General features: G+C 40.8%; 201 protein-coding genes, 11 tRNA genes, 1 other RNA gene and 4 pseudogenes (2 of these 217 cut by a window edge). 70 read left to right on the forward strand and 147 right to left on the reverse strand.

The features are described 5' to 3' along the window. The 9 genes from ACGHEH_RS01355 to rlmD all read right to left on the reverse strand — a co-directional run. Nucleotides 1–614, reverse strand: the 5' portion of a protein-coding gene (locus ACGHEH_RS01355) for a TonB-dependent receptor (RefSeq protein WP_390441121.1). It extends 2,344 nt beyond the left edge of the window; the window shows 614 of its 2,958 coding nt (coding positions 1–614); its start codon is at nt 612–614; its stop codon lies beyond the left edge, outside the window. Between the two features lie 67 nt (nt 615–681). After that, nucleotides 682–3,348 (reverse strand): family 16 glycosylhydrolase, encoded by a 2,667-nt coding sequence (locus ACGHEH_RS01360; protein ID WP_390441122.1) that lies wholly within the window; start codon nt 3,346–3,348, stop codon nt 682–684. 496 nt (nt 3,349–3,844) lie between these two features. Further along, nucleotides 3,845–4,678: a LytR/AlgR family response regulator transcription factor gene (locus ACGHEH_RS01365; protein ID WP_390441125.1), complete on the reverse strand. Its 834-nt coding sequence runs from the start codon at nt 4,676–4,678 to the stop codon at nt 3,845–3,847. After that, nucleotides 4,671–5,801: a sensor histidine kinase gene (locus ACGHEH_RS01370; RefSeq protein WP_390441127.1), complete on the reverse strand. Its 1,131-nt coding sequence runs from the start codon at nt 5,799–5,801 to the stop codon at nt 4,671–4,673. The genes ACGHEH_RS01365 and ACGHEH_RS01370 overlap by 8 nt, the downstream gene beginning before the upstream one ends. A gap of 136 nt (nt 5,802–5,937) precedes the next feature. Continuing rightward, nucleotides 5,938–7,230 (reverse strand): phosphopyruvate hydratase, encoded by a 1,293-nt coding sequence (eno, locus tag ACGHEH_RS01375; RefSeq protein ID WP_390441130.1) that lies wholly within the window; start codon nt 7,228–7,230, stop codon nt 5,938–5,940. 227 nt (nt 7,231–7,457) lie between these two features. After that, nucleotides 7,458–9,092, reverse strand: a complete 1,635-nt coding sequence (locus ACGHEH_RS01380) for a CTP synthase (protein ID WP_058030295.1) — start codon at nt 9,090–9,092, stop codon at nt 7,458–7,460. Nucleotides 9,093–9,257: 165 nt separating this feature from the next. Beyond that, complete coding sequence (mazG, locus tag ACGHEH_RS01385) at nt 9,258–10,058, reverse strand: nucleoside triphosphate pyrophosphohydrolase (RefSeq protein ID WP_390441134.1); 801 nt, start codon at nt 10,056–10,058, stop codon at nt 9,258–9,260. Between the two features lie 71 nt (nt 10,059–10,129). Then, on the reverse strand, nt 10,130–12,286 hold the full coding sequence (gene relA / locus ACGHEH_RS01390; protein WP_390441137.1) for a GTP diphosphokinase: 2,157 nt from the start codon (nt 12,284–12,286) through the stop codon (nt 10,130–10,132). 5 nt (nt 12,287–12,291) lie between these two features. Further along, nucleotides 12,292–13,605, reverse strand: coding sequence for a 23S rRNA (uracil(1939)-C(5))-methyltransferase RlmD (gene rlmD / locus ACGHEH_RS01395; RefSeq protein WP_390441140.1), 1,314 nt, complete (start codon nt 13,603–13,605; stop codon nt 12,292–12,294). A gap of 81 nt (nt 13,606–13,686) precedes the next feature. Here rlmD and barA point away from each other — a divergent pair, with 81 nt between their 5' ends. Continuing rightward, a complete protein-coding gene (gene barA, locus ACGHEH_RS01400; RefSeq protein ID WP_390441143.1) occupies nt 13,687–16,446 on the forward strand; it encodes a two-component sensor histidine kinase BarA in 2,760 nt (919 codons plus the stop codon). Here the strand turns inward: barA and ACGHEH_RS01405 are convergent. The 3 genes from ACGHEH_RS01405 to ACGHEH_RS01415 form a co-directional block, all read right to left on the reverse strand. Then, nucleotides 16,443–16,787: an HIT domain-containing protein gene (locus ACGHEH_RS01405; protein WP_390441146.1), complete on the reverse strand. Its 345-nt coding sequence runs from the start codon at nt 16,785–16,787 to the stop codon at nt 16,443–16,445. The two genes, barA and ACGHEH_RS01405, sit on opposite strands and share 4 nt — an antisense overlap. Nucleotides 16,788–17,045: 258 nt before the next feature. Continuing rightward, nucleotides 17,046–17,498, reverse strand: coding sequence for an Hsp20 family protein (locus ACGHEH_RS01410; protein ID WP_390441148.1), 453 nt, complete (start codon nt 17,496–17,498; stop codon nt 17,046–17,048). A 385-nt stretch (nt 17,499–17,883) separates the two neighbouring features. Next, on the reverse strand, nt 17,884–18,171 hold the full coding sequence (locus tag ACGHEH_RS01415) for a hypothetical protein (protein ID WP_390441151.1): 288 nt from the start codon (nt 18,169–18,171) through the stop codon (nt 17,884–17,886). 313 nt (nt 18,172–18,484) lie between these two features. On the opposite strand from ACGHEH_RS01415, the gene ACGHEH_RS01420 reads away from it, so the two are divergent. The 4 genes from ACGHEH_RS01420 to ACGHEH_RS01435 all read left to right on the forward strand — a co-directional run bounded on the left by ACGHEH_RS01420 (nt 18,485) and on the right by ACGHEH_RS01435 (nt 20,550). Next, a complete protein-coding gene (locus tag ACGHEH_RS01420) occupies nt 18,485–18,634 on the forward strand; it encodes a hypothetical protein (RefSeq protein ID WP_390441153.1) in 150 nt (49 codons plus the stop codon). Between the two features lie 247 nt (nt 18,635–18,881). Beyond that, nucleotides 18,882–19,541, forward strand: coding sequence for a hypothetical protein (locus ACGHEH_RS01425; RefSeq protein WP_390441156.1), 660 nt, complete (start codon nt 18,882–18,884; stop codon nt 19,539–19,541). Between the two features lie 56 nt (nt 19,542–19,597). Continuing rightward, on the forward strand, nt 19,598–20,140 hold the full coding sequence (locus tag ACGHEH_RS01430; protein ID WP_390441159.1) for a hypothetical protein: 543 nt from the start codon (nt 19,598–19,600) through the stop codon (nt 20,138–20,140). A gap of 38 nt (nt 20,141–20,178) precedes the next feature. Then, entirely contained in the window at nt 20,179–20,550 is a 372-nt protein-coding gene (locus ACGHEH_RS01435; RefSeq protein WP_390441162.1) for a GGDEF domain-containing protein, read from the forward strand. A 36-nt stretch (nt 20,551–20,586) separates the two neighbouring features. Here the strand turns inward: ACGHEH_RS01435 and ACGHEH_RS01440 are convergent, their stop codons facing one another. From ACGHEH_RS01440 to ACGHEH_RS01470, 7 genes and pseudogenes are all read right to left on the reverse strand, one after another. Further along, nucleotides 20,587–22,608 carry a S9 family peptidase gene (locus ACGHEH_RS01440; protein WP_390441165.1) on the reverse strand — a complete coding sequence of 674 codons (2,022 nt, stop codon included), beginning with the start codon at nt 22,606–22,608 and terminating at the stop codon, nt 20,587–20,589. Between the two features lie 126 nt (nt 22,609–22,734). After that, nucleotides 22,735–24,735: a methyl-accepting chemotaxis protein gene (locus ACGHEH_RS01445; protein WP_390441168.1), complete on the reverse strand. Its 2,001-nt coding sequence runs from the start codon at nt 24,733–24,735 to the stop codon at nt 22,735–22,737. A gap of 255 nt (nt 24,736–24,990) precedes the next feature. Continuing rightward, nucleotides 24,991–25,522 (reverse strand): annotated as a pseudogene (locus tag ACGHEH_RS01450) (TIGR00645 family protein). Nucleotides 25,523–25,608: 86 nt separating this feature from the next. Then, on the reverse strand, nt 25,609–26,943 hold the full coding sequence (locus ACGHEH_RS01455) for an MFS transporter (protein WP_390441171.1): 1,335 nt from the start codon (nt 26,941–26,943) through the stop codon (nt 25,609–25,611). Nucleotides 26,944–27,073: 130 nt separating this feature from the next. Beyond that, nucleotides 27,074–28,708 carry a methyl-accepting chemotaxis protein gene (locus ACGHEH_RS01460; protein ID WP_390441174.1) on the reverse strand — a complete coding sequence of 545 codons (1,635 nt, stop codon included), beginning with the start codon at nt 28,706–28,708 and terminating at the stop codon, nt 27,074–27,076. A gap of 121 nt (nt 28,709–28,829) precedes the next feature. Next, nucleotides 28,830–29,642 (reverse strand): PhzF family phenazine biosynthesis protein, encoded by an 813-nt coding sequence (locus tag ACGHEH_RS01465; RefSeq protein ID WP_390441177.1) that lies wholly within the window; start codon nt 29,640–29,642, stop codon nt 28,830–28,832. Between the two features lie 304 nt (nt 29,643–29,946). After that, the gene (locus ACGHEH_RS01470; protein ID WP_390441179.1) at nt 29,947–30,567 is read right to left on the reverse strand and encodes a phospholipid-binding protein MlaC; all 621 of its coding nucleotides are present in this window, start codon (nt 30,565–30,567) and stop codon (nt 29,947–29,949) included. A gap of 234 nt (nt 30,568–30,801) precedes the next feature. On the opposite strand from ACGHEH_RS01470, the gene ACGHEH_RS01475 reads away from it, so the two are divergent. Next, the gene (locus ACGHEH_RS01475; RefSeq protein WP_390441182.1) at nt 30,802–31,344 is read left to right on the forward strand and encodes an acyloxyacyl hydrolase; all 543 of its coding nucleotides are present in this window, start codon (nt 30,802–30,804) and stop codon (nt 31,342–31,344) included. A 277-nt stretch (nt 31,345–31,621) separates the two neighbouring features. Here the strand turns inward: ACGHEH_RS01475 and ACGHEH_RS01480 are convergent, their stop codons facing one another. Further along, the gene (locus ACGHEH_RS01480) at nt 31,622–32,629 is read right to left on the reverse strand and encodes a zinc-binding dehydrogenase (RefSeq protein WP_390441184.1); all 1,008 of its coding nucleotides are present in this window, start codon (nt 32,627–32,629) and stop codon (nt 31,622–31,624) included. A 253-nt stretch (nt 32,630–32,882) separates the two neighbouring features. Between ACGHEH_RS01480 and ACGHEH_RS01485 the strand changes: the two genes are divergently transcribed. Further along, nucleotides 32,883–33,830: a LysR family transcriptional regulator gene (locus ACGHEH_RS01485; protein WP_390441186.1), complete on the forward strand. Its 948-nt coding sequence runs from the start codon at nt 32,883–32,885 to the stop codon at nt 33,828–33,830. 87 nt (nt 33,831–33,917) lie between these two features. Here ACGHEH_RS01485 and ACGHEH_RS01490 read toward each other — a convergent pair whose 3' ends face one another. Next, the gene (locus tag ACGHEH_RS01490) at nt 33,918–35,477 is read right to left on the reverse strand and encodes a leukocidin family pore-forming toxin (RefSeq protein ID WP_390441188.1); all 1,560 of its coding nucleotides are present in this window, start codon (nt 35,475–35,477) and stop codon (nt 33,918–33,920) included. Nucleotides 35,478–35,774: 297 nt separating this feature from the next. Then, the gene (locus ACGHEH_RS01495; protein ID WP_390441190.1) at nt 35,775–36,542 is read right to left on the reverse strand and encodes an SDR family NAD(P)-dependent oxidoreductase; all 768 of its coding nucleotides are present in this window, start codon (nt 36,540–36,542) and stop codon (nt 35,775–35,777) included. Nucleotides 36,543–36,646: 104 nt separating this feature from the next. Here ACGHEH_RS01495 and ACGHEH_RS01500 point away from each other — a divergent pair, with 104 nt between their 5' ends. Together ACGHEH_RS01500 and ACGHEH_RS01505 are read left to right on the forward strand one after the other, a co-directional pair. After that, nucleotides 36,647–36,994, forward strand: a complete 348-nt coding sequence (locus ACGHEH_RS01500; protein WP_390441193.1) for a winged helix-turn-helix transcriptional regulator — start codon at nt 36,647–36,649, stop codon at nt 36,992–36,994. Between the two features lie 118 nt (nt 36,995–37,112). Next, the gene (locus tag ACGHEH_RS01505; RefSeq protein ID WP_390441195.1) at nt 37,113–37,778 is read left to right on the forward strand and encodes a DUF1826 domain-containing protein; all 666 of its coding nucleotides are present in this window, start codon (nt 37,113–37,115) and stop codon (nt 37,776–37,778) included. 102 nt (nt 37,779–37,880) lie between these two features. On the opposite strand, the gene ACGHEH_RS01510 is transcribed toward ACGHEH_RS01505, so the two are convergent. The 3 genes from ACGHEH_RS01510 to ACGHEH_RS01520 all read right to left on the reverse strand — a co-directional run bounded on the left by ACGHEH_RS01510 (nt 37,881) and on the right by ACGHEH_RS01520 (nt 43,529). Continuing rightward, complete coding sequence (locus ACGHEH_RS01510) at nt 37,881–39,155, reverse strand: carbohydrate porin (protein ID WP_390441197.1); 1,275 nt, start codon at nt 39,153–39,155, stop codon at nt 37,881–37,883. Nucleotides 39,156–39,559: 404 nt separating this feature from the next. Continuing rightward, complete coding sequence (locus tag ACGHEH_RS01515) at nt 39,560–42,004, reverse strand: TonB-dependent receptor (RefSeq protein WP_390441200.1); 2,445 nt, start codon at nt 42,002–42,004, stop codon at nt 39,560–39,562. 298 nt (nt 42,005–42,302) lie between these two features. Further along, a complete protein-coding gene (locus tag ACGHEH_RS01520; RefSeq protein ID WP_390442378.1) occupies nt 42,303–43,529 on the reverse strand; it encodes an amidohydrolase family protein in 1,227 nt (408 codons plus the stop codon). Between the two features lie 494 nt (nt 43,530–44,023). Between ACGHEH_RS01520 and ACGHEH_RS01525 the strand changes: the two genes are divergently transcribed. Beyond that, nucleotides 44,024–46,240 carry a TonB-dependent receptor gene (locus tag ACGHEH_RS01525; RefSeq protein ID WP_390441202.1) on the forward strand — a complete coding sequence of 739 codons (2,217 nt, stop codon included), beginning with the start codon at nt 44,024–44,026 and terminating at the stop codon, nt 46,238–46,240. Nucleotides 46,241–46,496: 256 nt separating this feature from the next. On the opposite strand, the gene ACGHEH_RS01530 is transcribed toward ACGHEH_RS01525, so the two are convergent. The 5 genes from ACGHEH_RS01530 to ACGHEH_RS01550 all read right to left on the reverse strand — a co-directional run bounded on the left by ACGHEH_RS01530 (nt 46,497) and on the right by ACGHEH_RS01550 (nt 49,625). After that, nucleotides 46,497–47,501: an acyltransferase family protein gene (locus ACGHEH_RS01530; RefSeq protein WP_390441205.1), complete on the reverse strand. Its 1,005-nt coding sequence runs from the start codon at nt 47,499–47,501 to the stop codon at nt 46,497–46,499. Between the two features lie 70 nt (nt 47,502–47,571). Then, nucleotides 47,572–48,780, reverse strand: coding sequence for a low temperature requirement protein A (locus ACGHEH_RS01535; RefSeq protein ID WP_390441207.1), 1,209 nt, complete (start codon nt 48,778–48,780; stop codon nt 47,572–47,574). A gap of 119 nt (nt 48,781–48,899) precedes the next feature. Next, nucleotides 48,900–49,115, reverse strand: coding sequence for an HD-GYP domain-containing protein (locus ACGHEH_RS01540; RefSeq protein WP_390441209.1), 216 nt, complete (start codon nt 49,113–49,115; stop codon nt 48,900–48,902). Next, complete coding sequence (locus ACGHEH_RS01545) at nt 49,069–49,170, reverse strand: hypothetical protein (protein WP_390441211.1); 102 nt, start codon at nt 49,168–49,170, stop codon at nt 49,069–49,071. The genes ACGHEH_RS01540 and ACGHEH_RS01545 overlap by 47 nt, the downstream gene beginning before the upstream one ends. After that, nucleotides 49,167–49,625 carry an HD-GYP domain-containing protein gene (locus ACGHEH_RS01550; RefSeq protein WP_390441214.1) on the reverse strand — a complete coding sequence of 153 codons (459 nt, stop codon included), beginning with the start codon at nt 49,623–49,625 and terminating at the stop codon, nt 49,167–49,169. Before ACGHEH_RS01550 ends, ACGHEH_RS01545 begins: the two co-directional genes overlap by 4 nt. A gap of 5 nt (nt 49,626–49,630) precedes the next feature. Here ACGHEH_RS01550 and ACGHEH_RS01555 point away from each other — a divergent pair, with 5 nt between their 5' ends. After that, a complete protein-coding gene (locus ACGHEH_RS01555) occupies nt 49,631–49,798 on the forward strand; it encodes a hypothetical protein (RefSeq protein WP_390441217.1) in 168 nt (55 codons plus the stop codon). Between the two features lie 32 nt (nt 49,799–49,830). On the opposite strand, the gene ACGHEH_RS01560 is transcribed toward ACGHEH_RS01555, so the two are convergent. Continuing rightward, the gene (locus ACGHEH_RS01560) at nt 49,831–50,271 is read right to left on the reverse strand and encodes an Lrp/AsnC family transcriptional regulator (RefSeq protein ID WP_390441219.1); all 441 of its coding nucleotides are present in this window, start codon (nt 50,269–50,271) and stop codon (nt 49,831–49,833) included. 376 nt (nt 50,272–50,647) lie between these two features. Here ACGHEH_RS01560 and ACGHEH_RS01565 point away from each other — a divergent pair, with 376 nt between their 5' ends. The 4 genes from ACGHEH_RS01565 (at nt 50,648) to ltaE (ending at nt 55,339) form a co-directional block, all read left to right on the forward strand. Further along, nucleotides 50,648–51,769, forward strand: coding sequence for an ornithine cyclodeaminase (locus ACGHEH_RS01565; protein ID WP_390441221.1), 1,122 nt, complete (start codon nt 50,648–50,650; stop codon nt 51,767–51,769). A 38-nt stretch (nt 51,770–51,807) separates the two neighbouring features. Further along, nucleotides 51,808–52,728, forward strand: a complete 921-nt coding sequence (ctlX, locus tag ACGHEH_RS01570; RefSeq protein ID WP_390441223.1) for a citrulline utilization hydrolase CtlX — start codon at nt 51,808–51,810, stop codon at nt 52,726–52,728. A 50-nt stretch (nt 52,729–52,778) separates the two neighbouring features. Beyond that, nucleotides 52,779–54,185, forward strand: coding sequence for an alanine/glycine:cation symporter family protein (locus ACGHEH_RS01575; protein ID WP_390441226.1), 1,407 nt, complete (start codon nt 52,779–52,781; stop codon nt 54,183–54,185). A gap of 146 nt (nt 54,186–54,331) precedes the next feature. Beyond that, the gene (ltaE, locus tag ACGHEH_RS01580; protein ID WP_390442381.1) at nt 54,332–55,339 is read left to right on the forward strand and encodes a low-specificity L-threonine aldolase; all 1,008 of its coding nucleotides are present in this window, start codon (nt 54,332–54,334) and stop codon (nt 55,337–55,339) included. A 93-nt stretch (nt 55,340–55,432) separates the two neighbouring features. Here the strand turns inward: ltaE and dgcA are convergent, their stop codons facing one another. The 4 genes from dgcA to ACGHEH_RS01600 all read right to left on the reverse strand — a co-directional run bounded on the left by dgcA (nt 55,433) and on the right by ACGHEH_RS01600 (nt 60,161). Then, nucleotides 55,433–56,419, reverse strand: coding sequence for an N-acetyl-D-Glu racemase DgcA (gene dgcA / locus ACGHEH_RS01585; protein WP_390441228.1), 987 nt, complete (start codon nt 56,417–56,419; stop codon nt 55,433–55,435). Beyond that, nucleotides 56,416–57,429: an N-acetyltransferase DgcN gene (gene dgcN / locus ACGHEH_RS01590; RefSeq protein ID WP_390441230.1), complete on the reverse strand. Its 1,014-nt coding sequence runs from the start codon at nt 57,427–57,429 to the stop codon at nt 56,416–56,418. The genes dgcA and dgcN overlap by 4 nt, the downstream gene beginning before the upstream one ends. A gap of 114 nt (nt 57,430–57,543) precedes the next feature. Further along, a complete protein-coding gene (locus tag ACGHEH_RS01595) occupies nt 57,544–58,428 on the reverse strand; it encodes a LysR family transcriptional regulator (RefSeq protein WP_390441232.1) in 885 nt (294 codons plus the stop codon). A gap of 14 nt (nt 58,429–58,442) precedes the next feature. Continuing rightward, on the reverse strand, nt 58,443–60,161 hold the full coding sequence (locus tag ACGHEH_RS01600; protein WP_390441235.1) for a Na+/H+ antiporter NhaC family protein: 1,719 nt from the start codon (nt 60,159–60,161) through the stop codon (nt 58,443–58,445). A 261-nt stretch (nt 60,162–60,422) separates the two neighbouring features. Between ACGHEH_RS01600 and ACGHEH_RS01605 the strand changes: the two genes are divergently transcribed. The 3 genes from ACGHEH_RS01605 to ACGHEH_RS01615 all read left to right on the forward strand — a co-directional run bounded on the left by ACGHEH_RS01605 (nt 60,423) and on the right by ACGHEH_RS01615 (nt 66,026). Beyond that, nucleotides 60,423–63,266, forward strand: a complete 2,844-nt coding sequence (locus tag ACGHEH_RS01605) for a TonB-dependent receptor domain-containing protein (protein WP_390441237.1) — start codon at nt 60,423–60,425, stop codon at nt 63,264–63,266. Between the two features lie 65 nt (nt 63,267–63,331). Then, nucleotides 63,332–64,459, forward strand: coding sequence for a M14 family metallopeptidase (locus ACGHEH_RS01610; RefSeq protein WP_390441239.1), 1,128 nt, complete (start codon nt 63,332–63,334; stop codon nt 64,457–64,459). A gap of 10 nt (nt 64,460–64,469) precedes the next feature. Next, nucleotides 64,470–66,026 carry an amidohydrolase family protein gene (locus tag ACGHEH_RS01615; RefSeq protein ID WP_390441241.1) on the forward strand — a complete coding sequence of 519 codons (1,557 nt, stop codon included), beginning with the start codon at nt 64,470–64,472 and terminating at the stop codon, nt 66,024–66,026. A 229-nt stretch (nt 66,027–66,255) separates the two neighbouring features. Here the strand turns inward: ACGHEH_RS01615 and ACGHEH_RS01620 are convergent, their stop codons facing one another. The 3 genes from ACGHEH_RS01620 to ACGHEH_RS01630 all read right to left on the reverse strand — a co-directional run bounded on the left by ACGHEH_RS01620 (nt 66,256) and on the right by ACGHEH_RS01630 (nt 69,222). Continuing rightward, nucleotides 66,256–67,200, reverse strand: coding sequence for an alpha/beta fold hydrolase (locus ACGHEH_RS01620; RefSeq protein WP_390441243.1), 945 nt, complete (start codon nt 67,198–67,200; stop codon nt 66,256–66,258). Nucleotides 67,201–67,829: 629 nt separating this feature from the next. Continuing rightward, nucleotides 67,830–68,264, reverse strand: a complete 435-nt coding sequence (locus ACGHEH_RS01625; RefSeq protein WP_390441246.1) for a nuclear transport factor 2 family protein — start codon at nt 68,262–68,264, stop codon at nt 67,830–67,832. 190 nt (nt 68,265–68,454) lie between these two features. Beyond that, nucleotides 68,455–69,222, reverse strand: coding sequence for a DUF3667 domain-containing protein (locus tag ACGHEH_RS01630; protein ID WP_390441247.1), 768 nt, complete (start codon nt 69,220–69,222; stop codon nt 68,455–68,457). Nucleotides 69,223–69,375: 153 nt separating this feature from the next. Between ACGHEH_RS01630 and ACGHEH_RS01635 the strand changes: the two genes are divergently transcribed. Beyond that, nucleotides 69,376–69,957: a DUF7010 family protein gene (locus ACGHEH_RS01635; RefSeq protein WP_390441249.1), complete on the forward strand. Its 582-nt coding sequence runs from the start codon at nt 69,376–69,378 to the stop codon at nt 69,955–69,957. Between the two features lie 113 nt (nt 69,958–70,070). On the opposite strand, the gene ACGHEH_RS01640 is transcribed toward ACGHEH_RS01635, so the two are convergent. Continuing rightward, nucleotides 70,071–70,685 carry a flavin reductase family protein gene (locus ACGHEH_RS01640; protein ID WP_390441251.1) on the reverse strand — a complete coding sequence of 205 codons (615 nt, stop codon included), beginning with the start codon at nt 70,683–70,685 and terminating at the stop codon, nt 70,071–70,073. Nucleotides 70,686–70,832: 147 nt separating this feature from the next. Between ACGHEH_RS01640 and ACGHEH_RS01645 the strand changes: the two genes are divergently transcribed. From ACGHEH_RS01645 to ACGHEH_RS01675, 7 genes and pseudogenes are all read left to right on the forward strand, one after another. Beyond that, on the forward strand, nt 70,833–71,756 hold the full coding sequence (locus ACGHEH_RS01645) for a histone deacetylase (protein WP_390441252.1): 924 nt from the start codon (nt 70,833–70,835) through the stop codon (nt 71,754–71,756). Nucleotides 71,757–72,321: 565 nt separating this feature from the next. Further along, nucleotides 72,322–73,182 carry a hypothetical protein gene (locus ACGHEH_RS01650; RefSeq protein WP_390441254.1) on the forward strand — a complete coding sequence of 287 codons (861 nt, stop codon included), beginning with the start codon at nt 72,322–72,324 and terminating at the stop codon, nt 73,180–73,182. A 99-nt stretch (nt 73,183–73,281) separates the two neighbouring features. Beyond that, nucleotides 73,282–73,515: pseudogene (locus ACGHEH_RS01655) on the forward strand (LysR family transcriptional regulator). A gap of 107 nt (nt 73,516–73,622) precedes the next feature. Then, nucleotides 73,623–74,159: a substrate binding domain-containing protein gene (locus tag ACGHEH_RS01660; protein WP_390441257.1), complete on the forward strand. Its 537-nt coding sequence runs from the start codon at nt 73,623–73,625 to the stop codon at nt 74,157–74,159. An 88-nt stretch (nt 74,160–74,247) separates the two neighbouring features. Beyond that, nucleotides 74,248–75,186, forward strand: a complete 939-nt coding sequence (locus ACGHEH_RS01665) for a hypothetical protein (RefSeq protein WP_390441260.1) — start codon at nt 74,248–74,250, stop codon at nt 75,184–75,186. An 8-nt stretch (nt 75,187–75,194) separates the two neighbouring features. Next, entirely contained in the window at nt 75,195–75,812 is a 618-nt protein-coding gene (locus ACGHEH_RS01670; RefSeq protein ID WP_390441262.1) for a hypothetical protein, read from the forward strand. Then, nucleotides 75,809–77,407, forward strand: coding sequence for a sensor histidine kinase (locus ACGHEH_RS01675; protein WP_390441265.1), 1,599 nt, complete (start codon nt 75,809–75,811; stop codon nt 77,405–77,407). The genes ACGHEH_RS01670 and ACGHEH_RS01675 overlap by 4 nt, the downstream gene beginning before the upstream one ends. Here the strand turns inward: ACGHEH_RS01675 and ACGHEH_RS01680 are convergent. Next, nucleotides 77,404–78,294 carry a LysR family transcriptional regulator gene (locus ACGHEH_RS01680; protein ID WP_390441267.1) on the reverse strand — a complete coding sequence of 297 codons (891 nt, stop codon included), beginning with the start codon at nt 78,292–78,294 and terminating at the stop codon, nt 77,404–77,406. The two genes, ACGHEH_RS01675 and ACGHEH_RS01680, sit on opposite strands and share 4 nt — an antisense overlap. 129 nt (nt 78,295–78,423) lie before the next feature. On the opposite strand from ACGHEH_RS01680, the gene ACGHEH_RS01685 reads away from it, so the two are divergent. Then, entirely contained in the window at nt 78,424–79,062 is a 639-nt protein-coding gene (locus tag ACGHEH_RS01685) for an NAD(P)-dependent oxidoreductase (RefSeq protein WP_390441269.1), read from the forward strand. Nucleotides 79,063–79,142: 80 nt separating this feature from the next. Here the strand turns inward: ACGHEH_RS01685 and ACGHEH_RS01690 are convergent, their stop codons facing one another. The 7 genes from ACGHEH_RS01690 to ACGHEH_RS01720 all read right to left on the reverse strand — a co-directional run bounded on the left by ACGHEH_RS01690 (nt 79,143) and on the right by ACGHEH_RS01720 (nt 83,061). Beyond that, a complete protein-coding gene (locus ACGHEH_RS01690) occupies nt 79,143–79,334 on the reverse strand; it encodes a hypothetical protein (RefSeq protein ID WP_138481103.1) in 192 nt (63 codons plus the stop codon). A 90-nt stretch (nt 79,335–79,424) separates the two neighbouring features. Beyond that, nucleotides 79,425–79,904: a nuclear transport factor 2 family protein gene (locus ACGHEH_RS01695; RefSeq protein ID WP_390441272.1), complete on the reverse strand. Its 480-nt coding sequence runs from the start codon at nt 79,902–79,904 to the stop codon at nt 79,425–79,427. Beyond that, on the reverse strand, nt 79,905–80,309 hold the full coding sequence (locus ACGHEH_RS01700; RefSeq protein ID WP_390441275.1) for a hypothetical protein: 405 nt from the start codon (nt 80,307–80,309) through the stop codon (nt 79,905–79,907). Between the two features lie 174 nt (nt 80,310–80,483). After that, nucleotides 80,484–80,777, reverse strand: coding sequence for a hypothetical protein (locus ACGHEH_RS01705; RefSeq protein ID WP_390441278.1), 294 nt, complete (start codon nt 80,775–80,777; stop codon nt 80,484–80,486). 18 nt (nt 80,778–80,795) lie between these two features. Continuing rightward, on the reverse strand, nt 80,796–81,557 hold the full coding sequence (locus tag ACGHEH_RS01710; protein ID WP_390441280.1) for a hypothetical protein: 762 nt from the start codon (nt 81,555–81,557) through the stop codon (nt 80,796–80,798). A 185-nt stretch (nt 81,558–81,742) separates the two neighbouring features. Beyond that, nucleotides 81,743–82,351, reverse strand: a complete 609-nt coding sequence (locus tag ACGHEH_RS01715; protein ID WP_390441282.1) for a glutathione S-transferase family protein — start codon at nt 82,349–82,351, stop codon at nt 81,743–81,745. 35 nt (nt 82,352–82,386) lie between these two features. Then, nucleotides 82,387–83,061: a type 1 glutamine amidotransferase domain-containing protein gene (locus ACGHEH_RS01720; protein ID WP_390441284.1), complete on the reverse strand. Its 675-nt coding sequence runs from the start codon at nt 83,059–83,061 to the stop codon at nt 82,387–82,389. 200 nt (nt 83,062–83,261) lie between these two features. Here ACGHEH_RS01720 and ACGHEH_RS01725 point away from each other — a divergent pair, with 200 nt between their 5' ends. Together ACGHEH_RS01725 and ACGHEH_RS01730 are read left to right on the forward strand one after the other, a co-directional pair. After that, the gene (locus ACGHEH_RS01725; protein ID WP_390441286.1) at nt 83,262–84,158 is read left to right on the forward strand and encodes a LysR family transcriptional regulator; all 897 of its coding nucleotides are present in this window, start codon (nt 83,262–83,264) and stop codon (nt 84,156–84,158) included. Nucleotides 84,159–84,199: 41 nt separating this feature from the next. Further along, nucleotides 84,200–84,916 carry a penicillin-insensitive murein endopeptidase gene (locus ACGHEH_RS01730; protein WP_390441289.1) on the forward strand — a complete coding sequence of 239 codons (717 nt, stop codon included), beginning with the start codon at nt 84,200–84,202 and terminating at the stop codon, nt 84,914–84,916. Nucleotides 84,917–84,958: 42 nt separating this feature from the next. On the opposite strand, the gene ACGHEH_RS01735 is transcribed toward ACGHEH_RS01730, so the two are convergent. After that, on the reverse strand, nt 84,959–85,141 hold the full coding sequence (locus ACGHEH_RS01735; RefSeq protein ID WP_390441292.1) for a hypothetical protein: 183 nt from the start codon (nt 85,139–85,141) through the stop codon (nt 84,959–84,961). A 27-nt stretch (nt 85,142–85,168) separates the two neighbouring features. After that, nucleotides 85,169–85,567, reverse strand: coding sequence for a hypothetical protein (locus ACGHEH_RS01740; RefSeq protein WP_390441294.1), 399 nt, complete (start codon nt 85,565–85,567; stop codon nt 85,169–85,171). A 646-nt stretch (nt 85,568–86,213) separates the two neighbouring features. On the opposite strand from ACGHEH_RS01740, the gene ACGHEH_RS01745 reads away from it, so the two are divergent. From ACGHEH_RS01745 to ACGHEH_RS01755, 3 genes are all read left to right on the forward strand, one after another. Further along, a complete protein-coding gene (locus ACGHEH_RS01745) occupies nt 86,214–86,591 on the forward strand; it encodes a hypothetical protein (RefSeq protein WP_390441296.1) in 378 nt (125 codons plus the stop codon). A 104-nt stretch (nt 86,592–86,695) separates the two neighbouring features. Continuing rightward, nucleotides 86,696–87,451, forward strand: a complete 756-nt coding sequence (locus ACGHEH_RS01750) for a hypothetical protein (protein ID WP_390441298.1) — start codon at nt 86,696–86,698, stop codon at nt 87,449–87,451. A gap of 334 nt (nt 87,452–87,785) precedes the next feature. Further along, entirely contained in the window at nt 87,786–89,252 is a 1,467-nt protein-coding gene (locus tag ACGHEH_RS01755; RefSeq protein WP_390441300.1) for an amidase family protein, read from the forward strand. 100 nt (nt 89,253–89,352) lie between these two features. Here ACGHEH_RS01755 and ACGHEH_RS01760 read toward each other — a convergent pair whose 3' ends face one another. Next, complete coding sequence (locus ACGHEH_RS01760; protein ID WP_390441301.1) at nt 89,353–90,465, reverse strand: serine hydrolase domain-containing protein; 1,113 nt, start codon at nt 90,463–90,465, stop codon at nt 89,353–89,355. Between the two features lie 267 nt (nt 90,466–90,732). Beyond that, the gene (locus tag ACGHEH_RS01765; RefSeq protein ID WP_390441304.1) at nt 90,733–91,329 is read right to left on the reverse strand and encodes an OsmC-related (seleno)protein; all 597 of its coding nucleotides are present in this window, start codon (nt 91,327–91,329) and stop codon (nt 90,733–90,735) included. A 135-nt stretch (nt 91,330–91,464) separates the two neighbouring features. On the opposite strand from ACGHEH_RS01765, the gene ACGHEH_RS01770 reads away from it, so the two are divergent. Further along, the gene (locus tag ACGHEH_RS01770) at nt 91,465–91,944 is read left to right on the forward strand and encodes an Lrp/AsnC family transcriptional regulator (RefSeq protein ID WP_212747887.1); all 480 of its coding nucleotides are present in this window, start codon (nt 91,465–91,467) and stop codon (nt 91,942–91,944) included. 78 nt (nt 91,945–92,022) lie between these two features. On the opposite strand, the gene ACGHEH_RS01775 is transcribed toward ACGHEH_RS01770, so the two are convergent. Beyond that, a complete protein-coding gene (locus ACGHEH_RS01775; protein WP_390441306.1) occupies nt 92,023–92,793 on the reverse strand; it encodes an oxidoreductase in 771 nt (256 codons plus the stop codon). Between the two features lie 3 nt (nt 92,794–92,796). Continuing rightward, nucleotides 92,797–94,125, reverse strand: coding sequence for an aldehyde dehydrogenase family protein (locus ACGHEH_RS01780; protein WP_390441308.1), 1,329 nt, complete (start codon nt 94,123–94,125; stop codon nt 92,797–92,799). Between the two features lie 97 nt (nt 94,126–94,222). Between ACGHEH_RS01780 and ACGHEH_RS01785 the strand changes: the two genes are divergently transcribed. Further along, complete coding sequence (locus ACGHEH_RS01785) at nt 94,223–95,131, forward strand: LysR family transcriptional regulator (protein ID WP_390441310.1); 909 nt, start codon at nt 94,223–94,225, stop codon at nt 95,129–95,131. Nucleotides 95,132–95,170: 39 nt separating this feature from the next. On the opposite strand, the pseudogene ACGHEH_RS01790 reads toward ACGHEH_RS01785, so the two are convergent. Beyond that, a pseudogene (locus ACGHEH_RS01790) lies at nt 95,171–95,535 on the reverse strand (winged helix-turn-helix transcriptional regulator). 107 nt (nt 95,536–95,642) lie between these two features. On the opposite strand from ACGHEH_RS01790, the gene ACGHEH_RS01795 reads away from it, so the two are divergent. The 3 genes from ACGHEH_RS01795 to ACGHEH_RS01805 all read left to right on the forward strand — a co-directional run bounded on the left by ACGHEH_RS01795 (nt 95,643) and on the right by ACGHEH_RS01805 (nt 97,428). Beyond that, entirely contained in the window at nt 95,643–96,224 is a 582-nt protein-coding gene (locus ACGHEH_RS01795; RefSeq protein WP_138481146.1) for an NAD(P)H-dependent oxidoreductase, read from the forward strand. Nucleotides 96,225–96,245: 21 nt separating this feature from the next. Beyond that, the gene (locus ACGHEH_RS01800; protein WP_390441312.1) at nt 96,246–96,788 is read left to right on the forward strand and encodes a redoxin domain-containing protein; all 543 of its coding nucleotides are present in this window, start codon (nt 96,246–96,248) and stop codon (nt 96,786–96,788) included. A 286-nt stretch (nt 96,789–97,074) separates the two neighbouring features. Further along, entirely contained in the window at nt 97,075–97,428 is a 354-nt protein-coding gene (locus ACGHEH_RS01805; protein ID WP_390441315.1) for a hypothetical protein, read from the forward strand. Between the two features lie 85 nt (nt 97,429–97,513). Here the strand turns inward: ACGHEH_RS01805 and ACGHEH_RS01810 are convergent, their stop codons facing one another. Beyond that, the gene (locus tag ACGHEH_RS01810) at nt 97,514–98,125 is read right to left on the reverse strand and encodes a TetR/AcrR family transcriptional regulator (RefSeq protein ID WP_390441317.1); all 612 of its coding nucleotides are present in this window, start codon (nt 98,123–98,125) and stop codon (nt 97,514–97,516) included. 172 nt (nt 98,126–98,297) lie between these two features. Here ACGHEH_RS01810 and ACGHEH_RS01815 point away from each other — a divergent pair, with 172 nt between their 5' ends. Together ACGHEH_RS01815 and ACGHEH_RS01820 are read left to right on the forward strand one after the other, a co-directional pair. Next, nucleotides 98,298–99,392 carry an efflux RND transporter periplasmic adaptor subunit gene (locus ACGHEH_RS01815; protein WP_390441319.1) on the forward strand — a complete coding sequence of 365 codons (1,095 nt, stop codon included), beginning with the start codon at nt 98,298–98,300 and terminating at the stop codon, nt 99,390–99,392. 2 nt (nt 99,393–99,394) lie between these two features. Continuing rightward, on the forward strand, nt 99,395–102,442 hold the full coding sequence (locus ACGHEH_RS01820) for an efflux RND transporter permease subunit (protein WP_390441321.1): 3,048 nt from the start codon (nt 99,395–99,397) through the stop codon (nt 102,440–102,442). 69 nt (nt 102,443–102,511) lie between these two features. On the opposite strand, the gene ACGHEH_RS01825 is transcribed toward ACGHEH_RS01820, so the two are convergent. Then, nucleotides 102,512–103,489, reverse strand: coding sequence for an MDR family oxidoreductase (locus ACGHEH_RS01825; protein ID WP_390441323.1), 978 nt, complete (start codon nt 103,487–103,489; stop codon nt 102,512–102,514). A gap of 352 nt (nt 103,490–103,841) precedes the next feature. Beyond that, entirely contained in the window at nt 103,842–104,483 is a 642-nt protein-coding gene (locus ACGHEH_RS01830; protein ID WP_390441326.1) for a TetR/AcrR family transcriptional regulator, read from the reverse strand. Nucleotides 104,484–104,602: 119 nt separating this feature from the next. Here ACGHEH_RS01830 and ACGHEH_RS01835 point away from each other — a divergent pair, with 119 nt between their 5' ends. Continuing rightward, nucleotides 104,603–105,271: a DUF1826 domain-containing protein gene (locus ACGHEH_RS01835; RefSeq protein ID WP_390441328.1), complete on the forward strand. Its 669-nt coding sequence runs from the start codon at nt 104,603–104,605 to the stop codon at nt 105,269–105,271. Between the two features lie 157 nt (nt 105,272–105,428). After that, nucleotides 105,429–106,838: an alpha-amylase family protein gene (locus ACGHEH_RS01840; protein WP_390442384.1), complete on the forward strand. Its 1,410-nt coding sequence runs from the start codon at nt 105,429–105,431 to the stop codon at nt 106,836–106,838. Nucleotides 106,839–106,913: 75 nt separating this feature from the next. Here ACGHEH_RS01840 and ACGHEH_RS01845 read toward each other — a convergent pair whose 3' ends face one another. Then, nucleotides 106,914–107,312 carry a hypothetical protein gene (locus ACGHEH_RS01845; protein WP_390441330.1) on the reverse strand — a complete coding sequence of 133 codons (399 nt, stop codon included), beginning with the start codon at nt 107,310–107,312 and terminating at the stop codon, nt 106,914–106,916. 145 nt (nt 107,313–107,457) lie between these two features. Here ACGHEH_RS01845 and ACGHEH_RS01850 point away from each other — a divergent pair, with 145 nt between their 5' ends. Then, the gene (locus tag ACGHEH_RS01850; RefSeq protein WP_390441333.1) at nt 107,458–108,231 is read left to right on the forward strand and encodes a MipA/OmpV family protein; all 774 of its coding nucleotides are present in this window, start codon (nt 107,458–107,460) and stop codon (nt 108,229–108,231) included. A gap of 38 nt (nt 108,232–108,269) precedes the next feature. Here the strand turns inward: ACGHEH_RS01850 and ACGHEH_RS01855 are convergent, their stop codons facing one another. Together ACGHEH_RS01855 and ACGHEH_RS01860 are read right to left on the reverse strand one after the other, a co-directional pair. Continuing rightward, nucleotides 108,270–108,668, reverse strand: a complete 399-nt coding sequence (locus tag ACGHEH_RS01855; RefSeq protein WP_390441336.1) for a hypothetical protein — start codon at nt 108,666–108,668, stop codon at nt 108,270–108,272. A gap of 158 nt (nt 108,669–108,826) precedes the next feature. After that, on the reverse strand, nt 108,827–109,042 hold the full coding sequence (locus tag ACGHEH_RS01860) for a hypothetical protein (RefSeq protein WP_058030433.1): 216 nt from the start codon (nt 109,040–109,042) through the stop codon (nt 108,827–108,829). A 449-nt stretch (nt 109,043–109,491) separates the two neighbouring features. Here ACGHEH_RS01860 and ACGHEH_RS01865 point away from each other — a divergent pair, with 449 nt between their 5' ends. The 3 genes from ACGHEH_RS01865 to ACGHEH_RS01875 all read left to right on the forward strand — a co-directional run bounded on the left by ACGHEH_RS01865 (nt 109,492) and on the right by ACGHEH_RS01875 (nt 113,361). Next, the gene (locus tag ACGHEH_RS01865; RefSeq protein WP_390441339.1) at nt 109,492–110,700 is read left to right on the forward strand and encodes a YncE family protein; all 1,209 of its coding nucleotides are present in this window, start codon (nt 109,492–109,494) and stop codon (nt 110,698–110,700) included. A 202-nt stretch (nt 110,701–110,902) separates the two neighbouring features. Continuing rightward, complete coding sequence (locus ACGHEH_RS01870; RefSeq protein ID WP_390441341.1) at nt 110,903–111,322, forward strand: hypothetical protein; 420 nt, start codon at nt 110,903–110,905, stop codon at nt 111,320–111,322. Between the two features lie 62 nt (nt 111,323–111,384). Continuing rightward, nucleotides 111,385–113,361, forward strand: a complete 1,977-nt coding sequence (locus ACGHEH_RS01875) for a TonB-dependent receptor plug domain-containing protein (RefSeq protein ID WP_390441344.1) — start codon at nt 111,385–111,387, stop codon at nt 113,359–113,361. A 71-nt stretch (nt 113,362–113,432) separates the two neighbouring features. On the opposite strand, the gene ACGHEH_RS01880 is transcribed toward ACGHEH_RS01875, so the two are convergent. The 3 genes from ACGHEH_RS01880 to ACGHEH_RS01890 form a co-directional block, all read right to left on the reverse strand. After that, entirely contained in the window at nt 113,433–114,236 is an 804-nt protein-coding gene (locus tag ACGHEH_RS01880) for a DODA-type extradiol aromatic ring-opening family dioxygenase (RefSeq protein WP_390441346.1), read from the reverse strand. A 47-nt stretch (nt 114,237–114,283) separates the two neighbouring features. Beyond that, entirely contained in the window at nt 114,284–114,847 is a 564-nt protein-coding gene (locus ACGHEH_RS01885; RefSeq protein WP_390441349.1) for a YceI family protein, read from the reverse strand. A gap of 89 nt (nt 114,848–114,936) precedes the next feature. Continuing rightward, nucleotides 114,937–115,464 carry a cytochrome b gene (locus ACGHEH_RS01890; protein WP_390441351.1) on the reverse strand — a complete coding sequence of 176 codons (528 nt, stop codon included), beginning with the start codon at nt 115,462–115,464 and terminating at the stop codon, nt 114,937–114,939. Nucleotides 115,465–115,615: 151 nt separating this feature from the next. Here ACGHEH_RS01890 and ACGHEH_RS01895 point away from each other — a divergent pair, with 151 nt between their 5' ends. The 3 genes from ACGHEH_RS01895 (at nt 115,616) to ACGHEH_RS01905 (ending at nt 118,508) form a co-directional block, all read left to right on the forward strand. Further along, nucleotides 115,616–116,524 (forward strand): LysR substrate-binding domain-containing protein, encoded by a 909-nt coding sequence (locus ACGHEH_RS01895; protein ID WP_390441353.1) that lies wholly within the window; start codon nt 115,616–115,618, stop codon nt 116,522–116,524. 100 nt (nt 116,525–116,624) lie between these two features. Beyond that, nucleotides 116,625–117,626, forward strand: coding sequence for a tetratricopeptide repeat protein (locus ACGHEH_RS01900; protein ID WP_390441356.1), 1,002 nt, complete (start codon nt 116,625–116,627; stop codon nt 117,624–117,626). Nucleotides 117,627–117,749: 123 nt separating this feature from the next. Next, a complete protein-coding gene (locus ACGHEH_RS01905; RefSeq protein WP_390441359.1) occupies nt 117,750–118,508 on the forward strand; it encodes a DsbC family protein in 759 nt (252 codons plus the stop codon). Between the two features lie 196 nt (nt 118,509–118,704). Here ACGHEH_RS01905 and ACGHEH_RS01910 read toward each other — a convergent pair whose 3' ends face one another. From ACGHEH_RS01910 to ACGHEH_RS01925, 4 genes are all read right to left on the reverse strand, one after another. Then, nucleotides 118,705–119,100, reverse strand: a complete 396-nt coding sequence (locus tag ACGHEH_RS01910; protein WP_390441361.1) for a VanZ family protein — start codon at nt 119,098–119,100, stop codon at nt 118,705–118,707. 407 nt (nt 119,101–119,507) lie between these two features. Next, nucleotides 119,508–119,990: an Imm39 family immunity protein gene (locus ACGHEH_RS01915; protein WP_390441364.1), complete on the reverse strand. Its 483-nt coding sequence runs from the start codon at nt 119,988–119,990 to the stop codon at nt 119,508–119,510. Between the two features lie 74 nt (nt 119,991–120,064). Further along, the gene (locus tag ACGHEH_RS01920) at nt 120,065–120,442 is read right to left on the reverse strand and encodes a hypothetical protein (RefSeq protein WP_390441366.1); all 378 of its coding nucleotides are present in this window, start codon (nt 120,440–120,442) and stop codon (nt 120,065–120,067) included. Nucleotides 120,443–120,564: 122 nt separating this feature from the next. After that, nucleotides 120,565–120,882, reverse strand: coding sequence for a hypothetical protein (locus ACGHEH_RS01925; RefSeq protein WP_390441369.1), 318 nt, complete (start codon nt 120,880–120,882; stop codon nt 120,565–120,567). Nucleotides 120,883–121,594: 712 nt separating this feature from the next. Between ACGHEH_RS01925 and ACGHEH_RS01930 the strand changes: the two genes are divergently transcribed. Continuing rightward, on the forward strand, nt 121,595–123,334 hold the full coding sequence (locus tag ACGHEH_RS01930; protein ID WP_390441371.1) for an alpha/beta hydrolase family protein: 1,740 nt from the start codon (nt 121,595–121,597) through the stop codon (nt 123,332–123,334). A 318-nt stretch (nt 123,335–123,652) separates the two neighbouring features. Here the strand turns inward: ACGHEH_RS01930 and ACGHEH_RS01935 are convergent, their stop codons facing one another. The 3 genes from ACGHEH_RS01935 to ACGHEH_RS01945 form a co-directional block, all read right to left on the reverse strand. After that, nucleotides 123,653–124,114, reverse strand: coding sequence for a hypothetical protein (locus tag ACGHEH_RS01935; protein WP_390441374.1), 462 nt, complete (start codon nt 124,112–124,114; stop codon nt 123,653–123,655). A 569-nt stretch (nt 124,115–124,683) separates the two neighbouring features. Next, an RNA gene (gene ffs, locus ACGHEH_RS01940) (signal recognition particle sRNA small type) lies at nt 124,684–124,780 on the reverse strand. A gap of 130 nt (nt 124,781–124,910) precedes the next feature. After that, nucleotides 124,911–125,813 (reverse strand): DUF3014 domain-containing protein, encoded by a 903-nt coding sequence (locus ACGHEH_RS01945; RefSeq protein WP_390441376.1) that lies wholly within the window; start codon nt 125,811–125,813, stop codon nt 124,911–124,913. A gap of 151 nt (nt 125,814–125,964) precedes the next feature. Between ACGHEH_RS01945 and ACGHEH_RS01950 the strand changes: the two genes are divergently transcribed. Further along, entirely contained in the window at nt 125,965–127,116 is a 1,152-nt protein-coding gene (locus ACGHEH_RS01950; RefSeq protein ID WP_390441378.1) for a patatin-like phospholipase family protein, read from the forward strand. Between the two features lie 50 nt (nt 127,117–127,166). Here ACGHEH_RS01950 and ACGHEH_RS01955 read toward each other — a convergent pair whose 3' ends face one another. Beyond that, on the reverse strand, nt 127,167–129,140 hold the full coding sequence (locus ACGHEH_RS01955) for a cation:proton antiporter (RefSeq protein ID WP_390441381.1): 1,974 nt from the start codon (nt 129,138–129,140) through the stop codon (nt 127,167–127,169). Between the two features lie 144 nt (nt 129,141–129,284). Between ACGHEH_RS01955 and ACGHEH_RS01960 the strand changes: the two genes are divergently transcribed. Then, entirely contained in the window at nt 129,285–130,181 is an 897-nt protein-coding gene (locus ACGHEH_RS01960) for a GGDEF domain-containing protein (protein WP_390441383.1), read from the forward strand. Nucleotides 130,182–130,233: 52 nt separating this feature from the next. Here the strand turns inward: ACGHEH_RS01960 and ACGHEH_RS01965 are convergent, their stop codons facing one another. The 19 genes from ACGHEH_RS01965 to rpsB all read right to left on the reverse strand — a co-directional run bounded on the left by ACGHEH_RS01965 (nt 130,234) and on the right by rpsB (nt 151,001). Beyond that, nucleotides 130,234–130,572: a hypothetical protein gene (locus ACGHEH_RS01965; RefSeq protein ID WP_390441385.1), complete on the reverse strand. Its 339-nt coding sequence runs from the start codon at nt 130,570–130,572 to the stop codon at nt 130,234–130,236. A gap of 1 nt (nt 130,573) precedes the next feature. Then, nucleotides 130,574–131,899 (reverse strand): tRNA lysidine(34) synthetase TilS, encoded by a 1,326-nt coding sequence (tilS, locus tag ACGHEH_RS01970; RefSeq protein ID WP_390441387.1) that lies wholly within the window; start codon nt 131,897–131,899, stop codon nt 130,574–130,576. 53 nt (nt 131,900–131,952) lie between these two features. Beyond that, nucleotides 131,953–132,909, reverse strand: a complete 957-nt coding sequence (accA, locus tag ACGHEH_RS01975; RefSeq protein WP_130257115.1) for an acetyl-CoA carboxylase carboxyl transferase subunit alpha — start codon at nt 132,907–132,909, stop codon at nt 131,953–131,955. Between the two features lie 14 nt (nt 132,910–132,923). Further along, nucleotides 132,924–136,415, reverse strand: coding sequence for a DNA polymerase III subunit alpha (gene dnaE / locus ACGHEH_RS01980; protein WP_390441389.1), 3,492 nt, complete (start codon nt 136,413–136,415; stop codon nt 132,924–132,926). Continuing rightward, nucleotides 136,415–137,011, reverse strand: a complete 597-nt coding sequence (gene rnhB / locus ACGHEH_RS01985; RefSeq protein WP_390441391.1) for a ribonuclease HII — start codon at nt 137,009–137,011, stop codon at nt 136,415–136,417. Before rnhB ends, dnaE begins: the two co-directional genes overlap by 1 nt. Beyond that, entirely contained in the window at nt 137,001–138,158 is a 1,158-nt protein-coding gene (gene lpxB, locus ACGHEH_RS01990) for a lipid-A-disaccharide synthase (protein WP_390441393.1), read from the reverse strand. The genes rnhB and lpxB overlap by 11 nt, the downstream gene beginning before the upstream one ends. 80 nt (nt 138,159–138,238) lie before the next feature. Then, a complete protein-coding gene (gene lpxA, locus ACGHEH_RS01995; RefSeq protein WP_390441395.1) occupies nt 138,239–139,012 on the reverse strand; it encodes an acyl-ACP--UDP-N-acetylglucosamine O-acyltransferase in 774 nt (257 codons plus the stop codon). After that, nucleotides 139,012–139,464, reverse strand: coding sequence for a 3-hydroxyacyl-ACP dehydratase FabZ (gene fabZ, locus ACGHEH_RS02000; protein WP_058031624.1), 453 nt, complete (start codon nt 139,462–139,464; stop codon nt 139,012–139,014). The genes lpxA and fabZ overlap by 1 nt, the downstream gene beginning before the upstream one ends. Before the next feature lie 10 nt (nt 139,465–139,474). Continuing rightward, nucleotides 139,475–140,512, reverse strand: coding sequence for a UDP-3-O-(3-hydroxymyristoyl)glucosamine N-acyltransferase (gene lpxD / locus ACGHEH_RS02005; RefSeq protein ID WP_390441398.1), 1,038 nt, complete (start codon nt 140,510–140,512; stop codon nt 139,475–139,477). Then, nucleotides 140,512–140,982 carry an OmpH family outer membrane protein gene (locus tag ACGHEH_RS02010; RefSeq protein ID WP_390442385.1) on the reverse strand — a complete coding sequence of 157 codons (471 nt, stop codon included), beginning with the start codon at nt 140,980–140,982 and terminating at the stop codon, nt 140,512–140,514. The genes lpxD and ACGHEH_RS02010 overlap by 1 nt, the downstream gene beginning before the upstream one ends. Before the next feature lie 58 nt (nt 140,983–141,040). After that, a complete protein-coding gene (bamA, locus tag ACGHEH_RS02015) occupies nt 141,041–143,512 on the reverse strand; it encodes an outer membrane protein assembly factor BamA (protein ID WP_390441400.1) in 2,472 nt (823 codons plus the stop codon). Nucleotides 143,513–143,580: 68 nt separating this feature from the next. Continuing rightward, nucleotides 143,581–144,933: a sigma E protease regulator RseP gene (rseP, locus tag ACGHEH_RS02020; RefSeq protein ID WP_390441402.1), complete on the reverse strand. Its 1,353-nt coding sequence runs from the start codon at nt 144,931–144,933 to the stop codon at nt 143,581–143,583. A 2-nt stretch (nt 144,934–144,935) separates the two neighbouring features. Next, nucleotides 144,936–146,126 carry a 1-deoxy-D-xylulose-5-phosphate reductoisomerase gene (gene ispC / locus ACGHEH_RS02025; protein ID WP_390441404.1) on the reverse strand — a complete coding sequence of 397 codons (1,191 nt, stop codon included), beginning with the start codon at nt 146,124–146,126 and terminating at the stop codon, nt 144,936–144,938. Then, nucleotides 146,123–146,989 (reverse strand): phosphatidate cytidylyltransferase, encoded by an 867-nt coding sequence (locus ACGHEH_RS02030; protein ID WP_390441406.1) that lies wholly within the window; start codon nt 146,987–146,989, stop codon nt 146,123–146,125. Before ACGHEH_RS02030 ends, ispC begins: the two co-directional genes overlap by 4 nt. A gap of 11 nt (nt 146,990–147,000) precedes the next feature. Next, the gene (locus ACGHEH_RS02035) at nt 147,001–147,774 is read right to left on the reverse strand and encodes an isoprenyl transferase (RefSeq protein WP_390441408.1); all 774 of its coding nucleotides are present in this window, start codon (nt 147,772–147,774) and stop codon (nt 147,001–147,003) included. A 75-nt stretch (nt 147,775–147,849) separates the two neighbouring features. Beyond that, on the reverse strand, nt 147,850–148,407 hold the full coding sequence (gene frr, locus ACGHEH_RS02040; RefSeq protein ID WP_130257128.1) for a ribosome recycling factor: 558 nt from the start codon (nt 148,405–148,407) through the stop codon (nt 147,850–147,852). A gap of 23 nt (nt 148,408–148,430) precedes the next feature. Further along, entirely contained in the window at nt 148,431–149,168 is a 738-nt protein-coding gene (gene pyrH / locus ACGHEH_RS02045; RefSeq protein WP_138481234.1) for a UMP kinase, read from the reverse strand. Nucleotides 149,169–149,317: 149 nt separating this feature from the next. Then, on the reverse strand, nt 149,318–150,169 hold the full coding sequence (gene tsf, locus ACGHEH_RS02050; protein WP_390441412.1) for a translation elongation factor Ts: 852 nt from the start codon (nt 150,167–150,169) through the stop codon (nt 149,318–149,320). Between the two features lie 103 nt (nt 150,170–150,272). Continuing rightward, nucleotides 150,273–151,001: a 30S ribosomal protein S2 gene (gene rpsB / locus ACGHEH_RS02055; protein ID WP_349286406.1), complete on the reverse strand. Its 729-nt coding sequence runs from the start codon at nt 150,999–151,001 to the stop codon at nt 150,273–150,275. 263 nt (nt 151,002–151,264) lie between these two features. On the opposite strand from rpsB, the gene map reads away from it, so the two are divergent. Beyond that, nucleotides 151,265–152,053 (forward strand): type I methionyl aminopeptidase, encoded by a 789-nt coding sequence (gene map, locus ACGHEH_RS02060; protein ID WP_390441414.1) that lies wholly within the window; start codon nt 151,265–151,267, stop codon nt 152,051–152,053. Between the two features lie 62 nt (nt 152,054–152,115). On the opposite strand, the gene ACGHEH_RS02065 is transcribed toward map, so the two are convergent. Next, on the reverse strand, nt 152,116–152,322 hold the full coding sequence (locus tag ACGHEH_RS02065) for a hypothetical protein (RefSeq protein ID WP_390441416.1): 207 nt from the start codon (nt 152,320–152,322) through the stop codon (nt 152,116–152,118). 241 nt (nt 152,323–152,563) lie between these two features. Between ACGHEH_RS02065 and glnD the strand changes: the two genes are divergently transcribed. Then, entirely contained in the window at nt 152,564–155,182 is a 2,619-nt protein-coding gene (glnD, locus tag ACGHEH_RS02070) for a [protein-PII] uridylyltransferase (RefSeq protein WP_390441419.1), read from the forward strand. Nucleotides 155,183–155,190: 8 nt separating this feature from the next. Further along, nucleotides 155,191–156,018 carry a 2,3,4,5-tetrahydropyridine-2,6-dicarboxylate N-succinyltransferase gene (gene dapD, locus ACGHEH_RS02075; RefSeq protein ID WP_390441421.1) on the forward strand — a complete coding sequence of 276 codons (828 nt, stop codon included), beginning with the start codon at nt 155,191–155,193 and terminating at the stop codon, nt 156,016–156,018. Nucleotides 156,019–156,090: 72 nt separating this feature from the next. Here the strand turns inward: dapD and ACGHEH_RS02080 are convergent, their stop codons facing one another. From ACGHEH_RS02080 to ACGHEH_RS02095, 4 genes are read right to left on the reverse strand one after another with little or no spacing between them, the layout of a single operon-like run. Then, nucleotides 156,091–156,678 carry a hypothetical protein gene (locus ACGHEH_RS02080; protein WP_390441423.1) on the reverse strand — a complete coding sequence of 196 codons (588 nt, stop codon included), beginning with the start codon at nt 156,676–156,678 and terminating at the stop codon, nt 156,091–156,093. A 1-nt stretch (nt 156,679) separates the two neighbouring features. Continuing rightward, nucleotides 156,680–157,120 (reverse strand): flavodoxin, encoded by a 441-nt coding sequence (locus ACGHEH_RS02085; RefSeq protein ID WP_390441426.1) that lies wholly within the window; start codon nt 157,118–157,120, stop codon nt 156,680–156,682. Continuing rightward, complete coding sequence (truC, locus tag ACGHEH_RS02090) at nt 157,120–157,854, reverse strand: tRNA pseudouridine(65) synthase TruC (RefSeq protein WP_390441428.1); 735 nt, start codon at nt 157,852–157,854, stop codon at nt 157,120–157,122. The genes ACGHEH_RS02085 and truC overlap by 1 nt, the downstream gene beginning before the upstream one ends. Before the next feature lie 12 nt (nt 157,855–157,866). Further along, nucleotides 157,867–158,193, reverse strand: coding sequence for a YqcC family protein (locus ACGHEH_RS02095; protein ID WP_349286412.1), 327 nt, complete (start codon nt 158,191–158,193; stop codon nt 157,867–157,869). Between the two features lie 140 nt (nt 158,194–158,333). Between ACGHEH_RS02095 and ACGHEH_RS02100 the strand changes: the two genes are divergently transcribed. Both ACGHEH_RS02100 and ACGHEH_RS02105 read left to right on the forward strand, forming a co-directional pair. Next, the gene (locus ACGHEH_RS02100) at nt 158,334–159,362 is read left to right on the forward strand and encodes a DUF3549 family protein (protein WP_390441430.1); all 1,029 of its coding nucleotides are present in this window, start codon (nt 158,334–158,336) and stop codon (nt 159,360–159,362) included. Continuing rightward, a complete protein-coding gene (locus tag ACGHEH_RS02105) occupies nt 159,362–159,664 on the forward strand; it encodes a DUF3301 domain-containing protein (RefSeq protein ID WP_130257139.1) in 303 nt (100 codons plus the stop codon). The genes ACGHEH_RS02100 and ACGHEH_RS02105 overlap by 1 nt, the downstream gene beginning before the upstream one ends. Nucleotides 159,665–161,419: 1,755 nt before the next feature. Here ACGHEH_RS02105 and ACGHEH_RS02110 read toward each other — a convergent pair. After that, the gene (locus tag ACGHEH_RS02110) at nt 161,420–162,070 is read right to left on the reverse strand and encodes a GNAT family N-acetyltransferase (RefSeq protein ID WP_390441432.1); all 651 of its coding nucleotides are present in this window, start codon (nt 162,068–162,070) and stop codon (nt 161,420–161,422) included. Nucleotides 162,071–162,316: 246 nt separating this feature from the next. Between ACGHEH_RS02110 and ACGHEH_RS02115 the strand changes: the two genes are divergently transcribed. Next, complete coding sequence (locus tag ACGHEH_RS02115; protein ID WP_390441433.1) at nt 162,317–162,580, forward strand: hypothetical protein; 264 nt, start codon at nt 162,317–162,319, stop codon at nt 162,578–162,580. 2 nt (nt 162,581–162,582) lie between these two features. Beyond that, on the forward strand, nt 162,583–163,356 hold the full coding sequence (locus ACGHEH_RS02120) for a Zn-ribbon-containing protein (protein WP_390441435.1): 774 nt from the start codon (nt 162,583–162,585) through the stop codon (nt 163,354–163,356). A gap of 95 nt (nt 163,357–163,451) precedes the next feature. On the opposite strand, the gene ACGHEH_RS02125 is transcribed toward ACGHEH_RS02120, so the two are convergent. From ACGHEH_RS02125 to syd, 7 genes and pseudogenes are all read right to left on the reverse strand, one after another. Continuing rightward, on the reverse strand, nt 163,452–165,920 hold the full coding sequence (locus ACGHEH_RS02125) for a hypothetical protein (protein WP_390441438.1): 2,469 nt from the start codon (nt 165,918–165,920) through the stop codon (nt 163,452–163,454). A gap of 41 nt (nt 165,921–165,961) precedes the next feature. Then, a complete protein-coding gene (locus tag ACGHEH_RS02130; RefSeq protein WP_390441440.1) occupies nt 165,962–166,465 on the reverse strand; it encodes a hypothetical protein in 504 nt (167 codons plus the stop codon). A 19-nt stretch (nt 166,466–166,484) separates the two neighbouring features. After that, a complete protein-coding gene (locus tag ACGHEH_RS02135) occupies nt 166,485–166,853 on the reverse strand; it encodes a hypothetical protein (protein ID WP_390441442.1) in 369 nt (122 codons plus the stop codon). Nucleotides 166,854–166,991: 138 nt separating this feature from the next. Continuing rightward, nucleotides 166,992–167,765 carry a hypothetical protein gene (locus ACGHEH_RS02140; protein ID WP_390441444.1) on the reverse strand — a complete coding sequence of 258 codons (774 nt, stop codon included), beginning with the start codon at nt 167,763–167,765 and terminating at the stop codon, nt 166,992–166,994. 97 nt (nt 167,766–167,862) lie between these two features. Continuing rightward, nucleotides 167,863–168,084: pseudogene (locus ACGHEH_RS02145) on the reverse strand (SecY-interacting protein Syd); the annotation flags it as partial. 222 nt (nt 168,085–168,306) lie between these two features. Next, the gene (locus ACGHEH_RS02150) at nt 168,307–168,861 is read right to left on the reverse strand and encodes a hypothetical protein (protein WP_390441446.1); all 555 of its coding nucleotides are present in this window, start codon (nt 168,859–168,861) and stop codon (nt 168,307–168,309) included. A 119-nt stretch (nt 168,862–168,980) separates the two neighbouring features. Next, nucleotides 168,981–169,520 carry a SecY-interacting protein gene (gene syd, locus ACGHEH_RS02155; protein ID WP_390442387.1) on the reverse strand — a complete coding sequence of 180 codons (540 nt, stop codon included), beginning with the start codon at nt 169,518–169,520 and terminating at the stop codon, nt 168,981–168,983. Between the two features lie 60 nt (nt 169,521–169,580). Between syd and queF the strand changes: the two genes are divergently transcribed. Next, entirely contained in the window at nt 169,581–170,426 is an 846-nt protein-coding gene (queF, locus tag ACGHEH_RS02160; protein ID WP_390441448.1) for an NADPH-dependent 7-cyano-7-deazaguanine reductase QueF, read from the forward strand. 209 nt (nt 170,427–170,635) lie between these two features. Here queF and ACGHEH_RS02165 read toward each other — a convergent pair whose 3' ends face one another. Genes ACGHEH_RS02165 through ACGHEH_RS02180 form a run of 4 tightly spaced genes read right to left on the reverse strand, consistent with a single transcriptional unit; the run spans nt 170,636 to nt 177,828 of the window. Then, nucleotides 170,636–171,523: a peptidylprolyl isomerase gene (locus ACGHEH_RS02165; protein WP_390441450.1), complete on the reverse strand. Its 888-nt coding sequence runs from the start codon at nt 171,521–171,523 to the stop codon at nt 170,636–170,638. A 4-nt stretch (nt 171,524–171,527) separates the two neighbouring features. Further along, nucleotides 171,528–172,358, reverse strand: a complete 831-nt coding sequence (locus tag ACGHEH_RS02170) for a substrate-binding periplasmic protein (RefSeq protein WP_390441452.1) — start codon at nt 172,356–172,358, stop codon at nt 171,528–171,530. Beyond that, entirely contained in the window at nt 172,355–176,107 is a 3,753-nt protein-coding gene (locus ACGHEH_RS02175; protein ID WP_390441454.1) for a translocation/assembly module TamB domain-containing protein, read from the reverse strand. Before ACGHEH_RS02175 ends, ACGHEH_RS02170 begins: the two co-directional genes overlap by 4 nt. Further along, entirely contained in the window at nt 176,107–177,828 is a 1,722-nt protein-coding gene (locus ACGHEH_RS02180; RefSeq protein WP_390441456.1) for an autotransporter assembly complex family protein, read from the reverse strand. Before ACGHEH_RS02180 ends, ACGHEH_RS02175 begins: the two co-directional genes overlap by 1 nt. Nucleotides 177,829–177,966: 138 nt before the next feature. Between ACGHEH_RS02180 and ACGHEH_RS02185 the strand changes: the two genes are divergently transcribed. After that, on the forward strand, nt 177,967–178,299 hold the full coding sequence (locus ACGHEH_RS02185) for a ribonuclease E inhibitor RraB (RefSeq protein WP_349286423.1): 333 nt from the start codon (nt 177,967–177,969) through the stop codon (nt 178,297–178,299). Between the two features lie 136 nt (nt 178,300–178,435). Here ACGHEH_RS02185 and ACGHEH_RS02190 read toward each other — a convergent pair. The 15 genes from ACGHEH_RS02190 to ACGHEH_RS02260 all read right to left on the reverse strand — a co-directional run bounded on the left by ACGHEH_RS02190 (nt 178,436) and on the right by ACGHEH_RS02260 (nt 184,222). Further along, nucleotides 178,436–178,522, reverse strand: a tRNA-Leu gene (locus tag ACGHEH_RS02190). 40 nt (nt 178,523–178,562) lie between these two features. Beyond that, a tRNA-Cys gene (locus ACGHEH_RS02195) sits at nt 178,563–178,636 on the reverse strand. An 18-nt stretch (nt 178,637–178,654) separates the two neighbouring features. Next, nucleotides 178,655–178,730: transfer RNA gene (locus ACGHEH_RS02200), tRNA-Gly, on the reverse strand. Nucleotides 178,731–178,758: 28 nt separating this feature from the next. Then, nucleotides 178,759–178,834, reverse strand: a tRNA-Gly gene (locus ACGHEH_RS02205). Nucleotides 178,835–178,867: 33 nt separating this feature from the next. Then, nucleotides 178,868–178,943: transfer RNA gene (locus ACGHEH_RS02210), tRNA-Gly, on the reverse strand. A gap of 31 nt (nt 178,944–178,974) precedes the next feature. Then, a tRNA-Gly gene (locus ACGHEH_RS02215) sits at nt 178,975–179,050 on the reverse strand. 22 nt (nt 179,051–179,072) lie between these two features. Continuing rightward, nucleotides 179,073–179,159, reverse strand: a tRNA-Leu gene (locus ACGHEH_RS02220). A 31-nt stretch (nt 179,160–179,190) separates the two neighbouring features. Continuing rightward, nucleotides 179,191–179,266: transfer RNA gene (locus tag ACGHEH_RS02225), tRNA-Gly, on the reverse strand. Between the two features lie 98 nt (nt 179,267–179,364). Beyond that, nucleotides 179,365–179,451: transfer RNA gene (locus ACGHEH_RS02230), tRNA-Leu, on the reverse strand. Nucleotides 179,452–179,485: 34 nt separating this feature from the next. Next, nucleotides 179,486–179,559, reverse strand: a tRNA-Cys gene (locus ACGHEH_RS02235). A gap of 14 nt (nt 179,560–179,573) precedes the next feature. After that, nucleotides 179,574–179,649, reverse strand: a tRNA-Gly gene (locus tag ACGHEH_RS02240). A gap of 168 nt (nt 179,650–179,817) precedes the next feature. Then, a complete protein-coding gene (gene pgsA / locus ACGHEH_RS02245; protein WP_390441459.1) occupies nt 179,818–180,363 on the reverse strand; it encodes a CDP-diacylglycerol--glycerol-3-phosphate 3-phosphatidyltransferase in 546 nt (181 codons plus the stop codon). Nucleotides 180,364–180,404: 41 nt separating this feature from the next. Then, complete coding sequence (gene uvrC, locus ACGHEH_RS02250) at nt 180,405–182,228, reverse strand: excinuclease ABC subunit UvrC (RefSeq protein ID WP_390441461.1); 1,824 nt, start codon at nt 182,226–182,228, stop codon at nt 180,405–180,407. A 9-nt stretch (nt 182,229–182,237) separates the two neighbouring features. Beyond that, on the reverse strand, nt 182,238–182,888 hold the full coding sequence (gene uvrY / locus ACGHEH_RS02255; protein WP_058030543.1) for a UvrY/SirA/GacA family response regulator transcription factor: 651 nt from the start codon (nt 182,886–182,888) through the stop codon (nt 182,238–182,240). 185 nt (nt 182,889–183,073) lie between these two features. Beyond that, nucleotides 183,074–184,222 (reverse strand): dicarboxylate/amino acid:cation symporter, encoded by a 1,149-nt coding sequence (locus tag ACGHEH_RS02260; RefSeq protein WP_390441463.1) that lies wholly within the window; start codon nt 184,220–184,222, stop codon nt 183,074–183,076. 210 nt (nt 184,223–184,432) lie between these two features. Between ACGHEH_RS02260 and ACGHEH_RS02265 the strand changes: the two genes are divergently transcribed. From ACGHEH_RS02265 to ACGHEH_RS02280, 4 genes are all read left to right on the forward strand, one after another. Then, nucleotides 184,433–186,772: a DUF5916 domain-containing protein gene (locus tag ACGHEH_RS02265; protein ID WP_390441465.1), complete on the forward strand. Its 2,340-nt coding sequence runs from the start codon at nt 184,433–184,435 to the stop codon at nt 186,770–186,772. 141 nt (nt 186,773–186,913) lie between these two features. Further along, nucleotides 186,914–187,882, forward strand: a complete 969-nt coding sequence (gene cysK, locus ACGHEH_RS02270; RefSeq protein ID WP_390441467.1) for a cysteine synthase A — start codon at nt 186,914–186,916, stop codon at nt 187,880–187,882. Nucleotides 187,883–188,006: 124 nt separating this feature from the next. Beyond that, complete coding sequence (locus ACGHEH_RS02275) at nt 188,007–188,894, forward strand: substrate-binding periplasmic protein (RefSeq protein ID WP_390441469.1); 888 nt, start codon at nt 188,007–188,009, stop codon at nt 188,892–188,894. Nucleotides 188,895–189,017: 123 nt separating this feature from the next. Next, entirely contained in the window at nt 189,018–189,872 is an 855-nt protein-coding gene (locus tag ACGHEH_RS02280) for a Tim44 domain-containing protein (RefSeq protein WP_390441471.1), read from the forward strand. A gap of 217 nt (nt 189,873–190,089) precedes the next feature. Here the strand turns inward: ACGHEH_RS02280 and ihfA are convergent, their stop codons facing one another. From ihfA to ACGHEH_RS02310, 6 genes are all read right to left on the reverse strand, one after another. After that, nucleotides 190,090–190,386 (reverse strand): integration host factor subunit alpha, encoded by a 297-nt coding sequence (ihfA, locus tag ACGHEH_RS02285; protein WP_058030549.1) that lies wholly within the window; start codon nt 190,384–190,386, stop codon nt 190,090–190,092. A gap of 2 nt (nt 190,387–190,388) precedes the next feature. Continuing rightward, complete coding sequence (pheT, locus tag ACGHEH_RS02290; protein WP_390441473.1) at nt 190,389–192,776, reverse strand: phenylalanine--tRNA ligase subunit beta; 2,388 nt, start codon at nt 192,774–192,776, stop codon at nt 190,389–190,391. Between the two features lie 13 nt (nt 192,777–192,789). Continuing rightward, complete coding sequence (gene pheS, locus ACGHEH_RS02295; RefSeq protein WP_058030551.1) at nt 192,790–193,770, reverse strand: phenylalanine--tRNA ligase subunit alpha; 981 nt, start codon at nt 193,768–193,770, stop codon at nt 192,790–192,792. A gap of 83 nt (nt 193,771–193,853) precedes the next feature. Then, nucleotides 193,854–194,564 (reverse strand): DnaA regulatory inactivator Hda, encoded by a 711-nt coding sequence (gene hda / locus ACGHEH_RS02300; protein WP_390442390.1) that lies wholly within the window; start codon nt 194,562–194,564, stop codon nt 193,854–193,856. Further along, nucleotides 194,561–195,616, reverse strand: coding sequence for a DUF2066 domain-containing protein (locus ACGHEH_RS02305; RefSeq protein ID WP_390441476.1), 1,056 nt, complete (start codon nt 195,614–195,616; stop codon nt 194,561–194,563). Before ACGHEH_RS02305 ends, hda begins: the two co-directional genes overlap by 4 nt. A gap of 65 nt (nt 195,617–195,681) precedes the next feature. Then, nucleotides 195,682–196,875 carry a diguanylate cyclase gene (locus tag ACGHEH_RS02310; RefSeq protein WP_390441480.1) on the reverse strand — a complete coding sequence of 398 codons (1,194 nt, stop codon included), beginning with the start codon at nt 196,873–196,875 and terminating at the stop codon, nt 195,682–195,684. A 161-nt stretch (nt 196,876–197,036) separates the two neighbouring features. Here ACGHEH_RS02310 and ACGHEH_RS02315 point away from each other — a divergent pair, with 161 nt between their 5' ends. After that, the gene (locus ACGHEH_RS02315) at nt 197,037–197,477 is read left to right on the forward strand and encodes a VOC family protein (protein WP_390442392.1); all 441 of its coding nucleotides are present in this window, start codon (nt 197,037–197,039) and stop codon (nt 197,475–197,477) included. 20 nt (nt 197,478–197,497) lie between these two features. On the opposite strand, the gene ACGHEH_RS02320 is transcribed toward ACGHEH_RS02315, so the two are convergent. From ACGHEH_RS02320 to sbnA, 14 genes are all read right to left on the reverse strand, one after another. Continuing rightward, entirely contained in the window at nt 197,498–198,751 is a 1,254-nt protein-coding gene (locus tag ACGHEH_RS02320; protein WP_390441482.1) for a hypothetical protein, read from the reverse strand. 131 nt (nt 198,752–198,882) lie between these two features. Further along, on the reverse strand, nt 198,883–199,359 hold the full coding sequence (gene greA / locus ACGHEH_RS02325; RefSeq protein ID WP_130256981.1) for a transcription elongation factor GreA: 477 nt from the start codon (nt 199,357–199,359) through the stop codon (nt 198,883–198,885). A 114-nt stretch (nt 199,360–199,473) separates the two neighbouring features. After that, nucleotides 199,474–202,692, reverse strand: coding sequence for a carbamoyl-phosphate synthase large subunit (gene carB, locus ACGHEH_RS02330; protein WP_138568078.1), 3,219 nt, complete (start codon nt 202,690–202,692; stop codon nt 199,474–199,476). Nucleotides 202,693–202,708: 16 nt separating this feature from the next. After that, the gene (gene carA, locus ACGHEH_RS02335; protein WP_390441486.1) at nt 202,709–203,842 is read right to left on the reverse strand and encodes a glutamine-hydrolyzing carbamoyl-phosphate synthase small subunit; all 1,134 of its coding nucleotides are present in this window, start codon (nt 203,840–203,842) and stop codon (nt 202,709–202,711) included. Nucleotides 203,843–204,053: 211 nt separating this feature from the next. Further along, entirely contained in the window at nt 204,054–204,860 is an 807-nt protein-coding gene (gene dapB / locus ACGHEH_RS02340) for a 4-hydroxy-tetrahydrodipicolinate reductase (protein WP_390441488.1), read from the reverse strand. Nucleotides 204,861–205,186: 326 nt separating this feature from the next. Continuing rightward, nucleotides 205,187–207,286 carry a TonB-dependent receptor gene (locus ACGHEH_RS02345; RefSeq protein ID WP_390441490.1) on the reverse strand — a complete coding sequence of 700 codons (2,100 nt, stop codon included), beginning with the start codon at nt 207,284–207,286 and terminating at the stop codon, nt 205,187–205,189. A 49-nt stretch (nt 207,287–207,335) separates the two neighbouring features. Continuing rightward, nucleotides 207,336–207,749 carry a ParB N-terminal domain-containing protein gene (locus ACGHEH_RS02350; RefSeq protein WP_390441492.1) on the reverse strand — a complete coding sequence of 138 codons (414 nt, stop codon included), beginning with the start codon at nt 207,747–207,749 and terminating at the stop codon, nt 207,336–207,338. 71 nt (nt 207,750–207,820) lie between these two features. Further along, nucleotides 207,821–208,999 carry a type III PLP-dependent enzyme gene (locus ACGHEH_RS02355; RefSeq protein WP_390441495.1) on the reverse strand — a complete coding sequence of 393 codons (1,179 nt, stop codon included), beginning with the start codon at nt 208,997–208,999 and terminating at the stop codon, nt 207,821–207,823. Continuing rightward, nucleotides 208,996–209,769 (reverse strand): HpcH/HpaI aldolase/citrate lyase family protein, encoded by a 774-nt coding sequence (locus tag ACGHEH_RS02360; RefSeq protein WP_390441497.1) that lies wholly within the window; start codon nt 209,767–209,769, stop codon nt 208,996–208,998. Before ACGHEH_RS02360 ends, ACGHEH_RS02355 begins: the two co-directional genes overlap by 4 nt. Then, a complete protein-coding gene (locus ACGHEH_RS02365) occupies nt 209,762–213,178 on the reverse strand; it encodes an IucA/IucC family protein (RefSeq protein ID WP_390441500.1) in 3,417 nt (1,138 codons plus the stop codon). Before ACGHEH_RS02365 ends, ACGHEH_RS02360 begins: the two co-directional genes overlap by 8 nt. Next, nucleotides 213,175–214,368 (reverse strand): MFS transporter, encoded by a 1,194-nt coding sequence (locus tag ACGHEH_RS02370; protein WP_390441502.1) that lies wholly within the window; start codon nt 214,366–214,368, stop codon nt 213,175–213,177. Before ACGHEH_RS02370 ends, ACGHEH_RS02365 begins: the two co-directional genes overlap by 4 nt. Then, entirely contained in the window at nt 214,355–216,028 is a 1,674-nt protein-coding gene (locus tag ACGHEH_RS02375) for an IucA/IucC family protein (RefSeq protein WP_390441504.1), read from the reverse strand. Before ACGHEH_RS02375 ends, ACGHEH_RS02370 begins: the two co-directional genes overlap by 14 nt. 229 nt (nt 216,029–216,257) lie before the next feature. Beyond that, nucleotides 216,258–217,271 (reverse strand): 2,3-diaminopropionate biosynthesis protein SbnB, encoded by a 1,014-nt coding sequence (gene sbnB, locus ACGHEH_RS02380; RefSeq protein ID WP_390441506.1) that lies wholly within the window; start codon nt 217,269–217,271, stop codon nt 216,258–216,260. A 14-nt stretch (nt 217,272–217,285) separates the two neighbouring features. Next, a complete protein-coding gene (gene sbnA, locus ACGHEH_RS02385) occupies nt 217,286–218,269 on the reverse strand; it encodes a 2,3-diaminopropionate biosynthesis protein SbnA (protein ID WP_390441509.1) in 984 nt (327 codons plus the stop codon). Nucleotides 218,270–218,686: 417 nt separating this feature from the next. Here sbnA and ACGHEH_RS02390 point away from each other — a divergent pair, with 417 nt between their 5' ends. Next, a complete protein-coding gene (locus ACGHEH_RS02390; RefSeq protein WP_390441512.1) occupies nt 218,687–220,000 on the forward strand; it encodes a Na+/H+ antiporter NhaC family protein in 1,314 nt (437 codons plus the stop codon). A 355-nt stretch (nt 220,001–220,355) separates the two neighbouring features. Beyond that, a complete protein-coding gene (locus ACGHEH_RS02395) occupies nt 220,356–221,135 on the forward strand; it encodes a nucleoside-binding protein (protein ID WP_390441515.1) in 780 nt (259 codons plus the stop codon). A 58-nt stretch (nt 221,136–221,193) separates the two neighbouring features. On the opposite strand, the gene ACGHEH_RS02400 is transcribed toward ACGHEH_RS02395, so the two are convergent. Further along, complete coding sequence (locus ACGHEH_RS02400; protein ID WP_390441517.1) at nt 221,194–222,744, reverse strand: AbgT family transporter; 1,551 nt, start codon at nt 222,742–222,744, stop codon at nt 221,194–221,196. A 190-nt stretch (nt 222,745–222,934) separates the two neighbouring features. Here ACGHEH_RS02400 and ACGHEH_RS02405 point away from each other — a divergent pair, with 190 nt between their 5' ends. The 3 genes from ACGHEH_RS02405 to ACGHEH_RS02415 all read left to right on the forward strand — a co-directional run bounded on the left by ACGHEH_RS02405 (nt 222,935) and on the right by ACGHEH_RS02415 (nt 227,547). Further along, nucleotides 222,935–223,789 (forward strand): HDOD domain-containing protein, encoded by an 855-nt coding sequence (locus ACGHEH_RS02405; protein ID WP_349286439.1) that lies wholly within the window; start codon nt 222,935–222,937, stop codon nt 223,787–223,789. Nucleotides 223,790–223,967: 178 nt separating this feature from the next. Beyond that, nucleotides 223,968–225,944: a collagenase gene (locus ACGHEH_RS02410; protein WP_390441520.1), complete on the forward strand. Its 1,977-nt coding sequence runs from the start codon at nt 223,968–223,970 to the stop codon at nt 225,942–225,944. Between the two features lie 394 nt (nt 225,945–226,338). Continuing rightward, nucleotides 226,339–227,547, forward strand: a complete 1,209-nt coding sequence (locus ACGHEH_RS02415; protein WP_349286441.1) for a beta-propeller fold lactonase family protein — start codon at nt 226,339–226,341, stop codon at nt 227,545–227,547. A gap of 821 nt (nt 227,548–228,368) precedes the next feature. Here ACGHEH_RS02415 and ACGHEH_RS02420 read toward each other — a convergent pair. From ACGHEH_RS02420 to fadJ, 4 genes are all read right to left on the reverse strand, one after another. Continuing rightward, on the reverse strand, nt 228,369–228,644 hold the full coding sequence (locus ACGHEH_RS02420) for a YfcL family protein (protein ID WP_390441522.1): 276 nt from the start codon (nt 228,642–228,644) through the stop codon (nt 228,369–228,371). An 8-nt stretch (nt 228,645–228,652) separates the two neighbouring features. Then, nucleotides 228,653–229,780, reverse strand: coding sequence for an ATP-NAD kinase family protein (locus ACGHEH_RS02425; protein WP_349286443.1), 1,128 nt, complete (start codon nt 229,778–229,780; stop codon nt 228,653–228,655). Next, complete coding sequence (locus tag ACGHEH_RS02430) at nt 229,770–230,339, reverse strand: elongation factor P hydroxylase (protein ID WP_390441524.1); 570 nt, start codon at nt 230,337–230,339, stop codon at nt 229,770–229,772. Before ACGHEH_RS02430 ends, ACGHEH_RS02425 begins: the two co-directional genes overlap by 11 nt. Nucleotides 230,340–230,538: 199 nt before the next feature. Continuing rightward, on the reverse strand, nt 230,539–230,686 hold the final stretch of the coding sequence (gene fadJ / locus ACGHEH_RS02435) for a fatty acid oxidation complex subunit alpha FadJ (protein ID WP_390441526.1). Its footprint extends 2,090 nt past the window's final position; the window shows 148 of its 2,238 coding nt (coding positions 2,091–2,238); its start codon lies beyond the right edge, outside the window; the stop codon is at nt 230,539–230,541.

Here is a 230,686-nt window from a genome sequence, read left to right on the forward strand (position 1 = left end):
TTCGAATATATCGCTGAAAACTCTGGTGTAACATCATCACCCGCAACATTTGAGCTATCGTGAATCGCTTTAGCTGAGAGTGAAAACTTTTCTTTACCACTACTTAAGGGTTTAGCTGTAACAATATTGACCGTTGCACCAAGACCACCCGTCGGGTTCTCAGCTCGGGCAGTTTTATATAGCTCAAGAGCAGAAACACCATCAGATGATAAATTCTCGAAACTATAAGATCGCGAGTTACCCGTTCCTGGCATTTGACGACCATTCAAGGTGATAAGGTTAAAACTTGGACCAAAACCACGGACCGTGATTTGACTACCTTCGCCATTATTGCGACTGATTGAAACACCTGTAATACGTTGCAGAGCTTCTGCCAAGTTGGTGTCTGGGAATTTACCCATTTCTTCAGCTGAAATAGCATCAACAACACCAGACATATCTCGTTTTACATTCATAGAGCGGATCAAACTGCCTTTGATACCGCGTACTTCAATGACTTCAACGCCTTTTTGTTCATCGGCTTCGTTTGCAAACACGTTGGCTGTAAAACCAGTGCTTAATGCCGCACACACATAAAGTGCGATTTTTGATTGTTGGAATTTGAATGTGTTCATAATTACCCTACTAAAATCTTGCTCAGTGAGGAGCGTGAACAAGCACGCTCGACCTTATCGGTTAGTGTTAAAGTGCTTTGATCATCACGTTATCTAAGCGATAAACCGCACCCTCTCCCGCTCCCCAAGCAGGGAAGAACATTAAGATATCAATGGCACTAATATCTAAACCAGCGTCTGTTAAGTCTTTTAAAGAATAAGTATATGTTTGCCATTCACCAACTACAGGTGCTTTACCTTCTTGACTTGCACTTAAAGGTAATTCAGCAAAGCTACTCGCACCTAGAGATTCAATTTTGAATAACCAAGCTGCATCGGCATTATTTGGCGCTGTTACCACTTTAAGCTCAAATTGCACTACGCCAGTTTCATACAACGCAGATGCATCAATAAAGTGTTCATCTTCAGCAAATAAACCCAGTACAGTAGGCTGTGCACCCACTTTAAATTCTGCTGTCATACCATGCGCTGTATCGTCGTTTTCCAGTGTCGGCGTAGAGCCGCCACAACAATCCCAAAGCGACCACTTTTCTTTTATATCATCAGCAAATAAAACATGGCCTATGAAAGCATCTGACGCATTTGGGTCATAAATTTTCACATTATCAACACGGTAAATTGCACCGGCACCTTGACCCCATGCAGGGAAAATCATTAACACATCAATTGCGCTAACATCTAAACCTGCATTCGCTAAATCAGATAGTTTAAATGTGTATTTTTGCCACTCGCCCACAACAGGTGCAGCTTGCTCAACACTGGTTGATAAGTCCACTTCGGCAAATGTCGTGGCGCCTACTGACTCGACTTTAAATAGCCAAGGTGCGGCTGCATTATCTGGCGCATTGGTGATCTTCATTTCAAATTCGATCACACCATTAGACAGAATTGCTGTCGCATCGAATGGACTTGGCGTACCTCCTTCAGCAACCATACCATCGCGTGAAATAAAGCCCATCACCGTTGGTGAATCACCAATTTTAAATTCAGCCACATTTCCGTGTGCATCATCGTCTAATTCAATTGTTGGTGTTGAACCACCACAACAGTCCCACAGTGGCCAGTTTGGATTTTGTTCGTTTTCGAATACGATTAGTTCAGGTGAAGCAGCAACTGCTGAATCTTCAATTTTTAAATTTGCTACACGGTACTGTGCCCCCTCACCGGTGCCCCAAGCAGGAAAAATCATAACAACATCAATCGCACTTAGATCAAGACCGCCATCAGCTAACGCTTGAAGAGAGAATTCAAAAGTTTGCCACTGGCCAACAACAGGTTCAGTACCTGATTTATTTTGAGAAAGAGGAATTTCAATTGCTGTTGTGCCTTCTGAACTTTCAAGCTTAAGCATCCAAGTCGAATCTGCATTATTCGGTGCAGTTACGATTTTCATGTCAAAACTGAGCGTGCCAGTTTCAATCATAGGAGATGCGTCAAAAGGCGATGGTTTGCCCGCTTCGTCAGTAATAAATGCTTCTCGTGTGATAAAACCATTTACTGTTGGCTCAGCACCGACTACAAACTCAACCACATTGCCTTTCATTTCATCTTCAACAATTAGTGGTGTTGAGCCGCCACAACAATCCCACGCTGGCCAGTTAGGATTAAACGAACCATCAAAAATAGTTAAGTTTTGAGCTACGCCAGTTGAAGGTGGAGATGGAATTGGTGCTTTACCCTCTACTAAGGCATCTTCCATTGAATCATAGCCTGCACGAACCGTCTCACACCCTTTACCTGTGTCTACGTTTTGCTGACATTGATACACACGTACAAAGTCAATTTCGAATGTTTGACCATTCTCAAAGGCAGTTGCGTCAACACCTGTCTCGTTGACATTTTCAGGCCAATTTCCACCTACTGCAAAGTTCAATAACATGTGGAACTCTTGGTCGTAAGGTGCATTACCATAATGGGTCGTTAGTTCACCTGTTACTTGGTCGTAATATTCAGCAAACCAACCGCGATGTTTTAGACCAACCGTTTCACCTTTTGAGTTAGTACGAATCTCAGAGCGGCGTTGTGTGGCATACAAGTAATCATCTACATACCAACGTATTTCTCCTTCTTGCCACTCGATTGCATACGTATGGAAATCATCAGCTGGGTTAGCACCATCTGTTAATTTGTACGCTTTGCCTGAATTCACATTATCTGGCCAATCTTTACCATAATGCAACGTGCCATATACGTGGCTCTCAGGGTTGCCCTCGGCATCTTTGGCTTTTAAATTTACCGCTTCAACTATGTCTATTTCGCCAGATTTCGGCCAACCACCATACACTTCATCAGTAGGAAGCAACCAAAATGCCGGCCAACTGCCTTGACCACTTGGTAACTTTGCACGGATCTCAAAGCGGCCATATTTAAAATCAGCTTTATTTTTGGTAACCATTCTTGCTGAGGTATAAGGCTGTTGAGCACCTTCAGCGGCAGGTAATGCAACAATTTTCAGTGTACCGTCACTGACAAATGAATTTGCTTCATCTTCTGTGTAGCACTGTTTCTCGGCGTTACCACCGCCTAAACAATTAACCTCATGAGTCCATTTTTGACTATCGATTGATGTGCCATCAAACTCATCACTCCAAACCAACTGCCAGTCACTCACTGGAGCTTGAGGATTAATTGGTGTCGGATCTGTTTTCGTCTCAGCACCACCGCCGCATCCCACTAAGGTGGATACTGCGATTAAGGCACCAACATGTGAAAAATGCTTTGCAACTTTTATCATAATGTGTGTTCCAAATATGCGACTTTGTTGTCATAACAATTCATGAGACCCGTTGTCATTTATAGCCTGAGGTTGGGATAAGAAATAAGATAAACATATGTTGTTAAAATTTTTTACCTTATTTTCTCGTCTAGCTAGAGAATTATTATTTATCCGAAGCTCAGGTTAATTATTAATGATCTCTCACAAATTGCGCATGGTGTGCAGTAAACAGACAAGCAAGTAAACTGCGCCTGACTTTATCCTGTTCCATTAACCTTATTGTTACAATGCAGATTCGGTATCATGAAATAGAGCTGAGACGCCCGTGCCATGCATCAAAATAGTGCGCGACAAGGCGAAACAAATTTACGATGAAATATGCAAGCCTTTTGTTGCTTAGGTTAATGAGGTGTTTTTATATTCGAGTCATGCGCCATGCTGGCGCAATCTTTTTATGAATTGCTTTGAACTGATGCAACTGAGAAATAAATGTAGGGTCAATATTGTTTTAGGTTTAATTTATAACTGGCTTTTCAGCAATAAAGTTTTGCAACACAGGGCTGTAATTCCTGCTGACTTTTAACTCAATATCGTCATTCAAAGTCACTATACTTTCGTTGTTTCGAAGCGGCTTGATGCTTATAACGTGGTGTAAATTAACTATAGTCGATTTATGAATTCGAGCAAACTGTTTTTCGTCTAATAATGATTGTAATTTCTTCATGGTGATACGTAACACATGAGTGTCTTTTTCGGTATGCACACACATATAATCACCCGCCGCATCTACCCATTTTATTTCTTTAACTGGGACGAGTACTTTTTCGTTATCACTGTTCTTAATCACTATCTCTTGGTTGAAAGCTGTAGGAAGCGGCTCATCGGTCTCAAGCCATTCTTCTAATTCACTTACTTCTATACCTGACGTCTCTCCTAGCGCATTAAGCAGTTTAAATTTTTCTTTTTCTGCTTGATGGGGGTTTTTTCGTTCAAGTATTCTCGATACAGTTTTTTGCAAGCGACCCAAATTTGCCGGCTTAAGCACATAATCAATGGCATTAAGTTCAAATGCTTCAATGGCATACTCACTGTAGGCACTAACAAAGACGATCATTGGCAGTGTATCGGCTTGCATCGCTTGCACGACTTCAATGCCATTCAACCCGGGTAGCTGTAAGTCAAGAAATAACACATCTGGCTCTAAAGTTTGGCAAAGTTTGATTGCATCATCACCATTTTCAGCCTGCCCAATTACTTTTATTTCAGGAATTTTCGCCAAACGAAGACTAAGTCCCTCGAGGGCTAATGGTTCATCATCAACAATTACAGCGGTTAATTGTTTAGTCATTATTCACCTCATAAGGCATCGTCATGGTCACTGTATTTCCTCTTTCTTGATTAGGTGTCAAAGTCACCTCACACTCGCCATTGAACATCACATCTAATCTAGAGCGGGTATTCTGCAAGCCTATTCCAAATCCTTTACTGTGTAATTCTTTTACAGCTTGACCCGTGTCCGTTATTTTAATTATTAAGCTCTCATCGCTTTTAGATGCCTTAAAAATAATCTCAGCGCCTTCTTTACTTGGCTCTACCGCATACTTGACCGCGTTTTCGATAATGGGCTGACAAAGCATATTTGGCAATACACAATGCATTACGTCTTTATCTACGTCAAAGTTTACTTTAAGGCGTTTGCCAAAACGGACCTTTTCAATCGACAAATAGAGTTTCAATAACTCCAATTCGTCTTTCATCGTACTGTTACTCTGTTTTGTTGCTTCTAACGAATGACGAAAAAAATCGCATAATTTGTCTAGCATCTCAGATGCTGTGTCGTTTTCTTCTTTTAAAATCAGCGTCGATATCGCATTCATTGTATTAAACATAAAATGTGGATTGAGCTGATAACGTAGCATTTCAAGTTGCGCGTCTTTTGCCAAAGTCTGCGCTCTTAATAATTGCTCATGCTCTCTTTGTAGCTTGCTGTTATAAAGCATGATGAAGAAGATTGACGTCCACACAAACATGGTTGCTAAAGAAAACAATAACCAACCACCGAATTCAAGCATATTCCATGCTTCATTCCACTGCTGGCTATGTACTATTACTTTGTAACTACCTAGCTTAATAATGTTATACAGTAAACCAAGCACTGCAGCCGATGAAAAACTCATTATTAGAGTTTGCTTCAAAGTATTATGAATGACTCTTTGAATAAACAACCACTGTAATAAAGAGAGGCAAAAGCCACTGAGTGTTTCGACAATTAAGTTAATTATCTGACCAACTAAGTTAAAGTCGGGAGAATCAAATTGCGGGCGAATAATGGCAATAAAAACCACAAGCATGTAACCAAGCCAGCCGCCTATCTGTAAGCTCCAAAATTGCTTAGACAACCTTTTAAAAGCCGAAGATTCTAATTCCAACGGGCTGTTTTCTGTGAGATGGGCTTTGTTGAAAACGTTCAAAACAGGCTCTATTTATCGTTATTCTTTAATTACTTTATTCAATAGAAATAAATAGGCAAGCAGAAAAACTAAATGTATAAAACACAGGCACAAAAAAGCCGCCTTTTTAGGCGGCTTTTATAAAATCAGTTAAAAATTACTGACCTTTGATCTCGCTACGACCGTTGTAAACAGCTTTGTCACCTAGTGCTTCTTCAATACGAAGAAGTTGGTTGTACTTAGCTACACGGTCAGAACGACATAGTGAACCAGTCTTGATCTGGCCTGCAGAAGTAGCAACTGCTAAATCAGCGATAGTTGCATCTTCAGTTTCACCTGAACGGTGAGAGATAACCGCAGTGAAGCCAGCTTCGTGTGCCATTGCAATTGCTTCAAGAGTTTCTGTAAGTGAACCGATTTGGTTAAACTTTATAAGGATTGAGTTACCGATGTTTTCATCGATACCACGCTTAAGGATCTTAGTATTAGTTACGAATAAGTCGTCACCAACTAGCTGAACTCTGTCACCAATCTTGTCCGTTAATACTTTCCAACCAGCCCAGTCACTTTCGTCAAGACCGTCTTCGATTGAAACGATTGGGTAACGAGCAGCAAGGTCTGCTAAGAAGTCAGCAAAACCTTCAGAGTCGAATGCTTTACCTTCACCTTTAAGGTCATATTTACCGTCAACGTAGAACTCAGACGCCGCACAGTCTAATGCAAGTGTGATGTCTTTGTTTAACTCGTAACCTGCAGCAGCAACAGCTTCAGCGATTACTTCTAGAGCTTCTTCGTTTGACTTAAGGTCAGGTGCAAAACCACCTTCGTCACCTACTGCCGTGTTAAGACCACGTGCATTTAGAACTTTCTTAAGGCTGTGGAAGATTTCAGCACCCATGCGTAGTGCTTCACGGAAGCTTGACGCACCAACAGGCTGGATCATGAACTCTTGAATATCAACATTGTTATCAGCGTGCTCACCACCGTTGATGATGTTCATCATAGGTACTGGCATTGAATACTTACCCGAAGTACCGTTAATATCAGCGATGTGCTCGTATAATGCAACACCTTTATCTTCTGCTGCTGCTTTAGCTACTGCTAGTGATACAGCTAAGATCGCGTTTGCACCTAATTTTTCTTTGTTTTCAGTGCCGTCTAAGTCAATCATGATTTGATCGATAACGCGTTGTTCAGTCGCGTCTTTACCAGCTAGTGCTGATGCGATGTCGTTATTGATGTAGTTAACAGCAGTAAGTACGCCTTTACCTAGGTAGCGTGACTTATCACCATCACGTAACTCAAGTGCTTCGCGAGTACCAGTAGACGCACCTGATGGTGCACACGCACGGCCCCAAGCGCCTGACTCTAAATGTACATCAGCTTCAACGGTTGGGTTACCGCGAGAGTCCATAACCTCACGACCAATCACTTTAACGATTTTTGACATCTTGATTCCTCTTATTCCCATAGTGGTGATAATGTTTTATTGATAGCTATTTTCCTGTATAGGATTAAATAACAGTTTTACCTAACCCCATAATAACCATTGGTCTGCATTGTTTAAATTGAATAAATATAACGCTGCACAGCAATGTTTATTAGTCACCGACATTAACAAATACATGTATTCGGTTTAGAGACAAAAAAGCCGTGCAAACGCACGGCTTCTTCATATTATTTTTCTGCTTTCTGGTGAGCAAACGCTGCACCCACAAAACCTTCAAATAACGGGTGACCATCACGAGGTGTCGAGGTGAACTCAGGGTGGAACTGAGCAGCAATGAACCAAGGGTGATCTTTATTTTCGATGATTTCAACTAGCTTCTTATCCTCAGACAAGCCTGTGAAGTGTAGGCCCGCTTTTTCAAGACGCTCGATGTAATTGTTGTTCACTTCATAACGGTGACGGTGACGTTCAGTGATTTCAGCATTGCCGTACACTTCACGTACTTTTGAACCTTCTTTTAAGTGACAAAGTTGCGCACCTAGACGCATTGTGCCGCCTAAATCAGATGCTTCATCACGTACTTCTACGTTACCTTCAGAATCTAACCACTCAGTGATTAGACCAACAACTGGATGAGCAGATTCTGCGTCGAATTCTGTTGAGTTTGCACCTTCAAGACCTGCAACGTTACGCGCATATTCAATTAGCGCAACCTGCATACCTAAACAGATACCAAGGTAAGGTACTTTGTTCTCACGCGCATACTTAGCTGCTAGGATTTTACCTTCAACACCACGGCCGCCGAAACCACCTGGTACTAAGATAGCGTCTAGGTCTTGTAATAACTCAACACCTTTGCTTTCAATATCTTGTGAATCAACGTATTGAATGTTTACTGTTACACGGTTTTTAAGACCCGCATGCTTCAACGCTTCATTTACTGACTTGTATGCATCTGGTAGTTCAATGTACTTACCAACCATACCAATTGTCACTTCACCAGTTGGGTTAGACTCTTGATAAAGAACCTGTTCCCACTCTGCTAAATCAGCTTCAGGTGCTTCAATGTAGAAACGACGGCACACTAAGTTATCAAGATCTTGTGATTTTAATAACGCAGGGATCTTATAGATGCTGTCTACGTCTTGCAGTGAAATAACCGCTTTTTCTTCAACGTTAGTGAAAAGAGCGATCTTTGCACGTTCGTTAGCTGGCAATTTACAGTTAGAACGACAAACTAGAATATCTGGTTGAATACCAATAGAACGAAGCTCTTTTACTGAATGCTGAGTTGGCTTAGTTTTAACTTCACCAGCAGCGCCAAGGAATGGTACTAACGTTAAGTGCATGAATAATGCGTGTTCACGACCAAGTTCTGTACCAAGCTGACGAATCGCTTCTAAGAACGGTTGTGACTCGATATCACCAACAGTACCGCCGATCTCAACGATCGCAATGTCATAACCTTCTGCACCTTCAATTACGCGGCGCTTGATGTCGTTAGTGATATGTGGAATTACCTGAATTGTCGCGCCTAGGTATTCACCTTTACGCTCACGACGAAGCACGTCTTCAAAAACACGACCTTGCGTGAAGTTGTTGCGCTTTGTCATTTTGGTGCGAATGAAACGCTCGTAGTGACCTAAGTCTAGGTCAGTTTCAGCACCGTCTTCAGTTACATAAACTTCACCGTGCTGAATTGGGCTCATTGTACCCGGATCCACGTTGATATAAGGATCCAGCTTAAGAATAGTTACGTTTAAGCCACGGGCTTCTAATATTGCTGCCAACGATGCTGCGGCAATACCTTTACCCAAAGACGAAACAACCCCGCCCGTTACGAAGATAAATTTTGTACTCATGCGAACCCTAGAATATCAGGAAAATGGAATTTTAAATAAGAATCAAGACGGGGCGATAGTATAGCAAAGCACTTAACATCAATCCACAAAAATTTAGCGTAAGCGCTTTAAATAGTAACAAGTAAGACCTCAAAAAATCGTCGTTATTGTTTGCCTAATACCGTCTTATTCTTTCGCGCTTTTCTTCACAAGCTCCCAAGCCTCATCCATTTCTTCAAGGCTTGACGAGTCTAAACTCTTGCCTTGTTGTTTAAGTACAGCTTCAACTTGGGCAAATCTGCCTACAAATTTATCTGTCGCGTTTCTCAATATTTGTTCGGGGTCGTGTTTAGCATGACGAGCCACATTGACTGTCGCAAACAATAAATCACCGATTTCTTCAGCTGAGTGATCGGACTGAGGGTTTTTTGCTAGTGCTTCGCTTACTTCTGCCACTTCTTCTGATACTTTTTCAAGTGCCCCATGGTAGTCTGGCCAATCAAAGCCCAGATTTGCAGCGCGTTTTTGTACTTTCTTGGCACGCGTTAATGCCGGAAGTACTTTTGGAATATCATGCCATAGGGTTTGCTCAAATGAATTCGGCTTTGCGGCTTTTTCTTGCTCTTTAATCGCCTGCCATTGTTGCTCGAGCTCTTCATCTGTTAATGTCTTTTGCTCTGAAAATACATGAGGATGCCTGCGAACCAGCTTGTTGTTTAAACCCTCAACCACCTCGTTAAAATCAAACAGCCCCTGTTCTTTGGCCATTTGTGTATAAAAAATAACTTGGAACAACAAGTCACCCAACTCATCTTTGAGATCAGCCATATTATCGCGCTCTATGGCATCGGCCACCTCATAAGCTTCTTCTAAGGTATGTGGCACGATAGTTTTGAATGTTTGGGCTTTATCCCAATCGCAGCCCTTTTCGGGATCACGAAGTGTTTGCATGATGTTGAGCAATTTGTCGATTTCAGTTTGATTCATTTTTTAAACACTTATTTTTAAAACAATAAAGTCGGCAAATGCCGACTTTATTAAATTGATATTTTTAGCGATTAATGCTGTCGCTTAGCTTCAAACACGCCGTCAATTTGAACCAGCTTAGTGATCAAGCGATTCATTGAAGACAGATTAGAAACCTCTATTTGCATAAGGAACACTGCAATATTTTGCTCATAGTTAGTTTGTAAGTTCATGTTTAATACATTCACTTTTTCATTGGCCAACACTGAACTAATATCGCGAATAAGCCCTTGCCTGTCTTGTGCCTCAATACGTAAATTCAACGCATAAGATGACTTAATATCATCTGACCAGCTGACTGCTATTTCGCGCTCAGGATGCTGTTCGCAAATGTGCGCAAACGATTCACAATCACTGCGGTGCACTGCAATGCCGCGACCTTGGGTGATATAACCAACAATTTCATCGCCCGGTACTGGCTGACAACATTTGGCTACATGACTAAGTAGGCTACCCACCCCGTCAACCACAATCCCGTTTTTATCGCCTTTCACCTTTTTACGAGCAGTAATTTTTAGCGTATCTTCAGGCTCAGGTTTGGCTTGGATAAAGTTTAGGAATTGATTGATGCGTACATCGCCCGCCCCCAATGCAACCATTAAGTCGTCAAGCTCTCTAAAGTTAAAACGCTCAACCGCTGGCTCTAAGTCTTTATAGGTAAGATCTAGTTTCGATAAATGTGAATCTAGCATCTCTTTACCCGCTTGAAGGTTTTTATCTCTGTCCTGCTGCTTAAACCAGTGATGGATTTTACTGCGAGCACGCGATGAGAAAATATAACCTAAGCTTGGGCTTAACCAGTCACGACTTGGCGCTGGGTTTTTCTGGGTTAATATTTCAACCTGATCACCGGTTTTTAGCTTATAGGTAAATGGGACTATTTTACCAAACACTTTAGCACCCACACAGCGGTGGCCGACATTAGAGTGAATGTAGTAAGCAAAATCCAATGGCGTCGCACCGAGTGGCAAGTCAAAAATATCGCCTTTAGGTGTGAAAACGTAAACCCTGTCTTCAACCACTTGGTTTTTCAATTCATCGGCTAAGTCACTGCCATCAACCACTTCTTCTTGCCATTGAAGTAGCTTGCGTAACCAACTGATTTTCTGCTCATAACCCGAGCCACGCCCAGGTAAAGCACCTTCTTTATACATCCAGTGGGCCGCAACGCCAAGCTCAGCATCTTGGTGCATTTCTTCAGTACGAATTTGGATCTCGACTGTTTTACCCTCAGGTCCAAACACCACAGTATGAATAGACTGATAACCGTTCTGTTTTGGTGTGGCAACGTAATCATCGAACTCTTTTGGTAGATGTCGCCAACTTGTATGCACAATACCTAGCGCTGCATAACAGTCTTGAATTTCATCAACCACAATACGCATAGCGCGAATGTCGAAAAGCTGATCAAATTCATAGTTCTTTTGCGACATCTTTTTATAAATGCTGTAAATGTGCTTCGGACGACCATAAACCTGTGCTTTCACGCCTGCTTCTGCAAGCTTGCTAGATACTAGGTTCACCATGTTTTCCATATAGGATTCACGGTCTAAACGCTTATCAGACAACTGTTTTGCAATACGCTTGTAGGTATCTGGATGAAGATAGCGGAACGATAAGTCCTCAAGCTCCCACTTCAGCTGGCCTATACCTAAACGATTAGCAAGTGGGGCGAAAATATTTGCAGTGGCTTTTGCTGTTACCACACGCTCTTCTTCATCCGCGTTTTTTACTTCACGTAAATGGCAAATTTGTTCGGCTAATTTAATAACAACGGCACGAACATCTTCTACCATGGCTAATAACATGCGGCGAATGTTATCTATCTGTACATTGCCTTTACCTTGATGTGCCAAAGTACTGATCGTCGCCATTTGCTCAACGCCCTGTAACAGTAAAGCAACGTTGTCGCCGAGCTCTTCTTTTACATCGTCAAAACTGATTAACTCTTCAAGAAAATAAGGCGTTAAATAAGCGGATGCCAAAGATTCAGGATCAAAATTCAGCTCGGCAAGGATTTCCACCATCTCAACGGCTTTATTCAAGGTCGTTGCATTCACATCAGAGGGACATAAAGCATGGGCTCGGTCTAAATATGAGAATTTATCTTCTGACAGATTCAGAAGATCTAGCCGAGCCGAAAAATCGGCTGGTAAATGGGTTTGATGTGATTGGCGGGTTGCAACCATTTGCATTACCTCCTTTGGAACAACGCCATTGTCTCTATATGCCCCGTGTGAGGAAACATATTCATAAGTCCCACTTTACTGATTGTGAAGCCAGCTTCAAGTACTAAAGCACTATCTCTCGCTAAAGTAACCGGATCGCACGATACATAGAGAATTTTTTCGAATTGATTAAGTGTCAATTGCTTCAATACGTCATAAGCGCCGGTACGAGATGGGTCTAAAATCAATACATTCGCTTGTTTATCAAACCACTTGGCACTTGAGATATCATCCTTCAGGTCAAAACATTCAAAAGACACATTTTCAAGCTGATTTTGTGCTGCATTTGACTTGGCTCTTTGTACTGAACTATCAACCCCTTCAACACCAACAACACGTTTAGCATGTTTGGCTGCAAGCAAAGAAAAGTTGCCAATACCGCAAAACAAGTCTAATACGATGTCTTGTTCATTGAGTGCCAACCAATCTAGTGATTGCATCAGCATTTTCTCATTTACTTCGCTGTTAACTTGAATAAAGTTATTGAGCTGAAAACCGAACTCAATGCCATCAACTCTATAATTAGGAAGCTGCTCGTATGCCACAGGCGTTGTACCATCATCCCATAAAACCTGCACACCTGAGTCGCTTAACGCTGTCGTTAATGTCTGTTTTGTATTGTCATCAATGGCTTTGGTATGCCTTATCAGAACAAACACACCGTTATCTGCTTCACAAAGCTGCACATGACTAATTGAGTGAAGCTTGACATTGTCTGTGATGGCAAGCCTTAGTCGCGAGAATAACTCTGTAAAAGCAACATTTAAAACTGGGCAATTTTCTACTTCTACTATTTGCTTACTTTTTTGCGCTCTGAAGCCTAATTTAAATTGCTTCGTTTTCTTATCTGCAATACAAGCAATACGAGCAGAGCGACGGTAGTGCTTATCATCACTGGTAATAACAGGTTGCCATGCTAAGTGCGTTTCTTTTGCAAACTTTTCAAATAGTTTACTGACGGCTTGTTGTTTATAAGTGATTTGACTGTTCACTTCTAGGTGCTGCAACTGACACCCGCCGCATACGCCATAATGCTGACAAAAAGGTGCGACACGCTCTTCACTTGGTGTAAGTACTTTGACTTGTTTTGCCTCAATGAGCTTTGATTTTTCATCGAGAATTTGTGCTTTTACTTGTTCGTTTGGTAACGCACCATCTATAAAACACACCTTGCCATTGTGATTTGCGACACCACGACCTTGATGATCAAGTGACTTTACATTCAAAGTCAGTACTTTGCCTTTATTAGACGTTTTTTTAGCACGAAATATCTGTGCCATACGAATGCCCCTTAATGTTTGCCAACCCGTGTCTAAGTCGATACTCTTAAAGCTAGAATATTAATAAGAAATAGTTCATTCATGACCAGATTAGGCCTGCGCGATAGCATTCTCGTTCTAACTTTAATCCCTACCATGCTGATTGGTTTAATTCTTGGGGGGTATTTTACAGTAAATCGTTATGTTGAGCTTGAAGAAATTCTCTTCCAACGTGGAAGTAGTATTTCAGAGCCATTGGCAATCGCATTAGAGCAACCCGTTTTACGTGAAGATAGAGCACAACTTAAGCGTATAGTCAGTACAGCACACAACAAACATTCTCCGCTTATCAAAAGCATTGCTGTTTTTGATGTTGAAAAAGAACTACTACTGACCAGCAATTATCATGAGCATTTTAATAATTTAAACTTCTCTAACGACATTAAAGCCCTTCATCATACTGATATGGTGAAAAGAGACGATACATTTATATTTTTCACTCCAGTTAAATTTAACTCACAACCCTCAGAGCAATGGCAAGATGCCCATGCCGCGCCGCTAGCGTTATTAGTTATTGAGGTGAGCAAAGATAAAGCAATTATTGCGCAGCAACAAACGCTTATTATGAGTATTAGCATAATTGTGATTGCATTAATTTTGAGTGGTATTTTGTCGTTGCGGATCAGTAAAGTATTAGTTTCTCCACTATCTAAGTTACTTTTAGCAACAGACAAGCTGGTCGAAGGTAAACAAGACATAGGTCTTCAAGCACCAATGCAAGGTGAGTTTGAACTGCTTCGTCAAGGGTTGCACACCATCAATGACGCTATGGCAAACCAACGCGACGAAATGCAAAAGCATATAGACCAAGCCACCAGTGACTACCGAGAAACGCTAGAGCAGTATGAAACCCAAAATATTCAGCTTAATATTGCCAAAAAAGAAGCTCAAGATGCCAACCGAGTTAAATCTGACTTCTTAGCGAAAATGAGTCATGAATTACGAACACCTTTAAACGGTGTGATTGGTTTCACAAGACAGCTTTATAAAACCCCGCTAAACAAACACCAAAAAGAATACTTAGACACTATTGAGCTTTCAGCCAATAGCCTCATGACCATTATCAGCGACATCTTAGATTTCTCTAAACTAGAAGCGGGAGCGATGGAATTAGAAACTATCCACTTTCAGTTAAGAGAAGTTATCAGTGAAGTCATGACATTGCTAGCGCCAAGCGCTTATGAAAAAAAACTTGAACTGTCTATTTCTATTCATCCGCATGTGCCAGAGAATTTAGTAGGCGACCCAACACGATTAAAACAAGTACTCATAAATTTGATAAGTAATGCCATTAAATTCACAGAAAAGGGCGCGGTTAAAATTGATATCACTCACCGTGTAATCAAACAAACCAATGCCTCTTTGTTAGTGTCTGTAAGTGACACTGGCGTAGGCATTGCAGCAGAAAAGCAAGATGCGCTTTTCACACCGTTTGGTCAAGCTGACTCAAGCATTACCCGTAAATTTGGTGGCACCGGTCTTGGCCTCATTATTACTAAACATATAGTTGAGGCCATGCGTGGTAGTATTAGTTTAAACTCAGCACCTGGCCAAGGTACTTGTTTTACCTTTAATGCCATCTTTGAGCTACCTCAGCGAGCATTCAACAACGACTTACCTACTTATAGTCTTGAGAATAAGCGTATTTTATTCTTTGAACCTCAAGAGCATACTCACTATGCAATATTAGCCCAATTGCATGAGTGGAAAATGCAAGTAACACCTTGTTTGACTGAAGAAAGTTTCTACCAGGCCCTTGAAAAAGACTTCAGTTATGACATCTGTTTAATTGGTAATACCGCTGACGTTGAACAAATGCCTGTGCTGAAAAACTACATCTCTCAAGCCCGTCCATTGTCTGATTATTTATACCTCATGGTCAGTACCATTTCTCATAATATGCGAGAATCATTAGTAGGGAGTGGCGCAGATGCCTGTGCAAGTAAGCCTCTGCATTATCGTAAACTGTGCGAAATGTTAGCAGCCCCGTACCGCTTAGATCATCCAGATGTGTCAACCGATGAACATGACCAACCTATATTGCCTTTAAAAGCACTTATCGCTGATGATAATGATGCCAACTTAAAACTACTTTCTACACTTTTATCTGAGCAAATCGAAGGCATAGATACTGCACATAATGGCGCACAAGCTGTGGCTCTGTGTAAAACTCATAAATATGATTTGATCTTCATGGACATTCAAATGCCCATTATGGATGGCATAACGGCATGTAAAACCATCTTAGATTCGTCTTTAAATGAAGATACACCTATTATCGCTGTGACCGCACACGCATTAAGTGGCGAAAAAGATCAGTTACTTAAAGATGGATTTAGTGGTTATTTAACTAAACCTATCGATGAAGACATGCTGAAACAAACTATTTGTGATTACAGCAGCTCATCGGTGAGTTCGACAACAAAGAGCAAAGCAGAAGAAGTTGAACCAAGCCCAGCCCCTTTTGAAAGTCATTTACTGGACTGGTCCTTAGCGCTTCGTCATGCTGGCGGTAAACCCGATTTGGCCATTGAAATGTTGAACATGCTATTAGATAGCTTAAACGACACGCACCAACAGGTAAATCAAGCACTTGAAAATGAAGATTTCGCACTCCTGCTTTCGGTCATTCATAAGTTTCATGGCGCTTGTTGCTACACAGGTGTGCCTAAACTAAAACAGTTATCAGAAACCATTGAAACCGGTCTGAAGCGCCATCAAAACATTACCGATGTTGAGCCCGAAGTGCTCGAGTTACTTGACGAGCTAGAAAACTTCAAACAAGTCTCCCAAGCAAGCTAGTTGAGTTTCGGCTCGCCAAAGTTAACATGAAAGTGCAAGTGCTTACTATCTTGATAATCACCAAGATTAGTAAGCACACGTGCAGCATCATATTCTTTTTCAACTTTACCTGCCAGCTCTTGTACAACCATCATAAGATGAAATAGCTGTTCTGAACTATGACCTCCTAAGTCAGTAAATGAAGGAATATGTTGTTTAGGGATAACCACAATATGTACAGGCCAATGAGGCTGAGTATGATGAAAAGCGAGTACATGCTGATCTTCATATACAACATCAAGCTCTACTTTGCCGCTTAATGCTAAGTCACAGTAAAAATCATTATTTTCATAACTTGCCATGCTACCTCCAAAATAAACCTTTAATTACGTCAAAGGCTGTATAAGAAAAGATTCTTAGCTTTTATATTCAAAGTGTAGCAATTAATAAAATACTTTTAGCTAGTGTTTATTCTTAAGGTATGAGTTTTTCAAACCAAAGACTTTCAATAAGCGAAATCAATTGCGACACACAGTTCAACAGCTCCTTATAGAAGAAACAAAAAAACGGCTTACCTAAATAAGCCGCTGATTGGGAGACGTTAAAATGAATTGAATGCTTTATGCGCTTTTGAGCAGCTCTTGCTTAGCACCATTTATTGCAATCCTGCGAGGTTTATCTGCTTCTGGGATCTCACGCTCTAAGGCAATATTTAATAAGCCACTCTCTAAAGATGCACCACGAACTTTTACATGGTCTCCCAATTGGAATTTGTGTTCGAAATTCCTTTCAGCGATTCCTTGATGAATAAAGGTACGCTCTCCATCAACCGATTTGGTTTCTTTCAACCCCTTCACTGTTAAAGTGTTTTTCTCGGTTTCAATCTGTAGTTCTGACTCTACAAACCCTGCCACAGCCATGGTGATTTGATATTTATCTTCACCTAAAAGTTCGATGTTGTATGGAGGAAAACTTGATTGTTTTGCATTACGACTAGCGTTATCCATAAGTTGAGCTAAATGATCAAAACCAATGAATGAACGGTATAATGGTGATAAATCTACTGTACGCATAATAATATCCTCTTAAAGCGATAGTCTGTTGGCATCTCCTCAAATGAGCAAGATTACCCAATAAAATCATAGTGTTAATTTAATGAAGACCCTGTAAGGCGTCTTCATAATAAGAGATAAGGTCTGCTAAACAGTTTTCAAGAGAAAAAATTAAAAAGATTTAAATTTAATTTTTAGGGATACATAAATTTGCATTCAACTTACTGATATTTGAGATTTTATACAGTTCTTACCGTAAGCTATTTTTTATTAAATCGAAGCCTGAACCATAATGTAAATGGCAAAATTGGCAGAAACTCTGATTGAACTCTCAGAAGTGAGTTAAATAGAAAAAGCCTGAGCATTTACCCAGGCTTTGTTTACTTACTGTTGGTTGGAATCTATTTTAATATTTAAAGCGTTTACTACGTAGAGAAGAATTTGTTGCTTTAGAATCGTATTTATCTGAAAAATATGAAGCTGGAGAGAGCAATAAAACAAACGAATCTGTTTTTGTGTCTGAACGCTCACCTAACTCTTCATTTTCGCTTTTTGGTAATTTAAAGCTCATCAAGAGTACAGCTGATAGAGCAACAACGATCCAGACAGAATATCGCCAATCACCTGATTGCACAGAACCCGCTATCGCTAAAAACACACCAATTAACAATATCACTCTAAATCCATGTAACATTTTTTAATCCCTTAAACTAAACAATCCGTTTGTTAAATTTAATTGCAAAATATTTACAAATCAAGCTTGAGGTTAAGAAAGTGTTTAAATATTAATAAAAATGCACTCTATATTTGAATATTATGAAAAAACTCATACGGCGATAGCAACAGCCCAATTATCAACTTAATAACAACAAAAAATCATCAAGTATAAAACTCTTCGGAAAACTGGAGGTTTTTAAGCATTAATCTAGATTTAAGTTAATAGTGTTGATGTTTAACTACACAAAAATTACACGCCCACTTTTTACTATATGTTTTTGGGGTCATAGATGAAAAAACGGTTTATTCCTTCAGAGCAGATAGGCTCAATACCAAGAAATGCTGAGCTGATAAGTGCGTATAAATCGTTTAAAAATGGCGAGCTTAGTTATATGCTGCACTCTGCGATATCGCCGAATCTGAAACAGTCCAAGTCATGAAAGATTTAGTTGCTTTAGGCTGGAAGTGATCAGTGATGGCGAACAACGAAAGTTTGATGGCTTTGCGCATTAGTGTTTACACAACTCTTGTTGCTATGAATCCGAAGGTTTATTAGTTGATTTTTCGGATGGCCATTCTCGCGTATTTGCGCCACACCTCAAAACTGCACCATTTAAATACGAGCATACCGCAGATGAGTTTTTACAGTTTGCAATAAAACACGCAAATGTCCCTGTCAAAGAGGTTGTGATCTCTCCTTCAATGCTAAGTTTAGTCTATCCAAATACGGGCTTAAAAGATTACAACCATCAACAATTCATAGAAGACTTAGTTCAGCAACATGTAGTAGAAGTGAAACGCTGTTTAGAGCTTGGGGCGCACAAAGTACAAATTGACTTCACAGAAGCAAGGTTATCTTTGAAGTTAGATCCCTCTGGTGAGCTACTTAATTCATTTGTTGATTTAATCAACAAATGCCTTTCACATTTTAATCAAGAAGAAATTGCTCGTATCGGTATTCATACTTGCCCCGGTGCCGATACCGATTCAACACACAGTGCCGAGGTTGACTACAAATATTTACTGCCCACCTTATTCGAAATCAATGCGGGTAACTTTTATGTGGTAATCAGAGGTGAAAAAGAGCCAGAAAAAGCCCTCTATTTACTCGGAAACGTCATCAAACAAGACCAAAGAGTTTTTATAGGCGTGACCAATCCTATCAGCAAAGAAATAGAAACACCTGAATCAGTGTGTGAATTATTACTCACTGCTTCGAAATATATCCCAGTAGAACAGTTAGGCTCTACAGATGACTGTGGCTTTTCTCCTTTCGCAGACGATATATCAACTGCCCGAGAAGTCGCATATCAGAAGATAAAAGCTAGATTAGAAGATAAAAGCTAGATTAGAAGGAACCAAACTGGCAGAGATGAAGCTTGGATTAAGTTAAAGAAGTAAACATGACGAGTATTGAGCCAAGTTTAAACATGCATCAACTCAATCTTGAGATGGAGAATCACCAACTCAAAAAAGACCTCAGAGAAAGGCAGTTTGAGCAATTTACCTTATCTAAGATACAGCAAGTCGCAAAAGTAGGCACTTGGAAGCTCAATCACCTCACCTATGACGTATGCCTCTCTCTTGAACTGCTTACCATGCTGGGTTTGACACAAGCATCTTGTAAACTTAAATGGAATCAATTTGTCAGCCTTATCGATCCAGCGCAACACTTGGCACTTGAAACAAAATTAATTCAGCTCGAAGACGTTGAGCACCCAGCGATTGTTCATACATTTTTAGACAATACACAAACAAAACGCCACTTTAAGCATTTTAGTCATACGTTTACAAATAGTATTAGACAACCGCTACGAACAGTCGGCCTTATTCAAGATATTACTGAGGAGTTTAACCAAGCAAAAGAGTTAGAACGACAAGCAATCACTGATGAGTTAACTAAATTATATAATCGAAGAAAATTAATGCCTCTTTATGCGAATTGATAAATGACACAGTAAATACTGATTTGCCTTTCTAAATTATGCTGTTCGATTTAGATCATTTTAAGAGAGTCAATGACGCATTTGGGCATACTTATGGTGACAAAATACTTATGGCAACAGCTGATGTCATGAAGAAATTTTTACCCAGTTACGCACAGTATGGTCGCTGGGGAGGTGAAGAATTTCTTATCGTGGTCAATAACGTATCATTGAACGATGCTTGCAACATCGCTCAACACATCAAAAATGCATTAAACACCATTATATTTCCAAACAAAAAGCCCCTGTCGGCCAGTTTTGGCGTTACGCAATTTAAGAGAGACGATAACTTTACAACCATACTCACTCGAGTCGACCAACTTATGTATAAGGCAAAACAATCAGGCCGAAATTTGGTTGTGTGTGGTTAAATTGAAACCAACCTAACCACACCCTATCGAATTGTCTTACTTTTTATATTTCTCAAACCAAGCAAGGGTATGCTCAATTTTACTCACCATACGCGATGGCTTCCCGGCAATACCATGTGGTGCACCTGGAATTTTCACCAACACTGTATCAATTTTACGAAGTTTCAATGCTTGATAATACTGCTCAGTCTCTGCCATTGGCGTTCGTAAATCTTCCTCACCTGTCATTAGCATCGTCGGTGTTGTTACATTGCCGACTAACGATAACGGAGAGCGTTGCCAATAATGTTCAACATGCTCCCAAGGCATACCCGGAAATTGCGTTGGTATTTGTACTAAACCACTATCCGCGGTCAGCACTTTACTGAGCCAATTAATTACTGGTTTCACGACGACAGCAGCATTAAATCTGTCGGTTAAGCCAATCGCGTAAGCCGTTGCAATGCCCCCCGCTGACCCACCAGCAATAAATAGATTGCCTTTATCGATAAAGCCTTTCGTTATCATGGCATCAACGCCTGAATTGTGATCGGCAAAATCTTCCTTCGAGCTGTATTTATACTTTAACAACATAGCGAAACGCTCGCCGTAAGAACTACTGCCACGGTGGTTATCGTAAAATACTACGTAGCCTTGTGCAGCATAACGCTGTAACTCAGCCGAAAAATGTGGGCCATAGGCTAAATGCGGTCCGCCATGAATTTCAATTAATAGCGGATACTTTTTATTAGGATCAAAATTAGGGGGCGTGATATACCAACCTTGAATTTGCTCGCCGTCAAATGAAGACTTGTAGTTAACTTCATGCACCTCACCCAGTGTTTTATGAGCAAGTAAGTCTTCGTTTAACGAGGTTAACTGTTTGGTATTTCCTTTAGTCGATGCTATTGCTACATCCGCAGGCCTTTGCGCTGTGCCATGGGTAAATGCGATTTTACCTGAGTAATTCGCACTAAATTGGCCGCTAATATAAGGTCTACCCAGTGTTGTGCCCGATAAGCTGTCGGCTAGGTCTTTGATATTGCCACTCAAAGAAATCGCTGCAAGCTTGCGTTTACCGAAATCATCATAAGCAATTGCCAATCTTGAATTGCTGATCCAAGTCGGATTTTGAATAGAGCGGTCAAAATCTTTGCCCACCATTTCAAACTCTTTATCTGACCAATCCATAATATTCAGTTTGTGATTACGATAAGGATTCAACTCACCAGATGCGCTTAAGAAAGCGAGTTTTTTACCATCTCTTGAAAAACTCGGAGAATGCTCTCGACCAGGTTGAGTGGTAAGTTGAGTTAACTTGCCCTTTAAATCAACACTGAATAAATCACCTTCTAAACGCTTGTATTCCCAATCTTTAATTCTATTCGCTGAGAATACAATTTCTTCAGAGTTACTATGCCAAGTCAGCTGGCCACCATGATGAAAATTGCCAGAAGTCAGTTGACGCGGCGTGCCCCCATCACTCGGTAAAATAAATATTTGACGGAAGCCCGGTTTAACTAATCCTCTGCCATCAGTTTGGTAATAAGCTTTATCAATAACAATTGCAGGCTCTGACCATGTCGCACCTTTTGGCTTGGCTGGCATTTTAGCAATCACCGAAGGTTTTTCATTAATTTGCTGACTAAAAGCTAGCCACTTGCCATCAGGAGACCAAGTTAAATTACTCACACTTGATTGAAGCTGGCTTAGTAGAGCTGTGCGATTTTGCTCTAGGTAATGCACATGCACTTGATAGCTACCAGAAACATTACTAATGAATGCGATTCTCTTTCCATCTGGTGACCATCTTGGGTGAAGGTATTGGTTTTCATTTGAAAATAACGGCGTTTGTTCACCACTTTTTACATCAACTAACCACAAGTTACGGCGTGTACTGTCTTTCATTATGTCATTTGAATTTCTGACATAAACGACCTGCTTACCGTTTGGCGAAATTTGTGGGTCGTTTGCATACTCTAATGCAAAGATATCATTGGCATTAAATGTAGAATTTGCCTGAGCAAAAACAGGTAATAATGCCAGTACTGAAAGTGTTTTTCTGATCCCAATACCCATAGTGGTCCCTAATTAATAAATTTAGGATATGAATACTAGAGTCCACATCAAATGTCATGGATTTAGCGATAAAGTGAATAAAAGTGATGCCCACTAACGGGACATCATGAAAAGCTTAAGTTTTCTTTAATACTCGTAATTACATTCTTTACTGACCTTATAGCGCTCGATCATTTCATCCATATCGATTGCTGAGCCCGCTATATTGGTTGCCGCCTTAGCTATTTCCTCTGCACCAGCAACGTTTTCTGTGGCTTTTTGATAAATATCAACAATATTTTTGCTTACTTCTTCAATCGCGTTACTCTGCTGTTGAGTATTTGAAGAAACCGCTTCTGTCACCGCTTCAACTTGTTTTGCCTGTTCAACAATCGTCGCTAAAGCCAGTTTAATCTCTTCTGCTCGATTAGCAGCTTCTAATGCATTCTCTTTACCTTGGGTAATAATGCTTGATGCTTCTTTTGAGCTTGTTTGAAGCTCTGCCACTAAAGAGGATATTTCTTCAGTCGATTTTTGCGTTCGACTAGCTAGGCTTCTAACTTCGTCAGCCACAACCGCAAATCCTCTCCCTTGCTCACCTGCTCTAGCTGCTTCAATAGCCGCATTAAGCGCCAATAAATTGGTTTGCTCTGCGATTTCTCGGATCATATCTACCATGCTAGAGATACTGCCAACACGCTCATTTAAGGTATCAACCGATTTTGCTGATCGCGCCATATCATCAGATGCACTTTGAATAACATCAACCGCTTCACTTACCACCTTTTGGCCATTTAAAGATTCATTGGCAACGGTTTTAGCTGCTTGTGAATTATCAGACATGGAGCTTGCAATAACTTGAATATTAGCGCTCATTTGCTCAGAAGCAGAAGCAATAGTTTGGATCCCCATTTGTTGCTCTACTAAGTTTTCTTGGCTTTGACTAATAGCTACAGCTGTTTCGTGAATTGATACTGTGATTTTTTTAGACACTAAGCCAAGCTCAATTAAATCCTCTTCAAACTGCTTAGTTAGTGCATTGATTTTATTTGCAGACTCGCCAAGTTCATCAGAACTGACTACTTCAATCTCATCAGCCATGTCTCGCTCTTTAATCGCTACCTCAATGCCTTTAGCTATTAATTCTGACTGACGATGTCTTAATTGAATCGATAAAAATAATGCTGCTGTGATAAGAAAACCAACGACAAATATGATTGCTTCGACTACTAACACCGTAACCGCATCTTGTTGAATTTCTATGGCAGTTTTATCAACTAAGGTCAGTGCATTTTCTTCGGCTTGTTTCAACGCTTCAATACGCGTTGTTGCTGCATTAAACCAAGTTTGTGGATTTATTTCATAGCCCGAATCTTTATTTTTAATCATCTGTCTAAAGCGGTTAACACTAGAAAAAGATGATGATGATAGAACTTCATCAAACAGAGATTTCATCTCTTTAGGTGCAGCCTCTAGAGCTTCTTCAAGATAAACGCTTTGCTTAGTGAGTAGTTTGATATAGAGCGCTTTATCAGTATATGCCATTTTATCTTTCTGAAACACATCATAAAGCGCCGCTCTCTCAAGCATGGCCGACTCTTTAGCATTGGAAAAGTTATAAATTGATACGAGTTCTTTTGCAATAAGGTGGTCATTGCTGAGTCGTGAAGCCTTTATAACAATATGTAGACCTTTAAGGCTAATATCCGTGTAATATTGAGCAGTGTCTGACGGTGAAATTGAAGATGAATTAACCCCATTTCTAACCGAGTTTCTTCTATTTAATAACTGTAAGAACTCATTTAACTCTTGCTGCATTGCACTGCTTAAGGCCCATGACTCTTTCTTTTTGACTAACTCTTGAATTAAATTATCCGTTGAGCGCTGTTGACTATTAAATTGAGCGCTCTGCCTTGATTGCACACCTTGCAGATAAAGGCCAGATAGCTCACGCTCTTTTTGCGTTTCATGAACAATACTCAACACTGCGTGACTAAGAAAGGCATTATACTCAGCGTCATAGGCATTATTCATTTTCTTAAATGCCATACTCATATCGTAAGTAATGATAGCGCCAAGCAAAATGCAGGGTAAAAGAACAACTAAAGTGAGGTGACTTGAAATCTTTTTGGCTACTGCTAGAAACATAGAGGCAACTTATTTTTTAATAAAAAGTTAACTGCTTTAAAATATAGGACGTATCCAAATTATTTTGAAGCAATTATTCCTAATAAAATAATATTAGTGTTTAGTCGAGTAAAGAGTAAAGTCTTTTACTTCATGAACTTAAAAATTTCAGGAATTTTTGCCTCAACCGTACAAATAACAGACAACATTTAAGGGTAAGGATCACTTCTAAGTTCAGACTCCTTTAAATTGTCCTAGCAAAACCTAAAACTCACACTAATGATTATGAGTTTTACTGTTGATGTAATCAGTAATTGAAAACAACACCCCTGATATGACGAACGTTAAGTGAATACCCACTTTCCAAAAAAAGCTCTTCATTACTTAGGGATTCTGAACTAATAAAGACTTTTAATAGCTCTACGGCAGAGATGGCGACAATGGCACTGATCAACTTAATTTTTAGACCTGAGAAGCCAACTTTACCCATCCAAGCGGGTCTATCTCTATGATTATCAATATCAAGTTTTGACACAAAGTTTTCATAGCCGCTAAAAATAATTATCAATAACAGTCCTGCTAATAAAGCAGTATCGACTAAAGTTAGAATACCAACAAGCAAGTCATTGTTAGCTGTATTGAATGCAGTAAGTGTCATTGAATAAAATTGCGTAAAAAATTTGATAAGTAGCAAAATTACTGCAAACAATAAGCCTAAAAAGAAAGGCGCTAATAACCAGCGTCCTTTAAAAAGGGTTGACTCTAAAGCATGCTCCAGTTTGTTTCCAAACGACTTTGGTTCGTTCATTTCGTTACCTATCAAAGAATTTTCGGCATTCTAGTCTAACCGCAACACTTGTTTCAAATAGTTAGACAAATGACTTATGTATTTAACTATTTGCTGCTTTGTTCACTAAGACCAGTTTCAGCCTCTTTAAACCCGTCATCTAAACTGTCATCAACTTTTGATTCTTCATCACTGTCTACAACTAACAATTGTTCATGGGCAATTTCTTCTTCGATCCGCGGGTCCATCGCTGCTGCAAGCGGCGAACTAGTGACATCTGAATTACCCACCACATAATCACTGGCTTCTGGCTGTTCTGCTTTTTGACGCGCGTTTATGAAAGTCAGTACGCCAAACATCAATACGGTGAGTACTGCAATAGATGCATATAAAGCCTTAGGGCCAAAAAAAGTCATAGATTTTGAAATGAACGCTGAACCAAAAGCGGCGCCTGCACCAAACACCATGAGGAGTGCAGATGATACGCCGACTCGGTCTTCATCACTGACCCGTGAGTTTGCCAACGCTGATGAAAGCGGATAAAGCGTAAACGCAAACAAACCAAAAGCAAAACTACAAGCCATCAAAACAGTCGGCTCAGATGGTAATAGGCAAATTGCCAAACTAATTAGGCATAAAGCAATTGCATTGCTCCTTAATAAAATGCTCCTCGGTACTTTGTCTGAAATCACACCCATAGGCCACTGCGCCAATAGGCCTGCAAATATGGTGAAAGACATAAACTTTGCGATGTCTGCAGAGCTAAAGCCAATGCCACTGCCAAAAGTGGGCGCTAGACCATAAAAACTACCGTTAATAATGCCAGCAAAAAGCACGGCGGTGAGTGCCTGAGGCACTTTCTTAAAGTAATCAAACAAACTCACTTGAATGGGTTTGATGGGCTTTGGGTGAATACGTCGCGTGATTGCAATAGGAATAATACCTGCAGCAACCGCCATACAAACCAAGAATAAAGGTGCATAACCCAATTCAGGAAAACTCGATAATGCAAACTGACCAAGCACCATGCCCATATATGAAGTGATCATATAAAACGAAAACACTTTCCCCCGAGATTCAGGCTCTGCTTGTTCGTTAAGCCAGCTCTCTAACACCATGTAATTGGCCATCATGCCCAACCCAACACACAAGCGAAGAAATAGCCATAGATAAACGTTATCGCTGACGCCATGCGCGGCAACACAGGCGACAACTGCGGCAGTGCTTGCAGCGAAAGTACGAATATGACCAACCGATTTAATAAAGTGATAACCAAGCTTTGAGCCCAATAAAAGACCCAAGTAATAACATGAGGTGAGTAAACCTATCCAAACAGTCGAAACGTCTTTTTGACCTAAATAGAGTGCTAAATAAGTGGTTAGTAAGCCAGTGCCACTAATTAAAAATAGATTGGTGAAATATAAAGAGATAAATGATTTCATTACAAAAGTTTGCAGGCTTTTTTGTGATACTAGAGCAAGAAAAAGGCTTTGCCAAGCGCTGCTATGAAATTATCGATAGCAGAGAAAATAGCCGAACTACTACTGGTTAAGTTCGGCTTAAAAGGGGAAGCTAAACTTTAAATTTCGATACATGCGCCTTTAAATCAACAGCCAGCGCTTTAAGCTCTGAGCCCGCCAAAGCAATGTTTTTTGTTGCATCAACAGTGGAAGAGGTATGGTCACTGACTGTGATTATACTGCGGTTAATTTCTTCAGCGACTGCCGACTGCTCTTCAGAAGCCGTTGCTATTTGCGTACTCATTTCATTAATAATCGCAATGTCTTCTACAATTTCTTTTAAAGCATGATCAGCATTTTGTGCTTGTTCAACTGTACGCTCAGCATAAACCTGGCCTTCTTCCATCACCACAACCGCATCGTGAGAATACTTTTGCAGCTCTTCAATCATGCCTTGAATGCTTTCTGTTGATTCTTTGGTTCTTTGTGCAAGTGCCCTAACTTCATCAGCCACTACCGCAAAGCCTCGCCCTTGCTCACCCGCTCTTGCAGCTTCAATTGCGGCATTAAGTGCGAGTAGATTCGTTTGCTCAGCAATGGCATTAATGACCGTAGTGACATTGCCAATCTCTTCACTCACAGAACCCAGTTTATGAATAACCGCCGCCGCTTTTTCTACTTCATTAGCCAAGCCGCTGATTGCCTCAATAGCAATATTCAACAATGCCATGCCCTCTCCCGCTTCTTTATGCGCTTTATGCGCGGCATTGGCCGTATTTACAACATTATGTGCCACTTCTGACACGGTCGCCGTCATCTCGTTCATGGCTGTGGCGGCTTGTTCGATTTCAATTTGCTGATTGGCCATCGCTTGCTTGGTATCGTTGGCCACACTTTCTAAGCTATGAGTAGAAACATTCAATTGCTCAACAGAGGCATTACTACTAAACGCAATATCTCTAAAGCTAGACATCATGTTGTTCAGCCCCATAGCTATTTGGGTTAGTTCATCTTTGCCTTGGGTATCAACCGCGAGCGTTAGGTCACCCGTCTCTTCAAGACGTTTAATGGTGCTGCCTATTCTGTCTAAAGGATTAATAATACTGCCTAATACATTGACGGTGATTATGATTGATATGATGGCGATGATGACAATGAGCACCACCATGGTTGAGACTTCTTGCCAGAATGTCGCCTGTACATCATCGATATAGATACCTGTTGCAATCACCCAACCCCAAGGAGAAAACTGTTTTGCATAAGAGATTTTATCAATCGGTGTCGAATTCGGTGTTTTTGGCCACATGTATTGTACTGAGCCCTCACCAAAGCGCGCCGCTGTACTGACCATTTCTCGAATAAAGTACACACCATTGAGATCTTTCATAGCAGCAGAATTAGTGCCATTTAAGCTTGGTTTAATCGGGTGCATCACCATTGCGTGCTGCATATCTAAAATAAACAAGTACTCGTCATCGGCGTAACGCATTGCTTCGATAACTTGCTTGGCTTCAGTTTGCGCTTGCTCAAGCGTCATTTTTGAACTAGCCACTTGCTCTGCATAAAAACTCACGATGCCATGGGCGGTTTCAACAATGTGTTGAGTTTCAAGCTGTTTAGACTGCTTTAATTCACTGTAAAGCGAATTAAGCATTAAAAATGTAATGACAAGAATAACGGCAAAACAAGCGCTAACTTGCGCCCACAATCGCGTTTTAACAGAGAGCTGTCGCAGTGTTGTTTCCATGATTTTCCTTAAGCATTAATACTTGAGCTGAAAATAGCTCTAGAGGCATGTTTTTCGGCACGAAAACTAAGCTAACAGCTATTGGATTGATCCGACAAGCGTGATCAACCCATCTTTTGACTTATGACAAATTTTGCCTTTCATCGACTGTAATTGAACCCAATAAGTAATGCACAGCCTGCCCTCGCAGCTTCACTCTGTCGCCTTCAACCACACACAATAGCTCTCCACCTCGTTTCGATGCCTGATAGGCTTTCAACTCAGTTTTATTCAGCCTTTGAGACCAGTAAGGTGCTAATCCCGTGTGAATAGAGCCTGTAACAGGGTCTTCATCGCTGCCATTCGCTGGCCAAAAATAACGGGATACAAAATCATATTTTTCGCTAGGCGCAGTCACAACCACATCAAACGGTGCCAATTGTTTCAGTTGCTCAGAACTTTGTTCGACAGCTTTAACTTCTTGCTCACTACTATAAACAGCAAAATAGGCTTGCTGATTTTTTAGTACTTGTTCAGGCTTTATCGATAAACCAGCAATAAGCGCTTCTGGTATATCTTGAATGGCTTCTGGTGCAAAACTCGGAAAGTCCATTTCAATATAACCATTATCTAACTTATAGATCAGCATAGACCCTACCGCAGGCGCGCTCAGTGTTACCTGCTGAAAAGTTGGATTTTTATTAAAAAGCACAAACGCTGATGCTAAAGTTGCGTGACCACAAAATGCAATTTCAGTCAGTGGAGAAAACCAACGAATATCATAAACGCCCGATTCAACAGGCACTAAGAATGCTGTTTCTGATAAGTTATTTTCTGCAGCGATGGCCAGCATTAGGCTTTCGGTTAACCAAGTGTCTGTCATGATCACTGCCGCTGAATTACCACCAAACTGAGTGGATGTAAAAGCATCCACTATGTCGATATTTAACTTCATAATTCCATTCACTTTATCTTTAATTATCTAGAAACTAGCTGAGATTGAAAAACAAGTGAAGGGATTAAGTGTTATGCATACAATTTTGGTGGTTATTAGCAATGGAATTAAAAGAAAATAAGCGGGCAAAACTGCGAAGGGATGCAATTAAAGGGGACTGCCCGCTTGAAGAGCGTTGTTAAATAACAACTATGGAACTAAGTTCATTTAATTACTTAAATTGTAAGTAACTGGCTTAATGAGCTGTAACTGACTCTGTAAAATCAAGTTCAATATACTCACTTATTTCTGACTGCAAACTGAATTAGCTCTTAGCAATCAATTCATTAGTTACTTTATCTATACCCACATCACTAATACGAGACACAATTTCTTTCTGCTTTGCATTCAACAGTGAAATACTTTCAGCAACTAAGTCGTAAACTTGCCATTCACCTTTCTTGTTTTTTCTGAACTTAAACACAATGTCGATACTCGGAGCACCAGCGTCTACAATCTCAGACTTAACTGAAGCAAATTTACTTTTGCTGTCTAAAACTGGCTCAATAAAGCGTACTTCTTGGCCTTTGTAACTCATTAACACATTGGCATACGTGCCAGTCAGATATTGTTCAACCGCATCTATAAAACTCACTGCTTGCTCGCGTTTTACTTCTCTGACATGTTTGCCAAGCAGCTTAAAAGAGACAAATTTAATGTCGATATGCGGCATCAGCTGCGCACTCACCAACTTTTTAAGTTCAGTACGTTTTGTGTCTTCGTCTAAATCTTTCAACTTACCAATATCGATAAACAGCTGATCACCGACTGATTTAATTAATGTGTATGGTGTCTCGGTACTTGCTTGTTTAGAACTCGCGCCAGCACTGTACGCACTGAATAGAATTAATACCGAAAAGAATAAATACTGTATTGCAGTTTTCATAATGTGTCCCCGTTTAGTTAGTGAGTGCATGATACGAGTTTGTTTAATGATAAAAAAGACACACTTTTGCACTCTTTTGTTGCCAAAAATGCACACAAATAAAAAGTCTATATATTTCAATTAGTTTTAATTTTGTTTCATTTTCAGCATCAATATGGTGCACATTTGTTTGTATATAAACACAAATAGCTTTGTGAAAATACGCTCATTGAAATGATGAGGTTCACATTAACTATGAATTTACTGCGTTTATTGGCGCTCGCCTTCTTATTAACATTTACTTCAGCAGCATTTGCAGATAACAAACACGGTTATGCTATTCACTATATCCATGGTGAAGGAGACGTAGATGGGATCAAGCTTGCTTATCAGTATCACCCAGAAAATTTGCTGCCTGAAGCTTGGAAAAACTTTGACTTACACTTTGAGACTAGCGTTAACTTTTGGAACTTTTCAGCTGATGGCAGAAGTTCAAAAAACAAACATGATACTAATTTTGTTCTGGCTCTTACGCCTGTATTCAAATACCCGCTTACAACTTGGTATGGAAAACCCCTTTATTTAGAGCTAGGTATTGGATTAGCACTGCTAGACGACACACATTTTGCTGGTAAAAACGTCAGCACCCATTATCAATTTGAAGACAGGCTCGGACTGGTTTATGACTTGGAGGATGCAAAAGTGGCCGTCAGGTATATGCATTACTCAAATGCGGGGTTCAAAAGCCCAAATCCAGGACTCGATTTTATTTCACTCTCGTATTCCAGCTATTTTTAGTTCATACCAACCCTCTTAATTAAGCGATATATTTTGAGGCGAAGAAAACTGTTCGATAGCACCGCTCTCGCGTCCTGCTATCGCTGAGGTACCAACATCCATGTAGGCAAGACAAAAACTTTGCTATTTAGTTGTTCTAAATAAGAAGTTTTTAACGCAGCTAGCGTCAGTTTTAGTCCCTCAAAATGATTGAGGATTATTGAGGGTTGGTATTATGTTTCCCAAAAGCTGTTGAAGGGTTGTGTGGTTTGGCTGCTCAACCCACTTTTATCATGACCTAAACTTTTCTAATTTTAATAATAGGTCGCTTAGTACAAGTTTGAGTTAACAGCATAGACAAGGCGTCGCGCACTGCGGCCACCTCGAAATCGATAATGTTTAGTTCAGGAGCCTGAATGCGTTTTTGTGCCACGTCTTGTAACAGCTGCTCGCCCATAAAACGCAAATGTTGCTGTGCACATAAACTATTTGAAAGCCAAGCACCTGATACTGAGACCACCCCGATATTCGGCGCTTTTTCAAAAAGTAACTGTTCAGGAATAGTGCTAAAACCATTTAAACACGCAATACGACCACAAAAACGCAGATGTTGTAAATCTTCTAAGAAAGTTTCACCGCCTTGGGTATTAATAATGCAGTCAAATCCCGCATTGCCAATTTCTCTTTTAATTTGCTCGCAAACACCTTCTTGCTCGCAATCAAACGCTAAATCAGCACCGAGTTTTTCAAGGCGCTTCTGATGAGGTTTTTGTGCAAATGCATACACTTGCGCGCCTTGCTGTTTGGCATATTGAATCGCGAAGTGGGCAACCGCGCCTTGTGCACTGTTGATCAGTAAAGATTCACCTGATTGCAACTGTAGTTTGTTTAAGGCGATAAGTGCGGCCATACCAGCATTAGGCAAGGATACGGCAACGTCACTAGGTACTTCATCAGGGATCACAGAAACACAGTGGCTAGGCACCACTGCATATTCTTTTAACATGCCCTGTTGAGATAGACAGGCGTTAAATAACACACGAGAGCCTTTGTTCGGAAAAACGCCCTTTGGCGCGTCAACCACAGTGCCCACTGCATCAAGCCCCAACACATGCGGGTACTGCCATTGTGAAAAGCCAGTCTGAGCTAATCGCGCGTCAACATGGTTCAAAGCAACATAATCTATAGCCACCAGCAATTCATTCGCACCCAATTTTGGTACTTGACGTTCAGCACATTGCAAGTCGAAAGCCTCTCCGGCCTGAAGGAGTTCTATGACTTTCATTGAATTGTTAACTGCAGACATACATTTCCTGTCATTAAGAGAATCAGTTTGTGATATCAAAACACGCCAATTATTGCAAAATAATTGCTAATGTGTCGCTTTTTGCTATTAAAACACGTCAATTCAAGTTCAACAACCTCACTGCGACAATTGTCAACATAAGGTAATGAAACCATTAAATTTATAATTTATGATTTATTTGTAGATTATATATCTAGTTTTACGCTTTCATTGGTGCCAAACTATCATCAATATTGATTTTTAGGATCGCATCGTGGATACAACCAGTCGCTTGATCATGTTACTTGAAGTTGTTGAACAAGGTTCATTTTCAAAAGCTGCCGAGCTTAGAAACATTGATCGCTCTGTTATTTCAAAGCAAGTGAGTAAATTAGAAGAAGATTTGGGTGTTCGCCTACTCAACCGAACAACCCGCTCTTTCTCTTTGACTGCTGCCGGCGCTGAAATGGTAAAAAAAGCCGCTGAACTTAGGTTATTGCTACAAGATACAGTGCAACTGGCTGAAAACTACCACCAAGAACCTCGCGGTTTGCTACGCATTACGGCGTCGAGTTACATTGGTAAGTTTTATCTCATGCCTTTGATCAATGACTTTCAAAAGCGTTTTCCGCAAGTCACCATAGACTTGAGACACGACGACAGAGTCGTAGATATGGTGTCTGAAGGCTTTGATTTAGCGTTTCGAATTGGTGAGCCTCGCGACTCTTCGCTTATAGCACGTAAAATTGCTCGTAATCGTATGCTTATTCTAGCCACTAAGCAGTTTTTAGAAATTTATGGTGAGCCAAAAACCATGGCTGACTTAGAAGCACTACCTGCTGCGGCCTATTCGAGTTCACATATCCGCTTTGAATCTATCAGTTACATAGATGATAAAGGCGAACCACAAGAGCAACCCATTAATCCCGTATTTAAATCAAACGACGGTGAAGCATTAGTTGAAAAAGTGCTTTCACATAATGCCTTTATGACTGCCCCCGCCTTCTTTTTCGCAAAACCCATGGAAGAAAGTGATTTAGTGCCAATTTTGACTGACGTGAATTTGCCTGATTACAGTGCCATGTATGCCGTGTATCCACACCGTGACTTGCCTGTTAGAACGCGATTATTTTTAGACGCTGCAAGACATTATATTGGTGATAAAACACCTATTTGGGAAAGAAATATTCCAAATATAAATGAACTATATCAAGCAAATTAAAAAATCTCATACAATTCTAAATTGCTAACTATACAAAAAAGCGCATCCAAAAATGCGCTTATCTATAAATAAATTTATCGGAAAAAATTATAGCTTTTTCAACCAAGCGTTATTAAACGATTGAGATCCTACATATAGACTATGTATCCACCCTGTTTGCTTAGCGCTCCACCCCCAAATGCTATTGTCAGTGAACCAAAGCTTACTATTCTCAGTTGTAGTGTTCATGGTCACTCTAAATTGACCATCACGGTACTTATCACCTAACCAAATAGCTTCAGTTGTATACTGCAAGCCATTTTTAGAAATGCTCGGTGTACCTCTTAATCTAGCCCAACGGAAAATATCCTGGTACACCCAATCGTTGATACTTTTATATTTATTCAAGCTCATGTTCCAAACAGCATTACTGCCATTTGACGTGGTGCTTGTTTCCCAATCAATTAAATTCTCAGTGATGGTTTTTGATTCAGAATAACCAATACTTGCGCCCAATGAAGGCCCATCTTTGTCTACACCGCCTGAAATACTAAAGTCAAAACCTGAAGTTGAAGCAACACTGCTACTATTAACGGCATTTTGAGGCATACGTCGATATAATTGAAGACCATCAGCGTCATTAATATTAATCTTCACCGAATGGTTTTTCAAAAAGTAGGCTTTTTCATACTCTGAATTTACCTTCATATTCGGGTTTACACTACCATTCGGACTCACCGCAATCGCCGTATATTGATCCGTTCTGAATGCTCCGAAAGAGTAATGATTTAAAATATTTATGTCTGCTTGACCATCAATATGTTGATAAGGACGATTTACGACAATAGAAGCCCAGCATAATCTCTCATCTTTTGCTGCTTTTGGACATGAATAGCCTAGAGCACCTCCAGATGGTGTACTAGAAGTCGATATAAATGAATTTTTAGTTTGCTGACCAAGAAACTCATGATTACCAGATTTAAAAGGCTTTCCAGACTCTAATAGAGAAATAGACTGCTTAATTGAACTCAATGCTTCTTCTAGTTTAGCCCCCTCCATTTTCACTAAACTATTATTTAGTTCGCGATCGAATGCTTCAGGGATCGAAAAGCCATGCGAAGCTATAGAAGACTCTTCAAGCGTATTAACTTGGTCATCGTAAATATCTTGAAAGCCTCTATTGTCTCCTCCAGAAGCAATTCGTTGTTTCTCAGCTCTAACATCGCTAACTGTACTGCCAAACAAGTGGATCATACCGCCGTTTTGGTTATAGTCGGGTTTATAGATCATCACTTCAGCATCAGCAGTAAAAGGCATCTCGTCAAGAAAGACATTTTTAGCAAACTGAGTGTTTTCAAGAATAATCAATTTATTTTGCTTCATCGCCTCTGCAATGTAGCCATTAAGCTTTTTAGCTTCACCATAAAAGTCAGCCAAATTAGCATGAATGATAGATGCCGAAGCTACATGCTTTTCGATATTTGAGTGAGTTTCAAAACCCTCTGCACTAAAATGCATGTCGTTTTTTACTCCCACCATCAAGTTTGCACTTAGGGGAGTTTCAGAACCTCCAATAGAAATAACCGTATCAGTATTTGCCTTCGAATGAGGTGCATAATGCATACCTACAGACAGTAGACCCATCATAATTAAATTTAATTTTTTCATTTTAAATCCCGTATCCTTCAAATTTAAATTATTTAAAAATTAGCGCCAAACCAATCCAAATGAATGAGTTTAGGCTGGGAAAACTTACCCAAAGCCATACTAAAGATCAATAAAAAATTAATTAAGTGTTAATAAAAATTAAACAATAAAGTTTAAGCTCAACTTTGGATTTACTCTTAAATACTTGTTAGCCTTGCCTTTTAATTAAGCAAGCCGACAAACAAAATACGATCTATTTTAAAAATTCAACATTGAGCCTAAACACCTGTATTTTGGAGTTCAAATTTAAATATTGCGCTAATTTCTACCCGCCATCACACCGCCGTCCACATCTAAAATGCTGCCTGTGATCCAACTTGCGTCATCTGATAATAAAAAAACGATACTGTTAGCAATATCATTTGGCTCACCCACTCGTCCTATTGGGTGAAATGCATTAAAACTGTTTAGGGTAGAGTCTATGTCTTCAGGCGCAATAAAAGAGCCATAAATCGGGGTTTTAACCACAGCCGGAGACACCGCATTAACGCGGATTTTGTCGTCAGCGAGTTCCATAGCCAAATGCTGAGTAAAAGCATGCAAGCCAGCTTTTGCCATTGAATACGCCGACGAAGGCGTGGCTTTGATGGCTTGCTTTGCCCACATAGACCCTATGTTCACTATGCTACCGCTACCCGCTTTTTGCATATTCTTGACAACAGCTTGAGTCAGTAGAAATGTTGCTTTATTTAAATCATGGTATTTATTGTAATCAGCTAAAGTGTGCTCAACAAAAGCCAATGGTGAAAAATAGCCAGCCGCATTCACTAAGTAACCATAGTGTGTAGACGATGCATTAATCTTGCTCGCTAGTGCCTTAACAGCATCAATGTCATATAAATCGATCTGTGTGCCAGATACTTGACCTAGACCGCTCAGCTCACTGACGGCTTTATCGAGTTTTTCTGCATTATTCGCTAATATTTCTACATTAAGTCCAAGTTCTAAAAGTGCCTTTGCCGTCGCGAAACCCATACCACTAGAACCGCCAATAATCATCACTGTGTCTGCATTTGAAAATTTCATAATCACATCTCTTGTTTGTAAAAGTCGTGATAATATTAGTTTTACGAAAAGCCTCTGAATAGTAAGCACAATTTGGTTAGGTAGGTACTTTTTGGTACATCTTTATGACAGCAAACGAAAAAATATTTCCAAGAAAATTAGCGCCTCAATCTAGCGCCCGTATGGTCGAAACCATTTATGGCTGTAAATGGTCTTTAACTGTGTATCAATTATTAGATGAAGGGATAAATCGCCCCGGTGAAATGGTACGTCAAGTTGAGGGGCTAACCACCAAAGTGCTTAATCAATGTCTCAAACGTAATGTCGAGTTTGGCATTTTAGAAAAACATGTATTCAACGAACTGCCTCCTCGCGTTGAATATCAAGTGACCCCGTTTGGTGAAAAGTTTTTAGCCATTCTTGAGCAGTTAGAAAACTTACAATCTGAGATAGATTTACTAAAAAACGAGTAGAGTCAAACTTTTTAGATTCATATAAGCATTTATGTAATGGGTTTAACAAATCGCAACTAGAAATTGATACTCTATAACATTACAATCAGAATTACCGTCACTTAAATTGTAAATAAACATGGCTTACTCAAATACCGCCGAGCAGCTTGAAGTAGCATCAAGCGTCTCTGTGTCTGACGAGTTTCAAATACTCACTGACATCTATAACGAACACGTCAATATTGCGATTTGGCAACACACTTTATCTTCTGACATTTTAAAAGAGTCGCAAAACATCATTGAGAACGCGCCAAGCCTTCAAGAAGTGATTGCCGCTGAACCTGAACATGCATTTGAGCAATTAAGCAGCTGCCATAGAGCCTTGAAAGCAAGCCCAGCTTTATGTGATCACATCGCTGTACTTGTCGATATGTTTTGTACGTTATTTGAAGCCAGACGTGCAGGTGTGCGTTTATCGGTTTTAGACAAGGCAATGTGCCCTAAATTTCATGTCGACAAAATCCCTTGTCGCTTAGTCACCACCTTTGAAGGCGTGGCGACAGAGTGGCTCGTTAACGAGCATGTTGACCGTTCAAAGCTTGGTGCGGGCAGCAAAGGTCTAGATGACGAGCAGTCAGGTATTATGACCGTGCAAAACGCCATTCAGACACTTGAAGCTGGCGATGTAGCCTTGTTAAAAGGTGAAGGTTGGGCAGGTAATGAAGGTAAAGGCTTAGTTCACCGCTCGCCAAAATTAGCCGAAGGTAAAAAGCGCTTGTTACTCACACTTGATTTGATTGATTAGGTTTTTGCTTAAGTTTCTCAAATTAGGCGTGTTATTTATCGCTCTTATAAACCTTTTAAGAGCGATAAATCTCTTAGATTTCTTTCGTTTCTCTAGACGTTTTTAGAAATAATAACCCACGTTAATATTCAGCCTTATCTCAAAATCATCACTGTTGCCAGCAATCGAGCCGCCAACAAAAGGTTGGTTTTTCGCATGCACCAAATCAACATACGTAAACAACGCGCCAGCTGAAATCGACATACCCGTAATATTCATCCACGTATTGGCAGTATCATCTGATTTGTTATAAACGCTGCCAAAATCGTTATAGAAACTCAGTTGAGAAATAGGGCCAATATCTACCGATAAATCATAAGACACAGCAAGGTAAGTGCTGGTCGCCTCACTGGCGATGGTGTCATACATAGAGTTAGCACCTACAACGATTTGAGTCACATTATCTATGTGATATTGATACTGAGTATGCTGTAAATGTAAGCGCCATTGGCCGATATGCGTTGAAGCATGCAGCGCCCAAGCTTCATGGTCGCCTATACGACTCACGCCATCATGCAAACCACCATCGAGCGCTGAAAAACCAACATGGGTTGTGCCAAACTGATGTTCAAGTTGATAAGTATAACGACCCACTAGCGTGTTATATTCAGCTAGAGTCGTTGTTGGCGCATCGTGAATGTTTTCACCACTTAGTCTGATCCCTAATGCATCGACTGAATAGCGATCTTTACGCTCTTCAGCACCGCCATCAACGCCACCATGTTCGTCGTTTTTGAAAAATGCGATGTCTAATACGCTGTTTTCGGTTGCCTTATGTTTGAGTACTAGCCCTAAGTCATAATCTTCTTGCAAGCCAATGAAGTAATTAGGACTCATAAAATAACTATGAAAGCCACTATGTGGTGCATTGCCAAATGGCACTGGCGCCAAGCCCAGTTGCCCATGCCAGTCATCACTGAAGTCGTAATCTAGATATGCAAATTTAACCACACGCATATAATCTAAGAAGCGGATCTCTGCGTTTACACCGATGTCGGCAATGTCACCTGAAAAGTTCAAGCGCACTAAATCAAAGTCGATGTCGCCGCCACGCTTTTCGTTATCATCATCATACGACACCATGTTGTAGTTAAAACGAATAGCACCACCGACATGAATATCTGGGGCAGCATTTACCACCACCTCTTTGCTGTTATTCGCTTTGATCTGTTTTACTTGCTGCTCTAGCATAGTAATTTGTTGCTCTAACTTTTCAAGCTCAGTATTAGCTGTATTGCATGCTGCCTCAACAGAAGTTGATACGAAAAATGACGACATCATAGAGGCGCTAAAAAGTGCCATCGCACAAGCGGACAAACGAGGTGAAAAAAGAGACATAAAAGCGAATTTCCGAGGTGAGAGTAATAAAATTCGCGCAAGCCTAGCCTACTCTTTTTACGTATTCAAATTAGGGAAATTTGCAAAACTGCTAGTGATGTAAGCGAAGAATTTAAAGGCTGTTTAAACTCGTAAACAATGTAAATGATAAGAAAATTTGTGCTATTTAGCATAGCTAAAAAAGAAGGTGAGAAGCCAAGGTTATACAATTTAAAGTAATGAAAATCATAAGCTTGAAATCTTCTTTTACGTAATCGATCATCAAGCGTAAAACCCCTGTAACCTTCACCTCTAAAAATGCATTATTTTCAATCACTTGAATCCAAAAATGACTGTTTGCTCAAGGTTTAATCAAAAACAAAAAAGAGCGCCGCAGCGCTCTTAATCGTACTCAATTTTGTGAATTAGAAAGCATACGTTACTTTTAATTTCACATTGCGCTCGTCCCCTGGCATACCGCCTAAGAACATGGCTTTGTTGTAATACACTTTGTCGAATAAATTGTAGATATTCGCTTGGACTTTCCAGTTGTCGTTGCTGTAACTCACACCAGCATCAAATACGCTGTAGCTTGGCACATATCCGTCAGGAATGCCGAATGCACTAGAGTTCGTACTGCGGTTATCAACATATTTATGGCCTAAACTGAAATTAATTGGCTCAGCAAGACCAAACAGCGCTTTCGAGTAAGTTACCCAACTACCTACCGTCACATAAGGCACCCCTTTTTGACGTGTATCAAATGTTACTTTATTGGGATCTTTCTTATCACGGGCATCTTGATAAACCGCATTAAAATTAAGCTTCCACTCATCAGTTAGCACTGCATTTAAGTCTAGCTCAACGCCTTTCGTTTGCTCTTTTCCGTTAAAAAGTTTTTCTGGTACATTTGGATCTGGGGCATCTTCATTATAATTAGGATTTCCGTATTCTAAATTTGTTCGACTGCTATCAAAAACAATAAAAGATGCTACAAGCTGATCATCAAATGCTTTAACACGTAATCCGATATCGTTTGAGATTGACTCTGAATCTTCACGGTCATCTTCATTACCATAGATGGTCCCTAATACGCTATATGCCGTGCGGCCTTTGGCATGGTTAACAAACATAGATACATCATCAGTAAACTTATAGCTCGCGCCTAAATTAAACGTCAAGCCATTATCTGAGGTATCTTGCTCTGGCGTTGGCTCTGCAGCACTTGCACGGTATCTTGCATCTACACCAAAGTGCTCATAACTTTGCTTAATACGGTTATACGCCACACCCACTCGAGTTGTAATGCCATTTTCAAAGTAGGCAACATGTTGAGCGCCTAAGCCCCAAGCATTCACTGTTTTACTATAATTACTGGTCTTTAGAGGGTCATAATCTTCAAAACTGCCTGATGCCCATGTTGGATTTCGAATATCCAAAATATAAGGCAACTGACCCCTGTAAGTCACATTCCCGTCTTTGTCTTTGAACACTTTATCAACATCATAAATCGAAAACTGCTTAAAGCGGATATCACGATCTTCGTAGTTTGCGTTAACTAAGAACTCGTTATCAACATTGCCCAGAGTAAAGTCATAGCGTAGATCTGCAAAGTATTGCCAAGATTGCTCTTCAGCGCCAACCTTACGGTACTCTTGACGACGGGCAGCATAAGGATAAAGTACATCATCCACCACTAAAGGCGCACGTGGATCAGCATTGATAGTGCCACTTTTATTCCAGTATACATAGTTGTATGCGCCTGTTTGACGAACAAAGCCAGAATCATAGTTACGGAATTGTAGTTGGTGGTTTAAGGTCAAGTCATTAGTGAAAGTAATATTGTGCGTCAGTTTTACACGTAACTCTTCGCCTTCATTGTTTTTTGCCATTGGCGAAATAATACCGTTATGGCCAAATGTATAAGGCGTTAAACCATCATTGGCTGCCAAAGAGTTTGCAAGCTGTTGACGTTGAGCATCCGATAACTGCACACCTTTGCCAGCAGGATCATTAATTAAATCTTGCCAGCTAGCTTCACCTGCAGTTTTGCCATTAACAGATTCCGCATTATAAATTCGAATTGGGTGACCAATTGAGTCAACCGCTATGGCATCTTTGATATAAGCCGTTGAAAGCATGATGTCTTGCGCATCACTGAGCACATACTTGAAACTGACATACGCTTCATCTCTGTCATTGCTTAAATCACGATAGCCATCACTGCGCTCCGTTTTAACAAGCACACGGTAAGCTAGATCGTCAGTAATGCCAGCAGTTGAGTCCATTTCTACAGAGTAACTATTCCACTGACCAAGCTCAGCGGTTAACCCATGCTGTTCTTCAAATTCAGGCTTTTTCTCAATAAGGTTGATAACACCACCGGCACTGCCCATACCATACAAGCCTGTTGCAGGGCCTTTTAGTACTTCGATTGACTCAACGTTGGTCAAAGATCGTGTTGGGTTAAAGGTATTGCCTAAACCTGCACCGCCATACATGCCATCGTAGGTATAGTTAGCACCTAAGCCACGCACCACTAGGTTATCACCGATGCCATAGTTGTTACCGGCTTGCGTCACACCACTGATATTACGCACAAGATCTTGCAGATTTGAAACGCCTTGTGCGTTGATGAGTTCACTGTCGACAATCACAACCGCCGCAGGTGTTTCCATCAGTGACATATCTGACTTAGTGGCTAAACCCGAGTTCATAACAACTTGGTTTTGACGACCATAAACGCTGATCACTTCAATGTCAGAGCTATCGGTTGCCGAGCTGTTATTTACATCTGCTTTTGCTTGCGCATAAGTGAAAGGTGAGACCGCACAAGCGGCTGCGATGAGAGATAAGCTAAATTTTTTCATGTTGGAATATGTGCTCTAGTTTCAAATCGCGCACAGGCTAAATAAAAACAATTATCATTGCAATGATCATTTATAAAATATTTTTATTCGATCAATTTTTAAACCAACTTGTCAATATCTAAAAAATTTAATGTAATGAAAATGTATTGAATACAGATAAGTACATATAGAAACAGGGACAAGCCCAAATAAAAACAAAGCAAATTCTTCGCAAGCAAAGGGTTGAGATCAGTAAAGTTTTTAATAAAATAATAAGCGCTTCAGTTTATTAAAAAGAATGAAGCGCTCAATGAATGATTTAGCGGTTATCGACTTCTATTTCGCCATCTTTCACTACCAAGCTGACTTGCTCCATAACAGAGATATTCTCTAAAGGATTACCCTTAACCGCGATAAAGTCCGCGTACTTACCAACGTCTAAAGAACCTAGTTTTTGCTCTTGTTTTAATAAAGTTGCTGGTGTGATGGTCGCCGCTTGTATGGCTTGAAGCTCGGTCATACCAAACTTCACCATACGACTGAACTGTTTGCCGTTGTCGCCATGAGGGTAAACGCCCGCATCTGAGCCAAACACCATTTTTACGCCCGCTTTAACAGCTTTGCCAAAACTTGCTCTCTGTCTTGCACCTACAACACGCTCTTTGTTAAGGCTTTCTTCTAAAATGCCAGCTTTTTCGCCTTCGCCTAAAATATACTCGGTGTTGTAAATATCCATTGAGAAATAAGTGCCATGCTTGTTTGCAAGCTTGATGGCTTCATCATCTAAAAAGCTCACGTGCTCTACCGAGTCTACGCCCGCTTTGATTGCTGATTTTATACCTTCAGTACCATGGGCATGAGCGGCAACGGTTAAACCACGTAAATGTGCCTCTGAAACAATGGCATCCATCTCTTCTTGAGTATATTGCTGAGCACCCACTTTAGTGCCTTTTGAAAGTACCCCACCGGTCGCACAATACTTAATTACATCGGCACCAAATTTAATGTTTTCACGTACTTTAGCACGCACCGCCCAAGGACCATCAGCAACCCCTTTAGCTGTTACAGCATGTTCATGGGTCAATAGGTTGTTATCACAATGACCACCTGTTACCCCCAGTGACGGGCCTGAGGCAAAAATACGAGGTCCTGGCACATCACCATCATAAATTGCTTGTTTTAACGCAATATCTGAATAACCCACAGCACCTAAGTTACGCACAGAAGTAAAGCCAGCCTCTAAAGTACGTTTTGCATTACGAACCCCCGTAATTGCAGCACGTTGCGAAGTGCGTTGTAAGCGTTTATAACCATGAACTTGAGCATCACTGGTTAAATGCACGTGCATATCGAATAACCCCGGTAATAACGTATGTCCCGGTAATTCAATGACTTTATAATCACCCGATACTTTTGAATGACCGCGTTTAATTTCAGAGATTTTATTGTCATCAACCACAAGCGTAACAGGCTTTATAAGCTTGCCAGTTTTAACATCGAGTGCCGCATCGGCATGAATAATTAAGTCTTCCGCTAAAGCTGACATGCTCGCTGTGACAGCGAATATGCTCAGCACAATTGAGGTGAGTTTCATGAGGAGCCCTTGTTGTTTTAAGTGTTTTTTTTGTTTTCACAAAACCTATTAATTCATAAAGTGTTTGTTAATGCGAGCTTTTGCGACTTTTATAAAACCATTAACTCATATTAATAAAAGGTACATAAATTTCTAATTTAGCGACAAAATCAGCTTAATTATTTAACCAAACACCCACTTTTGAGATTAAAATCTAATTTATTATTGCAGAATTATTACACTTTCCCCTATAATGCCCGCCCAACCGAATAGCAGTATGATGCTGACCTTCATTTTATAAAAACCACTTGTCATGGAAGCGATCGCCCCTTTAAGGTGATGGCGTTTTTGTGCGCGTGTGTTTTATAAATTAAAATCTCATTTCTCTGCTATTCCACTAGGTTGGCGAGTCACCTCGCAAGAAACCAACACACGAGATTTAAAACACAGTTTCTTGAGGAATAAATATGAGCACCCCTGTACGCAATTTATCTCCTATCGCTGCGGCGATGGCCTTTGCACTGAGCAGCTTCTCATCAACTTCGGTAATGGCTGACGAAGCTAAAGCTGAAGACAAAAAAATCGAAGCAATTACAGTAACAGCAACAAAACGTTCGCAAGTTATTTATGAAGTGCCAATTGCGATGAGTGCATTCTCAGGTGATGACCTTGATTCACAAGGTATTTCTGACATCACTGATGTAGGCAAGTTTGTTCCTAACTTAAATATCACAGGCTTCTCAGCAGGCCACAACTCATCTGCGAACCCGTTCATCCGTGGTATTGGTCTGCAAGATCACCTTATCACTACAGATCCAGGCGTGAGTGTTTACGTTGACGGGGTGTACTTAGGTCGCCAAGTAGGTCAAAACTGGAACCTAGCAAACATCGAGCGTATCGAAGTATTACGTGGTCCTCAGGGCACTCTTTACGGTCGTAACTCAATCGGTGGTGCAATCAACATCATCACTAAACAGCCAGATCAAGCTGCAGTTACTAAAGTAAGTGCTGAAGTGGGTACTCGTGGTCGCTTAAAAGGCAGCATTTTCACTAACCAAGCTGTGACTGAAGACTTAGCGTTTAACTTCAACATGGGCTTTAACCGTCGCGGTGGTTTAGGTGAGTTCATCAACTTACCAAATGCTGAATACGATGTCGGTGAAAACCAAGAATTCCATGGTCGTCTATCTGTAAAATACAATGCAAGCGAAGACTTACGTTTCGTATTCACAGCTGATGCAAACGATGGTGAAGGCGGTACACGTCCATTCACAACATTAATTGACGAACTACCAAACGGTCGTTTAGCGCAAAGCGGTTTAACAAACGCAGACGTTGCAGCTGATCCATATGACAATGCAACCAGCACAATCGAAACTGCTACCGTTTCAAACAAAGCAAACGGCATTTCTTTAACGGCTGAATACGACATCAACGCTGACCTAGGTACTAAGTTCATCTTCTCTAAGCGTTCATCAGAATACAAAGCGGGTCTTGATGACGATGGCACAGCAGTAAAACTAGACCACTACCCAGAGCGTGGTACAGCTGATCAAACCTCTGTTGAACTACAACTAACAGGTTACCTAGGCTCTGCAGACTTCGTAACGGGTGTTTACTGGTTTAATGAAGAAGGTAGCAACCGTCAAAGCGACACTGAAGCACAGTTCAATGGCGGCCCAACAAAACTTGAGCTCGACCAAGAAACGACAAGCCGCGCTGTATTCGTAAACGTGGGTTACGATGCAACTGACGACTTACGTCTATCTGGCGGTGTGCGTTACACAGAAGATGAAAAGTCAGCTTCAACAAACGTATTTGACCCAGTAGGTACAATTCACTCGAGCCGTGAATGGGACGAAGTGTCTTATGAAGTCGCTGCAAACTACACATTCGAAAACGGTCTAAACTGGTACGGTACAGTACAAACTGGTTACCAATCAGGTCAGTACCCTGCGCGTCCATACTTCTTAATCGGTCAATTCTTCGGTGCAGGTGGTTTTGATAACCCTGAAGCTGCTGCAATTGTTCGTGCAAACAACGCATTTATGGCGAGTGATAACATCAGTGCTATCAACTACGAAACAGGTTTCAAAGGCCAGTTAACAGATGATTTCAGCATGAGTGTGGCATTCTTCAACACCGAGTATGACGACCTACCTTACCAAGTAAACACGTCAACAGAGACAGGTTTTGATACCAACAACCTGATAGTTGAGCAAACGTCTCGCGGTGTTGAATTTGAAAGCACGTATTACGTAACTGACAACTTCACGCTTCACTCAAGCTTTGGCTTTATGGACGTAGACGTTGAAGAGCAAAATGGCGTGAAGCCAGTTGCACCACTTACACCAGAGTGGACAGCTTCACTTAGCCCGTCATACACGTTTGAACTTGAAAACAACGCGACAGTAACAAGCCGCTTTGACGTATCTTTCCGTGACAGCATGTACGGTGAGCCAAGTTCAGATCCTCTGCGCATGACGCAAGTTGATAGCCGTACAACAGTAAACTTCGATATCTCTTACGCGCCTGAAAACGCAAACTGGGACGTATCACTATACGGTCGTAACATCTTTGATGAGCGTTATGATGATGCGCGCTTAAACACAGGTGATTACCTACTTGTGATTAAGAGCAATGATGCAAGTGAGTTTGGTGTACGCTACCGCGCAACATTCTAATTCGCAATTAAGCTAAGTCTATAACGGGGCCATGTGCCCCGTTTTGTTTTTTGAGCATTAAATACCGACCCTCAATAATACTCAATCATTTTGAGTGACTAAAACTGACGCTAGCTTCGTTGTAAATTTCTTATTTAGAACAACTAAATAGCAAGATTTTCGCCTTGCTATCGACAATTTTCCTTGCCTCAAAATAGATCGCTTAATTAAGAGGATTGGTATAAGTAATCCGACATAAAGTCGGTGCTAACGATAATTAGGGTTGTACTCTGCGCCTAATTAGTTTGGCAACAGGCCTTTCAAACAACTGATAGCTGAGCGTCGCCGCCAACACAGATAAACCAATAAATATCCATAATTGCATTAATACAGATACTTCTAACTTAACTACTTGCGTCAATATTGGCATATGCAGCAAGTATAAAGAGAACGAAATCTTGCCAAGAAAGTCGCCGAGTTTGTTTTCTAAAATCACATTTTTATCGGGCACTAAATACACCAGCGCAAAGAAAATAGCCGACATCATCAGCAACACTTCATAACTAAGCCACATACGATACACGCTATTAAATCGTACAGGGCTGAGTCCTGGATATAGCAATACAATGCCGCCGAGCATTAAAATAAAGCCATGGCTTTTTAAATAATCAGGAATATGGGCTTTGCCGTAATGTAAGCCAAATAGCACTCCCACTAAAAAGTACGGCAGACTTCTAAAAATATGCAGATCATAAGCAAGCTCAAATAATTGCCCAATTGGCCTTGGAAAGTTAGATAAAAATAGTCCGATTAAACAAGTGAAAACCAGTAAATGCACATAGCCAAAACGCCAACGCGCAATGCCCCAAAGCAGTACAAAAAGCAGATAAAAATGAATCTCAGGGGCAATAGTCCAAAGTACACTGTCGCCTTTTAAAAACAACAAATGTGAGAGCAAAGCACTGCTATCAGGAATGTCATATAAGCTTTTAAACCCTAGCTGTAGCGTGCCAAATGACACCAGCGCCACTAACAAATACAAAGGTGAAACCCGGGCAATGCGCGCTATTAAATAAGCTTTAATCTTGACCGTATTAAATGGTTTGTCGGCATACAAATACGCCATTAAAAACCCACTGAGCATAAAGAACAGCATTACGCCATACTGCCCTGCTCGCCCTCCTAAAATGCCACCCAACCAGTCGGTTTTATCACTAAAGTGAGTAATTAGAACAATGATGGCCGCAAGCGCGCGTATAGTGTTAAGTCTTCTGATCTGCAAACTAATATTCTTATTTTTATAAAGTTTCAGCTAAAAACCCTAACGAAATTAACAGCCTTTGTCATTTTTATTATTTGGCCTCAGACGCCTCTTCTTTTTGAAAAGTGAAATAAGCTCTTGTAACTGGGATGGCAATTTGTGAAAACAATGCACTGCCCCATAACAAATTACCAATTGAAGAAGGCACAAATGGCACAACAACCAAGGTGATCATTGCTAAAAACACGCCTAGAAATCGAATTTTAGCTGTCGCAAATCGATGTGCGACTCGATACTCAATATTCTTTTGTATCCAAAGTAAGCTGAGCAAATAAACAGCCAAGCCGATACACCCGATCGTAGCATACTTGAGTGGGTAAGGTTCCCAAAACCCGACTTTAACCTCTCCCGATAAGGCTACACCTATCATTACAGCCGCTAACATAACCAGTAAATGGGCCAACCACCAGCTTACGAGCGTCCACTTTTTTGTATTTTTAGGCTTACCATTGCCTACAAAATCAAAATATATCCAACACAAAACAAATACAGAGATCCCACCAAAAATGAAGTTAACTAAAACATCAGGACTTACTTTATAAATGCCTTTCTCAGATAAAGTGATCACCAACTTAAAAAAGCCTTCACCAAGTACAATTAAAACAAGTAACGCGAATCGCTCTGACATATGGCCGAGGCGAGGTAAAAAGCGACTGCATTCTAAAACACCTATTTTTGGTAACATGTACAAAAGTTGAATACTGATTATGCCAAAAGCAAATAAAAGGTAATTGTAAGGGGCAGGAATAAACGCACTAACTGCAAAAATAAGCGCCAAAGCCGCAAAGTTTTTACTGACTTTATTTGCCAATACAGTTTCTTCAACCCCCAACCTATCTGTTCGATAATATAAATAGGCAGTTATAAAGCGGTTCGCTGAGAAGGCAAGAGCAAAGTACATCCACCCTCTATCATGAATATGGGGAATAGAAGCCGCCATGACCATAGCGGTGACAATTTGGCTGCTCATAATAAAACGGTGTTTGATGTCGGTACTAACATAGAGAGAGTTGAAAACACTGGAGTCTGCCCAAGCAAACCATATTGCAATAAATACCCCAGTAAAAATTGTAAAACCAATGGGGTTTAAATGGTCACTCAAGTAATTACCGAGCAAGAATATAATGACCACATGGATTAAGTCATAAAATAATTCAATCCAATGAACATGATCATGTTGATGGTCACTGTCCATATGATGCTGTGGCGCTTTCCACATTGGGTGTTTGTCTAAAGCCATTTTTTATACCTGTTATTGCTTTAGACTAATTTTAGATTGGCTGTTTAATTTAACAACTAGTCTCTTTTTAGTAACCTAATCTTCTTTCAAGGTTATACCTACCAACAAAACCGGCAGCCCTAGTCGTAAATACCCGCAAAGGTTGGGTCTTGTTCGTAACACGCCATCAAGGCATCAACCACATAAGAGTCGAATACAGAACCGCGCCCCTCTTTAAGCACTTGAATAGCCGCTTGCGCTCCTCGAGCTTTGCGATACGGTCTATCATTTGCCATAGCATCAAAAGTATCAGCTACGGCAATAATTTTTGCTTCTAAGCAGATCTGATTTTTCAATTAGGCCTTGAGGATAACCGCTGCCATCAAGTCGTTCATGATGCTGACCAATCATTTCTTGAATTGACCAAGGAAGCGACACTCTTTAAATATTTCAAGTCCACTGGCCGGATGGGCTCTTAACAACGCAAGTTCTTCAGGCATTAATTTTAAAGGCTTGGTTAAGATCATTGTAGGAATATTTGATTTGCCGATATCATGAATTAACGCGCCAATGTACAAACCCATTTTTTGTTTCTCGGGCAAATCGAGTTTTGCTGCGATTTCTGAACAGATATATGCCACATGCTTTTGATGATCGGCGGTGTATGGATCTCGCATCTCTTGACTATGAGAAATTGCTTTAAGCATTTCGAGTAATACTTGATGAGAGCTGTATTTTGCGAACTCATCCTCTAACAGTTTTTCTCGTTTAACAATGTCACCCACTTTCTTGCAAACAATATCCCACAATGCTTCAACTTGCTTCCAAGCTGACCCTCGCAGGTAATGATCTGTCTCTGCTTTCAAACTTTATGGTGCAAGATGACCTAAGATCAGGGCGTTTAGTTGAGGTGCTCTCTAGTGCTTTGCAAACTCCTAATCCAAGAGAAGAAATCCATGCGGTGTATTATAAAAACTTCAGTGTCTCGGCACGTATAAACGCTTTTATTAACTTTTTCTCACCGAGGCTCACTCTATAATTAAACCGAGCTAAAATTAAACAAGGTTTAAATTAGACAGAGCTTAGCAAAATACTGGTTTCAGAATTCAGTACCCCATCAATGGCTCTCACTTCTCGAAGCACTAAATCAAATTCTTGTAGGTTCGAAGTCTGAATTTCAGCGATGAGATCCCACGCGCCATTGGTGGTGTGCATTTTTAACAGCTGCGGGATACCCCGTAACTTTTGAATAACTTGAGTCGTCGATTTGCCTACGACTTCGATCATCATCACCGCTTTAATGGCATCTGTTTCGATTTGCTCATGGGCGCGAATGGTGAAGCCTAAAATTGCGCCACTACTTACCAGCCTCTCTAAGCGGTTTTGTACTGTGCCCCGCGATACGCCGAGTATTTTTGCAAGTTTTGCCACAGGCGCTCTGGCGTCACTTTTTAAAATGGAGACCAGCTCTTTATCGATGGCATCAAATAGATAAGGTTTTCGATTATCCAAAATTACTCTCCATTACATTAGCCCTTTACTCAGCCGTTGAAATATCATTTTGCTTATAAAGAACCAGCAAAATGCCAAAAATTAATACAAAAAGCATAACATTTTGACATTTAGTTTAACTCAACTCATTTCTATTATTTGCTTAACCTGAGCTTTGGTTAAGAGATTTACATAAATATCGTTATTGAATTTATTCATTTTTTAATGTCTCCAGCCGGAGACTTTTAGGGATAGCAAGGCGGATTCACGCGTCAATAGCTGGCCTATTGCAAGTGAATTTAACGCAGTTAGCGCTGAAAGTAACCGCTGGAAATAGATTTATTAATCTGAGTTCAGGTTATTTTGTTAAAAGTAAGCAGCTCATTAGGTAGTAAAAATGCACACAGAAACCCCGTTCAAAACATACTTTAACGCTGAAAAAGCAGGCTTAGAGTCATTAAATATCAAGTCTTCAAACATCACTTTTGTGAGTGTCTCAGATATGTTGGTGCTGATTAATCAATATGGTGTAGAGCGGTTGATGCTTGGCATGGTCGAGTATCTTGAAGCAGATTTTAAACGTTGGCTTGATTTTGATAAGTCACCCCGTTTTGCGGCGCACTCTGCGGAGGGCGTAATCGAGCTAATGCCCGTTGCAGACCACCAGCAATTCAGCTTTAAATATGTGAACGGTCACCCAAAAAACACCAAAATCGGCCTACAAACCGTTACCGCATTTGGCGTTCTAAGCAATGTTGCCAGTGGTTACCCGCTGATGCTCAGCGAAATGACCATACTTACAGCACTTAGAACAGCTGCAACATCGGCCATGATGGCCAAATATCTTGCGCCAAAACACAGTAAAACGCTGGCGATGATTGGCTGTGGTGCACAATCTGAGTTTCAGGTACTCGCATTCAAAGCCATATTAGGCGTCACCCACGTACGCCTTTATGACATAAAGCCTAAAGCGAGCGAAAAGTGCTTAAGTAACTTAGAAAGTTATAGCAAAGAAAACGACCTCAATATTGAAATATGCCTCTCAGCCGAAGAGGTTATTAAAGGAGCTGACATCATCACTACCTGCACCGCGGATAAACGCAATGCCACCATTTTAACCAGTGACATGGTAGGTGAAGGCATTCACATCAATGCCATTGGCGGCGACTGTCGGGGTAAAACTGAACTCGATGCTGCCCTACTCAATCGCGCAGACGTTTTCGTCGAGTACGAACCACAAACGCGTATTGAAGGCGACATTCAGCAACTACCTAGCGACAGTAAAGTGACCGAGATGTACCAAGTTATTTTAGGTGAAAAATCAGGTCGTACCCATGACGCACAACTAACCATTTTCGACGGTGTTGGTTTTGCGCTTGAAGATTATTCGGCATTGCGATTTATTTTTGAGCTGGTAAAACAGAATAAAGAGGCGCAGCAGATTGAGTTATTAGCAAGCCCTGAAAACCCAAGAAACTTGTTTGGCTTAACGCAAACTTACAGCGCCCCAAGCGCATAGATGCTGAGTTATATAAAAATAAAAAATAAGAGACCACTATGAGTTTATTTCCCCAAGCACCTAATGCGGTGGTGATGATAAGACCGCATCATTTTAGCCCAAACGAGCAAACTGCAGGTGATAACAGCTTTCAGTCAAGTGGCGAGTTCGACCCTGCCGAGGTAAGTCATTTAGCCTATGAGCAAGTTACCAAAGCCGCTGAAACATTACGCGCTCATGGTATTAAGGTGCATATTTTTGAAGATGAAAGCAGCGAAACTCCAGATTCGGTATTCCCTAATAATTGGTTTTCGACCCATCTCGGTGGGCAAATAGCCATTTACCCTATGTACGCACCAAATAGACGCAAAGAGCGTCGCAGTGATGTCATCGAATTTTTAAAAGCCCATTATCGCGTACAAGATGTCATTGATTATTCAGGCCTTGAGTACGACAACCTGTTTTTAGAAGGTACGGGGGCTATGGTCTTAGATCACATTGAACGAGTCGCTTACGCCGCTCGCTCAAACCGCACCGACTCTCATGTGTTAGAGCGTTTTTGCTCGCACTTTAATTTTGAACCTATGGTGTTTGACGCTCAAGATAAGCACGGCAAAGCGGTCTACCATACCAATGTCTTGATGTGTATTGGTAGCGACTTTGTTATAGCTGGGTTTGAGATGATGACAGATACCAAACGCCGCGATGAAATCATTCGACGTTTTGAATTTGCTGGTAAAAAAGTGATCCATTTAACGAAAGCGCAAATAGGCGCATTTTGCGGTAATGCACTAGAGTTACACGCAGGTTCTAAACGTTTATTGGCATTGTCGAGCACCGCATTTTCAGCGCTCAGCCAATCGCAAAAAGCACTGCTTAAGCAAAGTGTGACACTCGTGCCACTCGATGTTTCGGCTATTGAACTGGCTGGTGGGTCAGTTCGCTGCATGTTAGCAGGCATACATCTGTCAAAACGCTAACACTGCTAAATTAATAGTCTTAATTGGTATAAAAAAGAGAGCATATAACAATGATAAATAGCGCAATTAGTACCATTAACAATCTACTGTGGGGCCAAGGCCAAATACTCATTTATTTGCTGTTATTTACAGGCTTCTGGTTTTCATTCAAGCTCAAGTTTGTGCAGTTTCGCCACTTTAGATACATGTTCAAAGTGATGAAAGACAGCACCCAAGGCGATAAATCTGGCATCAGCTCGTTTCAAGCTTTGTGCACCGGTTTATCGGCTCGGGTCGGCACAGGAAACTTGGCTGGCGTTGCTATTGCCATCTCATTAGGGGGCAGTGGCGCGGTATTTTGGATGTGGTTAATTGCGATATTAGGTATGGCGACTGGGTTCGCCGAAAGCGTACTCGGTCAGCTTTATAAAATTCGTGACGGCAACAATGAATTTCGTGGCGGCCCTGCCTACTATATTCGTAAAGGCCTAAATAAACCTTGGCTTGCGGTACTGTTCGCACTGTGTTTGTTTTTAGGCTACGGGGTGAGCTTTAGCGCCATGCAAGCTAACACCATTGCCGATGCGTTGAACAATACTTTTGCTATCGACCCAACTTATTCAGGGGCGGTGATTGCCGTTATCGCAGGTTTCATTGTGGTAGGCGGACTTCGCAGTATTGCCCGTTTTGCCGAGCTCATAGTGCCATTTATGGGGCTCGCATTTGTGGCCGTGGCGCTGGTAATTACTGCAATGAATATACAACACCTGCCAGCTATGTTTGCTGATATGTTCGCCTCAGCATTTGGTTTAACAGAAGCTGGCGCAGGCGCACTCGGCGCAGCCATTAAAAATGGTATTCAACGCGGGTTATATTCGAATGAAGCTGGCGCAGGTAGCGTGCCCCATGCAGCTGCAGGTGCGTCTCCTGTGCCAAACCACCCCGTTGCGCAAGGCTATGTGCAAATGCTTGGGGTATTTGTTGATACTATCGTTTTATGTAGCTGTACCGCCGTCGTCATTTTGCTGTCTGACATTACCATCAGCGGTGAAATGGAAGGCATTGGCATGACACAAAACGCCATGAGCAGTCACTTTGGCGAATTCGGTCATTATTTTGTTGCCGCGGCCATCACCCTATTTGCTTTCACTTCCGTGGTTGCAAACTACGCCTACGCAGAGAGTAACCTTCACTTGTTCAAACTCGACAATAAACTAGGTCGCGCAGCCTATACGGCCTTATATTTATTTATGGTGTTTTGGGGAGCAACTGCATCACTCAAAGAGGTATGGAGCATGGCCGACGCCGCCCTTGGTTTAATGACCTTAGTGAACGTTTACGCCATTGTGCTGCTAACCCCAACCATTGTTAGTATTACCAAAGACTATCAAAGCCAGTTAAAAGCCAATAAAACCCCAGAGTTCAGATTAGACAATGTTGAAATTCAGGGTAAGACAGAAAAAGGCGTGTGGGAATAGCACTCGAAAAAGCTCAAGCTTATGCTTATTTTTATACTGCGACAGAGTCAAAGATGGCTTTGTCGCTTTGCCATTGAATCTACAAAACCCTCCAGTTACACTCAAATCACCCACCGCTAATATAAGTAACTAGAATGACAACAAGAATAATCGACCTGCGCAGTGATACTGTCACCCAACCTTGTAAAGCCATGCGTGATGCAATGGCCAATGCCCCTGTTGGCGATGACGTGTTTGGTGATGATCCAACCGTGAATGCGCTGCAACAAAAAGCCGCAGAGCTAACCGGCCATGAAGCGGCGCTATTTGCCCCAAGTGGCACACAAAGCAACTTGCTTGCCCTACTCGCCCATTGTCAGCGCGGTGACGAATATATTGTTGGTCAAGACGCCCATACTTATAAATATGAAGGCGGTGGCGCGGCGGTATTGGGCAGTATTCAACCTCAGCCAATAGAGTTTGCAGCAAACGGCACCATTCCACTCGATATCGCGAAAAAGAAAATCAAACCTAACGACCATCACTTTGCACGCACTCGTTTGTTATCCATCGAAAACACGGTTGGCGGGCAAGCACTGCCTATGTCTTACCTCGATGATGTGCGCGCGTTTTGTAACAACACAGGACTTGGTTTACACCTTGATGGTGCTCGGGTATTCAACGCATCGGTGCATCACAATGTGCCTGTATCAGCAATTACGTCGCCGATGGATTCGGTTTCTATCTGTTTATCGAAAGGTTTAGGCACGCCGCTTGGCAGTATTTTATGTGGCCCGAAAGACTTTATTCTTGAAGCCCATAAGTGGCGCAAAATGCTCGGCGGTGGCATGCGCCAAGCAGGTATTGTAGCAGCTGCAGGTATATTCGCGTTAGACAACAACATTGAAAGACTGGTTGAAGATCATCAAAACGCCGAGTTTTTAGCCTCAGAACTAAATGAGCTCGATGAACTAACAGTCACAAAGCAATTCACCAATATGTTGTTTATTGAATATCAAGGCCCGCTTTTACCCATAGAGCTTACTGATAAGCTGTTAGAAAAAGGCATCAAAATTTGTGCAGGTGAGCAAATGCGTTTTGTATTGCATAAAGATGTGAGTAAGCAGGATTGTAAAAAAGTCATTAACACGTTTAAAAATATTCTCAATACTTAACCTGCCATACTCCTTAACAAAAATATAAACGGCCGAGCATGCCGTTTATATTGGTTTTTGCTTAACAAGCACTCAGGCTACAAGAAATAAAATTTAGACTTCTCCCCACAATAAAGGCTCAGCAGGCGACATAATCCCGTCTTTAAAATCAAAGCCATTAGCCCTGTCTTCAGACAATAACCAAGGGCCATCTAAATCAACAAATGTAGCTTCTGAAGATAGTAAAAAAGCAGGTGCCATGGCTAACGAACTCCCAACCATACAACCAACCATGATAGTAAAACCCAGAAGCTGTGCTTCTCTCATTAATGCAACGGCTTCTGTAATGCCTCCTGTTTTATCTAGTTTTATGTTAATGGCATCGTAATATCTTTTTAGTTGTTGTAAGCCTTTGCGAGTATGACAAGACTCATCAGCGCAAATAGCAATAGGCCCATTATATGCTGCTAAATCAGCATCTTGATCTGCCGGTAAAGGCTGTTCAATTAAACTCACATTAAGCTCGGCAAGCGTGGGCGCAACCTCGCATAAATCTTCAATTGTCCAAGCTTCGTTAGCATCAACAATAAATTTAGATAAAGGGCAGGCCTCATGTATTGCTCGCATTTTATCGACAATATTGTCTCTATCTAATTTTACTTTGATAAGTGGAGGGTGCCCCATATCTGCCGCTGCTTGAGCCATATTTTCTGGGCTGTCGATACTGAGTGTTTGCGCAGATACACATGACTGAGGTTTTGATAAACCCAATAGCTCATTAACAGGCTTATTTGCAATTTTTGCGCGCAAATCCCAATATGCGCAATCAAGTGCATTTTTTGCAGCGCCTGCTGGCATCTTTTGAATTGCATTTGAGAGCATACCCTCACTATCAAGATACGCTTTAATCGCATTTATTTGAGACATTACAGAGTCAAGTGACTCACCATACCTTGCATAAGGTACCGCCTCTCCTAAACCAACGTATGAACCACTTTTAAGCGTCACGACAATAACATCCGCAGAGGTTTTCGATGAACGTGAAATTTTAAATACCTGTTTTAGGGCAAAGCGATGTGTCTCTACTGCTAGCGCGATCATTGATCAGACTCGCTAACAAGAGTTTGTACTACACGTTCACAACCATCTCGCAATGGGTCAAAAACTGGGACACCAAATTCACTTTCTAATTTGTCACAGATTTGTTTTGCCTCTTCTGTATCAACCGCAGAAGTATTCACCGCAATACCGAGTAACTGCACCTTTTCATTAGTTAGCTTTGCAGCCTGAATATTAAGTGAAATTGTATCTGCTATGCTTGGTTGCGGGCAATGAGGTAAACCTCGCATGGATACTCTATTTAAAGCATGACATACGACAAGATAATCAGGTTGAGAACCATGCAGTAAACCTAAACTCACGCCAGCAAATGCGGGATGCGAAAGTGATCCTTGACCTTCAATGATATCCCAATGTTCCGCCTCGTTATTCGGCGATAAACTCTCTGTCGCACCAGCTATAAAGTCAGATACCACACAATCTATCGCCACCCCTTGCCCTGCGATTAGAATTCCTGATTGACCTGTGGCTCTAAAGTCAACATTGAGCCCTGCTTTGCTCATCGCCTTTTCTAGGGCTAAAGAGGTATACATCTTACCTACAGAGCAATCTGTACCAACAGTTAGAATACGTTTGCCTGATCTTTTTTCACCTGTGCCTGTTACGAACTTAGCTGTTGGATGACGAATATCATGTAATTGGCAGCCATTTTCGTCTGCTCTTTGCTTAATTGAAGAAATATCAGACAACTTATCATGCATGCCACTCACAATATCCATACCCGCATCAAGTGCTTGCATAATTGCTGGCAACCAAGCTTCTTTGATAATTCCACCTGAATTTGCCAATCCTAAAACGAGGGTTTTAGCGCCTTGTTTAACCGCTTGCTCAATTTCTATATGTGCTAGCCCTGTAGAAACTGTACAACCATCAAGACAATGTTCGCCAACGCATAGCTCAGGTCGCCAATCAGCAAGACCTCGTGCCATTTTAATTGACAACAAGTCAGTTGCATCACCAATAAATAACAGATAAGGAGGAGAGAGAATCATAATTGTGTCCTTTGCTAAACGTCTTTAAGAAACTTAATTCTGAGCTTATCGCAGAACACAATTAGATAAAGTGACAAGGATTTCAGCATCCATAACCTAATGTTATGAGGCTTCTTAACCCCCTGATAAAGATAGAGTTAGTTCTGATATAAACTGCTCAGAACTTTTACTTAACTGACGGTTTTGTAAATGTAATGCATTAACTTTGAACGTCAGTGGTGGATCAAATGACGCCATAGCTGTATCAGTCGTCAACATTGCATTTGCAGTATACTTATCTACCACGCAAAGCCCCATACCTTGAGCAACAAGCCGTGTTGCAATGAAGTATGTTTGTACTTTGATCATGCAGTTGAGTTCAACGCTATTTTCAACTATTCGGCTCCATAACAAATCACCCAAAGGCCCACTTTCACTGATATCAATAAAGTCATACTCAGCCAGTTGCTCAATATTTAATGTTTTCGGGGTTTCAGGAAAATAGGCCTTAGGGTAAACCACCACCATTTCAGACTCTGCTAATTCTAGGGTTGTTACACCGGGAAATACTTTTGGTGAAAATAACACTGCGATATCGCTGGTATGCTCTATCAATGACTGAAACACAGTATCGTTATGTATTGTACTAATATTAAAACTAATATTTGGATATTGTGCTGTAAAGCGACCCAGCGCCTCAGGCAAAACTGTAAAACCTAATGCGGGTGAGATACCTAGATTAATATTACCGTACTCGGCCCGTTTAATGTTTTTCGCTTTATTTCGAATCGAGTGTATTTGTTGATAAACTTTATCTACTTCTCCAAACAAGCTTTCCGCTTCTTCAGTAGGGATCAATCGACCCTTTACCCGATGGAATAGGTCAAACCCCAGCTGTAGCTCAGCATGCGCTAATACTTTACTTACCGAGGGCTGGGATACATGGAGTAAGTTCGCTGCATTGGTGATAGAGCCGGTTGTATAGATGGCATGAAAGATCTCAATGTGCCTAAGTCGCATAAAAAGTACCTGAGTTAAACTAATACTAAAGCACAACCGGTCCACAACAACATCGCAGCTATCGCAGCAAATGTTGCAGGTACAAGCTGACTTTTCACATGGTCCATCAAATCACAGCCGGTTGTCATTGCACTTAGTATAGTCGTATCAGAAATAGGAGAACACTGATCGCCATATACACTGCCATTTAATACCGCAGCAAAACATAAAGTCATAAACATATAAGGGTCAGCTAAGTGCTGCATTTCGGCAATCGACCAAGCCAATGGCATAGCCAATGGAAAAGCAATGGCATAGGTCCCCCAACTCGTGCCTGTTGAAAATGCAATCAACATGGTTAGCACCATCAAAAAACCCGGTAACATCCAAAATTGAACTTGCTCACCTAGCAATTGCGTTAGGTATAAACCTCCACCCACCTCTTTACTGATACTGCCAATGGTAATAGCCAACATCAAAATGACCGAGGCGACAACAACCCCTTTTAGTCCATTACCAAACCCTTCTATGATATCTTCTAGTGCCATGCCTCGTGCCATCGCCATAAAAGCAGCAAGCACTAAGGCTATAGCAAACGCCCAATTTACTTTCGGTGATCCTAAAAAATAAAATGTACCAATGGCGATACCGATAATGCTTGCCAAAGGCAGCAAAAACTCCCAAATATTTGCAGTGTAATAATCAGGGCTATCTGCCCCCTGCAATTCTTTTGCGCTGAGCGGCCTGGCATTTTCTGCATCCAATTGACCTGTTTTAGCTGCTCGAATATGCGCCGCACGAATACGCTTTCCTGAAAAGTGGGTGATATTTAAACTCAATAATAAAGTGCCTAAAACAGCCAAGATACCATAGAAACTAAAAGGGACACTGCTGAAGAAAAAACTAATTCGGTCAGCCTCTGTCGCCAAAAAGCTTACGCCAGGTACAAATATTAAAGCCTGCACATAGGCCGGCCAGGCATTAAAGGTAATTACTGATGCAATCGGTGAAGCTGTAGAATCAACAATATAACTCATTTCTTCATGGCTGACCTTGGCCTTATCAGCAAGAGGCCTGACGGTTGTTCCTACCAGTACAGTACTCATCGTGCCACCTTGGAAAAACAGTACCCCCATAAGCCAAGCAATTAATTTAGCGCTGCGCGGCCCTTTGACAAAATGCTGAGTCATAAAATTTGCAAATGCTAGAGCAGCCCCCGTTTTAGACCAAATCCCTAATAAACCACCGAGCAACCAAAGGTATAATAATAAAATTGCTGCTGCACTCTCACTTGCCAAATTAGGCACTAACACCTTATCCGTCAGATCATATTGCCCTAACATCATTGCACCAACTATCACCCCCGCTAATAAAGCTGTTAACGGTTCACGAGTCATTAAACACAAAACGATTGTGATCACTGCAGGTAATAACGACCAAGCACCAAAATGAAAAGCGGGTTTGAGTAATAAAACTTGCTCTGCTTTTTTTACCCATTGTTGCGACAACTCGGGCGCTGCATGCAGTTTATCTAAGTTGCTTTGCCTGAGGGAGGAGCTGTCATATGGCACCACATCCAAAATTACCCGTTGCTCTCCTTTAAAATAATAACTGAGCTGCCCAGAATCTGATTTATGAATATCATAGTTATATTGTTGCTCTACCCAGTGCACACCTGCGCCCTGCCCCACATAGATTGCAGTACATATCCCAAACAAAAAGATAAGCAATGCCAATGGTTTAGACTTTGTCATAACAATTCCTAACGAAATTTGAATTGAAAGTTAATTAATTGTTTTTCATTTTTACTTTTTCACGCTAACACATCTCAAAGTTTAACTTCACATCATTAAACCTAGCACCCTATAACCTAAGGTTATGGACGAGCTACGAACTATAAATTGTTAACTAAATTAATTTATTTATTGTTTAGCCTGTAGCAAGTAGGGCTTGAACTAATAATCATTACTCAGCAAGCCCGTTCCAAATATAACAACGACTAAAATGGTGAAAACATGACATTCAAAGCCAATCTCGCGATGAAGCCAGCATATTTAAGTGTTTGTGTTGCTCTTGCATGTATCTCATCAACTACACTCGCTCAGCAGGGTGATGATAAAGAAATAGAAAAAATCAGTGTAGTTGGCTCTAACATTAAAGTGAATCAAGACAGAGGAGAGCTGCCAGTTACTGTCATGTCAGGCGAAGACATCGCAAAAACTGGCGCTATGACGGGTGCTGAATTACTCGCTGAAATTCCGCAAATGGGCGAAGTGTCATTTAACCAAGGTCGTTCTGGCGCAGGGGTTAATGATGCTCGAGGCGATGTATCGTCTATTAATCTGCGTGGTCTGGGCACTGGTAATACACTTACTCTACTGAATGGCCGTCGCTTAGTATTGCACCCAGGTACTCAATCAGAAGGCCTAGTACCAGTTACAACCGTCAACAGTAACACTTTGCCAGTGAAAGGCTTAAAGCAAGTCGAAGTATTGCGTGATGGTGCGGCAGCAATATATGGTTCAGATGCTGTCGCTGGCGTCATTAACTATGTGTTAAAAGACAACTATGAAGGCAGTGAACTGAGTTTTAATTACGGTAGTTCAGAAGGCACATCACAAGATCAACTTACCATTGGCGGCATTACAGGCTTTGCGTTCAACGACGAAAAATCTCATTTAACTACCTCTTTTAACGCTTATTTTAAAAATGGCATGATGGCCAATGAACGAGAATATGCTCGCTCAGCTGATTTATCAAGTTACCCTACTCTCCCAGAAGAGTTTATTGGCGATACACAGTTAGATAATCGACACTCGGCTTCACCATGGGGTGAGTTCAGCGGTAAAGAAATTGGCAAGTTTCACATTCGCCCGCAAACGATGGGAGACTGTGAAGTAATTCTAGAAAATGGTGTTTGCGCGAGTGGTGGCAGCCAGCCTCGAGATTTGAGATATAACCGAAACTACGATAACTCTTTAACGTCTGATGTTGAAAGATTTAATGCCTATGCGCTTTATACTCAAGAGTTGACTGATGAAATAGAATTATTCGGTGAAGCCCTTTATTACCAAGCCAAATCAGAAAGAACCCGCTTTCAAGCACACAACTTATCATCACAACGTTTCAGTATCGCCGCCGATGCCTATCACAACCCGTTTGACGAACTGATCACGGTGCGAAATTATCGCCCTGTAGACGCTGGTCGCAGACAAGTTGAAGTAACCGATCACAGTTATCGCTTATTGACAGGCTTAAAGGGTTACATTGATGAATGGGATTGGGAGTCAGCGATATTTCATACTGAGGCCAACTCACTTGATAGAACTTTTAACTGGGTGCAGGCCAGTAAATTCCAGGCTGCAATTAACAGCACAGATAAAAATACAGCTTATAATATATTCACAGGTGGTGATATCAACAATGTCACTCAAGGTGACAGCAGCACAAATCCACAGGCTGTAATAGATAGCTTTACCACAACCGTTGATAGAGAAAGTAAAACGACCTTATCACAGTGGGATTTCAAGATCTCAAACAGTGAGTTAATGCCTATATTTGCCGGAGAACTAGGCTTTGCTGCAGGCGTTGAATACCGTCATGAAAGTTATGAAGAAGATAGAGATAACTTGCTAGACACCAGTTCACCATTTGTTGATCAGAACACCGGAAAACTGCTCACCGAAAGTGATGTACTAGGTAATAGCCCTACAAAAGACAGTCGTGGTAGCCGCAATGTGTTGTCTGCATATGCTGAGTTTTATGTCCCCTTAGTTGAGGATGCAGCTTTTGCAAAAAACATCAATCTACAAGCTGCTGCTCGATATGAAAGGTTCAGTGATGTTGGAGACGTCTTAAAACCTAAATTGGCATTATCTTGGGAAGTAAATGACTGGCTACAATTTCGTACCGCCTATGCAGAAGGTTTTAGAGCTCCTGGGTTACCTCAGGTGGTAGCTGATAACCTTGCCCGTACAAATACCCGACGCGATCCTGTTACTGGCGTTCGAGGAGGTGTATTAGAACTGAGAAGCGGCAGTGACACACTAAAACCAGAAGATGATATAAACAAGTCTTTTGGTATTGTCTTAAAACCCACTGATAACTTGCTATTAACTGCTGATTGGTGGCAAGTTAAACAGGAGAATTTAGTTGGCTTACTAAGTAGTCAGACTCACCTACTCTATGATGCTTTACTTCGCAGTCAGGGCAGTAAAAATGAATTTGTAATTCGCGATGAAAACCTTGAAATTCTCCATGTTAAAAACGATTACGCCAACTTAAACCCAAGAAAAGTCAGTGGTGTAGACTTAAGCATTAGTTACGATATTAAATCTGATTTTGGCCAGTTCGACTTCAAGGTTAACGCTGCAAGGCTATTAGAGTTTTATCAAGATATAGATGCTATCACTGCCACAATAAGTGCAGCGCAAGCTGCTGGCAATGAAAGTATTTTGTTTGATGGTGAAAATATTGAACTGACTGGAGGTGGTAGTTTAGTCGAACAAAATGGTCGACCTAAATGGCGCTTTAATGCCTCTATGGGATGGAAACAAAATGACTGGGCTGCTGGTATCAGCGCTCGATATGTGGGCAAGTTTGCAGATACCAGTACAAATTATGCCGACGAGCAAGGTGAATTAATTCATTTACCTGTAGAAAGTTGGACCACGGTTAATGCTTTCGTTAATCACCGCTTTACAAAAGAAGGTTGGCTGAATAATAGCAAGGTGACATTCGGGGTTAGAAACCTACTTGATAAGCAACCGCCATTGGCAGATGCACACTTCGGTTATCAAAGTGGTTTGCATTCAAGCCAAGGGCGCTATTTTTACCTAAGCTATAGCAAATCATTTTAAAGAAGTTGGTTTTCAATCTAAGGCTTACCGTCATAGGTAAGCCTAACTTTTTACGGCATTTAATTATGATATATAAGTCAATCTTATTACTTTCCCTGTCAATATTTTCAAATATTGCAAACGCCTGTTTAAACAGTGATATAACCATAGATACCCAATTTGCGACAGCACGAATTGGTCAGTGTGAACAAATTAATGATAAACATATACAATTAACCTTATTACCAGAAAACACCCCCATCAATAATAGCCCTTGGTTCGGCTTTAAGATTTCAGCTAAAGAACAAAAGCAAGTTAAGATTTCTATCAAAGCGGATGGCGGAAAAATGCGCTACAGCCCGAAAGTATTTAAAGACAATACTTGGCAATTAATCCCTTTTGAGAAGCATGACAAAGACATTTCTTTTTCGATCAATCTCTCTTCTGAGCCACTTTGGATCTCTGCGCAGGAATCACTTGATAGTCTGGAGTATCACCGCTGGGCAAAAGCACATGCGCAAAAAAGCTTTCTCAACCATGACATAATCGGTTGGTCTATCGAACACAGACCTATTTTTAAACTTGAAAGCCAAGCTAAGAGTAATCAATGGTTGATCCTTGTTGGCAGGCAACATCCGCCTGAAGTAACCGGAGCCTTAGCCATGCTTACCTTTGTTGACCATGTATTTTCAGATTCAGCAATCGCAAATACATTTCGCAAACGCTTCAATATACTGGTTGTGCCAAATATAAACCCTGATGGTGTCTACCATGGATATTGGCGTCACAATGTAGCTGGAAAAGATCTCAACCGAGATTGGAAAACTGCTATGCAACCTGAAGTAGCGAGCGTCGTAAAGTATCTGGATAACATAGTCAAAAATGGCGGAGAAATTAAATACGCCGTAGATTTTCACTCTACTTATAAAGATATTTTTTATACCATCCCTGAAGATTATTTAAGTCATAACCACACATTAACGAATGATTGGCTAGATAAACTTGAAAAAACGCTACCTGAATTTGAAGTTCGAAGAAAAGCTGGACAAAACCCAAATCGCGGCGTTTTCAAGCAATTTATAGCAGATAAATATAAAGTGCATGCAGTGACTTATGAAATGGGTGACAACACTGACAGAGCCATGATCGATAAAGCTGCGATCGAGGCCGCAGAAACGCTCATGTCAACACTGCTCAGTAAGCAAAAACAGTAGAGTCACTAACATGAAAACTAATACTTTAAAGTTGAGCGCTTTAGTGACGTTGATGGCGATCACAGGCTGTACTAGCAAACCAACTTTCAATGCCGATATTTTACTGACAGGTGGCTTACTCATTTCGGGGGATGGCTCCCCCGCAAATGCTAAACAAGTTGCCATCTGTGAAGATAAAATTTGTGGAATATTTGCACCTGACAGCACACATATCAAAGCAAAAAAAATCATTGATGTGTCTGGTAAAGTGATAGCCCCAGGGTTTATAGACCCACATACACATTCACTATCAGATTTAAAAAGTAGCACCCGAAATAACAACCTAAACTACCTAACTCAAGGGGTCACGACTGTCATCAATGGCAATGATGGCGGTGGTCCTGTTGACTTTGATGCCACCAAACATACTTTACATGCCAATGGTATCGGTACCAATGTCGGTTTGTTAGTTGGTCATGGCTCTCTTAGAAAGCAAGTCATGGGAAAAGTGGCGCGTCAAGCCACAGAAAAAGAAATGTCGCAAATGGAAGCCCTGTTAGAAGCAGCCATGAAACAAGGCGCTCTAGGTTTATCTAGTGGTCTTTATTATGTTCCCGGCAGCTATGCAAATACCAACGAGGTAGTTCGTTTAGCTAAAGTCGCTGCAAAATTCAATGGTATCTATGACACCCATATTCGCGATGAAAGTACGTTTTCAATCGGCCTCATTCCTGCCGTACAAGAAGCGATTGATATTGCCAAAGCTGCAGATATTCACTTGCACCTAGCACATATAAAAGCGCTGGGCGTCGATGTTTGGGGTCAAAGTGAACAAATCATTAAACTGGTCGAGTCTGAACAACAGCAAGGCTTAAGTATTTCAGCCGATCAATATCCTTGGTTAGCATCAGGCACTAAACTGCACAGTGCATTGATGCCTAAATGGGTCATGGCAGATAGCAAAAAAGCGTTTCATGCAAGACTCAAAGATCCAAGGTTACAAGATCAAATTGACCGAGAGCTTGCTGAAAACTTGCGCCGTCGCGGTGGTGCTAAGGCCATTTTAATCACTAAATTCCATGATAAAAGCTTAGAAGGTAAAACGCTTGAACAAGTTGCCAAAGAGTGGAATTTATCAGCTATCTCCGCGACCAAAAAGCTGGTGTTAATGGGTCAAGTTCGTATCGCTTCTTTTAATATGTCTGCGGAAGATGTCGAAAACTTTATGCAACAAACTTGGGTTGTTACTTCATCAGACGGTACCGATGGGCACCCAAGAAAATACGCTAGTTTTCCAAAAAAGTTAAAAAGCTATGTTTTAGATAAAAACTTAATGTCTCTTGAGACCTTCATACAGCGAAGCAGTGCAGACACAGCAAAGTATTTTAATATTAAAAAACGAGGTCAAATTAAGCCTGATTATTTTGCCGATATCATCGTATTTGATCCTAAGCAGATAAGTGTTAACGCATCATTCGCTCATTGGAATGTATTAACCGAAGGAATGCAATATGTCTTTGTTAATGGTGAAATTGTCATAAACGATCATAAATTTACGAATATTCATGCTGGTAAAGTTATAGATTAGTGCAGTAAAAAATCTCCCTTACTAAAAAGCCTAGATAAATGATATCTAGGCTTTTTTAATTCGCTTAATAACTGTAGTTTATTTGCAAATTAATACCTTCTTAGCACACGCTACTGAATGCACTAGGTCGCATAAATCTCGATAAATGCGAAAAATAAATTAAGTAGGAACGTTTGATAGAACACCTCATTAATTCATAGACTTAGAAGAAGGTACAAATACACATGATTTAATTTCGACTACTGAAAGAGATAAATTGTTTTGCAGTGGCCTGGGGCGCTTCTATCATAGGTAAATGTCCAATATCATCCATAACAACCATTTCAGCTTGGGGCGCTATTTGAGAAAGCACCTTTGCCGCAGAGTAATGAAGCACGCGATCTTGTTTTCCCCATGTAATCAACACAGGTTTACTAAACTTGGCTAGCCCTCGGTCTAAGGGAGAAGCAAATTTTACTTTGTTCTTGTCTTGTTTATGGATTTCATAAAATATTTTCTGATTAATCTGGTAATCTTTCTCGGCTTTTTTAGCCAGCTCAGAAATAACAAATTCAGGTATGTAAGGTGGACGTTGAAAGACAAATGACGTCAGTTTTTGAAGGTCATTTTTGTCCTGCACAAGTACGATTGGCTTTTTATTATTTGAAATATCTTTAAACATTTCACTTTCGTCGGCAGATTCAACCCCTAACGCATTCAATAACCATAAACCAGTTACTCTTTCAGGGTATTTGATTGCATAGTTTCCAGCTATGTACCCTCCCATTGAATTTCCAGCGATATAAAACTTATCAATACCTAATTGATTGATGAGTTCATTTACTCGTCTAACTTGAGACTCAACATCATATTTCAGGTCCATCTTTTTAAAGCTATCGCCAAACCCAGGTAAATCTATCGCTATTATGGAATAATCATCTTTGAGGTGCTTAGCTAACCTGACCCAATTATCCTTATTCGCGCCAAAGCCATGAAGAAAAACGATCACGTCGCCTTTTCCGCCTTCTAGGTAAGCAACTTCTCCCTCATCAATCTTTATTGATTTGACACTGAGACCTGCAAGCTTTCGTTCAATTGATTGCCCTGCATAAAATAATTGCTCTGATGAGAGAGCAAAATATCCGAAAAGTACAGTGAACAATAGACCCAAAGTTATTTTTGTGATGTTTTTCATAGTTATCCTTTTTGATGTAACTTCAAGACATTCGAAATGGTACGTATACTTTGCGCCTGCGAACTGAAAAATCATACGCATTCTGAAGGCAGTACTCTCCATGAATTCGATTTCTTGTTAACTCACAATATACCATTGCAAGGCAGCATTGCATTTTTTGGCAATTTCAGAGCTTGAAACTTCAGTTCCAGAAGGAAAGAAATCTGGTGTGTTTTGCCTAGTTCAAATGCTGATAACTTTTGGTGGCATTGCTTGTTTTTATAGCGAGAAGATCGAAGCACTTATGCCAATTGGTTTAATCTACTATATCTTTCTATTAGTATCGCTCTTATTATATGAAATCAGGTGTCACTAATCCGATAATTTGAACCAAATTACAGTATCAATATACTTGAACAGCAGTAGGTAATATATTTTTATATGAATTGTAATTCTGCCGTTTATTGGCACGAAGAAAAAACCAGTTTTGTCGTCATGAATAAGATTTTGAACATAAGTATTAAAGCAGGCGCCTTCATTATAGATTATCAATTCATAAATATTCATGACTGTTAGACATCTGGATTAAGGAGGTGCTGTTTTATTGTCTTTTAGTGGCACAACTTCAACACTTGACAATACACAGTTCGCTATTTCAAAAACAAGACTCGCTTTATCAAACCATCTTCAACTTCGTAGGTAGCAATCGCTTTAAACTTGTTTTCGTGTTCTTTACCTTGGTACATGAACTTTGCGGTTACTTCTTCAGTATCGACAACAAAACGACCTTGAATTTCGCGGTTTGTGATTGCAGCATTTAAATAGCTTAATCTGCTGAACATCAGCTCATATTCCTCTTTAAGCTTATCAATACCTTTGTATTTAAGACCTTCTGGAAAATAGTGTATTTCTACATCTTTGTGATAGGTTGCTAAAAACGCGTCAATGTCGCGGTCGTTATAGGCTTTGAGCTGTATATCGACAATTTCTGTGACACTGTTTGCTGTTTCTGAAGAGGTTGAAGCCGCGAAAGCTGACGTTGAAAGCAACATCGCCACATAAAAAATTATATTTATTAATTTCATCGATTCTAGTTCCTTTAAAAGTTCGTATAATATTTCAGAGCGATTAACCTGCTATTTTATAAAAGAAAATATTCAGGCACAGTTACAAATCTCAATACAGGGCTTTACCTTAGTAATACGCAAATTGGCACTATACCAACCTAGATACTAACATAACAAACCAAAGCGGCACGCCTTAAATTACCCAAAATTAAAACAAAGTAATGATCGAAGTGATCATGAAGGCTGCCAAGTAAGCGGAAAAAAACAAACTCAAGAAAATCCATGGTACGAAGATGATTCCTTTTAACCTACGCCAGCTATAAAAAGTACTTGTCGATTGGTAAAATACGATTAAGCCAATAACACTTTCTACCACCCTACGATACTCAGAAAAGTAATCTAAGCTAAAGGCTTTAAAAACTGCCACCATAACAATGCCATACAAACAATAGAGTGCGCTGGTATATAACAGCATAATTAAAGTTGAAATATAGTTATAACCCGATTTATAAAAAGAAAATCTGATCACTAAGGCCGCGAATGGTAAAGCACCAAGGTAAATTAAAATTCGATGGTTTATATAGAGTTCTTGCCAAGTCTGTGCGAACTCACTGATACCAGCTTGCTGTTGATGCACTGCATATTCATTTAGAGCAGCAATACCCCCTGTTAGAGCTAACAATGCCAAGTACAATCCAATAATAACAAAACATAATCGCAACGGGTTGACGTATTGCTTACGTTTTCCTGAGGTATATTGTTTTGCGACATGCCCTGGCCGAATAAACAAATCTTTAAATGTTCTAAAAATACGTGTATCAGTATTGGTCAACGTATCAATAAAAGTATTAATAAAAAAGCCAATTGTGAGTTCACCTGCAATGTGCTTTTGTCCGCAATGTGAGCAATACTCGCCCGAAATAGGAGTACTGCAATTCATACACTTAGATGATGTTACTGTATGTTGAGCAGTCATTTTTCTTATAGTTTCCTTTGAGTGCGTCAATTACTTTTGAAGTATATATGTATATTGCAGCAATGACATTTGTCATGCAACGTCGTGACAAACCTCACTGATAAACACCCTACCTACTAGGCATACTTACTCCATCAACAGACGGAGATTGCCATGAACACCATTAACCTAGAAACACATTTACAAAACTATAAAAACCGCCGCTTTTTGGCTGTACCACTGGCTGGCATGATTGTGTGGAGCTTGCTGATTTTTACCGGTATGACTTTGTCGTTACATATGCAAACTTGGGCGATTTATATTGGTACAGGTTCAATTGTATACTTGGGTTTAGGTCTCGCAAAGTTAACCGGTGAAGACGTACAGTTTAAAAAAGGCGCTGAGCGTAACCCATTCGATACCATCTTTTTAGCCGCGGTTGCGATGACATTTTTGACCTTTTCAATCAGTATTACCTTTGCAATGCAAAACCCTTACGCCCTGCCATTTGCGATTGCTGTACAGTCGGGTTTAATGTGGTTAGTACATGGTGCAATTTGTAAGATTAAGGTCTGTGTGGCGCACGCAGTTGTTAGAACCGTTTTATGCACCGTCGCTTTTATCATCAGTCCTGAGAACAGCTTTGTATTACAACCGATCATTGTGGTGCTGTGTTACTTATTTACCATCTTGATCCTTGAAAAGAGATGGGCAAACTTGCAAATGCAAAAAGCGTTAAAACCTCAAACCGCTTAACCAACAGCTCTTTAAACAAACAAGCGCAGCATGATACTGCGCTTGTTTGTTCTAAAAAACTCATTCAACCGAGTTATTCGTATTGAGCTTTGATTATTTATCCAGAGCTCAAGTTATTTAGGTCTCGCCATCGCAAAAGGAGCAGTAATGCCTGAATATTCCCCACCACCTAAACGCGCCAGCGGGGCAACTTTATCGGCATGAATTTTTAAACGTTGCTTGGCATCCAAAGAAATGACTTCATCGTTCACATATAAGGTTTTTACCTTAACAAACACCAATGACTGCGGCGCTTCGCCCATTTGTTGCACCTCATATAACTCACAACCATAAGCGATATGGCAGCTTTTAATACGAGGTAGACCAAAGCCTGCGAACTCCACCAGCTCAATGTCGTTGGCGGTGATTTCAGACTCGCCATGCTCGAGAGTTGCAGCGGTGGCTGTGACTAAATCAGCGTCTTGCTCTGAGGCAATGTGAATAACGCACTGTTTGGTATTAATCACATTTTTAACTGTGTCTTTAATCTCGCCTGTTGGCTTTTTGCCAGCCGAAAACATCATCAGAGGCGGCGCACTCGACACCGCTGTGAAATAAGAAAATGGTGCAAGATTGTAGCTTTGCTCGCCCGAGTCAGTTAATACCCAAGCAATAGGACGCGGGATAATGGTTTGCGTCATTAAGTGATAGATTTGATTGCCAGAAAAGTCAGAGAAATTCAGTTCCATTTGTCTTTACCACTTTGAAAAATAAGGCCAACATGATTGCATAAACCATGCGGTAAAAAAACCTGTTGGTACAGATAATAATCTCAACTATTACCTAATACGTATATCAGTTAAAATTATCGCAATTTAAACTAAGTACCGCCTTTAATGCTCTCAAATCACAGCCCGCTCAACACCCGTTTACCGCTTGTTTATCATCCAAATTACTCGTTTAGTTTTGATCCTAAACACCGCTTTGTAATGAGCAAATTCGCAAACTTATTCAATGAAGTAAAAAACATGGGCTTAATTGGTGATAACCTAGTTCAACCAGAGCTTGGCTCGCCTTCGCCTCTCGAGCTGGTGCATTGCGAAGACTATATTTGGGATCTATGGCGTAACCAGCTCGATGACAAAGCGATGCGACGGATTGGCTTACCTTGGTCAGAGCAATTAATGGCGCGTACTTTTACTGCCCCGCTTGGCACATTAAAAACCGCAAAATTAGCCCTTGAGCATGGGGTAGCCTGCCACCTTGCAGGTGGCACCCATCATGCCCATTATGACTTTGGCTCCGGCTATTGCATGGTGAATGACCTTGCATTTACGTCAACAACGCTTATACAGCAAGGCAAGGTGAATAATGTACTGATTTTTGATTTAGATGTGCACCAAGGCGATGGCACCGCCGCCATGTTAAAACACAACCCATACGTGTTTACTTGCTCTATTCATTGCGAGAAAAATTTCCCATTTAGAAAGCACGACAGTGATTTAGATATCGGCCTTGAAAATCATTTAGAAGACGACGCATATTTAAATATTGTGCAAGAGACCTTAACGGGGCTAATTGAAGACCTGAACCCAGATTTGGTGCTATACGATGCAGGCGTTGATGTGTGGGAGCAAGATACCCTAGGTAAACTCAATATTTCATGGCAAGGGTTAGAAAAGCGTGATGCGTTAGTGCTTAAAACCTGTCAAAACAAAGGCGTGCCAGTGGCCACTGTGATCGGCGGCGGTTACGATAAAGATCATTTACGATTGGCAAAACGCCACGCAATAGTAGTGAAACAAGCCGCGTTGTTATAGAAAAGTGATATAAAAGATTTAGAAGCGTTGGGTAAACCAACGCCTACAAAGCTTGCTCTGAGTTTTAGGCGCGATTTTATATCGCGCAACACGGTTTAGGTAACGCAACATTCACCTAATAAATTCAAAAAAGCGTTGGATAAACCAACGTCTACAAGGCTTGCTCTGAGTTGTAGGCGCTATTTTATATCGCACAGCATGGTTTGGGTAACTCAACATTCACCTTATAAATTCAAAAAGCGTTAGATAAACCAACGCCTAAAGGCTCTCTTTGAGTCTTAAGCGCGGGTTTACCCCGCGCACCATTCTTTATATCAGTCAAACATTTGCTTTAATAAACTCAAAAATATCGGATGAACAAAATCCGTGGCTTTATTTTGAAACTTTATAAACGTACCTAAACTTAAAGTATCTCAGTGATGTTCTGTGCACAGAACTCTACATATTTTACCGAGCTCTTATTAGTGCAAATACACTACCTACCACTTTTAACGTGTGTTAAAACTCTCCATCAGTTATTGTATTTATTGACTATAATGGAATAAATCAACTTCAAGTGGTGTTTATGAAGTACTTACTCTCACTGTTTATTTTTTTGTTGATATCATCTAGCGCTGAGGCTGATAAGGTTACTTTGTTAAGTGATGATGCAAACGATCTCGAGCTATTTTACAAAGATGGCCGTAACGATATTGCCAGTGATTCGTACCGCTTGTTATTTGAAAACTTAAAGAACGTTAAATTTGAACTAAAAATCGCCCCAACAGCTCGTATTGATGCGCTTCTTAAGCAAGACAAAACCATTTGTGCAGTAAACCGTATCAAAACCGAAGAACGCCAACTCTATAACCTATATTCACATCCTGTGCACTTGTATCCCAGTCATCGCCTTTACTATTTTAAAGGCCGCACACCTTTACTAGACAATATGCTAACCGAAAATGGCGAGTTGATTAGTTTGAATACTTTGTTTAATTACTACTCGATGGCAAGTCTTGCCATCGAAACAGGCAGGTCATACGGAAAAGGATTGGATAAGCAAATAAAACTGTTAAAAAATGAAAACTTACTCGCCCGTGCAGGCAGTGATGCATACGATGCCATGATCAAATTGTTTGCGCGACATCGCGTTGATTTCTTAATTTCATACCCCACTATTTTTAAACAATATTACGCTGAAGATGACACTGATATTGCTTCGGTGACTATTAACAATCACCCCAAATTTATTGCTGGGCATATTGCCTGCAGTAGCACGCCAAGATCTAAAAAAATAATAGCTGAGATAAATAAGACCCTACTCAGACTTTATCCCTTAGAGCCTTATTTATCGATGCACTTACATCATGTGCCAAATACCGAGCAGAGCCTGTTAACTCGTAGGATCAGCGACTTGTTTTTGAAATATAAACTACTCAGTGATTAAGTTTTTTGATAAGTGTTATATGACGTTATAAACATATTGATTATTAAAAACTAAAGCAGCCGATAAAGACAAAGTGACTATTCCCATTAGGAATGCATAATGGATAAACTAACATGTCTTTCTGTGTTTGCCACCGCAGCGCGTTTGGGTAGTTTTACTGCAACCGCAGACGAACTAAACATGACTCAAGGCGCTGTCAGTAAACGTATTGCCTAGCTTGAACAAGACTTGGGCTTTACTTTATTTAACCGAACACCTAGAAAGATCACGCTTACAGATGCTGGGAGTGATTACTTAGCCTGTAGCCAAGAGGTGCTTGAGAAGCTGTCGTGAACTGAGCACCAGATCCGCAACGAGCAATCTAAAGTCGTTGGCAAGCTTAGAATTTCCGCCCCCTCGGCATTTGCAACAAACCGCTCGCTGAGCCCTTGAAACACTTTATGGCACTCCACCCCGAGCTCGAGCTTGATATCTCAGTGAATGATCAACATGCTGATTTAGTTAAATACAATATTGATATTGCAATCAGGGCCGCTCACCTTGAAGACTTAAACCTAAAAGCTAAAAAATTAATCGAGCACTCATTGTGTTACTTCGCTTCTCCGGATTACTTAGCTGAAAATGGTACACCTCAAAATCAGTCTCAGTTAAGCACCCATAAGTGCATTACTTACTCTTTAATGCACCCTTCAAATGTTTGGACTTTTGAAGCCAGTAAAGTACAAGTAAACGAAGTGATAAAGAGCGATAGCCCAGACATGATAGTGAAAATGGCACGATTAGGGGCAGGCATAGCAGCTATGCCCAAATGGATGGTCGCAGAGTATTTTGAAAACTGTGAACTTGTTGAAATTTTACCTCAAAAGCATGCTTTTTCACTGCCAATGTATGCAGTTTATAAAAATAGTAATCACATTCCTGATAAAATAAGCGCTTTTATTAAATTCTTGAGTGACTATTTCACAAAAAACAAATAAGCACTTTAGCTATGCACATTTATAAAAACTAATAAATTTGCATATTCGACTATGCTTAAATTATATCTGCTTGAAAAGAAGCTACTCTATGGACAAAATTATTTTATCCGTGCTTCTGTGTATAGCCAGCTGTTGCACATATGCGCAATCAAACACTCGATTTTCTTTCGATGTTGCCACTCGTATGGTTTATAACCATAACCTAGACAATATTGGGTCTATGACCCCCATAGGTTTTGACTACCATAACGTGATCAGTGGTGAGTCTGGAGATGTTGGCACATTAATCATGCAGCTTTACGCTACAAAAATCGATAATCTCACCCCGCACCCTGGCTTTTTCTCAGACGAAAACGATATCGAAATTGTTACTCGTATTTTTAACTTCAATTACACAGGCCTGGGCCGTAATTTACCAAATATAAAAGTAGGTCATTTAGAGCTGCCTTATGGCTCCGAATATCGCATTGATACCAACGGTACACTCAAACAGTACAACCACGGTATTAATTTAGGCCCAAAAGCTGACTGGGGGGTAAGTCTCAATAAACAATATGAACACTATGAGTATGAGTTTGCATTAACAACTGGCGGTGGCCAAGATTTTACCAATCAAAAGAATTCTTATGTATTTACAGGGTATTTAGGCGTTCCCTCACACCATAATTTTCAATACGGCATTTCTCTAAATAAAAGTAAAATTAACTTACTAGAGCGCCAAAGCATAGCTTTTGATATTGCTTATTATTATCAGCTTTGGGGGGTGCTTTTTGAACTACAATCAGGGGAGCGCCAACAACAGCATTATTCGCAAGCGTTCGTAGAATTTAATCGAACCAACTCAAGCAATACTTTAGAGCTTTACACGCAACTTCGATATCAAGAGAGTAAAAAAGTCACTCGGCAAGATTTCATCATAGGCACAGACTACGCAATTACACCTAGAATCAGTGTAAGTGCTCAATTCACACGTTTATTAAAGCAGCATAACAGCCAATTCATGGCGCAGTTCAGGTGGCGCTTTTAGGAGAAAGTATGCGTATTCTTATATTTATGATTTTATTGCTATCAAGTCCATATCTTTGGGCCGAAGCATACTGTGGCTTAAGAGATCCAGTTGCAATGATAAGTAAACTGTACCCAAACTATAAAAGCTACCGCTCGATTGTAAGAACCATAGACGCTCAAACTCGTATCAAAGTATCTGAGCAATTACCGGGCATGCCCTTACATTTTGGCGAATTGGGTAGACATACCTTATATGTCATCGAAGCAAAAGGAATAACCCAAGGTTTTGTGCACGTCCGCTCTGAGCAAACTCGGTGGGGGTTAGTCGAAATAGCATGGGCCATAGATCTAGATATGAAAATAATTGATTTCCAATTTCAACGTTGCCGCCATAGCGATAGAAAGCATTTAGAAACATCTATTGTTAAAAGTGTATTTCAAGGCAAATCTTTAAACGACTTAATGTTGTTATACGACTTTAACAACAACAAACCACACTCAAGTTATTATGAACAAGTGAAGCACCAAGGAGACCTCAGTGACAGTGTCTTAAAATGCGCAATGAAAACTCTGTTAGTCACACAGATTGTTTGGCAGAAAGAATTAGATTCCATTAATCAATCTTTAGTAAACAAGGCGCCATGAAAATAGCGGTTCAAAGCCAAATGTTAGTTATGAGCTGCTTTATTATCAGCCTACTATCTTTTTGTGTTTTAGGTTTACAGTTCTACCAGAGCTCTCAAACACAAACTGAGCTGAGTCAAATAGAGATAGAGAAAGGTCAAATTAATCACTTAGAGAGTATGTTAGGCCAATGGCTCACTACAGTAGATTTGTTTTTTAACAACCGCCAAAGCTACTTGGTTATGGGGATTGAACGCCAAGGCATGCAAATCATGGAGAAGCTCAAAAATTTAGGATTCAGTCAAATACATATTGCTCAGCCTTTGACTCAATTAAAGAACCATATGAATAATGCGCTTCCCTTAGTCAATCAAGCTGCGATTATTGGTCCAGAAGAAACGGAAAAATGGCTCTCTTTATTAGAAGAGATTGACGGAAAAACAATTAGCCTAATTCAAGAATATGAGCTGCTTAAACAGCAAATCAAATTATTATCCGACAGAAAACGAAATGATTTTGAGGTACAAAAACAGCAATTAATTCTTAGTTTTGTTATCGTTATTCTGTTTACAGTGGCTATCTTAACTTTACTTGGTATTTGGAATAGCAGGAGCATAATTCAACCTCTGATACAACTTTCTCGTCTGTCAGACAATTCTGCGTCCTCTCTGTCGTTTGATAATGCCCCCTTAGAGTTCAAAACAATTTCGCAAAAACTCACTAGCTCTTTTGTTAATTTGGCAAAAGAGAAGAGACAAGCTGAATTAGCAAACCAAAAGATTGAACAACAAAACTCTCAATTACAAGACACCATAGTACGACTTGAAGAAACACGGGTACAGTTAGTTGAAAATGAGAAATTGGCTTCAATAGGACAATTAGCTGCCGGCGTTGCGCATGAAATTAATAACCCTATCGGTTACGTAATGTCTAACTTAGAGACCTTAGAAGACTACATTAGTGATATGAAGGCATTTATTGAGCATGCCAATAAACTTCAAAATGAGATGCCACAATTAAAAGTATATTCAGAGCAATATGATATAGACTTTATACTCAGTGACTTGCCTGAACTACTTAATAGCTCCCACTCTGGACTAAAACGAGTAAAAACCATAGTCAAAGACTTACGGGCTTTTAGCCATGACATGCCCAATCATATTGAAGAAATAGTCCTAAAAGATCTAATAGAACAAGCGACCAATTTAGTACGCCCGAGTTTGCCGAGCAATGTGTCAATTCACTTAAACTTAAACACAGAGCAAACATTAAATGGGTCAGCCACTAAACTTGCACAAGTTTTAGTGAACCTAATGCTCAATGCCGCGGATGCTATTTCAAAGCAAGGCACCATTAACGTCTCATTATTATCTGAAAATAGCATTATCAAAATTCTTATTGAAGATGATGGCTGTGGTATGGATGATGAAACTCAAAACAACATATTCAATCCGTTTTTTACCACTAAACCCGTTGGTAAAGGAACCGGTTTAGGCTTACATATTTGCCTGACAATTATTAAAAGCCATGGCGGCGACATATCAGTTTCGAGTGAAATTGACAGAGGCACTTGTTTTACAATCAGTTTACCAGTTTTGAGAAATAATGATTACTAACAAGGTACTATGTCTTCTTGCCAAAGCTCAGCGACAAAATCAATAAAAGCACGCACAACAGGAGATTGATAACTTCTTGATAAGTACACCGCCCAAAGTTGATTATTCTCAATTTTATAATCTTGTAAAATAGGCACGAGCTTTTTCTCAGTGATGTAGCTCCTTGCAATATCATACGGCAGCCACGCGATCCCAGTGCCATTCATTGCAGCTTGCACAAGTGTAGGTACATCATTACACACTAATGGCCCGTTTACTTTCACCTCAACACTTTGCTCAGCTTTCATAAATCGCCATTTATCATGTGATAAATGTACTAAACAAGGGTACTCTGCAAGCGCCTCAGGTTTTTCGGGTGCTCTATGTTTTTTCAAATACTCTGGAGATGCACAAACACACGCGCCTATCACCATCAGTCGTCTGGCAATCAAGTTTTCATCGGGCGTGTTGGTATATCTGAGCGCAATATCTATTCGCTGTTCAACTAAATTCGAAAAACTATCGCTGGCATGAATATCAATTTTAACGTTTGGATGCTGCGCTATAAATTGACTGACGGCATTAACCAACATATTTTGGGCAAAACCGATAGGACTCGAAATACGAACCGTACCCGATAACGTTTGCCTGCCTTCGGTACTCTCAGCGATCAAAGCGCTGGTTTCATCTAGAATTCGCTCAAATCTCTGCAGAGCTTGTTCTCCATGCTGCGTTAAGCTCACCTTTCTGGTGGTACGATGCAATAACCTTTGTTCTAGCCATTGCTCTAACTCTTGCACATGACGTGTCACTTGAAGGCGACTTAAACCAAGACGTTTGGCAGCTTTAGTAAAGCTAGTTAAATGCGCCACTTCAACAAAGCTTTTAATAGCAGTAATACGATCCATATTAAAAATTCAGCCCATTATTAGATAGCTAAAAAGAAACAATCTATTTCAATTTCGCTCGATTATTTCATATTAGTTTTCTTCTAATCTAGACACAACTCAAAACACTTACCCAAAGAGGAAAATATTATGAAACTAATCGTATTAGGCGCATCAGGTTGGATAGGCTCTCATATCGTGGCAGAAGCAAAATCAAGAGGTCACGAGATCACTGCGCTAGTTCGAGCACATGATAAATACGACGAACCCAATGTCACCGCAAAGTCATTCGACTTAAATAACGAATCCGACAACTTAAGCGCTTTAATCAGTGATGAAACGGTGTTTATTGCGGCCATTGGCGGTCGAGCTTTAGGCAATCACGAGATTGTAAAAAATACCGCTGAGCGATTACTGAATGAATTACCAAGCAACAACATTGAGCGTTTGCTATGGGTCGGTGGCGCAGGCTCACTAGAAGTAGCACCAAACTTAAAGTTAATCGATACCCCTGAGTTTCCTGCTGAATATAAAGATGAAGCCATTGCGCAAGGTGAAGCACTTGACGTGTTTAAACACTCGAGCAGCCCGTTAAACTGGACGTTTATTAGCCCTGCAGCTGAGATTTTCCCGGGTGATAAGTTAAATCAATATCGTATCGGTGCAGAGCAACTTATTACCGATGAGCAAGGTAATAGTCGTATTTCAGTCGCCGACTATGCGGTCGCATTCGTAGATGAAATTGAAAAAGCAGCACATATCAACACGAGAATGGGTGTGGCTTACTGAGAAAAAAGCCTTGATGTTCAGTGAACATCAAGGCTTCACATACTCAAGCTTGCTAGCTTTACTCCGCTTAATGCTTACTATTATAACTCTTTTTGTTTTAAAGCTTGAACCGTACGCTCCAACTCTTCGACTCTTTTTTCAAGCGCTTCAATTTTTGTATTTGAGCCTTTCATCGACTTCAAGTCTTCAATTATCTTCTGCGGTTCGAACATATAATTAATAATGAACATGAAGACCGCAAGACCTAACATAAATGACACCAGCTCCCACATACCGTTTCCTTATTATTTTTATCAAATTAGTAATTAAGCAGTTATCCCACTTAGCCGTACTTTTAAATTAATAACAAATCTTAATTGAAGCTAGAACATCGTATTATTATTTTTAGAAGTTTCTGGTACGCGTTGGCTCACCCCCCAATGCTCGGCAAATTTGCCATTTTCCATGCGAAACACATGCATAACTGCTGAGCCAAGTGAATCAGGCGTGCGTTTTACATGAAGATGCAACCAAACTAAATCGCCCTCTGATGCGGCACGCTTTACTGACATTGATAACTGCGGAAATTTTTTATAGCGCTTAGCAAAAATTGCTAATAATGCTTCTCGACCATCGGGCACATGGGGCGAGTGCTGAATATAGTTTTCAACAATGCAATCTGCTTTTAAAATCTCAATGCGTTTGGCGGGTTTGAGGTCGTTTCGATTCTCTAGGATTTCCATGCAATATAGAGCTTTATCTAAGTTTTTTTGCTCTTGCTCTGTTCGAGTCACTTCAGTTGCGAGTGCACTCGGAACAAAACTAAATATAGACAAAGTAAAAATTAATTTTAAGACTGTCATTTAAGTTCCTTTTATTAAATCAACTGCCACTTGTTTATGACTAAGCCATACCTTTAAATATAAAAAGGCGATAGCCAATTCAATCATCACCGCCAGCAAAATGCCTGGCACTGCTAGCCCCTGTTGAAACTCAAAAATACCCAACCCAGCAAGTGCACACATCGAAACGGCAACGCTCAGGCATATTGCTTGTCGTGATTCTGAATGCTCAGCATTTCTGCCTACCCATAGCAATATGGCTAATCCCAAAAACAACATTGCCATTCTTCGACCAACAAAAAGTGCTGAGCTGCTTTGCTCTATGCCAAATAAACTAAATGGGAATTCAGGATAAAATAAGAATGCTGCAAACAAAGAGCATGCGATTGAGGCGGTAAAAGTGCTTATATTTTTGAAGCTAAACATGATTGTCCTTATCTAAATAACTTGACTGTTGATGTAAATAAAGAAACTACATCAAAGTACCTATATTTATACTTTAGAGCAGTCAAATAAACAATCACTTAAGTGCTTACACAATCGTTTTGTAAGCACTTATTTGTGCATGATGTAGAAGTACAAAAAATAAGAATGACTTAATTAAAAGTAGCCTTCATTAAAGTCGATAGCATGATCAAGGTGATCAGGAAAGTAAAACTGCCAGCCTTGTTGCTGTTTTTCGTCTAGTCGTATTTTCAGTAATTTAACACTTAAACAATAAGCTTGAAGTGCGTCGACACCATATGCAAACTCATCAATATTCAGGGCTTGAATGCAAACCTTACAGCGAAAATCACCTCCGGGTAAAGGGTCAAGCTCAGGAGCGCGGACTTCAATCTTCAGTTTAATTCGCTCGCCCGAAGCGTTAATGGCATCATATTCAGCGTTTATCATTATTAATCCAATCTCAATTTAATTTGCTTTTATCATCTCTTTAACACCTTCTATGACTTTGATGTCGTAGCCTTCATGAATCTCAAAAGCAATACTTGGGGAGTCTGGCGTATGACCCATAAATACATAGCACAGGTACAGCTGCTTATCTTTTTCAAACTTAAAAGAATAACCTCCGCCACTGCCTTCCATGTTCATTTCTCCAGCTCCAAGCACTAAAGAAGGTGCATCTTTTTGCGTTTTATCTAACGCCCACAATGCCAGCCTGTAACTGCCACCATCGAGTTCATCAATTCGCAAAATTCTGTTTTTAGTTTTACCGGCCAGTATTGATTTTTTGTAGTTTTGGAGGCTAGCGTGCACTTTTTGTTTAGAGCGATTGATTAACTCCTTTTTCATCGCTACCTCTGTTGCTGATTGGTGATTTATGGCTGATATAAAGCCTGCGGCATCAATCCAAACAACGCCATGTGACAGCATGACGCCTCTCCACCCCATCTGACTCCAGTCTTTTTCAGTATCTGAGTTAATAATTAAGTTTATAAGTGCGTCATCAAAAACGTCTTTGTATCGATTGATAAATTCAGCTTCGTTTTTGATTGCTGGGATCGGGTGTTCTCTATTGAGGGGATAAGCGACCAACTTAGAGATTGCTTCCACATCGTTTTGTTGAAAAGCATTTTTTACGACTTGAATTTGCGCTTGCAGCGCTTTATCTAGTGCAAGTGCATTAAAACTAAGGGTAAGAAAGGCGACAAAAACTGCTTTTAAGGCATTCATAAAGTAATTCAATCCATTCATTGATTAATAACGGTTTATGCACCGTCAAAGTCCCCATTATGATAACAGACACCCATTACTTATTGTCACTACTTAGAATGAATAAATGCTGAAGCAGTCCACTCAAATAAAAGCATGCGAGACAAACAATGTAACGCACGCTTTAAAAATTAACTGACTGCGATTTAACCGAATGAACGCGCTTTCAAATACGCTTCACGACTCTGTACATTAGCCAGATAACGGGCAATATTTTCACGGCCCTGTAGCAAGTTTAGGCTACCTGCAATTTCAAGTGTAATGGTCATCATAATGTCGGCCACTGAGAACTCATCGCCAGCAAAGTAGGTTTGCTGAGCTAGTACAGAATCTATATATGAGAAATCTAGATTTAATTCTTTGGCAATATACCCGTCCATCGGGTTGGTGCCACTGCGTTCTTCCATCTGCATCAGCAAACTAGTGATCACAGGCAAGCCTAAAGAGCCTTCAGCAAAGTGCGACCATTCAACATATTGATAGTAGGCCTTGCTGCCCTTTTCTGGGCGTAAACGCTGCTCTGTATCTTGGTCAAGAATGTACTCCATAATCGCACCCGATTCACAGATCACAATATCATTGTGCTCAATGATCGGCGCTTTATTTAATGGATGTACTTTGCCAAGACTCGCTGGCGCTAAACGCGTTGTTGCATCGCGTTCGTGTTTCTCAACCTCGTACCGCATACCTAGTTCTTCTAGTAGCCATAACACGCGGGTTGAACGCGATTGATTGAGGTGATGTACTTTAATCATAAATCATTCCTTATTTAAAAGATGTTGCTAGCCAATTACTCAGCTAACAATTTCACCAAAAACTCACCGACCGCATGGGCACTTGCTGGGTTTTGACCTGTCACTAAACGGTCGTCTTGAATGACAAATTCATTCCAAGGTTGTACCTTGCTGTATTGAGCCGCTTTTCGCGTTATCGCTTCTTCTAGTAAGAAAGGAATATCATTGATGGTACCAAAGTCGACTTCTTCTTCGCGGGTAAATGCAGTGACTTCTTTGTCCGCAATTAACAATTCGCCATTGCTGAGTGTAATTGGCAATAATGCAGCTGGGCCGTGACACACTGCTGCAATGATCCCACCCGCTTCATAATGCTTGGCTGCCATTGCTGCGACTTCTTCGTTGCTTGCTAAATCTGACAGCAAACCAAAGCCACCAGGGTAGAAAATAGCATCGTAGTCGTCTACGTTGACCTGAGAGACAGGCACGGTATTGTTGATCTGCGTTTGGAATGACGCGTCACCTAATACCTTATTATTTATCTCGTCACCCTCAATGTCGGTGCCATACAGTGGTGCTTTACCACCTTGAATAGAGACAATATCAAACCCAATGTTATTCGCATTTAATACATCAACAACATGCGTCAGCTCAGGTGCATAGGTACCATTAGCTTGATCTGTACTGCCGAGTGTTGCGTGATTAGTGACTGGAATAAGTACTTTTTTCATGATGATTACCTTAACTCAGTGTTGTCATAAAGTTGCTTGATGCCTTCGTGCAAACTGCTAAAAAGACATTAAGGACACTGTATATTGTTTCCCCAAAAATGATAATTAGCTAATTCAGTGAAACTCTTTTGCTATTTAGCAATAATAGATACACTCTTAAAATTATATGTTAGTACGCAAAAAAAGAGTGATAGGTCTATATGGACAGTTTTGAAGGCATTTTTGAATTTGTGGCTGTTGCTGAAAGCAGTGGCTTTTCGGCGGCTGCAAAAAAGTTAAACTGCTCCACCAGCCATGTCAGCCGACAAGTTTCTCGCTTAGAAGAACGCTTAGGCTCGCGTCTTTTAGCACGAACCACACGCCAAATTAGCCTGACTGAAAATGGCGAATTTTACTACCAACAGTGCAAGCAACTCGTCACCGGCTTACAACAAGCCAACGAACAATTAAGCCAGCAGCAATATCAGCTATCTGGCACGCTCAGAGTCAGTGCGGCAGGTGGCTTTGCCGAAAGTTATATCGCCCCTGCTCTGATGGAATTTGCCAAACAGCACCCCGAGCTCAATATTGAAATAGATTTCAATTCTCGACTGGTAAATTTTGTTGAAGATGGTATCGACTTTGCCATTCGCTATGGTGAATTGAATGATTCAAACCTGATCGCTCGTAAATTAATCAGCCGCTCTATGATGGTGGTTGCCAGCCCTGAGTACCTAAAAAACTATGGCATGCCAAACCACCCCTACCAACTAAAAAGCCATCGCTGTATTATCGCTAATAACGACCAATGGGCGTTTAATATCGACGGAGCCAAACAAAGTGTGAAAGTCACTGGTAACTGGCGTAGCAATAACGCCAATGTGGTACGCGAAGCCTGTGAACAAGGTCTTGGTATCGCCTACATGCCCGAAAGTACCTTCGCAGAATCAATCGAACAGCAAAAGCTGGTACCGCTTTTAGACTCCTATTGCATTAAAGGCGCAACCAGCTGGGTTGTTTATCAAAACAAGCAATTTATGCCCCTCAGGGCACGCCTTGCCATAGACTTTTTATTAGAGCGGTTTCAAAGTGGTAAATTAAAGCTGCATTCAGATTAGGAGTTTAAACTATTGTTACGTTTTCAAACAACGACATACAAATGGATTTATACACTCCTTTTTTAACCGCTTTGCATAAACTCAAAATGTTATCAGTGTGCGCTATTTTTCTCTTAAACACCTTTTCGTCTTTGGCCAGTTCAAGCACTTGCTATGGCACGACATCAAAAGGAAGTTTAAAAAGTGCTGTTCAGCTACCAAAAGAAGGCAATAACTTTGTTGGTTATAGTGAAATAGCAAGGTTAGCTGGGCGCACATACGTGCATTCAAAAGTCAAAGATATCATCCTTGATGCTTATTCTCATTTAGAAAAGTCAGAACCTGATAAAGTATTTAAATATGCTGAGACAGGTTTTGTTAACGGTGGCAAGTTTAGACCTCATAAAACACATCAAAATGGTTTATCTGTAGATTTCATGACTCCCGTATTAAATAAGAATGGTAAATCAGTTCACCTTCCTACCCACCCTTTTAACAAATTTGGTTATAACATTGAATTTGATAATGAAGGTAAATTTGATGAGTATCAAATAGATTATGTCGCGTTTTCTGCACATCTAGTTGCATTACACAAATCGTCAAAAAAACATGGCGTAGACTTATGGCGAGTTATTTTTGATCCAAATTTACAGCCCAATTTGTTCAAAACCAAATATGGGAATTACCTTAAAACGCATATACAGTTTTCAAAGAAGCGCTCATGGGTAAGGCATGATGAGCACTATCATGTGGATTTTGCAGTGCCTTGTGATGCATAAAAGCCTAGATTTGCTTATATAGGATCATCAACTTCTCGAATTTTAACCTTTAGAATGATTCATCTTATTATATTGAGATGAAGCTTGAAGCACTGGCGTTTTATCAGATTGCTCGTCAACTTTGATTGGCGGCAGCCTGTCTTCTTCAGGAATATCTTCTAAACGACGCAACGTATAAACCTGAATATGTGGCCATAGTGTTGTGCCACCACTCGAGCCAAACATAAACTCAAAATCAACAATTTGCTCATACTACAGTTGTTGGATTACCTTCGGATATCCATTACGATCCAATTCATCCAGCTCAATTTCTTCAAGCCACATTCGATGACGCATTCTAGCAACACGGCAAAAACGTTGGATCATAACATTGTTAATCGTACCACCCTGCTCACCTGTATCATGTTGTGAATCCAATTCAATCTTCGCAAACTTTCTAAACTTTAGTCCTTTATTTGCGTCGCTTAATTTTAAGTTTGGTTGCACAGTGTAAAGAAATTGGGCTCCACATTGATTGTAATTAAAAATTCTCTGAAAATAAGCTCTAGCGCTATTAACACCGCAACCTTCTTGCTCTTCTCGAGGTAATTCAGTCCAAGGCGGTTTTTCAAGTGAACCTTCGACCAAATCTTTTTGCGGATCTATTCCCATCGTCGGTGAAATCGCTAAGTATTGTTGCTCCCATAAATCAGCGATATGCGGCGCTCTTATTTCCGCATCTGGCTTTTCTGGTTGCTTCGTCTAAGTGATGTTACCCGTGATATGTATAGTTGTACCATGTGGAATAACACCAGAGCGTGAACAAACAATTCGCCCTTGAGTTTGGTGTTGAAATCGCGTGTTGATTAATGAGCTTTCGCTCACACAATCTATATGACTCAATTAAAATGGTCCACCCTTGTTAACAATTCAATTACATTACCTTACACATTAGACTCTCTTGACTCTTTTTAGATCAAGAAAATATGAAGGAGAATAAATTATAAAAAGCGCTTGAACAGCGCCTACAAATAAGAGAGTCAAATGCTTAACCACTAAAACCAATACCTTTTACCATTCACAACACGCCTTGACATAAACTTTTTATTGCAGCGGTTCACGAAGTGATCGCTATAAAGTAAACAAAGGGAAATTAATAGCTAAACGTACCCGAAGCATTGACAATATTTAAAAGAAAAAGCTACAAACAGAGCTCTAATACATATACTTACAAAGCATGTTGCTAATTTTGCATATAGATATTCAATTCATAGAGCTTCACAAAGAAGCTGATAAAGGAACTTTTTAAAAGACAGTTATGTCTTATTCGCTTTTTATTACCCGAAGGTTTTTAGCTAATAATGCCTCCCCTATTTCACAACAAGAATGGGCATCAATTGTAACTAATATGCCCGACATGGTCGGTATCTCCAAGCTCAAAGCACGCAATCATGATAACGATACAATTGAAATAGACCTCAATGACTACATTCGTTGGGGTAATAACGAAAATGCCTTTTACATTAGGCTGCTTAACGGTGAATTAGAAGTTTCGAACCCTAGCGATAAGGCCATATTGAAAATGCATTTGCTTGCAAGAGCACTTCAAGCAGAAGTGAGAGGGGAAGATAATGAACTCTATGAGGTTGCGCAAGAAATTATTGAGCTATCAAATGAGTATCGCAAAGAGCTATAAGGGTGACTAATGATTATTTTCATTAACCCTTATGTTAACTTACACGCTAAATAAAGCTCAAAAACATATCTATTTAATTAAAACAACAAATACATAGGTGTAATTTGAATAAGTTAATCGTGGCAATTTTTTGGTTAATTTCACTCTTCGTAGTGTTTTGTCTAGGTAAAAATGCAGGATCTAATAAAGCTTATCTAGAAAGCTCAATATCTTTGGACAGCAATACTGCAGCCAATACAGATAAAACTGACGACCCTTTTCTTGTCGATACGTCACTCTCCGATACTGGCAGTCAGCAAGTAGTATCAACTGCTCACACTGAGTCGAGTCACCTAGATGCTCACATACAAACAATTCAGCAAGAAAAACAAGCGCTAATTAATGAATTAGACGAAGTAAGACAACAACTGATACTGGCTGAAAGTAAATTACAAGCACTCGATAAATCGATAGAAAGCCCTGAAACAACGGAAATAGTCAGCATGGATGAAGTAAAAACGCATTTATCATCCCCTTTTGATGCGGCACTTTTACATTCCCATAAATTAATGCACAAACAATTTAAAAAACTACACGAAGAGCCTCGTGATGAATCGTGGTCAATAATTACCGAACAGTATATTTCTGATTTTTTCATCACTCATGATTTAGCTGGCCAAGTGCTGTTAGATGCAGTTACATGTAAGCAAACCCTCTGTGAAATTAGGGGTTTTGAGTTAGAAGAAAAAGCATGGGAAACCGTTATGTCAGATATGATGGCTCAACCTTGGTGGACTTTTAAAAACTCTCATTCAACAACACAAAATAATGCAGAGCATGGCACTTTCTTTTATGCCTTGGTTTCTAAAGCCGTGTTGTGACCTACACACTGTTCCACGCTCTCAAAAAGAAATAACTAAAACTTTTAAATTGTTTTGATCTTTTTTATAGAGATATACGTTTAATTGTATGAAGGGTCGAAACGGTGTTGCATTCACCAATAACTAGTCCTTGCATTTAGTAAACCCCTTCACCATTCGCAGAAATTAAGCGCACTACCCTACAGTGCGCTTTTTCTGTTTCTAGCCACCAATATTCTTTCTCTATAACCGTAAAAATTTCTAAACTGTGTTTATTTCATAGCCGCAAATCAGACGAGCCTCTAAATTTATTGACAGGCCCAAGACGATACCAGATAGTATCTCAGATACACACATGAGATATAAAACGATGATAAAAAAAGTACTCACACCATTATTATTGTGCACTTCAGCCTTTGCTGTAGCGCAGCAACAACAATTTGATGAACTAACCATCAACCAGTTACATGAAGGAGTTGCTAAGGGCGAGTTTACCTTTAAAGAGGTTACCCAATACTACTTAGATAATATTAAAAAACAGAACCCTACACTAAATGCGGTTATCTCAATAAACCCAAATGCCTTAAAAGAAGCAGCCATTAAAGACAGCGAATATAAGATAGACCAAAAGGGCATTTTATATGGCGTACCTGTTCTTCTTAAAGACAACATAGATACCAATTTTTTACCAACGACTGCTGGTAGTGTCGCCTTAAAAAACCATGTTCCTAAAAATAATGCCCCTATTGTTGAAAAGCTTCTGTCTGAAGGCGCAATTATTTTGGGTAAAGCAAATCTCAGTGAGCTGGCCAACTTTAAATCAACCACCAGCGTCAGCGGGTATAGTGCCATTGGCGGGCAAACTAAGAACCCTTATGACCTAAATATCACCCCATGTGGATCTAGCTCTGGATCAGCTGTTGCCGTTTCAAGTAACTTAACATTAATCAGTCTCGGTACCGAAACCGACGGTTCAATTCATTGCCCGAGCGCTATGAATGGTGTTGTCGGATTCAAACCCAGCATTCATCATATTTCTCAACAAGGTATAGTGCCAATTGCACATTCTCAAGACACAGCAGGCCCTATTGCAAGAACCGTGGAAGACGTGCAACTAACTTATAGCGCAATCAGTAAAGTGCCATTTAGTAAACTTAAGCCTGGCCTTAAAAATAAAAGAATCGGTGTTATCCCTATACTTAATCGCTTTAATGAGCGTCACCAAAATGAATTTAATCAGACTTTATTAGAACTTAAAAATGCCGGTGCAATCATTGTGGATGATATTAAGTTAAAACACCTTGATAAGGTGTTTCCTGCTGAGTTTGATGTTTTGCTGTATGAATTTAACCAAGGCATGAAAACATATTTATCAGCTACAGGTAATAATGTGTCGGTCAAATCTTTACAAGCGCTTACTGAATTCAACAAAGCTCTGGGAGACAACAAACAAGCTTTGTTATTTTCAGCCTTACAAGCGACTGATAAAGAAAAATACCAAAATGCATTAAACATCATAGATAAATATGCAAGGCAACAATTAGATGATTTATTTAGATTACATCATCTCGATGCCATAATTGCACCGACCACAGGCCCTGCTTGGCCTATTGATCCCATTAGAGGAGATAAGTTCAGCGGCAGTAGTTCAACACTCGCAGCCGTCACTGGCTCACCCAGTATCACTATTCCAATAGGGATGAGAAATAACCTGCCTTATGCCGTCAGTATCATTGGTAACCTCGATAGCGATGCAAAAGTATTAGCAATATCGCAAGCCATTGAGCAGTTGACCAAAGGGCGCGTGCCACCGAAGTTATAGACTTAACCCCCCCAGTTAAACCTGGCACTTTTTAAATGTGTTAGGTTTAACTCAAAAACCAGTAACTTAAGTAGGCTAAATGACTGTTTCAAATGACCGTCTAATTTATTACTGGTTTAATCACCAGCTCATCTAGCTTTGCCATTAACTGTTCAGGAAAATCATCAATATTATTACTTCCTATAAATACAAAACCGTCTAACTCTGGATAGTAATTAAACACAGCAAAAGAGTAGCCATTAGAACCATTATGCGTAATACGTTTATCTCCTCTGCTGTTGCTATCTATCGCCCAACCATAGCCATAATGAGAGGTCTGAGCATCATTCTCATGAATATGTTTACTCGTTATCAATTGCCATGACTTGGCACTGATTAACTTGCCTTCACGAAGCGCCAAATACCACTTAAACATATCATTAGTATTGGACATAAATGAACCAGCGCCTTCCATTGCCCATCGTGGACCTGGCTTTTTGTAGTAATGTGCTAAAGAGTGATCTACTGAGCGGGTTTTTGGTGTGATAGAAAACATTCTCTGTATGAAGTTCGCATCTCGACCATAGTTTATGGCCAAGCTAATTGGCTGATAACTCACACCTCTAAAGCCCGTGTTTTCGAGCCCTGCAGGCAGAAGTAAAGTGGTTCGAATATACTTCTCCCATTCATCGCCTGTTACTTTTTCTATGATAGCGCCCAATAAATTATAACCAATGTTCGAATAACGATATTGTTCGCCCGGCGAAGTGTTTAATTTAGAGGTCAAAGCTTGCTTTATCATGTCGCTTTTTGTTACCTCATCATATAGATAATGCTCTAGGTTTTGCGACAGGCCTGAAGTATGCGTGAGTAAGTGATGGACTGTAATATGTTTTTTGTCTTCAGGTACTTGTTCAAAGAACACTTCCAGTGAGCTATCCAACTGCAATTTATTTTGCTCTGCCAATTGTGTGATTGCTGTACCTACAAACTGTTTCGTAATGGAGCCAATATCAAAAACAGTGTCATGGGTAAATAAACGTTTAGCTTCTCTGTTTGCATAGCCGTACTGATCTCTAAAAACAACCTGTCCATTTTGGGCTGCTATGATCACACCACTAAATTCGGTATTAGCGACCTCTGCCTGCCACTGTGTCAAAGTGTCTATTTTGTTCTCACTTGCAAATCCTGCACATGACAGCAATAAGCCAAACATTGCTATTCGTAATTTCATTTCATTCACCACTTCAAATTAATCTCACACTACGTGATACGTAAGCTTCTTTTAAACATTGTTAAATCAACTTTCGCACCAGAAATTAATCAATTGATTTTATTAGCTTTAATTTTATTTGGCCTGATTAACTAAGCGATATTTTACGAAATCGAAAAATGAATTTTCGAAACTGGGAGCATCAGCTTAAATCCTTATTGATAGGCTTTAAAAATAAAAAAAGGCTAACATCTGTTAGCCTTTGCTCTCTAAAACGAACTGTTTATATTATTCACCTGAACGACTAATTGCCTCTTTGCCGTTATAAACTAAGCGTGTAGACCAAGGAATTGGGTTGCGTAGTGCAAAGTGTGCCATACAGCCATTTTCAGCTTCATCCAATAGATCTTTGATTTTTTCTTCTGGCTCTGGGCTTTCGATGATCACATGAGTCTCAACTACATCACAGCCGCCATCTGTCATGTAACCATGTTCACGCATATGACCCAAATTAGTTCGAAATACAATGCGCTGCTCAAGTTTCAAGCTATCTACCTGAATTTTTCGTGCCGTTAAAATATCAGTTAAATGCGTCATTAAACAAAAACCAATGCCTGCTGAGAAAAATGCCAGTGGCGGCGGCGCAGTATCTTCACCTACAGGTGGTTGTTCGTCACAATAAAGCTTTACTGGACTAAAACCTGGAATATTGACAGAAACCACACCGATCTTACTTTGCATATTGCCAGCTTCAGCACTTAAATTCACCTCAAAACGGTAAGGCTCAGGATGACGGGCTTTAGCAAATTTTGACGGCTCATATTGTGTTGTTGCTGGCTGCTCTGCACTTAACTCACCAACATGGTAAAACTTTTGTTCAGACATAATACTCTCTCTGTGCTGTGTTTTTACTTAGTAACTTAACTAAAAATAGCTTACGCCACTTTGCCTGATGGGTGCCGTCAAAATGCTCTCATATTTAACCAGATTTGGTGTTATCCTTTATTATAAAGATAGAAAATGACGGAAAACGCCATGCTTGAGAAGCAAGACAAAAAAATCCTTTCACAACTACAGAGTAACGGCCGCATGTCTATGGTTGATTTGGCCAAAGAGGCTCATATGTCTGAATCAACTTGTTTACGTCGCACCAAAGCGCTTGAAGAAAAAGGTGTCATTAAAGGATATAGTGCCATACTCGATGCCGAAGAAGCCGGGTTTGGGGTGTTAGCATTTGTGCAGGTGAGCATAGACCAAAAAAATGAAGCGGCATTTGATAAATTCAAACAGGCTGTGATTGAGCACCCGCTTATTTTAGAATGCTATTCGCTGTCAGGTGCCTATGACCACTTAATGAAAGTCGTTGCACAGTCAAACAAAGCGCTCTCTCGTTTTATACTCAAAGAATTGAGAAGCTTTCCTGAAATTAAAGAAGCACAAACCTTGTTTGTACTCGATCAGGTTAAACACACCACTGCCTTACCTGTAGAGTTGGATTAATGTTCACCATTAAAGAAAAAAGCTCGGCTTGACGACGAGCTTTGATGGAGAATGTTACTTATTAGAGTCTATGCCCTGTTAATCTATAGGGTATAACAGGTCTGTACGGATAATGTATTTTACGCCTTGAGTAATTGCCTCTGAGCTATGCAAGCAATGCAAAGGGTGTGGGCCATGCGGAAAACATAACACGCCACCTGCGGGTGTTCTGACATTTATGATTTTTGCAGGCTCTCCATTTTTTGCCGGCCTTGAGCCATCTTGTGCATTCACCCAAAATTGTGTGTTACCGCCTTTAAAGTCATCTGACAACAAAATCAAAAATGTCATCTGACTCCATCTGTCATCGTATGCATTCATGATATTTTGTTCATTAATGATCTTGCTGCCCGGCCAAGAACCATCAATATGTGGTTTAAAGAAGTCCCCTTCTCCATATTTATAAAAACGGCATCGAGCATTGATACCAACAGGTACTTGGCCTGAAATGGCGTCAATCCCCTGAGATAATAAAGGTGCGCATCGCTCCCAGATTAATGATTCTGTTAGCTCGTCGATGACCCAAGTGAGGCTTGAATTGTGTCTCACTGAGCGGGGAAGTGACACTGCGGCATCTAGATTAAAACTCAGCGTTTCAGCAACCTCGATAAGTCTTTGGCATTCAGCTTGAGACAAAACATTCAATAACTGAAATGCGCCTGGCACCTCTTCAATTGGGTTTAATTCAACTTGTCTTTCATGAGTAAGCGCCAACTGAGCAGGGTTTTCCCCTCTATTTGCCCAAAGTGGAATATCGCTGCGTTCAGCACCTTGTTCTCGTGCAACAACATAAAAATCATCATAGTTCATTACTTAATTCACCACTGTCATCTGTGCAAATTGACGATGCCCTTGCACACTGCCATGAAAACCAAAACCGCTTTGTTTTGCTCCAACCCAAGGGCTATCGCCATTGCCACCAGGCCCTTTGTTAATGCCAATCATGCCTGCTTCTAACTGTGCAGCAACATGTTGCGCATCCTGTTTGCCAAACACCACGGCCCCTAAACCATAGGTAGAATCATTAGCTCGTGCTATCGCCTCACTCACTGTTTGAAAAGTAGATATTGCGACCACAGGACCAAATGTCTCTTGCTGCTCCATGGCCATTTCACGAGTGATACCGCTGATCACAGTCGGTTCGATAAATCGGTCTTCAACTGCATGGCCACCGAGCAATAAATGCGCGCCTTTGCTCAATGCATCATCAATATGCGACTGAATCTTTCGCACTTGCTTGGCATTGATTATCGGTCCAATATCAGCGTGTGGTTCATTCCAACAGCCAAGCCTATATTGCGAAGCCAACGCAGTGACTTCCTGTATAAATTCACTTGAAATTGACTCTGCCACATAGATACGCTCTGTAGATGTGCACATTTGACCCGCATTTTCAAAACTGCTCGCAACAGCAAATTGCGCTGCAGCTTTGATATTGGCATCTTCAAGCACAATCATGGGATCATTCCCTCCGAGCTCCATGATCAACCTCTTAAGTGAAGGCGCCGCTGATGCCATAATCTTCTTGCCAACGGCTTGTGAACCTGTGAATGCAATGAGATCAATACTTTCGTGAGCAACTATCGCACTGCCAACCTCTCCATCGCCATGCAGAATGTTTAAAATACCCTCAGGCAAATATTGATTTAGTAGACGAATAAAACGCTCCGCAATTAATGGGGTTTCTTCTGAGGGCTTAAACACCACCGTATTACCAGCAACCAGAGCTGGTACGCATAAATTCACAGCCATTGCTAATGGATAATTCCAAGGTGAGATCACTGCGCAAACGCCCAGAGGTCGATATTGCACACCACTGCCGTCAGTGTGAGGTGCTAATGCTTTTGCTGCTTCAGCCGCATAATAGCTTCCCGAAAATAGCGCACCTCGTACCTCGCCAGTTCCTCTATCCAGGCTTTTTCCCATCTCTTTGCAGAGTAATTCTGCCAGTTCATTTTGAAATGGGATCAAGGCTTTAAACGCCTGACTAATAATGCGACTTCTTTCATGTATAGGCGTTTGCCGCCAACTTAACTGTTGCAACTTTGCATGGGCTATCAATGCATTTATCTTATCTTGATCTGCTACTGACACTTCACCTAATGCAAGGCCATTACTTGGGTCATACGAAATCAATGTCATGTCTCACCTAACGAATGCTATCTTTTCAAATGATGATTTCATGTTAAGACACAGGTGATACAATTAGAAACAAGAATAATGCGTATGAGATACAAGAATGAGCGGTATAGCAAATCTAGACATCAAACAGCTGAGAGTGTTGCACTTTTTACTCATTGAACACAATGTCTCAAAAGTCGCGGCTCAAATGGGCATAAGTCAGCAAGCCGTGAGCGATCAATTAAAAAAGCTACGGCACACTTTCAACGACAGGTTATTTGTCAGAAAAAGCAATGGGCTCATCCCAACCCCCTACGCATTATCACTCCAAAATGACGTTGCCAACATTATTGCTCAAGTTGAAAAACTAGTGGCACCCATCGATTTTGATCCCAGCTCAACCAGTGGGGTATTTACCATCTGTGCAACTGATTATGCTCAATCAGTCATTTTACCCAGCCTGCTGGCAAAACTAAGAACCCAAGCGCCTAACTTGAAAGTAATTGTGCGTGATATTGAAATAGATAACTTAAGTCAGTTACTAGATAGTGGTGAAGTTGACCTAGTATTGTCATTCCCAAGCTTTGTGCCTAGCAAGTATCCTAAACACGTTTTATATACCGAGACGCATCAGTGTGTTATCAGTAAAACTCACCCAAAAGCTGAGCACCGCTGGACAATGGAAGAAATCGCTTCTCACCCACAACTTATCATTTCACCAAAACGTGCAAATTTGGTTGGCTCAGCAGATACGTTTTTTAAATCTCATGGCTTAAAAAGAAACATAGTCATGACAGTGCCTTTCTTTGCGGCTGCCGCAGAATGTATCGCATCAACGGATGTGATAGCCCTACTACCGAGCAAACTATTACCGAACGATAATTTAAAAGTTTTAAACTGCCAGCTAAACCTACCCACTTTTGATGTCATCACAGCTTGGCACCAACGTTCAGACCAAGATCCATTAAACCGCTGGATAAGAAAACAAGTAAATGCGCTTCATGCTCCCGAAAATGCGTCAACTTAATTCTATTTTGACCTATATAAGAACTCGAGATGCTATTCTCTAATTCAATTCAATATCATGCGATTCTGACCATTGTCGCAATGCTTCTAAAATACTCAAGGCTGAGCGCCCAAACTCAGTAAGCTCATAGGTCACAGCAACAGGGCGTTCACTGATGACTTTGCGCAGCACCATGCCTTCTTGTTCTAACTCTTTGAGTCGTTGGTCAACCATTTTCTTGGTGGCGCCGCCTAACATGCGTGACAAATCATTGAATCTCACTGGCTCATCTTTTAAGTGATAAATAATCGAGCCCTTCCACTTACCACCAATTAAACGCATGCCTTTTTCTATAGCACAGGGTTCAGTACAGGCATCTAAAACTTTTTTCGCCCTTTACTATCTGTTTCTACTCGACTTTTCATTTTTTGACGCTCATTTTTAATAGGTTACTAAAAGTATACTAATTGATTAAGGTTAATAGGTTTATAAAATACACCACAAGTTAATTGCAAACACACTGGAGCAAAACATGAGCAATATTTTAATCATCAATGGTCATCAGTATTACCCGTTCTCTGAAGGTAAGTTAAACGCAACCTTGGTAGACAAAGCTGTCAGCATTTTTCAAAGCAAGGGTCATTCAACTCGCGTTGTGACGATGCAAGACAACATCGACGTCGAAAAAGAGCTTGAAAACCACCAATGGGCTGACTATGTATTCTTACAAACACCGGTCAATTGGATGGGCGTAACTTGGTCTTTCAAAAAGTATATGGATGAAGTTTACACAGCAGGTATGGGCGGTGCACTGTGCTTAGGTGACGGTCGAAATGAACAAGCACCTAAAGCCAACTATGGCAAAGGCGGCACAATGACAGGCACTAAATACATGCTTTCGCTGACATTTAATGCACCTGAAGAATCATTTAATGACACTAATGACTTTTTTGAAGGTAAATCAGTGGATGACTTAATGTTCCCTATGCATATGAATTTTAAGTTTTTTGATATGCAACCTATGGCCACATTTGCCTGCTTTGATGTGATGAAAAACGCTGATATTGAGAACGATTTAAAACGCTTTGAAGCACATTTAAACGCACATTTTTAGGATTCACTCTAGGATAATAAAATGAACTCAGATTACACAAACAAACTCCATGCGGGCACTATTTTTCCTGACATCACAGCCACTTTACTAAGTGGTGAGTCAGTCAATCTTGCAAAGCCAAAGACTGGTTTTGATTGGAAACTTGTGCTGGTGTATCGTGGTAAACATTGCCCTTTATGTACTCGCTATCTCAACCAGCTAGAGCAGTTTAAAGGCGCCCTAACCGACATTGGCGTAGACATCATTGCCGTCTCTGGCGACAGTAAAGCGCAGCTAGAGGCACACCGTGAGCAATTAGAGATAAGCTATGACATAAGTTATGGCTTGAGTATTGAGCAAATGAAAACGCTTGGCTTATACATCTCAGATCCGCGCTCAGAACAAGAAACTGATCACCCATTTGCTGAGCCTGGCTTGTTCGTAATAAACGCTGAAGGTCATATTCAGGTGGTCGACATTTCAAATAACCCGTTTGTGCGTCCTGAACTGCAAGCACTCGTAAATGGCTTAGCTTGGATCAGAAACCCAGACAATAACTACCCTATTCGTGGTGTGCACAGGTAAGTTTATGTTTAATAAATTAGGGCGTGTTGACCTTTGCTGTTTGTTTTGCAGCGGTGAGTTGGGTATTTAGGCCAGGCAGGGGCTGCCCCGCATAGTTATTCTATGTAAGTCAGCCGATAACGCCGAATAAATGACCAACTCGCGCTGCTCGGAGAGTTCAACCAAAGGCTTCAACTACTTTGTCATTCGCCACTCACATAACCCATTATGCTTCGTAGCTCATTTCGCGTATTGAAAGCCTTTGATTTAAACAAAATTCATACCTCAAAGATAAACGCGCCCTAACTTGGCTTTGCTTTTTTGTTTATTGTTGGTGTTCAATGTACAAGCCAAGCCTGTTTATGAACATGCGCATATTGCTTCACCTGAGCACTACAGCGTTTTGCTTGAAAACGAACAGGTACTGGTACTCAAAATGGTACTTAAACCCGGTGAGAGTGACCGTTTTCATAAGCACAATGCCGAAACTGTGTATTTTCAACAAGGTGGCCGTGCTGTTATAAAAACTGAAAAAGCTTCACTCAACATAGATATCCCTGATGGCCACACTATGTGGCACGATCAATGGGTACATCAAGTGAGTAATGTTGGCGACACCGAAATTATTGCGATTATTGTGGAGTCAAAACAGACTAACTAAGATGTGATTTTAGGCAACAAATTGAATACCATAACAAAAACGCCTTTTAGTATATTAACTAAAAGGCGTTTTAATATTTGTTAGCTTAAACTTCGTAGTAGGCCAAGAAGAAGTCGATTGTATCTTCAGCCAATTTAGTTATCTCTTGCTCAGTCAATGGCTCTGCCTGATGCAAAATTTGCGGCCAAAAAGCTTGGCCTTTCAATAAGCTCACCAGTTGCTCATGCGCTAAACGTGGCTCAGCCTCTTTAATCTTACCAGCCTGCATGGCTGACTTTAACCATCGGATTGTCGTCGTTTCTTGTTCGAAAAACTCGCCTATATCATCGATAAATTTGTCAGGATTGAATAAGCACACTCCCATTGCAACACGAATAAGTTCATGCATTTTTTTGTCATTCATGAACTGAATTTCTTTCACCACCAGCTCATGAAGTTGCGCTTTTACAGGGGTCGTCGCATCGTAAGGAAAGTCGTGGTTTACGAAGTTTTGACTCCAAATATCTTTAATTATTTCAGTAACTAAAGTCTCTTTATTTTGGAAGTGATTGTACACGGTACGCTTCGACACGCCAGCAGTTTCGGCCACTTTATCCATGCTGGTATCACTTACACCATATTTTTGAAACGCCTCTACTGCGCCATTCACTATGGCTTCACGCTTAAGCTCACTACGTGTTTTTTTAACTTCGCTCATAACTCACTCTCAGATATCTGACTAGGTTATTTTTACACTAATTAGTTTACTTTTCAATTTTCACCAGTAAACTACACCGTATAGTTTACTTGCTAGACTGCCAAGTTCGTTTAATATTCCAGCAGTAAGCAAGTCAAAAAATTAATTTCACTTTTTGGCGAGCCTATACAGTATGAAACTTAATGCTTTAGTTAATTTAAGAACCCTCAAGGTCACGACTGCATTTATTATGACAATCGCAATGACGTCTGCCCTCACCGCTTGCGCGCCTGCCAACGAGCAGCAAACAGAAACGCAAGTTGTTCAAACAGTAAAACTTTCACCTGTTATAACCAACGCAAAGCAATATACGCGTACTTTTCCAGCTGAAGTTGCGGCAGTTAAAACCATAGATTTAAGTTTTGAAGTGTCAGGCCGTCTTATCAATACCAAGCTGCAAACCGGATCTGTGGCGAATGAAGGTGAGATTTTGGCGCAAATCGACCCAACGCTTTTCAAACAAAGAGTACAAGAAGCACAAACGCGATTGAATCAAGCCGCAAGAGATTTAAAACGTATTGAAGCGACAGCTAAAAATGGTTTGGCCTCACAAAGTCAATTAGACAATGCGAAAACGAACTTTGAATTAGCTGAAATCGCCCTGAGTAAAGCCGAGCAAGACTTGAGTTACACTACGCTTTCGGCGCCATTTAATGCACAAGTATCTGAACGCTTTGTTGAAAACGGTAACTATGTAAAAGCTGGCGACATCATCGCCAAATTGCAAGATGTTTCACTATTTTACTTCAACGTGAATGTGCCTGAGCGCCTGCTTAGTAGCTACCAACAAGGTAGTTTAGTCAAAACTGAAGCCCATATTATTTCTACTCCAGAAAAGAAGTATGAACTTACTTACATAGAGCATGCCACACAGCCTGATCCCATCACACAAACATACAAAGTCGTATTTGCTGCACAAGTCAGCGACAAAAGTTTAACACCCGGTGCTCGCGCCATTGTTAAAGTCAGCCTCGAAGACAATGCAAACGATGATGTGATGTTAGTACCTTTCAATGCATTACAAGGTAGTAACGCTGACGGCTTTCATGTTTGGGCATACGACAAAGCCAATTCAACCGTGCAAAAACGCAACGTCGAGGTACTTAAAATTGATAACAATATGGCTGCCATTGCTCAAGGTTTAAGTAGAGATGATTTAGTGGTTGCAGCCGGCGCACCGAAAATGCGTGAAGGTTTAGCGGTAAAACCGTATAAAGCGGAGCTATAACCATGGATATCGCACGTTATGCCATAAAAAATCCAGTCAACATCTGGTTGCTGGTGATCGTATTTTTAGTCGGTGGTGCCGTTGCCCTTGGTAAAATTGGTCGCTTAGAAGATCCCGCCTTTACTATTAAACAAGTGCAAGTAGTCACGCAGTTTCCCGGTGCCAGTGCCGAGAAAGTAGAGCGCGAGATCACCGAGCCTTTAGAAATTGCATTACAGCAAATGCCGCAATTAAAGCGGTTAACCTCAATTTCTAAGCCAGGCATTTCTGAAATTTCAGTCGAAGTGCAATCACATTTTGATTCTGATGTACTCCCCCAAATATGGGATGAACTCAGAAAACGCTTAAGAGATGCAGCAAAACAATTGCCTACGGGCAGCCACGCCCCCAATGTGTATGATGACTTTGGTGATGTATACGGCATGTATTACGCACTCAGTGCCCCTGACTTTTCTCTACATGAGTTACGTGAATTTGCCTGCGTTATTCGTCGCGAACTGTTAGTAACAGAAGGCGTTGCAAAAGTGCAAGTGAGCGGTGTTCAGCAAGAGCAATTAGTGGCTTATATCAACCCCTATCAACTATCTGGCTTAGGGATCTCTTTTCCTGATCTAACCAGACTATTGAAAGAAAACCTGCAGCCATTTAACGGCGGCCGTGTTGAAGTGGAAGGTCGCCAGCTTCGTTTAGTTGTTGAAAATCCAGTTGATCACATTGAAGAAATTTATAATCTCACCTTAGTCGTACCAGGGACGAATCAGTCAATCAAAGTTCGTGATATCGCCACTCTTAAGTTTGAGCCAGTCGACATTCAACCTGTGCTTATTCGATATCAAGGTCACGATGCCATTACTCTGGCTGTTTCTGCCATTAATGATGTGAACATTGTTGAAGTGGGCCAACGTGTTAACGATAAAGCCAATGAATTACTGACAAAATTACCCGCAGGGATCACCCTCACGCCTATTTATGATCAAGCAGCCATCGTCGATGAGTCAGTAAAAGGCTTTATTAATAACTTGGTGCTATCGGTTGTGGTTGTAACACTGACCTTGATGCTATTCATGGGCTGGCGCTCAGGCGTGGTGGTTGGCTCTGTACTATTAGTAACCGTCATGGGCACGGTGTTAATCATGTGGTTAATGGGATTACAGTTAGAGCGTATCTCGTTAGGCGCGATGGTTATCGCGATGGGTATGCTGGTCGACAATGCCATCGTGGTTGCAGAAGGTATTATGCTGCGCATGAAGCAAGGTAAAAAAGCCGCTGAAGCTGCAAGCTTTATTGTCAAAAGAACACAATGGCCATTGTTGGGCGCTACCATTATAGGGATCGCAGCCTTTTCTGGTATTGGTTTATCTGACGATGCAACAGGTGAATTTCTGTATTCTTTATTCGCCGTTGTTTTGGTGTCTTTAATGCTGAGCTGGGTTCTTGCAATCACAGTCGTGCCGCTATTTGGAAAGTACTTTTACAAAGTTGAACAAAACCAAGCTGACCAACAACAGCATAGTGCATTTTACCATGGCTATGAAAAAGTACTTCGTGGTGCGCTTAAGCTCCGCTGGCTCACGGTTGCTGGCTTATTCGCAATCACAGTTGTGGCATATGGCAGTTTTGGCTTAGTCAAACAAGGTTTCTTTCCGCCATCAAATGCGCCATTGTTCTTTGTGCATTATTGGGGCCCGCAAGGCCAAGATATTCGCGAGACCACCCGTAAAGTAGCGCTTACCGAAGCACTTATTTTAGAGCATGATGAAGTCGAGTCTGTCACCAGTTTTGTTGGTCGTGGGGCAGATAGATTCACCCTAACTTATGCACCACAGCAACCAAATGAAAGCTATGGCTACTTCTTGGTGCGCACGCACAATCGTGATGAAATCGATGGTCTGATCCAAAAGCTTAATAGGAGTATGCCTGCGCTCGATTTAAACGCCGATTTTTATACTGAGCGTATGCAATTTGGCCCGGGAGGAAGCGCAAAGCTCGCGGTTAGATTCTCAGGTCCAGATGCCGAGGTACTGCGAGAACTTGCCGAACAAGCCGAGTTGATGATGATAAATGACGGGCAAATTCGAGATATTCGTCATAACTGGCGCGAAAAAGGGCTTGTGCTGAATGCCCATTACGACTCTGTCAGCGCAGGTATTGCTGCAGTCTCACGTAACGATTTCGCGCAAGCCATTCAATATGCCTCAAATGGACTTGAGTTAGGTAAATTACAAAATGGTGATTACAGCTACTCAATCAAAGCCAAAGTGGCAGGAGTTGAACAAAACGATATCGAAGCCATTGAAAACAGCCAAGTTTGGAGTTCATCACAGCGCACTTATATTCCCTTTAAACAGGTTTCAAAGGGGGTTGAATTAGAAAATGAAGAAACTCTTATTCATCGTCGAGATCGTGTTAGAACCATTACCATTTCGGCAGAGCCTGGCTTTAACGAAACCGCAGGTAAAGCGTTTGCCCGCATTAAGCCACAAATTGAAGCCCTACCACTGCCTGATGGCTACAAAATTGAATGGGGTGGCGAGTACGAATCATCAAGAGACGCGCAAGAAGCCCTAGGCACAGGTCTACCTGCTGGTTTCTTAGTAATGTTACTCGTGTCTATTTTGCTATTTGGTCGCGTACGTCAGCCGCTCATTATCTGGCTTGTGGTGCCAATGGCCGCAGTAGGTGTGGTAACAGGCCTGCTCGTCACTGATATGCCGTTTGGCTTTATGTCACTGCTCGGATTTTTAAGTCTATTTGGCATGTTGATCAAGAATGCCATTGTCTTACTCGAAGAAATTGACCTGCAAATTGCCGAAGGCACCGAACCTAGAGAAGCGATTGTTTCAGCAAGTAGTTCGCGTTTACGCCCTGTAGCACTGGCTGCTATCACTACCATTTTAGGTATGGCCCCACTATTGAGCGATGCGTTCTTTGCGGATATGTCTGTGACCATCATGGGCGGTTTAGCATTTGCAACCATTTTGACCTTGATTGCAGTCCCTGTGTTTTACAGTCTGTTTTATCGATTAAGTTATCGTAAAACCGTGTCTTAATAGCCGTTTAATTCCCAACAAAAAGGAGAGCATCACATTCGCTCTCCTTTTTTTAGTCGATAAAAACAATTAAAGGGTAATCACCACGCGCCCTCTCACTTTGCCTTCTAATAGTTTAGAAGCGGTTTCAACGACTTCGTTTAAACCAATATCAGCCGCAACGGCCTCAAACATGTCAGGTTCAATAATATCTGCTAAACGTGACCAAGCTTCTATTCTGTCTTCAAGCGGACGCATTACACTATCGATACCTGCAAGCGTCACACCTCTTAAAATGAAAGGCGCCACAGTTGCAGGAAACTCCATGCTTTGCGCCAAACCACATGCAGCTACAACACCACCATATTTAATACCCGCACACACATTGGCTAAAGTATGGCCACCCACAGAATCAATTGCTGCTGCCCATCGCTCTTTGCCAAGTGGCCTGCCCGGCTCAGATAACGTATTGCGATCAATCACGTCACTTGCGCCTAATTTGGTCAAGTAATCTGATTCGTCCATGCGACCCGTTGAAGCAACCACTTTGTAGCCCAGCTTAGCTAATATAACGATGGCAAAACTGCCTACACCACCATTTGCTCCCGTAACAAGAATATCGCCTTTTTCAGGCGTAACGCCCTGCTTTTCAAGTGCCAAAACACATAACATAGCAGTGTAACCCGCTGTGCCAATTGCCATAGCTTGTTTCGCAGATAAAGACTCAGGCAAAGGGATCAACCACTCACTTTTTAGCCTAGCTTTTTCAGCTAACCCACCGCAGTGTGCTTCACCAACACCAAAGCCATTTAATAATACTTTGTCACCAACTTGGAACTTATCAGAACCAGACTGCTCAACCTCACCAACTAAATCGATACCAGGGATCATCGGAAAAGTACGAACGACGGGTGCTTTACCTGTGATTGCCAATGCATCTTTGTAGTTCAACGTACTATGAGATACCCTTACTGTCACATCACCGTCAGGTAAAATCTTGTCATCAATATCAGTAACTGACGCCTGATAACCTTGTTCATCTTTATTGATCAAAATACCTTTAAACATCGTTCGCTCCTAATTTAGACCGGTCGTCTATAAGGACCTGTGATCCTTTTCCGTCCGAGTTTTGCTCTCTCTGAGCGAGCTTTGAACACGACGCTCGGTTTGATGCTTAGCGAGCTAAGTACAAATCGAGCAACAATGTGCAAAGTTTGCTCAGAAGAGCCCTTTGGGCAGTGTTTGACTGGCATTTCTACTGCGTTATCGCAAGACTCACATGGAATAACTATGCTACGCTTGCTCCGCGGGGCAGCCCCCTGCCTTGTATAAAAACCAGTCAAACTTCTGCAAAAACGAACTTAAAAGGTTAACAGGCCCTCAGTTAAAAAAATTTTCTTAAACTTACTTAACCTACTTATTAATGAGAGGACAATGAAATCCCCATTACAAAACACTTAAAATAATTATCGAGTGGTTTAACCGAAGCCTCTAAACGAGCACGGCTGACAGCGCCTTCCCAGCCAATCCAAAAATATTCAGCAAGCAGCGCGCAATCTGCGTTTTGGCTCACTTGCCCTTGTTTTTTGGCCTCTTCTAAACATACCGCGACTTCACATTGCCAAGTTTCAAATATTGCCACCAACTCTTTTCTGAAACTGATGGGTAATAAATCTACCTCTTGCCCCAAATTACCGACCAAGCAACCGCGTTTAAAACTATGCTTTTGCATACCTGACTTGGCATCTTCGACAAAATTACTCAGTCTTGACAGAGGCGCTTCATCACTTTGCGCTAAATGTCTGTGTAGCTTTTTCAAAAAATACGCTGCATAACTTTCAAGTACGGCCAACCCAAAGGCTTCTTTACTACTGAAATAATGATAAAACGAGCCCTTTGGTACACCCACTCGCTTTAATATTTGTTCAATACCTGAAGCGGCAAAGCCTGATTCTGTTAACTGCTCAAGTCCAGCTCGAATTAGCTCAGCTCTTGTATCTTGATTTTCACGCGCCACTTTGGGTGGGCGACCTCGTCGAGGTTTTGCTGTTTTTTCGATCATGAAACGATATTAGACCGACTGTCTAATAAAAGCAATTCTCATTTTTTAACTACCAAAACTTTAAATGAGAATTATTTAATGTTAGTTTTGTTATATTGTATCAATCAAATAAAATTAACATGCGTCATAACACTGCGGCCCCACTTGAATACTCTGAACTAAACCAAACAGCTAGTTGCCAAATAAGCCCCTCTGCGAATGTTTTAAGCAATATTTACAATAAGGAAGTCACCCTAACTTGCTTCTCAAATAAATCCAGTTGGGCTATATCACATGCAGCACAGTTATTTGCCAAGCAAAATCTAGGTACTGTGATCCAATATCAGGGTGAGATAAATAAAGACTTATTTGAAGAGATTCTATTTAAGCTTGAGGGCAGTACGCATTCATCGTTATTAGCACAACATATTGAACTCATGCTAGAAATGTTTGAGGTGTTATTTGAGCCCAAAGAAATCGGGTTAAGACTGATTGCTTGTGATACCTCTTCAAGCCCTCATTTTCATCAACCGCAAAACCTTGTAAGAATGGCTTCTTCATTAGGTGGCCTTGGTGAGAGGTGGATTGCTCCCGATGAAGTGAAGTTTTTGCCATTAGCGCCAAACCAATTAAAGCCCGAAATTAAAGCGCCTTTACCTCATCATATTTCTCAATTACAAGATGGTGACATTGCTCTTATGAAAGGCTCTCAATGGGTTGATCATGAAAAAAGCGCAATTACTTGTGCCTCTCCTACATTTTGTAATAACGAATTTAAACTTTGTATATACATTGATTTTATTGAATAAAATCTGTTCAAACTCTTCTGGAGTTTTGATTATTGAGAAAAGACTTTTAATGAATACGTATGCATAACATTTCATTAACTTAGTTTATATGTGAGTTTTATGTTTCCTATTTCAACACGCAAGGAATGCGATAAAAGGTAAACACATGACAACACATATGAAATCAAATAAACAACTTAAAATTGCAGCGCTTGTATTTGGTGCTGTTAGCTTCCAAAGTAGCGCAGATGTTATTTTGCATGCATTTAATTGGCGCTATGATGACGTTGCGAACAAGGCTCAAGAGATTGCTGAACTTGGGTATAAAAAAGTACTCGTCTCTCCTGCTTATAAATCGACTGGAGATGCATGGTGGTCTCGTTATCAGCCACAAGATCTTCGTGTCATCGATAACCCTTTGGGCGATACCAATGATTTTAAGGCCATGGTGCAAGCGCTTAAAGCACAAGGTGTAGAGACTTATGCCGACATTGTTTTTAATCATATGGCAAACGAGCAATGGAAACGCGCTGATCTTAACTATCCAGGAAGCGAAGTTTTAGCCGATTACGCTGCTGATATTAACTATTACAACGACATTGCACTATTCGGTGATGTTAAAGATGGCTTATTCGGCGCGGGTGATTTTCACGGTACATACGACCAAGGTGGTCCAAAATGTATCAGTAATTACAATGACGTTGGCGATGTACAATACAACCGACTGTGTGGCGCTGCCCCCGATCCCGGCCTCCCCGATTTAGACCCTAACAATTGGGTTATCACTCAACAAAGAGCGTATTTAAATGCGTTAAAACAAATTGGCGTAACGGGCTTTAGAGTTGATGCCGCAAAACACATGACCAACTACCATATTAATGCAGTGTTCGATGCCAACATTAAAAAAGATACGCATGTATTTGGTGAAATTATAACGACAGGTGGTTCAGGTAGCGGTGATTACGATAACTTTTTAGTGCCTTATTTGGCACAAACAGGCCACTCAGCTTATGACTTTCCACTGTTTGCACAGATCAGAGGCGCATTTAGTTTTGGAGGTTCAATGAGTCAACTTGTTGACCCTGTAGCCTATGGCCAAGCATTGGCCGGTAACAAAGCTATCACTTTTAGCGTTACTCATGATATTCCTCTGAATGACGGCTTTAGATATCAAATTATGGATGCCACCGACGAAAAACTTGCGAACGCATTTGTTTTAGGAAGAGATGGTGGTCTACCGCTGGTGTATTCGGATAATAATGAAAGTGGTGATAACCGTTGGAATGATCTTTACCGCCGTGAAGACATGAAAGGTATGCTTAAATTTCACAATGCCACCCATGGCAGCAGTATGCAGGTGCTAAACCACAATAGCTGTATTTTGTTATTCAAACGTGAGCACAAAGGCGTGGTTGGTATCAATAAATGTGGCACTGGCCAAGATATTTGGGTAGATACGCAAGTCGATAATTTATGGTGGCACCGTAACTACCGAGACACATTAAGCAACGATGTGCAAAATGTCTCGAGTCGGTGGCACAAGTTTTACCTGCCAGCAAGAACAGCAAGAATGTGGTTGATGGAATAGCCCTCAAGCACAATTTTGAAGGTTACCTCCCTAGCAGTAATCTAAGGTCGCATTTATGCGGCCTTTTTTATGCTTTTATTTTAAAAGGTCAAACAACATATCGAGGCCATTAATTTTGTTTGCTGTATCTAGAACTCTAATGTCTTTGGCATCTCTGAAATTCTTTAAGAAGCCTTCTAACTCACCTTGCTTAAACCAAGCGCCAAAGCAGCTGTGGCAGAAACTAAAGTGACTATTTTCAAAAAAGTGACGATGCAATTGACCACAGCCAAATGGGCAAGTTAATTCTGTCGATTCCTTCACTTGGCTTTGTACTTGACCGACAAATGCCATGTAATCGAACTCTTTGACGGTGCCAATTGCTTTTAAAAATTTTGCAGGTAACCAAGCTCCATGACATTCTGAACAACCATAACCTGTATGAATTTCGGTTAAGTCATATTCAAGTTTTACATTACATTGGTAACACTGCATACGTTACTTCCTTATAATTCTCTTTTGTAACAACTGCGCGATAATACATAAAACCTAAAAAGGTACAAGTATAAAAAATGTCATAACACTGATCTAAAGTGATTTTTCATCCATACTGATACTCTGACAATAAAAGGACCTCAAAATGCTCAGAATTATAAAAGCCTTAGTACTTGCTTCATTGCCCGTAATTTTTTCTTCAAATGTCTCCGCTGATGAACGAGGTGATGTACGTGCTCAACTTGAACCAAAAGGTTACTTGTATGGCATTGGTCTTGGCTTGAGCCAAGAAATTTATAAGGGTTATGGCAACCGAGTTACGCCTTTGCCTATATTAGGCTATCGCGGTGACAAATTATCAGTATATGGGCCATTCGTGAGCTACGAGGTGTTAGAGTTAGGTGATATCGAATTTGAGGTGCAAGCTTCTCCCCGTTTTCAAGGCTTCGATGAGTCTGACAGTGATGTCTTTATCGGTATGGAAGAAAGAGACTTTGCAATGGATTTAGGCGCAAACTTTAAATACGAACGAGATAACTGGAAATTAAGCATTGGCTTTTTACATGATATCTTTAATAAATCTGACGGCTATGAAGTAAAAGCCAAAATTGGAAAAGCGTATCGATTTGGTCCTGTCTTCTTTGAACCAAACTTATCAATAAGCCATTTAGATAAAAACCATGTCGATTATTACTATGGCGTAAGAGATTACGAAGCTACTCAAAACAGAGCGCTTTATGAAGGTGATAGTGCTATAAACCAATCAATAGGTTTTTCAGTTTCAACCCCGATATTTTTTGGCGGCTTTACCCAGATAGCTATTGATTACACCATGTATGACAGTAGTATAACTGATAGCCCGTTAGTTGAACGCGATAATAATCTAAGTATGAGATTGTTATTTAGTAAGTTTTTCTAATCGAATAGATACTTGCAACAATAAAGCAGTAAATTAACTTACTGCTTTTTTGTTTTAGGCATAAAATACTGCTCTAGTTTTAAGTTTCGAACTGCATTCTCGACTTGTTCACGCTCACTTTCTGATAACACTTTATACCCTCTAGGATACGGCCAACCGTACCCCCAGCGAAAAGGCGTAGGTAAGTATGGACTGCCGCCGACTCTAACACCTGCCAACATCATGCTAGCGATAACAGGCTCGCCAACCTCTTTAACACATTGTTTTAAACGCGCGTCAGATTGTTCTCTTTGAATAGCACTGCCACCCTGCCAATAATCAAAATCATGGGCTACACAACAAGCTAACCACAATTTTTGCTGGTTAAAGGTACCGTCGGGAAATAAACTACATCCATCACTTTTAAATGGCTTTAATTCATTTGCATTCACAGACATAGCACAGATAAAAAGTGTTAAATATAAAAGCCCTTTATTTAGCATAATATTAAGAAGTTAGATTAAAACAGGAAGGAGTTTAAATGAATTGACGCCATTAGTCTCATAACAGACACTTCCTTGGCGAAGATTAAAAAGATAGTTCAACTGAACCGCATTTATCCTTTGAAGTGGCTATAAGCAGCACCCACCGTAAAATGACCGCTTTCCAATCGTTTTACTAATTGCTGTGCTTCAAGTTCACTAAGTACTTGGTATAAACCATCACCATAAGTGTTGATACTATCAGCAGACAGTAAATCTACCGGTTCAGGAAAATGTTGGCTTACATCACTTAACACCATTCGGACCATTAGTTTCTCTACTCTATCCATATACTTACCCTCGATTAAAAAGATAATGTGTTTAAAGTAAAAATTATTTATTAACCGAAACGCAACAGAGCGCTATGGTTAAAGTTATGTCAACTTAGCGAAGAAAGTTTAAAAAAGGAAGAAAAAATAGACAGCTTTTTACAATAAATAAGCACAACAAGCGCCCTTTTTATAACCAAACGAATGTGTGTTATTGGCGACATCTAAAATGATAACAACTTATAAAACAACCTAAATTAGGTCGCCTGATAGCTGTATTTTGACTTTTAGTGTCACATCGAAACCATAGTTCGTTTTTTCTTTTAGTGTTTTATTGATTTACAGTTTTAAAATCCAAGCTACTTAAAAATTTCTGAGTTGATTAAGCCTACTTAAGTATTTTAGATAAAAATTTAAAATACCGGTTTAATTTTTGCATAAATCATAATGAATTAATCAAGGTAATCATTATGACTTTAAGATCTTTGTTCAGAACCAATAAGCTCATTGCTTTAGCATTCACTTTAACTTCCTCTCACGTTAGTGCAAATGATGCTTGTTTAGAAGGGTTATTTGCGGTCGACAGATACGCAGAACAAGGAAAAAATTCCATATATCACATAGACTTAGAAAATAAGTCATATAGCAGAATGTCAGGTGCTTCTCTTCCTGTTAGCAACCTAGCTGCAACAAACAATCAATTGATTATGATGCAGCGATTAAGTAAAGAAACGAATGCGTCAAAAATTTATCAGTATGACTTATCTTCTGGCGAGACGACTGAAATAGCAGACACAACAAGCTATCCAATAAAGCGTTCTGTTGTTTCACCTGATGGCAGTTTTTTACTCGCCACCAGCCAAACTTATATGTATCAATTTGACTTAGAAACGGGCGACAAAACTGTACTAGGTAAAATGCAAACAAACGATGCAAGTTGGGATGATTTCGCCCATGGTGACATCACTTATTCAATTGATGGTAATACCGTCTATGTTCTAAATGCCAAGTCACTTTACATCCTTGATGAAAGCAACATGCAACTAGATAAAATTGGTGAACATAACTTAAATTGGCCATCTGGCATTGCGACAGCAAACGATGGTCAACTATACGTTTCTGCAAGAAATAGTGGCGAAAATGCCAAAATCTACAAAATAGACCCACAAACTGCTGAAGCAGAGCTTGTGATGGAAGGACCAAAACATATTGCGGATCTAACTTATGTGTCTGAATGCGGAAACCCACTGCTTACTATTGCCGATGAGTTTCAACAAGAAGTAGATGCAGCAAAAGCATTCTGGGAAGAACAAAATATTGGCGGTGCGGCTGCAAACGTCACCTCATTTAAGGACGGCTCTTTTAACTTTAACGAAAGCGGTTACTTAGTTGAGAGTAAAGACAGGCTAAACAAACACAACAAAAATACCAAAAAGCCGAACTCAAACCGCTGTGCCAGACTTTGGAATAACTTACTTGACCATCAATATACCCTGAACCGCTCTGGCGCAGGCCGTAAGAAATCTAATGGCGATACTAAATGGTATCACTCTACTGCAGATGGCGCTTTCAAGGTATCTAAAGCCAAAAAAGGGGTATGTACTTATACTCTGAATGACAACGACAGTCTTAAACTAAACTATGACTCTAATACTGGCCTAGTGAGCATAGCGAAGTAAATTTATTACCTTAAAGCCCCAAAGTTAGCGCGATAGCTTTCGCTCAACTTTGGGGTTTTAAATTTAAGCTTGGCTATCAGTTTTTATAAGGGCCCTATTTAATGGGTTACTTTCGATATAAGTGCCCTACCGCTCAACACTTAAATATTCACATCCATATCAAATTCAATTAAAGTAGCCCTGTCTAATCATTGAGAACTGTATGTTTAAGCCACTTTCAAAAGTCTTCGTGACACTTGTTATTTTGATTGCCTTTGTTGGGCAAGCATCGGCTTATAGCTTTATGCCCTCATTTGAGATCTCATCAACACATTCAGCACAAACACAATCAAGCAATTCAATTGATAGCGTCTCGAATTTATCTTCAGGCTCAAACAGTGACGCTGAAGATGATTGCTGCGAAGTGGACTGCTGCGAATCCGAATGTATTTGCCCTGCAAATGCCTGTGCTGCCTTTATCTTTGTCAGTAGCCTTGGCTACTCACAGCCAATGATGCGTTTTACAGAGTCTATTGTGAACTCGCATTTAAATATGCCAAATAATATTGTCGAGTCGTTATACCGCCCCCCCCATTTTTACCTCTTAGGGCAGATCCGCCCAACACACACCTATTCAGAATAAATTAAAAAACAATTTATCAATGACAGCTGAACATACTGTCATGTGTACACTTTGAGGTAAAAATGCAATTTAAACTTTCTAAACTGGCTTTATCTGTAATCCTATTTTCACCCTTATCTTATGCTGGCGGTCATGAAGAGCATGAACACGACCATCATGGTCATGAAAAGAAGGCCATAGAAAAAATTCAGGTCACCGCGTCTAGACTGGGTCGCGTAGTCACAGAGTCGGCAACTCGTACCGAAGTCATTATTGGTGAAGAAGTTCAAGAAAAGGCGTTAATGCGCCCTGGTAATATTTCTATGCTCGTTGCTGAAACCGGTGGTGTACGAGTACAAAATACCTCTCCAGCACTGGGCAGTGCTAACATTCGCTTACAAGGTTTATATGGTCGATATACTCAGTTACTGAGTGATGGCTTACCACTTTATGGCGGACAAACCGCTTCTATCGGACTGCTGCAGATCCCCCCGACCGACTTAGCCAGTGTTGAGATTATCAAAGGTTCTGCCTCATCTATGTATGGCGGTTCAGCACTGGGTGGTGTGATTAATTTGATCTCCCGTACACCTTCAGATGAATTCGAGGGTGAAGTATTATTAAATGCCACATCAAAAAATGGTCAAGACGTCACCGCTTATTTGGCCGCGCCTGTTTCTGAGTCAATGGGCGCTTCCATTACCGCAGGTGCACACCATCAAGAAGAACAAGACTTAGACAATGACGGCTGGCTCGATATGCCCTATTACGAAAGAGCAACAGTGCGACCGCGTATATATTGGTCAGGTGAAAATGGCGCTAATTTGTATATGACCATGGGCGCCATGAAAGAGCGCAGAAACGGGGGGACCGCTGAAGGAGCACTCATGCCAGACGGTCAACCATTTGTGCAAAATCAGGATTCTTTGCGTCTCGATGGCGGTTTGATATTCGAACAACCTTTAAATGACACATTGAGCTTAAATGTCCGTGGTTCATTGATGCAACAAGAGCATGAACACCAATATGGACGTGTAATAGAAGACGACAAGCATAACAGCTACTTAGTTGAATCTTCAGTCACAGGCTTCACCAACAAGACAGCCTGGATTGTAGGTCTTGCGTATCAACAAGAGCAATTCGAGTCAGAACAGTACAATGAATTCGATTATACATTCGAAGTGCCTGGTTTATTCTCACAGCTTGATTATGACGCGACTGACGAATTGGCGTTGTCTCTAAGCGCCAGAACAGATTGGCACAGCGAATATGGCACTCAATTTAGCCCGAGAGTCTCAGCACTATATAAACCAGAAAATTGGTCCATGCGTGGCTCTTTCGGTAAAGGTTACTATGCGCCAACGCCTTTCATCGAGGACATTGAAGACGCAGGTCTGTCACGATTAGCACCACTAGACAACCTAGAAGAAGAAACAGCCACCACCGCGTCTGTTGATTTTAGCTATACCGTCGATAGCATTGAAACAAGCCTGACACTGTTTGCGTCTGACATAGATAATGTCACTGAATTAGAAAAAATGAACTGTATCGGCTGTGACAAAACAGTACGCATTGTCAACGCAGCTGGCCAAAGTGAAATTAGAGGTGCCGAACTACTTCTTCGTTTCCGTTGGCATGATATTAAATTCACTACCAGCTATTTATACACCGATGCGAGCACACAAGATGATACAACCGGCTCAATCTCACCTATCGCGCTTACACCCAAACATTCTGCGGGCGCAGTGATCATGTGGGAAGAACATGGTAGTCATCTACTCGGTTTTGAAGCTTACTACACGGGCACGCAACAACTCGAAAACAACCCATACCGAACTCAAAGTGATGCTTATTGGCATTTAGGGCTGTTAGGACAGATTACATTTGGCAATGTAAGCTGGTTTGTAAATGCTGAGAACCTGCTGAATGTTCGTCAAACAAAAGACGACGCTTTGGTTTTACCTGAGCAATCAGCGAGTGGCCGCTGGACTACAGATATTTGGTCACGTAATGATGGCTTTACCGTCAATGCCGGTGTTCGAATTCAATTTGGGCATTAATACCAGTTTTCACTAATGCTTGATCAATAGGTAACGCATTACTCGATATAAAGTCAATTCGGGTAATGCGTTCATTTGTACCATGCAAACATGGCCGAGTTTCGATTCAAAATCTTAACGTCTAACTGCTCATCAGCAGCACTATTAGCTAACCCATAACACACATGCAGTGGCATCAAATGCTCTTCGCGAGGATGACAAAATCTTGCATGGGGCGCATTTGCCCAATCTAAGAGTTGGCTTGCTCGCATATTTTCACCAAGTGTTTTATTACTTACTGTGTCTCTGAGCCAAGTCTCAAATGCCAAATTTTTTTCATCAACTTCTCTGTCACTTTGCGAGAAAAAAGCACGCATATTATGAAAAGAGAACCCAGAACCAATCACTAATAAATTGTCATACTCTAGTGACTGTAAAGCTTTACCAATATTGAGGTGTAAGTTTGGCTCTAAACTCTTCGCCAATGATAGCTGCACACAGGGAATGTCAGCCTCCGGAAACATGATTTTCAAGGGAATAAACATGCCATGGTCAAAGCCGCGCTGCGCATCGAGCTGATGTTCAATGCCCGCTTGCGCTAATGCTGTTGCCACTTGAGATGCCAACTTTGGTGAGCCAGTACATGAATACTGGATGTTATATGCCGCTTCAGGAAAACCATAATAGTCATAAATGAGCTCTGGTAATTCTGAAGAGGTAATTGTCGGTACAGCTTCTTCCCAGTGGGCGCTTATCAACAAAATAGCACTTGGCTTTTCAATACATTTCACCAATTTCTCTAGTGCATTGACCATTTCTGTATGGCTGGGGTCGCCCAATAAAGGCATCGGCCCCCCGCCGTGAGAGATAAAAAATACATTGTGTTTTGTTGTCATAGCACACCACAAAGATTAATAGCTAAGCACTAATAGTAAAGTGCGTATTACTTTCGAATACCTTCAACATGCAAGTCGAGCATCACCGTTGTTGGACCTAACACTTCTTTCATACCATAGTCTGCTAGACGAATTTCAGTGGTACCAGAGAAACCAGCTCGGTAACCGCCCCAAGGATCTTTACCTTCACCAATTTTTTGCGCATCAATGACAATATTCTTAGTCGTTCCATGCAGTGTGAATGCGCCCTTCACTTCTAGTTTGCCATTACCTTTATCGATAATTTTGCTGCTTACAAATTTCGCAGTTGGAAATTTCCCAACATTTAAAAAGTCACCACCTCGAAGGTGCTTATCACGCTCTGCATGATTTGAATCGATACTCGTAGTATCAATATTCACTTCAATTTGTGCGTTGTCATAACTTTTACCATCGTAGTTAAAAGAACCTTCTAATGTGTTAAAACGACCCGTTAACCAAGACACACCTAAATGCGATGTTTTAAAGTTAATAAAGGCATGTGCTCCTTTGGTATCAATCACGTATTCAGCAGCACTTGCCGTTGTTGATAACGCGCCTAGAAACGCTGCAGTTAAAATAAGCTTTTTCATTGTAATCTCCTGTTTAGAAGCCAAAATATTTAATAAGTGAAGATGAATGCACCTACTTGTTTTTAAAACACTTACCTTTGTGAAACGTCTTAAAGCATGCGCTTTAATGTATTGTCTTTATCTATGAAATGATGTTTGAGAGCAGCTAATGCGTGTAATAGAACTAACCCCATCAAACCATAAGCACTGTATTTATGAATGAGCCCTGCAGTGTCGGCTTGTTGTGAGAAAAGCTCTCCAAAGCTTGGCAACACAAACCAGTTAAATACTTCAATACCGCGACCATCGGCAGTTGAAATTAAGTAGCCACTGACACAAATCACAACAATCAGCAGGTATAAAACGGTATGCGCAGCTTTTGCCATAAATTGCTCAAATGCATTAACCACAGCATCTGGACTCATGTTATTTGCCTTCCAACATAGCCTTGTAATGGTCAATAGCAGTAAAAGTACACCGACACTTTTATGAATAAATGGCGCGGTTCTGTACCAATCACTGTAATAATTCAGCTCTACCATCCACCAGCCAGACGCAAACATACCTATGACGACCACTGCTGACACCCAGTGCAGGCTTTTCGCCACCCAGCCATAGTTCTGTGTTGTGTTTTTCATTCAAAACCTCATTCGTTTGTTAACTCAATCAACAAACCTCTTTTTCAATGCTTGCTATATTACTATTACGATTTCTTATGATTAAGCAGAGCTATGTTGTATTATTTACAACATTTCGTTGATAGTGGGTTGTTAATTGAGGGGTGTGGTAATGATTAAAATTGAATTGCTCAAAGTGTTTTTAAGCGTTGCTGATGAAGGCAGCTTTACCAAAGCAGCAGTAAAATTAGAGATGTCGAATCAACTGGTAAGTAAATATATTTCGCAGCTTGAAACACATCTTAATGCCCGCCTGTTCAATCGCACGACCCGTAAAGTAAGCCTCACGGAATCGGGCGAAAAGTGCCGCCAACACGCGAAACAAATACTAGAAAATGTAGATAACTTAGAAGCACAATTTGGTGAGCTGCAAACAACGGTCACAGGTACTTTGAATATCAGTGCGCCCGTTTCATTTTCGACTTTACATCTATCGAAGTTCATCAGTGTATTTAGAAAAAAGTACTCTGAAATAGAGCTCAACATTCAGCTTAACGACCGTAAAGTAGATGTGATCGAAGAAGGTTTTGACGTTGCGCTACGAATTGGTCAATTGCAAAGCTCTTCTTTGGTTGCAAAGAAAATAGCGCCTGTACGTTTGGTTTTATGCGCTTCTCCTGAATACTTAATACATAATGGCACGCCTTCGCACCCGAGCGAGCTCAACCCTAAGCACTTTTTGCATTACAGTTATTCTAGCTATGACAAAACCGACAACCTACTTTTGAACACGCTAAAATCAATAAGTCAAAACAAACATCCCACTATTATCTCGAATAACGGTGAGCTACTGATGGCCGCCGCCATCGCTGGAGAAGGCTATTTGGTGCAGCCCACATTCATTGCAGGTCATGCGCTCAGAAAAGGAGATTTGCAAATATTCTTAGAAAACTATGAACCTGAGCCCATTGCGTTATATGCGGTTTATCCGCATCGCAAACTGCTCTCTTCAAAAGTAAGAGTCTTTATTGACGAACTCAGTGAGTTTTTTGGTGAAAAGCCGTATTGGGACGAGTTTTAATTTCAAAGACACCTAGATTCACCAGATCAAAGCGGTAATTTGCTAACTTCATAATTAACCTATATAAAGACCTTATGTCAGTATGCTTTAAGGATAACCTGTGGCAATTTATCAATTTTTAAAATTCACCTTTTGTGATCAAAGCTATCAGTTACGCCACTCAGGTAAACCCATAAATATCCGACCTAAGACAGCGCAAGCAATAGAGCTGTTTGTTAATTACCCTCAGACTCTAATCACCAAAGATGAATTGCACACTGCTTTATGGGGCAGTCCACAACACCAAGATTATCGCCTTTTTCAGGTGATCAGTGAAATACGCAAGCTTGCGCCCAATAATGACCTTATTCGCACTCAACCTAACCATGGCTATTACTGGTTAGCTCCTACTGAAAAATTAGCAGTAAAAAAGTCAAATAAAATGACACACTATGCCATTGCTGCATGCCTAACCATTACTTGTATCACTGCAACAAGCTTGTTAATTAGAGAAAATAATACGTTTGAGCCTGCTTTACCACCCACTTTTAGTAGCTATACAAATGCAGTAGATGCTTATCGTTCAAAAGACTATGCGACAGCTCAAAAATGGCTTGAGTTCAGCCTAAAAGAAAACCCATATTCTCAAGAAGCCAAGCTGCTGTTAGCTGAAATAAAATTCAGTCAACAACAGCTAGCCCATGCTAAGCAATTAGCACATGAACTCGTGCTAGAAAATGAATCACAAAGCTATTATCGAGGACAAGCGTTTTCGTTGTTAAGTAGAATCGCCGCAATTCAGAATAACTATAATGATGCGCTAGACTTTGCAATTCAAGGCAAAGAGTCCGCAGAAGCAGGTTTTGCAAGCTGCAGTGCACACATGTTCGAACAGCAAATCGCAGCCTTAGTCAATAAACAGCAAGATACACCGCTTAACTCAAAGGTACGACTGCAAATCGACAGTGAACAGGCGCTTTCAAGTAATTCAGAAAACAAAATAGAAAAAAGCGAACATGCGCAACTTTGTAAAGAACTAAAAGACTCTGTGACGTCAAAGCGCAAGTGTAAAAATGTTGAATATACAGCCCAATTAATAGGCTTTAGGCAATTCACAACCTAGGCATAAGTTAATGATAATAAAGTTAATATATATAATTATAGAAACTTAGAGGCATTTATACTGACATAAAATGCGCAGCTCACTGTATAAATGTATTCACTTATCTAATCTTGTGAGCAGCCAATGAAAGCACTTAGTAAATTATCAATTTTAGCAATTGCCACTTTAACCTTTATCAGCCCTAACGGCCTATCTGAAGAGGTACCTGACAATCAATCACCCAGTTATTCCAACTCAGTTCTAAGTGCAAAACTGCATCGATTACTTGGTCCTAAGGCAAGCTTTGAAATCACATCATTTAATGACTATTTCGAGCGCGTCACAATCGACAATCAAATCTTACTTGCTAGCAAAGATGGGCAGCATTTATTTTGGGGTAAAGTGATCGACACCTCTACAAGCGAAGACCTAATTGAACAAGCAAACCAACAACACAGACAAACATTATTCAAATCTATTCCTCGAGAGAAACTACTCACCTACTCAGCAAAAGAAGAACGACATCAAATAACTATTTTTACCGATATTGACTGCCCATTTTGCAGAAAACTCCACACTCAAATAAAAGACTTAAACCAACTAGGTATCAGTGTCGATTATGTCATGTTGCCGAGAGGAAATGCTGGTAGCAAAGCGTTCAATAAAACCGTGAATGCGCTTTGCGCCACAAACCCGCAAGCCGCGATGGACTCTGCAATGCATAAGGGGCATTTTGAAACGAACAATCAAGCAACTACAGAATGCATCAACAACCTCAATACTCAAAAAGCTTTGGCACAAAAATTTGGTTTTAGTGCTACCCCGACTATTTTATTTGCCAATGGAGAAGCAGTACCTGGCTTTATGAGTACAGAAGATATAATTAATATAATTAAAAAATAGAATCAATTTAAGAAGGTTATTTCGCTGTATGGAGAGTAAAATATTTACGCCCGAAAGCACAGTATTGTAACAGCCCAAAAAAATGAAAGTATTTACTATCAAAAAACGTAGGTGCTTCAAAAGTTTAAGGAATAAAAAGGTTAGGCATATTCAGGGCTATCCATAGTTATATAACGCATCACTTAGCTGCTGGAGGTCAGTTGTAACGCCTTGTTAAATTTCTCTTTACTAAGGTGCTGGATAGCCAAGTAAATAGTAAGATACCAACCATATCAGCAGTGTAATCATATATATCTAGAGTTCTCGTTGGCATAAAATGCTGACTTAACTCTTCCAAGGTGACAAAGACAAAAACAGCAGCTGTGCCCCAAAATACATTTACTTTACCTAGCTTGAATACCTTAAATTTACTCGCAAAATTAGCAAGCAAAGTAAGCATACCAAATAAGCCAAGATGCCCAACCTTATCTCCATACGGAATTATGCGTACAAGATCAAAGAAAATACTTTGTTGCCCAGTATTAGCTAAATAGATAATCCAAATAATAAATAAAAAGAAGCAACTGGATATTGTTATTGTTAATTTATGCATAAATCTTTTCTGAGCTTATAAGTGTTCTTTGGAACCATTTCCGTTATAAGGTGTTCTTTTAGTAATTTAGCCTTCTTCCCCTTTATACACGCATCCTAAAGAAGGCAGTATTTATTTAGAAATACAATAACACCTAAAATAAATAGAACTCTACCAGCATATGTAGAATTATTGTTCACTCACATGACAGCCTAAAGTTTTAACTCTTCAGTCACTGTTGCCCCATACCCGAGCAAAGCATAATAAGCATCATGAACCCCATATTTAGGAAGATAATCAAGACTTCTTTCATACGCCAATCCTTCTTTGCCAGTTAACGCCTCGGTGAAAAGGCAGAATTTGGTTGGTTATAATGTGCAGCGGAGCGAAACCAGCCAACTGAATTTTGTCTTCTTACAAACTGTTTGTTAGTTTGCGTTAATTACCAAACTTGCCTTTTCAAGTTCTTCTTTTGGTAATGCATATTTTTCAGCTACAGCTATTAGACACAAAATAGTTAACTTTTTGTAATAATTAACCAAAAGCTCCTTGCTGTTGTGAATATCATAAATTTCACTAACATCCACCTCTATAGCTATCGGTAAATCTCCATACCTCTTATTGATTCTATTAAATGTTGGGAGAGCATCATTTTTTTTACCATAACGAATAATCAAACCAACCCATTCGAATGGTGCATTTTCGAAGTATGAAGATGAAATCAAAATTGATTCCAGAGAATCTCTTGCTTCGCTCATTGCGACGATAGAGTTTCTAATTTTAGAACCTACTAGATCAACCGCGCCCAAAACTAGTTTTCGATTATGTGCCATATTTAATTTGCAAACTAACGCTTTTCTAATGCGCCTAAATTGCTTGGCTAAAATTTGCGACGAAAGAGCGTAAGCCAAGCGTTTTACGTCCTTTTAAGCAATTTGTTATAGGGTAAATTACCATATCTTCCACCAGGGCTTTTCCGAGTTATTCACTGGCTCTCCTGGACGATAAATTTTCTCGCTTGCCCGTCAGCTACTATTATGTCTAATTCCAATGCTTTTTCTAAGACAAATGGGAATAACTCATCGGCTCTAGAGTATGCGATAGCAACCATCCCCATTTTACTGGCGAAGTTATTTATCATCGGACCATCTGACCAAGGGCAATTATCTAGCTCAGGATCGTCATCAGTATAACTATATAAACAGGGATACTTTTTGGTTAGTGCACTGTGGAGTTGAACTAGTTTCTCATGCGCCCCACATTTATCTTCGTGATATTCTTCTCGAAGGTGTTCAATAAAGCTCCATGCTTCTGTTTCTTCTTTTGGTAATTCAGTGAGTATAAAATCGACTGTAAACCTCATCTATCCATTTACCTATAACGCCGCAAATAAACGGCTAAAAATAGTTGGCTAGAATTTGTGAGGTACGAACAAAGCCAACTGTTTTTTGTCCGCGCTTTTAATTTGCATTGTTATGTACCGCTTTAAGCAGAACATTCATTAACTATATTTTCCATAAATTCTTTTGATTCCTTAAAAGACTTAGGTGTAAACACCTCATCTGGGTCTTCTGTATTTGTTCCATCAATTGTTAATTCATAGTAAGTAATTTGCCCTTCAGCTTTTTCTACTTCTACGGAGAGCAAATAACTAGTTAATGACCGGTACTCTTCAAATTTCTCATAGAAGCAGGCCTCATAGACAGGAGCATCGAGTTTTTTACCATAACCCACCAATTTGATAGATTGGAAACCACATGCAGCCAACAAAGAACAAAGTAAAATTGAAATCAGTGTTTTCATATCACCCTAGGTACATAACAGCTTTTTCAAAGGAAAAATGCCTGATTTTATCTGAACAAAATCGGGAATCTTTCCTGTTAATTTCGTTAACATTACAGTGCTAATCTATAAGAATCAACAATTTGTAGACTCCACTTGAAATAGACAGGAATTGTAAATATCGAAAATCAGGAATTGTAAAAAGATTTGGCTTTTTATCAAAAGCTCCATTTAACTGAAGCTATTAGCTGTTAAGACTATAAGTAACGCTCTAGCCTTATCTACACGAGTAAATATTTGTTCAAGGTTTGAGCATAAAAAACTATCTGTACTTATTATTCTTCCTGCCAAGATAATTTTAAAGCTAACCTAACCCGTTCTTTCTTGGGTCAAAATGAAAACAACCACCAAGTGTTTAGGACAATTCAACGAATAAGCTATATAAGTTTTTAAGGGTTTTATTACAAATGATGTTTGAAGCTAAAAGTGACTTATTTAAGAGGTTTTATCTGAATTGGCATCATGTCAGAAGCGGAAATTGTTGGTTATAAGCGCTGAATTAGTGTTTTACTTTAAGCGCAACCTTCAAACTTTCATTCAAACACTAATTTAAACCTTTTTAGAGTAACTTGCGTCTCAGATAGCATAATTATAAGAAATTGTGTTTTTTTATAGCAAGATCAATTTGATATACAATACCACTCGCTGAATTTTGACATTAGGGACAATTTTGATGCTCACTCGTTTTTCGTGTTTTTTTGCCATCCTATTAATGGTTACCACCTCTTTTTCGACATTCGCTTCAGATGTTTTAGAGTGTGTTATTGAAAGATATAGCCAGCCAAATAGTTCGTTTACGGGTTTACCTAACCCTGCTGAACTGGGCGAACATAAATACAAAGTAATGAACTATGGCGAACAACCTTTTTTATTTGCTATCTCAAAACCGGATGTCATTGCTCCAAATGTGAGCTTGCCGAGCTTTCTTTCAGACTATTCTCGCAACCAAGGATATGAAGACAATGCTTACCACAAATTTAAAAGTAGTAATTTACCTTTGCAGGCTAAAGTTTGGCTTCCGTTAGCAGCCCAACCTCTGCCGTTAGTATTTTTAGTCCATGGAAATTCTGCGCCTGGGTTTGATTACCTGGGTGAGTTACTCGCCAGCCGCGGGCATTTTGTGGTGCAAGTAGATCAAACGTATTTGAATGGCTTGTGGGGAGAAAATGGTGCCCGTGGTTGGATACTGCTTGAACATATCAAACTGCTAAAAAAATGGAATGCTGAGCAAGACCATGCTTTTTATAACAAGCTAGATTTAGAGAATATCGCTTTGATAGGCATGTCTAGAGGGGGTGAGGCTGTTGCTTTAGCTGCATCATTTAATCAATGGAAAACTTTACCTGATAGTACTGAATCAACAGGGTTTGGTTTTAACATTAAATCCGTTGTCGCATTAGCCCCAATGGACGGGCAATATCAACATGCCGATGGCAGAAACATCCTGAAAAATGTTAACTATTTAGTGTTACAAGGCGGCCATGATGCAGATGTTTATCAGTTTCTTGGTAGCCAACAATGGCATCGCACTCACTTCGATGCTGATAAAGACTTCTTAAAGCAGTCCATTTATATTTATCGTGCTAACCACATAAACTTTAATCAAGATATGTCTGATGATTACCATTGGGGAAGCAGCAAAGATTTTTATTCAAAGCTATTAACCCCCAAACAACAAGAGAAGTTAACTAAAGTGTATGTTTCTGCTTTCTTAGAAGCTACATTGGCGAACAAAAAAGCGTATCGAAAAATTTTTAGACAACCTGTGACTAATGAGTTTGGTCTTCCAGACGATATTTATATCAGTCGCCATATGACATCTGACTTCAAAACTATAGAAGATTTTGAGGGTGACGCTGAAAAAGAAAGCATCGTTAAAGCCCTATCCGATAAAACATTAGAAGAAGTGCAAATCAGCATAGATTCAGAGCGTTTAAGAAACGGCACTAAAACGTCTAATAATGTATTAAAAGTTCAACTTAAGAAAAAAGTTGAAACACGGTTGAGCATTAAGTTCACAGGTGCTGAGTTGTCTCAGCAAAATCGCAAAGAAGAACCCTACCTAAGTTTCTCACTGGCTAGAGCTGATTCAGGAGAAGGCGAAGAATGTGGATCATACAATTTGTTATCTGATACCAAGGTAGAGCTACTTAATAAGTCTGATGTCGTGTTTAAAAAAAGTTTGGCCGCATCTGGCAGTGTCTCGCCTTTATTAATTTCTGACTTCTCTGAATTGGAAAAAGGTGATGTGAGATATGCGCCAACGGAGCCAGTTTTGCAAACCTTCACACTCCCTATTGAATTGAATAAGCCAATCAGTGCCGAAAGCGAATTAGAGATTGTCTTTATTTTTGAACCGACTAGAGATGTAACTATCATCTTAGATGATATTGGAATAACGACTTCGTTATAGCTCATCAACCTTCTTTTAAAACAAGCGAGTCATTCACGCATTAGAAAAGTGAGTTTACCTTTAGGAAAGGTATAAAATCGTTTTTAACGGCAGCGAGTACAGCAAAGCTAGCATTAGTCTCTAACACGTTTTTGTCAGAACCTTTGTTACCATGAAAAGTGCAAGTCTGGCCAAATTAATTTATAAACTCAGCGTCGAGCATGTAAATACTAAAACCTAAACTTCAAACCTTCTCATTCTCTGTCACGCTAAGGCTTAATGAGTGAGCTAATCGTGACATTTGAAAATGTAACACTAGGCAAAGCCTAACCTGCTCTTTTATCGACTTAAAGTTGATGGGATTTTACATTCATAATCTAAGCTAGACATCTTTACACTGCGTGTATTTTCTGTAGTTTTCATTTCCTTTATAGGAAATGAAAAAATTATTTTACTGTTATCCAGATAGGAATTATTCAAGCAGGCTATAACTTGACTGCTTTGATCAGCACTCGATAAGTACAAATTGTATCGAGTAACATTTATATCACTTGAGTTTTTAACAACTAGGCGAATTGCTCCTAGAGGCGCTAAATTTTTATTTAAGTGCTGCTTTAATTTTATAATTAGAAAACCCATATCAGCACCGCATAGCATTGATGAAGGACGAAAATCAATCACAGAAGTATATTCCTTTATCAACTTCAAATCACAACTACCAGCATTAGCAGTACTCGTCAAAGAAAGTGAAAGAAGAGAGGTAAGTAAAGCTAATTTGCACCTCGACATTACGTATGACATTTTAATCCTTTTGATATTGATATTTATATTGATATTGTCTACCAAATATATCTCTTAATTATACATACCTGCTTTCATTTTCCATTGGACCTCATCACCCAAATTATGAATGCAACCGTATGCTATTTTAATATTTCTTTCGTACTCAAACATACTCCATTTAATCACCTTAAGCGACTGATACTTCGTTTAAAATACCAACAAAGTCTGAGCTTTCTCATCAGGTATTGTATTGTGGATCCCCTTCAGAACTTGGAACTAGCACTACCGACAACCTCATTTATACAGCACTATTTTACAACTATTAGCATCAGAGTCGTTGATATGCGTTTTTAATAAAAGCATCGTCCGTTTCTGATGAAAATACGACCGCCCGCTCTAACTCATAACTGTCTAAAAGAGCGACCGACCACTATTTTCTCTTTTTGAGGCTCAGCTAAATAGCAGATAAGGACATTGGGTTAATTTTAAAATGAATACAAACAGATTAGCTCAGTTAACTAAGGAAATTAAAACGAATTGGTTTTTTGGGAGTACAAAACTGAAAATTTTGAATGATTGGGTGGTAGTCTTACCAGCCACATCCCGGCACACAAGTCATTCGCTGTGGCTGCTTCCTTCCGGACCTGACCAGGTTCACGAACTATTGTTGCGAGAGGACCAATAAGACCACCATAGTGGGCCTTGTTAGGCGCGGGTAGGATTATCTCTATTATGTGCTTTAGATTCAAGGAAAAACTGAATTAATTAAACCGATTGCCTAATGCTTAAACAATCGGTTTAAAATATGGCAAGATTAATTTGCTAAAGACTTCTTCACAGCTTCAAGCTTAGTCTTAACACGTTTCATGTTTGCAGGACCCATACGTAAGAACTGCTTTTGCGCATCCGATAACTTTTCCCATTCTGGATATGCATAGCTATAAGTCACTGAATCTTTAATCAGCGGCAAGCTTGTTTCAGGAATTGGCGTGTCTAAAAGTTCAGTGATTGCTTCATTTAATGTGTAATTAAAGTCTTCGCCCTCATAACCTATTTCTTCATAGGCTTCAAAAATAAGTGGCTGAAACTTTCTATACACACGTACGATTTGCGCATTGCTCATTTGCGTTAGCATATCGACATAAGGTGTATAACGCTCAAAGCTATTTGGATCTGTAATGATGATGTCTGACTCAAGCGCCATAAACTTATCAACCGGAGCACTCACAGGTGCATGCTTTTTTGCAAGCTTGCCTTGCGCTAAGTTATCTACAAATACCACGGTTCTGCGCACCATATCTTCAGTCATTAGCAAACCTAAAGATTGCTCAGTGAGGTATTCACCTAAGCTTTGTTTCACTTCTGCATCACTCTCATCTAACGATGGAAGCTGAGGCTCAGCAGGTTTTGCTTCAACGATACGTTCTGCAACAGGCTCAGGGGTCGGCTCTGGCTGCGGTTCAGGTTCATATGTTTCTACAACTTCAGGTTCTGGCTCAGGCTCTGGCTCAGGCTCTGGTTGACTTTGCGCCGTATTGACTGGTTTTACCGGTTCTGCGGCAGGCACGACGACGTCTTGCTTGAACTTTTCATTTTCTACTGGCTGTTCAGATTTGCTTGAAAGAATAAAAACAGCAACGACGATTAACGCCATAACAACAACGGCTGCAAATAGCAGCTGGGTTTGGGAAGGCTTTGAAGAAGGTTGTTCTGACATGTTTGCTCCGGTTAATGGCTGAACACAATATTCCGTTGAATATTCTATAATTAGTTATAAAGTAAAGATATATCACTGAGTAATTGTTGCAAGTGATATACGGTAACTGATGGCATTCGCAGCAAAAAGTTCATAATAATTAAGGGCGAATATGGAAAAAAAACCGCAAAATACTCAGCATTCAAAAATGGCATTACTACTGACCGGTGGTGGCGCAAGAGCTGCTTACCAAGTTGGCGTGTTAAAAGCATTGGCTTTAAGCATGCCTCGCAATGCCAAAATTCCTTTTCAAATTATTAATGGTACCTCTGCGGGTGCAATTAACTCAGCTGCGATGGCGTGCTACGCCTCATGTATGCACTTGGCGGTGCGCAAAATAGAATGGGTATGGCGCCAGTTTCATACTCATATGGTCTATAAGAGCTCTTTCACTGGCGCGTCGAGTTATATTCTTGGCAATATGATGCGCAGCTTTCAATCTGACTATTTAAATCATCCCCCCGCCAGCCTTCTAGATAACTCGCCGCTTCGAGCATTGCTTGATGATGTTTTAGATTTATCACGCATTGATAGAAACTTACATAGAAAATACTTAGAGGCAGTGTCTGTTACGGTATCAAGTTATTCAACCGGAAAATCAGTGGCAGTCTTTCAGTCGAATAATGCCGCCCCTTGGCAACGTGCTAAACGTGAGGGCGTTGCAGGGCAAATTACTTTAGACTTGCTCATGGCCTCAAGTGCCATTCCTATGGTGTTTCCAAGTGTCAGAGTAAAGCATCACTACTATGGTGATGGCTCAATTCACCAGCTTTCTCCGCTTAGCCCATCAATTCATTTAGGTGCCGATAAGATATTCATCATTGGTGTGGAGCAGCCAAAACGCCAACGCGCCATAGGTTACGAACCTCATTTCCCTGGAGTATCAACGGTTGCAGGCCACTTGCTAGATGGTGTTTTTGCTGACACGCTGCAATCAGATTTGGAACGTTTAGAACGAGTTAACCGAACCATAGGTTTACTGCCTTCTAACTCAAAGAATAAACACAAAGAGCTAAAACAAGTTTCAACACTGGTTATTAACCCTACGCAAAACTTTAATGAAATAGCGACCGAATGCTATGAACATATGCCACTGGCAGTCAGAATGCTGTTACGTTCGATTGGTATCAAAAAGCACTCTGAGTCGAGCTTAGCGAGTTACTTAATGTTTGAGAAAGCCTATACCCGAAGGCTCATTGAATTTGGTTATCAAGATGGGTTAGATAGACTCGATGAAATTAGAGACTTTCTAGAGCTTAATTAGGCTTGCACTCAGCTCAATTGACACTTTAAAAAACATCAGCAAACTTCGCTTTATGACAACCCCTCTAGCAAGAATTGCTCAGCTCGTTCTACGCGTCTGGGCTTTCCCTTTAGCAAAAGAATATCGTTTGCTTGCAATATGATGTCGTCATCAGGAGATTCAATTTCTTGCCCATCTCTTCTTAATGCGGTGATCACGACTCGCTGTTTGTTTAAATTCAACTGCGCTATTTGTTTATCAATGGCAAAGGCTGATTCTGGCAAGGCAATCGCATGCAGATACTCTAAACGCTCTAAAGGCTCGCTATTTTGCTCCACGGAGCCGTCAGTAAAAAAGCCATGGAGAAACTCATAACGATTTTCACGCTCTCGGCTTACTCGGCGAAATATACGACGCATCGGCACACCAGACATATGCAATACGTGAGAAATAAGCATTAAACTTGCCTCAAGTGCTTCAGGCACAACTTCTGTCACCCCCATCTTTTTAAAGTCTTCAAGATGTATATCATCTGTGGCACGAACAATAATGGAGACACCCGGCGCGACTCTTTTTATCGCATCTATCACAGGTTGATTTTGTTCAAAGTCAGACATAGTGACTATCACCAACTTAGCTTGTTCAACTTTGGCTGATTTTAAAATGGTATTTTGCGCAGCATGCCCAAATAGAACCGGTTCTCCCGCGTTTTGTGCCTCTTGGACAAGAAGTGGGTTTCGTTCAATTGCAACATAGGGGATGGCTTCTGGCTTTAAAAAGCGCGTAATGGTTTGCCCTACCCGTCCATACCCAAGAATTAGAACATGGCCATTTAAATTATGACTGCCGAACGTTTTTTGAAATTGTTCGTTACCATGTTCGCTATCGATGTTTAACACACCCAAAATACGGTCTGTTTGACTGATTAAATAAGGCGTGAGGGCCATAGATAGCACACCCAGCGCAATTAAAAATGATGCGGTCGTTGAAGCCATTAATTCATGTGTTGAAGCCAACGCAATGAGCACAAAACCAAACTCCCCCATCTGCCAAAGTAAAATACCTGATGCAATGGCATCTTTTTTACGCTCACCAATTAATTGCGCGCAGCCCCAGATAAGAAGTAGCTTCAAGACAAATAAAACCACTAACGCAGCGCAGATATACCAAAACATTTCAATAACAAAGCCAACATTGAGCTGCATACCAACAGTGACAAAAAACAGCCCCATTAAAATGTCTCTAAAGGGCCGGATCTCAGCTTCTAATTGATGTCGATACTGACTTTCACCTAACATCATGCCAGCTAAAAACGCGCCAAGCGCCATAGACAAACCAAATAAGTAAGTCAGACCAGCTGCGCACAAAGCAACCACCAAAGTAGACAGCACAAATAATTCATCGGTTCTGACTTGTGCGACTTCATTGAAGACAAATGGCAACAGCCATTTGCCAATAGCCCACAGCAAAATACAGACAAACGCCCCTTTCGCTAAGGCTATCGCCAGGGTGCTTGCTAACATCTGGTTGTCTGCCTGCGCGAATAACGGAATACTAATAAGTAAAGGTACGACAGCGATATCTTGAAACAATAAGATTCCGACCGAGAGCTGGCCTCGTCGCTGATTGATCGCGCCATTTTCTTTTAATATTTTAACCACAACGGCAGTTGAAGAAAGCGCCATGATACTGGCTATGGTAAATGCACTTAGCCAACCATAATCAAAGAAACGGACTATCGGCATAGCTACCAAAATAGTTAAGATAACTTGCAAGCCACCAAGTCCAAATACCAAGTTACGCATTGCCATTAACTTAGGTACTGAAAACTCTAAGCCAAGACTGAATAATAAAAAGACGATGCCAAGCTCAGCAATAAAGTGCATTTCATCACTCATACTCATCCAGCCAATACTCGGACTACTCGCCAGTACCCCTGTGACTAAATAAGCTAAAATTGCCGGCAAGCCAATGCGCTTGAACAACCAAACCAAAATCATTGCGGCAAGTAATAAGGCAAAAACTTGACTATAAATGCTCTGCAAATGGCCTCCAGAGAGTCAATTTTATTGATGTTTATAATTCGACTTTAGTTAACTATAGCAAGCGATTGTTTTTCAGCCAGTTTAAAAATTTGGCACAAAATTAGCTTATATGAACTCAGTTATGATAATTAGGGGTTCTAACTAATGGAAAACGTCCATATTCTGACGCAAAGGCTCACAACGCGTGGCGACTATTTGCCGTTTAATACTGAGCAATATATTAATCAAGAACCAATGTTTGCTCATCGTCTGGTTGAAAAGCTGCAAACAACGCTTGATATTGAAGAACTGCTAGCCATTTATGCAGAGCATGCCGAACGTATTATCAAATTATCAGGACTACAGTTTCACACTGCATTAGGCGCTTTTCAATTAAAAGACAGTGATAAACAATACACACCCTTTAGTTTTGATTTAGACCTCAATGGAGAGCATTTAGGTAAACTGGTGTATTTTTGCCAATATCAGTTAAGCCCAGCTATTAAAAGCAAGCTGCAATCTATTCACCAAGCTTTAGTTTACCCATTGCGAAACGCATTGATGTATCAGCGTGTTTTACAACTGGCAACGAAAGACTCATTAACTGGTCTATATAACCGCAGCCAATTTAATGACAACCTCGTTCAAAAGATTGAAAATGGCCGTCGTCATCAACGTAAATTTAGCTTGATGCTGCTTGATTTAGACAACTTTAAACAAGTAAATGATAACTTTGGTCACAAAGCGGGTGACGAAGTGTTAATTGAGTTTTCAAACATTCTAAAAGCTTCAATTAGAACAACTGACAGTGTCTTCCGCTTTGGAGGCGATGAGTTCGCGATTTTAATTGATGATCCTGAGTTTGTTACTAATAAATTGATTGCTGAACGCATCATTCTTTCTGTAGGGCACTGTAAATTAATGTCAAAATATGGTGTCACAACCAGCATTGGTTTCACTCTCGCCGAAGGCGCTGACTGCGAAGATAATATCTTTGCTAGAGCCGATAAAGGCTTATATAAAGCGAAAGCAGCAGGCAGAAACTGCGCTCGCGCTATCTAAACAATTCGCCAAAGCAAGCCCCTAACTTGCTTTGGCTCTTACACCCTTTCTATTACTTTGATTTGCTCCACAATAAATAAGCAAACAAACAACTCGAAGCACCAAAGAAAAAAGCATTGATTAACCATGCCAGAGCAACAAAACTAGGTAACTCCGCCATCACCACCAAAACTAATGGCATTAAAAGCGCAAAAATAAAAAAGCTGCCACCTTTACCGTGCCAATAGCTCAGTAATAAAATCACTGTAACCATACCAAGCACTATCGCTGAGATTAAATTACCAACGATTAGCTCACTAACCACAGCTAAAGGAATAAAAAGCAGTAAGGTGAATACCATGCCAATGGGGGATTTTTGCGCCAACGACTGACCAATTTTTCTCTTTTGCATATTAGGTTAACTCCCAAGAAATACCGCTTTCCTCACTAATATAATCAGCAGATACAAAATGGCCCACAACCTGTACAAGGTTGTCGTCGTAAAACACTAAGGGGATATTATCTCGCTGCCAAGTGGGGACTTTTAATTCTTTAAGCCAATATTTTAACGTATTACTGCGTAGTTTCTTATATGGTTTTATTTGTGACTTTAACAGCCCAAAACGGATAGAAACGCGCTCATGCTCAAAAGGCAGTCTTAGCAATCCACCGGACTCGCGTTTTAACGTCGTTTTATCATTTAACACTAGCGTCGTGCTTTCTATGTTCTTGACGTTATTTGGAGTGAAGTCCTGCGCATCAAAGTACAACTTATCTCTGTAGCGTCTAATCACCCCTTTCGATAATCGCACTTGCATTTGAGCATCTTCACGACCTTCTAGGCTTTGCGTTAAAATCTGTGACATTTGCGCCTTTGAGGGCATGACTACACCTAAATCACTTAACCATGCTCTCACAACATTGCTCTGCCTAAGCGCACTAAACTGTTTTAACTCATTGAGTTTTAGTGTGGCAGGCACATCGTTTTTATCTGCACAGAGTAACAAATCCGCTTGGCTTATTTCGTCAATTAATGCTTGCTGTTGCTGTAATAGTTCAATACTGCGCAGCGTACTTTTTAAAAAACCATTAAAGCGTTTTTTAAGCGGCGGAATAATTTGGTTGCGTAAAAAATTGCGGTCGAACTTATCATCTTGATTCGACTCATCTTCGATATGTGCTAAAGAAAAAGTGCGAGCAACTGCTTCAATGTCTTCTCGTGAAATATTCAAAAGTGGCCTAATACATTGCCTACCCGATGACAAACGAACTGTATCTTGCATTGCACTGAGCCCTGTAAGGCCAGAGCCGCGCTTGAGTCGCAATAAGAAGGTTTCTAACTGATCATCCGCATGCTGGCCTAATAAAATGAGGCTGCCCTGCTCTGCTAGCTCATCAAGCGCCTGATAGCGCGCATCTCGAGCAAGCGCTTCTAGGGATTGTCTCGCTTTTGGCTGAACATTAACGCGCTTAGTTTTAAAAGGAATAGTAAGAGATAGACAAAGCTGCTCACAAAACTGCTGCCAGTCCTGTGCATTTTCAGATAAGCCATGATTAACATAAATAGCTTCGACTGAAATAGACTGATTTGAACCTAGACTCTCAAGATAGGCCTTACATAAATGTAATAACACGACTGAGTCGACACCACCCGAAAGTGCCACCGTTAGGCCTGAGCCTAAATGTAATTTTGGCTCTAATACTGTTTTAAACTGTTTAAATAACGTGGTTTTTATCATAACTCTAAAACGCAAAAAAGCCGCATAATGCGGCTTTTTTCAAAAGCTTATGTTTAGCAGTAACCAAACGACATGAGTCGCTTGTAACGCTGTTCAAGCATATCTTCTGTGCTTAATGCTGTTAGTTCAGCAAGATCACGGTTAAGTTGAGCTTTTAAGTTTTTCGCCATCTCATCATAGTTACGATGCGCGCCACCTAGTGGTTCATCAATGATGTTATTGATCAGGTCTAGCTCTTTTACACGCGTTGCCGATACACCCATTGCTTCAGCAGCAAGTGGCGCTTTTTCAGCACTCTTCCAAAGGATTGACGCACAACCTTCAGGAGAGATAACAGAGTACGTGCTGTACTGAAGCATGTTAACACGGTCACCAACACCAATGGCTAGTGCACCACCTGAACCACCTTCACCAATGACCGTACAAATTGTTGGTACTTTTAACGCAGCCATTACTTTTAGGTTACGTGCGATTGCTTCACTTTGACCACGCTCTTCAGCGCCAACACCTGGGTATGCTCCCGGTGTGTCAATGAATGTAATGATTGGCATTTTAAAACGCTCAGCCATTTCCATTAAACGAAGGGCTTTACGGTAACCTTCTGGCTTTGGCATGCCGAAGTTACGCTTAATCTTTTCTGCTGTATCACGGCCTTTTTGCTGACCGATAACCATAACAGGCTTACCGTCTAAACGTGCTACACCACCTAAAATTGCAGGGTCATTTGCGAAAGTACGATCACCCGCAAATTCGTCAAATTCAGTAAAAATGCGCTCGATGTAATCACGTGCATATGGACGTAACGGGTGACGTGCAAGTTGAGAAACCTGCCATGCACCTAATTCAGAGAATACTTTTTCAGTTAGCTCAACGTTCTTTTCTTTTAAACGAGAAATTTCTTCTTCTAAGCTCAGGTCTAAACTGCCTGAACGGCTAACATTTTGTAGTTCTTTAATTTTTGCTTCTAATTCAGCAATTGGAAGCTCAAAATCAAGATAATTGAGGCTCATGCTCTACAACCTAATTAATTAAATTCTAATTCTATATCTTGTGCCGCTAACTGAGATAATCGCGTTATAAGATCATCTGTTGGCGTCACACACCATTCTGTACCTAACGTTAGTTCTGCTAACGCATCAGGACGCTGATATTGAACCTTAACTTCGCAAGTACCGAATTTATAAGGTTCTAAGACTTTTCGTAAATTATCGAAGAAGTTCGCGTCAATTTGCACCATATTTAGAGTCATTTTTATTGCTCTGATGCGTTTTTCACGCGCCTGAGCTATGGTACACACGTCTCTGGCTGTCATTGTAATGCCACCAGAGAAGTTATCAAAGCTGACCTGTCCAGATATTACCAAGATTTGGTTAATTTGCAGCAATTCTTGATAAGTTTCGTACTGTTCAGGAAATAAGCGTACATCAATTCGGGCACTTTTGTCATCTAAAGTTATTAAACCCCAACGTTGATTTCGTTTATTAATCAGCGTTCTCGCATTAATCACCAAACCGGCCGCCGTTGCGCTCACATCGCGGTTAGTCGGCTGTAAGTCAACTAGTTTACCCGACGTATAGTGCTTTAACTCTTTGCGATACTGATTTATTGGGTGACCTGTTAAATACAAGCCTAAGGTTTCTTTCTCACCATTTAGCCACTCTTTATCTGGCATAGGTAGAGCAGACTCAAACGCTTGCTCCACTTCATCAGGCTCAGTCGCTAATAAACCAAACAAGTCACTTTGACCAATTGCTTCGGCTTTATGATGCTGCTCAGCAGCTTTCATTGCAGCTGGCAAGCTGGCTAGCAAAATTGAACGGCCAGCTTGATTTTGCTCAGGTCCCAGCTTATCTAAGGCACCTGCATAAATCAGCTTTTCAACCACACGCTTATTTAAACGCTTTAAATCAACACGGGCGCAGAAATCGAATAAGTCTTTAAACTCCCCACCTTGATCACGCGCTTCGAGAATCGCTTCAACCGGGCCTTCACCCACCCCTTTAATCGCACCGATACCGTAAACAATTTCGCCTTTTAAGTTAACAGTAAACTTATATAAGCCTTCATTGACGTTAGGCGGTAATAAAGCCAACTTCATGTTTTCACATTCATCAACCAGGGTGACGATTTTATCGGTGTTATCCATATCCGCCGACATTACCGCAGCCATGAACTCGGCAGGGTAATGGGTTTTCATCCAAAGCGTTTGATACGAAACCAGTGCATAGGCTGCTGAGTGAGATTTGTTAAAGCCGTAACCTGCGAACTTTTCTACCAAGTCGAAGATCTTCATGGCGAGTTCGCCATCGACACCGTTGTTTACAGCACCATCTTCGAAGGTTGAACGCTGTTTTGCCATTTCTTCAGGTTTTTTCTTACCCATCGCACGACGAAGCATATCAGCGCCACCTAGCGTATAACCTGCTAGCACCTGCGCGATCTGCATGACTTGCTCCTGATAGAGGATGATCCCGTAGGTTGGTTCTAGAATAGGTTGCAAGCTGTCGTGCTGATACTGTGCATCTGGGTATGAAATATCTTCTCTGCCATGCTTACGGTCGATAAAGTTATCTACCATGCCCGATTGCAGTGGACCCGGTCGGAACAGGGCAACCAGTGCGATCATATCTTCGAAGCAGTCGGGCTTAAGACGACGAATTAGGTCTTTCATACCGCGAGATTCTAGCTGGAACACGGCGGTGGTTTCGGCGCGAAGTAATAGCTCAATACTCGGTTTATCATCAAGCGGAATGGCATTAATATCGACATGCGGTTTGCCTTCACGGTCAAGACGCTCGTTGGTCATATCAAGCGCCCACTGCAAAATTGTCAGTGTTCTTAGACCTAAGAAGTCAAACTTAACTAAGCCCGCTGTTTCAACATCATTCTTATCGAATTGTGTAACCGGGAACTTACCTTCTTCATCGCAATACAACGCGGCGAAATCAGTTATGGTCGTAGGCGAGATAACAACACCACCGGCGTGCTTACCGGCGTTTCGTGTACAGCCTTCAAGGATGCGACACATGTCGATAAGCTCTTTTACTTCTTCATCACCATCGTAAGCTTCTGGGAGACGCGGCTCGACATCAAAGGCTTTAGCTAGGGTCATACCTGGATCTGGCGGTACTAACTTTGATATACGATCAACGAAGCCATACGGGTGACCAAGTACACGACCTACGTCACGTATTACGGCTTTTGCAGCCATAGTACCGAAAGTGATGATCTGAGATACCGCATCACGACCATATAACTTAGCTACGTGGTCGATTACCTCGTCTCGTCTATCCATACAGAAGTCGACGTCGAAGTCGGGCATTGAGATACGTTCAGGGTTTAGGAATCGCTCGAATAGTAAGTCGAATTCAAGGGGATCAAGATCTGTGATCTTCAGGGCATAAGCCACTAATGAACCGGCACCAGAACCACGCCCTGGTCCTACTGGAATATTATTGTCTTTACTCCACTGGATGAACTCCATTACGATCAAGAAGTAACCTGGGAATCCCATTTGGTTGATAACGTCAAGTTCGATTTTAAGACGTTCATCATACTCAACGCGTTTTTCTTTGCGCTCATCTTCGTCAGGGAATAAGAACTGCAAACGCTCTTCAAGACCGTCTTCGGATACCTTAACTAAAAAGTCTTCAATTTTTAAATCACCAGTCGGATAATCTGGTAAGAAGTAGGTTCCAAGTTGAACAGTCACATTACAGCGTTTCGCAATTTCAACCGTGTTCTCAAGTGCTTCAGGAATATCACTGAACAACTCAATCATTTGCTCAGGCGTTTTTAAATACTGCTCTTTTGAGAATCGTTTTGGACGGCGTTTGTCTTCAAGTGTGTAACCATCGTGAATAGCCACACGTATTTCGTGTGCATCAAAGTCATGTTCATGCAAAAACACGACTTCATTGGTGGCAACAACCGGTAAGTCACGTTGCTCAGCCAGTTTCACCGCCTCATGCAAGTAATCTTCTTCGTCTGCCCGCCCCGTTCGGATCAGCTCAAGATAGAAATGATCTTTGAAATGTTCTTCATAGAAAGCAACCGTATCTAATGCCAACTGATGATTATGCTTTAGAAGCGCCTTACCCACATCACCGTCTTTACCACCCGAAAGTAAAATTAGGCCTTCTTTGTGCTCAGCAAGCCACTGTTTATCAACCACAGGACGATGGAAGACATGACCACGCTGATAGGCTCTCGAAATAAGTAAAGTCAGGTTTTTATAACCATCGTTATTTTTGGCAAGTACCACCAAACGGCATGGCTCTTCAGGAAACTCATCACTTTTAAGCCAGATATCCGCCCCTACAATGGGCTTAATACCTGCACCATGTGCCCCGCCATAAAAACGTACAAGGCCACATAAGTTCATTTGATCTGTAATAGCAAAAGCTGGAAGCGCTAACTCTTGTGCTCGCGCAACAATCGGCTTGGTCTTTGCCAAGCCATCAACCATAGAGAAGTCACTGTGAACACGTAAATGAACAAACTGCGGTGCTGGCATTACTGCTCCTTACTTTGCAAAATTCGCTGTACAGGCTTAAACGACGTGCGGTGGTGTGGCGTTGCACCGTATTGCTCTAGCGCTGCAAAATGCGCTTTCGTTGGGTAGCCTTTATGACCTGCAAAGCCATACTCAGGGTATTGTGCATCAAGCTCTAGCATTTCTTGGTCACGTGCAACTTTTGCCAAAATTGACGCTGCGCTGATCTCTTCAACTAAACTATCGCCTTTCACCACGCTCTGCGCAGCCATGCTTAGTTTTGGTAAACGGTTGCCATCTACAAATACAAATTCAGGCTGAATAGACAGGCCCTCGACGGCACGGCTCATTGCAAGCATAGTGGCATGTAAAATATTCAGTTCGTCAATTTCAGCCACACTGGCACGGGCAATGTGGTAGCAAAGTGCTTTTTCTTTGATTTCTGCAGCGAGTGCATTACGCTTTTTTTCTGAAAGCTTTTTAGAATCAGCAAGGCCTTCAATGGGCTTACTCGGATCTAAAATAACCGCAGCGGTGACAACATCGCCCACTAACGGGCCACGGCCAACTTCGTCTACACCAGCAATATATTTAACATTTGGTCGTTCAATTTGCATTAATAAGCTCCTTAACTGCTAGAGCCGCTTGTTTGCTGGCATCAAGTCGAATGTTGTTATGAATATCGTAAAATTTATCAATCAATGCTTGGCTATCGCCTTTTAGCATAGGAAAAAGCGCATCGGCTAGCGCATCGCTATTACATTCATCTTGCAAAAATTCAGGCACTAAGGGCGCATCAGCCAATAAATTAGGAAGAGAGAAATACTTAATATTAAAAGTAAAAAAGTTTTTGAAGATCCAATAACTAACAGGCTTAAACTTATACCCGACCACCATAGGCTTTTTATACAGCATGGCTTCAAGTGTCGCAGTGCCAGAGGCAAGTAATACAGCGTTTGCCGCGGTCATCGCCTCACTAGATTGACCGTCCAAAAGCTGCACTTTGAGGTTTGGTGCGGCTTTTTCTTTGATCTCAGTAAATTGCGCTCTGCGTTTATCGTTTACTAAAGGCACGATAACTTTTAATTCAGGAATACGCTCTTGTAGTTTTTGAGCGGTTTGCAGATACGTCTCACTTAATAAGCCAACCTCAGAGCCACGACTGCCCGGAAGAAGCGCTAAAACGGTATCTTCAGCAGAAAGATTTAACTTCGTTCTCGCCGCATTGGTATCGGCTTCAAGTGGAATGTCATCCGCTAAGGTGTGGCCGACAAATGTACATGGTACTTCATGCTTGTCATAAAAAGCTTTTTCAAATGGCAATAACGACAAAACTAAACTAGTTGCTTCAGCAATGTTAAAGATGCGTTTTTGACGCCAAGCCCACACTGAAGGGCTCACGTATTGCACTGTTTTAATACCAGCCGCTTTTAATGGCTTTTCAACACGAAGGTTAAAGTCTGGCGCATCAATGCCCACATAGACATCGGGTGGGTTATCTATAAAGTGCTGAACTAGCTGTTTTCTGATTTTCAGTAAACGCGGTAAGCGGCCTAAGACTTCAACTAACCCCATTACTGAGAGCTCTTCCATATCGAATAAACTCTCACAGCCTTCAGCCTGCATTTTAGGGCCTGCAATGCCAATAAAACGTGCATTCGGATAGTGTACCCTCAATGCTTTGATTAAGCCTGCACCCAAAATATCGCCGGACAACTCGCCCGCAACAACACCAATCGTGATTGGTTGTGTATTTGTCGTCATGTTCTAGTTCTTTTTAAATAAAAACGCCATACACGTTAAATTGTATGGCGTTTGTACATGCTTTAAATAAACCGTCGAGGCTAGCGAATAATGCCGCGCTCAGACGTGTCTAAGAAATCAATCATGCTTTGCACTGCTGCAAACTGTTTAGCATCGTCAGCAAGTGAAGCCACGGCTTCATCTAGTGTTAAGCCTTTTCTAAAAAATGCTTTATACGCTCTACGAACCGCCATAATTTCATCGCTTTCAAACCCGCGACGCTTCATACCTTCGGTATTCACTGCTGCAGGTTTTGCTGGCATGCCTGTTGTTGTAACAAATGGCGGAACGTCTTTACTCACACCTGAGTACATGCCAATAAATGCGTGCGCACCAACCTTACAGAACTGATGTACACCTGTATTACCTGCTAAAATAGCCCAATCACCTACATGAACGTGACCAGCTACACTTGCACCATTTGAAAAAATGACATTATTACCAATCACTGCATCATGAGCAATGTGCGTGTAAGCCATAAATAAGTTGTTACTACCTATTTTAGTCACGCCTTTATCTTGAATGGTACCACGGTGTATCGTCGCACATTCTCGAACAATATTGTTGTCGCCCATGATTAATTGAGTTGGTTCATCCTTGTACTTTTTGTCTTGGCAGGCTTCTCCAATAGACGCGAACTGATAAAAGTGATTACCTTTACCAATCGTCGAAGGCCCTTTTACAACTACATGAGATTCAATAATCGTGTTATCTCCGATAACAACATCATTACCAATATAGCTGTAAGGCCCTACTTTAACGTTTTCGCCAAGTTGGGCGCCTGATTCAATAACTGCAGTAGGATGAATTAACATTAAAACTCTCTTCTTGCACACATAAGGTCAGCGGTACACACAACCTTACCATCTACTTTTGCTTCTGCTGAAAAACGCCAAATATTACGACGTTCTTTTTCAAATTTAACGTGAATATGCATTTGGTCGCCAGGGACCACAGGCTGCTTAAAACGTGCATTATCAATACCTGCAAACAAGTATAGCTCGTTGTCGCCAGTATTTTGTACTGTTTTAAAACCTAACAAGCCTGTTGCTTGCGCCATAGCTTCTAAAATAAGTACACCAGGGAAGATTTTCTGATCAGGAAAGTGACCCGTAAAAATTGGCTCGTTTACGGTAACGTTTTTTACCGCATGCAAGTAATCACCTGGCTGAAAATCGACCACTTTATCTACCAAAAGCATAGGGTATCGGTGTGGTAATAAGCGCATGATTTCTTGAACATCAAAACTGTTTAATTCGTTAGCCAAAATAGTATCCTTATTCATCAACTGTTTTTTGAGGTGAGCGCGTTTCTAACACTTTGATACGCTCTTTAAAATCAGATAAATTTCTAAAATGCGCCATGTTACGACGCCATTCTTTGTTGGTCGTGTGCGGCATCCCTGAAGAATATGCACCCGGCTCAGTAATTGACTTAGTCACCATGGTCATGCCTGTCAGCATAACACCATCACAAATATCAATATGACCATTGATACCAACAAGACCTGCAATTTGGCAATATTTACCAACTGTTGTGCTACCAGCGATAACTGAACAAGCCGCCATTGCACTGCCTTGACCAATTTCTACATTGTGTGCGATTTGAATTTGGTTATCTAAAATCACATCGTCATGGATGATGGTGTCATCTAAAGCGCCACGGTCGATGGTTGTGCTAGCACCAATTTCTACGCGATCACCAATAATTACTCTGCCTAGCTGTGGAATTTTCACCCATTTACCAGCTTCATTGGCATATCCAAAACCATCGCTGCCAATGACCGCGCCAGATTGGAACAAGCAATATTCACCAATTTCAATATCATGGTAAACACTCACATTAGCCCAAAGCTTTGTGCCCTGTCCTATTTTAGTATTTTCACCAACAAAGCACCCTGCGCCAATTTGCACGTTATCACCAAGCACAACACCTGCTGAAATAACCGCATTTGCAGCAACACTGACGTTTTCGCCAATCTGTGCATTTTCATCTATAACGGCACTTGGGTGAATACCATTGGCACAAACCGGTGTCGTATCCATCATTTGCGCAAGTTTTGCGTAAGCGATATAGGCGTCTTTTACGATTACTTTATTGCCTGAGAACAATGCGGCTTCTTTTTCAGAAATAATCACTGCGCCCGCTTGAGTTTCATCAAGCTGAGCACGATACTTTTTATTTGCCAAAAAAGCGATGTCTGTTTCTTTAGCATTCGCTAAAGTTGCTATCTTCTCAATACAATGAGACGCATCCCCGTCAAGGGATGCGTCTAAAAATTCGCTAATTTGGGCGAGGGTATATTGTTTTGTCATTACTTTTTGCTAACTGCTTCAACAACCTTGCTAGAAAGGTCGGTTACTTTATCAGGGTTAAAGTAAATTGTCGTATCTTTTACTTTAACTTCATCAAACTTACCGTTTTTAGCTACAGATTGAATAGTATCAATGATTAGCTTTTGTACTTTTGCTAATTCTTGGTTTTGACGCGCTTTAATTTCTTGCTCTAAAGGACGACCTTTTTCAGCAAGTTGTTTTTGCATGTCGCGAATTTTACCTTCAAGCGCTGCTTTTTGCTCTTCGCTCATAGTTGCACTTTCGCGCTTATACTTTTCAGCTTCAAAACGAATGTCGCCCTGTAGCTTTTCCAATTCTTGACGGCGTTCTGCGAACTCAGTTTGAAGCTGTTGTTCAATTTTAGCCATTTGTGGGATTTGCTGGTAGATAGACTGCATGTCTACGATACCTACTTTATGTGCTAATGCACTTGCAGAAGTACCCATCATTAATGCTGCTAAAATGCTTAGTGCCGTTGTTTTTATAATCGTTTTCACAAAAAACTCCTTAGAATGTATTCGTTATATTAAAGCTGATAGTTTTAGTTTCGTCTTTGTCTTCTTTCTTCAGTGGATAAGCAAAACTAATCAGCATAGGTCCCATAGGGGAAATCCATTGTAATGACAGACCTGTCGATGCTCTAAAACGACCTGGGTCTGCATAATCACGCAATTTACTAACCTGCTCTTCCTGTAAGTCAGAGTAGCGGTCAATATCAAATTCAGTGTCCCACACGTTGGCAACATCAACAAAGAAACTTGTTCGTACAGAAGTGGTTTTATCTTCATCTAAGAACGGAGTTGGCACGATGAGTTCCATACCGGCTACTGCTTTGGCATTACCACCAATTCGACCAGATACAATAAGTTCGTCAAACTCTGGCGCCGAACCAATTGTGCCTGTTATACTACCATCCGGTAAAACAGAACCATTAATTGGTTTAGTTTGTCTTCTGATTGCCTCTGGCAGAATTGTATTTCTGTCAAAGCCGCGTAATTCTTCTTCTGTGATCCTAAAATACTCTTGGAACGGTAAGATTTGATCAAAACCATTCGTTGAACCGTACCCATTACCATATGCTAACGCTGCTCTAGCAGAGAACACCCAACGGTGATCATTACTAATTGGCCAATAGAAACGAGAATTGTAGTTAATCTTGAAGAAATTAAGGTCTGAGTTAGGCGTTGTCGCATTCAGCGTTAATGTCTGGCGAGAGCCCGCTGTCGGGAACATACCACGGTTTACCGTGATACGAGACCAACCCGCACTTAACTCATACTTGGTGAAATCATAGGCAGCATCTGGATCTTCTGGGTTAAAGAACGCCGAGCGCATAATAAGTGTCTGCTCGTAATAAGCAATGTCAGATAAGCTTTCTTGGATCCAACGACCACCAAAGTTGATTCGGTTTACGGCATCAATTGGGAAACCAAAATTAGTACCAATACCATAGCTCTTAGACTTATAAGGTACGATACTAAATGCAGTAGAATCGTAATTACTATAGAAAATGCTAGTACCTTGCGATACACCATCTGGCGTAAAGTAAGGGTCAGTGTATGAGATACTATAGCGGTCTGAACCTTTTGAAGTATTAATATTAAACGCTAATTGATTACCCGTACCTAGGAAGTTCGATTCACTGACTCCGATATTGAACTGCAAACCTGCATATGAGCCATACGCTACACCCGCTTGAAAGCTACCTGCTGGTTGCTCTTTAACGGTAAAGTCAACGTCAACTTGGTCATCAATACCTGCTATCGGTTTTACTTCAAATTCAACATTTTCCATATAAGGTAGACGTTGAATCTGTAATTTTGAACGCTCAAGACTCTGGTTAGATAACCATGCGCCTTCGAGTTGCGTCATTTCTCGACGCACAACTTCATCTGCAGTTATTTGGTTACCATTCACCATAATACGGCGAACATAGATACGTTTACCTGGATTAACTGACAGCGTTAATTTTACTTCTTGATTCTCGTCGTCAATTTCAGGAATAGTACGAACTTCGGCATTTGCATAACCAAAACGCGCTAAATAGCTTTTAATGTACTCTTCTGAAGCCGTTACCACTGAGCCATTGTAAAGTTCACCCGTTTTAAGCGGAATTATACTCTTAAGTAGCTCTTCACGGCCTAATAAATCACCAATGAAGTCAAACCCCTTAACCGTATACTGTTTACCCTCAGTAATATTCGCAGTGACATACACTGACTCACGCTCAGGACTCACAGATACTTGCGTTGAATCGATGTTAAAACGAAGATAGCCCTTGTCTAGGTAAAAACTTCTAATTTTTTCTAAATCGCCTTCAATCGTCTGCTTTTGATAACGATCATTGGATAAGAATCTCCACCAAGGTAAATCTTGTTGTGATTCTACAAGATTCAACAGCTCTTCGTCAGAAAACAGCTCATTACCAACTAAGTTAATTTGTCTAACTGATGCTGCATCACCTTCATCAAAATCCAGATTTAGGCGTACTCGGTTACGAGGTAACTCAGTGATACTTACCTTAATTTTGGCATTATATTTACCAATACTGTGAAAGAAGTCGATTAAACCTTTTTCAATGTTAGATAAAACAGTCCTATCTAAAGGCTCACCTGCACGGATATTTTGCTGATCAAGACTGTCATTTAATTGCTCGTCTTTGATGTCTTTGTTGCCATCAAATTCAATTGATGCAATCGTCGGTCTTTCTCTTACCTTGAAGATGAGTAGTTCATCGTCACGATAAACAGAAATGTCTTCAAAGTGGCCTGATTTATATAACGCTTTGACTGTTTGAGAAATCGTATATTCATCAATGTTATCACCCACATTAATTGGAATATGGGTCAGTGCAGCACCCAGTGCTACACGCTGTAAACCTTCAACTTTTAAATCTTCTACGATAAAGGAGCTTTGCCCAGCTGCCGCAAAGCTTGCGCCTAGTAAACTGGTTACTGCGAGATGTTTTTTTATCGGCATTTTATTATCTTTATCCTTTACAACTATTAGCGTACATAGCGCTTTGTGGCTTTAAGTGACATTTTGGCTTATAACCTTGAAACATCATTAAGCAATGCAAAACAGGTCAGGCCTAGAAGCAACATCGCCCCAATTTTATAACCTAACTCTTGTGTCTTTTCAGAGACTGGTTTTTTGCGAATAAGTTCAATTATGTAATACATTAAATGTCCGCCATCTAAAACTGGCAGTGGCAATAAATTAAAAACTCCAAGATTGACACTTATTAACGCTAAGAAACTGAGAAAAGCCACTAACCCATAACTGACACTGGTGCCCGCGCCTACTGCAATTCCTACTGGACCACTTAAATTATTGACTGACACTTTGCCGGTAATTAGGTTACCAATCATGTCAAAACTCAATGTGATCAATGCGTAGGTCTTTTGTACGCCAAGCACAATACTATCCAATGGCCCATAATGTCTAGTTTCAATGTACCCAGGCGGCCAACTTTCTAATTGAGGAACGACACCTAGAAAGCCTTGTTGGATGCCATTTGGCCCAGATCTCGCTTCTGGGGTTACTGATAAGATTTGTCGATAACCATTTCTCATCACCTCAAGCTGTATGGCTTTATTAGGTGAAGCTTGTACAAGACTGACCAGAGATTGCCATTGTTCGATTTCTTGACCATCTGCAGTAAGAAGCTTATCCCCTACTTGTAAACCCGCTTGGCTTGCGGCTGAGCCTTTTGCAACATGACCAATAGTAAGTGTTAAAGCAGGTCTGTAAGGTACGATGCCAATCGCATCTAGTGGCGGCTGATCTTTTTTATCTAGTTTCCAACCAGCTAAGTCGATAGTACGAATTTGAATTTGTTGTTGAGCGTCTTTGACCTTCACTTCAACAGATGGCTCACCTAAATGCGACATTAAACTGAAGGTGACTTCTTGCCAAGAAAGTACGTCTTGTCCACCCATGGCTAAAATATGATCGCCCGACTGTAATTGTGCCGATTCTGCTCGGCTTTGTGTATGCACATCACCCACAACAGGTTTGGCATTTTGCACGCCAATCATATACATGAGTGCCAGCGCGAAAATAGCAAAAATAAAATTAGCCATTGGGCCTGCGATTACAATGGCAATGCGAGACCAGACTGATTTGTTATTAAAAGAAAGATGTGCTTCGCTGGGGTCAACGGCTTCTACACGCTCGTCGAGCATCTTCACATAACCGCCAAGTGGGATCATGGCAATCACATACTCAGTGCCTAGTTTGTCATGCCAACGACACAAAGGCTTTCCAAAACCTACAGAAAACCTTAAAACTTTTACGCCTGCTTTTCTTGCAACCCAAAAGTGCCCGTATTCATGCACGGTAACTAAAATACCTAATGCTACAATGAAAGACCCTAAGTGCCAGAAAAACTCAAACATAATCACTCCATGGTTTTAAGTATATTTTTAGCCAAATTTCTTGCTTCAAAATCTTGAGCAAGCACGTCTTCAATGCTTGATAGTGTGCCAATCGAAATTTGGTTTAATACTTCTGCATTTACTTTATAAATATCTGTAAAGCCAATTTGCTTATTCAAAAAAGCTGCAACCGCAATTTCATTAGCCGCATTCACAGCGGTTGTTGCAGCTTGCCCTGTTTTACACGCTTCTATTGCCAACGCTAAATTCGGATAACGATGATAATCAGGTTTTGTGAAAGTAAAATCACAGATTTGTGAGAAATCTAAAGGTGCTACTCCTGCGTCAATGCGCTCAGGGTAAGACAAACCATATGCAATTGGTGTTCGCATATCAGGTTGACCCATTTGAGCAATCACAGAACCATCTTGGTACTGCACCATTGAGTGGATCATGCTTTGCGGATGGATCACCACTTCAATGTCGTCTGCATCACAGTTAAACAACCACTTAGCTTCGACAAACTCTAATCCTTTATTCATCATGGTCGCAGAGTCTACTGAGATCTTCTGGCCCATAGACCAGTTTGGATGAGCAACGGCTTCTTCAACGGTTACATCAACTAAGGTATCAATATCACGATTTAAGAAAGGTCCACCTGAACCAGTTAAAAGTATTTTACGAATACCGAACTGATCTAGATTAGGGTCTGAATGCTGCTGGAAAGCACTTGGTAAGCTTTGGTATATAGCATTATGCTCGCTATCTATCGGCAACAGGGTCGCCCCATGCTGCTTCACTTTATCCATAAAGATCTGGCCTGACATCACCAAAGACTCTTTATTGGCTAAAAGTACTTTTTTGCTGTGCTCGACCGCACAAATTGTCGGCAATAAGCCTGCAGCTCCAACAATCGCAGACATCACAATATCAACGTCACTGTGAGAAACCACATCTTGCATCGCTTGAACGCCTGTCAGAACCTGAATCTCGGTTCCTGCTAAGTCATTCTTCAGTTGTTTTGCGGCTTGCTCACATTGCATCACCGCAAACTTTGGTTTAAATGTCTGGCACTGCTGACGCATTACCTCAACATTACGACCTGCCACTAAGGCGAATACCGAAAACTTATCAGCATTACGTGCAATCACATCTAAAGTAGAAACACCAATTGACCCAGTTGAGCCAAGGATTGCTACCTGCTGAGTGCTCATAACGCCACCGTCCACGCATAACACAGGGCGAATATTGGTGCTGCTGCTGTGAGGCTATCAATACGATCTAAGATACCACCATGGCCAGGTAAACAACTGCCTGAGTCTTTCAAACCTGCTTCACGTTTAAACATACTTTCTAGTAAATCGCCTACGGCTGAAAACAGTGCGATAAACACAGTCAATAAGGCATAAACTGGCCACATCGCTTGCTCAACATCCGCACAGGCACAGAATATAACGACAAAAATAACCGCAGTAAGTAAACCACCTATTAACCCTTCAATGGTTTTGTTTGGGCTTACTTTTGGCATTAACTTATGCTTACCAAGGTTTTTACCTGCAAAATAAGCACCTATATCAGCACTCCAAACGATGCCTAACACCACCATAATTAGAGTTGAACCAAATAGCTCAGATTGTTGGTACTCAGCACTACGCAAAACATTGAGTGCAAGCCAAAGCGGCACGAGCGTCAGCAAGCCTGCCACAGCTTTCATCACAAACCCTTCTGACCACGAGCGAGACATATTTGGATATTTAACCACAAGAAAAGTAGCAACTAACCACCAGGCAAAAGCAAGGGTGAAAACATAGTTTGCATCAGACAGTAATTGTCCATTTTGCCAAAGAGATTCTATGGGCCAATGCAGATGAAGTGCACCAAGGATAGCGGCGACTAAAGCTACGAATGTACCTCTTTGAGCCATTTTTTTCAGACCCATCAATGAAGACCATTCCCAAGCACCTAAAAGAGTAATCGCACCAGCAATAAAACTAAATAATGATAACGGTGTATAAAACACTAAAAGCATAGCCAGTGGTGCTAAAACCACTGACGTTAAAATACGTAATTTAAGCAAATTAATAACCTTTAACTTGTTGTTTTGGACTCGGCAAGTAATTGTTTTATTTGTTCGCCGGTACAGCCAAAGCGTCGCTCTCTAGATATAAAACAGGCGATTGCCTCAGAAAAAGCCTTTTCATTAAAATCAGGCCAAAGTGTATCTGTAAAATAGAGCTCAGCATAAGCTGCCTGCCAAAGTAAAAAGTTGCTGATGCGGCAATCTCCGCCAGTCCTTATCAACAAGTCTAATTCACTTTGATCTGCCATACTTAATTGTTTTGACAAAGTGTCTTCTGTGATGTCTTTCACAGTAAGTTGGCCATCTTGTACTTGCTGCGCCATAGATTGAGCGGCCTGTACAATATCCCACCGGCCACCATAATTTGCCGCAACATTTAATTTCAGACCTGTATTATTAGTAGTTAATTCATGTGCTGCTTTTACCCTATCTTGTAAAGATTCAGGAAAGCGTGAAATATCACCAATAACCGTCAGTTTTACATTATTCTTGTGTAGTTTTTTGACTTCTTTAGTTAAGACGAAAAAAAACAGTTCCATTAAGGTACTGACTTCATCTTCAGGTCGTCGCCAATTTTCACTGCTGAAAGCAAAAAGCGTCAACGACTCAATACCCAGTTTTGTACAAAACTGGACAGCCGAACGAACGGAATCTACACCTTTTTTATGCCCGTATGTACGAGGACGGTTGCGGCTTTGCGCCCAACGTCCATTCCCGTCCATGATAATAGCAACATGTTTAGGCAAGGACTGTTTTGAAACTGTTTCAGTACTTAAAACCATAATTCCGATTTAGGTAAAAAAAACGCCGCCTAGTATACCCTAGACGGCGTTTCAAAACTAATAAATTTAAACTGGTTAAATTTCCATCAACTCAGCTTCTTTCGCACTTAGTTGAGTATCCATTTCTTTAACATACTTGTCTGTTAACTTTTGGATCTCGTCTTCGCCTTGACGCGCTTCATCTTCTGAGATGTCTTTGTCTTTTAATAGCGACTTGATGTCACCATTGGCATCACGGCGGATGTTACGAATAGCAACACGACCACCTTCAACTTCACCACGTACTATTTTAATTAGGTCTTTACGACGTTCTTCTGTTAGTGGAGGAAGTGGTACGCGGATTACGGTACCTGCAGACATAGGGTTTAAACCTAAATCTGAAGACATGATCGCTTTTTCAACTGCTTGCGCTAGAGACTTGTCGAATACATTGATTGCTAATGTACGAGAGTCTTCAGTTGTTACGTTTGCTACTTGGTTCAGAGGCGTGTCTGCGCCATAGTAAGAAACAGTAATACCGTCTAATAATGCTGGGTGTGCACGACCAGTACGGATTTTAGATAGCTGGCTAGCAAGTGCTGCCACGCTTTTTTTCATGCGCTCTTCAGCGTCTTTTTTGATATCGTTAATCACAATTCAATCCTAGTCTTTGTAGATTATTCAGCTACTTGTGAAGAAATAAGGGTACCCTCTTCTTCACCCATGATAACGCGTTTAAGCGCACCTGGTTTATTCATGTTAAATACGCTCAAAGGCATATTATGGTCACGAGCTAGCGTAAATGCAGCTAAGTCCATCACCTTTAATTCTCTATCGATCACTTCATTATAAGTCAAATGACGGTGAAGTGTCGCTTCTGGATTCTTCACCGGGTCGTCGCTGAATACACCATCAACTTTTGTTGCTTTAATTACTGTATCAGCTTCGATCTCAATACCGCGTAAACACGCCGCAGAGTCTGTTGTGAAGAATGGGTTGCCTGTACCTGCAGAGAAGATCACTACTCGGCCAGACTTTAATAAGCTAATTGCTTCAGCCCAGTTGTATGCGTCACACACACCATTAAGCGGAATAGCAGACATAAGACGTGCATTTACAAATGCACGGTGAAGTGCGTCACGCATTGCTAAACCGTTCATTACAGTTGCTAGCATACCCATATGGTCGCCAACTACGCGGTTCATGCCCGCTTCTGCTAATGAGCCACCACGTAAGAAGTTACCGCCACCGATAACTAAACCTACTTCTACGTCGAGTTCTACAAGCTCTTTGATTTCTTGCGCCATACGATCCAATACTTTTGGATCAATACCAAAGCCTTCGTCTCCCATTAAAGCTTCACCGCTTAATTTAAGAAGAACGCGTCTAAAAACAGGTTTTCTATTCGTAGTCATAATCTCAGGGCCATATGTAAAAGTGGGGATAAAAAATAACCGCGCTTATGAAACTCATAAATGCGCGGTTATTCTAAAGAATTTTCAGCATTGAAGCAAAAGCAAATGCTGCCTAAATGTGGCTTTTTGCCTCTGCTTCATGAGTAAAATTACTCGCCTTTAGCTGCTGCGATTTGCGCTGCAACTTCTGCTGCGAAATCTTCTTCTTTCTTCTCGATACCTTCACCAACTTCTAAACGGATGAAGTTAGAAACTGAAGCGCCTTTCTCTTTAAGGAATTCGCCAACAGATTTCTTAGGTTCCATAATGAACGCTTGACCAGTAAGAGAGATCTCACCAGTGAACTTCTTCATACGACCTACAACCATCTTCTCAGCGATTTCTGCAGGCTTACCTTCGTTCATAGCGATTTCAACTTGAACAGCTTTTTCTTTTTCAACAACTTCAGCTGGAACGTCTTCAGGGTTAACGAAGTCAGGCTTAGAAGCAGCAACGTGCATAGCAACGTGCTTAAGTGTTTCTTCGTCAGCATCACCAGTAACAACAACACCGATACGGTCGCCGTGACGGTAAGCAGAAAGGTTCTCACCATCGATGTACTCAACGCGACGAACGTTGATGTTTTCACCGATTTTAGCAACTAGCGCAACACGTGTTTCTTCGAACTGAGCTTTAAGTGCTTCGATATCACCTTTTGACTCAACAGCAGCGTCAAGTACAGTGTTAGCGAAACCTAGGAAGTTTTCGTCTTTAGCAACGAAGTCAGTCTGACAGTTAACTTCTAGAAGTGCAGCAAAACCTTCGCCTTGCTTGATTAAGATTGTACCTTCTGCAGCGATGTTACCCGCTTTCTTAGCAGCTTTAGCAGCACCACTCTTACGCATGTTTTCGATAGCAAGCTCGATATCACCGTTAGTTTCAGTTAGTGCTTTTTTACAATCCATCATGCCAGCGCCAGTACGCTCGCGTAATTCTTTAACTAGGGCAGCAGTTACAGCCATTAGTATATCCTCAAATATGAAGTTTTTTTCGGGGTGCGGAATGACCGCTCTTCAAGAATATCAAGCCTTCACCTTATTTTGATGAAGGCTTGATGACAGCTAATTACTCAGCTTCTACGAAATCGTCGTTTTCAGCTTGTGCAACGATGTTGCTTTCACGACCTTCAGTGATAGCAGTTGCAACAGCACCAGTGTAAAGCTGGATAGCGCGGATCGCGTCATCGTTACCTGGTACGATGAAGTCAACACCGTCTGGGTTTGAGTTAGTATCAACTACAGATACTACTGGAATACCTAGGTTGTTTGCTTCACGGATAGCGATGTGCTCGTGGTCAGCGTCGATTACAAAGATAGCGTCAGGAAGACCGCCCATGTCTTTGATACCACCAAGGCTCTTCTCAAGCTTTTCCATTTCACGCGTTTTCATTAGCGCTTCTTTCTTAGTAAGCTTTTCGAAAGTACCGTCTTGGCTTTGAGCTTCAAGGTCTTTAAGACGCTTGATTGATTGACGAACTGTTTTCCAGTTAGTCAACATACCACCTAACCAACGGTGATTTACGTAGAACTGCTCACTTTGAAGAGCTGCTTCTTTAACTGCTTCGCTTGCAGCGCGCTTAGTACCTACGAAAAGGATTTTGCCTTTGTTAGATGCAACGTTCTGTAAGAACTTAAGTGCATCGTTGAACATAGGAACAGTTTTTTCTAGGTTGATGATATGAACGCGGTTACGTGCACCGAAGATGAACGGCTTCATCTTAGGGTTCCAGTAACGTGCTTGGTGACCGAAGTGAACACCAGCTTGAAGCATATCGCGCATTGAAACGTTTGCCATTTTAATTTCCTCTAATATTTAGGGTTAGGCCTCCACATATCCCATAGCACCAACACGTAATGTATAATTACCTGCACCCAAGTGTATGTGTCGATATGTGTGTGTGTTAATATAAAAAGTATGTTTGTCTTAACTACAAACTATCTTGAAAGATAAATTTGTAAAAAGACGGCGCGCTTTATACCATATTAAAGCGCCAGATTCAACGATACGACTAAAATTTGTGCGTTATTGCAAAGTAAAAATTAACGATTGGAGCCTCAATGAGTGCAGTGATTAAAACCCCTGAAGAAATCGAAAAAATGCGTGTTGCCGGTCGCTTAGCGGCTGAAGTCTTAGAAATGATTGAACCTCATGTGAAGCCTGGGGTAACAACTGAAGAGCTAAACACCATTTGTCACAATTATATTGTTGACGTTCAAGATGCGGTGCCTGCACCTCTGAACTATCATGGTTTTCCAAAATCAATTTGTACTTCAGTAAACCATGTGATTTGTCACGGTATCCCAAATGACAAACCTCTAAAAGACGGCGATATCATCAATATCGACATTACCGTGATCAAAGATGGCTACCATGGCGACACTTCAAAAATGTTTCATGTTGGTTCGCCAAATATTCAAGGCAAACGTTTAGCTCAAATCACACAAGAAAGCTTATATCTTGCAATAAAAATGGTTAAGCCAGGTGTGCGTTTAGGTGATATCGGTGCTGCGATTCAAAAATATGCTGAAGGCTTTAGCTATTCTATCGTTCGTGAATATTGTGGCCACGGTATTGGTGCTGAATTCCACGAAGAGCCACAGGTTATGCACTATGGTAAACCTGGTACGGGCGAAACACTTAAAGCAGGTATGTGTTTAACGATTGAGCCTATGGTGAATGCGGGTAAGCGTCAATGTAAACTACTTAAAGATGGTTGGACGGTTGTGACTAAAGACCGTAGCTTGTCAGCTCAATGGGAGCATACTTTGCTTGTTACTGACAATGGTGTTGAAATTTTAACACTACGTAATGATGAGACGATAGATCGTGTAATAGAACACAATTAAGATTTATTACTCTAATACTATAAATGCCAACTTAAAGAAGTTGGCATTTTGCTTTTTACAGATTACCAATCTAAGAAGCCTGTTCCTTGGCAAGAGCGTGAAACAGGTACTTTTTTCCACTCACCATTTTCCAAATAAACATAATAAGCTTGAGAGTTCTGGCAAATATAACCACCCATTAGCACCTCTGCCTGAACTGGTTTTGTGATACTTGCTGCAAGTATTAAAGTACCAAGTGCAATCATTGTTGTTTTAATCATGGTTTTCATATCTTTTCCTTGTTGTCCATAAAACCAAATTTATAAAAACACATCATTAACACCATATCAATAACTAGAAGACAAAAATACCCAAAGCAAACACACAGAACAAACTAAAGAGTTCAAGCCCGTTTAAGAACTAAACGTTCGATCTTGTTATATGCTCCTCCACTCGCAATTCGCAGCAACTTAGTGTAAAACTTACTAAGCGCTCATCAATTCATTTGATAAAAAAAATCAGGGATATTCCGTGGCATTACCCAATAAATTAAAAACGCTTCTTGATTCAGCTAGCACGCTCGATGATTTTAAAGATTGCTCCGCTTTTTTTTACAAATGGCTTGGCAATGAATTTTCAAAGCAACCTGTAAAACACCTCATTCGCGCCCGTGCCGAATTTGTCGATTTACTGCTGCAAAAGCTTTATGTCATTACAAGCTTAAACAAACATGATGATATCGCGCTAATCGCGGTTGGCGGATATGGTCGAGGCGAGCTGCACCCTTATTCGGATATCGACTTTTTATTACTGGTTCGTTCAGAGCCCAATGAAGAGTTAAAAGAGTCGCTCGGTCAATTTGTCACTCATTTATGGGATCTAGGTTTAGAGATAGGCCACAGTGTTCGAACACATGAACAAGTATTAGAACAAAAAAAGCAAGACGTACACTTCACCACCAGCTTACTTGAGTGCCGCTTAATTAGTGGTAATGAGTTAGAGTTTGAACGCCTCAAAAGCCACATTATTGAAACACCTATCTGGCGATCAGAAGAGTTCTTTATCGCCAAAGTAGATGAGCAAAAAATTCGTCGTAAAAAATGTCATGGTACGGCGTACAACCTCGAGCCCAATGTAAAAGAAAACCCGGGTGGTTTGCGTGACCTGCAAACCATTTTTTGGGTAGCAAAAAAACACTTCCATGCAGAGACACTTCGAGAACTCATCAGCCACGGTTATCTAACCCATGAAGAATATCAAGAACTACTCGAATGTATCGAAAACCTCTGGAATATTCGTTTTGCTCTACACCTTGCTGCAGGTAGAAACGAAAACCGCCTATTGTTCGACTACCAACCTCATGCTGCAGAATTATTAGGATTTGGTTCTGAGGGTAAAGCTTCTGTTGAGCGCATGATGAAGCGTTTATTTCGAATCATGAGCCGTGTTCGCGAAATGAACCAAATGCTACTGTCATATTTTGAACAAAGTATCTTGGTTGACCAAGTTAACCATCAACCTCAACCGCTCGATAAAAACTTTGAGCGCGTAGGCAATCGTATTCAAGTCACCGATCCTTCAGTTTTCTTTAAACGTGAACACATTTTTGTGTTGTTTGAACATATCGCAGAAAACCCAGAGATCACCGACATAGAACCCAACACACTAAGAACTATGCGCCAAGTTCGCCGTCGTCTACTTGGTGATTTACAAGATTACGCAGGATGTAGAGATGCCTTTTTACGCTTAATCAAACACCCGAATGGCATGGGTCGAGCGTTCACCCTGATGCACAAGCACGGCATTATTGCCGCCTACTTACCGCAATGGCGTAATATATTTGGGCAAATGCAGTTCGATCTATTCCACGCTTACACAGTAGATGAACATACCCATAAGTTAATTAATAACATCTACAAGTATTTCGACAAGAATAAACAAAAAGATTTCCCCATTTGCTCTGAAATTGTCACCCGCATGGACAAACCTGAGCTCCTTTACCTTGCTGGTATTTTCCATGATATTGCCAAAGGCCGCGGTGGCGACCACTCAGAGCTAGGCGCAGTTGATGCCAGTACCTTTTGTAAAGTGCATGGTTTTAGTAATTCAGAGGCGCGATTAGTCGCTTGGTTGGTTGAAAACCATTTATTGATGTCGGTTACTGCACAACGTAAAGATATTAATGACCCTGATGTGATTGCAGAGTTTGCATCTCGCGTTAAAAATGAACGTCAACTAGATTATTTATATTGCTTAACTGTTGCAGACATCCGTGCAACCAACGACAACCTCTGGAATGACTGGAAAAATACCCTGCTACGTGAACTGTATTTGCATACACAGCGCGCTTTAAGAGCAGGCCTTGAAAACCCAATGGACATGCGCGACCAAATTCGCGACAAAAAGCAACAAGCCAAACAGCGCCTCATTGAGCTGGGTTTTGAAGAAAGCCAAATTGACTTTATTTGGTCTCGTTTTAAGGCAAACTATTTTACCGGATTTAGTGAGCAACAAATTTCATGGCAATCCGAGCACCTGCTCAAGGTAAAAGACTTAAATGACTTTAGCGTGATTGTCGGTGAAAAGCCGCTTCATGGGGGCACACAAGTCTTTGTTTATAGCCCTTACGAAGCCAGTTTATTCGCCAAGCTCGTGAGCGTTATCGGCTCTAAAAAAGCACAAATTCAGCACGCTCAAGTGATGACCACGAAAGATGGCTTTGTGGTCTTTAACTTCGTGATACTCGAACAAGACGGCGATCCGGTTTCAGTAAACCGTGCCCGCTCTATCCGTAAAGGCATCGAATCTTTAATTCAAGATCCGAAGAAAAAGATCAGAGTGAAGAAGAACCGCTCTCATCGCTTTAAAGACTTTAATATCAAACCTAAGGTGATTGTGCGCCCGCATGCGCGGGAAAATCGTAGTCTCATTGAAATTCAAGCAATCGATATTCCGGGACTTTTAACTAAAATAGCCGAAGTATTTCAGGCTAATTCACTGCATATTCATGCCGCACGTATTACAACGGTCGGCGAGCGTGCAGAAGACTTTTTCGTCATCTCAAATAAAGATTATCAAGCCCTCGATGAAGAGCATAAAGTAACACTTCAACGAGACTTAATGAAAAAATTAAACGCAGAAACAAATTAGAGGAAACTATGTCAGATTTAAAAACCATCATTGAACAAGCATGGGAGCAACGTGATGGCATCACTCCTACACAAGTGAGCGACGAAGTTAAAAATGCAATCATTCAATCTCTTTCATTGCTAGATTCTGGTGCTGCGCGAGTTGCAGAAAAAATCAGCGGTGAATGGGTTGTGCATCAGTGGCTTAAAAAAGCGGTACTGCTGTCTTTCCGTATTCGTGATAACCAACCAATGAACGATGGCGTAAACCAGTTTTATGACAAGGTGCCACTTAAATTTTCTGACTACACGCCAGAGCAATTCCAACAAGGCGGTATGCGCGTAGTACCTAACGCTGTAGCACGTCAGGGCAGCTTTGTCGGTAAGAACGTGGTACTTATGCCTTCTTACGTGAACATTGGTGCTTATGTTGATGAAGGCACTATGGTTGATACGTGGGCTACAGTTGGTTCATGTGCACAGATTGGTAAAAACGTGCACCTGTCTGGTGGTGTGGGCATTGGTGGTGTATTAGAGCCATTACAAGCTAACCCAACCATCATCGAAGATAACTGTTTTATCGGTGCACGCTCTGAAATCGTTGAAGGGGTCATTGTTGAGGAAGGCGCGGTAATTTCAATGGGCGTATACATTTCTCAAAGTACGCGTATTTATGACCGTGAAACAGGCGAAATCCACTATGGTCGCGTACCAGCAGGTGCGGTCGTTGTACCAGGTTCATTGCCAAGCAAAGATGGCTCACACAGCCTTTACGCAGCAATTATCGTGAAGAAAGTTGACCAGCAGACACGTGAAAAAGTGGGTATTAACGCTCTACTTCGCTCTATCGATGAGTAATCAATAGAAGAACGAGAAAAGGCCGCAATCATTGACGATTTGCGGCCTTTTTGATTAGATTTTATGAAGTGGTTAGTTACAACTTAAACCTTGAAGATCATAGTGCTTAAACTGCCTTTTATTATTTTCAGTAAAGCTGATGGTGAGTTGCTCTAACGGCTCATAACTTTCAATGGCTAATGATTTACCAAGCCAAGGTTCTTTTACGACCGGTAACAATTCGTAAAACCCAAGTCCTCTATCGCACATAATATTAATATCATGAAATGCCGTGAGTAACTTGCCTGGCGCTTGGCTTTGAATACTGATATTGGCTTGCTCAATGTAGTTATCTGCCTTGGTGCCATTAAATACATAGTAGACCGAAGTGATACTCAGCATAATCACTTGAACAGAGGCAACAAACATTAAAGGCAGCACTGCTAGTTTAGCTTTACTGCTCACCTCATTGTGTTTCACGAAGTAAATAAGTAACCAACAACCGGCAATGACCATGGCTAACTTCAGCGGTACTAAAAGCACACTGAAATAGTACATGAGCTTTTCACTGCCCCACTTTAAGCCAAATGCATTTTCAAACCAGCTACTCTCAATTGCTGGCAGCACAATTAAAATACTGCTGAGTAATAATACCCATTTAAATTTTTGTAACTTCGACATATTAAAGTGTTTTCTGCCACTCTGTTAACCAGGCTTCAACCACTTCCCATGGTTCAAAATACTCACACGCATCCACATCTAGACGCGGTAAAGTTTGCTCTGCATTCAATTCTTGTAATAAAGCATCGACTTGCTTGCCCGCGCCACAATAGGTGTCACCATAGCTTGAGTCGCCCAAGGAGATCACCCCCGCTTTTTTTCCTGTTAACATTGGCGACTGACTTCTCAGCTGCATAACCAATGGCTCAATGTTATCAGGCAGATCGCCAGAGCCTGTGGTCGAGGTAATAAACAAAGCCACTTCAGCGGCTTTTAAATCATCGATGCTTGCGCTTTCAAATAAGCTCACTTGATGTGACGCTGACAAAACAGTTTGCACCTGTTCAGCTAAATTCTGTGCATTGCCATACACACTGCCTACAAAAATTGAAATTGATGCCATTATTGATAGTCCTGTTCGCTGCTGGGCCACCCCAATTGCGCACAGATTTTTAGCATCTCTTCGCCTAGGTTTGCCCGAATGGTAATTTCTTGTTTTGTATAAGGATGAACAAACTTTAACCGAGTTGCAAATAACATTAAGCGCTGCAAACCAAAATGCTCATAAAAAAAGTGATTATGCTTGTTATCACCATGGTTCACATCACCCAAAATAGGATGAGCTAAATGTTTTAAATGACGTCGAATTTGATGCTTTCGACCGGTTTTAGGAAAACACTCCACCAGCGAATAACGAATGCTCGGAAACTTACCAAAAGGAATAGGCAAACTTGCCTGATGTAAACAGTTAAATTCTGTTTGCGCTTCTTGCGGCGCTTTATCTTGATCGGCAAATTTGTCAGCGATTTTATCTAAATGCTCTTTTAAAGGCCTGTCTAAATAAACATGCTCAGGCGCAAAACCTCGCACCAGTGCCAAATAACGTTTTTCGATTTTACCCTCAATGAATACTTGATTCATATCTCTGGCAGCTTCTGAGCTCAGTGCAAATAACAAAATACCACTGGTAGGACGGTCTAATCGATGCACCGGAAATACGTGCTGCCCGAGCTGATCACGCAACATTTGCATGGCAAATTGGGTTTCGCGTTTATCTAAAAATGAACGATGTACCAATAAGCCCGAAGGTTTGTTAATCGCCACATAGTTTTCGTCTTGATAGACAATCTCAAGCATGGTCTTTCTCTTTTAATTCTGTTGTAAGCTTTCGTCTAACTTGGTCAGTAGACTTAAAATCTGCGGATATTGCGGGTGAGTGGCAAAGCTCATCTCAGCCATAGGCGCAATCGACATATTGGCTGGTAGTGCCATACCTTGCTCTATCATCAAGGACATTTTAGGAATAAAAACAAACTGCAACCACTGCTCAAATGTCATCACATCACAACAAAATGGCGCGGTAGAATTTAGCTTTTCAGCCTCAATGCTTTCACTTTGCCAAAGCTTGGCGATGCGTAATACCGCTTCGAGCTCTTTCAATAAGGTATAAACTGCTTGATATTGGGCGTGACTCATCAAACCGACTCTTTGTAGACTATTTAAAACCCGCGAATTATAGCTCAGCTAACTTCTTTACAGTAGCTTTACAGCTTCGCTTATCAAGTACCGAGAAAATCCGTATAATTCGGCTAATTTAAAATTTGCATGAGCGAACTATGACTGCGCACATTTCTACTTTAGGTGATCTTCTTAACACAGCTGGCACTCAGTGGCGTGTTTATGACATGGGTCGAAAAATCACTAAAATTGACAAAGCCCTATTCAATCAACTTGAAAACGGTCAGGTACCTTACCCTTACCCGCTTGCTGGTCATGCCCTGATAGCCATTCAATTTTGGGATAACCAAGCCACTGCTGATCCGTATGTGTGGTTTTTAAAAATGCCACTTGATGAACAAAGTAAGTTAGTGCTTGCAAGTCGTGACCACTTCGCAAATATGGTACTTGAAGCATTAGGCACTGAGTTAACGGGCGAGCAAGCCGATGGCAAACTAGACAACAACCCGTATGTATTTACACCTAATGCCAATAAACTTGCCGCGTTCAATGCATTACTAAAAACGGAATTAAAGCGCCCTGCGTCTCAGTATTATGAATTTACCGAGCAATTTTTTGCTGGCAACTTAACTGACGATGCATGGCAAAGTATTGCAGTACAGGGATTAGCTGATTTTGCCTTTAGACTCGACCACGGCCAAAACAGTGCAAATCTCGCTAAAGTGTGGACGAGCTTACCACAAGAGGTGCAGCAGCCTTTAAGTGCGATGCTAGAACATGTTGAAATTAACACGCAACTTGCTGAGTTATTCTTTGCACAGTTCGAAAAAGCCATCGCTGAAAATAATTTAAACCTATTAATTAACAATATGCGTGCACTTTCAGGTAGCAAAGCACAAGGGTTAAAGTCTCAGTTAGTCGAGCAAGTACTAGCAAGCGAGCTCGGCAGTCAACCAGACGTGTTGCTTACTCTAGCAGGTCGTTATTGGTTATGCTTTGAAAAACCAGAAGCCCTATTCAAACTACTTGATGCGGCAGCTAATAATGAGCAAATGCCTGAATTATTCCCAAGTATTTTTGCGGACCTAGTTGCAATTCCGTCACTTCGCCCACACGTACTAGGTATTCTTCGAGCAGAAAATCGCAGCGACACACTATCTCGTGCGATAGGTAGGTTATTCTCTTAATGGCAACTCTCTGGCTTTTTATTGTTATCGGCAGCGTTATCGGCTTTTTTTGGTATAGCCGTAAAATTGCAGAAGCCGCAAACGAACATGCACAAAGACAAGCAAAGCAATTACAAGTGCAGTTGCTCAGTGTCGCTTGTAAAAAAGTGCTACCCGGCATTTTGAAAAATGGTCGCTTGGGAATAAAAAGTCAGTTTTTGTTTGAATTTAGCTCTGACGGCGAGAGCTTATATCAAGGTTATCTATATCTTGAAAATGAAAAGCTGGTGCAAGCAGATATTCCACCGCATCGCTTGGGCTAAAAAAGACAGATTTCAGAAAAAACTAAGGCGCAACATAAGTCGCGCCTAAAGTTGACAACATCCATGAGAGCTTCCAAAGCCTATATCCTATTTTATCTTCCGCTGAATGGTTATCTTCCATCGACAACCAAAACTCCATTTAAAGTCCTATACACGTCCTGTGTTCCTGATATCCTAAATCCACTTCGCAAAATCCTATGCGCTCCTAGTACACCCTGTACTCCATCCTCATCCTAAGTGTTGTCCTAACACCTGTAACCTTCCTAGTTTCCGCTTCACCCATCTTTGGGCTGTCCTCACACTCCTGTGTGTATCCTATCTCCATTGTGCAACTCCGTTACACCTCATCCTGAGTATCCTGTTGAGCTTCTTGCCCTAGCACTTAATCCATAACCTTGTGCTTATTCCGTTTTTCCTATCCCTTAGTCTTCCTGACATGATTAATTGTACGGTAATTTGCCGAGTGCAAAAGCGACTTACAGCAATTTATTTAATGTCATATTATTTTAAAAATAAGATATCTTATATTTTTCATGCACTTAATAATAAATCACAGCCAAAGCTAAGTGTTTAAAACACCAAAGCCCACAACCATGTAGGAAATGTCTCACAGCTAATTTTCCGATCCGTCAGGTTCAGAGATTGCTGATTTAGTTAGGACTGTTAAAGTTGCTCATTTCACCTTGCGCCAAAGTAACAGGCAACACCTTTTCCCTTTTATCACACCCTGAAAAGAATTAATTGGTGAGTAATGCGCTCGCATGGATGCGAGCCAAGCCATGCTTGTTCATGGATGTACCTTCATGGCGTGTACGTTCATATCAATTTATTCTTTGAAGGATCAAGTGTGATGAAGGGCGCCGTGGGAGTCCAGAGGGCGACCGGCGGCAGCCGCCCTTTGGTTGCCGTCGCCAACGCGACAAAGAGCCAAATTGAAGGCAGCTTTTAAACCTGTCGCGCTAAAGGACAGAGTCGAAGCTCAAAATGGCGCAATAAATAACGACTTACAAAAGCGGCTGAAATTGCTCATTTCACCTTGCGCAAAAGTAACCTTGCTTCGCAACGTGTATTTTGCACGATAAGTCGGTACGACCGAAAAGTCATTTGAGGTGAGAAACCCGACACAATTGAAAAGTTAAGAAAAGAAAAACCAAACGCCAGAAAGAACTAAGGCGCAACATATGTCGCGCCTAAAGTTGACAACATCCATGAAAGCTTCCAAAGCCTATATCCTGATTTATCTTCCGCTGAATGGTTATCTTCCATCGACAACCAAAAATCCGTTTAAAATCCTATACACGTCCTGTGTTCCTAATATCCTAAATCCACTTCGCAAACCCTATGCGCTCCTAGTACACCCTGTACTCCATCCTCATCCTAGGTGTTATCCTAACACCTTAAACCATCCTAGTTTCCGCTTCACCCATCTTTGGGCTGTCCTCACACTCCTGTGTGTATCCTATTCCTGTGTGCAACTCCGTTACACCTCATCCTGAGTATCCTGTTGAGCTTCTTGCCCTAGCACCTATCCATAACCTTGTGCTTATTCCGTTTTTCCTATCCCTTTGTCTTCCTGACATGATTAAGTTTACGGTAATTTGCCGAGTGCAAAAGCGACTTACAGCAATTTATTTATTGTCATATTATTTTAAAATTAAAATATATCTTATTTTTCAGTCACTTAAAAGAAAATCACAGAAAAAGTGAAGTGTTTAAAACACCAAAACCCACAACCATGTAGGATATATCTCACAGCTAACTTTCCGATCCGTCCGAATCTAATTTTTTGTACATCAGCTCCCCAGACACTTCGCCGAAGGTCATTTGCTCAATCACCTCATATTGGTGTTTTAAGAAGAAGGCTTTTTGTGCTGTTTGTGTAATGAATACTGCCACACCAGTTATCTCTTCTTCGGCTAGGTGAAGTTGCTCCACCCCGTTTAATAGATAATGACCAAGACCTTGCCCTTGTGCGTTAGGATGAATGGCAATTAATGATAAATAAAAGCACTCGCCATATTGCTCTAAGGCCGCTCTAATCGCTTGCTCTTTAGCAACCAATTGCTTGGTTTGAACGTACCCTGCGCTGAGCATGAGTTTTAAACGCCAATGCCAAAAACGTTGTGCAGACAAAGGTCCATTGGTCGCGATTGCACACGCAACACCAACAAGTTGTTTGTCTATAAACGCGCCTAACATGGCTTGACCACTTTGCGAAAAAGTCTGTAACTCTTCGCGAATAAGTGCGCGTAACTTTTTAGCAAAGTCGTCATCAGAGTCTGCATTTAACACTTGCTTTAATAATTCATCACTCTGATAAGCTTGAAAAAGCAGGCTTGCTGCAATGTTTATTTCTTCCGGCTCCAAATACTTTAGGCTCAGTTGATCTGCTTCTACTATTTTCATTATTGTTCCTGTTACCTAATTTTTACTAGAAAACTTCGTCAACTATAGTTGCTGAGTGTTTTTTAAGCAAAAAGACATGCTAACACTAGTCAGTAATATCTTGTCTCTCGTTGTTAACATAAGTATAGAAAGAACGAATCGATCACAGTGCATTGTGCAAAACAAACCGTTTAGCATGGTTACGAGCTCAGCTATGCGCTTTGCAGATTTATGCTAGAATGCGTTTTATTTTGTTGAGTAAAACGCATGCACCCCGCCGTTCATTCTGCTATTGCAGCCTTAATCGCTGAAAACAAAACACCCACTGTTGCTTTAACTAAATCTAAATTATCAGAGCCAGTGCCTATGCCTTTGGTTATTGCTGGGTTGACCGCCTACAAAAATGATCCAAATTGCATCAACACTCAGCCTGCAGCAGCCCCAAAAACCAAAGCCGCAGAACAAAGTCAGCTTGACCGCATTGAACAAAAACTTGACCGCTTACTCGCGCTATTAGAAAAAGATAACTAATTATGTTCGTTGTAGATTTAACTTTTGATTGTTACCAAGACACCACCCTAGATGACGCAGAGCGTGCCATTAATCGCGTGGTGAATGCCCTACGTTTTAACGGACAGATCATCGGGGATGAATTTCCGACTGTATTAAAAGACGGCTACTTTATAACCCGTGTTATGTGCCCGCTTGAAGATGCGCTCCACCCACTTAATCACAGCCCGTTTGTAAAAAAAGCCATTGAGCTTTTACAAGATGCAGGCTTGTTAGCACCGAAAGTAAAGGTGATCGGTCAGGATATTCATGCCAATGGCGCCGACTTATGCGACGCTCCGTCTTCTTATATCTTATATACCACCTATGTGCATACATGCAGCCCGCTTTATTGCGGCGATGACTTTCAGCCTGTGCCACTTTATAAAATTCCTGCCATTGCAAATGGCGATTACAAGGCTTTAATTAAGTGGCAAGAGGATTGGCAGGCATGCGATCAGATCCAGATCAACGGGGCCACGCGCTGTGAATTTGCGGCGTTAGAAGAGATCTCTAGCACCGAAAGTGATTTATTCCGCCGCGGTATGGATTTGTCTAAGCGTATTCGTTATCTCACCAAAAAACCGGTGTATTACTATTTATATCGCGTAGGCGGTGAGAGCTTGGCAGCAGAGCAAACGCGTAAATGCCCAAGCTGTGGCGGTGATTGGAAGTTAGACGAGCCTTGGTTTGGTTTATTTGATTTTCGCTGTGACAGCTGTGAACTGGTGTCGAATATCTCTTGGGATTTTCAGTAGCTCAGAATCAACAATAATAAATCACAGTTAAATGTGCAGACTCTGGATATTACTAGTGCGATATAATTGAGTGAACTAACTTTTTACTTATAAAATTAGTTCACTTGATACAAATTAATGTCTTCAAGTAATACAAACTGCTCTGTATTTGCGTTGAGTTCAATCTCTATTTGGCAAGGCTCACACTTTAAGTTTCGTTGCAGGAGATAGTCTTTCGGTATACTTAATATATATTTCCCAGGCTTGACTCCATCAAAATACAAAAATCCATCAGGCTCAGTGTAATAAGTATTAATCTTATCACCGTACTTTAGTTTTAACTCTATCGGCACTCTGCCAGCCCTTTCTAACTCTACTCCCTTTGAATTAAAAGCTTTAATTAATCCTTCTAATTCGAATTCAATATGGAAAGGAATGTCAATTGTCACATCTGAACCTGGGTGCAATGTAGTTTCTACAAAGCCGAACTCAGGCTTTAATAAATAATTGTCGTCTTCATAGTGCTCCACTTCCAATTTTAATTTACGACCTGCTGGAACATGCAATAGCCTCTTACCATTATCTAAACTTAACTCTGTAAATGGGCTCCCTTGAAGAGTTACACTCACATCGTCTAGTGTAGGTTCGTTTAAGCTATAAATTTTATCATTATTTAAATCATTAAATGCTTTGATGAGCAAAGAGCCACTATTTCTTCCGCCTTTACTGGATAATGTCTCTAAAGGTTTATTACCATAAAATGAAAAAGACATTGATAAGCCGACCTGTAAACCTTGCAGTTCTGAGTGACTGGCATTTAACGCGACCGAGGCAAATGAAAAGTTTTTTGAAACACTTAATGACGTTCTTCTCTTTCGGTTATACAACGGAATTAATTGTTGAGCAGATAGATAGAAACCTTCATACATTTTTGAGTATCCAACTGACAATTCTTCGTGTGAATAATAACTGCTAGCCTTCCTCCAAATTGCTTTGAATCGTCCCCAATTACTTGAATAACTACTCACGAAAGAATAAAGCTCTTCTCTGTCATAATCCCCATCAATCATGTCAAAATTTGCTGATAAGCTCATTTGATTAAAGTAGTAATTTACTCCAATGGATTTTGATAAAAAACTTTCATCTGACACTTCAGTTAACCCAATGGATGAGTTTAGCTGTATTTTATCGATAGCATAGTCGTAAGAAACACTGTGAACTCGCTCCTTACTTTGTTGGTTATATTTTTGTTGGCTAATGAAAGCAAATAAATGTTCAGAGTTATTACCGAAAGGCGTTCGCCACTTCATTTCATAAAACACTTTATCACTCCCGCCTAACTTTATACCCCAAGACGTTTTATCGGGTGCGGTTGAGTAATTGTAACTTGAGTAAACCACTTTTTGAGTATTATTAACCTTATGGCTAGATTCATAACCAAGCCCTAAAGTTGAGTTTTCACTCCATATATACCTAATTTCAGGGTTAAAATAACGCTCTTCTTGAGAGAATGAATATGGCTTGTAAATCAGACCTTTGCTACTGTCAAAAAACTTAATTGAAGACTGCCATGAACCTAATTCACCACGCAACTTACTGTTAGAGTCGATCAATTTTTTCTCGCGCCTTCCATCAGGGTGTTGAATGATTAGGTAGTATGAAGATTTAGAAGAAAATGTTTCAATTGGCTTGAACTTATAAAAGCCGTCCTCTCCGACAACAATCAAATCAAATAATACTTTATCTTTATAAAGTTCAATTTCACTCCCAACTTCTGCAAAGCCCTCGATTTTAAGTTGATTGTTATTCTGGGCTGACAAATCTCCAAATTGAAAACCTAACCCTCTGCCTTGAGTGTCAATTAGGTTACCTGATAAAGACTGTAAATCACCTAATTGATAACTATGTATGTTTGAAGTATTTCGTTCTAATATTGCTTGCCCATTTATGCCGCTACCTTTCGATTTATTGAAAGAAACTTTAGCCTGATGCCAAGCAAGATCTTGCGATAAATTTGAATAAATTGAATGATTAATTTGATTATCTAAAAAATTCCCTGAAATCTGAACATCAACATAAGGTACTGAAATTGCTTGATAATCAGAAGTAACCTCTAGACTATTGGCTTGCTTTCTAGCCATAAGAGAAATTATTTCTTTACGCTTTTCTCTCTGCATTTTCTCAACAGATGGATGCCTTCCTTTGGTATCAAAATTTATGAGTTGTTGTTGCTCTTTAAAGTCAGGCTCTATTCCTAAAAGCTTCAAATCACTTATTGGAATTAAAAATTCGCCTTCATTCTCCTTAATTTCAAAGTTCAATGTGTAACTCAAAGGAGCATCCCATAAACTGCCATGTAATTTATTTTCTTGTCGACTCCAACGAATATCACTTTGCATAATTAAGTTAAAAGAAAATAAAGAAATAAAGTAATTTTCGTAATCGAAAGTTATTAATTCAGCACCTTCAGGAAACAATTGACCATCAAGATATAGATCAACAAATAAGTAGTCTGCCTCAAATTCAGATGCAGAAACTGGAAAATAAGAAAGGATTAAAAAAAAGAATAAAATAAGATGTTTCATACAAAAGGCTCTTTTTTCAAGAGCCTATCTTGAAGGTGTTTTTATTGATAAGCGGCAACAAAATCATAGCTGAACGTTTTTGTACCAGGCGCATTGATAGCAATATCTTTATCTACTAACTCAATTGCTCCATTAGAGCTGACAGTGATTTCACCGTTTGTATCCAATGCCACCGTTCTAGTCACACCTGAACCAATAACAGAAAACTTCAGACCATCCTTAACTTGGTCTTCACCCGTAAATGTATAACTAATCGCTGCACGAGGTGTTCCTGAAACTGTAAAGCGTGCACTTTTACCACTCCATGCACCTGAGCAAAGGTTCTTACTTAATGAATTCGCCGGCTCAAAATCGGTTGCATTACACACATAGCCATTTCGTGAAGCTTCATTAACTAGCAGCTCATTAAAGACCATACTTTGTGATTGTGTAATCTGAAGTGGAGAACGCTCTACGTTTAAAACAACATTAACTTGATATGTGGCTGAATTAGCAGAAAAAGCAGTGAAACCAATAATTGCGAGTGCTGAAAGTTTTTTTAACATTATTATGTCCTTTAAGAGTTTATTGATATAGCGCTGTAACATACAAGCTAAAAGCATATTCACCAGAGCTTGTTGCTTGTGTATCTTGCAGCGTTATAACACCTCCAGCAAAGAATGTGCCAAAACCATCTTTTTTAATTCTAACTCTTTGTTCTAGTTTAGTTGTTTTGCTATCTATTGAAAATTTTAGACCCTGTTTATATTCATCGGCATCTAACTGAATACTAACATAAGTCTTTGGTTTTCCTGATATTTCAAACTCTGCTGAATAACCTTTCATTTTAGGACATAAAGAGCGTTTTGCGTTTCTTTTATTCTTTTTACCGTTAGCTTTACAAAATGCTCCCTCTTTCGTTGCAGCAGTCTGATAAAGAGTTGGGAATACCATAGGTGACACTATATTGACACTGACAGGTGCTATTTGCTGATTCGAAGCTTGTAAAATCGACTTTGCACGTTCAAGCCCCGAATTATTAATTGCAAGTAATGGCAATAAGTACATATAACTAATCATCTCTAATCAATCTCAAAGATGAATCACTTTTTCACTTAGTACTTCTTTACTTTCAACATCTTCAACCTGAATTTTTAATGACTTATTTTTGACACTAGCAAACTTAATAGGCACGAGTACTTCTCTACTCTTTAATTCTGGATAAAGGCTAATTTGATTGATCCTATATAACTCTTTTTCCTGTTTATCCCTTACTACCAAGTTTCCGCTTGTATGTCCTTTACCTAATCTATTTAAGTAAACTGACATATCAGAGTCTGGTAAATGGTACGAAACATCACCAACTTGCATATGAGTTACTTCATTCGTATTTTTCACAAAAATAGGAATAACAATCTTAAAATTAGCGGTAACGACTACTGCGCCCTGATCATCAATTGGCGTTTTACTTAATGATTCAACCAGTAGATGAGCTCTAAACTCTCCATCAGGAATGTTATTCTTTTTAACAAGCCTAATTTTTTGATATTGATTTGGAAGCACATCTTTTGCTATACGAGGCCCAACTCGTAAAAATTGTTTAGCAGAATATTCATAATCATCAACAACTCTCAGTCCTCCTTCTGGCGTCATAATCATGTCAATCAGAGTAACTTTGAAGCTTTGTACTACGTCTGAAGTATTGTAGATTCTGACTTCCCCTCTTCGTACATCTTGCTCTAAAACCACTCTATTTCGATCTAATTTAAAAGTATTAGCATTAGCTATTAATGATACGAAAGATAATGTTAAAAGAAGTGAACAAATTATTTTTTTCATTTTTACCAACCATAAAACAGCCATCATGATAAACGCTGCTATAATCCTTTTAATTCAGTATGATATACCTTTTTTTGGTATTATCAATGTAGTTAATACTTGGCTTGTCAAAGCATCTTTAATATTAAAACGCCACTACACTTAGAAACTCTTCTAGACTATCAGCTAAAACATGATGTGGCCTTTTGCCTACATACTCTAGCCAGACTTTACCAGTCTCTAGTTTAACGGTGATCAACAAATCATCTTGCTCAGTTAAACCGATAAACACTGTATCTGCATGTTTGAGTTTGTGTTTCATCAATACATGACCTGTAATATTTTGCTGTAAACGAACAAAGTCATCTAAATCACATAATCCTGGCCCTAATTCTTCACGAAACGGAATAACTATATAATTCAGAATTGGATATATGACCAATATGATTACTCACCATTAACTGCCTTGCTTAATCGAGAGTATAGACATGATATAAAAAGTGCCTTTAGCACCGTCGTAGTTATAAATATTCTTTTGTTGATTCATGGATTGCCACTTTTGTGGTGCAGGTGCTTTTTATTTAATGGGTTAACTCGCTACTAGGTCGCAAAAATCAATATCAAACGGATAATCTAATGACCTAACATCACCTGATTTAGGTTCTGTATAGTTAGGTAGCACTTGATTTGGAAACATCACATCCCAAACAAACTTTTTAACAAATAACTTTAAAAATACTGGGTGATAATACTTTTCAATGTATAAGTCTATTGTATCCCAGTTTTTATCATCATCTTGCATATTTATAAGGCCAAAATGCTCTAACCAAGCACAAGCAGCAACAAACTGCATACCTTCATTGGGCTGATTTTGATCTTCCCAAGCTTGTACATCTGAATTTTCATAACTATTCATTAGCCACCATGTATAGTCATCTTGTTTAAAAGCATTAACAAGGGCATCTTTAACATCACTTTTTGTAAACTTTCCTTGTTTATATTGAGAGTCAAGACGATCCAAATAATGATAAATCCCTGTTCTCAACCAGCCATATTGAAGCTCTTCGTCCTCAAAGTCCCATGAATAATCTATGAAGCAAAAAAATATATGCCCAAATACGATTGATTCTAATTCTCTTAACACCTTTACCCCTCACCAATTCTTATACGCCAAATTGTATAAAGTACCGGTTAATGAACTCAACATACATAGACGCTCTGTAAACGACATACCATGACATACTAGAGACAATCACATGAATATTAAAACTCAACCGCTTGCAAAAATACTTCTAAGCTATCAGCCAGAACATGATGTGGTCTTTTTCCGACATATTCTAACCAAACCTTGTCCGTTTCAAGTTCAATGGTGATCAACAAGTCATCTTGCTCGGTTAACCCAATAAAAACCGTATCAGATTGTTTGAGTTTGCGCTTCATCAATACATGACCTGTGATGTTTTGCTGTAAACGCACAAAGTCATCTTCATTCCACGCTTGTAATAACTCGATTTGGTGGCCTTCTACGTTGCCAATGATATTGCCCGCATAAAAGCTGCTGTAGAACTCATTCAACGCCTCGGGAAAAGTGCACTCTAACGCGTTTGCTAAATCATTTAGGCTATTTTTTGATGGCTGTGGGACGGCTTGCCACTGAATTTGTTGCTCGCTGAGCACTTCTCCAACTTCACATGGACTTGGCCAGTCAGCGTCATGATACATGCAAGGTAAAGTGCCATGTTGTTGCTGGTAGTGAGATTGAAACCTGTCGTGAAGCTCTGATAAAAGCGGCTTTATTGTCATACTGTTAACCTGTGTGCGATACGCTATAATACGCGCCATTGTAACCACTATTGGTGAAACATGACAGATTACAACAATGCACCTGAGCTGAAAGCGTCAGTATTAGGTAAAACGACTGAATACGCATCACAATACGATGCAAGTTTATTATTCCCGATTGCAAGAAAGCTAAACCGTGACCAAATCGCGGTTGATGAGCAGAACTTGCCATTTAAAGGGGAAGACACTTGGACAGGCTATGAATTATCTTGGCTAAACGCCAAAGGTAAACCACAAGTAGCCGTGGCAACGTTTGTGTTCCCATGCCAAAGCTCGCACATTATTGAGTCTAAGTCGTTCAAGCTGTATTTAAATAGTTTTAACCAAACTAAGTTTGCCAGCTTTGCAGAAGTACAAACTATTTTGACCAATGATTTAAGCAAAGCAGCACAGACTGACGTCGCAGTGACGTTATTCAAAGCTGAAGACTATGCCTGTATTCCATTCACGGCCATGCCGGGCGAGTGCATTGATGAGCTTGATATTGAGGTTGATACCTACAGCCCGCAAGAAGGCTTAATCGTGGTACAAGATGGCAATGAAGTCACTGAGACACTCCATAGCCACCTACTTAAGTCAAACTGCTTAATTACCTCTCAGCCTGATTGGGCAAGTATTGTGGTGAGTTACACGGGCAAGCCTGTGTGCAAAGAATCACTGCTTAAGTATCTTATTTCTTTTAGAGATCACAATGAGTTTCATGAGCAGTGTGTGGAGCGAATTTACTGTGACTTAATGCGTGAATTAAAGCCGAGCAAGTTAGAAGTATATGCACGCTACACAAGACGTGGCGGTTTAGACATTAACCCTTACCGCAGCAGCGAAAACGATAAGACGGCTTATCACATTCGTACAAACCGTCAGTAAATAATTAACCTGGACTCTGGATAATAAATCTATCTCCAGCGGCTACTTTTAACGCTAACATTGTTGAATTCACTTGCAATAGGCCAGCTATTGACGCGTAAATTCGCCTTGTTATCCCTAAAAGTCTCCGGCTGCAGACTTAGAAAAGCGTTACCTCTGATTATCAAGGTATTCGTAAATCTCTTAACCAAAGTTCAGGTTAATCACTTTTAATTCAGGCGTTTGGTCGGGATAGACACCGAGCAAACGTCTGTATGATTTGGCTTATCGATAAACCAGTCGCTTGGGCGGTTTTTACGAGATTCAATCAACTCTTTAAAATCTTCTGAGCTGGTATCAAACACCGTGAAAGCACTGTTATCTTCACCCGCAATATCACTTAACACACGCACTTGGCTGATTGGGTTAAACGGCTGTCCTTCTACTGGTGTACGTAATAAACGCTGAGCATGCTCCATGCCTTCTAGCACTCGACCAAATACAGTAGTGTTTTTATCAAGATAACGCTGTGGCGCTAAAGTGATATAAAACTCTGTGCCGCCACTGTCGATTTCGTTGCCGCGCGCCATCGCGAATGTGCCCGTACAGTGGGTCATCCAAGTCTTTTTGCCATCGCTATTTTGCGCCACTGCAAAGCCATTCAAAAAGCCGGTTTTATCGGCATAGCCGTCAATCGCATTGAGTGGAGTGATCTCAAGCGGGCTTTCTGTGGTTAAAAACATCTCACCCGAAATGCCTTTACTGCCTTGTGTTGGTTGCTTTTCACCGGATTGATCGCCGCCTTGTGCCACAAAGCTTTCAACAAAACGGTACACGTTTAAGCCATCATAAAAGCCTTCTCGCGCGAGTTTTTTAATATTATCAACATGCCCCGGTGCGAGTTGTGGATTAAGTTGTACGTAAACGCGGCCTGATGGTAAATCAATTCTTAACACATCGTTGTTGTTTACTTGCTGCCATACATCGGCAGATGCAGAGCTAATAATGGTACTTGGTGAGCGAACTTCAGATTTATTCGGTGCCGATTCAGTATTTTGCGTGCTGCTGCAACCTGCGAGCAAGACACAAGCAGTTAGGCCAAAAGCGCGTAAGAGCATTTGTTTATTTTCCTTGATTATTGTTATACCAGTATTTTTTTGTATGAATGGGTGCGCTGGCAGGGAGTAAAGTATTTACGAGGGTAATTTTTTGTCGTTTTTCTAACGCTAATTCTGCCAACTCGCTTTCGAAATAGTGATTAAATAAAGTGTCAAACGAACCGTCTTCGATGGCTTTATCTAAGCCAGACTTAAGCTTTTGATATAATGCTTTATTGTTTTTATTAACGAAGAAGTAAACTGCTGAAGGGTAATAGAAAACATGTGCCGGATCGATTGTTAAATCTGTCATATTAGTAATATCGTTGGCATATAGGGCATCGATAGGCAATACATCTATGCGTGAGGCTTCAAGTAATTCATAGCCTGAATTTTCTTGAGAATACTCTAAAACGTTAAAATCATTGTCTTTGAAAATAACCGTATCTGGCCAATCTGCTCTCAGGCCATACCTTAAGCCTCTGAGTTCACCATCAGTTTTTAACTTTGAAAAATAGTCTAAGCGAGACTTTTTGATTATCCCAAGACGATAACCAAGTACGCCTTTAACAATAGGGATCCTAACAGCCAAAGCTTGTTTCTCTCTCTCATCTGATGTCACAGACCAGAAGACATCAATACCATTTTTATCACCCAATAAACGGATCGCACGGTTTTGAGTCGGAATATTTTCTACAAAGTCTAGCGTGTGTATTTCTTTTTGATAGCTTAGGGTATGCTTCAACAATGCAATGACATAAGGATCAGCTCCTGCGGTTATTCGTACCGTCTCTTCAGCACAGGCCGAAAAGCAAAAACAAGTATTTAAACACAGGGCAATAATCCAAGACTTCATTCAGGATCCCAGTCAAATTGATATAGCAGGTCTATACTATCGTATAAACCACTTGTTGCTTCAATATATAATTTTGTGAAGACCCTGTAACGAATGGCAATTTCATTCATGGCTTCAAATACTCCTACGCGATAGCTTACTTGTACACTAGGTGTAATGTAGCCTGATAACTCGACCTGCGTGTCATCACCACTGCCTTTAGCGCTGACGCTGACATCTTCGATGCCGATTTTTTTACCCGCTTTATTAATAAAGCTTTCACTAAAGTTAATACTCTGCGCGAGCAGCATTTGAGACAATAAGGCATTGTTATTATTCTCACTTTTATCGAGTGGTTGACCGTTTAATAAATACGATAACGCATGAGCTTGGTCCATGGCTGGTTGTGAGAATATGTTTAAACTTGGGTTACTCGCACTTCCTGTTAATTCTATACCTGCAATAACATCATCGGCAGTTGCTTCAGGGTTACGTATTGCTTTTACATTCAAATAAGGGCGCGATAACGGTCCACTAAAACCAATCTGACCCTGTTGAATAAGTAAGTCTTGACCTAGCGCTTGATAAACGCCTTCTCGCAAGCCAAACTCACCACTGGCAAGTAAAGGAGTATCAGGGGTTTTATCTAAACTTATCTGGCCAAATACATAGCTATCAAGGCCGAATGCATACACTCTAAAATCATCTTTTAGCGCGACATCTAAATCAAGTGTATAAGTAAAAGGAAGACTCTCCTGCTCTTGAACTTGTGCGTCAACAATAACCTGATCATCAGAAACCGTAGTCACTTGTTCAGGCAGTTGCGAAATTTTAATGCGACCTTGTGGTATATCGACGTGCCCCGTTAGCGACAAATGTGTATCTTTAAACTTTAAAGATAAGCCTGGAGAGATGGAGAAGCTCATACCTTGTTGTGGGCTGACTCTTATTTCCTCGCCAGACACAACTGCTTCAGCACTTAATTGCTGTTGCCAGTCGAGCTTACCATCAAGATTCAATACACCCTTTTCATTTGTATTTAACACACCATTTAAACTGGCTGTTTGACCATTCAAACCGAGTTTTAGAGAAGAGTCGATAAAACTGACTGGCAGTGCAGCTTGTTGAATACCAAATGACGTTAAATTTATTTCCCCGATAACATTAGGGTGTTTAATATCACCCGATAAGGCCAGTTTTGAAGATAACTGCCCGTCTAAATTAATTGGTTGCGGTAAAAAGCGATTTGCTAATTCGCCAATTGGCTTTAAAGCCAGTGCATGTAGTTCAACTTTGGCAGTTGGTGAATGTAATTGATTGTCTTGCACTTGTGCAGTCACTTCACCAGACACATCCCCTAATAGCGACGAGGCGAGTTGCCAGCGCCCTAAAATAGCTTGGCTGTCACCACTAAAATTAATTTCGAGTTGTTCAATCGGAACTATGGGCTCACTTTGAACATCGCTATCGGCTTTAGAATTAGCTTCGCTGAGGGCGACAGCAACATTTTGCAAAGTCGCTTTTGCATTGACCGCATTGAGCTTTTTATCTTGCCATGACAGTGCTGAATTGATGCTGGTTTTACCATCTAGTTTAAGTTGTTCAGGCAAATAGGCTTGTAGTGATGCTAATCCAAAGTCTTGGATATTGATATAAAATTGCCCTTGCTTGCCTTTTTGCTCGCCTTGCAAGCACCAAGGTGACTGATTTAGCTCACCACATATTTTACCGGTTTGCCATTGCAGCGCACTGGCATATTGCAGCTTTGAATGATGCTTTAAACTTGTCTCAAATTGCTTATAAATAATTCGCCCTGATGCGATTTCGCCCTGCCAGATTTGAGCGTTTAAACCACCTAGAATATCTAGCTCTGCGTGCACATCTCCAAGACTTGATAACTGAGCGCGGTGTGAAGTTTGATCGCCCGTGAAACGCAACTCGATATGATTAAGTTGATGTTCTGGGACCGCGAGTAGCTCAATGGATAATAAGGTCTCTGTATGCCAATTATTGGCGAAATCAACGCTGGCATCGAGCTTACCCCCTTTGAGGCTAATGTCGTTATTTTCGAACTTTGAGATAACAGAGTTAAAGCTGATTTTAGGTTGGTGATGGTCACCTCTAATCTGTAACTCACCTTGCGCATCAACATCAAAAGGCAGCAACGCTTTCGCTTTTTGTGAGAAGTTGTTATGTGCAATTGCAAAGCGTCCAGATAAATCTAGCTCTTGTTGTAGTGAGCCCGATAACTGCAAATTACTCGAACCGAGCTGCATTTTTAGCTTATCGACTTGACCAAACAGCTGTTCGTTCAGTCTAAAACTAGCATCGAGTGCTAAAGGAAGCTCTGAAAGTTTGCCATCGACATCAACATCGGGGATATCGATTTGCCACCCCTCGGTTTTCTGCTTAGCCAACACACTCATTGAGCCGTTTAACACCGACTGCTGGTCGATAAAAAACAACGGTAATGCGTCCATCACTAAGCGTAATTGCGCGTCAACGCCTTCGGCCCACGATAGTTTACCGGTCAAATTGGCACTGCCTTCTGACGCGTTCAAACGACCAGCAAGCTCTGAAATTGCCGTTAAACTGCCTTTTCCCGACACTTTTGCACTGAGCTCTGTGAGCTCTTTTTGTTTAGCCATGATATCAAGTTTCAACTGATAATTATCGGCATTACCTTTGAGCTCAACTCGAGCCTGTTCCAACAAGGCATTATAGTCTTGTCCGCGAATTTCGTATGAAAAAGGAAGATTTGAGACCTGTGCCGATACATCAAACGGCCAGTTTGTTTGGTTAAGATTTAGATTACCTAACAAGGCAACCTGATGTTGACCTTCGGCCTTTAAATCAATATTTAAATCTGAAAATTTGCCACTTAAATGTAACCATACGAGTTCTTCTTCTGTTGTCAGCGTAGTAATTGATTTAATTGACACTAACGGCTGCTTGATTGCTTCGGCTCTCAGCTCGCCAAAACTGCGCAAAACGAACTGCTGATATTCTAAGTACAAATTTTGCCACTCAAGTTGTTGAGAGGTGATCTTTGCCGCGATATTAAAGCGTTTAATGTGTTGCGATCCTGTTGGCGTTTCGTACTCAAAAGACCCCAGAGCTAGTTGTGATACTCGAACATCGAGGCCGTCTGGCAAAACAATAACTGGCAAGGCCGCCAACTCAGTAAGCTCTTGGCTTTCTTGTTCTTTTTCTCTTTTATCAATAATATGAATGCGCTTTATTGAAGTCTCATGTAACCTTGCTGCAGCGTCGATTAATTGAGCTGATGATTTTATGTCCGATATTTGAACGTTCAAGTCGCCTTGCTGAAACTTGATATTAGCCACATTTAACTTAGCGATGGCGACATTCAAAGGTAATGCAAAGCCAGTTTCTAGCTCTTCGCTTTGCTCTGTTTTTGTTTCTACTGCAATTTCTTCAATGGCTTTATCTGTAGGCGAGTTAGCAAGTTTTACATCTATTATGTCAGCGGTTATTTCTACACACACTGTGGCACAAGTAAACCAATTGAGCTGCGGCCTAAAATTGCTCAGTGATAAATTTAGCCCTTCGCTGCGCCAAGTGATATCGAGTCTTTCACCTGCGAGTAAACGACCTTGCTCGAGTTTAATATTTAAGCCATCGACCGACTTATTCAAAACCCATAAAAGGCTTTGATGTCCAACACTGGTAAACACTAAGCAAAATAAAAAAACCAGCGTGCCTAAACCAATATTTAAAATTCTTTTTGTTATAGGGTGTAAGCGCATTAAATCTCCGGCCCAATAATAATACTTAGACGTGTGCTTTTACTTTCTTTACTGAGCCCCCAAGCGTGATCTAACCGAATAGGCCCTACAGGTGTAATATAGCGAAAACCAAAACCCGCACCCACGGCCCATGACTCTGAGAAGTCATTTGTTGCAGTGCCCGAATCAACAAATAAAGCCAGTCGCCAATTTGGCATAAATTGATAGTTATATTCTACCGAAGCCGTTGCAAGGTATTTACCACCGACAATTTTGCCCTTTTCATAAGGCGCGACAGATTGATAGGCAAAACCTCGAATACTCTGATCGCCCCCGGCAAAAAATCGTAAGTTAAATGGCACCTCGTTAATGTCGTCAGTGACAATGGCACCCGCATCTAGCCGGGCAATAAACCAATGCTTAAGTGCAAACTTTCTCAGCCATGCTTGTTCCCAGTGTGCTTTAAACAAAGTTGTGGAAGAAATTAAATCATCGCTGGCAAACTCTAACGAGATCAAGGTTTGTTGCCCCCAAGAAGGCGTGACACCACCTATCGCTTGCTTTTTAGCATAGCTAATACCTGGAATTAACATCTCTGTTTTATCGGTTTCGCCATCTTGTGTTGTGGTTTCATGCTCTCTTTTTAAGAAAGCGGTGCGTACCCAATTACTGCTAGTTAACCATTGTCGTTGCAGCTGTAAATTCCAAATTTTACTATTAACCCCCTCTGTCAATTCATCTTCGAGGGCATAACCGGATGTCACTCGCCATAAATCATCGTTAGGGTTACTCACGGGAACACTATAACTGCCTGTGACACGCTGTTGTTTCTCAGCAACAAATAAATTGCCATCAAAAAAGTGGCCATCTTCGGTGATCCAAGGCTTTGACCATTTAAATCGTGCTTTTGCCCCTATCTCGGTACTAAAACCGCCCCCCACTTCAAACGTATTGGCGGGCTTATCGACCACTTCAATGCGAATAGGCACTAGATTATTCTTGCGATTTTGTAACTGTGGATACACTTTAATGGCGCTGAAATACGGTGTCTTATTGAGTGCTAGGTTATATTCAGACAGTAAAGTTTCATCGTATAAGGTGTTTTCATCAAATGGTGCGAGTGATTGAATATATTTTTTTGCCAGACTTTGCCTGCTCACTTCAATTTTGCCGAAACGATAACGATTGCCCGAGTCTAGTTTTAGCTTAGCTGCTGCAAAGTTTTTTTGTTTATGAATTTCTAGGCGATGACTAAGCCATTTAAAATCAAAATACCCTTTCGAGATCAGGTTTGATTCAAGAACAGTTTTTGTCTGCTCATAATTGTCATGATTAACGATATCATTGGCTTTAATAGGAATGCCAGACAATACTTTTTGCAAAAATGAGTCTTTATTGGCCTCGCCTTTTATTTCAATTTGGATCGATTTCCAACGAATAGGTTCGCCAATCTCTGCATCGATTTTGAGGGTACTGCTTTGCTCTACACGTGATAAGGTAATATTTGCTTGGTAATAACCAAGCGCCTGTAAAGCTCGCTCGGTCTGAGAAAGTAATTTGTTTTCTAACGACTGTGAAAAAGGCTGATTGAGTAACGGTTTTAACGTGCCATTGATATTTTTACTCAACTCATCGGGCATTTCGCCAAATTCAATGGCCTCAACTTGCCATTGCGCCTCAGCCTGTGTTGATAAAGAAAAAGTTAAACACCAACAAATAACAACAATCGCAAACAGTTTCAAATACTTCCCTCCTAAGCAGAACCGCCAGTGTAGCATATTTCAAATCAACAATAGATGAACAATAAATCTCGCTTTAAAGCTTTTTATTTTTGCTAATTTCACCGACAATACACTCAGTTAAAAATACTGGGTAAAACTATGCAATTTCCTGATGACGATAACGGCCAATTATTAGCTGAAATGGCTGCTGAAGGCATTAATTTAAACCAAATGCACATGGTCGACTTTTTCATTTTATTTGAACAAAAAGATCAAGCTGAGTCTTTTGCTAAGGCAATTACTGAAGATGAGCTTGCGCCAAAGACCGAACTACAAAAGTGTAAAGACACAGGTGTATGGGAAGTTGTAACAACGGTTGAAATGGTGCCAGATCATCAGCTGTTAAGCCAAACTGAACAATACCTAGAAAGCATTGCCAATTCACATGAAGGCTATGGTGATGGTTGGGGCATTATGGCTGATGCCGAATAATTGATAACTTTGAATAAGTTTTAAAAGGTGCGTTAAGCGCCTTTTTTATTGTCTAAAATGCGATAGAGATTAAGTTAGAAAATTTGAAAATAATAGTTTTTATAAGAATTAAAAAGAAAAGCTTTGAGAGAATAAATGGTGCCCGGGGCCGGACTTGAACCGGCACGTCATTACTGACGAGGGATTTTAAATCCCTTGTGTCTACCAATTCCACCACCCGGGCATCGGGCTGCTTTCGCATGTGGAGAGTTATCTTTCGATAATGGAGGCGGAACCCGGAGTCGAACCGAGGTAGACGGATTTGCAATCCGCTGCATGGCCACTCTGCCATTCCGCCTAAATGTTCCAAATAAATTGGAGCGAGTAACGAGGTTCGAACTCGTGACCTCGACCTTGGCAAGGTCGCGCTCTACCAGCTGAGCTATACTCGCGTTAAATTATTTAGAGTAAATGTTAATTTGGAGCGAGTAACGAGGTTCGAACTCGTGACCTCGACCTTGGCAAGGTCGCGCTCTACCAGCTGAGCTATACTCGCGTTCCGTTTAACATTTTTAAGTTAAAGATAAGTTGGAGCGAGTAACGAGGTTCGAACTCGTGACCTCGACCTTGGCAAGGTCGCGCTCTACCAGCTGAGCTATACTCGCGTTCCATAAATCTTTAACATTAAAACCAATTTGGAGCGAGTAACGAGGTTCGAACTCGTGACCTCGACCTTGGCAAGGTCGCGCTCTACCAGCTGAGCTATACTCGCATCAAATTGATTCTAAAATCAATGGTGCCCGGGGCCGGACTTGAACCGGCACGTCATTACTGACGAGGGATTTTAAATCCCTTGTGTCTACCAATTCCACCACCCGGGCATCGGGTTTTGCGTTACATATAAAACCAATTTGGAGCGAGTAACGAGGTTCGAACTCGTGACCTCGACCTTGGCAAGGTCGCGCTCTACCAGCTGAGCTATACTCGCATTCCATGTTGCTTTTTAATCCGACTGAAAGAAATAAAGGTCGCGCCTTTACGTTTTATCAGCTGAGTTATACTCGCATCAATTGATTCTAAAACCAATGGTGCCCGGGGCCGGACTTGAACCGGCACGTCATTACTGACGAGGGATTTTAAATCCCTTGTGTCTACCAATTCCACCACCCGGGCATCGGGCTGCTTACGCATGTGGAGTGTTGAGAAATGGAGGCGGAACCCGGAGTCGAACCGAGGTAGACGGATTTGCAATCCGCTGCATGGCCACTCTGCCATTCCGCCGACGTATAAAAGATTGGAGCGAGTAACGAGGTTCGAACTCGTGACCTCGACCTTGGCAAGGTCGCGCTCTACCAGCTGAGCTATACTCGCATTCCAAAGTAAGTGATTCACTCACTTCTTTTATCGTTTTGAGGCATACTGCCCTCTCAACACGGACGCATTCTACAGATCTTTAATAATGCGTCAATATAAAAAATGAATGTTTTTAATCGTTTGCTCAATTTTTATCTAAACTGCTGCCTATATAGCCGTAAAATATCAAGATTTAATCAATTCAGACTTTGCCGCATTCAAATATGCCAGCATTGAGGTCACTGTTAGTAGTGTTGCAATTGCCAAAAGGACATAACTTAACATAGTCATCCAAGGCGCATATTGCCAAATCAAACCAATAATGGCTAACATTTGTGCAGCAGTTTTAAACTTACCCATATTACTCACTGCTACATTGCCACGCTTGCCTTGCTCGGCCATCCATTCTCTCAGTGCAGATATCACAATTTCGCGGCTTATAATGATAAGCGAAGCCAAAGTAATAAAGATGTTTTGATAGTGAGTGGCTAAAACAACGAGAGCCACACTGACCATAACTTTATCTGCAACTGGATCTAAAAACGCACCAAAAGGCGTTGATTGATCGAGTTTTCGTGCCAAGTAGCCATCAAGAATATCGGTTACCGATGCTAGCCAGAAAATAAAGGCGGCAGCAAAAAAAGCCCATGAGTAAGGCAAATAAAACACCACTGCAAAAACAGGGATAAGTAACAATCTAAATGTTGTTAAGGTATTAGGAATATTCCACATAACTACTTTGTGTATCTTTTTTTATAGTGTTGCATGATCAATTAGGCTTTGTCATGCAAATGATTAAATATCTTTTCAGCCATATCTTGGCTGATCCCAGGCACTTGATTTAACTGCGCTATAGTAGCCGATTTTACACCTTGCATACCACCTAAGTATTTTAACAAGGCTTGTCGGCGTTTCTGCCCTACTCCTTCTATTTCTTCTAACAGAGATTGAGTTCGTTGTTTTTGCCGTTTGTTTCTGTGTCCAGCTATGGCAAAACGGTGTGATTCGTCACGTATGTGCTGAATTAAATGTAAAGCAGGTGAATCAGAATCCAAATTTACGGTTCGTCTGCCACCATCTATTAGTAAAGTCTCAAGTCCGGGCTTTCTGCTCGTACCTTTCGCAACACCAACTAATAATGGCATTTTGCTGTGCGGCCAATCTTCAAAAAATGCTTCTGCTTTATTAAGCTGCCCTTTACCACCGTCTATAAAAATAACGTCTGGAATTTTTTCTTCATCTTTTAACTTGCCATAACGTTTATTCAAAGCAAATGCCATTGCCGCATAGTCATCACCAGGTGTGATCCCCGTAACGTTGTAGCGGCGATATTCTTTATTATTTGGTCCACTGCCATCAAATACCACACATGAAGCTATGGTGTTTTCACCCATGGTATGACTGATATCGAAACATTCCATGCGGTTGATATCGCTCAGCTGTAGTGCTTCTTTTAATAACGCATAGCGTTTAGTAATCGAATCTTGCGCGTTTTGTTTTACCACAATGCTGTTGAGTGCATTTTTATTTGCAAGTGCGAGATATTGCGCACGTTCAGAGCGAACAGAAGCCTTTAACTCTACTTTTTTATCGGCCAGTTGCGATAGCGCATTGATGAGTTCGTTTTGATCTTGTAATTCAAAAGGCAACACTATTTCTTTTGGGATCTGTCGTTGCGTGCCCGCGCCTACATAATATTGCCCAATAAATGAAGTGACGATTTCGTCTTGTTGCGAGTCTTTAGGCACTTTAGGGAAGTAGGTCTTGCTCCCTAGTACTTTGTGGTCTCGCACCATTAATAAATGAATGGCACAAATGCCGTTTTGCTGCTGGAAACCAATTATGTCTATTTCGCCTAGGTTACCGGCCACAAACTGCTGTTCTTGCATTTGTCTTAAAATCGCAATTTGATCTCGGACTTTTGCCGCGAGCTCAAAGTTCAAGGCCATGCTGGCCTGTTCCATTTTTTCAACTAAGGTCGCGATAACTTGATGTGATTTGCCTGATAAAAACTGTTTTACCAGTTCAACCTGCTCTTTGTATTCACCATCAGAGACTTTACCAACACAAGGCGCTGAACAACGCTTTAATTGGTATTGCAGACAGGGACGACTGCGGGCTCGATAATACGCGTCTTCACATTGACGAACAGGGAAAATCTTTTGCATCAAGCGCAAACTTTCAGACACCGCAGCGCTACTAGGATATGGTCCGAAATAATCCCCTTTTTGTTTTCGACTACCTCGGTGAAAAGCCAACCTTGGGTGCTTATGGCCACTTAAGAAAATATAAGGATAGGACTTGTCGTCTCTTAACAAGATGTTGTATCTAGGTTGATACTGTTTAATGAGATTATTTTCGAGAAGTAGTGCTTCGGTTTCAGTATTGGTGAGCGTTACCTCTATATTGGCAATGTTACTTACCAGTACTCGGGTTTTAGCGTCGGGAATGTTGCTACGAAAGTAACTCGAAACACGTTTTTTTAAATTTTTCGCCTTACCAACATAAATAACCTGATGCTGCGCATCGTACATACGATAAACACCAGGTTCTGTAGATAATGTTTTTAAAAAGGCTTTTGAATCAAATACTGCCATTAAAAATGATTAGTTTGATGTGTCTATATCGATCATTTTATGGCGAATGGCCAAATGTGTCAGCTCTACATCACCGCCAACATTTAATTTTTCAAACATTCGATAACGATAGCTGTTCACTGTTTTCGAACTCAAGTTAAGTCTGTCTGCAATATCTTGGGCTTTTTCGCCTTTGGTGATCATCAGCATGATTTGCAGTTCACGCTCAGACAAAGACTGAAATGGGTTCTCATCATTACGACCACTAAACTGCGCAAGCGCAATTTGCTGTGCAATTTCAGGCGCAATATACCGCTGCCCTGAATTTACTGCACGGATCGCATTGATCATTTCGTCAGAGCCCGTACCTTTCGTTAAGTAGCCCTGTGCACCCACTTGCATCACTTTGCTTGGGAACGGATCTTCACAATGAACCGTTAATACAATTACCTTAATATCAGGGTTGTATCGACAAATCTTTTTCGTCGCCTCAAGACCGCCAATCCCCGGCATATTCATGTCCATTAATACAATATCAGGGTTATTGTCACGACAGAATTTAACTGCCTCTTCACCCGTTTTAGCTTCGCCGATGACTTTAAAGCCACGAACATCATCGAGAATTCGTTTGATGCCGGTTCTAACTAACTCATGATCATCAACTAATAACACATTAATCAATGGCACACCCTCACAGAAAATTTGGTAATCGCAATCACTAAAAATAGCAATTCGAGGTTAACACATAATTATGTAAAAAATAACGATTAAACTTTTGTATTAGTTAAAAAACCATACTAAAGAACCAAAAAAGGCCAGAATTTGACTCCTGACCTTTTAGTGTTCAAAAACAAATAATTGTTAGATTATTTACTCTGCTCTGAGAACTTATTTACCCATAAGGCAATCACACCATCGCCGGTAACATTACAAGCCGTACCAAAGCTATCTTGTGCAAGGTACAGTGCAATCATAAGCGCAACAGCCCCCTCTGAGAAACCAAGCATTGAAGTCAGTAAACCCAGAGCCGACATTACCGCTCCTCCCGGCGCACCAGGCGCTGCGATCATCACCACACCTAACATAAAGATAAATGGCAAAATACTGGTAATGCTTGGCATTGACATCTCGGGTGACAATAACATCACCGCCATCGCACAAGTCACGATCGTAATCGTTGAGCCAGAAAGGTGAATAGTTGCACATAAAGGCACAGAGAAGTTAGCAACTTCATCTTTTACGCCATTGGCCTTACTGGCTCGTAAAGATACAGGAATTGTCGCCGCACTAGACATAGTACCTACCGCAGTAAAGTAAGCTGGTAACATGTTTTTGACTAATTCAATGGGGCTGCGTTTTAACAAAATACCCGAACCAATAAACAAAACAGATAACCACAGCCAGTGCATCACAACTGCTGCAACTAAAACAATACCAAACGTGCTTAAAGTATCAGCCACTGTGCCTGCAACCGCCATTTCAGCGAATACACCCGCAATGTAAAAAGGAAGAGCTGGAATAATCACTTTCGCTAGCAAAGCATCAATGACATCACGGCCTTGATCAACTACATTCTGTAGGTCTTTCAATGCTAGTTGACTAATACCAATACCAAATATGAATGCAGCTGCCAATGCAGTCATTACGCCCATCAAAGGTGGAATTTCAATGTTAATAAAGCTTTTTAGTTCAGTTGCCTGAACGGCTTGGTAAGTCGTTGTGCCCTCGAAAAATGGCACAAATGCGTTTACCAACAAGAAAGCTAAGGTGCCCGCTAAAATAGTAGAGCCATAAGCAAAGCCCACTGTTTTACCTAAAAGATGTCCTGCACCTTTAGGTAAACCTGCGATACCTGAGGCTATGAAAAACAAGATAATTAAAGGAATGGTAAAACTAATTAATTGACCGACAATCACTTTAAATGTGTAAAGTAGCTCTACTAGCGGTAAAGGTAGATATGAGCCCACCACAATACCTGCGGCAATACCGGCAAGTAACTTCAAAATTAACGACATAAATTATCCCTGATAAAAACGATGTGCCGTTTTAACATGTTTTACAGAGGATTTGTTATAAATTCGTTATTCTTCATCAGAATCACTATAAAGTGGATGTGTCGAGACACTTAACTTAAAAAAAGGTGCCTCCAACGATTATGCGTTGTTAACAAACCTAGAGTGCTATTTAATTTATGCTAATTTCTGGTGCTATAAATTACCGCAATAATGTTAAAAACTTCTCTGCCTATTATCAGTGCAGCATTTCTCGCTGCTTCTAGTCAATCAATTGCTTCTGAATCACTGCCTTTTATTAACGCTAAGGCTGAAATAGATGGCAAACTTGACGAAGCCGTTTGGCAACAAGCTAAAAAAATAACCATTAACAATGTTACATGGCCGCAAGAAAACATTGCGAGTCCAATTGAAACAACGGCTTACGTATTTGAAAATGGTACCTCATTATTCATTGCTTTCGATGCAAAAGATCCAAACCCTGAACTTATCCGCGCCTTCTATCGAGACCGTGACAGTGCATGGAACGATGATCTAGTTGGTATCAAAATTGATTCTTTCAACAATAGCTTGAGTGCTTATCAATTATTTATCAATCCGCTCGGTGTGCAACAAGACTCTATCGAAAATGAACTAACGAAAAGCGAAAACAGCTCTTGGAATGGTATTTGGGATAGCGCTGGCACTATCCATGAGGGTGGCTATTACGTGGAAGTTGAAATTCCTTTAAGAGTTTTGAACTTTGATGACAGTATAGACACAAAAACCATGGCAATGGAGTTTTTAAGGTTCTACCCACGAGATCAACGTCTTCGTATTTCGAGTATGCAGATTGAACATGCCAACAACTGTTGGATCTGCCAAATGCCTGAGTACACCGGCTTTGAGCAAGCAAAACAAGGCAACAATTTTGCGCTTATTCCATCACTAGTTGCAAGTAAACAACAAACTCGAGATATCAATGGGAATGAAACTGGAGAATGGATTGATGAGGATAATGTCGAGCCAAGCTTAGATGTAAAATGGGCTATCAGCCCAGATATGACACTTAACACCACTCTGAATCCTGATTTTTCTCAAGTTGAAGCGGACACTGGCCAGTTAAGTGTAAATAATAGCTTTAGCTTATTCTTCCCTGAAAAACGCTCTTTTTTCTTAGATAACGCCGACTATTTTTCGTCTCACTTAAACCTTATTCATACTCGTAATATTGCTGCGCCTGATTATGGGGTGAAATTTACCAGTAATAAGCAAGGCCATACTGTTGGTGCTTTCATTGCTAACGATGAAAAACTAAATGTAATGATCCCAGGTAACTTAGGCTCGCGCGTTGTTTCATTTGACCAAAAAAGCGAGAATTTAGCATTAAGATACCGCTATGACTTTAATAATTCGTTATCCATTGGTACGACAACAACGGCAAGACAAAGCGAGGGTTACAGTAACCAAGTGATTAGCTTAGACAGCAAGTATAAGCTTACCAATAACGATATTTTTAAAGCACAGGTGTTGCTTTCTGATACCGACTATACGCAAGCTTTTGTTGATAAATTGTGTAATGGTGAACAAGGTGACTGTCAAAAGCCATCTCAGCCAGAATGCGACAGAGACTCAGACTGTGATTTAAATGAAAGCACTTTGCGTGTGCTTAATGAAGAAGATACTAAAGGTATGGGTTACTTATTAAATTATGAGCATAACGAAAAGCATTGGCGTGCTTTCACCAGCTATCAGTACCGAGATAGAGGTCTGCGCTCTGATTTAGGTTTTATGTCGCAAATCGACTTCAATAAGTTTTTAGCTGGCTACGAGTATCGTTGGTATGGCGATGAGAATACTTGGTGGAACCGTGCAAATTGGTACACTGATTGGGACATTACACATAACGACAATGATGAGTTGTTAGAGAAAGAAGTACAAACTAACTTCTCTATCAATGGTCCACTGCAAAGCCGTATTAATACAGGTGTAGAACATAGAAAACGTACAGGCCTTAGAGATAACGAAGCAAGCCTTGCCATTGACGGAAACACAGATTTGTTTACCGAAAACAACCTCTGGATCTACATGGAGATGAAGCCTATATCTGGTGTGTTTACCAGCCTTAATATTAGCACGGGAAATAAAGTCGACCTTGCTAACAACCGTCTAGGTGACCAGTTCAGAGTACGTCCTGTCATTAACCTCAATTTAGGTAAGCATTTTGAACTGCGCTTCAGACACACTTATCAAACACTAAAAGCAGAGGGCGCAGACGTATTCACTGCTAATTTGACTGATGTACGAATGACCTATCAGTTTAATTTAAACAGCTATTTAAGACTGGCAGTGATTAAAAGAGACATTGATCGCAACCCGAGTATGAACAATGATTCAGTTGATGCTACTTATAAAGAGTTAAGCACGCAGCTGCTTTATTCTTATAAGTTAAACCCTCAAACTGTGTTCTTCGCTGGCTTCTCTGATAGAGGCTATCAAGACGATGAACTAGAAGAAATTACAAAGGATTCAAAGACTTTCTTTATGAAATTTAGCTATGCTTGGTTAATGTAATGTAAAGCATATAAAACAAACTTTTTATACTTTTCGGCTATAAGCATATTTGATATATCTTATAGCCAATCTTTCCTTCTGTTTTTGTCCGACCTCAGTAAAGTGAACACTAATTAAATCTAGATCATGAAAGAGAACACAATGTCTAAAATCTTTGCAGATAATAGCCTAACTATTGGCAATACTCCGATCGTTAAATTAAACCGTGTAACTGGTGGTAACGTTTTCGCTAAAGTTGAAGCTCGTAACCCAAGTTTCAGTGTTAAGTGCCGTATCGGTGCTTCAATGATCTGGGAAGCTGAAAAAGCAGGCACTTTAACTGAAGGCAAAGAAATCATCGAACCAACTTCAGGTAACACAGGTATCGCACTTGCGTTTGTTGCTGCATCTCGTGGTTATAAACTAACGCTAACTATGCCAAATACAATGAGCCTTGAGCGTCGTAAGCTACTAAAAGCGCTAGGTGCTAACCTAGTTCTGACTGAAGGCGCTAAAGGTATGAAAGGCGCTATCGAAAAAGCGAATGAGATCCTAGCGAGCGATCCAGAAAAATACGTATTACTTCAGCAATTCGAGAACCCGGCTAACCCGAAAATTCACTTCGAAACAACTGGCCCTGAGATTTTTGAAGCGATGGAAGGTAAAGTTGACTTCTTCGTTGCTGGTGTTGGTACGGGTGGTACTATTTCTGGTACTACACGTTACCTTAAGCAAGAGAAAGGCCTTGATGTAAAAGCCATCGCGGTTGAGCCTGTTGATTCTCCAGTTATCACGCAAACACTTGCAGGTGAAGAAGTTAAGCCAGGCCCTCATAAAATCCAAGGTATCGGTGCGGGTTTCATCCCAGGTAACCTTGACCTAGAACTTGTTGATGGTACTGAGCTAGTTTCAAATGAAGATGCAATTGAAATGGCACACCAGCTAATGCGTGATGAAGGTATCCTAGTGGGTATTTCTTCAGGTGCTGCTGTTGTTGCAGCTAAACGCCTTGCTGAGAAGCCTGAGAACGCTGATAAAAACATTGTTGTTATTTTACCAAGTGCAACAGAGCGTTACCTATCAAGCCCTCTATTTGCAGACAAATTCAGCGATCAAGAATTAGTTCAGTAATTCAATTACTGACTTTTTGACACATAAGAAAGCCGACAATTGTCGGCTTTCTTCGTTTTTGCCTTTGCGTTTTCATCTGGGCTTCCTAAACTTAGAGTTAAGTTTTTATCAAACTAACGCCTTCATGCGACTATTTATTTTTATACTTCTCCTTTTTAGCGCCAATGCTGTTGCCGGCATGAATGTTGGCTACTTCAAAGATAACATCTATCAAGTTGTTCAAGGCAAAACATACAAAAATGGCTTGTTATTTAATGCTAATGACTCTGAACCTGTTCACATCGTAACACTTGACTGGCCGCCTTATATTGGTAGCCAATTGTGCAATAAAGGTTGGGTGTACCAATTCACAGTGGCTTTGCTGGTAGAACAAGGGTATAGCGTTTATGTTGAGTTTTTACCTTGGGCAAGGGCTGTAAGAGCTGCTGAGCTCGGCAAAGCTGATATTCTCATGCCAGAGTACTACATTGAAGACTCAGCCCCTTCAGACACTGTTGAGGGCAAAACTAGGCGAGAACTTCTCGCGCTTTCAAACCCCTTCCCCGGCGGGGAGATTGGCTTTTTAAAACGCAAAGGCGATGCTGATAGGTTTACCGGAAACTTACTGTCACTTAAAGGGCAAAAAATTGGAGTTGTCAGAGGGTATCAAAATACCCCAGAGTTTGATGCCATGATGGACAACAATGAGTTTACTATAATTGAAGCTGTCGACGACTTACAATTGGTCAAACTATTAGTTGGCAAACGTGTTGACCTCATCATTGGCGACCCCAAAGTGCTTAAATTTACCGTCAGTTACTCTGAACTGCCACGACCAGAAAAAGCGACCCTGTTAAGGAATATAGAACGTGAAACCCATTCGCTTCAGTACAATAACCTCTATTTTGCATTGAGCAAGCAATCTTCTCGCTGGCGAACATTGCTGGGCGACATCAATAAAAGCCTATATCAATTCAACAACAGTGGTGAAACAGATCGGATCGTCGATATGGGGATCACTGAGTGTTACTAAATTCCATATTTGCTGACATTTAGTTCGATTAAAACTGTCTTTAAGCACTTTTTTATAAAATTTTATTTAACTTTAACTATTCATTATTTAAACTAAACAAAATTTCAGTTTAATAGGAATAGTATGAAAAACTTTCTCGTTATTTTTTCACTGATCTCACTTTTATTCGCAACTAGCTTCGATGCTGAAGCACGTAAGAAGTTCGGTAAAAAGAAATCAGGAAAAACGCACAGCACTTCAACTACTCAGCAGAAACAACAAGTTGATACAAAAAGCCTTCCTGCGAAAACAGCTGGTAAATCAAGTAAAAAAGGCATTATGGCCGGTGTACTTGGTGGTTTATTAGCAGGTGGTTTAATTGCAGCCATGATGGGTGATGATTTTGAAGGCTTCCAGTTCTTAGAAATGATCCTACTAGCGATTGCCGCATTTGTTATTTTCAAGCTGATCAAAGGCATGATGGCAAAGCGCCAGCAGCCACAAATGGCAGGTGGCCCTCAGTTTGGTCAGCAGCAACAATTCCAACAGCAGCCACAGCAATTCCAATCGCAGCAGCCTCTTCAGTCTTCAGGTGGTTTCGGACAGCAAAATGATGTGCCATTTAACCTGCCTAAAGATTTTGATGTTAACGGCTTTTTACAAGGCGCACGTGACCACTACCACACAGTACAACAAGCGTGGAATGACAAAGACTACAACAAAATGTCTGAGTACCTAAGCCCAGCATTAGTTGAAGAATTTAAAGCTGAGCGTGAACAACATGACAGTGTTGCAACTGAAGTAATGTTTGTTGATGCACAGCTTGTTCGTGCAGACACGCACCCACATGTTTGGGAAGTGAGCATTATGTTTAAAGGTAAATACCGTGACCTTGGTGACAATCAAGAAGAGCCAATTCATGAGATTTGGCACTTAGAGCGCCAGACTCAAGGTGATGCACCTTGGTTGATCGTTGGTGTTGAAGACCTGATTGATTAATTTATCAAAAATATAAAAACGCCTCTTAATGAGGCGTTTTTTTATGCCTGAATTTTAGTCCCACTCATAACAAGCAACTCTTAATACGTTTTACTTTACTTTGCGTTTTAGCTTCTAGCTTCTAGCTTCTAGCTTCTATTCAAAATAAAGCGCCAGAAAATAAAAAACCCTAGCTTACGCTAGGGTTTTCTTTATAAATCAGGTGAGACTAGATCAGCTATTCTTTGCTTGTTCCCACTTCTACACGTGTCTTCAACTTCTGCCCTGGGCGGAAAGTTACAACACGACGCGCAGAGATTGGAATATCTTCTCCAGTTTTAGGATTACGTCCTGGTCTCTCTTTCTTGTCTCTTAGATCAAAGTTGCCAAAACCAGAAAGCTTTACCTGCTCTCCTTTTTCCAGCGCTGAGCGGATTTCTTCAAAAAACGCTTCAACTATGTCTTTGGCATCCTTTTTGTTCATCCCCAATTTTTCAAATAGGTGTTCAGCTATGTCTGCTTTAGTAAGCGCCATATCTAGTCCCTCAACGATGCATTAAATTTGTTGGCAAGTTCTGCCACCACGTTTTCTACAAGCGTATTGATATCATTCTCTTCGAGCGTTTTATCAGCTGCTTGCAATGTAAGAGCAATCGCTAGGCTCTTAAAGCCCGGCTCAATACCTTTGCCCTTGTACACATCGAATAAGTTTAGGTCAACTAATTGATTTCCGCCAACTTTCTCAATGCTATTTAAAATATCGCCTATTTTTACGTCATCCGCAACTAAAATAGCAATATCTCTGCGATTTGATGGGAATTTTGACACGCTAACCGCTTCTGGCAGCTTACGAGCAACTAATGTATCTGCTTCAATTTCAAATACAAACGCCGCATTGTTTAAACCAAGAGACTTTTGAAGCTGAGGGTGTACAGCACCAATAAAACCAACTTTCTTGTCATCAAGGTAAATCGACGCTGATTGACCTGGGTGAAGGCCATCATTTGTTTCAGCTTTAAACGAAAAACGACTTTCGTCATTTGTTAAAGCAATAAGCGCTTCTACATCGCCTTTAGCATCAAAGAAATCAACTGGCTTAGACTCAATTGACCAATGCTCGTTATGGGTATTACCGTAAATGATACCGCCTAGAACCGCGATTTGGCTCACACCATTTTCTGCAGTTTCATCTTTTAAGAACTTTAAGCCATGTTCAAAGAAACGTAAACGTGATTGCTGACGGTTTTGGTTATATACAACTGTATTGATTAAACCTGTCAGTAAACTTACACGCATTGCCGACATTTCAATCGAAATTGGGTGCGGTAATACTAACGCATCGCTTTGTGGGTGAAGTTGCTGCTGTACTTTAGGGTCAACGAAACTGTAAGTAATCGCTTCTTGGTAGCCACGTGCAACCAGCTCATTTCTGAATTTAGCAACTGGAAGTTTAGCTTCTTGGTGCGTTGTCATCTTAAGCGCAGCTGTCGGTGCTACATTTGGAATATTGTTATAACCAAATACACGCGCCACTTCTTCGATTAGGTCTTCTTCGATGCTAATATCGAAACGGTAGCTTGGCACTTGTGCATTCCAAGTGTCGTTTGCAAATTCAACTGTTAAACCTAAGCGAGTTAGAATGTCTGTTACCTTAGCATCTTCAATGTGATAGCCAATCACGCGATCTAAACGCTCGCGACGTAATGTTACTGACTTCTCAACTGGAAGATCTGCTTCAGATACTGCTTCAACAACTGGACCTGCTTCACCACCTACAATCTCAAGTAGAAGTGCTGTTGCACGTTCCATAGCATCGTGTTGAAGCTTAGGGTCAACGCCACGCTCGTAGCGGTGTGATGCATCTGTGTGTAAACCATAGCTACGTGCTTGACCTGCAATCGCCAGTGGAGCGAAGAAAGCGCTCTCAAGTAAGATGTCTTGCGTGCCTTCTTTAACGCCTGAACCTTCGCCGCCAAAAATACCCGCCATTGCTAGCGCTTTGTTGTTATCAGCGATAAGTAAAGTTGAAGGATTAAGTTTTGCCGTATTACCATCAAGTAACACAAGCTCTTCATTTTCGTTTGCGTTACGAACCTGAATACCACCTTCAATAGCTGCTAAATCAAATGCATGCATTGGGTGACCAAGCTCAAGTAACACATAGTTTGTTACGTCAACAACTGGATCGATTGAACGTACGCCTGAACGACGAAGCTTTTCTACCATCCAAAGCGGAGTTGTCGCTTCAAGGTTAATACCTTTAATGATACGGCCTAAGTAACGAGGACAAGCTTGGCTGTTTACTAGCTCAATATTAATCGTGTCTTCAATAGTTGGCTCAACAGCTGCGATCGCAACTTCTGTTACATCTTGGCTGTTCAATACACCAACTTCACGTGCAAGACCTTTAATACCTAGACAGTCACTGCGGTTCGCTGTTAGGTCAACGTCGATTGTCACGTCATCAAGGTTAAAGTATTCACGAATACATTGACCAATTGGTGCGTCTGCTGGTAGTTCTAAAATACCATCTGAGCTTTCAGCCATGCCTAGCTCTTCAAACGCACATAACATGCCGTGAGAAGGTTGGCCACGAAGCTTTGCCTTTTTAATTTTGAAGTCGCCCGGTAATACCGCGCCAACTTTAGCAACTGCAACTTTTAGACCTTGACGACAGTTTGCTGCACCACACACTATGTCTAACAGCTCATCTTCACCTACATTGATTTTTGTTACGCGTAATTTGTCAGCATCTGGGTGTTGACCACATTCAACCACTTCACCAATTACAACGCCACTGAAGTCACCAGCGACAGCGTCTACGCCATCAACTTCAAGGCCAGCCATTGAAAGTTGTTCAGAAAGAGCCTCGGTATCGATAGCTGGATTTACCCACTCACGTAACCACTTTTCACTAAATTTCATATTTCTTCCGCTCTTATCTGAATTGGTTTAGGAATTTCATGTCATTTTCGAAGAACGCACGTAAGTCGTTCACACCGTAGCGAAGCATAGTTAAACGCTCAACGCCCATGCCGAATGCAAAGCCTGTGTATTTTTCTGGGTCAATGCCAACAGATTTTAGTACGTTTGGATGCACCATACCGCAGCCTAATACTTCTAACCATTTACCGTTTTTACCTTTTACGTCTACTTCAGCAGAAGGCTCTGTGAACGGGAAGTAAGATGGACGGAAACGGATTTCCATATCTTCTTCAAAGAAGTTGCGAAGGAAGTCGTGCAAAATACCTTTCAGTTCAGTAAAGCTCACATCAGTATCAACCATTAGGCCTTCAACTTGGTGGAACATTGGCGTATGTGTTTGGTCGTAATCGTTACGGTAAACACGGCCTGGAGAGATAATACGTAGTGGCGGCTGTTCAGTTTCCATAGTACGGATCTGCACACCACTTGTTTGCGTACGTAAAACCAACTTAGGGTTAAAATAGAAAGTATCGTGATCAGCTCGTGCAGGGTGATGCTCAGGAATATTCAGTGCATCAAAGTTGTGGAAGTCGTCTTCAACTTCAGGACCAGATTTAACAGCAAAACCTAACTCGCCAAAGAAAGTTTCAATTCTTTCAATTGTACGAGTTACTGGGTGAATGCCCCCTGTCGGCATTACACGACCTGGTAAAGTCACATCAATTGTTTCTGCAGCGAGTTTCTTTTCAAGCTCAGCAGCAACCAATGCTTCTCTCTTTTCGTTAATTGCGTCTTGTACTTGCGTTTTGGCTTTGTTGATCACAGCACCTGCGTCTTTACGCTCTTCTGGTGCTAATTTACCTAAAGTCTTTAAAAGACCTGTGATCTCGCCTTTTTTACCAAGGTATTTTACGCGTACATCTTCTAGATGCGCAATTTCGCTCGCGCTCGAAACGGCTTCAAGCGCTTCGGCTAAGATATTCTCTAAGTTCATTTTCTACCTGATCTTTATTGAGGTAATTTGCTGTTTATTAATCGACAATGATAACTGAAAGCAAGGGCTGGATTCTAGCCCTTCTACAGTTTTAAAGTGGCTTTTATGAAAGGAATTGTGAGTTTTCTTTGTGCAGCCATGGATGCATGATCGAGTCTGTCTAAAATATCGAGTAAAGCGCGCATATCACGACTTAGTCTAGTCAGTAAAAAACGCGCACATTCGTCGGTTAACTCAAGGCCGCGCATGTTAGCGCGTTTAACTAATGCTTCCGCTTTATCATCATCACTCATTGAGCGAATTTGGAAAGTTGTGCCCCACTTCAAACGAGACTCTAAATCAGGTAAGTTGATATGTAGCATATCTGGCAACAAGTCTGCCGTGACCACTAAACACTTACCTTTTTCATTAAAACGATTGAAAAAGTTAAATAGCGCTTTTTCCCACACATCAACACCAGCAACTAAGTGCACATCATCTATACACAGTACATCTAAAGACTCTAAACCATCGAGTACTTCAGGGCCAAAACTTATCACTTCTCTCAGGCTCAACAACATGGTCGATAAGCCTAATTCTTGTGCTGCAATACAAGTGGCATAAAGTAAATGAGACTTACCTGAGTCAGCTAAGCCACAAAGATAAGTAAATTGAAAATCTTCATTGCGATTCTCTAATGTCGCCTTTAAGTGATTTACTTCGAGAGACTCTTCCCCACCAAAATAGGCACTGAATGTTTCATCATCAGGTAAAGTCACTGGCAAAGCCATTTGCATTGGCTCTAACTGCATTATTCGCCTACCCATGAATACTTAAGGTTATGGCTGTCTTCAAGTTGATAAAATGCTCTTGGGTCTACAAAAGGCGTAAAGCTTTGCTCGAGTTTTATCGCTTTAACTAGGTCTGTGACATCTGAAGTGTGTTCAACTAAAAACTTTACCGCATCATTCGTACGCTCTATGACATCCACTTCAACAACAGTACTAATACTAATAAGCTGCCTTCTCGCCTGCTCTATGGTCACAAAGTCAGATAATTTATCGACTGTCAGAACTGAACTTGCCGATGCATAAGTTTTATTTGGGTCAATAGCAAACTGCTTTACCAAAGCACCAGAGAAGTTATTAACCATTTGAATAAGCACCTGTTGCTTATCACCGACTAACTGATTAGATTCAAATAATTCAGCGTCGGTATAACGCCACTCTAGTTGCCAAAAATCGCTGGCTTCTGGTTTGAACATTCTTGCTGTGATCACCCGCTCGGCTTGATAACGCATCGACGCAATTTCAACTGGTTCTGAAAAGTTACCCCAGACCTCTGCAATGCCCACTTTGCTTCTATCTTCTAAATCCATCAATGGCACAACCACAGGGACTCCCCAATCCTGAGCTGTATCATAAATAAGACGCTCTAACTGAGGGTAGCTTTCTTGGGTCACGAAGTCTCTACGAAAACCATCTTCAATCGCAAGCCAAATGGCAATCTTAGGTCGCCTATTACCCCATAAAGGTAGATTTGCATCTTGAACCAACTCTTCGACTTTTTGCGCTTCGAATTTTACTTTGATCTGTAGTTCACCATCACGCGTTTCTAGATACTCATACTTCAACATATAGTCAGAAATTGAGCGCATTGCTTGGCGGATTAAAGGGTGAGAATCTACTTCTGACTTACCTGTGAGCTTTTTGATCACATGGGTAAGCGCCGCTTTACTGGCTTCTACGCGACTGGAACGCGTTTTATCATCAATATAGAGCGTACTCTCATAAAGGTCTAATACCTCTATCGCCTTAGCTAGGCTTGGAGAGAGTAAACAACATAGAAGTAACAGTCTTAGGATCATATCAAGGTATTTAAAAAACGTTTGAGTTTGATCCTAAAGCAACTAAAAGATAAAGCAAGTTAAACCTATTGCTCATGACTCATAGCAAAGTGAACTTGGTTTTTGCCTTTATTTTTAGCCGCATACAAGGACTGATCCGCTTGGTGCAGTAAATTTTCAGCAGTAAATTGTTGAGTATAATTTCCTGCTACACCTATGCTACAGCCACAGTTAACCACTTGCTCTGACTCTAATTGTATCGGCTGTTGAATACTGCGTAACAGTCGTTGACAAAGCTGATCGAGCACGCCAAAGTGTAACGGCTCCATCAGTAATACCACAAATTCATCACCACCAATTCTGGCAACCAAGTCATACCCCCTCACTTCACTGGTCAACCTTTGTGCAACGGTTCTTAAAACCAAGTCACCACTTTTATGACCAAACTTATCGTTTATCGGCTTAAAGTCATCTAAATCCAGGTACAACACATATACTTCAATTTTGTTTCGTTCAGATTTTGAGGCTAATCGTGACAGCTCTTTGAATAGATACTTCCGATTCGCCAAGTTTGTGAGGTTGTCATGCAGAGATTCATATTCTAGTTGTGATTGTAGCTTTTCGCTTTTCTCAACCTCATATTGTAAGTCTTCTAAGCTTTGCTGCAGCTCTTGGGTTCTAGCTGCAACATGTTTTTCTAATTCAGCTTGGTAATCTTGCAAGGTTTGGTTGGCTTCGAGCAACGCTTGTTGGTTATTAAATGCATCTAGCGCAGAAGAGATGACATGACTAATGGTGTAAAGTACATCAACAATAACGCCAGAGTATTCATCATTTCGACGGTAAGATTGAATTATGAAGGCGCCGAGAAAGTGATTTCGATTTTTTAATGGAAAGCAAAGCCACTGTTGAGGAATTGTGCCTAACACTTGTAATGTGCCAGCATCAATTAACTGCTGTATTTCTACATCAGTAAAGTTACAGATTGTCTTTTGCTCTAACGCATAGGCTGTAAGTGTCTTTTTAATTTGTTCAAACTTAATATCTTCTAAATCTTCTGCCCGAATGTCGTCTTTGACATCATGAAAGTACGGAAAAGACAGCTCACCATTATTTTTGAATAACACCACATAGAAATTATCGGCGTAAGTCACTTTTTGTAAAATACAATGGATGTCAAGTAGGAATCTCTGAATTGAGTCACTGGTATTTAAGCATGCAACAATATCAGTCATGCTATCTATGACTTTGTTATCACTGGTAATGGTTAATTTGGCCATTTATATCCCTTGCATACTCATCTGGGCTACCCTAGATAAGTATAGTCCGTTAAGCTACGCGTCGTAATTAATTTAAGTTAGAACATTTAACTGATTTTTCAAACCAACCTGAGACTTTATTCGTTTAATGGGGTCCGTCACAAAGTTGATTAGGAGCAATGATGGAATTTTTACATACTATGGTGCGCGTTAAAGACCTAGACGCATCACTCGCATTCTACTGTGATCTATTAGGCCTTCATGAAGTGAAACGTTATGACAGCGAAGCTGGCAGGTTTACGTTAGTTTATTTAGCGGCGCCCGGCCAGCTTGAAACGGCTAAGCAAACGTTTAGCCCTACAATTGAGCTAACCTATAATTGGGATACCGAAGAATACACAGGCGGCAGAAATTTCGGGCATTTAGCATTTGCAGTTGAGAATATTTATGCGCTTTGTCAAAAACTCATGGATGCAGGTGTCACAATAAATCGCCCACCTCGTTGCGGCCATATGGCATTTGTTAGATCACCTGATGGAATTTCTATCGAGCTATTACAAAAAGGTGATTCTCTACCACTTCAACAGCCATGGGTAGACATGGAAAATACAGGGAGTTGGTAGCTTTAATATGCTTTTCGGGGTCAAAGGACCCCTTCAATTGTGTCTGTCTTGCCTAGTATTTGAATTGACAGTAAATCCTCTTTATAGGCATTAAGTGGGTCCTCATTCAAAACAAGGTAACTTTGAAAATCCCCTCCACTCCCTGAAGTCTCAGTGCAAAAAGCTTGCATACTGATCCGTTGTTCTTTATTCCATTCTTGAGCTTTCATCACCGAGAAAAGTTCTCTGAATGGAGATAAAGGCTCAATTGGGTACTCTGGGGCCATTTTAGCCTCATAGTTTTCATTATTAGTTGCCTGCTCAACACTTTCTATTTTTACTGGCAATAAGTTGTCTTGGTAATAATCAATAATCGCTCTAGAGAATATGTGTGTGTCATTCACCAATATCAAGCTGAACCCTGCTTCTTCACTTTTACATAAAGTATCATCTATGGTTGAGAGTAAATGAGATACTTGCCGAAGTAACTGCTCATCTGGGAGAATATCAATCAGCCACAGCAATTGCTTATCAAACAGTCCTCCTTGTTCATCTAATTGATTCTGAAACGTAGTGAAATCTGTATAGGGTGAATCCCCTTTCTTTTTTAGCTCATTAAAAACCAGAGCTGCTGTGATGCCATTAATATAAGCTATCGGTAAATGTGCATCCAAAATACAAATTGGTCGGCATATGTCTAAGCTGTTCATGATTTGGTGTATTGCAGGCTGATTGCCTGAAATAGGCATTATGTTCGAATGTAGCCCATAACCAAGTAACCATTCTTGTTCAGATAAGCTTTTATCTAGATAAAGTAATGACCTAGTAATATAACTGCCATTATAGTTCGGCATTTCTTTAAGCCATTCAATATGAAAACCAAATGGACCAAAGTTAAACCATTGCAACAGCAAAGAAGCTGTCACTAAATTCATATTCGTTTTTTGAAAACTTGGTATCACCGTTTGGTTTGGTGCAAGCTCAATAAAAGTGGCATTCATATTATGCTGATTTAAAAAAGACTTTATTTCATCAAGTGAAGCAAACCAATGTTCATTTTTATCATTTAACAGCAGCGCTTCATAAAAGGCATCAGTGCCATCACATGCTTTGTAAAACCTTCCGCCATAGAACACTCTCTGACTAGGTAGTTGTGTCACTTGAGGTTGCTTTCTAAACTCACAATAATGGAATTGAGTCAGAGAATTTACAGAAATTAGTGCTGAAACTTTGTCGAGTAATGCATCAAAAAATGCGTGATGCAAATCAAATTGAAGACGGGTATTTACAACCATAATAACACTCCTTGTTGGTATATAAACCCTAATCCATCATGCAAATTTTGCAATTACACCGTATTACAGGCATAAAAAAACCAAGCGAATGCTTGGCTTTTTAAAGTATGCAGAGCAAGAAGTCATTGAAGTTAGATATACTCTACTTCAATAATTTCGAATTCAACGTCACCGTTTGGTGTTTTGATTGTTACTGCATCATCTAATTCTTTACCAATTAAGCCACGCGCAATCGGTGAATTAAACGAGATAAGATTGCTCTTGATGTCTGCTTCATCATCACCAACAATTCTGTATGTTGTCTCTTCGTCTGTATCACAATTCACGATTGTCACTGTTGAGCCGAAAATAACTTTGCCGTTATTTTGCATCTTAGTAACGTCAATAATTTGTACAGTCGACAGTTTTGCTTCAATTTCTTGAATACGACCTTCACAGAAACCCTGCTCTTCACGAGCAGCATGGTATTCCGCGTTTTCTTTTAAGTCACCGTGTTCACGGGCTTCCGCAATGTCAGCCACGATTTTAGGACGACGAACTGTTTTTAATTCGTTTAGCTCTTCACGTAGTAGTTGCTCACCACGTACTGTCATCGGAGTTTGTTGCATTGTCATTCTTTCCCAGAAGTACAGAAGTAAAAGCCCGGTAAAACCGGGCTTTAATATTTCAATTAATTGGCTAAGTCTATATCACGATGCATAGACTAGGCAATGCTTCGACAATTAATTTACGCGCTTGTGTAGCTCTTGTACTGAAGAAACCGTTGCACGGTCATCTGCAGAATTTGCTTTACAGTTAGCAAATGCAGCATTAAGCGTTGTTGTGTAGTTCACTTTGCCCTGTAGTGCACCACGACGAAGTACTTTAGAGTCTTCGATTGCTTGACGACCTTCAGTCGTGTTTACAATGTAGCTATATTCACCATTTTTTATACGGTCAAGAATATGAGGACGACCTTCAAATACTTTGTTTACACGACGAGCTTCAATACCTGCGTCTTCTAATGCTTTCGCAGTACCGCCAGTTGCGTCTAGTTCAAAGCCTAATTCACGCATCGTTCGAGCAAGCTCAACGATACGCTTCTTATCGCTGTTACGAACTGAAAGTAGCGCACGACCACCACGTGGCATTACGTTACCTGCACCAAGCTGTGCTTTAGCGAATGCTTCAGCGAATGTGTCACCCACACCCATTACTTCACCTGTTGAGCGCATTTCAGGACCACGCATTGGGTCAACGCCAGGGAACTTAGCGAATGGAAGTACCACTTCTTTTACGCTGTAGTAAGGTGGAATGATTTCTTTCGTTACGCCTTGGCTTGCAAGTGACTGACCCGCCATACAACGTGCAGCTACTTTAGCCAGTGCAACACCCGTTGCCTTAGATACAAATGGTACAGTACGCGCTGCACGAGGGTTAACCTCGATTAGGTATACTTCGCCATCTTTAACAGCAAACTGAGTATTCATTAGACCCACAACGCCAAGCTCTAACGCCATGCGTGTTACTTGGTCACGCATGCGGTCTTGGATTTCAGGGCTTAATGAGTAAGCTGGAAGTGAACATGCTGAGTCACCTGAGTGAACACCTGCTTGCTCGATGTGCTCCATGATACCACCAATGATAACTTGCTCACCGTCACAGATAGCATCCACGTCGATTTCAATCGCGTCATCTAGGAAACGGTCAAGTAGTACTGGCGCTTCGTTAGACGCTTGTACCGCTTCAGTCATGTAACGACGTAAATCGTCTTCGTCGTATACGATTTCCATCGCACGACCGCCCAGTACGTATGAAGGACGAACAACTAGTGGGAAACCGATTTCTTGAGACTTAGCCACTGCTTCTTCTAGTGAAGTAACCGTTGCATTCTCTGGCTGAAGAAGGTCTAAACGCTCAACCATTTGCTGGAAGCGCTCACGGTCTTCTGCACGGTCGATTGCATCTGGTGAAGTACCAATGATTGGCACGCCGTTCGCTTCAAGTTCACGGGCTAGTTTAAGTGGTGTTTGACCACCGTACTGCACGATAACGCCTTTTGGCTTTTCAACACGAACGATTTCTAGTACGTCTTCTAGCGTGATAGGCTCGAAAAATAGACGGTCTGATGTATCGTAGTCGGTAGAAACTGTCTCAGGGTTACAGTTAACCATAATCGTTTCGTAACCATCTTCACGCATTGCAAGGGCTGCGTGTACACAACAGTAATCGAATTCGATGCCTTGACCGATACGGTTAGGACCACCGCCGATAACCATGATCTTGTCTTTGTCTGATGGGTTCGCTTCACACTCTTCATCGTATGATGAGTACATGTAAGCTGTGTCTGAGCTAAATTCTGCCGCACACGTATCTACGCGCTTGTATACAGGAAGAACTTCTAGCGTATGACGCTTCTTACGTACTTCAGACTCGCTTACACCAAGTAGCTCTGCGATACGTGCATCAGCAAAACCTTTACGCTTCAAACGGCGTAAGAAATCTTTGTTCAGGCCAGCCATGCCGCCTTCAACGATTTTCGCTTCGTCTTTGATAATGTCTTCGATTTGCACTAGGTACCAACGGTCAATCTTAGTCAACTCGAATACATCTTCAACGCTCATGCCATGACGCATTGCATCAGCAACGTACCAAATACGCTCTGCGCCTGGCTCACGTAGTTCACGGACGATTTTTTCTTTCGCGCTAGGGTCATCTAGTGCTACAACTGGGTTCAAACCCGTTGCACCAACTTCTAAGCCACGAAGTGCTTTTTGAAGTGACTCTTGCTGGTTACGGCCGATTGCCATCACTTCACCTACCGACTTCATTTGAGTCGTTAGACGGTCGTTAGAGCCTGCAAATTTTTCAAAATTGAAACGAGGGATCTTAGTTACAACGTAGTCAATTGACGGCTCGAAAGATGCAGGTGTTGCGCCACCTGTGATGTCGTTTTGAAGCTCGTCTAACGTGTAACCTACTGCTAATTTTGCAGCGATTTTAGCAATTGGGAAACCAGTTGCTTTTGATGCAAGTGCAGATGAACGAGATACACGCGGGTTCATCTCAATGATAACCATACGGCCATCATCTGGATTTACACCAAACTGTACATTTGAACCACCTGTTTCAACACCGATCTCACGAAGAACTGCCATCGATGCGTTACGCATTAGCTGGTATTCTTTATCAGTTAGTGTTTGTGCTGGTGCTACAGTGATTGAGTCACCTGTGTGAACACCCATTGGGTCGAAGTTCTCGATAGAACATACGATGATACAGTTGTCATTTTTGTCACGAACAACTTCCATCTCGTACTCTTTCCAACCTAGTAAGCTTTCATCAATAAGAAGCTCGCTAGTCGGTGAAAGATCAAGGCCACGGGTACAGATCTCTTCGAACTCTTCCATGTTGTAAGCAACACCACCACCGGTACCACCCATGGTGAAAGAAGGACGAATAATACATGGGAAGCCGATACGTGTTAACGTGTCACGTGCTTCATCCATTGAGTGTGCGATTTCTGCGCGAGGACACTCAAGGCCAATTGCCTTCATCGCAGCATCAAAACGCTCACGGTTTTCTGCTTTGTCGATTGCATCTGCTGTTGCACCAATTAGCTCAACGCCATGCTTTGCAAGTACGCCGTGCTTGTCTAGGTCAAGTGCACAGTTAAGAGCAGTCTGACCACCCATAGTAGGTAATACAGCATCTGGCTTTTCTTTTTCAATGATACGCTCAACAACTTCCCAGTGAATTGGCTCGATGTAAGTCGCATCAGCCATTTCAGGGTCAGTCATGATAGTTGCAGGGTTTGAGTTAACTAGGATAACTCGGTAACCCTCTTCTCTAAGTGCTTTACAAGCTTGCGCGCCTGAGTAGTCAAACTCACACGCCTGACCGATAACGATCGGGCCTGCACCTAAAATTAGAATACTTTGTATGTCGGTACGTTTTGGCATGGTTACTCCGCTCTAATTACGCTTTACGTGCTTGCATTAGTTCAATGAAATGGTCGAACAGTGGCGCAGCGTCGTGAGGACCTGGGCTCGCTTCTGGATGACCTTGGAAGCTAAATGCTGGCTTATCAGTACGGTGAATACCTTGTAATGTGCCATCGAATAACGATACGTGCGTTGCACGTAAGTTTTCTGGCAGACTTGCTTCATCCGCTGCGAAACCGTGGTTTTGCGCAGTGATCATAACAACATTACGGTCTAGGTCTTTAACCGGGTGGTTACCGCCGTGGTGGCCAAACTTCATTTTCACCGTCTGCGCACCTGAAGCTAGGGCTAAAAGCTGGTGACCTAAACAGATACCAAAAATTGGTGTATCTGTTTCAAGGAAAGTTTTGATTGCTTCGATTGCGTAAGTACATGGCGCTGGGTCACCAGGACCATTTGAAAGGAAAATACCATCTGGGTTTAGTGCTAACACGTCTGCAGCGGAGGTTTCTGCAGGAACAACTGTTAGTTTACAACCACGGTCTACTAGCATACGAAGGATGTTTTTCTTCACACCGAAGTCATAAGCAACAACGTGGAATTTTGCATCTTCATCAGCAAGTGTTTTAAAGCCCTCGCCAAGCGTCCAGCTTGTCTCGTTCCATGTGTACTGCTCTTTTGTACACACAACTTTGGCTAAATCCATACCTTTTAGGCCCGGGAAAGCTTGTGCAGCTTTTAGTGCCTTTTGCTCGTCAATATCACCAGCGATGATACAACCGTTTTGCGCGCCTTTATCACGTAAAATACGCGTTAACTTACGTGTATCGATATCTGCGATACCTAAAATATTGCGCTGCTTTAAGTAATCATCTAGTGATTGCTCGTTACGGAAGTTACTAGCAAGCAAAGGTAAATCACGAATTACTAGGCCTTTCGCCCAGATTTTGTTCGCTTCTTCATCTTCGCTATTAGTACCCGTATTACCGATATGCGGGTAAGTCAGAGTTACGATCTGTTCTGCGTACGATGGATCAGTCAAAATTTCCTGATAACCAGTCATCGAAGTGTTGAATACAACTTCACCAACTGACATACCGTCAGCACCGATAGCTGTACCGCGGAACACTGTGCCGTCTTCTAGGACTAACAGAGCGGATTTAGTCAAGTTAACCTCCTAATGGTAAAAAACGGGACCCAGCCAACAAAGCCGGAATACCCGTTTAAAAAGCGCTTGGTAACACGCCACTTATAAAAATTTGGCAAATTCCAAGTATTTTAGATGAAAACTTGAGAAAGGTCTATGAAAAAACCTTAAAAAATTAAAAATATCCCCTTTAACTGTTTTTTTACTTGAAACGGTTAAAAAAGTAACTTTTCTATCTAAATCCTAGCACATCTTGCATAGTATAAAGTCCAACAGGCTTGTCCTTTAACCAGGCTGCAGCCCTTACAGCACCTTTAGCAAAGGTCATTTTAGAGCTTGCTTTGTGGGTTAATTCAAGTCTTTCGCCTTCTGCAGCAAAATAAGCCGTATGTTCACCTACTATGTCACCGCCACGCATGACAGAATAGCCAATCTCTTTTTGAGATTTTTCATGCTCACCTTGACTACGATCAAAGATAGCAACTTCATCATGATCCCAGCCTTTAGCCTCAGCTATCGCTTCACCAATCATTAAAGCAGTACCCGATGGGGCATCGATTTTATGTCTGTGGTGCAACTCGAACACTTCAATGTCTACATCATCGCTCAGCGTTTTTGCAGCTTGTTTTACAAGGTTTTCTAATAAGTTGATACCAACAGAGAAATTACGAGAGAACACGATAGGAATATGTTTCGCCGCTTGTTCAAGCTCAGCCATATCTTCAGTGGTTAAACCTGTTGTGCCAATCACTAAAGGCGTTTTACGCGCTAGCGCCGTTGCTAAGTGCTTTTTCATACCCGCAGGTAAAGTGAAATCAATGGCTACATCGACGTCTTCGGCAATCACAGCTTCTGTTGAGAAAGCAACGTTCGTTTCACCCTGATTGATAAAATGCTGCACTTTAGTGCCAATTAAATCATGTTGGTCACGTACATAAGCCGCCGCGAGTGAAGTATTACCTGAAATAAGTGCTGCTTCACACAACACTTTGCCCATTCGGCCATTGGCGCCAAAAATTGCGATGTTAGTCATATTCATCCCCATTCAAATTTTCTGTGTTTATACAGAGTTTGTAGCCATAAATCATCTTTAAAAATTTCATATATTATGTTTTCGCTGAAACTAAAGTTAACTTTTTAACCTTCATCTCAATGTAAGACTGAACTTCGATAATGAAGAGTTAGTTTAAGTAACTTATTCACTTTGATGGGTTGAATTTATAGAAGTGGTCAACAGTAGATGCGTTTTTTAAAAATAAAAAAGCAAGCTTTACAACGAAGTAAAGCTTGCTTCTCACTATGCTATTGCTTTTACAAAAACCTTAAAGTTCAAGAAACATCAAAGTTATTCTGTATAAATAGCAATTACCAATTATAGGTGTACTTCATCGAGAAAGTGCGGCCTCTACCAGGGATCGAGCTGGTATTGTTACCATTTCTTTGTAGCTGACTATAAACAGGGAAATACTGTTTATTGAACACATTTTCAATACCAAAAGTCAGGACGCCTTGTTCCAACTCTAGCTGGGAATTGAAATCAACAATGGTGTAACTTGTTACTTCTCTGCGACCAAATGCATTTTTCGCATTAATTCGATAATCTTTCTCTCCACTTCGCATCAATGTTAAGTTAGCTCGCCATTCACTAGAAATGTCATAATTTAGCTGAGCAGTAAGTTTACTTGGTGGAACGCTAAAACCGTTCATTTGCTGAAATGCATCGGCATTTTGTGCTTTTTCGTCACCATTTATTTTGCTATAGCTAAACTCTGCGCTTAAATCTTGGTTGATGTCCCAAGCAGAAGTTAATTCAACTCCATCAATTTCAACCTCGTTTCGGCTGACTGACAAGCCCATACCTTCACTTTTCACTCGGCCTAGATCAGACTCAGAAATAAAGTAAGCGGCACTAAAATCGAAAGCACCGATTTCACCTCGCCAACCAATTTCTCTATCATAGGACTCTATTGGTTTTAGTGAGGATTGGCTCAAATCAAACTGACTTGAAGCATAACGAATTTGTAGACCTATATCAGGCAATTCATAACCTTCATTAAATGCAGCATAAACAGTGTGGCTGTCATTGATGTCGTAAGTAACACCTAAGTTATAAACTGTTGAGTCATATTCATAACTACTGCCTGAGATAGCGATGTTTTTGCCAAGTGTATTGAAACTATCAAAGCTTGCATCTATTCGCTCGGTTCTTACACCGCCTTCTAGACCAAATTCAGACGTCAACTCAGCTCTAACCTGAAAAAAGGCAGCAGATGTCTGGTGACTAATTTCTGGTACGAATGCTTTGTCTCCCGTTTCTTTAAACACCAAGAAACCACTATTGTCATATACCTCACCATCATACGTGGTGACTGGCATCTCACTGCGTTCATCTTGAAGGTCAACACCCCAATCAAGCTCAATCGTATCGTTTAATTGAGAATTAACCGTTAATTTTGCACCGAAATTTGAGCTTTCAAGATAGGTTTGTGCCAAATGGTTCCACGTTGCAAATGGTCGACCATCGAATGGCGCAAAGCGCGCATCATAATCTCGATAATACAGATTTGCAGTAAGTGCATGTTGCTCAGTGAGTTGGTTCTGATAACCGATATTAAAAACCAAGTTATTAATTTGATTTTGCTTGTCTAACTGTAAACCTTTAATCGATTGCGCTTTGTTGATATAAGGCAAGTTTTTAATACTTGGATCTGAGGCAAAATCAGTATCTTGCTCCAGCACATAACTCAGTAAAGACATTGATAGTTGTTGCTGATCCCACGATTTACTTACCTTGATATCAAAACTATAAATATCACTGTCGAATGTATCACCCTGACTCGGTTCAACAGCCAACCTATCACCTTCAGCATCAGAGAAGCTATCTACTCTTTCATAACTCCCCGCGACACGATATAACCAGTCGTTAACTTGTCCTGACAGTGATTGAGAAAGCATAAATGCGCCATTTTTAAGCTCTACACTTGATGTTGCCGCAGTTTCTTCTTGGCCACTTTTTGTGTAAATATAGATTACGCCACCTGTCGCACCACTTCCATATAGTGCATTGCCACCGCGGAAAATTTCGACTCTTTCTACTTGCGAGGGGTGAAGGTTATGAAGATCTCGAGAAATATTGCGGTTGGTATTCATCGGCACGCCATCGATCAATACCAACGCATTACGACCTCTCAGCGTTGTACCAAAATTGGTCAATGCTGGAGTAGGAGGTGCCATTCCCGGCACCGTTTTAGCCAACACTTCTGCTATGTTTTGCGCACTTGAAAACTGCGTATTTAGCATTTCTTCATCAATCACAGATACATTTCGTGCTATCGAATTAAGATCCGAAGCCATACGTTCAGCTCGAATTTCGATATGCTCAATGTCATCTGCATAAATACGTTCTGATGCACTTGCTAGTAATAAAGAGATGCTGATACATAGCAGAGATTTTTGGTAAATCATTTTAGTCCTTAAAAATAAAAAAGATTATTATTTATATTTCGGGGACATACTATTCTAAATAAGAAGCATTATCAACTAATAGGTTGAGAGAAATATTGCAATTCGGTAAAGGGCGCGAAAATTGGTGACGCGTACTTTTAGGCGGTAATCGCTTCCCTGCCTTCGCATGTTCAATGACACATTTAGGCGTTAATGCTCGACTTGGGTGAGTGCTAATAAACTCCACTTCATCATAATCTAATAAGATGCATGGCACTTTCGCTAACCCCAATCGGCATGCAACCAAGTGGCGATGGTGACCATCCATAATTGAATTGGTCTGTCTATCTACTGTAATTGGCACTCTCCATAACTGTTCTTGTTCTACCTTTTGTTGCAACCAAACTGCCCGTTCTGGTAACACTTCTTCGTTAGGTTTTAGATCATATGGTGATAAGAAATGAATTGATTTATTCAACGGCATACGTTTTTCCTTAAAATTTATATTTCCGGTGAAAGAGCTACCACTAAAAAAAGCGGTAGCGCCATATATAGCTACAAATAAATACGCTCAGGATGAGGATGTGATAAAAAGTCATGATGAGAAATATGCCAACCATAAGCGCCAGCCTTTTCGAACATGACAACATCTCCTGCCCTAATTTTTTCTACTTGCACTTGTTTTGCTAAAACATCTTTTGGCGTACATAACTCACCACATAAAGTGATAGGTGAATCAGATTGCTCTGGTCTAGCAAATGAGAAAGGCCAAGCTTCTCGAGGAATTATTTTGAATGGATGATTGTGTTGCCACGAGGATGGCAGCCTAAAGTGGTGGTTTCCTCCCCTAAGAACAGCAAACGCTTCACCATGATTACTCTTAATATCAGTAACTTCAGTTAAGTAAACACCACAATAAGCGCTTACAAAGCGACCACACTCCATAGCTATATTTATAGACGGATAGTTCTTTAACAAGCTACTCAGTTGCTCACAGTAATGAGACCAATCAAAAGCCCTTTGTTCAGGCTGGTAGGCTACGCCTATTCCCCCGCCTACATTGATGGTTCTCAATGATAAATTGAACTGCTGCTGCCATTGCAAAGCGGTGTCAATATACTTTTCAACAGCTTTAATATGGGTTATTTCATTCAGATTGTTAGAAATACAGTGAAAATGAAAACCGATAATATTCAAGTGTTCAAAGCCTGCTACCTTTTCGAGAAGTAGTTCTAGCTCAGGTTGCTCAATACCAAATTGTGTTGCCTTACCTGCCATTTGCAATGTGGCATCTGGCAATGAAAAGCTAGGGTTGACTCTTAACAGAACATCAATAACTTTACCTTGCTGTTGAGCTAACCAATTCAGCCTATCAAGCTGAAGCTGACTTTCTAGATGAAAGAGCGATACATTATGTTCTAGCGCTGTTTTGAGTTCAGTCAAAGTTTTACCTGGCCCCCCGAACGCGATGGGGACATCTTTACTTATAGATCTAACTTTTATGATCTCCCCCATAGAAGCGACTTCGAATCCATATACATGCGGTAGTAAAGCTTGAAGCATTTGCTCATCACTATTGGCCTTAATTGCGTAATAAAACTGCACGCTTTCTGGTAATGGATTAAGCAACGATGAAATATGCTTATTTAAGCCCTCTAAGTCGTAGATAAAAGCGCATACCTCTTCTGATTGCGCTGCAATATAGCGCTCTACTTTTTCTATATTAATAGTCACTTGTTAAGTTCCTTTTTGAATTCAGCGATATGGGCTTTATGGGCGTTGCGCAAAATTGAGCGGTCATCCCCTAGCACAAAATTACTTACTTGCTTTGCTTGCCAAAAAGCCATCATTTGAGTTGTTCTAGGGATAGCCAGAAATGCGCATTGCTGTGCTTCACAAGCGTCTGCTATTTGCGTCACAGCATGACGAACATCTTCATGCTGTGTTTGCCAAGGCATACCTAATGACTGAGAGAGATCTGCAGCACCTTCTAATAGCGCGTCTACCCCAGGTGTCGCAGCAATCAACGCTGCATTCTCAACACCGAGTGTTGTCTCGATCATTGCTACCACAACGACCCTTTCATTCGCTTCGATTAAACTTTGCGATAAATCACGTGTGGCATATTCATTAAGTCTTGTTGAGTTAAGCCCTCGTTTACCATAAGGGTGATAATAGCAACGCTCTATCAAAGCTTGAGCTTCTGACTGCGTTTCCACCATTGGCGCAACGATGCCTGTTGCGCCAGCATCAAGTAGTGGTGCAATTAAATCGAGCCGACCAGATGGTACTCTTACTAACACATCGAGTGAGGCAGAGCTTGCAGCTAGGAGTACACTTTCAACATCCCGCATGTCATGCAAACTATGCTCTAAGTCGAAAATGATAAAGTCGTACCCTGCCAGTGCTAACTGTTCAATAGCGACTGTACTTGGTATTGAATTAAATACTCCAAAACACTTTGAGGAACTCTTTAAGCGTGATTTCAAAGACGTTTTAGTCATTCTTGCTCCCAGTTCGTGCTAATGGATTTGCAACCGACATGACCCTCAAACGCTGCTCTGGTAAAAAGCGACGACTCGCTAACTGCTCAACATCTATTTTTGAGGCAAAGAAATCAAATACTTCGAACCTTTCACTTAAGTGAGCATGAATGCTCTGATAGTTTTCTATTCGGCTTTTCACTAGAGACCAAAATGCAATACCATCTAGTTCAAAATAACGCTCTAAGAACCATCCCAACTCAGCCAAATTCACAAAACATAATGCATCTTGCGTGAAGTCTCTTAATTCATCTTTGCAATCGGTTTGTAAGAACGAATTTGGATTTACTCTGGCATGCTCTTTGGGTGATTCAATTAAGTTTGGTAAGAGTTCAGGCTTGTCTAATAACCCAACACTAAACCTCACGCCATCATGAAAATCTTTTAGTGCAACTTGTACAGGCAGACCTTGCTTATGGATCAGCAACATATTTTGCGCATGAGATTCCATAGCAATACCGTGTTGCCAAAGCATATGCATTACAGGGATATATACTTTATCGACGAGCTCACTCAACCAAGGAATTAAGCCATATTGCTCTACCCAAGGAGATATTAGAGGCAGTCCATCCACATCAACTTGCATCAGCCCTGTGACCGGCACAGCAGATTCGTCATTACTAATGTACTTAAAAATACTCTCACGCCAAATACAACCTAGTGCACCATATTGGGCCCGGAGTAATGGATTCGATTTAACACTTACCCCTGCAACTTCTCTGAGAATAATCGGCTTTGTGACCGACAACCAAGCATCACTTTGCACCACTAAATTACATAACCAATCGCTTATCATGCCAGCATTAGCAATGGTATGAGGTGCAAGTACACGAGAGGTAGATGTATTTGTAATACTTAATGCCAGCTTCACCGATAAAGCTTTCTCATCACTAAAGTCACTTAAAGTACGAATTGATTGCTGTGGTAAATAACGATGTCCCTCTACATCAAGCGGATAAACACCTTTATTACCAACGAAATAAAGTTGTGCAATATGCTGCCATTGCCAAGGGTGAATAGGTAAGAGCATGACTTTTTCAAGGCTCGTGTTGTAACCTTGAAGTTGAGATTCAATCTGTAATAGCTGTCCATCATTAAAGTGGTTTTTTGCTAATGCGTAAGGGTTATACCCCTCCCCGAAATTGGCACTCAATTCAGTAAGCTCAATCGCTACCCATTTCAAGTTAAAAGGCTTGGCAAGCTCAGGGCCATATAGTGCGTTATCTTCTAATGAAAAGCCAAGTCGCGATTTAAAGCTTGGGTGGTATAAGTGACCATTCGTTATTTTAGCTTCGCAATGTGCGTAATCCATTTCTCTTAAAGGCGTAGTTTGGTTTTCTGTAGCAGCCAATACTTGCGCATGTTTTTGCATTGTATGGTGTAACTCATCATAGAATCTGAGCCATACATCATTTTCAGCCAGTTCCAGTTCAGCTAAATCTGTCATAACTTGCTTTAAAGAGACAACCTGCGTTTGCCCAGCTTGATGGCGAGTTAACGTATCTGACTCAATACGAATTCGATCAAAATGTGCGGTTTTTTTGGCGCACATTTCATATTTAAGCTGTTCACTTAATTCAATTATGAGTCTTTCACCTTGCCATTCTTGAACAAGCACTTTTTCATAAATGAGTGCCTCAATTAATTGCGTGACGACGCGTCCTTCTGACTCAGCAACCGCTCTTGAAACTCTACATTCTTCTAGCTGTAAAGGGTTCTTAATTTCAATCCACTTGGGTGTTTCTCCGCATCCATGTAACGTACTAAGCAAATTGCCTTTGGCCGGTAATGTGTCACTATTTAGTAGCGCAACCGCCAATGATTTTGCTTCATCATGACTATCAACTCTCTCTAAGAAATGACGAGTTGCTGACCATAAGGTTTGCTCTGTGATAGCATGATTACGCGCTAATGCAGATAAAACATGTGCAATATGGTTAATAACTACATAATATTTAAACCGGAACCAAGACTCTTCTTCCGAATAACTTGCTGCACTATTTACGCTTAAATTTAGTTGCTTGCCTTGTGAGATACTGCATCCTTCCATGTCCCTTACAACCAACATACTCGGCCACCCATTCTCAAAGCACATCAACGAATTTTGCAAATGCGCTTCTAAACTCACGCCTGAACGAGCAAATAATCTTAATGTCGGTAATAAAGACGCCTCTAGATAAGCGGTCCACCATTGACTTAGAAAAGATGTGTTAAGCGAGGTATTACGGGCCAAAGCAGCTTCTTTTAGGAAGTCAGTTAAAGGCATTTGTCCATTAATTGGAGATTCTTCAACTAGCGCACCAAGTATCTGGGTTTGTGAGCGTAAAGTGTCATTAAGGCCCTGACGATAAAGCACGGCAAAAGATGCAGCCAATGCGTCATTCTCAATTGTTTGATATGCCAGTTCTGGCAATAACTTCAATCGTGAGATCCCATCTTCAAGACTTTGTTGAACAATGATCTCACTGGCATCTAAAGCCCTTTCTAGATGGCTAGGCGGGTTATTTCTAATAAAGTTTGTGATCCGAACATCTAAAGCCAGTTTAATGAATAACCCTTGTTCAGGTGCAAATACTGTTCTTACAGAAGATGTTGGCCAAACGGTTTCACCCATCGGCCCAAGAGAAATCATAAGACCATCATTCAGGAAAGATTTTACTTGCTCATTTTCTAACAAATAATTAGCCTGCCAAGGGTGACAAGGCAGCAAACGATACTTTTCAAACTGCTCACCAAGTAAGGCCTTTGACTCTTCTAACATAATTGGATCGAGAGGTATTTCGTAAGACTCAATCACTCTTTGCTTTAAAAACTGTGGCGCCACTGCGAAGTAATGTAGCTTAAACGACGCGCCCATTTCAGGGCTGTATCTAGTCAGGTCATCAGCATCAAACCCCTGACAAGCTTTTGAAGTCACATGAAATGGATGACCAAGCAACATTCCTTGCTCTGCGGCAATAAACGCCTCTTTTGTTTGCTGAGTGTTCAGCTCTGTTTTTGTTCCTTTAACATATTGCTGGCAGTGGTACACACTATTACTCACCTTTTCATAAAATTGACTCGCTTTCTCAGGTGAACTGATAACAGCAAGTGACTGACAAAGGTGTTTGATTAAGACATCAATCTCTTCAATTACTGTCGACTTTTTTGAGTCAAGAATAGCAATTGGCATGCTGTAACTGTGGTAACCCGTTAACGAAAAATGCTGAAGATCAAATAGTACGCATATATTGTCGTGGGCAAGCCCTATAGCATATTGATAAGGACCTTCATAAGTAGATTGATAAAGGTCAATTTCTAATTCCCTGATATAAGTATTTAGATACTGTTCAACCAGTTTTGTTTCAAGTAGTGTCCATTGAGTGTTCATTGAGTTTTTACCTTAAAATTTACTTGTAGTGACCATAATAAAAAAGCCACTAGAGCAGCTGCGGCTATAAAAAAGCCAGCGGTTATCCATAAGGCGCTTTCGGCGCCGAAATAAGAAAAGCAAAGCGCTACAGCAAAGGGGCCTAAGAGCTGCCCGACGACTTGTGCGCTTTTAGCAAAACCTAACGCTTTTCCTTGTTGAGCTTGAGAGCTCATTTCATTAATTTGTGCGATAAAGCATTGAGTTTGGGACGCGAAAAAGCAGCCTTGAAGTATTCTTAAAACAGCGATTATCCAAAGCGCAGGCGCAATACCGATAAGAATGATGCACAAACCACATCCTAATGCCCCTAAAGCAAAGCTTTGAGCACTTAACTTTAGCTCTATTTTGCGCCCCCAATACCCAGCTAATGCGAAAGTGCCACACCATGAAAGTGCATGGATCAAGCCTATTTGACTCGCCGTATCAACGCTTTGCCAGTTTTGTGTCATAAACAATGCAAATCCGACAACCAACGCAAATGCACCAGCATGAGATAAAGCACCCGCGATTAACCAAACCCAGATCTGCGAAGATAGAGGTGTTTTTTTTGCAACTTCAGTCTCATCTTTATGGCATTCATGGTCATAAGACGAAGCCCTACTTTTCAGCAGAAATATTGATATCGTTAGGCATATCAAAGATAAATAAGCGACCCCCCATAACACGGTTCCCATTCCAACAGACTGCAAGCTGAATCCACCGACAATAGGGCCTGTTAAACAGGCCAATGCAATGGCCTGTTGCTGTAGCGCTAATTGACGACCCTGGCTAAGTGTCAGTTCCCGGCTGAAATAAAGAGTGAGAATTAAGCCGACACCAGACAACCCCAGTAAAAATCGTGCAGCAATAAAAAGCGCGATAGAATCGGACCAAGCCATGGTAAATAAAGACACCAAATAAGCAGTGAGTGAATACATAAATACAGGCTTGTACGGAAATTTATCAGCAAACATGCCAATTAAAGGAGCACTGAGTAACGCACCGATAGCTGGCGCTGATAATGCCATTGCTGACGCTAAGCCCGATACCGAATTAGATTGCGAGAGCTGCTCCAAATATATTGGCATCACAGGAATTAGTACCATTAGAGAAAAGGTCACTAAGAACTGAGTTGCCAGTACGACATAAAGTTGCTCAGTGCGCTTCACAACTTTGCTCCGGTTTCACCGTGTTTAGCTCGTATAACGGGTTCGCAATGGTAGCCATTGAACTGGGCATACCTGTTACGTCATCTGAAGCACTAAATAATGGCGCTAAAATTTCTTTAAATGGCCAACTAGGTTGTTTAATAAAATTAGACTCGGCCCAGTTACTAAACGCAGCATTATTAAGCTCCGATAGCGCTTCTTGAATATCTTCTGATAATTGCTGCCAAAACTGCGATTCTTTTTCGTAAGGAGAAAACGCTTGCGACAACGCATATAAGTTTACTTGCAGCCCAAGTGTGATGAAATATTTAGATAGCTCAGTTAAATTTGGTAGCACCAGCGTGTTTGGTGTTTGCCAATTAATTTGATAGTCAGGCAAAGTAAGCTGATGAACAGCTAACTGATCTGGACAAATTCTTAAAGAATCATGATCACGTAAGACAAAGACAAAATCATCTTCACTATTAATGGCGATTGACACATTTTGTCCATGACATTCAGGCGCTACCCCAAAATATAAGAACTCCAGGCCCATTTTTACAAAGTATCGACAAACGTTTTTTAAAAGTGTTGTTCGACAAATTCCCTCTTGCTCAATGATATGCCAAGACTCTGGATGATTTAATGCCGCCATTGAAAGCATGAATTTCTTACCACTTTTTGGAAAGCGCCTTATCTGGAAGCCAATCTCACCTTTGCATTGCAGCATGTCAGCATTTTCGCCTAGACTCCACCAAGCCTGTTCATCACATAAAACTACTCGATCCGATAAAAATGTCGATCGGCTTACAATTTGCTGTAATAACTGAAAAGCACAATCTCCATTATATAAATAACGAGGAGGCATGGTTCTCATTGCCCCTAAAGGAGTAGCAATGCTCGCTAATTTTATGTGAACTGAAGGGTCATCTTGATGAAAAAAGGTTCTTAGTGAACTTGTTGCATATCCGAGCTGTGTTACTAAACACAGGTCATGGGCATCTTCAATTTTTAATGCGCAGGCTGTCTGACTGGGCAAAAGAGGAAGTGCAATATAATCCCCTTGTAATTCAGCTAACTTGTGATTGATTGCCGCAGCGTCATACTGACCAAGTAAGGTTTGAACAGTATCTTCATCGTTGCGAGTGAAAACTCTGGCCTTGGGAAAAGCCCACCAGTGAATATTTTGGCCGTGCCAATGCGTTAAAATGTCCTGGAGGCTTGCTTTGGCATGTGCGAAGGGGTGATTGGGTCTATCAACAACAATCGCAAACCATTCGAGTAATTCTGCATGACTTTGAACTGGTGCAGGCTGAGCCAAAATATTTACAGTTGATAAAACTTCTTGCCACTTTGATATGATCCTTAGACTATCTGAGTTTGGCCACCAATCTGCACTGATAAAATGGCTCATTAGCGAATCAAGCTCAATGGCTGTAGCTGGATGCGCTTCACTCTGTAACAAGATCTCATTACCAACAACCTTAAATGGCACCATCTGCCCTTTGTGCTCAATGCAATTAAACAATAGGCTATTTGTTTTGTTCAGGCTTACTTTTAGGTAATGATTATTAATAAAGCTATGGCTTCGAAAATCTCCATAGTTTTCTAAAAAAAGTGCACTAACTAGCTTTTGAATCAAAGCCTTATGAGGGTCATACCGTTTAACCGATATAGTCATTTCTACTCCTTTATATAGCAAAGCGTTTTAACGCTTTGCTAATAAATGCATCCTAGTACTTATACTTTTTGTACTCGCATTCGCAGCTGTCTCCCTGACAATCAATACTCCCTATTACATAGCGTTTCTATGCATAAAAAACATCTATTAATTCCGCTTAACTACAAGTATGTTGACGTTTATTAAAAGGACTTATCTTTCGTAGACAAGTCCAAATTTTATGTGTGATTTAAAATAGAGGTAACTTTGTACCAACATCTTTAGAAATAGCAGCTTGGTAGAACCAACGCGCACAAACTATGTCATCAATAGCCATACCCATCGGATTTAAAAGAATAATTTCATCATCATTCTCTCTACCACAAACTTGCCCAAGAATAATTTCACCTAATTCAGCATGTAACTGTTCACGACTGAACTCACCCTCTTCTACGAGCTGATTGATGACTTTTTTCTCGCGATTCGATTGTTCCCAATCATCAACAATCACCTTGTCTGCTTTAACAAAAACGTCTTTTTCAATATCCATAATCGAAATATTAGAAACAAAGCACCCTTTCTTTAACCACTCATAAGGAATATAAGGTGCATCCGACACAGTACATGTCACGAGCACATCCGCTTTTTCTACTGCGGCTTGTGCAGAAGGATGAATTTCAAATTTTACTTGTGGATATTCTGGCGCAAACTGTGTGATTAATTTATCAGCAGCAATAGCAGATAAGTCGTATAAATGAATTGTCTTAATTGATTGATATTGCTCAAGTAGCGTTTTCACTTGCATTTGAGCAATCGGACCACACCCAATAATCGATACATCACTAAAATCTTTCTTTGCAAGATATTTAGTCGCAACGCCCGTTATTGCTGCTGTACGCATAGCACTGATTAGGCTGGCCTCCATAATTGCGACAGGATAATTTGTTTGCGCATCATTTAGGACAATCACTGCACTGGCTCTTGGGATCTCATATTTCGTCGGGTTGTGTTGTCTTGAACCTATCCATTTGATCCCAGCAATTGGGTTGTCACCTCCTAGGTAACAAGGCATCGCAATAATGCGATCTGCAATATGAGGGGCATCAGGCCACCTTAGGTAAGGTTTAAGGGGTTGCACAAACTCTTGATTTGCATGGAGTTTAAGCCCTTCTTCAATGGCTTCGACAAATGCATTACTGTGATCTGCGCCCAACAGCTTAAGGTCTGATTGACTTAAATATCTTAACTCAGCTTGAATTGTCATTATGTTTTCCTTAATTAGACGATTGATTGTAAAGAGGGAGTTGATAAGTGGCGTTGCTTTACCATATCGAACCAAGTTTGGTCATAGACCAAATCTAAGTATCGGTCGCCTCTATCGGCAAAAAGGGTTAATACAACGCTATGTTTTGGAATGTGAGGTAATAATTTCTTTATGGCTGCTATTGCTGAACCACTTGAGCCACCAGCAAAAATGCTTTCTTCTTTTACTAACTGGCGGCATGCTAATGCTGATTCATAATCGTCGACGTAAATCACCTCATCGACTTCACTTGCATCTAATAATTCAGGGACTCTGCTGGCTCCAATTCCAGGCAACTCTCTTGGGCCAGAATGACCGCCAAATAAAACAGAGCCTTTAATATCTACAGCAACAACTTTTAGGTTTGGATTTGTCTCTTTTAGCCTGCGGGCTACACCCATCAAGGTACCTGAGGTACTCGCGCCAACGACCAAGTAATCGATATTACTTTCCATACTGTTGACGATCTCTTCAGCCTCACCGTAATAATGGCTGCGCCAATTATCGGGATTAGCGTATTGGTTAATCCAAACAGCATTAGGGGTTTCTTTAACTAAACGCTTAACAGTATCGATACGTGTAGCTAAATACCCATTGTTTTCATCTTTCTTTGTGACTTGAACAATATTCGCACCGTAAATCTCTAATAACTTTAAATTTGTTGGCGAGATCTTTGGATCGACAACGGCTGTAAATGGCAGTGAGTGCTGTTGACAAATCATGGCTAGCGCAATAGCTAAATTACCAGATGAACTTTCAATTATATGGCTGTAGGGTGTTATCTCCCCTCTTTTCATACCTTGCTCAACCATAAACTTGGCAGGTCTGTCTTTAATACTGCCGCCAGGGTTTAACATTTCTAGCTTCGCTAAAACCGTGTGCTCTTGCTGGGGGAATAACTTTTTAAGTTTCACAGTTGGTGTATTTCCAACACATGAAAGTATGCTGTCGTAAATCATTTTCCTTTGTCTCAACAGTGATATATGAGGCGGCAAGGATACACCAAACACAAATAAGATCAATTATTATTTGCATTATCATTTAATGAAAATAATACAATAATCTTCTCCTAATAAAGTCTTGACTCATTGCAATTTAAGCTCTGATTACGAAGATATTCCTACAGATAAAAGCAAGAAAAACAGCCTTTTTAAATTCAGTTAAATCAATTCTTTTGTTTATGACAGTAATACATATAAACAATACGTCTTTTTTTAAAAAAATTTAATCAAACAACATAATTCTTGGATTAAGTTTGACAAAACATCTAGCCATCTATACATTCACACATCCTTTATTTACCCTTGAATTATGTACGCAATTGTGTGAACAATGGCTGCATAATAAAAATAACTAATTCTTAATATGAGGTTTACATGCAGGCGTCTGTAAACAAGTTAGCAGCCAAGTTGTCGCTACTGCCTTTACTAACCTTTGTGGCACTCTTTTTAGGTGCAGGCTTATACCTACAATCGCAAGGCGTAGATTATGCGTTCTACCAGTTGCCTGCGCCTGTAGCAATATTACCTGCCATCGTTATCGCATTTTGGGTTAACCGCAAACCCATCAATGACAGTGTAGAAACCTTTATAAAAGGCGCAGGTCATTCAAATATCATCACCATGTGTTTAATTTACCTGCTAGCAGGTGCGTTTTCTGCAGTTGCTGGTGCAACCGGTGGTGTTGATGCGGTTGTAAATGCCGGTTTATCGCTTATTCCACCTTCAATGTTACTACCAGGTCTATTTTTAATTGCTGCCGTAGTTTCAACTGCGATGGGCACATCAATGGGTACCATAGGTGCCATCGGTCCGATTGCGTATGCCGTATCACTTAAAACTGGTATCGACCCAGCGCTTATGGCGGGCACCATAGTTTCAGGTGCGATGTTTGGTGATAACTTATCTATTATTTCTGACACCACCATTGCTGCAACGCGTACGCAGGGCTGTGAAATGAAAGATAAGTTTAAAGAAAACTTAAAGATTGCCATCCCTGCAGCTATCCTGACTATCGCCCTACTGACTTTCCTAACTCCTGAACCACAGGCTGTAGAAACCAAAGACTTTGATTGGTTGTTAGTGCTACCTTATGCGTTTATTTTAGTGCTGGCTGTTGCGGGTCTAAATGTATTCGTGGTGCTATTTAGTGGTATTATTTTCGCTGCAGCGATGGGCTTTACAGCCAACTATGAAGTCGGCAGTTTCGCTAAGGACGTTTATAAAGGCTTCAGCGATATGCAAGAGATCTTCTTGCTGTCGATGTTCATTGGCGGCCTGTCTGAGTTTATCCGAGTGAACGGCGGTCTTGATTATCTGGCACATAAGATCCAAGGTTTAACGGCGTTTATCGCAAAGTTTCACCGTAAAGTGGCTGATCAATTAGGTATTGCTGCACTGGTACTGACCTCTAACCTGTGTATTGCTAACAATACCGTAAGCATCATTGTTGCAGGTCCAGTTGCTAAGAAGCTAGCTGAAGACGGAAGAATCTCAGCGAAACGCTCAGCAAGCTTACTCGATATTTTTGCTTGTGTAATGCAAGGATCATTACCTTATGGTGCGCAAGCACTATTACTTGGCGCGACCTTCAAGATCAGTCCATGGGATGTCTCAACATCGTCCTTCTATTGCTTTATTTTGGCATTCACCGCCATCGCAGTTATCTGCTTGCGCAGAAATAAAGCATAAAGACGAATAAAACAACTTTTCTTGATTTATAGCCCCAATTTCTTTGGGGCTATATGTATACCTAAAATACCTCAAAAACAATGTTCAGAGCGCTTCTTATAACAACCCTCTTAATGAAGCGGCCTATTTTGAGGTAAGTAAAACTTGTCGATAACGAGGCGGAAATTTTGCTATTTAGTTGCTCTAAATAAGAAATTTTCAAAGAAGTTAGCGCCAGTTTTAGTCCCTCAATTAGAACCGCCAAATCATCAAATAGATTTCTTGTCTTAAAGCCAATCAATTCTCGCTGAACCTCGTCACTTGAAGTAATTTGGGTATATAATTCACAATATCTACCCTCTGCAAATAATTTATCATGAATCAAAACATCCGCTTATTAGCCTCTCTCGCACTATGTAGTTCTTTTTCTTCTACTGCAGCGAATTGGAGCGACACGCAATTTCACTTTAACTCTGGCGATGTAAAGAACCCATTTAGTCATCGAAGTGCACAAACACAAATTTATTCTTTCCAGCATGCATCTGGTTATGATTATGGTGATAACTTCTTTTTTATCGACTTTACGAAGGATGATTTAGATGACGGCTTTAATAACAACGACTTTTATGGCGAGTGGTATTCTAGCTTTTTGATGCCAAAAGCATGGCAACCTAGTACAAACTCAGCAATGCAAAGTGCCAGCTTTGTGGCAGGTATTAACGTGTCTGGCGATGCGAAAGTGATTAAGTATCTACCTGGCGTTAAATTAAACTGGAAAGTATCAGGCTTTGATTTTCTCTCAACGACTTTAACGGCATACATTGATGGCAGTGAAGGCGTTGCAAAAGGCGGCGCGCCTTCTCAAACCGACAGCTGGATGTTCGATGTTGCTTGGGGTATGCCATTTAATATTGCTGAACATAAATTTTATTTCACCGGTCACGTGGAATACATAGCCAGCCGTGAAGATGAATTTGGTAGTGATGTAAAAGGTTGGATCTTAGCTCAGCCTGCGGTGCGCTGGGATATAGGCCATGCTTTAATGGGCAAAGAAAAACAACTTATGCTTGGCGTTGAGTGGCAATGGTGGCATAACAAGCTTGGTAAAAATGTTACAGAGTCTTCACCACAACTTCATGTAGTTTGGCATTTCTAGATTAAAATCACGCCATATAAAACGCGCCTATTGGCGCGTTTTATATGGCTCTTAAACTTTAACCAGGGTAGGTATAGCTTGATTGCAGACCTAGTGGAATACCAAGACCCCAGTATGCCAATAAGAACAAACTCCAACCAATTAAGAAAGCAATAGAGTAAGGTAGCATCATCGCAATCAATGTACCGATACCTGTGTCTTTCACATACTTCTGACAGTATACAACCACCAGCGGGAAGTATGGCATCAGCGGTGTAATGATATTTGAGCTTGAGTCACCAACACGGTAAGCCGCTTGGCTTAAATCTGGTGAAATACCCAGTTGCATTAACATTGGCACAAAGATTGGACCAAGTAACGCCCACTTTGCAGAGCTTGAGCCAACAAATAAGTTAACAAAAGCAGTTAAGAAAATAATACCAATCACTGTGATGTAGCTTGGTAAAGCAAGAGCTTTAAGTACTTGCGCACCCTCAATTGCCAATAATGCCCCTAGGTTTGACTGGCTGAATGCAGAGATAAACAAAGCACAGAAGAACGCCATAACAATGTAGTAAGCCATGCTGCCCATTGCTTTACTCATGGCATCAATCATGTCTTTCGATGACTTAAAAGTACCAACCATGAAACCAAAGATGGCACCAGGGATCCAAAATAGTAAGAAGATAAGTGGCACAATTGATTGCATAAGCGGTGCACTAAAATCAGTCAGTGACCCATTCGGACTACGAAGTGCTGAGTCTTCACCGCTTGATGCATAAGCTAATAATGCAAGACCCGCAATCATCACTGAAGATGCAACCAAGAATGCTTTACGCTCTTTAGAAGTGACTTCATCAAAAGAAGGTAGGTTGTCAGTATCGCCATCTACTTTAGTAGCCTGTAAACGAGGCTCAATGATTTTATCAGTAATGTACCAACCAAGTAGGATGATAAATACGCTCGACGCTGAGGTGAAGAACCAGTTGTTTAGTGGGTTTACCGCAATCGTTGGGTCGATGATTTGTGCAGAGCTTTGCGTGAAGCTTTGTAGTAATGGGTCAATACCAGACGGTACGAAGTTAGCACTGAAGCCACCACTTACACCTGCAAATGCGGCTGCGATACCCGCTAGAGGGTGGCGGCCCATGGCATAGTAAATTACACCCGCAATTGGAATAACCAATACATAACCTGCATCAGTGGCTGTGTGGCTCACGATCGCGATTAAAATAATTGACGGCGTTAGTAATGCCTGCGGCGTGCGCTTAAGCATCATTTTTAAGCCAGCATTGATATAGCCTGAGTGCTCAGCAACACCCACACCTAACATAGCTACTAGCACTACACCTAATGGTGCGAAGCCTGTGAAAGTTTTAACCATTGAGGCTAAGAAACCTGCCAGGGCATCACCGCTTAACAGGTTGTGTACAACGATTGCTTCGCCAGTACGCGGATCGATTGCATCGAAAGTCGTACTTGAAAATAACCAAGAGAGTAACCATATAAGTAACATGGCAGATAAAAAGATAATGGCTGGATCTGGCAGTTTATTACCTACCCGCTCAATGCCATTAAGAAACTTGGCCACAGCACCGGTTGGCTGAGCCGTATTCGCTTGTTGAGTCATGCTTTCATCCAATAAAACAAAATTACTTAACCTTAACTTAGATTGCTACTCTCAAGCAAGATAACGTCCCCAAAGGCCATACGATCCGCTTAGTTAATAACCATAAAATTATTTTTTTGCGTTATCGCAATATTTAAGAATAAGAATTCCACTACAATACGCACAAATCATTAAAAGGATCCGACTTACCATGATAGATATTGATGATTCAGTGCTTAAAGACATTAAATCTGGTTTTAATCTTCCTCCTAAACCAGAACTACTGACTCAGCTTCAGCAAACGCTCAAAGATCCAGAGCCAGATTTAAATGACATCGCAAATTTAATCTCAACCGATGTTGCGACTTCAGCGGCGGTATTAAAAGTGATTAACTCTCCGAGTTATGGCCTTGCTAGAACCATTACTGATATTCGCCAAGCAGTGATGTTTTTAGGTTTAAACAGTATTGCCACACTTGTTAGCGGTTTCTTGCTAAAACAAGCATTCGATCAAAAAAGCTGCTGTATTAAACTTGAGCGCTTTTGGGATACGGCGACAGAAATTGCTGATGTTGCAACATTAATTGGCAAGAAGATAAAATCCAAAGTACCGACCGAAAACCTACATATGCTTGGGTTATTCCATGATGCCGGCATTCCTGCGCTTGCCGTAAAGTATAACGACTATGTAAAAGTACTCGGCGCCGCTAATCGAGATTATGATAAAAACCTAGTGCAGCATGAAGAAGAAGCCTACAAAACCAACCATGCGGTGATTGGGTATTTCTTAGCAAGCAGTTGGCACCTGCCAAAGAGCACTTGTCAGCTTATTTTACGCCATCACGATGCTGAGTATTTCACTGAAAAGCACACAGACGAAGAGCACATGACCCTCGCGACGCTAAAGATGGCCGAAAACCTTGTGCATACGCAGAAACGCTTTATTGCCGATCCTGACTGGCCGTTTATTAAAGACAAAGTGCTTAATGCGCTCGAATTAGAAGAAGATGACTACCAAGACATCAAAGAAGATGTTGAAGATTATTTTCAGGAGAAGTTTGGGTAGTTTTTAAAAGCTAACTATTTCATGATGTTAGAGCTGGCAATCTAGTTAGCTCTGCCCTTTTCTCTTCCATAAATTGAACTCATTTAAGCAATGCTTTAGCTGTTTTATCCCAACAAGGTTTCCTACTACTATAAAAATATGTATATTGTATTCAATATTTACTGTTGAGCAGATAACAATGAAAATAAGAGCACTTGCATTAGCGACCAGTGTCGCACTTGGCCTTATTGGCTGTAATACCCTTGATACCAAAAACACATCAGATGAACCAGCAACCCCTATAGTAATTGTAGTGAGCGATGAGGCCAAAGCTTTAGTGCAAAACATTGTTAGCGCCGAACTTGATGACTTATGGAACACACAATTTGATCATCACCAAGCCGGTTTATTGCTCGCGGTTTCAGAAGCCATTCGTGAAGAAGTAAAACTATATGGCTTAACAAGCCAAAAATTAGAACGTTTAACTTATTACCTGCGTATTTTTAGTAGCTTTGGTCCTGCCAAAGACTGGCAAGCAGGCACTGCTGAATCATTAAACCAAGCATTACTTGCTATCGTTGAGCATAGTGACTTTTACACTATCGACGAGACGGTTGCTCGCATTCATGAAAACTACGCCACTGCGCTATTTCGCTTATACTTTAATGAAGCACTACAAAGTAAAACTGCCGAGCATATTCAGCCACTCTCTCAGCTTGTAACGCTTTACGGTGAAAGTGCGTTGCCTCAAGGCAATACAGATTACGGCAAAGTCGTCGATTACGCGATGTGGGAAGTGCTTAGAGCCGGTGCAGTACTGTCTTATGAAGCAAGACGTAAAAACAAAGAAGCATTTTCGGATGCTGTTCAACAACAAAGTCTTTTACAAACCGCATTAGTTAATTTTATTAGCAGCAAAAATGCAATGCGAGAGGGAGATGACTGGCCTAAGCAACATGCATTATGGGCATTGGCACAGCATTACAACTTATACGTCACGCAGTATTGGAACGAATACTACACCCTAGACGAAGAAGCCCAAAAGAGCTTAAACGATGATAAAACCAGTTTACCTGTTGAAGCCAAACTAGAGCAGCTCGACAACCAAGTATGGCAAGCGCTTGGCAAAGACAACACGCTTTCAGAACCCGAAAAGCAGGCCCTTTACAGCATTCCGTATGTGGTAACGTCGTTTAGAGGTAAGTCAGAGTGTAGTGAAGCGCCGTTAAAAGGTCGTTGTATTGAACCTAAAATTGCCGATGTATTGCCGATTAAGCATGAGTGCTCAAAAAGTGCTTACATTTTAGCGCAAGCGATGAGCAAAAAAGAGCTGAATGATTCATGTCAGCGCTTAAACGAGCAAGTGGATACCTTCCATGAGAAACTCGCAACGCAACGCCAACCTGTAGCGAATGATTTCAACGACCAACTTCGTATTGTGATCTTTGATAACCACGCCGAGTACAACCGCTGGGGCCAACTTATCTTTGATATTCACACTGACAATGGCGGCATGTATATCGAAGGCACAACCCAAGACCCTGATAACATCGCAACCTTCTATACTTTCGAGCACTTTTGGGTGCGCCCTAAGTTTGCGGTATGGAATCTAAATCACGAGTTTGTGCATTATTTAGATGGCCGCTTCAATAAGTACGACACGTTTAACCATTTCCCAAGCAACATGGTTTGGTGGTCTGAGGGCTTAGCAGAATATATTGCTGAAGGCGACAATAATCCACGTGCATTTAAAAAAGCGTTTGAGCTTGATGAGAAAGACTGGCCGAGTCTACAAGAGGTGTTCGACACTGAATATAAAGATGGACAAGACCGCGTTTATAAATGGAGCTATTTGGCCGTACGCTTTATGTTTGAAAAGCACCGTGAAGATTATTTAAAGCTAGCGCACTTCTTACGTACCGACTTCTTCGATGGCTATAAAAAGCTGCTAGATGAGTCTGGTGAAAAATATGGCGCTGAATTCAAAACTTGGTTGCAAGCACACAAAGCCGAGCAAACAAAAAATAAAGCGAGAAAGGATCCAAAAAAACCACGTCAGTTTTATCGCTACACATATAAAGATTATCTGCAACCTAAGCATTTAAAGGCAGACAAAGCGCACATGCATTGGCAATACTGGCATGAGAATGCATCAACAACAGAGAAAAGAGATTAATTCAACAGTTTCCCTTTGAGTTATCAAAGTCATCCTCGAAAGTTGGTGGCTTTTTTATTTTGACTTGCCATCAAGTTAATCTAAACCACTTCATTAAATCAAAAACATACTTTTATAGGCTTTTAAAGAATCAATAGAAATCTTGTTTTATTTTATTAAAACAGTCTAAATTTTGATGCCTAAGTAGATAATTAACCGGGTTGATCGCATTCCAAATATGACCACAAAATTAAAAAATTCAAGTATGTATTTTTGGTATGCATTGCACTATGCAAAAAATAAAAAAATAACACATCAAAAAACAACTTTTACCCATTAAATTCAATAATTTACAAAAAAGCAATGCTGGTGCAAATTTTGCTTTATCAAAAGCAAGAAATGAGAGGTACCCATTATGATCAAAAATCTTACTAATAAGGCGTTTAAACCGAGCACACTTTTACTGATAGCGGTTGCAACCCATGTCAACGCGGATCAGTCCTGTCTTGATGGTCTCTTTGCGATTGATAGAAAAGCTGAAGCGGGTCAAAGTAGCCTTTACCATATTGATTTAACTAATAAAACTTACAGCCCACTCGCAGATTCTGCAATAGCAGTGAGTAACCTTGCAGCAAACAACGACACACTCATTATGTTTAAACGTTTAGACAGTGAGACCAATGCGTCTAAAATTTATCAATATGACCTGTCTTCTGGTGAAACAACAGAAATTGCAGATACAACCAGTTACCCGATTAAACGCTCAGTCATGTCATCTGCCGATTTCATTTTAGCGACCAGTCAAACCTACATGTATCAATTTGACATTAATACTGGCGCAAAGACAGTGCTTGGCAAAATGCAGACTAACGACGCAAATTGGGATGACTTTAAACATGGTGACATTACTTATTCACTCGATGGAAATACAGTTTATGTCATTAATGCCAAGTCATTGTATACGCTTGACCAGAGCAATATGCAGCTAGATAAAATTGGCGAGCACAACCTCAATTGGCCTTCAGGTATTGCTACAGCGGAAGACGGAACAATGTATGTGTCTGCAAGGAACGCTGGAGAAAATGCCAAAATATACGCTATAAACCCACAAACAGCCGAAGCCCAGTTTGTTATGGAAGGACCTCGCAACATCGCAGATTTAACCTTTGTAACGCATTGTGGAAACCCTCTTTTAACCATCGCAGACGAATTTCAACAAGCGATTGATGATGCAAAATCATATTGGGATGCGAATCAACTAGGCGGTGCAGCTGCGAATGTGGCTGGGTTTAAAGACGGCTCGTTCAACTTTAACAAAGATGGCTTTTTGGTAGAAAGTAAAGACCGTTTAAATAAACACAATAAAAAAACAAAATATCCAAACTCAAATCGCTGTGCGAGACTTTGGAATAATTTGTTAGACGAAAAATATGTACTTAACCGCTCTGGTGCAGGTCGCAAAAAGTCAAATGGTGACACCAAATGGTATTACTCAACAGCTGACGGGGCATTCAAAATAACGGGTGCAAAACAAGGGGTATGTACTTTTACATTGAATAATAATAACGCATTAAAGCTTAAATATGATTCAAAAACAGGGGTAGTTGATGTAAGTAAAGATTAGATAATATGCTTAATTACCTTTCAATAATCAGGCTAAGTGACTTGTATGAATTTAACTTAGCCTGATTACTTTTTAACTATGTCAAAGCCTTCTCATCGATAGGCTTTCGTGCTCTTGTAGTTTTCATTCAACCCTTCACATCAATTACAACTACCCTTTTTAACATGTTAGTAAGTTATTAAGACTTTGCGCTAAAGCTACTTTTAAAGTCTTCACTACTATCAAAACTTGATTGCGTTTTTAGCCGAACTTGAGCTGATATTTTTACACTTGCAGTTGAGATTTCTAGCGAGCATGCTCAGATCAAATACATATAATAGAATCAATTATTTATTGATACTGACTATGGCTTAGATATCAACTTTGAAAAGCAGTGAGCTTAAACACTAAATTCCTTATGTCGTTGTCGAACTCTATGTTTTTAATGACCATGTCAGCTTCTTTTCCGTTCAAGAGTTAATGCTTACTACAATATGAATTAGCCTTTTTGAAGAGAGACTACTCCATGCTCTACTCAGCTAAGGAAAGTACGAAGAGTAACAAATTTATTGTCTTGCAAGGTTTCAAAATGACATATTATGACAACAGTCTAGATAGTTCGAAACGTTGATTCATTTATTTAAGAGGGGATAACTAAGGCTCAATTTACAATTGTTTAGTGTTTTACTTTAGTAACTGTTGCACCACAACATGAGTAGAAATAATGCAGTGGCTTGAATAATCAAGCTGAATGTACTCTTTTTATTCAAGCCTTCAAATATCTAGACAACTAGGTTGCATTCCACCATGACTGTCTAGCGATTAGTTAAATGGAGTAGCCGCTAAGCCAACTCTTTAACTTGCTCCCAGATATTAACCACATGGGTTTTGTCATCTTCTGTGAGTTCGCCATTGCGATACGCTTTGACCAAACTTTTTTCGATTTGCTCGTTTAGCTCTTCAGGTGTTAAATCTTCACCCTCAACCTGTGCGTAACCGACAGCCAAGTCAAAGTGACCACGCAGGTAGCCACCAGCGAATAGTTCATCGTCACTGGCTCTGTCTACCAAATCATCAAAAAACTGCTGCGCTGACTCTACGTATTGTTGAAATAACATCTTATCTCCTAGTTTAATTCTTCATGGCCAACGGCATACATCACATGGTCGTTATAGCCTGTGATCACTTTAATGTAACCACTTAATTCTTGATCTAATGCTTCATCACCTGTATCGGCGATAAGCGGTCTGCCATTTAGCGCTTGCAGCTTGGTTTTTGTCGCAATAACCATAATATTCTCTTTGCCAATTTTGCGAATAAGCGCTGGGCTTAATTGCTGATTACCACGACCAAAAATGTGACCTTGCCCACCTATCAAAGTGATCACTAATTTGGTTGGCATTTTTTCTGCGGCAGTCAATAAATCTGCGGCGATCATGTCTTGACCAATAAGCTCATGATCACAGATAAGGTCTACGCCTAATAAGGTGTTCTCAAGGCCAAGCTCTTCCATAACCGCTGCAACTGTTGAGCCTGAGCCCATGATATATTGCTCGTCATCTTCCATCTCGCTGATCACGAAAGCTGCAATATCGGCAAGCACCAATTCATCGCTCTCTTTACCGCCATTTTTAACGCTTTGCACATAGCGCAACTCGCTAGGTACTTGCATTTCACCGTAGCGTTTCGCTTTTACTGTACCTTGACGAAATGCCTCTTCGTCAATGTCCATCACGTCGGCTTCACCTAAGGTGACAAGCTCGCCTTTTACAAGCATATCAACGACTCGGCCAGCTGCTTTTGGTGTAATTGCATATACGCCAGAGTGAATTTTGCACCCTGCCGGTACACCTAAAACAGGAATTGAGTCATCAACGGCAGCACAAATATTACGCGCAGTGCCATCGCCCCCTGCGAATAGGATCATATCAACACCTTCGGCTAACAGCGCTTTTGCAGCTGCTTCAGTGTCTTCAGGGGTTGTCGGAGTGGCACTTTGATAAGCCACATACGTCTCAAAGCCCATTTCTTTAGCCAGTCGCTCGCCCATTTCACCATTGACGGTATAAACATGGATGTTTGCTTGGTTTTCTTTTAGTTGTTCAAGGGCTAATGCCGTTCGAGCATTGGCTTTGGGCTCAGCACCTAATGCCATCGCCTTGGCTGCGGTATCACTGCCATCACTGCCTTTTAGCGCTACACTGCCACCCAATCCGGCAACTGGGTTAATGATCAATCCTAGTTTAAACTGCATCCAAAAACTCCTCTGGGCACTGCCAATCAAACTGCGCTGCAGTTAACGGCCATGGGGTTTTATAAAAGTCACTCAGTGCTTTTAATAACTCTTCGGTGCGAATGTTAAAGCCCTTTTCTAATAGCTCGAACACTTGCGCCTGTACGCGCTTTTGAAAGCTAAAACGACAGGTTTGCTCACCATTTAAATTGTCGACCGACACATTAAAATCAAACCCGGCAGCTGCGCTTAGGGCCCACTCAATGGCCTGCGGTTTAATTTCTACTTTTTCAAACTCATGTTGTTGCTCTGCACTTCGACCGTCAGGACAATACCAATATCCATAATCTTCAAGTTCACGGCGACGCTCTCCTGCCACTAACCAATGGGCAATTTCGTGCAGCGCACTGGCATAAAAGCCATGGGCAAAAACCACTTGGTTGTATGAGGTGTCGGCATTTTCAGGTAGATAAATCGGCTCATGCTCACCTTTTATTAAGCGCGTGTTGTACGCCATAGAAAACAGGCCATCAAAGATTTTCGTCAGATCTGAAATGTGATGCGATATTGGGTTTGTCATTGGGTATATCAAAGGGGCTAGAGATCCAAACTGCTGATGTCGATAATTGCGCCGCATTGTAAAGTTTTTTACCTTGAAAGTAAAAGTAGACTGTAAGCCTCACTCATTTCTGCTGATACGAAAAAAGGCGTCTGACGACGCCTTTAGATTTAAAACAATGTAGGGAAATAACTGTTTATATAACTTAGTTATCTTGTTATTAAGCTGGCTTTTCTGATGCCTTCAAGTTGTCACCTGTGCTAGATTCATCAACTTTTACAGCCTCTGGCTCAGCTTCAACTTTTTCTTCTTCAGTCTTAACTTCTTCAGCTGCCGTTTCGATAACGTCTTCTGCTTCAGCAACCACT

The organism is Pseudoalteromonas sp. MTN2-4, assembly GCF_042848605.1.
GTDB lineage: Bacteria > Pseudomonadota > Gammaproteobacteria > Enterobacterales > Alteromonadaceae > Pseudoalteromonas.

Coding starts and splice junctions, on each gene's coding strand:
- pheT (WP_390441473.1), bottom strand. CDS start 192,776: ATGAAATTTAGTGAAAAGTGGTTACGTGAGTGGGTAAATCCAGCTATC.
- ACGHEH_RS02140 (WP_390441444.1), bottom strand. CDS start 167,765: ATGATGGCTGTTTTATGGTTGGTAAAAATGAAAAAAATAATTTGTTCA.
- ACGHEH_RS01665 (WP_390441260.1), top strand. CDS start 74,248: ATGGACAAAATTATTTTATCCGTGCTTCTGTGTATAGCCAGCTGTTGC.
- ACGHEH_RS01465 (WP_390441177.1), bottom strand. CDS start 29,642: ATGAAGTTAAATATCGACATAGTGGATGCTTTTACATCCACTCAGTTT.
- ACGHEH_RS01605 (WP_390441237.1), top strand. CDS start 60,423: ATGACATTCAAAGCCAATCTCGCGATGAAGCCAGCATATTTAAGTGTT.
- ACGHEH_RS01595 (WP_390441232.1), bottom strand. CDS start 58,428: ATGCGACTTAGGCACATTGAGATCTTTCATGCCATCTATACAACCGGC.
- ACGHEH_RS01745 (WP_390441296.1), top strand. CDS start 86,214: ATGTCTTATTCGCTTTTTATTACCCGAAGGTTTTTAGCTAATAATGCC.
- ACGHEH_RS01855 (WP_390441336.1), bottom strand. CDS start 108,668: ATGTCTGTGAATGCAAATGAATTAAAGCCATTTAAAAGTGATGGATGT.
- ACGHEH_RS02175 (WP_390441454.1), bottom strand. CDS start 176,107: ATGCGCTTACACCCTATAACAAAAAGAATTTTAAATATTGGTTTAGGC.
- pgsA (WP_390441459.1), bottom strand. CDS start 180,363: ATGTGGAATATTCCTAATACCTTAACAACATTTAGATTGTTACTTATC.
- ACGHEH_RS02350 (WP_390441492.1), bottom strand. CDS start 207,749: ATGCCGTTGAATAAATCAATTCATTTCTTATCACCATATGATCTAAAA.
- ACGHEH_RS02305 (WP_390441476.1), bottom strand. CDS start 195,616: ATGATCCTAAGACTGTTACTTCTATGTTGTTTACTCTCTCCAAGCCTA.
- ACGHEH_RS01415 (WP_390441151.1), bottom strand. CDS start 18,171: ATGTTACATGGATTTAGAGTGATATTGTTAATTGGTGTGTTTTTAGCG.
- ACGHEH_RS02400 (WP_390441517.1), bottom strand. CDS start 222,744: ATGACTCAACAAGCGAATACGGCTCAGCCAACCGGTGCTGTGGCCAAG.
- ACGHEH_RS01755 (WP_390441300.1), top strand. CDS start 87,786: ATGAGATATAAAACGATGATAAAAAAAGTACTCACACCATTATTATTG.
- ACGHEH_RS02275 (WP_390441469.1), top strand. CDS start 188,007: ATGCGACTATTTATTTTTATACTTCTCCTTTTTAGCGCCAATGCTGTT.
- ACGHEH_RS01950 (WP_390441378.1), top strand. CDS start 125,965: ATGGAAAAAAAACCGCAAAATACTCAGCATTCAAAAATGGCATTACTA.
- ACGHEH_RS01620 (WP_390441243.1), bottom strand. CDS start 67,200: ATGAAAAACATCACAAAAATAACTTTGGGTCTATTGTTCACTGTACTT.
- ACGHEH_RS01725 (WP_390441286.1), top strand. CDS start 83,262: ATGGACAGTTTTGAAGGCATTTTTGAATTTGTGGCTGTTGCTGAAAGC.
- ACGHEH_RS01680 (WP_390441267.1), bottom strand. CDS start 78,294: ATGGATCGTATTACTGCTATTAAAAGCTTTGTTGAAGTGGCGCATTTA.
- ACGHEH_RS01890 (WP_390441351.1), bottom strand. CDS start 115,464: ATGAAAAACACAACACAGAACTATGGCTGGGTGGCGAAAAGCCTGCAC.
- ACGHEH_RS02410 (WP_390441520.1), top strand. CDS start 223,968: ATGAAAATAAGAGCACTTGCATTAGCGACCAGTGTCGCACTTGGCCTT.
- ACGHEH_RS01575 (WP_390441226.1), top strand. CDS start 52,779: ATGATAAATAGCGCAATTAGTACCATTAACAATCTACTGTGGGGCCAA.
- rlmD (WP_390441140.1), bottom strand. CDS start 13,605: ATGGCACAGATATTTCGTGCTAAAAAAACGTCTAATAAAGGCAAAGTA.
- carB (WP_138568078.1), bottom strand. CDS start 202,692: ATGCCAAAACGTACCGACATACAAAGTATTCTAATTTTAGGTGCAGGC.
- ACGHEH_RS01700 (WP_390441275.1), bottom strand. CDS start 80,309: ATGTTTAGCTTCAAAAATATAAGCACTTTTACCGCCTCAATCGCATGC.
- ACGHEH_RS01885 (WP_390441349.1), bottom strand. CDS start 114,847: ATGAAAAAGCTTATTTTAACTGCAGCGTTTCTAGGCGCGTTATCAACA.
- accA (WP_130257115.1), bottom strand. CDS start 132,909: ATGAGCCTCAATTATCTTGATTTTGAGCTTCCAATTGCTGAATTAGAA.
- greA (WP_130256981.1), bottom strand. CDS start 199,359: ATGCAACAAACTCCGATGACAGTACGTGGTGAGCAACTACTACGTGAA.
- ACGHEH_RS01460 (WP_390441174.1), bottom strand. CDS start 28,708: ATGGAAACAACACTGCGACAGCTCTCTGTTAAAACGCGATTGTGGGCG.
- ACGHEH_RS01635 (WP_390441249.1), top strand. CDS start 69,376: ATGAACACCATTAACCTAGAAACACATTTACAAAACTATAAAAACCGC.
- ACGHEH_RS02390 (WP_390441512.1), top strand. CDS start 218,687: ATGCAGGCGTCTGTAAACAAGTTAGCAGCCAAGTTGTCGCTACTGCCT.
- ACGHEH_RS02430 (WP_390441524.1), bottom strand. CDS start 230,339: ATGACAAACCCAATATCGCATCACATTTCAGATCTGACGAAAATCTTT.
- ACGHEH_RS01565 (WP_390441221.1), top strand. CDS start 50,648: ATGCACACAGAAACCCCGTTCAAAACATACTTTAACGCTGAAAAAGCA.
- ACGHEH_RS01500 (WP_390441193.1), top strand. CDS start 36,647: ATGACAGCAAACGAAAAAATATTTCCAAGAAAATTAGCGCCTCAATCT.
- ctlX (WP_390441223.1), top strand. CDS start 51,808: ATGAGTTTATTTCCCCAAGCACCTAATGCGGTGGTGATGATAAGACCG.
- ACGHEH_RS01445 (WP_390441168.1), bottom strand. CDS start 24,735: ATGTTTCTAGCAGTAGCCAAAAAGATTTCAAGTCACCTCACTTTAGTT.
- ACGHEH_RS01405 (WP_390441146.1), bottom strand. CDS start 16,787: ATGGCAAGTTATGAAAATAATGATTTTTACTGTGACTTAGCATTAAGC.
- ACGHEH_RS01430 (WP_390441159.1), top strand. CDS start 19,598: ATGACGAGTATTGAGCCAAGTTTAAACATGCATCAACTCAATCTTGAG.
- ACGHEH_RS02120 (WP_390441435.1), top strand. CDS start 162,583: ATGTTCGTTGTAGATTTAACTTTTGATTGTTACCAAGACACCACCCTA.
- cysK (WP_390441467.1), top strand. CDS start 186,914: ATGTCTAAAATCTTTGCAGATAATAGCCTAACTATTGGCAATACTCCG.
- ACGHEH_RS01420 (WP_390441153.1), top strand. CDS start 18,485: ATGAAAAAACGGTTTATTCCTTCAGAGCAGATAGGCTCAATACCAAGA.
- ACGHEH_RS02425 (WP_349286443.1), bottom strand. CDS start 229,780: ATGCAGTTTAAACTAGGATTGATCATTAACCCAGTTGCCGGATTGGGT.
- ACGHEH_RS01870 (WP_390441341.1), top strand. CDS start 110,903: ATGTTTAAGCCACTTTCAAAAGTCTTCGTGACACTTGTTATTTTGATT.
- ACGHEH_RS01440 (WP_390441165.1), bottom strand. CDS start 22,608: ATGGGTATTGGGATCAGAAAAACACTTTCAGTACTGGCATTATTACCT.
- ACGHEH_RS01910 (WP_390441361.1), bottom strand. CDS start 119,100: ATGCATAAATTAACAATAACAATATCCAGTTGCTTCTTTTTATTTATT.
- rnhB (WP_390441391.1), bottom strand. CDS start 137,011: ATGCAAATTGAACGACCAAATGTTAAATATATTGCTGGTGTAGACGAA.
- ispC (WP_390441404.1), bottom strand. CDS start 146,126: ATGAGCACTCAGCAGGTAGCAATCCTTGGCTCAACTGGGTCAATTGGT.
- ACGHEH_RS02080 (WP_390441423.1), bottom strand. CDS start 156,678: ATGTCGAAGTTACAAAAATTTAAATGGGTATTATTACTCAGCAGTATT.
- ACGHEH_RS01490 (WP_390441188.1), bottom strand. CDS start 35,477: ATGAAAAAATTAAATTTAATTATGATGGGTCTACTGTCTGTAGGTATG.
- ACGHEH_RS01720 (WP_390441284.1), bottom strand. CDS start 83,061: ATGAAAAAAGTACTTATTCCAGTCACTAATCACGCAACACTCGGCAGT.
- ACGHEH_RS01690 (WP_138481103.1), bottom strand. CDS start 79,334: ATGTGGGAGCTGGTGTCATTTATGTTAGGTCTTGCGGTCTTCATGTTC.
- ACGHEH_RS01850 (WP_390441333.1), top strand. CDS start 107,458: ATGCTCAGAATTATAAAAGCCTTAGTACTTGCTTCATTGCCCGTAATT.
- ACGHEH_RS01800 (WP_390441312.1), top strand. CDS start 96,246: ATGAACTCAGATTACACAAACAAACTCCATGCGGGCACTATTTTTCCT.
- ACGHEH_RS02395 (WP_390441515.1), top strand. CDS start 220,356: ATGAATCAAAACATCCGCTTATTAGCCTCTCTCGCACTATGTAGTTCT.
- tilS (WP_390441387.1), bottom strand. CDS start 131,899: ATGATAAAAACCACGTTATTTAAACAGTTTAAAACAGTATTAGAGCCA.
- mazG (WP_390441134.1), bottom strand. CDS start 10,058: ATGAATCAAACTGAAATCGACAAATTGCTCAACATCATGCAAACACTT.
- ACGHEH_RS01510 (WP_390441197.1), bottom strand. CDS start 39,155: ATGTCTCTTTTTTCACCTCGTTTGTCCGCTTGTGCGATGGCACTTTTT.
- ACGHEH_RS01715 (WP_390441282.1), bottom strand. CDS start 82,351: ATGATTAAAGTACATCACCTCAATCAATCGCGTTCAACCCGCGTGTTA.
- ACGHEH_RS01770 (WP_212747887.1), top strand. CDS start 91,465: ATGACGGAAAACGCCATGCTTGAGAAGCAAGACAAAAAAATCCTTTCA.
- ACGHEH_RS01740 (WP_390441294.1), bottom strand. CDS start 85,567: ATGGGAATAGATCCGCAAAAAGATTTGGTCGAAGGTTCACTTGAAAAA.
- ACGHEH_RS01920 (WP_390441366.1), bottom strand. CDS start 120,442: ATGAGGTTTACAGTCGATTTTATACTCACTGAATTACCAAAAGAAGAA.
- ACGHEH_RS01730 (WP_390441289.1), top strand. CDS start 84,200: ATGGATTTATACACTCCTTTTTTAACCGCTTTGCATAAACTCAAAATG.
- ACGHEH_RS01960 (WP_390441383.1), top strand. CDS start 129,285: ATGGAAAACGTCCATATTCTGACGCAAAGGCTCACAACGCGTGGCGAC.
- ACGHEH_RS01835 (WP_390441328.1), top strand. CDS start 104,603: ATGCGTCATAACACTGCGGCCCCACTTGAATACTCTGAACTAAACCAA.
- ACGHEH_RS01555 (WP_390441217.1), top strand. CDS start 49,631: ATGGTGCAAGATGACCTAAGATCAGGGCGTTTAGTTGAGGTGCTCTCT.
- dapD (WP_390441421.1), top strand. CDS start 155,191: ATGTCAGATTTAAAAACCATCATTGAACAAGCATGGGAGCAACGTGAT.
- ACGHEH_RS01410 (WP_390441148.1), bottom strand. CDS start 17,498: ATGCGTACAGTAGATTTATCACCATTATACCGTTCATTCATTGGTTTT.
- eno (WP_390441130.1), bottom strand. CDS start 7,230: ATGTCAAAAATCGTTAAAGTGATTGGTCGTGAGGTTATGGACTCTCGC.
- ACGHEH_RS01780 (WP_390441308.1), bottom strand. CDS start 94,125: ATGACATTGATTTCGTATGACCCAAGTAATGGCCTTGCATTAGGTGAA.
- ACGHEH_RS01480 (WP_390441184.1), bottom strand. CDS start 32,629: ATGTCTGCAGTTAACAATTCAATGAAAGTCATAGAACTCCTTCAGGCC.
- ACGHEH_RS02105 (WP_130257139.1), top strand. CDS start 159,362: ATGGCAACTCTCTGGCTTTTTATTGTTATCGGCAGCGTTATCGGCTTT.
- ihfA (WP_058030549.1), bottom strand. CDS start 190,386: ATGGCGCTTACTAAAGCAGACATAGCTGAACACCTATTTGAAAAATTG.
- ACGHEH_RS02115 (WP_390441433.1), top strand. CDS start 162,317: ATGCACCCCGCCGTTCATTCTGCTATTGCAGCCTTAATCGCTGAAAAC.
- ACGHEH_RS02065 (WP_390441416.1), bottom strand. CDS start 152,322: ATGAAAACCATGATTAAAACAACAATGATTGCACTTGGTACTTTAATA.
- ACGHEH_RS02035 (WP_390441408.1), bottom strand. CDS start 147,774: ATGGTTTTAAGTACTGAAACAGTTTCAAAACAGTCCTTGCCTAAACAT.
- ACGHEH_RS02170 (WP_390441452.1), bottom strand. CDS start 172,358: ATGAAGTCTTGGATTATTGCCCTGTGTTTAAATACTTGTTTTTGCTTT.
- ACGHEH_RS02085 (WP_390441426.1), bottom strand. CDS start 157,120: ATGGCATCAATTTCAATTTTTGTAGGCAGTGTGTATGGCAATGCACAG.
- ACGHEH_RS01845 (WP_390441330.1), bottom strand. CDS start 107,312: ATGCAGTGTTACCAATGTAATGTAAAACTTGAATATGACTTAACCGAA.
- syd (WP_390442387.1), bottom strand. CDS start 169,520: ATGACAATAAAGCCGCTTTTATCAGAGCTTCACGACAGGTTTCAATCT.
- ACGHEH_RS01905 (WP_390441359.1), top strand. CDS start 117,750: ATGAAAGCACTTAGTAAATTATCAATTTTAGCAATTGCCACTTTAACC.
- barA (WP_390441143.1), top strand. CDS start 13,687: ATGACCAGATTAGGCCTGCGCGATAGCATTCTCGTTCTAACTTTAATC.
- dgcN (WP_390441230.1), bottom strand. CDS start 57,429: ATGATTCTCTCTCCTCCTTATCTGTTATTTATTGGTGATGCAACTGAC.
- ACGHEH_RS02280 (WP_390441471.1), top strand. CDS start 189,018: ATGAAAAACTTTCTCGTTATTTTTTCACTGATCTCACTTTTATTCGCA.
- ACGHEH_RS01625 (WP_390441246.1), bottom strand. CDS start 68,264: ATGAAATTAATAAATATAATTTTTTATGTGGCGATGTTGCTTTCAACG.
- ACGHEH_RS01675 (WP_390441265.1), top strand. CDS start 75,809: ATGAAAATAGCGGTTCAAAGCCAAATGTTAGTTATGAGCTGCTTTATT.
- uvrC (WP_390441461.1), bottom strand. CDS start 182,228: ATGGCAGTATTTGATTCAAAAGCCTTTTTAAAAACATTATCTACAGAA.
- ACGHEH_RS02125 (WP_390441438.1), bottom strand. CDS start 165,920: ATGAAACATCTTATTTTATTCTTTTTTTTAATCCTTTCTTATTTTCCA.
- ACGHEH_RS02260 (WP_390441463.1), bottom strand. CDS start 184,222: ATGTCGTTAATTTTGAAGTTACTTGCCGGTATTGCCGCAGGTATTGTG.
- ACGHEH_RS02365 (WP_390441500.1), bottom strand. CDS start 213,178: ATGAACACTCAATGGACACTACTTGAAACAAAACTGGTTGAACAGTAT.
- ACGHEH_RS02265 (WP_390441465.1), top strand. CDS start 184,433: ATGTTAAAAACTTCTCTGCCTATTATCAGTGCAGCATTTCTCGCTGCT.
- ACGHEH_RS02315 (WP_390442392.1), top strand. CDS start 197,037: ATGGAATTTTTACATACTATGGTGCGCGTTAAAGACCTAGACGCATCA.
- ACGHEH_RS01525 (WP_390441202.1), top strand. CDS start 44,024: ATGAGCACCCCTGTACGCAATTTATCTCCTATCGCTGCGGCGATGGCC.
- ACGHEH_RS01820 (WP_390441321.1), top strand. CDS start 99,395: ATGGATATCGCACGTTATGCCATAAAAAATCCAGTCAACATCTGGTTG.
- ACGHEH_RS01495 (WP_390441190.1), bottom strand. CDS start 36,542: ATGAAATTTTCAAATGCAGACACAGTGATGATTATTGGCGGTTCTAGT.
- lpxA (WP_390441395.1), bottom strand. CDS start 139,012: ATGTTAATTCATCCTACTGCAGTTATTGAATCAGGCGCCCAACTTGGC.
- ACGHEH_RS02405 (WP_349286439.1), top strand. CDS start 222,935: ATGATAGATATTGATGATTCAGTGCTTAAAGACATTAAATCTGGTTTT.
- ACGHEH_RS01840 (WP_390442384.1), top strand. CDS start 105,429: ATGAAATCAAATAAACAACTTAAAATTGCAGCGCTTGTATTTGGTGCT.
- ACGHEH_RS02010 (WP_390442385.1), bottom strand. CDS start 140,982: ATGATGGGTACTTCTGCAAGTGCATTAGCACATAAAGTAGGTATCGTA.
- ACGHEH_RS01695 (WP_390441272.1), bottom strand. CDS start 79,904: ATGACAGTCTTAAAATTAATTTTTACTTTGTCTATATTTAGTTTTGTT.
- ACGHEH_RS02110 (WP_390441432.1), bottom strand. CDS start 162,070: ATGAAAATAGTAGAAGCAGATCAACTGAGCCTAAAGTATTTGGAGCCG.
- dgcA (WP_390441228.1), bottom strand. CDS start 56,419: ATGATCGCGCTAGCAGTAGAGACACATCGCTTTGCCCTAAAACAGGTA.
- ACGHEH_RS01875 (WP_390441344.1), top strand. CDS start 111,385: ATGCAATTTAAACTTTCTAAACTGGCTTTATCTGTAATCCTATTTTCA.
- dapB (WP_390441488.1), bottom strand. CDS start 204,860: ATGAATATGACTAACATCGCAATTTTTGGCGCCAATGGCCGAATGGGC.
- ACGHEH_RS01660 (WP_390441257.1), top strand. CDS start 73,623: ATGGCACTCCACCCCGAGCTCGAGCTTGATATCTCAGTGAATGATCAA.
- ACGHEH_RS01705 (WP_390441278.1), bottom strand. CDS start 80,777: ATGATAAACGCTGAATATGATGCCATTAACGCTTCGGGCGAGCGAATT.
- ACGHEH_RS02415 (WP_349286441.1), top strand. CDS start 226,339: ATGATCAAAAATCTTACTAATAAGGCGTTTAAACCGAGCACACTTTTA.
- ACGHEH_RS01670 (WP_390441262.1), top strand. CDS start 75,195: ATGCGTATTCTTATATTTATGATTTTATTGCTATCAAGTCCATATCTT.
- ACGHEH_RS01930 (WP_390441371.1), top strand. CDS start 121,595: ATGCTCACTCGTTTTTCGTGTTTTTTTGCCATCCTATTAATGGTTACC.
- ACGHEH_RS01860 (WP_058030433.1), bottom strand. CDS start 109,042: ATGGATAGAGTAGAGAAACTAATGGTCCGAATGGTGTTAAGTGATGTA.
- ACGHEH_RS02130 (WP_390441440.1), bottom strand. CDS start 166,465: ATGTTAAAAAAACTTTCAGCACTCGCAATTATTGGTTTCACTGCTTTT.
- ACGHEH_RS01945 (WP_390441376.1), bottom strand. CDS start 125,813: ATGTCAGAACAACCTTCTTCAAAGCCTTCCCAAACCCAGCTGCTATTT.
- ACGHEH_RS02095 (WP_349286412.1), bottom strand. CDS start 158,193: ATGAGTCACGCCCAATATCAAGCAGTTTATACCTTATTGAAAGAGCTC.
- ACGHEH_RS01710 (WP_390441280.1), bottom strand. CDS start 81,557: ATGAATGCCTTAAAAGCAGTTTTTGTCGCCTTTCTTACCCTTAGTTTT.
- ACGHEH_RS01380 (WP_058030295.1), bottom strand. CDS start 9,092: ATGAGTACAAAATTTATCTTCGTAACGGGCGGGGTTGTTTCGTCTTTG.
- ACGHEH_RS02100 (WP_390441430.1), top strand. CDS start 158,334: ATGACTGCGCACATTTCTACTTTAGGTGATCTTCTTAACACAGCTGGC.
- sbnB (WP_390441506.1), bottom strand. CDS start 217,271: ATGACAATTCAAGCTGAGTTAAGATATTTAAGTCAATCAGACCTTAAG.
- ACGHEH_RS01865 (WP_390441339.1), top strand. CDS start 109,492: ATGACTTTAAGATCTTTGTTCAGAACCAATAAGCTCATTGCTTTAGCA.
- rseP (WP_390441402.1), bottom strand. CDS start 144,933: ATGTTTGAGTTTTTCTGGCACTTAGGGTCTTTCATTGTAGCATTAGGT.
- relA (WP_390441137.1), bottom strand. CDS start 12,286: ATGGTTGCAACCCGCCAATCACATCAAACCCATTTACCAGCCGATTTT.
- ACGHEH_RS01810 (WP_390441317.1), bottom strand. CDS start 98,125: ATGAGCGAAGTTAAAAAAACACGTAGTGAGCTTAAGCGTGAAGCCATA.
- queF (WP_390441448.1), top strand. CDS start 169,581: ATGACAGATTACAACAATGCACCTGAGCTGAAAGCGTCAGTATTAGGT.
- ACGHEH_RS01925 (WP_390441369.1), bottom strand. CDS start 120,882: ATGAAAACACTGATTTCAATTTTACTTTGTTCTTTGTTGGCTGCATGT.
- ACGHEH_RS01470 (WP_390441179.1), bottom strand. CDS start 30,567: ATGAAAACTGCAATACAGTATTTATTCTTTTCGGTATTAATTCTATTC.
- ACGHEH_RS01505 (WP_390441195.1), top strand. CDS start 37,113: ATGGCTTACTCAAATACCGCCGAGCAGCTTGAAGTAGCATCAAGCGTC.
- ACGHEH_RS01630 (WP_390441247.1), bottom strand. CDS start 69,222: ATGACTGCTCAACATACAGTAACATCATCTAAGTGTATGAATTGCAGT.
- map (WP_390441414.1), top strand. CDS start 151,265: ATGAGTGCAGTGATTAAAACCCCTGAAGAAATCGAAAAAATGCGTGTT.
- ACGHEH_RS01365 (WP_390441125.1), bottom strand. CDS start 4,678: ATGACTAAACAATTAACCGCTGTAATTGTTGATGATGAACCATTAGCC.
- ACGHEH_RS01535 (WP_390441207.1), bottom strand. CDS start 48,780: ATGGCTTTAGACAAACACCCAATGTGGAAAGCGCCACAGCATCATATG.
- ACGHEH_RS02375 (WP_390441504.1), bottom strand. CDS start 216,028: ATGACTATATCGGTTAAACGGTATGACCCTCATAAGGCTTTGATTCAA.
- ACGHEH_RS02360 (WP_390441497.1), bottom strand. CDS start 209,769: ATGACTAAAACGTCTTTGAAATCACGCTTAAAGAGTTCCTCAAAGTGT.
- pheS (WP_058030551.1), bottom strand. CDS start 193,770: ATGAACTTAGAGAATATCTTAGCCGAAGCGCTTGAAGCCGTTTCGAGC.
- ACGHEH_RS01735 (WP_390441292.1), bottom strand. CDS start 85,141: ATGTTTGGCTCGAGTGGTGGCACAACACTATGGCCACATATTCAGGTT.
- ACGHEH_RS02345 (WP_390441490.1), bottom strand. CDS start 207,286: ATGATTTACCAAAAATCTCTGCTATGTATCAGCATCTCTTTATTACTA.
- ACGHEH_RS01615 (WP_390441241.1), top strand. CDS start 64,470: ATGAAAACTAATACTTTAAAGTTGAGCGCTTTAGTGACGTTGATGGCG.
- ACGHEH_RS02320 (WP_390441482.1), bottom strand. CDS start 198,751: ATGGTTGTAAATACCCGTCTTCAATTTGATTTGCATCACGCATTTTTT.
- ACGHEH_RS01645 (WP_390441252.1), top strand. CDS start 70,833: ATGCTCTCAAATCACAGCCCGCTCAACACCCGTTTACCGCTTGTTTAT.
- lpxB (WP_390441393.1), bottom strand. CDS start 138,158: ATGACGACAAATACACAACCAATCACGATTGGTGTTGTTGCGGGCGAG.
- ACGHEH_RS01830 (WP_390441326.1), bottom strand. CDS start 104,483: ATGATCGAAAAAACAGCAAAACCTCGACGAGGTCGCCCACCCAAAGTG.
- sbnA (WP_390441509.1), bottom strand. CDS start 218,269: ATGATTTACGACAGCATACTTTCATGTGTTGGAAATACACCAACTGTG.
- tsf (WP_390441412.1), bottom strand. CDS start 150,169: ATGGCTGTAACTGCTGCCCTAGTTAAAGAATTACGCGAGCGTACTGGC.
- ACGHEH_RS01785 (WP_390441310.1), top strand. CDS start 94,223: ATGAGCGGTATAGCAAATCTAGACATCAAACAGCTGAGAGTGTTGCAC.
- ACGHEH_RS01965 (WP_390441385.1), bottom strand. CDS start 130,572: ATGCAAAAGAGAAAAATTGGTCAGTCGTTGGCGCAAAAATCCCCCATT.
- truC (WP_390441428.1), bottom strand. CDS start 157,854: ATGCTTGAGATTGTCTATCAAGACGAAAACTATGTGGCGATTAACAAA.
- ACGHEH_RS02165 (WP_390441450.1), bottom strand. CDS start 171,523: ATGCTCTTACGCGCTTTTGGCCTAACTGCTTGTGTCTTGCTCGCAGGT.
- ACGHEH_RS01545 (WP_390441211.1), bottom strand. CDS start 49,170: ATGATTGGTCAGCATCATGAACGACTTGATGGCAGCGGTTATCCTCAA.
- ACGHEH_RS02135 (WP_390441442.1), bottom strand. CDS start 166,853: ATGGTATTCCCAACTCTTTATCAGACTGCTGCAACGAAAGAGGGAGCA.
- ACGHEH_RS02310 (WP_390441480.1), bottom strand. CDS start 196,875: ATGGCCAAATTAACCATTACCAGTGATAACAAAGTCATAGATAGCATG.
- ACGHEH_RS01825 (WP_390441323.1), bottom strand. CDS start 103,489: ATGTTTAAAGGTATTTTGATCAATAAAGATGAACAAGGTTATCAGGCG.
- ACGHEH_RS01650 (WP_390441254.1), top strand. CDS start 72,322: ATGAAGTACTTACTCTCACTGTTTATTTTTTTGTTGATATCATCTAGC.
- ACGHEH_RS01640 (WP_390441251.1), bottom strand. CDS start 70,685: ATGGAACTGAATTTCTCTGACTTTTCTGGCAATCAAATCTATCACTTA.
- lpxD (WP_390441398.1), bottom strand. CDS start 140,512: ATGACAAAACAATATACCCTCGCCCAAATTAGCGAATTTTTAGACGCA.
- ACGHEH_RS01360 (WP_390441122.1), bottom strand. CDS start 3,348: ATGATAAAAGTTGCAAAGCATTTTTCACATGTTGGTGCCTTAATCGCA.
- pyrH (WP_138481234.1), bottom strand. CDS start 149,168: ATGACTACGAATAGAAAACCTGTTTTTAGACGCGTTCTTCTTAAATTA.
- ACGHEH_RS01760 (WP_390441301.1), bottom strand. CDS start 90,465: ATGAAATTACGAATAGCAATGTTTGGCTTATTGCTGTCATGTGCAGGA.
- ACGHEH_RS01610 (WP_390441239.1), top strand. CDS start 63,332: ATGATATATAAGTCAATCTTATTACTTTCCCTGTCAATATTTTCAAAT.
- ACGHEH_RS01515 (WP_390441200.1), bottom strand. CDS start 42,004: ATGAAAAAATTTAGCTTATCTCTCATCGCAGCCGCTTGTGCGGTCTCA.
- ACGHEH_RS01600 (WP_390441235.1), bottom strand. CDS start 60,161: ATGACAAAGTCTAAACCATTGGCATTGCTTATCTTTTTGTTTGGGATA.
- dnaE (WP_390441389.1), bottom strand. CDS start 136,415: ATGCCAGCACCGCAGTTTGTTCATTTACGTGTTCACAGTGACTTCTCT.
- ACGHEH_RS01765 (WP_390441304.1), bottom strand. CDS start 91,329: ATGTCTGAACAAAAGTTTTACCATGTTGGTGAGTTAAGTGCAGAGCAG.
- ACGHEH_RS01795 (WP_138481146.1), top strand. CDS start 95,643: ATGAGCAATATTTTAATCATCAATGGTCATCAGTATTACCCGTTCTCT.
- ACGHEH_RS01775 (WP_390441306.1), bottom strand. CDS start 92,793: ATGAACTATGATGATTTTTATGTTGTTGCACGAGAACAAGGTGCTGAA.
- bamA (WP_390441400.1), bottom strand. CDS start 143,512: ATGCCGATAAAAAAACATCTCGCAGTAACCAGTTTACTAGGCGCAAGC.
- ACGHEH_RS01455 (WP_390441171.1), bottom strand. CDS start 26,943: ATGAAATCATTTATCTCTTTATATTTCACCAATCTATTTTTAATTAGT.
- rpsB (WP_349286406.1), bottom strand. CDS start 151,001: ATGGCAAACGTTTCAATGCGCGATATGCTTCAAGCTGGTGTTCACTTC.
- ACGHEH_RS01815 (WP_390441319.1), top strand. CDS start 98,298: ATGAAACTTAATGCTTTAGTTAATTTAAGAACCCTCAAGGTCACGACT.
- ACGHEH_RS01895 (WP_390441353.1), top strand. CDS start 115,616: ATGATTAAAATTGAATTGCTCAAAGTGTTTTTAAGCGTTGCTGATGAA.
- ACGHEH_RS01520 (WP_390442378.1), bottom strand. CDS start 43,529: ATGTCAGCTTTAGCGGAAGACTTAATTATTCATGCCGATGCGGCACTC.
- ACGHEH_RS02185 (WP_349286423.1), top strand. CDS start 177,967: ATGCAATTTCCTGATGACGATAACGGCCAATTATTAGCTGAAATGGCT.
- ACGHEH_RS01475 (WP_390441182.1), top strand. CDS start 30,802: ATGAATTTACTGCGTTTATTGGCGCTCGCCTTCTTATTAACATTTACT.
- ACGHEH_RS02420 (WP_390441522.1), bottom strand. CDS start 228,644: ATGTTATTTCAACAATACGTAGAGTCAGCGCAGCAGTTTTTTGATGAT.
- ACGHEH_RS01880 (WP_390441346.1), bottom strand. CDS start 114,236: ATGACAACAAAACACAATGTATTTTTTATCTCTCACGGCGGGGGGCCG.
- ACGHEH_RS01685 (WP_390441269.1), top strand. CDS start 78,424: ATGAAACTAATCGTATTAGGCGCATCAGGTTGGATAGGCTCTCATATC.
- ACGHEH_RS01935 (WP_390441374.1), bottom strand. CDS start 124,114: ATGTCATACGTAATGTCGAGGTGCAAATTAGCTTTACTTACCTCTCTT.
- ACGHEH_RS01435 (WP_390441162.1), top strand. CDS start 20,179: ATGCTGTTCGATTTAGATCATTTTAAGAGAGTCAATGACGCATTTGGG.